Genomic DNA, 230,686 nt, shown 5'->3' on the forward strand with positions numbered 1-230,686 from the left:
GTAAAACCGTTGTTGTTGAAGGCACGGCAGAAAACACGACAACCCCCGTTGCCGACCTCCGTCACTTTGCCGAGGACGCCGGTAAATCCAAAGAAGAAATTGCAAAGATTACCGAGCCGGAAAAAGCCCTAACGTTCGTGGCCGATGGGGTGATCGTGAAAAAATAAGAAAAAGCGGAAACCGTTTCCAACCCTTCGTTTGAGCGTGGCGTCTTCTCTAAAAAATTACAAGGAATATGCTTTACTCAATGAAACGGTTTTCTGGTTTTCTCATCGTCGGAACAATTCTCTTTTCTGCCTGCAAATCCAACGAAACCACCCCAACGGAATCTATTTCCCTTGGCCTCCATCAATCAGGCCGACTTGGTTCTGAAGTTGTTGTTCGGGTCGATTCGATTCAGGATGGCCGCTGCCCAATGGATCTCAACTGCATCTGGGCGGGACAGGCTAAGGTTAAATTGCTACTATCGAAAGGCACAGATTCAAAGTTTGCACGCCTGCTTTTGGGGCCTGACGGTTCAAACAAACGACCCGACTCAACAACCGTTTCGCTCAAAAATGAGAGATACAAAGTGATTCTTCGTGAGATAAATCCATATCCTAGTTTAGCGAATCAGGGGAAACCGCAAACAGCGGTGGTGCAGGTAACAAAAATTTAGACGTTCTTCAAAGCGTTTTCGTACTTTAAGGGCTGCAACTCATCGTTGCAGCCTTTTTTGTACCCCAACTAACTTCCTTTATGAAGAAAATGTACCTGCTGGCCGGCCTGTCGCTGCTGGCCGCTCCCCTGTTTGCCCAACGCACGCTGATTCACTGCGGCAACCTCTTCGACGGCATCAATAACAATGTCCAGCCGCAAATGACGGTTGTGGTTGAAGGCAACAAAATTACGGCCGTTCAGAAAGGGTACACGACGCCCGCCGGGCAGGATCGGGTGCTGGATATGAAATCGAAAACGGTTCTGCCCGGCCTCATCGACATGCACGTACACCTCGAAAGCCAAACTCGCCGGGGTGGTGCTATTGATGGCTTTACAAAGAACCAGGCCGATGTGGCCTATCAGGCGGCTCAATATGCTAAAACAACGCTGATAGCCGGCTTTACAACGGTTCGTGATCTGGGTGGCTCGGGCGTTAACGTCTCCCTTCGCAACGCCATCAATGCCGGGCTGGTCGATGGTCCCCGCGTATTGACCGTTGGAAAATCCATTGCGACAACGGGTGGCCATGCCGATCCAACGAACGGCTACCGCAAAGACCTGATGGGCGACCCCGGCCCAATGGAAGGGGTTATCAATGGCCCCGAAGATGCCCGTAAAGCGGTGCGGCAGCGGTACAAAGACGGCTCCGACCTGATCAAGATTACGGCGACTGGTGGCGTATTGAGCAATGCCAAAGATGGCTCCGGTGCTCAGTTTACCGAAGAGGAAGTGAAAGCGGTTGTCGATGCCGCCAGGGATTATGGCTTTCCGGTGGCGGCCCACGCCCACGGTGCGGAAGGGATGAAACGCGCCATTCGGGCGGGTGTACAAACCATCGAGCACGGAACGCTGATGGATGATGAAGCGATTGAGCTGTTCAAGAAATACGGCACCTATTACGTCCCAACGATCATTGCCGGTAAAACAGCGGCTGATTCAGCCCGGCGTTTCGGCTATTACCCGGCGCTGGTAACGCCCAAAGCACTGGCCATTGGCCCCAAAATTCAGGCGACGTTTGCCAAAGCGTACAAAGCGGGCGTGAAGATTGCCTTCGGTACCGATGCGGGTGTTTACATCCACGGGTACAACGCCAAAGAGTTTGAGTACATGGTCGAAGCGGGTATGCCCCCACTCGAAGCGATCAAAGCGGCTTTGATGACCAACGCAAAGTTATTGGGTATGGACGCCCAGATTGGCTCCATCGAAACCGGCAAAATGGCGGACATCATCGCCGTAAGCGAAAACCCCCTTCAGAACATCAAAACCCTGCAAGCCGTCCAATTCGTCATGAAAGACGGAAAGGTGTATAAGCAGTAAGCAGTAAGTAGTTAAGTAGTAAGTAGTAAGTGGCTGGCCCAAGCAAAATACATGCGTCAGCCACTTACTACTTACCACTTGGCAACTTACCACTTATTATCAATTCATTCACTCGTTCGGCTTCTTCGTGCTGGACCCAGTGGGAGGCATTTTCGAGGAAGACCAGTCGGCCGTTGTCGCAGAGGTCGATACTGGGTTGAGCCATTTCCCGTTTTAGGAATTTATCGCGGGTGCCCCAGATAAGCAAGGTAGGAACGGTGACCCGGATAGAGGGACGTCGGGCGGGTGGTTTTCGGAGAGACGCCCGGTACCAGTTGATCATGGCCATTACGGCCCCCGGCTGCGACCAGGCCGCTTTATACTGCTGCAAATCTGCCCGCCGGAACGTCCCAGGCCGACTACTACTCAGAAGTGTCCGGACAAACATGGACCAGTTTCCGGCGCTTGACAGTGTTTCGGGGATCCAGGGCAACTGAAAAAAGCCGATGTACCAGCTCCGTATCATTTGCCCAATGTTGCTACTGGCATATTTCTTCATCACAATCGGATGCGGCACATTCAGCACCACCAGCCGTTCTACGTGCTCGGGATGCGAAACGGCGGTCCACCAGGCAACCGCAGCGCCCCAATCGTGCCCGACGACTACAGCCTTTTGCCGGCCGGACGCATCAATCAGACCGATCACATCGGCTACCAGTGTATCAAGACTGTAGGCGTCGATACCCACCGGTTTTTCGCTCAGGTTGTACCCGCGCTGGTCGGGTACCCAGACGCAGTAACCCGCTTCGGCCAACGTATCGATCTGATTTTTCCAGCCATACCAGAACTCTGGAAAGCCGTGCAACAAAATGATGAGCGGGCCATCGTCCGGTCCGGCCTGCACCACGTGCAACCGAACCGGTGAGGCACCTTTGATATCGACAAACGTATTGGTCATCGACTTTCGTTAAAAACCAAAATACTGCTCCGCATTCCGGTAGCAAATGTCCTGCACGATCTGACCCACCCACTCAACGTCGTTCGGTAATTCGCCATTCTCGATGTCGTTGCCAAAGATGTTGCAGAGAATACGACGGAAATATTCGTGGCGGCTGTACGACACAAAACTGCGCGAATCGGTAAGCATACCCACAAACGCGCTGATAAGTCCCATGTTCGACAACGTGTTGATCTGCTTTTCCATGCCGTCTTTCTGATCCAGAAACCACCAGCCCGAGCCAAACTGTACTTTACCCCGCACCGATCCGTCGTTGAAGTTGCCGATCATGGTCGCCATCACTTCGTTATCGGCCGGGTTCAGGTTGTAGAGAATAGTCTTGGCCAGTTGGTTGCGGTCGTCCAGCCCACCCAGGAAGCGGGACAAGGAAGCCGCCTGCGGGAAGTCGCCGATGCTGTCCCAGCCCGTATCCGGACCCAGTTCGCGCAGTCGGCGGACGTTGTTATTCCGAAGCGCCCCGAGGTGAAACTGCTGTGTCCAGCCTTTGGCGTGATCCCACTCGGCAAACTGCACGAGCATGAACGACTTGAACTTCAGCACGTCGATGGGCGAAACGTCGACCCCGCGCAGCAGGTGATCGAATATCCGCTGCACGTCGCCCTCTTTGTAGGGTTCGGCATAGACCATTTCCAGGCCGTGGTCGGACAGGCGGCAACCCATCTCCCCAAAATAATCATGCCGCGACTTGAGCGCATCGAGGTAATGCGTCAGGTTTAGAATTTCCCGATTCGTAACGACCGCCAGTTTCTGAATGTAGCCCCGCAGCGATGCCGGATCGTCGGCGGCCATAGCCTTATCGGGCCGGAACGTGGGTAACAGCTTAACGCTGAAGTCACTCTGAGCAATTACTTTATGGTGTTCGAGGGAATCGAGCGGGTCATCGGTCGTACACACAACGCGTACGTCGAAGTGTTTAAGCAACGCACGGGCCGACAAGTTGGGCAACTGTTCGTTACACGAATCGTAAATTGACCGGGCCGATGCCGGATTCAGCACTTCATTGATCCCAAATGGGTTTTTCAACTCCAGATGCGACCAGTGGTAAAGCGGGTTACGGAGCGTATACGGAATCGTTTCGGCCCATTTTTCAAACTTCTCCCAGTCCGAAGCCTCGCCGGTGCAATACTGCTCGGGGATGCCGTGGGTACGCATGGCCCGCCACTTGTAATGGTCGCCGTGAAGCCAGAGCTGGGTTATATTTTCAAACTGCCGGTCGGCGGCAATCTGGTCGGGCGGCAAGTGGCAATGGTAGTCGATTATCGGCATTTGCCGGGCATACTCATGATAAAGCCGACGGGCTGTTTCGGTTTGAAGCAGAAAATCGTCGGACAGAAACGTAGGAGCGGGAGCGAGCGTGTACATAAGTATTAAAGTAAAAGCCGGGTTGTTTCTCCCGGCTTTGTATTATTTTTTTGTGATTTGAAGAGCAAATTTGAGCTTTTTGGTGGCATCCGTTGGCTCCTGCAAGATAAACAAATAATTTATGTCACTGGTAGCTGGGGGACTACTCCCCCGCCGATAACCCAAGCATCAATCCACGAATTTCGGCCAGTCCGCGCAAACGACCGATGGCCGTGTAGCCCGGATTGGTTCGTTTCCCGGAGGTCAGGTCATCGAGCATGCGGTGCCCGTGGTCGGGCCGGAAAGGCATACGGGTATCCTGACGACCTTCCGCAATGCGCCGTTTCTGCTCGGCGAGCAATGCCCGTGTTACGCCCACCATCGGCACATCGCCTTCGAGGTGATTGGCTTCCTGAAAGCTATGCCGACCGGGTTGATTGTCCGCATCGCGCTGGGTGCTGCGAAGGTGAACGAAATGAATGCTTGGTCCCAGTCGCTCAACCATCCCGACGAGGTCGTTATCGGCCCGAACACCGTACGAGCCGGTGCAAAAGCAGAGTCCGTTGGCAGGTGAGTCAGTAGCGGCCAGCAAAGCGCGGGCGTCGGCTTCGGTACTCACTACGCGGGGCAGCCCTAAAATCGGATACGGCGGATCGTCGGGGTGAATGGCCAGCCGGACGCCAGCCGATTCGGCCACGGGTACGATCTCACGCAGAAACGAGTACAGATTCTGACGTAACTCCTGATCGCTAATATCTTTGTACGCATCCAGCGCATCACGAAACTGCTCGACCGTGTAACTCTCTTCCGAACCGGGCAAACCGGCAATGATGGTACGAACCAGCCGCTTCACCTGCGCATCGGTCATGCCATCGAGTTTGGCACGGGCCTGTTGCTTTTGATGGTCATTGTACAAATACTGGGCACCCGGCCGCTGAAGAATGAATAGTTCAAAAGCGGCAAACTCAATGGCATCGAAACGAAGCCCCGTTGAGCCATCGGGCATGGGAAAGTCGAGGTCGGTGCGGGTCCAGTCGAGTACGGGCATAAAGTTGTAACAGACCGTATCAATACCGGCCTTTGCCAGATTAACAATAGACTCCTTGTAGTTTTCGATGTATTGCCGGTAGTCGCCGGTGCGGGTTTTGATGCCCTCATGGACCGGTATACTTTCAACGACCGACCAGGTCAGCCCTTTTTCTTCGATAATCGCTTTCCGATCCAGAATATCCTCCAGCGACCATACTTTTCCATTTGAAATCTGGTGGAGGGCGGTAACGATACCGGTAGCACCCGCCTGTCGGACATCATTGAGCGATACGGGGTCATTCGGACCGAACCATCGCCAGGTTTGTTCAAGCATTATAATGTGGTTGGTAAGTGAGTAAGTGGTAAGTGGGTACACCAACTTACCGACTAAATAAGGTAAAAAAGCACTCCCATCTCCTTTTCTCCCCAAAACTCCTGGTTGTTTTGCAAATGCCAACCCCTTCCGGCCGCTTTCGCTGGCGTATTGTCGCTTTATTGTTTCTGGCAACGACGATCAATTACATCGATCGGCAAGTGTTGTCTTTTACCATGACGGACGAAGTCTTTCGGAAGGAAATGCTGGATATCGCTCCCGACTCCATTCTGACCAAAGAGGCAACTGACCGGTTCAAAGTGCTTTATGGTGATGTCGATGCCGCCTTCAAATTCGCTTATGCCATTGGTTTTCTGCTGGCTGGCTGGCTGGTTGACCGCATTGGTACGAGACGGGGGTTCTCACTGGGTATTCTGGTCTGGAGCGTTGCGGGCGTTCTTACGGCTTCGGTCAATACCATTGCCGGATTAAGCTGGATGCGGGCGTTGCTGGGGCTAGGCGAATCGGCAAATTTCCCTTCAGCCATCAAAACCATTGCCGAGTGGTTTCCCCGGCGCGAACGCTCCTTTGCCAATGGCCTCTTCAATGCGGGCACTAACGTAGGCATTATTTTAACGGCCCTCGCCGTTCCTTACCTTATTTTACAATTTGGCTGGCGTAGTTCCTTTTTGGTAACGGGCGTACTGGGCTTTGGCTTGCTTATTTTCTGGTGGCTGAGCTACAGCAAACCCGAGCGACACCCAAAACTCTCTGCCGAGGAGTTGGCTTACATCCGGGCAGACAGCGAGAAAACCCCGCCACTAAAAGTCTCCTGGAGCCGGTTACTAAGCTACAAACAAACCTGGGCTTTCGCGGTCGGGAAGCTTATGTCCGACCCGATCTGGTGGTTTTATATGTCGTGGTTACCCGATTTTTTCAACTCGAACGATGCCCTCGATGAAAAGCTTGACCTCAAGAGTTTTGGCTTACCTTTCCTGATCATCTACGTCGTTTCCGACGCAGGCAGTATTTTCTTCGGCTGGCTCAGCACCCAGTTTATGCGTTGGGGGTGGTCGGCGAATCGCGCTCGCAAAACAACCTTGCTGATTTGTGCTCTGTGTGTTGTGCCTATTTTCTTTGCCGCCCAAACTAACAGCCTCACCACCGCCATTGCTCTCATTGCGCTGGCAACGGCCGCTCACCAAGGTTGGTCAGCAAATATGTATACCTTCGCGTCGGATTTATTTCCAAGGAATGTAGTGGCTTCCGTAACCGGCATTGGCGGTATGTTTGGCACAGTTGGCGGTATTCTGCTGGCCTTGCTGGCCGGGCGAATCATTACCGCTTTTGGTTATCTGCCCATGTTTATCATTGCCAGCTGCTCCTATCTGATCGCCCTTGTTATTATTCATTTGGTTTTACCCAAATTAGAGCCCGTAAAAACCGAAGAATTAATGGGTGACTACATGGTAGACACTAAGCGATAGACTTATACTGTAGTTGCTTTAGCTTTTTAACTCGTACGCATGAAACTAATCACCTTTGGCGAAGTCATGCTTCGGCTAAGTCCGCCGGGCGTTGACCGCTTTACCCAAACCGACAGCCTAACTATGCATTTTGGTGGCACAGAAGCCAATGTAGCGGTTTCGCTGGCGCAGTTTGGTATGCAGGCGGCTCATGTTACCCGCTTTCCGGACCATGCTTTGGGGCGGTCGGCGGCAGGCTACCTGCGCAAATACGGCGTTGACACCCAACACATCCAATACGGTGATGGGCGGCTGGGACTGTATTTCCTCGAAACGGGAGCCGGAAGCCGGGCAAGTCAAATCATTTACGACCGGGTAGACTCCGCTTTTGCACGCATCGGCGCAAATTCAATTGATTGGGAAACCGTACTGAGTGGCGCGTCGTGGTTTCACTGGACGGGCATCACCCCTGCTCTATCGCAGGGGGCAGCGGATTGTTTGCTGGCCGGGATTCAAACGGCGAATCGGCTGGGCATTCCCGTCTCGGCCGATATCGTTTACCGCAGCAACCTGTGGCAATACGGCAAAACACCCCAGGAAATCATGCCCGCCCTAACCCAGGGCTGTACGCTGGTTCTGGGCAGTAAAAACCTATTTTCGGACCTTTATGGGGTTGTTGGCAGCACATTTCAGGAATCGGGTCGGGCGCTCATGAAGCGTTTCCCCAATGTCCGGTACATTACCGATACCAAACGACGGTCCATCAGCGCATCGCATAATCAATTAGCGGCCAAGCTATTCGACGGCGAAACCGTTTACAAATCCAGAACCCATGACATTAAATCCATTACCGACCGTATTGGTACGGGCGATGCTTACATGGCTGGCTTGATTTATGGTTTGCTGACCTTCAATGACCTGCAACGAACCGTTGAGTTTGGCGCGGCTGCCTCTGCGCTGAAACACACCATTCCGGGCGATGCCAACCTGGCTACTATTTCTGAAGTAGAAACGCTGGCCAATGGCGACAGCTCAGGAAAACTGAAACGATGAGCAGTCATTTTGTGCTTACGATAAAATACCAGCTATGGGTAACGATGTAGTTCGTATTATTGCTGAATTATGATGAACTCATAAAAAAAGTCAATTTAAGTTAATAGTAAATCCGTCTGACTGATGACCGCAGACCAGATTGCAGCACGTCCAACCATGGCTAAATTAAACCGTTCAACCCATCCAGTACCTGTTTACCCTGAAAAAATTCTTCAATTCGGTACGGGTGTACTCCTGCGAGGCTTACCTGATTATTTAATACAAAAAGCGAACAGCGAAGGGCGATTCGAAGGGTCTATTGTTGTCGTAAAGTCGACCGATAGCCAGACGAATGAGTTCTCGGACCAGGACAACCTGTATACGGTTGCGGTTCGGGGCGTTCAACAGGGTCAGGAAGTGGCCGAAAATACCATTGTTTCGGCGATCAGCCGGGTACTGGCCGCACAAACCCAGTGGCATGACGTGCTGGTGCTGGCCCGCAATCCAAAACTACAGATCATCATTTCCAATACGACCGAAATTGGTCTTAACTACGTCGAAGAGAGCATCTTTCAGCATCCGCCCCAATCATTTCCGGCCAAACTAACGGCATTTCTGTATGAGCGGTTTCGCAGTGTGGGCGGTTCAAAAGCCAAGGGACTGGTCGTTATTCCTACCGAACTCGTCACCGATAATGGTCTGAAATTGCGGGAAGCCGTGGAGAAACTGGCCCAGTTCAACGAGTTGGGCAAGCTCTTCACCAAGTGGCTCAAATTCCACGTTCGGTTCTGTAACTCGCTCGTCGATCGAATCGTTACGCGCCCCACGGAGGAAGATAAACTGGCTCTTGAAAACGAAGTAGGCTACGAAGACGACCTGCTCACGTTTACAGAACCTTATCACCTCTGGGCCATTGAAGGCGATGACCGTGTTCGACAGACATTGTCGTTTGCGGGTCCGTTAACCCCGCAGATCATCATTGACGAAGACATCAATTTTTATAAAGAGCGAAAACTGCGGGTACTGAACGGCACGCATACGCTGACCATGCCCCTGGGTTATCTGCTCGGGCTGGAAACCGTAGCGGATGAAATGCGCCACCCGGCCATGAGCAAATTCGTTGAACAGCTGATGCTCAGCGAAATTGTGCCAACCGTTCCTGACTACGACATTCCGGGTATGGACAAAGCCGCCGTTGCCCAGTTCGCCCACGACGTGCTGGACCGGTTCCGCAACCCGCATCTAGACCATTTACTGTTGAATATTTCGCTTCAGCAAACGGCTAAAATGCAGGCCCGTAATGTGGCGACGCTGCAACGCTATTACGAGCAGTTCAACACCGTTCCCAAACTCATGGCCTTCGGCTTTGCGGCTTATCTGTTGTTCATGAAAGTTGTTCGGGAAGAGAAGGGGCAGTTCTTCGGCGAAATCGCCCTGCCGGGTGGTGGAGTACTCAACTACCCGATTCGCGATGATAAAGCAGGTTATTTCTACGGCGACTGGAAAACGGTGAAAGAAGGAGATTCGGCTACGGTAGACGCCTTTGTAAAAAGTGTATTGTCTGATACAACGCTCTGGCAAGCTGACCTAACCACGTTAGCCGGATTTAGTGAGGCCGTTGCCGAAACCCTCAATTCGTTATTGGCAGAAGGTGTCGAAAAAAGCCTCAAAAAAGTGATTGGTTAGTCTTATTGACACAAAAACAGAAGTCCCGACAGCAAATGTAGCTGTCGGGACTTCTGTTTTTCACAAGAGGCTACTGTAGTATCGAAAAAGATTTACCCTAAAAACGCCCGAATTTTCTCAGCCGTTGCGGCTAGCTCATCCTGGCTGGGTTTTAGTTTGTTGTGAAAATTCATGTCGGCCATGGAGTTGAGTGGAATCAGGTGGACATGCGCATGCGGCACCTCCAAACCAACCACCGCCACACCGATGCGGAGACAGGGTACCGCCTTCTCAATTGCCGGGGCAACTTTTTTGGCGAACGCCATCAGCCCGACATACAATTCATCGTCCAGATCGAACAGGTAATCGACCTCTTTCTTGGGGATAACCAGCGTATGGCCCGTAGTGGTCGGCATCACGTCCAGAAACGCCAGATAATCGTCTGTTTCGGCAATTTTGTGCGCCGGAATCTCACCAGCTACAATTCGGGAGAAGATAGAAGGCATAAAAAAGTAAGAAGTAACAAGTTTAGCGTGAAGAATATAGTGGCGCAGTCCTTTATTCAATATTCTTCACGCTGAACTCTTCATTAAAATTACCGGGCTATTTCCATTACTTCGAATTCCAGCACGCCAGCAGGTACTTTTATCTCGGCGGTATCGCCAACACGTTTCCCTAACAAGCCTTTACCAATGGGCGAACCCACCGAAATACGGCCGGTTTTGAGGTCAGCTTCTTCTTCCGAAACCAATATGTAAAGCATTTCTGCCCCACTTTTCTTGTTTTTGATCTTTACTTTCGACAACACCGATACCTGTGAGGCATCAATGGTCGATTCGTCCAGCACACGTGCGTTCGAAAGTACCTCTTCAAGTTTCGATATTTTCAGTTCATGTAACCCCTGAGCATCTTTTGCCGCATCATATTCAGCATTTTCGCTAAGATCTCCCTTGTCGCGGGCTTCGGCAATCTGACGGGCAATCGCGGTTCGACCTTTTGTTTTCAACTCAACCAATTCAGCTTTCAGCCGGTTAAGTCCTTCTTCTGTGTAATAAGAAATCTTTGCCATAATGTAGTCGTACTTACTCGTTATTCGTATTTATTGGTGTGCTCCCTAAAAACAAAAAGAACGGTACACCGACCGTTCTGCAACCAAATTGGTTTTCTTTGCAGACGCGTCAGAGTCGCCGTCGGGTTTCCGAAGCGCTCGGTCCAAGGATGTAAAAAATTATTCGTTGCATAGGCTAAGCCAATTGCAGGCCAGTCATATTCTGTTGAAACGTGCGGGAAGCATCGCTTCTTGTGATACAAAAGTAAAAATACTTCCCGGCTATATCAACACATAGCCGGTTGTCTTCGTAAAAACTGATTTACCGAAACATGCCACAACCCCTTCGTATTATATTCATGGGCACGCCCGATTTTGCGGTTGCCAGTCTCCAGCGGCTTCTGGGAGCCGGTTTTCAGGTCGTTGCCGTCGTTACCGCCCCCGACCGGCCGTCCGGGCGCGGGCTCCAGTTAACGCCGTCGCCGGTAAAGAAAGCCGCCGAAGCCGCTAATTTACCGGTCCTTCAACCTGAAAAGCTCCGCGATCCGGCTTTTCTGGAACAACTCGCCAGTTACCAGGCCGATTTACAGGTCGTAGTGGCCTTTCGGATGCTGCCGGAAGTGGTTTGGGCAATGCCCACCATCGGAACATTTAACCTGCATGGCTCACTGTTGCCGCAATACCGCGGAGCCGCTCCTATTAACTGGGCCATCATCAACGGCGAGACAGAAACCGGGGTAACAACGTTTTTTATCGAGAAAGAAATTGATACGGGGCAAATGATCTTCCAGGACTACGAACTCATCTACCCGGACGATACGGCCGGAACGGTGCATGACCGGCTGATGGAGCGGGGCGCTCATCTGGTCGTAAAAACGGTTCATGCCATTGAGGCCGGTACGTATCCCCGCACGCCCCAACCCGTAGCCGATGACCTGAAACCGGCCCCTAAACTCAGCCGCGAAACCACCGAAATCAACTGGAACCAACCGGTAATCCAGATTCGTAACTTCGTACGGGGACTATCGCCCTACCCCACTGCCTGGACGAAAATCAACGGGAAGGTTTTCAAGATTTACGCGGTTTCCGTCGCCAATGAGTCGCCTTTTGCCGCCGAACCGGGCTGGTCTGCCACGGCGGAATCTTATTCCGATAACAAGAAGGTGATTCTAGTACGGGCGTCTGACGGCTGGCTTCAGATCGACTCGCTTCAGGCAGAAGGCAAACGGCGTATGACGGCGGAAGAGTTTTTGCGGGGGAATAAGTTGTAAGCTGGGATTTGTAATAAAGAAGCGATAAATAGTAAAACATGGGACTAGTACTTCTTTGACTTATAACACCTTACCCCCATTCCTTACATGAAATTAGCCCTACTATCTGTAATCTTCATCCTCCTAACTCTTTTGACCAGCAACGCCCAAACGGAAACCTACGCGGAGAAACTGGGTTTCCCTAAAGGAAAGAAAGTCGTCATTTTCCACGTCGATGATGCCGGGATGAGCTACGAATCGAACGTGGGAACGATAAATGCCATGGACAAAGGCATTGCCAGTTCAACCAGTGTCATGATGCCTTGCGGCTGGGTTCCTCACTTTTTTGAGTACGTAAAGAAGCACCCGACCGCCGATGTGGGCGTTCACCTGACGTTGACGTCGGAGTGGAACGGCTATCGATGGTGCCCGTTAGTAGGTCGCGAAAAAGCGCCCGGATTATATGATGAGCAGGGTGCATTCTGGCATTCGGTCGAACAGGTCGTTCAACACGCGTCGGCGGATGAGGTGGAAGCCGAGATTCGGGCGCAACTGGCTCGCTACCGCGCATTTGGCGTACAGCCTACGCACATGGATTCGCACATGGGAACCCTCTTCGAGCCGAAATTCATTACGCGCTACGCTAAAGTGGCCATCGAAGAAAAAATCCCGGTTCTGTTTCCGGCGGGTCACGCCACCTTGATCTTCAAAGCCAATAACGTACCCGCCCCTATGCAGCAACTGGCGCAACAGGTTGGCAAACAACTCTGGGATGCAGGCTTACCCGTTATGGACGACCTCGACGGCACAAGTTACGGCTGGACGCTACCCGCCGGAACACCCGTTACCGATGCTACTATTCAGAAATATAAAACGCAGAAGTTTATCGAACTGCTCAAGTCAACGAAGCCCGGCCTGACGTACATTATTATGCACTGTACGGCCCCAAGCCCTACCTTTGACCAGATAAGCGGCTCCGGGCAATCCCGTAACGGCGACATGCTGGCTATGATGGACCCCACATTGAAAGCGTTTGTCGACAAAGAAGGAATCATCATCACCACCTGGCGCGAGCTAATGGAACGGCGTGGTAACGTTAAGTAAGTATGTGTAGTAAGTGAAATGAGTGGAATAGGTAAACAGGTTCAACTATTCCACTCATTTCACTTACTACACCAAATCACCAACTATGAAAATCAGTCTAATCTCTGCGGTTGCACAAAATGGTGTTATCGGTCGCGATAACGATATGGTCTGGCATTTACCCGACGACTACGCGTTTTTTAAACGCAAAACCAGCCATCACCCCATCATCATGGGTCGTAAGTCGCTGGATGCGCTCGGGAAACCGTTGCCCAACCGAACCAACATCGTTATTACCCGCAACCCCGACTTCACCGCAGCGGGCACAATTGTGGTGCACACCCTCGACGATGCCATTGCAGAAGCTAAAAAAGCGGATGGTGCCACCGACGAGATATTCGTCATTGGCGGGGCTGAAATTTATAAAATGGCGCTACCCATTGCCACAACGCTTTACCTGACCGAGATCCATCAGGCTTACGAGGGTGACGCCTACTTCCCGACATTCGACAAAAGCGAGTGGATCGAAGTTAGCCGACACCCACACCCCATCGATGAGCGCCATGCCGCTGCCTTTGATTTCGTGGAGTACGAAAGGCGCTAGAATTGCTAGCGCGGACTACCGGTAGCTGGCGCGAGTATTTACTCGTGCCTTTCCATAAAGTCAGTATTCACTGACGCAAGCGAATGCTTGCTTAAAGCGAAGGCACGAGTAAATACTCGCGCCAGCAACCTACGCGCAGACGGCGTAGACGGGGGTTTCTTCGAAACGGGAAGCTACGATTACCTCCGTTGTATCCCGGTGCAGGGTGAATAAGTCCTTTGTGAGTTGGGGGCAGTTATTGTCTTTGGACAGGTGCGACAACAGCACGTGGCTCATAAAGGCCGGTTTATGCGTTTTAAACAGGTCCAGCGCCTGCTGATTGGACAAATGCCCTTTACCACCCCGGATTCTGTTCTTCAGAAAATACGGATACCGACCTCTCTCCAGCATTTCCTCATCGTAATTCGCTTCCAGGAAAGCAGCGTGGCACTGCTTAAAGTGATGAATCAGGTGTTCGCAAGGGGCACCTATATCGGTGAACACCCCCACTTTTGTATCCCGGCCCGCGATCAGAAAACTGTGCGGGTCCGAGGCATCGTGGTGCTTGGGAAAGGCCGTAATGCACAATTCGCCAATCCACACCGGCTCGTAACCTCGTAGTGGACGAAGTGGGAAACCAGTCTGCGGCAAGCCGGAATTATTGAGCGTTCCGGGCGTGATAAAAACGGGAATCTGGTGTTTTTTGGCCAGTTGGGGAATGCCCCGGATGTGGTCGCTGTGTTCGTGAGATACAAAGATGGCTTTAACGGTTTGCAATGACAAACCAAGCCGCTCCATTCGCCGTTCGGTTTCCCGACACGAGATACCGGCGTCGATCAGGACAGCTTCCCGTTCATTGCCAACGTAATAACAATTCCCGTTGCTGCCCGAATTCAATGAGGTAATGAACAATTGCATAATACCACAAGGTAAGGGTAAAAATTGACATAATCTGCCTTGTACGCTCTGAAGCGGCAATCGTTATTATGTCTACCGATCAGGATTATATACTTAGCGTATCAGGACTTACGAAAACGTTTTCGGGGGTGAAAGCACTGGACAACGTCCGGCTGAACCTCCGAAAAGGCGAAGTTCACGCGCTGATGGGCGAAAATGGGGCGGGAAAATCTACCTTCATGAAGGTGCTCATTGGCCTGCTGACGCCCGATTCGGGCGAAATCATCTTTAAGGGCGAAGACCTGAAAACCGGTAATGTCAACGACATCCTGAAAAAGGGTATCTCTATGATTCACCAGGAGATTCTGGCCGTTCCGGAGCTAACCGTAGCGCAGAATATCTTTCTGGGTCGGGAAACGAGTAGCCGATTGTTTGGCTGGCTCAACGACCGGCAGCAGATAAAACAGGCGGGCGACCTACTGGAGCAAATGGGGCTCACCATCCAGCCTACCACGCCCATGAAGTATTTGAGCGTGGCCGAAATGCAGATGGTTGAGATCGCCAAAGCCATTTCTAACGAGGCTAGCGTCATTATCATGGACGAGCCCACCTCCGCCCTCTCCGATAAGGAAGTGGCCACGCTTTTCAGAATCATCGGCGACCTGACCCAAAAAGGCGTTGCCATTATTTATATCTCGCATAAGATGGACGAGATATTTACCATTGCCGATACCATTACGGTGTTGCGGGACGGGAAATACATCGTTACCAAACCCGCATCGGAGCTGGACACGACTCAACTGATCGCCCTCATGGTGGGCCGCGAGATAAACACCCTTTTCCCGGAAAATACCAGTCCCAAAGGCGACGAAGTGCTGTCGGTTAAAAACTTCAGTCAGTCCGGCAAATTTACCAACATCAACTTTGCCGTTCACGCGGGCGAAGTGTTGGGCCTTGCGGGCTTGATGGGAGCAGGAAGAACCGAGATAGCCCGCGCTATTTTTGGGCTGGACGGCTTCAACGATGGCGCGATTTATGTGCGGGGAGAAAAAGTCCGCATACAATCACCAGCCGACGCCATTCGGCAGGGTATCGGCTACGTGAGCGAAGACCGCAAAGCCCTTGGCTTTATCCCCCGCCTGTCGGTGAAGGACAATATTACCCTGTCGAGCCTGCGTGGCTTTTTCACGCAACCCAAACAGGAAACCGAAACAGCCCTGTCGCTGATGGCGGATTTGCGGATAAAAGCCAACGGCCCCGATCAGGCCGTAACCTACCTCAGTGGCGGTAATCAGCAAAAAGTCGTGATCGGTAAGGTGCTGCTGGCCAAACCGGCGGTGGTTATTCTCGATGAGCCAACGCGGGGCATCGACATCGGGGCTAAAGCTGAAATCTATAAGTTAATCAACCAGTTAACCGCCGATGGCATCGCTGTTATCCTGATCTCGTCGGAACTGCCCGAAATACTGGGTCTGAGTGACCGGATACTCGTCCTCTCGCAGGGACGGCAAACCGCCATGCTCTCCCGTTCCGACGCGACCCAGGAAACCATTATGCGGTACGCCATGCCCGCCAACTGACAAATTCCTTACCCATTATCCATGAAAAACGGCTTTATCACTACCTTTTCCCAGACCGGACAATCTTACAAAACACACATCCGGGGCATCGGCAAATACGGCCTTCTGCTCGCTTTCTTCGTCATTTGCCTGGCTCTCTCCCTGATAACCCCGAAGTTCCTGACGGTTCAAAACCTGATGATCATCGTGACGCAGGTATCCATCAATGCGTTGCTGGCGTTTGGCGTTACGTTTGTCATCATTGCGGGCGGCATTGACTTATCCATCGGGTCGATGGTGGCGGTTACGGGGGTGGTAGCGGCTTCGTTTGCCCACCCGGATACTTACCCCGTGGCCGTTCCCATCGGGATGGGGCTGCTGGCGGGTCTGCTCTTTGGCGCTTTCAACGGTTTCGTCGTTACCCGAAGCAAAGTCCCGCCATTTATTGTCACCCTGGGCACCATGACCATTGGCCGGGGACTGGCCCTGATCATAAGCAAAGGGCGGCCCGTTTCCAACCTCTCCGACTCGTTCAACTTTTTAGGTGGCGGCAAAATCCTTGGTATTCCAACGCTTATCATCATTCTGATTGTGCTGTTCATCGGTTGCTCCATTCTTCTGAAACGAACGGTGCTTGGCCGCTATATTTACGCCGTTGGTGGTAACGAGCAGGCGGCCAAAGCCTCCGGCATTCAATTGAACAAGGTAAAAATGGTGGTTTACACGCTATGCGGTGGCCTGGCGGCACTGGCGGGTATCTTACTGACCTCGCGCATTACAACGGGGCAGCCCAACGCGGGAACCGGTTTTGAGCTCGACGCCATTGCTGCGGCCATCATCGGCGGCACCAGCACATCGGGCGGTACCGGCACCATGACGGGCACGCTTATTGGTGCGCTGTTGATCGGTGTCATCAGCAACGGACTTGATTTGCTCAATGTAACGTCCTATTACCAGCAGGTGGTTATGGGCGTCATTATCATTGGCGCCGTAGTGCTGGACAGTATGAATCAGACAAACAAAGGGTAAATTATGTACCAAACAGCTTCTAGCTGTTTGTATAGCCTTCACGTCAAACAGCCAGAGGCTGTTTGGTACAACCTAAAAACCAATATGAGACGTCTTTCACTAACTTCTATCACCGCTACCCTATCCGTATTCCTTTTGCTCTCAGGCTGTTCTCAATCCGGCACGAATGAAACCGGTCAGGAGGGAGAAGGCAAAAAACTGGTGGTGGGTGCCACCATGCTGAGCATGCAGAATGAGTTCATCGTCAACGTGCATGACGAGATGGACAAGGAAGCACAAAAGGCAGGTATTGAGTTGATTACCGTCGATGCGGAACGGTCGGCGCTCAAGCAGGTGGAGCAGGTAGAAAGCTTTATCGCGCAGAAAGTCGATGCCATTATCATGAATCCGTGCGAAGTGGAAGCCAGTTCGCCAGCCGTTGCCAAAGCACTGGCCGCCAAAATACCGATCATCAACGTCAACTCCGAAACGAGTTCAAAGCCCTCGGCTTTCGTTGGGTCAGACGATATAGAATCGGCCCGAATTGCCATGAAATTTATTGCCGATAAGCTGGGCGGCAAAGGCAACGTGGTCATGATGCACGGCTACATGGGTCAGGCAGCTCAGATAAAACGCGAACAGGGGGCGCGGGAAATCCTGAAGCAGTACCCGAACCTGAAACTCATAGCCCACCAAACGGGCGAATGGGACCGCGCCAAGGCGATGTCGCTGATGGAAAACTGGATTCAGTCGTATGGCTCGCAGATTAACGCGGTCTTCGCACATAATGACGAGATGGGCCTGGGTGCCGTAAAAGCCCTGACCGATGCGGGTTTGAAAGATAAGGTGATTGTTGTTAGTATCGACGCCATTCCGGATGCTTTGCAGGCAGTAAAGAAAGGCTCACTGGATGCTACCGTTTTCCAGAATGCCGAGCAGCAGGGATCAAAAGCTATTGAAACGGCCATTAAAGCCGCCAAGAGACAACCGTTTGACAAAGAAACACTTGTGCCGTTTCAACTGGTTACCAAAGATAATTTGAGCAAATTTTTAAAGTAGGTATATTTGATAGGAACGCGGATGAAACAGATGGAACGGATAAAAACTGATTTCATGATTTTTATCCGTTCCATCTGTTTCATCCGTTCCATCCGTGTTCCTATAACCTGTAATTAACTTCCAGAGATGGTGATATATCAACGCCTACGTCTTCTTATTGGAATCGGCTGTTTCAGTCTGGCCATAAGCTTGCAAAGTTGTGGCGTCGACAAACCGGCGGAGATTGCTCAACTGGACGATAAGCTTCCCGAAACGATCGATTACAATCTACACGTGAAGCCCATCTTGTCCGACAAGTGTTTCTTCTGCCATGGGCCGGACAAAAATAGCCAGAAAGCCGGACTGGAATTAGCCACGCCGGAAGGCGCTATGGCCGCCCTCAAAAAAGCGAAGGGTAAACACGCCATTGTTCCCGGTGACCTGGCCAATAGTGAAGTCTACCACCGGATTTTGAGCACCGACGACCATGAGATGATGCCGCCGAAAGCCTCAAATCGTTCGCTGTCGGTTTACGAGAAGGCCGTTCTGATCAAATGGATTGAGCAGGGCGCCGAATACAAACCGCACTGGGCGCTCATTAAACCGGATAAGTCGGTCTTGCCAGCCGTAAAAAATACCATTTGGCCCAAAAATCCAATCGACTACTTTACTCTGAGCAAGCTGGAAGAAAAAGGCCTCAAACCATCGCCCGAAGCTGACAAGGAAACGCTCCTCCGCCGGGTAACCCTCGACCTCACCGGTCTACCCCCTACCCTGGCCGAAACCGACGCGTTTCTGGCCGACACCTCGCCCGATGCCTACGAAAAAGTAGTTAACCGCTTACTGAAATCACCGCATTACGGCGAAAAGATGGCGGTCGACTGGCTGGATTTATCCCGCTATGCCGATACACACGGCTATACCGTTGACCGGTACCGGCCGATGTGGCCCTGGCGCGATTGGGTCATTCAGGCGTTTAACCGCAACCGGCCATTCAGCCAGTTCATCACCTGGCAACTGGCGGGCGATCTGCTGCCTAACCCAACCCCCGAACAGCGATTAGCGACGGCCTTCAACCGAAACCATTCGCAGAATATGGAGGGAGGCATTATCAACGAGGAGTTCCGGGTGGAGTACGTTGCCGACCGGACCAACACGCTGGGCACAGCCCTGATGGGCATGACCGTCGAGTGCGCCCGCTGCCACGACCATAAGTTCGACCCCATCTCGCAGAAAGACTATTACAGTTTGTTCGCTTTTTTCAACAACGTGGACGAAGCCGGGCAGATTTCGTGGGACGATGCCATGCCGGTGCCCACGATGCTGCTCACCCAGCCCAAAGAAGATAGCCTGCTGACTTTCATCAACACGAAGATCCGAAAGGCAGAAACAGATTTGAAGCAAACCGTACAGACCGAGCAAAAAGCATTTGAGGCTTGGCAATCGAAAACCAGTGCCGTTCCGTTCGATCCGCGCAAGGGCTTACAGGCGCACTTTACCTTCGATAAACTGGTGAAGGGACGGTTCGTGAATGAGGTGAGCGTTAAAGACAGTGGCAAAGTACTCGACCCGGTACTTGTGCCGGGCAAACGGGGCAATGCCTTTCAATCCAACGGCGACGACATCCTGACGCTGGGACAGGCTGGTGTTTTCAGTCGGTCGCAGCCGTTTTCCATTGGCGTGTGGATCAACATTCCGAAGGGCGTTTCGAAAGCGGCCCTCGTTCACAAAGGCAACGGCGATATTCTGTATAATTTCCGGGGGTACTTCCTCAACCTCCGCGACGACAAAGCCGAACTGCTGATGGCCCACACCTGGCCCTACAACAGCATTGTTAGGGTCAGCAGACAGGTGCTGCCCAAGGAAAAGTGGATTCAACTAACCATGACCTACGACGGCTCCAGCAAAGCGAGTGGCTTCCGTCTGTACGTCGACGGGCAGGAAACGGCACTCCTGACCGAGCGGGACAATCTCTACAAAGACATTTTATTCAACGGAAAACAGACGGGTCTGATGGTGGGGGCAGATATGCGTGGGCCAGGTTTCAAGAAGGGACTGGTCGATGAACTGGTTGTCTATAACCGCACATTAAGCCCGCCCGAAGTTCAGGCGCTGGCCCAATCTGTGCAACAGGTAACGCCCATGAAAGGCGACCCGTTGAAACAGTATTATTTCAGTCATCTTTCGCCCGTTTACCAGCAACAGCAACAGGCTTTGCAGCAACTCCGGGCCGAGCGGAATAAACTGGTCGAGGCCATTCCGGAAATTATGGTGATGGACGAGATGAAAACGCCCCGTCCAACTTATCTTCTGAAACGGGGGGTGTACGACGCCAACGGCCCGCAGGTGAAGCCCGATGTTCCGGCCAGTGTGCTGCCTTTCTCGCCGGAGTTTCCCCGTAATCGGCTGGGGCTGGCCAAATGGCTCCTTCACCCCGATAACCCGCTGACGGCGCGGGTGGTAGTAAACCGGTACTGGCAAACGTATTTCGGCAACGCCATTCAGAAGTCGGCCAATAACTTCGGGAATCAGGGCGGGCTGCCTACGCACCCGGAACTGCTCGACTGGCTGGCCGTTACGTTCCGCGAAGGAGGCTGGAACATGAAAGCCATGCAGAAACTGATTGTAATGTCGGCCACCTACCGGCAATCGTCCTACGGCACCCGCGAGAGTCTGCAAAAAGACCCGGAAAACACCTGGCTGTCGCGCGGCCCCATTTCTCGCCTAACCGCCGAGATGATCCGCGACAACGCGCTGGCCGCCAGCGGCCTGTTAGTCAAACAACTGGGTGGCCCCAGTGTAAAACCTTATCAGCCCGAAGGGCTCTGGGCGGTCAATAACACGACGTATGAGCAGGATAAAGGAGACAGCCTATACCGCCGAAGCCTGTACACGTTCTGGCGCCGGACCAACCCGCCCCCGTCCATGAACACCTTCGATGCTCCGTCGCGCAGCTATTGCGTGGTTCAGCGGCAGAAAACCAGCACACCCTTGCAGGCGCTGGTGCTGCTCAACGATCCACAGTTTGTTGAAGCCGCCAAAGTCGTTGCCGAACGGTCACTCGCTCAATACGCAACTATTTCGGATCGGCTAACGTACACGTTTAGGCTCCTGGCCAGCCGGAAGCCAGCCCCCAAAGAACTGGCTATTCTGACCCGATTGTATCAGCAGGAATACCAGTTGTTCACGAAAAATCCGGCCAAAATGCAGGGATGGCTACAAGCAGGAGAGTACAAACTGAAAGCCGTGGCCGACAAGCCTGCCCTGGCCGCTGTTGCCGTTGTGGCCAGCACCGTCATGAATTCCGAAGCGTTCGTTACCAAGCATTAATGTAGCACCGAGCGTCGGCCCGGCGACCATCACGGTCGGGAGATTAACGTTTAAACATAATACACTCCCGACCGGGACGGTCGGCATTACAAGCCATGAGTGAGAAACTAGCCCAGCATCTGGCCGATACATTTAACCGACGGTCTTTTCTAACCAAAGCCTCGCTGAGCTTAGGCTCGGTGGCTCTCGGGGCGTTGTTGCCTCAGAATCTTTTCTCCAACCCCACTGCCCAAGAGGCACTCACGGCCCCCAATCGCCCACCCAGGGCCAAACGGGTAGTGTATATGTGCCAGAGCGGGGGGCCATCGCAGCTGGAGTTATTTGACTATAAGCCGTATCTGGAAAAGATGCACGGCAAAGACCTGCCCGAATCGGTGCGAAAAGGGCAGCGGCTTACCAGCATGAGCGCCCAGCAGTCGGCGTTACCGCTGGTGAGTTCGCCCTATAAATTTGCCCAGCACGGCAAGAGCGGGGCGTGGCTTAGTGAACTCATGCCCTATACCGGCAAAGTGGCCGACGATCTCTGCTTCATCAAGTCGATGTACACGGAGCAGATTAACCACGACCCGGCCCTCACCTTTTTTCAGACGGGTAACCAACTGGCCGGACGCCCGAGTATTGGTGCCTGGGTGAGTTATGGTCTGGGAAGTGCCAATGAGAACCTGCCTGCGTTCATTGTTCTGGTTTCGAACGATGCTCCCAAAGATCAGCCTTTGTACGCCCGGCTTTGGGGAAATGGTTTTTTACCGTCTAAACACCAGGGCGTGCAGTTCCGCTCCGGGGCCGATCCCGTACTTTATCTGAACAACCCCAACGGCTACAGCACCACCGACCGGCGCTATATGCTCGATGCGCTGAAAGACCTCAATCAGGTGCAGGAGGAAATGTACGGCGACCCGGAAGTGGCGAACCACATTGCTCAGTACGAGATGGCGTTCCGGATGCAAACGTCCGTCCCCGATGTAAACGACCTCTCTAACGAACCCGACTGGGTATTTGATCTCTACGGCCCGGAATCCCGAAACCCCGGCACGTTTGCCGCCAACTGCCTGATGGCCCGCCGACTGCTGGAACGCGACGTCAAATTCGTTCAGCTTTATCACCAGGGCTGGGACCAGCACGGCAATTTACCGTCGGGGATAACCAAACAGTGCAAAGCCACGGACCAGGCCTCGGCGGCTCTGGTTCAGGACCTCAAACAGCGGGGCCTGCTGGACGATACGGTCGTCGTATGGGGGGGCGAATTTGGCCGGACGAATTACTCGCAGGGCAAACTTACCAAAGATAATTACGGGCGCGACCATCACCCGCGCTGCTTTACGATGTGGATGGCGGGCGGTGGCATAAAGTCGGGAATTACCTACGGCGAAACGGATGAGTTTGGCTATAACATCATCAAAAATCCCGTTCACGTGCATGATTTTCAGGCTACGCTGTTGCACCTGTTGGGCGTCGACCACGAAAAGCTCATCTACGAATTTCAGGGACGCCGTTTCCGGCTGACGGATGTCGAGGGGAAACTGGTAAAGGGCATTCTGGCGTAAACTAGTGATGGCGCAAGGCTCTGGCCTTGTGCCATCGGAAGAAATTACCAATAATCACTAACCCTTTCCAATGTCTGCACAAATCCTTTGGGTACTGCTGTTAACGTTTCTCATAAATCTAATCAGCACCCTCTCCTATTCGGTGCGGATTGTGGGAATTCGAACCCGAAAAATAGCGGTGTCTTTTGCCTTATTCAATGTGTTGGTACTGGTATCAAGGACCGCAAACGGCTTTCAGGCACCTATTTTAGCCAACATTGTTGAGAAAAACATTCGCCTTGGCCGTGCCAATCCCATCGACCAGTTTTACTGGGTTTTGTGGATGACATCGTTGTCTACGCTGGTGGGGGCCTTGCTGATTCCGTCTTTTCAGCGGCTATTTTCCTATGCGGTTGTCCACTTCAGCCGCCACAAATCAATGCCCGGACTAGTACTGGCCAGTGTATCGTCGCGGGGTTTCGATCTAATTCGTTCGAGCACAGTAGCGCCAAGTTTCCAGAATATGACCCGTTTAGTTGACAAAGGGCCGTTTCCGTGGCGGGTGTTTGTATTCAACGTTGTTGCGGTGGCAGTTTTGACGGTGGGGGTACTGGCGTCGTTGTATGCCGGTTACCTGAATCCGGGTTTACGGACAACATCGAGCAATTTATCGTCGGTCATTAATGGACTTGCTACGATCCTGATGTTTTTGTTCATCGACCCGTATTTGTCTATTCTGACCGATGAAGTGGCCGAGGGAAAGTACCAGGAGCCTGCCTTCCGAAACCAGGTTGTCATTCTGGTTATTGCCCGGCTACTGGGCACCTTACTGGCTCAGCTTGTCTTTTTACCCGCTTCGCAATTGATTGTACTGATTGCGGAGCACATGTGAGGTTGTCTTTTCTATTTAACGTGAATAATAGAATACAGCCTTTGACATTCAGAGGTTTAAGTACCGTTGTCGCTACGCGGCCATTATTCACGTTAAAATTAGGTTTTGAGAAACCTCCGTGGTCAGGTTTGAGAACCTGACTTCACAAAAAAGGTTTAACCACAGAGACGGTCCGCCGTTGCGGCACGGAGTTCACAGAGGTTGATTGGGGTAGAAAGTGCCTCTGACCGGAGTAAATGACCAGCCTGATACGCCGGTCAGAGACCGGATAACACCACAACATAGTCACAGACTATGCCCAACCACCCTGGGAGACCCGTCTTTACCCTCTGGCCGGTGTATTCAACTGTTATGATTTACCGGCCAGAGGCCGGAGAATAATAGACACAAGGCCAGAGCCTTGCGCCATCCGCCATTATTAATCTCAATTCAACGCCAACGGCTTCTGGACGGGTACGGAAATTTCTTTCCGTTCGCCGATTTGTTGCCGCCACATGGCGTAGTAAAGCCCTTTTTGTTCCAGTAATTCGGCATGAGCACCCTGCTCGGCTATATGCCCCCGTTCGAGAACGAAGATTCGGTCGGCGTGTAAAATCGTGCTTAGGCGGTGTGCAATCAGGATGGTGATGTGCTGCCGGGAACCGGATAGCTCGCGGACAGTCTTGCCGATCTCTTCTTCCGTGAGCGAATCCAGCGCCGATGTGGCCTCGTCAAAGACCAGCAACGTTGGCTTGCGCAGTAACGCGCGGGCAATGCTCAGTCGCTGTTTTTCACCACCTGACACCTTGACTCCGCCCTCGCCAATGACCGTGTCGAGGCCCTGGGGCGCCCGGCTGAGCAACGTATCAGCAGCAGCCTGACGCAGAGCCAGCAAACATTCCTCATCCGTAGCTTTGGGCGCTACAAACCGGAGGTTCTCACGAATGGTACCGGCAAAAAGCTGCGTATCCTGCGTAACAAAGCCGATTTGCTCGCGCAATTCGTCCATGTTAATCTCAGAACCCGGAATATCGTTATACAGAATTTTTCCGGCCAATGGCGGGTAAAGGCCAACCAGCAGTTTCACCAGCGTTGTTTTCCCGGAACCCGATGGCCCAACAAACGCGATGGTCTCCCCAAGCTTGGCCCTGAAGGAAATACCGGCCAGGGCGGGAATATGGGCCGTGAGGTGTTTGAAACGTACATCCTCGAAGGCCAGCGTTTCAATCTTGTTGATGGCCTGCGGGTGAGCAGGCCGAACATCGCGGGGCGTGTCGAGAATCTGCTGAAAGTTGGCCAGCGACGCTTCCGTCTCCCGATATACGTTAATAATATTGCCCAGTTCCTGCAAAGGCCCGAAGATGGCGAAGGAATAAATGAAAAGAGAGAAGAACTCACCCACCGTAATCCGCCCCTGCACCACCAGAAACAGCATGAGCAGCATAATGGCGTTGCGCAACAGGTTTACAAACGTGCCCTGAATAAACGACAGCGACCGGATGTACTTCACCTTTTTGAGTTCCAGACGCAGGATTTTATCCGTCGTGGCGTTCAGACGCTCGGTTTCCTGCTGGGCCAGTCCCAGGCTTTTCACCAGTTCAATGTTACGCAGACTTTCGGTCGTTGAACCCGCCAGCGCCGTCGTTTCGGCCACGATCGTCTTTTGAACGACCTTGATTTTTTTACTCAGCAATGAACTCACGAAGCCCAGGAGCGGGATGGTCAGGAAGTAGGCAGGGGCAATGGGCCAGTAAACGGTGGTGGCGTACCACATCACGAAAATGATGCCCACAACGGATGTAAACAGCACATTTACGAACAACTGGATCAGCTTCTCTACATCGGCCCGTACCTTTTGCAGTTTGCCCAGGGTCTCCCCGGAACGCTGGTCTTCAAATACCTGATAGGGCAATTCCAGCGAGTGGCGCAGTCCATCGGTATACAACTTGGCACCCAACCGCTGGGTGATCACATTAACGTAATAATCCTGGAAGTTCTTGGCGATCCGGCTCACCATGGCTACGCCCAATGCCTGTAAAATGAGCAAACCGGCACCGTCGCCCAGAAACTGCCAGAAGTTGATGTCCGATAGCTTTCCACCGGGTTTAACAACATACTGGTCAATGATTTTACGAAAAATATATGGGTCAAGCAGAGAGAAGATCTGATTGATGGCCGCCAGAACCAGGGCCAGAATCAACAGCCCCCAGTATTGACGTAAGTAAGAGTAGAGTAACCGCATAAATGTAGTGCAAGGTTGGTATACAGTGGACAAACGGCTTACGGCGAACGCGTTATTACCGTTGTTATCCTGGAACTTACTCAATAACAATACTAATCCCAGATAATTCCGGGATGGGTTAATGTTAATAAAATAGCCAAAATCAACGATTCTTCTTTCTATGAAAACGGAAAGTATACTTTAAATGAAGTCCCGGCCCCTTCTTTACTTTCACAGGTAATGCGGCCATTCTGTAGCGTAATGTATTCCTGGCAGATGGCCAGTCCCAGACCGGTACCCTGGAAGGCCGTAACGTTACTGGCTCTAAAGAATTTGCCGAATAAATTTGCAATGTCTTTTTCGGGTATACCAATGCCTTCGTCACGTATGGTCATCATGACTTCTTCCGTGCTGAAGCTGATCGTCAGTCGTGGGTTTTTGGTTGAAAACTTAAACGCGTTCGACAACAGATTTGTCAGAATATGTTCGGTCAACTTCCTGTCGAGGTTCACGGCAACCGGGTTGCCAGTATAGCCAAATTCAACAAATCGATTATCCTCACGATCACTGAAATAGTGCTTTACTGTGTTCTCGTACAGTTCTATCAAATCGGTTGACTCTAAGTTGACATTCACTCGTCCTTCATCTATTTTGCTGATTGTCAATGTATCCGTAATCAGATCGTTAAGTAAGAACACCTTCTGATATATCTTCTCAATGTGCTGATTAATGACTCTCGTTATCGGCGTATCCGAATGATCAATATTGACATAATGTTTTACCAGTTCAACACTGGAATTGATAGCGGCCAGCGGTGTTCTGAATTCGTGGGAAGCGGTTGAAATGAACTGGGATTTCAACGCGTTTAACGTTCGTTCTTTTTTGAGTGACTCCTCCAGAATAAGTTCTTTCTCAATAGAAGTTGTAATGTCGGTAGCCATACCAATCCGGCGTATCAACACGCCCTCTTCATTCACTACCCGGAAAAGCCGAACATCCAGATGCCGAAGGGTACCATCTTTATGCCAGGCTCTGAACTGGAACGTTGAGTCTTGATTGGCTTCGCTCACAAAAGTGGCCAATACCTTTGAGCGATCTTCTTCCAGAATGAAGTTCAAAAAAACCATAGGATTGCCATACAATGTTTCGGCCCGCTCGCCGGTAAACTTCTCATAGGCTGGATTTATGTAGATGAACGTTGGCGCATGCAGGTCACGAATCCAGAAAATTTCATCAACGTTTTCGGCAATATCCCGAAACCGCTGCTCGCTTTCCAGCATGGCGTCTTCTGCCTGCTTGCGCTCGGTGATGTCTGTTAGAGTACCCGCAAGACCCGTAACTTCATCCTGTTCGTTTACGGTAAGCTGAGCAAACACGTCAATCCACCGGTAGCCGCCGTCCTTGTGGGTATAGCGCACAACATGTCGACAAATTGCTTTTTGACGACATATGAGCTGGTCACATAAATACCGGTTTCGTTCCCGATCATCCGGAAATACAAATTCCAGAAAGGGTTTACCGAGTGCTTCTTCTACGCTGAATCCCGTGATCTTTTGCCAGACAGGATTCAGGTACGTCAGGCAACCCGACAGATCGGTTTGGAAAACGATGTCTTTCAAATGGTCGACCAATGAACGGTATCGCTTTTCACTGACTTTAAGTGCCTGATCGGCCTGTCGTTTTTTTGTCCGATCCCGAATGACGCCGATCAGCCGGTTGTTTATACCATCTTCATTCTGGACAATTAAGCCATCGGCCTTTAAGTAATGGGTTGTTTTTGTGGCGGGGAAATACACCCGAAACTCAACGTCGAACGGTTTCTGCCATTTTATAATATCCTTTACATTTTGCTTGAAATACGCCAGATCGTCGGGGTGAACGATTTGCTCCAAGTCTTCTATCCGTTTGATTGGTGCATTTTCGGGCAGACCGAACAGCACAAGGAAATTCTCGTCCAGCACTAGCTCGTTGGTAAGCAGATTCCACTCCCACACACCCAGTTTTCCCGCCATAGTGGCTAAACGGCTGCGCTGGTTAGCCTGCATCAGCTTATGCTCAATGGTTTTCAAATAGGAGATGTCGGCTACGATATCGACAAACCCAATGAGCACGTTGTTATCATCATACAAACCGCTAACTGTCGACAAAACAGGTATACGCTGTCCCTGTTTGGTGAGGATGGTGTTTTCCCGCCGTAGAAAATCGTTTTTTTGGATATACTCAATAATCAGTTCTTCTCCGGTACCGTCGTCCACTACGTCGGGGTTCAACTTCTGGAGTAAACTATGATGGGTGGCAGGGTCTCGTAGTGCTCTGGGCTTTACTTTTCCAATCAGCTCGTCGGCGGTGTAGCCGGTCAGGCTTTCCAATGCTGGATTTACGAGTTGAATAACGCCCTGGGCATCTGTTGCAGTGATTGCCAGTCCGGCATGCATGAACACAGCTTTCTGCATGGCAGAAAGCTGCTGTATTTCGCTGGTTCTGACGGCTACACGCTTTTCCAGTTCGGTATTATCCTGCCTAAGTTTGTCTTCTACCTGCTTCAGGTGGGATATATCTTTGATGGTTAGCAAGACATTTCCGCCAACCTGAACCAGCGAGTATTCGCCCCACAGATCCCTGTTCCGTATCTTGTACTTAAGCTGAAACTGCTGCGACTCACCGGTTTCGGCAACTTCTACCGCCCGATTGAATATTCCGTTTTCGTGCGTAAACGGAAACAAGCCAACCAACGTGCCCTGCATTAGCTCGTCATGACTGTAGCCAGTAACGGCTGAATTTACCGGATTCGATAACAGGTATTTAAAATCAACAATACGGCCATCGATACGAACCGGTTCCCACAATGCCAATATAGCCGGCGTATGGTCAATAATAGCCTGTAGAAGCTGGTTATTCTCGTGCAGTTTGCCAGCCTGTTCTCCCAGTTGTCGATTAACATCTTCCTGCAGGAGAACAACGGATAGTTGAGCGGCTACTTCGCGGGCAATTAATACATGTTCTCTGGTGAAGAATTTCGGCGTTTTGTCCAGCAGTACAACGAGGCCCAGGTATTGCTGATGAGCGAAGAGCGGAATGGCCAGAAATGAGCGATGGCCCCACTGATGCGGGTTGAATCCTGGCGGGAAATCGAGCATCCCGGCTTCTAACTGATTTATGAGTAGCTCCCGTCCCTGTTCAAAAATTGGATGGTGAAGAAACTTCGCCGAAAAACGAATATCCGGTAAGCGCTCCTGCCTACCGTGTCGAAGTCGGCTTTCCGTAAAAGCAGACTGGTTCTCCTGATCGACACGAAACAGGATTCCGACCTCGCACGGAATCATTTCATAAACGTATTTCAGGGCTGTTAGACCCGGTTGCACATTGAGCAACCTACTATTCAGTAAGGCCGAACTAATTTTGCTTACCCCCTCAAGTCGCTTGTTGACCCGTTGCAAAAGTTGTTCCCGGCCAACCCGGCTAGTTGCGTTAATTAAAAGAGAAGCAAAGGTTTTTAGTAGGTCCGTATCGTTCTTATCCCAGTTTCGCTCCTCCCGAACGGCATCAAAACCCACATACCCGATCAGTTCGTTATCCAAAACCATAGGCACAACCAACAGCGACTGGATACTTTGTCTTTCCAGGCTTTTCCGCTCCGGAATAGCATGAGGTGGCAAATCATCCAGAGTAACCAATCGAATGGCCTCCTGATTAACCATTTTCTGATGCCACCACGGATAAAGCGAAATAGGATCGTTCTGCATATGAGGCAACTGGGGTTCAATTCCCTCAGCGCACCATTCATGCGAACAACTCATGATTGTCCCATTCTTCAAATACTTGAAAACATACACCCGATCAGCCCGATTGTATTCGCCAATCTGGGCTAACGATTCAACTATAAACGCATCCAGCTCGGGTGCTGTGATGGAGAGCAGACGACTGGACATAGAAGAAATAATTGCTTCCAGTTGCAGTCGACGTTGTAAACTATTGTTTAGATTTTCCGGGGGTGCGGCCTTCTCCAGATAAATGATACATTGCTCCTTATGCCACCTGATTGAACAGGTTAGCCATTGCGCGCTTTTCGTCCTGTAGAGATCGGCCGCAACGGGGATACCCGTTTCCATTACCTGAACAGCCGACTTATACAGCGTGGCCAGCTCCGGCGTTTCATCAAGATAAATCGCTCCTTTAGTATCAACCTGTAACCCAAAGAGCGACGCTGCGCAGGGATTGCAATAAGTAATTTTCAACTTAACAACCGCACCTGTTTTATCATCTGCTGGTATGCAGGCTATAACCCCAATTGGCAGATCGGGCAGATCGTCAATTAGTATATTGGATGTAGAAAAACCAGCATGGTTTTCCTCGCTTGTTTTGGATGGTGGGCTAGATTGGCTCATAGGCGACTCACTGTTGGGCTAAACGTCTGTGCTGATTAGTCTCCACGGGGTAACCAAATAACGGCTTTGGTCAGGCCCGGCGAAGGACTTTCGATGGTCAACCGGCCTTTATTCAACCCCAGGATTACGCGTACAATAGCCAATCCTACACCAAAGCCCTGCTGTTCATACTTTTTCCGGTCAAACTGCACATAAGGACCTATACTTGTGTCGTTTTCAGGAGTAAACGGCTGGCCTGTATTGGTAATGGTCAGGCTGTATCCAGCTTCATCCTGTTCTCCTGTTATATGTACGGTTTGACCGGGGTACGAGAATTTAAAGGCATTATCAATCAATTCTTCCAGGCATTTTTTCAAATTAATTGCTGAAAGCTGAAGTTGAGCGCTGGCAATCTCCTGCCACCAGTCTACTTTCCTATCGAGCCGGAGTTCAATTGACTCGACACAGGCCGTAACAAGTTCTGCCGAAATGGGGGAACTACCACTTGTGTAGTAGACATATTCGGGATGGGATGGCTCCAGTTTTTGTAAGAGGTCCATTAACTGGATATTGTCCAGAGAGCGTTTCAGCCGGAGCCCACTCACCTTAATCATGTTGAGCATCATCTGTGTATCCTCACCATTGAAGGACTGACTCCGATCCGTTAACATGGAGGCAAACCCAATTATACCCGTCAGACAGGTGTTGTATTCGTGAACCGATACAGAAGCTAACGAGTGGCGGAAGTTTTCCATTTGCGCTTTCAAATCCGCCTTCCGCGTTGTTTCCCGCTGCAACCGGCTTTCAATAGCACTTAGCAGGCTCTGGAACGTAAAGGGTTTGGTCAGGTAGTCATCGGCTCCCATAACCATGCCCCGGCGCAGATCGGCGGGTTCGGTCTTGGCGGTCAAAAATATGAATGGGATATTGGCGGTTGTCCGGTTGTTACGAACCACATCCAGCACCTGATAGCCATCCACTTCCGGCATCATGATATCACATAAAATTAAATCCGGTTGTTGCAATAGAGCCTGACTTATGCCCTCACGACCGTTCACTGCCGTCTCTACCTGAAAGCCATGCAGAGTAAGTAATTCGGCTACGTTTTCCCGAATTTGGGTTTCGTCTTCAACAAGTAAGATTTGAGTAGTCATTAACTTCGTAAAAAAATAATTAGTGGGACGTTACGGTTGAAGGTGTATTTATTAATGATGTAGCCACTGGCTCGTTGGTAAGACTTGTAGGCAAGGTAACAATACAGGTAGTTCCTTTCTTTTCTTCGCTCCGGATGTCAAGATAGCCGCCATGCAGTTCGATAAACTGCCGGGCAATGACCAATCCCAGGCCTGTGCCCGGTATTCCATTTGAATTACTAGCGCGAAAAAAAGCCTGAAATAACGCCGACATTTCCCGCGCCGGAATACCCACTCCCTGATCGGTTATTTGAACGATAATCGCTTTTTCTTTAAAAATAAGCCGCAAGGAAGGGTTATCCGTCGAAAACTTAAAAGCGTTTGACAGTAGGTTAACAATGACATGGCTGATCAGCTTTTGATCAATAAAAACAATGTAGGGTATCCCTTCTATTGACACATTGACAGATCGATTAGTTGACTGCTCACTAAAGTGCGTTTTAATAATGTCGGTACAAAGCGCCACCATGTCGACATGGCGAGGAGAAAACTTTACTTTTCCGGCGTCGATAGTGCCAATCGTCAATATGTTTGAGAGGAGGGTTCCAAACTGATCAATTTCTTTACCAATCACATTTAAGTGATGGTGAATCGACTTGTTGCCAGTGGCCGTTGGCAAGTCGAGGTAAAACCTTATCAAATCGACACTGGATTGAATGGTTGCCAGCGGTGTACGAAACTCGTGCGAAGCGGTAGAAACAAACTGCGACTTAAGCTGATTCAGTTCCTGTTCCCGTTGCAGCGATTGCTGCAACACTAATTCTTTCTCTTTCTGACTTGTTACATCGTTGGCAATGCCAATGTGCCGGACAATTTTACCGTAGCTATCATGCACCACGAACGTACGGATCGACAGCCAGCGGACATTGCCATCCATACCCTTCAGACGACAGTAAAACTGGCCTTCGTAACCGGCTTTGTACTGGTCTATAAAAGCTTTGACGAGTGGTTTATCCTCCTCCACGATGGAATTCATGAATGAACGCGGATTGTCGTATAAACTCTGGCAACTGGCGTTCCACACCCGCTCATAAGCCGGGTTGACATACAACAATTCAAACGGTTCTGCCGAGTGAATCCAGAAAATCTCATCAACATTTTCGGCTATTTCCCGGAACCGGCGCTCACTTTCCCGAAGGGCATCTTCGGCCACTTTTCGCTCCGTTACATCGGCAACGACCCCAATCGCTCTAACGGGCTTACCGGCTTCATCTGTCAGGACGATCCCGTTAGATTCCATGTAGCGGATGGTCCCGTCTGGCCGTACAATGCGCGCTACTTCGTTTGAGATCAAATTGGTTAGCGGTATGGTAACAACGGCATCCCGATCATCGGGATGAAGCATCTTTGCAAAATCTGAAAAATGCCATTCCGTTCGACCCGGCCTTAACCCATGCATTTCCCACAGGCGGTCGTCCCAGATTAGTGTATCCTTTTTAAAGTCTCTTTCCCAGATTCCCTGACCAGCTGCACTGGTAGCCACCTGAAGCCGCTGATTGAGGTTAATCAATTGCCTTTCGGCCTGCTGGCGTTCCGTTACATCCCGTGCGGAGGCATAAAATATAGCGTTTACCCGTATCGCATTCCACTCCAGCGACCGGTAGGTACCGTCTTTTTTCAGAAACCGGTTCAGTTGATTGCGAACCGGCCTGTAGTTCGTTAGTTCCCATACACTTTGCTGAAGAAGTTCCTGCTCATCCGGGTGTACTAACTCTGCAAACGTTAACTGATCGAGTTCTTCTCTACTATATCCCAGGGTCATATCCCACGCCCGGTTGGCAGTCAGGAGTTTTCCATCAACGGTTACTACACAGTGCAGATCAATGGCCCCTTCGAAAAAGGTACTTAACTCCTCATTCTTCTCCTGAAGCTCTGATTCAATCGCTTTCAGCCCGGAAATATCCGTAGCAATGCCCACATAGCCGATAGTTTCGTTGTTCTCATCGGTTAAAACACTCGACGCCATCAGTACCGGTATCAGGCTTCCGTCTTTGCGGCTAAGTAGACATTCGGCCTGAAAATAGCCGTGTTCGGCCAGCATATCGAGCAAACCAGCCGAAACAACTTCATCAGGTTGGGTAGTAACATAAGTTATTACCGGCATTGGACTGTAGCCCTCCCTTAATTCAAGGTACGCTACCCGGCCAACTAATTCCTCGACCCGGTAACCGATCAACTTTTCGCAGGCTCGATTAGCCGTTTGAATAACTCCGTAAATATCGGTGGACAAAATAGCCTGACTGGCGTGTTCAAAGATAGCCCGTTGTACTGTCGACAACTGTCTGACTTCTCTCGTTCGTTCTTCTACCCGTTGTTCAAGCTGTTCGGTGTACTCCTCAAGCTGTTCATCCAACTGTTGTTGATACAGGACGATAGCTAGCTGGCTGGCTACTTCCTGGGTAATATGCCGGTACTCTTCCGTGAAGAAATGCGGAGTTACCGCAGCCAGCGTTAAAGCCCCTATGCATTCCTGCCGACTAAACAACGGAATAATAACGAGCGACTGAAAGCCCTCTTCGTGCAGAACTGCACTTAAGGCAAGCGACGAATTCGTTGCACCCGGCCGTAAATCGGGCAGGTAGGTAAGCTTCTCGCCAGCCAGAAACTGTTCATAGAAGCAGGGGTCGGTAATAACCTGACGCGGATTGCTGACGGGAACACCGTTTACCAGCCTGCACTTGGCCACGGCCAGTTGGGTGACCTCATCAATCTGAAAAACCGTTATTCGTTCGCACGGCACCATAAAGTGAATGTACTTCATGGCAATTAAGAGGGGGGGTCTATCGGCCAACCGGGAGCTTAATAATGCCTGGTCAATTTCATGCAGGCCCTCTAACCGCTGATTGGCCCGTTTGATAGCCGACTCTTGCTTTAGTCGGCCAAATACGTTGATAATGAGCGTACCGAAAGTTTGTAGAAGAGAAACATCACTTTGCCCCCATTTATGGGCCTGGGTGAGCGTAAAAAACGCAATAAACCCCTGTGTTTTTCGGTTCTGAATCAGTGGAACGGCAATTAGGGAACGAACCGCCATTGCTTTCAGGATACTTTCATCATTGATCTCGTCTAACTGCGTCTCATCGATACTAAATTGAATCAGCTGCCCGGTTTCCAGCTGATGTGACCAGGCAAAACTGTGTATGGGAACATTCTGGTTGGCTTGTTTTCGGGAGTCTATACCCGGAGCGCACCATTCATGGGTACAACTCCCGTACTGATGGTCGTCCGAATAGATAACTACGGCTGCCCGTTCGGCAACAATGTGGGTGCCGATCTGCTCCAGCGCTTCAATCATATAGGCATCCAGCTCCGCAGATTCGAGGATAATCATCCGGCTCGACACGGTCGACAGGATTGATTCCATAGCCAGGCGACGCTGTAACTCCTGCTCCGATTTCTTTTGTTCGCTGATGTCCTGAATAGTGACCATGAGTTGCCGGTCCATTCGGGTTATTATCACGTGGAGCCATACCTCTTCGCCTGCGCACTGCCCATATTGATGGAACTGTTGCGACTCGCCAGTTTGCAGGCTGGTCAGGAGTTGACCAACGAAGGCACAGTCCTCTTCGTTCTGAAAAAGGCCAGCTACGAACTGCCCGGTAAAGTCGTCCCGGGTTCGTCTGAGAATCGTGGCAAAAGCAGTATTAACCAGTTTATAGCGAAACGTCGCTATCAGCAACTTATCGGTATAGACAGGCTCAACAAAGGCAACTCCCTGAAGCGAAACATCAAACCAAAACTGCGAAAACTCATCCATACTGTTCTAGTTCAACTCTAGACTTAATTACACTAATCGATCTTATTTACACTATAAACATTGTAGAATAAGCCAAAAAGTCATCTTGCTTACTACTGTCAGGCGTTGTCCTGTCTTTTCCCAAAAAAGTTAATCAAAAGGCTTCAGAAATATACAGTCAATTTTCTATCTGGTATGCGACGGCTATCCCGATAGCCAATTTTTAAAATCCCTGAATCTGGCCTTCGCTAATGTGGTCTCATAGGTTTCCTGACCAATTGTCAAAAAAAGACAATATTTACCTTTATCCCAGTATGTATATTTCTGGACGGTTTTTCGGTGCAGCAGAATGTTTCGGTTAGCCCTGAAGAAAAGCATTGGGTCCAGCCCGGCGGTTAACTTATCGAGGCTTATATTCACTTGAAAAGTACCTGCCGGGTGATTAACAAAATACTCTCTATTCTTCGTAAAAAAGCAGAAGCACTCGTCGACCGCCAGCACCATCGTTCCCCGTCTGTCACGTCCATTAACGGTCTTTAAATAATGATCCGAAGTTGGTACCCCATTCTGCTGCTGAACTCTGGTCAATCGGCTTTCAATGGCTTTTAGAAGCTCGGAGGTCCGGAAAGGCTTGGTCAGGTAATCGTCGGCCCCTAAATTCATACTGTAGCGCAGATCCAGCATATCCGATTTAGCGGTTAAAAATATGAAGGGCGTATGCGCCAGATTAGGATTCATTCGCACCCTTTGCAGCACCTGATACCCGTCCATATCCGGCATCATGATGTCACTCAAGATGAGTTCCGGCAGACACTGTTGGGCCAGGGAGATTCCTTTGACACCATCGGCAGCCGTTTGTACCTCATACCCACTAATTGTTAACAGTTCCGCTATATTTTCCCGAATCTGTGCAACGTCTTCAATAACTAGTATCCGGATTGACATGTATTAAGTGGACACGGTTAAATAAGGAGAGTCTTTTATGCCAGATAGCCTTATAGCAATCTTATGTCCAGGGCTGAAGCCAACGACATAAATTTTATTGCTGCCTGCTTAAACGCCCTGTTTTTGTAGAGACAGGACGGATTTAGGCTTTGCAGACCAACCAGTAAAGCATAACACGTTGAGAAACAGATAGGTCAAGACAGTTCGACCGGTACAGCGACAAACATTACCGCAATGCGGAACAGATCATCAAGCTTATATCAATTAAGAATGTAGTATAAAACATAATTCCACAAATCTACTGAAACACAAATAAGTAAACAAAAAGTATAAAAATAATTTGAATTTAGTTATCAGATTTTACCTCTTATGAGTTGTTCGACATCCTAAAATACAGGTTCTTCAGTTAATATAGTTCAGCAGACGCTGCAGACAATAGCTTATGGACAAGTAAGCGTTTAATTCCCATAAACTAAGTACAGCGCAGACAATCCTGCCTGAATTTGGAAACACACCTTGTCAGGTTTTATCTTCACAGTTAATTTTCCCTGACGTATAGCGGTCAGGTTTTCACTACGAAAGTGTATAAACGTTCATTATGCACTTCTTCTCAACGTTTTATTGATTCGTAACCATGATTCTGCTCGTTGATGATAGGCCAGAGAATCTTCTTCCACTGAAAAAGATTCTGGAATTGCATCGGTTTTCGGTTGATACCGCCGAGTCTGGTGAAGAGGCCTTGAAAAAAGTTCTAAAGGCGGATTACTCGGTTATTGTGCTCGATGTACAGATGCCCGGTATGGATGGGTTCGAGGTGGCGAATGCCATTGCCGGTTTTAGCCGGGCCCGCGACACCTCCATTCTTTTTCTTTCCGCCGTTAATACCGATAAGAAATTTATTACCAAGGGGTATACTTCAGGCGGTATCGACTATTTGACCAAGCCGGTTGACCCTGATATTCTGGTTTTAAAAGTTAAAACATTTCACAAACTTTACGAGCAGCAGCAAGAACTCCGGGCTACACAGGCATCTCTTCGCAAGGAAGTTGAGGTTCGAAAAAAAGCACAGGAAGAACTGGCCGAACGCATGCAGGAGTTACAGGCTGTGCTGTCTTCGCTGCCACAAATGGCCTTTACGGTAGCCCCCGATGGCCGGATCGAATACGTAAACGAACACTGGTATCAGTATGCCAGCGACACATCGACGTTCCCTAACTCCCACCCCGACGACCACCTTTGCCACGATTGGGAACAGGCACTTGGCAATGGCGTTGAGTTTACCCGCGAAGTACGGCTGAAAGCCCTGAATACGGACAACTATCGCTATCATTTACTTCGTGTCATTCCCATTCAGCAGCAGGGGACTCTGGTTCGGTGGATTGGTACCTTTACCGACATTCACCCTCAAAAACAGGCAGCTGAGCTACTGGAGCAGCAAGTCAGGCTACGAACTAACGAGCTACTCACCAAAAACGAAGAACTGGAACGAATTAATCAGGAACTTCAGCAATTTACCTGGGTCGTTTCGCACGACCTCAAAGAGCCCCTTCGTAAAATTCAGTTGCTCAGCGACATAGTCAAGGTAAAGTACCTGAGTACCAATCCCGAAGCTGCAGCCTACCTCGACCGGTCCATTCAATCATCGGCCCGGATGTCTGATTTAATTAAAGACCTCCTGGCCTATTCGCAACTGTCCGTACACGAACCGTTCCAGGCCACCAATCTCAACACGCTGCTGGCCGATCTTTTACAGGATTTCGATGAGTTGATCTATCAAAAGCAGGCCATCCTGACGATTGATGAGTTGCCCGTAATTGATATTATTCCCACCCGAATCCGTCAGGTATTTCAGAATCTGCTGAGCAATGCCCTCAAGTTTTCAAAGCCAGACGTACCACCCACCATTAATATCAGTGCAGAACGGGTAGCCAGCAAAACAATTGATAGCCCTCCCTCCCCCACGGGCGATTACTGCCGGATTATTATTCGTGATAACGGAATCGGCTTCGATGAAAAATTCCTGAACCGCATTTTTATAATTTTCCAACGGCTGCACCACCGTACTCATTACGAAGGAACAGGTATTGGCCTGGCCATTGCCAAGAAAAACATGGATAAGCATAACGGGCTCATTTCCGCTCAAAGCCGCGAAAATGAAGGAGCCAGCTTTATCCTGGTCCTACCCGTCAGACAGGCGGGTGCCCTATTGCCCAATTAACCATCAATAGCGGCTCTAATTCATTTACTATGTCACAATCGTCTACATCGAACTCTGTTATACGACAGCTACAGCTTGTTTTTACCCTGTCAACGCTGTTGCTGCTGATCAGTTTGACAGCTTCTTATTACAGTATTCAGAAGTTGATCAGCAACTCCAAACTGGTCAACCATACCAATCAGGTATTGATTGAGGCCGAAAACATTATTTCCTACATGAAAGATGCGGAGACCGGGCAACGCGGCTACCTCGTTACGCTCGATCCGGTCTTTCTCGAACCGTATAATGGGAGCCGTACAAAAGTAGCGGTGAGTTACGACCTGCTCCACGAACTAACAAATGACAATCCGGCCCAGCAACGAAGCCTTAACCGAATAAAATCATTGTATGAAGCCAAGTTCAAGCAAATGCAGCGCGTTATTGACTTGACCAAAGGCAATAAACTCTTTAACCGGGATACGCTTACCCAGCATCGGGAAATGACCCGTGGGAAACAGATCATGGACGATCTGCGTGTGCTTATTAATCGGTTTAAATTGGACGAGAACCGACTGCTCGACACCCGTATTCAACAGCAGCAGATATACATAAACTACACGCCTTTTTTACTGTTGTTTGCGGCTGCCGTATCCATGCTGATTACCGCACTTACCTACGTGCGCATAAAGCGGGATCTGGACGATCGGATTGAAAAACAGCAGCTCGACGAAGCAAAGTACATTGAAACAGCCGGTCGTATTTCGGTGATGGAGTCTATAACCGGTAAAATTGCCGGGGGTGATTATGCTATCCGAAGTGAGGATACTCAGGATGATGAACTGGGCCGCATTGCCAAAGCGCTGAATCAGATGACAGCCTCTCTCGAACAGACCTTTACGGACTTGAAAAGCAGGAACTGGCTACAAACGGGAAACGTAAAAATAGGCGATGCCATGCGGGGCGAAAAAGAACTGAAAAAACTGGGTAACCGCCTGATCGACGCCATTGCCGATTACCTGAGCGCCCCGCAAGCCACTATTTACCTGATCGACACCGATTCGATGTATAAGCTGGCGGGTAGTTATGCAGCCCAGCAGCCACCCATGAGCATCAGGCCCGGCGAGGGGCTGGCCGGTGAAGCGATTGAACGCAAAAAACTCATTGTCATTCAAAATATTCCGCCTACGTACAGTCGGATTGCGTCTTCTCTGGGCAATGCCGTCCCCACGGCCCTGGTTATTGCCCCGTTGGTATATGCCGACGTTTGTATTGGCGTCATTGAAGTGGGTTTGCTCCACAATCCCGACCCCATGGAGGTTGCCTTTCTGGAACATAATCTGGAAGCGATGGCCATTGGCGTTAACTCTGCTCTGGATTACCTCCGGCTCCAGAACTTCCTGGAAGAAACCCAGGCTCAGGCCGAGGAGTTGCAGGCACAGCATACCGAAATGGAAAACCTGAATGCCGAGCTGGAAATGCAGGCCCAAAAGCTCCAGGCATCGGAAGAAGAACTACGGGTTCAGCAGGAAGAATTACAACAGACCAACACCGAGCTCGAAGAACGGGGGTTGTTGCTGGAAGAGAAAAACGATGAGATTCAGAAAAAAGCCGATGAACTGGAACTGACCACCCGGTATAAATCGGAGTTTCTGGCCAACATGTCGCACGAGTTACGGACACCGCTCAACTCCATTCTTCTCCTGAGCCGGTTACTGGCCGAGAATAACGAGGATACCCTCACCCCCGATCAGGTCGAGTATGCGCGCGTCATTCAGTCGTCGGGCAACGGGCTGCTTGGGCTGATCGACGAAATTCTGGATTTGTCGAAGATTGAAGCGGGGCAGATGAAACTGGATTTTCAGGATGTGGCTGTTTCCGAAATTACGGATGAATTACAGTCGCTGTTCGGGTTGGTTGCCAAAGAAAAAGGGTTGAACTTCTCGATAAACGTAAACCCTAACGTACCGACAGTGATTGAGACGGATCGCATGCGTCTGGGTCAGGTTCTCAAAAATCTGCTCTCCAATGCCATCAAGTTTACGTCGGGTGGTCAGGTATCCCTGACTATTCAGCGCAGCACCTCAGCCCCGTCAACCCTTTGCTTTATGGTTAAGGATACGGGCATTGGCATTCCTCCCGAAAAACAGCCCCTCGTCTTCGAAGCGTTTCAGCAGGCCGATGGGTCAACCAAGCGAAAATACGGTGGCACCGGCCTCGGCTTATCCATCAGCCGGGAACTGGCCAAGTTGCTTGGGGGCGAAATTACCCTATCCAGCCAGGTGAACGTGGGTAGTGAATTCACCATCCACCTGCCGCTTTCCAAAGACATTCCCCAACCTGTGTCGCAGGAGATCCCAAGGTCGGAACCACAACTCTTGCCCGCCGTCGACCCAAAGCCCAGGCGATCGACCGAGTACATTAGCCTGACTATTCCGGAGCCCATTCCGGACGATCGACACGCCATTGCGGAGGGCGACAAAACGATTCTGATTGTTGAGGACGACCCTAATTTCGCAAAATCACTGCTCGACTACGCCCGCAAAAAAGGATATAAGGGCATTGTAGCCGTTCAGGGAGACGAAGGCTTAAAACTGGCATCAGTGTACAAACCGCTGGGCATTCTGCTCGACATCCAGTTGCCGGTTATGAGCGGCTGGGAGGTTATGGACGCCCTGAAAGCCAATCCGCAAACGCGGCCTATTCCAGTACATATCATGTCGTCGCATAAGCTAAAAAACGAAAGTCTGCTGAAAGGTGCCATTGATTTTGTGGACAAGCCGGTTGCCTTCGAGCAGTTGCAGGAAGTCTTTCAAAAGATCGAATACGTCCTCAACCGCAACCCCAAGAAAGTGCTGATCGTTGAAGACAACCCCAAACATGCCAAAGCACTGGCGTATTTCCTGGAGACATTTAACATTACCTCCGAGTTAAAAAGCAACATTACCGAAGGAATCGACGCCCTGAAACGCAAAGAGGTCGACTGCGTTATTCTGGACATGGGAGTACCCGATTCTACGGCTTACGAAACGCTGGAGGTTGCCAAGAAGAACCCCGGTCTGGAAAACCTGCCGATCATTATTTTCACGGGCAAGAGCCTGTCGATGTCGGAAGAGCTGAAAATCAAAAAATACGCGGACTCTATCATTGTAAAAACCGCCCACTCCTACCAGCGTATGCTCGATGAAGTATCGCTCTTCCTGCACCTGGTTGAGGAGAACAAGCAAACTGCACCAGCAAACGGTACGGCTAAGAAACTAGGCGCACTGAGTCAGGTTCTGAAGAACAAAACCGTACTGGTAGCGGACGATGATGTACGAAATATTTTTTCCCTCTCCAAAGCACTGGAACAGTTCAACATGACCGTCATAGCGGCCCTGGATGGAAAGGAAGCCCTCCAGAAATTAGAAGAAAACCCCGATATCGATATCGTGCTGCTGGATATGATGATGCCCCAGATGGATGGGTACGAAACAGCCCGAAAAATAAGGGAGCATTACCAATGGAAAAACTTACCCGTTATTGCCGTAACGGCCAAAGCCATGACCGGCGACCGGGAAAAATGCATTCAGGCGGGCGCGTCGGATTACATCACCAAGCCAGTCGATATTGACCAGCTCATATCCCTGCTGCGTGTCTGGCTGTACGAACGAAATTAGATTAGCCACAGAGCGGCACGGAGAGACACAGAGCTACGCAGAGAAAAATTGGTAGTTCTGCGGATACACAATGAAAAATAAAAACTCTGTGTATCTCCGTGCATCTCTGCGAATCTCTGTGGCCTAAAACTCCAACAAAATGACTAAAAAAACGGTCTTAATCATCGACGACGATCCCCGCAATATTTTTGCGTTGAAAGCTACCTTGAAAGCGAAGTCATTTGACTGCATAGCGTGTGGCAGTGCACAGGAAGCTATTGACCTTTTAATAACGGATGCGGTTGTCGACGTGATTCTCATTGATATGATGATGCCCGAAATGGACGGGTACGAAGCCATTCCGCGCATTAAGAATTTAGAGAACAGAGAGCAGACGCCCATTTACGCCGTTACAGCGCAGGCGATGGTTGGCGATCGGGAAAAATGCCTGCGCGCCGGTGCCACCGATTACATCGCCAAGCCAATTGATGTTGATCGGTTGCTGCAATTATTGTCGGGTAGTGAACGATTGCTATGATTGAGGAGGAAGAAATTGATTTGTTGCTGACAGACTTGATTGAGGTGCATGGATACGACTTCACCCATTACTCCAGAGCATCCTTAAAACGACGTATCAATCGACTGTGGCAACTGGACAAGTTCCCGAGTTTCGCCGAGCTGCGGTATCGCGTCCGGTCGGATACGGATTACCTCAAACGCTTTGTGGAAGAGGTGACCGTAAACGTAACCGAAATGTTCCGCGACCCCCAGTTTTACCGGGCACTTCGGAACGACGTTTTGCCTACGCTGGCGGCCAAACCGTTTATTCGTATCTGGCACGCGGGTTGCTCAACGGGTGAAGAGGTCTTTTCGATGGCGATACTGCTCAACGAAGCCAACCTGCTTCATAAATCGTTGCTGTATGCTACCGATTTGAATCCGGAGGTACTGGAGACAGCCCGTGCGGGTATTTTCGCCATGGCACCCATGAAACAGTACTCGGAAAACTACATACTATCGGGGGGTAAAAACGACTTTTCCATTTACTATACGGCTCAGTATGGATATGTTAAATTCAACAGCAGCCTGTCGGAGAAGATGGTATTCTCGACGCATAATCTGGTATCGGACCAGTCGTTCAACGAATTCGATTTAATCCTCTGCCGAAACGTACTGATCTACTTCGACAAGGCACTCCAGCAGCGGGTATTGACCCTCTTCGACGATAGCCTGGGGCCACTCGGCTATCTGGCTCTTGGTGCGAAAGAAACGCTGAAATTCTCTACGCTACAGGCAACCTACCGGCAACTGGCCGGCGAAAAAATATGGCGGAAACAAAGCTAACCCATCGGGCAGAGGCTATCCTGATTGGAGGCTCCACGGGAAGCATAGAAGTGCTACTGCGCCTACTACCCACCTTGCCCGACCCCTTGTCGTTTGCTCTGATTATCGTACTCCATCGTAAAAACACCGCCGATTCGACGCTGGCAAACCTGTTGTCACTAAAGACAAACAGCCCTTTTCGGGAAGTAGATGATAAAGACCTCATAAAGCCGGGCACCATTTACCTGGCTCCTGCCGATTATCATCTACTTATTGAACAGGATAAGAGCTTTTCGCTGGACGATTCCGAAAAAGTAAACTACAGCCGCCCGTCCATTGATGTCACCTTCGAATCGGCGGCCGATGTATACGGCTCTTCATTAATTGGCATACTCCTGTCGGGAGCCAACGCCGACGGTACCAAAGGGATGCAGGCCATTAAGAAAAGGGGGGGCTTGCTCGTTGCCCAACATCCCGACACAGCTCTGGTTGGGTATATGCCCCAACAAGCTATCGAGAACACCACTGTCGACCATGTGCTGGACGTAGCCGGTATCATTGAGTTCCTAAACTCGGTGAATACGGCTTAGTAAAAGCCTACATCAGCCCAAGTTCCTGGACAAACACCCTTACCTAGCTAAGCACGAACTCGTGCCGTACATAAAGCAGGTGATAGATTGGTATAATCAACTATTATCGCAATATTGTGCAAAGATAATTAACCTATTTATCCGATGGCGTACGACTTTCAGGTGGGCATCATTGGTGCAGGATTCGCCGGGCTGGTAGCGGCTCTGCGCCTGAAAAAGCAGCATAAAGAATCTTTTGTGATCTTTGAGCGGGCCGCCGATGTTGGCGGCACCTGGCGGGATAACGTTTACCCGGGCTGCGCCTGTGATGTGGCCTCGCCCCTGTATTCGTTTGCCGACGAACCGAATCCCAACTGGGCTAATCTGTACTCCAGCCAGCCTGCCATTCTGGAGTACATGAAATTGGTGGTTGAGCGAAACGACCTTCGGAAACATATTCGATTCAATTCGGACATTGTGAAGGCTCAGTTCATGTCCGATAAAGGATGCTGGCAACTCACCAATGCACAGGGTACAACCACCACCGTCAACGTTTTACTGGCCGCACTCGGTCCGTTGAACCGCCCGAATATCCCCGACTTTCCGGGGCTTGCTTCGTTTCAGGGTCAGGTGATCCATTCGGCACGCTGGGATACAACCTGCGACCTGACGGGTAAACACGTAGCCGTTATTGGCACCGGAGCCAGCGCCATTCAACTCGTGCCAGCCATTGCCCCAATGGTGAAGTCGCTAACGGTTTTTCAGCGCACTCCTGCCTGGATTAGCCATAGGCTGGATCGAACCGTGTCGGAAGCTGCCCGTCAACGGTTCAGTCGGTTTCCGTTATTGATGAAGGTACAGCGTGAATCAATTTACTGGCTCAATGAGTTTGTAGGGATGGGGTTCACTGGCAGCCAATGGCTTAATGGCCTTATGAAACACATTTCTCTGAAAAAGCTGGCCGATGAGGTAAAAGACCCTGAAACCCGAAAAAAACTGACCCCAAACTATACCATTGGCTGCAAACGAATCCTGAAGTCCGACGACTTTTACCCCACCTTCAACCGCTCCAACGTTCATCTGGTAACGGACCCAATCGACACGTTTGTACAAACAGGCATTAAAACCATCGATGGGCAGGAACACGCCCTCGATGTGGTTATTCTGGGTACGGGATTCAAGGTGGCCGACCTGAATTTTTACACGGAGTTTATGGGTAAAGCGGGTACTCGTTTACAGGATGTCTGGAAGAAAACGGGTGGAGAAGCATTCAAGGGCGTTACAACGGCCAACTTCCCCAATCTGGCCTTCATTTTAGGCCCCAATACCGGATTGGGTCATAACTCCGTCATTCACATCATGGAATCGCAGATGAATTACATCATGCAGTACATCAATCAGATTGAGCAGTTGGGCGGGGCCGGGTATCTGGATGTAAAAGAATCCGTTCAGCAGGACTATAACCAACGCCTGCAACAGCAGTTTAATGGCACCGTTTGGGCATCGGGCTGCCAGAGCTGGTACATGAATGAGGCCGGTAAAAATACAACCCTATATCCGCGCCTGAACACCCATTTCCGTCGGCTCACAAAGCGGTTCTCCATAGCCGATTACCAGGTTAACAGTTGAAAAATCAACATCGTATGCGGCTTATTTTCATACCCGGCTTTGGGGAGGGTCCCACTATTTTCGAGCATATAGCTCCTTCACTTCCCGGCAATAAACTCTTTATCAATAATCTGGATTTGCTGGGCGTCGACTACTCCCCCACACGCACGGTTACACAATACGCCGAACAACTGATTGAACACCACAACATAAACAGGCAGGATGTACTGATTGGTCATTCGATGGGGGGTTGGGTAGCTTATGCCATCAAACAGCTGACGGGCTGTGCCATTGTTCAGATTGCCTCCTGGACAGATCCCGAAAAAGTCCGGTCACCGGTCAAAGATCTGGTTGTTCTGGAGTGGCTGGTCCGAAAAAACCTGTATTTAAATGGCACCACCAAAAAATTGATCCTTTGGCTGGGTTACCGGGACAAACCCTCGGCTCAGGTCATGAACGACGTTTTTCAAAATCTGATCAATAGCCCCAAAGGTTACATTATGAATCAATTGGGAATTATCCTTAACCCGGCTAACCCACAAACCCCGGCGCAACCGGACCTGCGTATTCATGCCCGAAACGATTCAATTGTTGGGTTCCCGGATCAACAAACTCAGTTCGTACCCGGTGATCATTTCAGCCTGGTTACCCATCCTGGGGACGTTTCGGCCTTGCTGAACGACTTTCTAAAAGCGGCTTACACAAACGAATAAACACGTTGTAGAAAGCCAACAATACGATAAACGAAGCCGTCCGGGTATTGATCTACTCAGACGGCTTTTTGATGTTCAACGAGTACATTATTAAAATTACCCTAATTTTTTTATCAGATATGCTGATCATATGCCTACCAAATCTATATATTTGTTTTCATATATTAAATTACGAATACCTATAGTATAAATTTATAAAATATAGTAAATGAGAAAATCTTTAGCTGGTCGGATATATTTTGGGGCAGCCCTTACTTTTATAACGGTACCGGTCATTATCATACTTTACTTCAGCGCCTTCCGAAGGCATGATGCATTACTGATACAATCAACTGAATCGGAGAAGATTACTGAACTGGTTTTCAGGCTGCAACTGGCGCTGGCCGATATAAACGGTACGGTAAAGAGCCCCCATGCGCCATCAGTTAAACCCCAGTTGAATCCACTCGCCATAGCCACTGTTGATCGGCTACTCAGCGACCTGGATAATCTGCTCAGTGCTGACCAGCGCCAATCGAATCGAATACGTCGGATCGACGAAGCAACAACTGCTTACCTGGCTGGTGACGCGGGTAAGCTGAATGTCCTGCGCACCGAATTGACCGAACTCAGGCAGGAAATTCGGCAAAGCTTACTGCTACGCCAACAAAAAGAGCTGGATACCGACTACGTTGAAGAGTGTGCCATGTGGGTGGCCGTTTTGGTAGCGGTAGTCAACATCACGATTTTAATACTGGTCATTTTTGACGAGTTCAGAAAACGCCGACGGGCTGAGCGTGAGCTCAAAGCCAACCTGGCCACCATGCAAGCTTTTAATCAGGAAAGTGAAGAACAGAACTGGCAACTCTCCGGCATTTCGGCAATAAGCCATAGTTTACAGGATCAGGACACTTCGCAGGGTATGGCCAAACGGATCATTGACACTCTGGCCGATCATCTGGACTTACCCGCTGCCGCCCTATACCTGTATAATTCAGATGAAAAGCTCCTCGAACGGGCGGCCGCTGTTGGGTTGCCAGGTGCCGTATCAACTACATTTTCGCTGGGCGAAGGACTGGTTGGACAGGCCGCCCAGGGGCAGAAAATTCTGACAATAAATGAGGTGCCTACCAACTACTGGATGCTTCAGTCGGGTAGCGGACAGGCACAGCCGGGGCAGTTGGTACTGGTACCGTTATGGTATCGAAAAGATAAAGAACTGATTGGCGTTCTGGAACTGGCGTCTTTCCGAATCCTTGAGCCAGCCGTCATGAAACTGCTCAAACGCCTGATGGAGCCGCTGGCCGTAGCCATTAACTCCTCGCAAACGCACGAACAGGTGCGCGCTCTTCTGCAACAGGTTCAGCAGCAAAACGAACTGGTTGCCGAACAGCAGGAAGAACTCCGCCAGTCCAATGATTCTCTGCTCCGCCATGCCGAGAGCCTGCAGGCTTCGGAAGAAGAGTTACGGGTTCAGCAGGAAGAACTGCGGCAGATCAACGCTGAACTGATCGAGAAAAATGAAGTGGTAGAGATTGCCCGGCAATCGCTGGCCCTCAAAGCCAGAGAGCTGGAAGTGACCAGCCAATATAAATCGGCCTTTCTGGCCAACATGTCGCACGAATTACGGACGCCCCTGAACAGTGTCCTGATTCTGGCCAAATTACTGGCCGACAACAAACCGGAGAACCTCACACCCAAACAAATTGAGTACGCAACCATCATCCATAAGTCCGGCAATGATTTGTTGACCCTCATTAACGACATTCTGGATTTGGCCAAGATCGAGGCCGGTCACATTACTGTTTTGCGGGAGCCGGTACCCGTTAAAAGTATAGTTCGGGATCTCACGCAGCTTTTTACGGTTGTCGCCGAAGAGAAAAAGGTACGATTTATCACCGACCTGCATGAATCCGTACCGGCAGAGATCGTGACCGACCGGCTTCGGGTGGAGCAAATTCTCAAAAACCTGCTGTCTAACGCGTTTAAGTTTACCCCGCGCGACGGACGGATTACCCTGACGTTTTCCATTGAAACGAGTTTCCCGAAAATTACGCGCCAGGAGCTACGGCAGGAAAAATCGCTGTTGGCCATATCCGTATCCGATACGGGTATTGGCATTCCACCCGACAAACAGCAACTTATTTTTGAAGCTTTTCAGCAGGTAGATGGCTCCACAAGCCGTAAGTACGGCGGCACCGGCCTCGGGCTGTCCATCAGTCGCGAATTGATTAAACGACTGGGTGGCGAAATTACCCTTCACAGCGAAGAGGGCAAAGGAAGCACCTTCACCTTATGGCTTCCGCTATCGTTTTCTCCTACTGATCAACCAGAATCTACTCCGGTTAAAAAGGGCAACACAACTCGATTCAGCACTCCGGTTCCGGCTTCGCTTCCTGTGCCGCAGGCAACCGTGACCGACGACCGCGACACGATTCAGAAAGGCGATAGGCTGATGCTCATCATTGAGGATGATGCCCGCTTTGCCAGTATTGTTCGGGATTTTGCCCGTACCAAAGGCTATAAAACGCTGGTGGCGCTTCAGGGCGACGAGGGGCTTGCCTACGCCCGTCGGTATGAGCCAACGGCCATTATTCTGGATTTGCAATTACCGGCCCTCGACGGCATCAGCGTATTGAAATTACTCAAGGATGATAAAAAACTAAGTTCAATTCCGGTGCATGTAATGTCGGCGAGTGACGAACAACAGCTTGTGCTGCCGGGGGCGCTGGCGTATTTGCAGAAGCCGCTGACCAAACAGGATCTGGAAGATGCGTTCAACCGAATTGGTGACTGCATTACCGAACAGATAAAAAACATTCTTGTTCTGTCTGGCGACTATCTGCCTAATAACTCACTGACTAAACTAATTGGAGAACGGCACTTCGATATCAACTGCGATTATGCCGTACTCAATGACGAAGCTCTGCAAAAAGTCCATGCCCGAACTTATGACTGCATCATTGCCGACATCGGTAAAGACCTCGAACTGGGTATTCAGAAGCTACGTCAACTACAAGCCGCTATGGCGGGCGATCAGACACCGGTTATTATTTATCTGGATAAAGAATTGTCTTCATCCGATGAATTACAATTAAAGAGACTATCTGATACGGTTGTTCATGACTCCGCCCAAGCGAAAGACCGGCTGATGGACCAACTCGAATTGTTCCTTTACAATGTTCAGCAGGAATCCCGTACCGAGATGACACCAACGCCCGCCATTCCCCTCCTGCCAACCAATGTCAACTGGCAGGGTAAAACCGTATTGCTGGTTGACGACGACATGCGGAATGTCTTTTCGATCAGTACGCTGCTGGAAGAGAATAAATTGACCGTCATCACTGCCAGTGATGGACAGGAAGCCATTGATACCCTAATTAGCCAATCGCCGATCGATCTGGTACTGATGGATATCATGATGCCCATCATGGATGGCTACGAAGCGACCCGAAAAATCAGAGCGGAGAAGCAGTTTGCAAAATTGCCAATCATAGCCCTGACCGCCAAAGCCATGCCCGGCGACCGCGAGAAATGCCTTGAAGCGGGCGCGTCGGACTACATCACCAAACCACTGGACGTTAAGCAGTTGCTTTCTGTCATGCATACCTGGATGCCTTCCTGATCATGAACCTGGATTACGAATTGAGTACCTCTGAACTGGAAGAAATTCTAACCCTTATCAAGCTGGTACACGGGTATGACTTTACGAATTACGCGCAAACGTCGCTCAAACGTCGGGTCGTTCGCTGCATGGGGCTATCCCATATCCGAACCGCTTCGCAACTTCGATTTCAGTTGGCGAATGATTCCACTTTTTTTGCCTGGTTCCTGCAGTCAATTATGGTCAACGTCACCGAAATGTTTCGGGACCCTCCTTTTTACCAAAACATCCGCGAGAAAGTCCTGCCCATACTGGCTTCCTACCCGATCATCAAAATCTGGCATGCGGGCTGCTCTACGGGCGAAGAAGTGTACTCAATGGCCATCCTGCTTAAAGAAGCCAATCTGCTGGAGCGATGCCGACTTTACGCTACAGACCTTAACCCGGCTAATCTGGAAAATGCCCGGCAGGGTCTGGTTCCGGTACAACACCTCGACGAGTATGCCGAAAGCTACCGGCAGGCCGGTGGACAGCGCGATTTTTCGGACTACTACACCCGGCAGGGCAACCACATACAAATGCACAAAACGCTTCGGGATTCCATCCTGTTTGCCCAGCATAATCTGGTTACCGACCGCGTTTTCAACGAGTTTCAGTTGGTTTGCTGCCGTAATGTATTGATCTACTTTAATAAAGAACTGCAAAATCATGTCGTCCGGCTTTTTCATGATAGCCTTGCTTCGCTTGGTTTCTTAGCCATTGGTCCGAAGGAATCACTCTTGTTTACGGATTTACGCGACCAGTTTGCGCCCATCACTACTGACACGAAAATATTTCGCCGTATACGATAAACCGACTTTTAAGCCAGCCACTCAGGCAGTGCAGTCGACCTAAAAATAACAGCATTACCCCCGTAACGTACTCTTTTCAACCAATCATGAAACCTACACTCAGTACTAATCCCAGCCCGTTTACCATACTACTGGTAGACGATCGGGACGAAAACCTGCTTGTTCTCGAAGAACTTCTGGAAAATGGAAACAGGCAGTTCATCAAAGCAACCTCCGGCAACGAAGCCCTTAAGTATGCGCTAAAAAATGATCAGATCGGGCTTATCATGCTGGATGTACAGATGCCTGAAATGGACGGCTTCGAGGTAGCCCAATTCCTCAAAGCCAACCCTAAAACCCGCGACATAGCTATCATTTTCGTTACGGCAATTAATAAGGAAGAACAATATGTCCTGAAAGGATTTGAAGAAGGAGCCGTCGATTATTTGTCGAAGCCGCTGGATAGTAATGTTACCAGGGCCAAGGTCAATGTCTTTGAACAATTGTGGCGCTCACAACAGGCATTAAAGAAATCGGCTACAGATCTGGCGACCATCAATAAGCAGTTGGAGAAGTTTGTCTATATGGTGGCTCATGACCTCAAATCACCATTAACCGGTCTGATAACCCTGCTCCATCTGGTCGAGAATATGAATGAAAGTCGGCCTATTGAACAGGCTGAACTCGCCAATTATCTGAGTTACCTGAAAGAAGCGGGGTACCATCAGTCAACAATGATCAGCAACATTCTGGAGTACTCACGTCAGAGTATTGACCAACAGGCATCCGAATGGGTAGATGTGGCTCAGCTTCTATCCCAGACAACCAAGTTACTGTTCCCACCCAAACACATTCAGGTTAATGTTGCTGAGCCAATGCCGGTAATTTATACTAAAAAGATAAAGTTGCAGCAAGTATTCCAGAACCTGCTCAGCAACGCCATAAAGTACAATAACAAAGCCCTGGGAGCGATAGAAATCGGTTATACAGATCAGGAAAACTTTTTTGAATTCTATGTTCGGGATAATGGACCTGGCATGACGATCGACCAGCAGGCAAAACTTTTCACCCTGTTCCGCCCAGTTGGTCATTCGCAGCACGAAAGCAGTACGGGTGTAGGGCTCAACACCCTCAAGATGCTTGTTGAAGAACAGGGAGGAGCCTTACGGGTAAACACCTCACCGGGAGAAGGCTGTACTGTATTCTTTAGCTGGAGAAAATAGTACTAACGAACTTACATACATGCAGTTGCTTAAGCTTACTATCGAAAATAAATACAATTATCTTAACCCATGATGACCGTTAGATAAACTAATTATTTACCATATAATCAAATCGCATATATTTAGTTATCATTTTTTTCATAGAGAATCGACTTTTCGACGACAACCAAGCCTAAATGGAAAACAGGTATCAAATATTACACGTAGACGACGACATATACATACGGAAGATTGTACAGTTGGCATTGAGTAAAGAATTTAAGCTCAGTTCCTGTACGAACGGCATGGAAGCGATGACATGGCTCGAAGATGGCAACCTACCTGACGTAATAATCACCGATTTACTGATGCCGCAGTTGAATGGTCAGCAGTTAATCAAGTTGATCAGGAAGAATTCGGCCTTCGAAAACGTACCCATTATTGTCTTATCGAGCCTGGAAGATGGGGCAACAAAAACCAGTTGCCTTGAGCAGGGAGCCAATGACTTTATCTCAAAACCGTTTAACCCTCGGGAAATAAAGGTAAAAATTAACGCTGCTCTCCACCGCTAATTCGCCTGTTTAGTCTCGGCGAACCAATGCCATCGTATTTATAGCCCCCCCAACTTGTAAAGCAGCAAACTGTTTTTCAGCGCTTTACTACAGCCTGATTATGCTACACTATTTACTCTTCTTGTGTCTGGGCATACTTGCTTACACGTATGCAGGATACGGAATCCTGATTACAGTGCTGGCTAAAATCAGAAGTTTACTTAAACCTGCCCGTTCAGTTATAGACGGGAATACGTATACCCCTCAGGTAACTCTACTCATAAGAGCTCACAATAAAATGACCTGTCTGCCGGCTAAACTTCAGAATTTGTATTCACTGAATTACCCCGCCGACAAACTTAGCTTTTTGTTCATGACAGAAGGGTCTACAGATGGGTCTACAGACTGGCTGGAATCATTACGTGATGATGGCGCTCAGCAGATTATGGTACAAGGCGGATCGAAGCAAGGGGGTAACATACCGTCTGTGAATCGCGCGATGAAGTACGTTACTTCACCGATCGTTATTTTCTGCGATGCCACCACCCAACTAAATAGTCTGGCTATCCGTAATCTGGCCCGTCACTTTCAGGATGAACGCATCGGGGCCGCTGTGGGGGAGAAACGCATTGGCAACTACCTCCACGAACCTGCCGGAGTCTGGGGAGAGCGTTTGTACGGGACATATGAGTCGTATTTAAACCGACAGGATGCGCAGTTTCACACGGTCGTTGGCGCAACGAGTGGATTGTTGGCCATACGAACGGCCCTGTATGAACCCGTTCAGGCGGACACACTCCTGGACGATTTTTTAATCTCAATGAGAATAGCCGGAAAAGGGTACCGTGTTACCTACGAGCCCGATGCTTACACGCTGGAACGGCCTCCGTTCTCAATAGAAGAAGAGCAGAAACGGACAGTTAGCATAGCTACGGGTAGATTTCAGTCCGTAATTCGCTTACGTCACTTAGTTAACATAGCTTGCTACGGCTGGCTTTCCTTTCAATTCATTTCGCGCCGAGTGCTATGCTGGGCAGTAGCCCCCTTTTGTTTACCAATCATCTGGCTCATCAATCTCGTACTGATTTTCCCGGGTAAGTCACAAACGTCTTTGCCTTTGTTTTGGGTTATATCTTTTGTAATTCAGTGTGTATTCTATGGTCTTGCGTATACAGGGTATCGGTTACAACAAAAAGGCCGCCGAATTAAAGCTTTACAGCTTCCGCTCTACATCACATTCATAAACGTTTGCGCTATTCAGGGCTTCGTTCATTTTTGGCGTGATAAAACATCCGGTATCTGGAAAAAGACCCGTCGCTCCAACGATATAGAACTGCAAACGAGTTAATGTTTGGTAATTAGTTATTAGTTAATGGTTATTGGATGAATTTCTGATAACCATTAACTAATAACTAATCACCTACTTAAAGGCAGGAATACCGGTGATTTCAGCGCCTAGTATAAGCAATTGAATGTCGTGGGTACCCTCGTAAGTACTTACTGATTCGAGGTTCATCAAGTGACGCATAATTGGGTATTCTCCCGAAATACCTATAGCACCCAGAATTTGGCGGGCTTCCCGCGCCACGCGTAGCGCCATTTCCACATTATTGCGCTTGGCCATGGAGATTTGGGCAACGGTGGCTCTATCTTCATTTTTAAGCACACCAAGGCGCCAGCAGAGTAACTGCCCCTGGGTGATATCGGTCAGCATTTCGGCCAGTTTTTTCTGAACCAGCTGAAAACTGGCAATTGGCTTACCAAACTGAATTCGTTCCAATGCATACCGGCGGGCCACTTCGTAGCATTCCATGGCAGCTCCCAATGCGCCCCAACTAATTCCGTAGCGAGCTTGCTCCAGGCACTTGAGCGCACTTTTCAATCCAAACGAATCGGGCAGTAGGTTTTCCTTCGGGACTTGTACATCCTGAAAAATTAACTCCCCCGTTGTGCTGGCCCGTAACGACCATTTGTTTTTTATTTCGGCGGTAGAAAAGCCCTCGGTGCCCCGCTCCACGATCAGAGCACGCACTTTTCCCTGGTCATTTCTGGCCCAGACGATGGCAATATCAGCGATGTTGGCGTTCGTAATCCAGAGTTTCGAGCCATTGAGCAGGTAGTAATCGCTCCGCTCGATAAAGTTGCTTTCCATACCGCCGGGGTCCGATCCGTGGTTAGCTTCGGTAAGGCCAAAACAGCCAATCAACTCACCCGTGGCCAGGCGAGGAAGGTATTTCTGCCGCTGTGCTTCTGAGCCAAATGCCCAGATTGGGTACATGACCAAAGAATTCTGAACCGATACGCACGAGCGCATACCAGAATCACCCCGCTCAATTTCCTGCGTCATAAGGCCGTACGAGATTTGATCCAGTCCTCCACCGCCATACTCGGTTGGGATGGTGGCACCAAACACGCCGATCTGGCCAAACTTAGGCACAATATGCCTCGGAAACTCAGCCCGCTGGGCATACTCCTCGGCGATTGGCGTGATCTCACGCTTAACAAAATTGCGTACAGCAGACCGAACCAGTTTATGTTCAGCCGTTAGCAGATCATCCAGACAATAGAAATCAGGCGACTCAAATGAGTCGACTTTATTCCGGGGCGAAATTAAGGAAGGGGATTGCATAGGGAGTTAACCAGAAAAAACAGGGCTTGTTACTAAAGTATATAATTTTTACAGACAATGTAAAATTGGTCTCATAAATCGCCGAAAGACTATACTAACAAAGATGCACTCTACCCAGGCGGGCTTGCAAAAAAGGGGACAAGCCACAGGAGATACCGACGAGGCACAAAAGAAGGGCGGATATGGTTAAGAAATTAAATTTGTCTGCTTTTATCCTACATGGCCAATTTAACGATCGACAGCCAGAAAGCCCGTACTTACGATGCCATTGTCATTGGCTCTGGTATTAGTGGCGGCTGGGCAGCAAAGGAACTTACCGAACACGGTCTGCATACGCTTTTACTGGAGCGGGGACGGGATGTGAAACACGTCACCGACTACCCTACGGCTACGCTTAATCCCTGGGAAATGGACCATCGGGGACAGGTGCCGCTCGCTATTCGACAGGAGTACTCCATCGCCAGTCGAAATTATGCCTTTCGTGAAGATACCCGGCATTTTTTCGCTAAAGACAGCGACCAGCCTTATATTCAGGAAAAGCCGTTCGACTGGATTCACGGCTATCAGGTGGGTGGCCGTTCGCTGCTCTGGGGACGACAAACCCAACGATGGAGCGATTTCGACTTTACGGGTCCCGCCCGCGATGGCTTTGCGGTTGACTGGCCCATTCGCTACGCCGATCTGGCCCCCTGGTATAGCCACGTAGAGAAGTTTGCGGGTATTTCGGGAAATAAAGACGGGCTGGCGACCTTACCGGACGGTGAATTCCTTGCTCCGCATGAAATGTCGTGCGTTGAAAAACATTTTAAAAAACAAGTAGCTGCCAAATACCCGGACCGGCACGTGATCATCGGCCGGGCGGCTCATCTGACAACTCCCAAAGACATTCATTTTCGGCAGGGGCGTGCCCAGTGCCAGCACCGGACGTTGTGCGAACGCGGCTGCCCCTATGGCGGCTATTACAGCAGTAATGCCTCCACCATTCCGTGGGCATTACAAACCGGAAAGCTCACGTTGCAGACCAACTCGGTAGTGCATTCGATTATTTTCGACGACAAAAAGACGTCTGGCGGAAAAGCCACAGGTGTGCGGGTCATCGATACGAACACCGGGCAACTGACGGAGTACTACGCTCGGATCATTTTCTTGAACGCATCGGCTCTGCATACGAACCTTATTTTGCTTAATTCGACCTCCAATCGCTTCCCGAATGGGTTGGGGAATGACAACGGACTGCTTGGTACGCACATGGCGTTCCACAGTTATCGGGGCCGTATGTCGGCCACCTACGAAGGACTGGACGAATTTACGACCGATGGGCGCCGACCAAACAGCAGCTATATTCCCCGGTTCAGGAACGTCTATAAGCAGGAAACCGACTTTCTGCGTGGGTATGCTTCTACCTTTCATGCGTCGAGAGAACCGATTCAAAACCAGGATGGCATCGGGGCAGTGCTAAAACAGCACTTACTCGACTCAACGCTGGGCGACTGGCATGTTGGCTCTGCCATGATGGCCGAAACCATTCCGAAAGCCGAAAGCACCGTGCGACTGGACCCGGTCCTGAAAGATAAGTTTGGTATCCCTCAACTCCGGGTGTCGGTTGGCTACGATGCCAATGACGAAAAGATTCTCAAGGACTATTTCGAGCAACTAACCGAGATGTTTACATTGGCTGGCTTCAAAAACATCCGCACGCAGGATACCGGCCGATTACCCGGCAGCGAGAACCACGAGATGGGAGGTGTTCGTATGGGCCGCGACTCTAAAACGTCACTGCTGAACCGCTGGAATCAGCTTCACCACTGCCCGAACGTCTTTGTTACCGACGGTGCCTGCATGACCTCAACCAGCACCCAAAACCCATCTCTGACCTACATGGCCCTCACCGCAAGGGCCGCCAACTATGCCCTTAAGCAAATGAAAGCGGGAGCGTTGTAAGTGGTTATTTATTGGTTAGTAGTGATTGGTTATTGTACCACAGTCAGCCTAATAACCAATAACTACTTACCAGCCACCAGCCAGATCGCCAATTCTTTGGCAGCCTGAAAGTTCTGAAATTTAGCGGGTATCCGGCGACCGTCGACATACTCATTATAGAGCCAGGGATCACCCACGGCAAAAACCCTTCCTTTGCCAACCGTCGCTACCCCTATGATCACGTCACCACCATCGGTCACAGCGGCTTTGGCGGGTGCTTTTATGGCCAGTGGAGCTAATTCTTTAATATACACCGTCCGGGTGGTTGGGAAAATAGTCTGCCCACTGGCGGGAATTGAGATTGTCCCCTGATCCCACTGTGTACCCTGTACCATATTCCGGTTTTTAGGCAGGAACTGCATCCCAAATCGGGCGGCCAGCTTATTGAAGTTTACGTGTTCACAGTTCGATGTGTCGTTGGCCATGAGCACCAGCGTACCACCCGCCTGTACCCAATCGGCAATGGCGTTGATATCCGTTTCGCTAACGTAATTGGGTTTCGCCGTCTCTTTCGGCGTGTCGGGGTCTACGATTATGTAAACATCCGCTCCTTTCAACGATGCAGCCGTTGGCGCTCCCGAAATGGTAGCCGTTTTGGCCCCTAAATTTCGGAAAATGGAACCCCACCAGTAAAAGCCCGAGTGCATCTGGTCTTCCCAGGTGTAATGGAAAAGTTCCTGTTCACCGTTTACTCCTTTCCGAAACTCGTGGTTAAAGTAGTTATCGACAGCAACGGTTTTGCCTTTGGCGATGCCCCGCTCAGCGGCTATCTCCATTTCCACGCTGGCCATAATGAACGGGCCAACGCCTTTTAAGTCATCCTGACGCAGCGGCTCACTCAGGTAGTATTCATAACTTCCATCGCGGTACGGGTTCCCACCGAGCCCGCTCACCAGTACCGTTTTCTCTAAATGAATCTGGCCCTGTGCATCGGTGGTGATAAAGTTTTTCAGTATCCCGGCATACCCTTTCTGGGCCGGTACCGCTAGTGATGCAGGCAGATACCCCATCCGAACACCCTTGGCCAGCGCATACACGAACATCGACGTTCCCGACGCTTCAATGTAATTTCCTTTGTCGCCAGGGCGATCAGTTACCTGATACCAGCAGCCCGACTTAGCGTCCTGGTATTTCACAATGGCAGGCATTACCCGCTGTAAAATAGCGACCAGCTCACCCCGGCGCGGGTGCGACTGCGGCACATAATCGAGCGCATCAACCAGCGCCATTACGTACCAGCCAATGGATCGACTCCAGAAGTTAGGCGATTTGCCCGTTTGTTTATTGGCCCATTTCTGCTCCCGGCTTTCGTCCCAGCCGTGATAGAGCAAGCCCGTTTTTTGGTCGCGGGCGTGGTTTTCCATCCACACAAACTGATTGACAATGTCGTCGAAGTTCTTTTCATCGCCGTACAGACGGGTATATTCGGCATAAAACGGCTCGGCCATGTACAGGCCATCGAGCCACATCTGATAAGGGTATCGCTTCTTATGCCAGAAACCGCCTTCGTTCGTACGCGGCTGCTGGGCGAGTTGTTTACGCAGAACGTCGGCCGCTTTGCGGTATTTCGCATTGCCGGGCAACGATTGTTGGGCAAGCAGGAGCAAAGCCCGGCCGGGTGTCACAAAGTCAATATTGTAGTCATCCATTTTGTAGGTTCGGATGTTGCCATCGGCGTTTACATACCGATCCATATTTTTCTGGATGTATTGAAAATACCGATCGTCGGCCGTGCGGTACCAGACTTGTTCAACGGCCTCCAGCAGCACCCCCATTTCATACTCCCAACGCGCGTCTTTACCTTCCTTGACGTAGGCAATGGAATCGGCGTTGTTGGTCATGATCGTGGCCACCATACGTTGTGACCAGGGTATATTGCTCCCGGATTTACTCGCCGTCGGCTGCGCCAGTGTACAATAGCTGACCGTCAGCAGACAACCTAAAAGACTCAACTTCATTGTGCTCGATGCTTGTTTCTACCTTAAATAGCGCAATTAAGAGAAATTCTACCCAAACATACAAAAAAGGGATTCACTCAAAAAAGCGGTCATGGGAGGTCTGTGGGAAGAACACTGTAGAAATCGAGGCAAAAGAACCCAAACCTTTTTATCCCTGTTACCTAACCGGATACTTGTATATCGTTTTGTGAACCTTATACGTTTAGTCAGTTTATTTGCCGATTAGCCGTGACAACGGCCCCTGCCGGTCTCTTCAACAATGATTCATCAACTTTCGCTTACATTACCTCCCGAGTTAGCCCTTGACGAACTTGCTTTCCGGGAGCAGGCATTAACGCACCTTTCCCTACCCGATTCGGCCGATGTAGTCGTGCGGAAACGTCGCCAGTCGATTGATGCCCGTAACCGGCAAGTTCGGGTGAAAGTCGATGCCGATGTTTATGCCGGTGAAACTCCTCCCCCACTTATTCAGTACCAAAAGCCGGAAACAGACGTTAGCCGGGCACCGCAGGCCATTGTGGTTGGTGCCGGACCGGCGGGCCTTTTTGCGGCCCTGCGTCTGATTGAGTTGGGCATAAAACCCATCGTGCTGGAACGTGGCAGCGATGTTCGCGCCCGCCGACGCGATTTGGCGGCCATCAACAAAGATCATGTTGTCAACCCTGAGTCGAACTATTGTTTTGGCGAGGGCGGAGCCGGAACCTATTCGGACGGTAAATTATATACCCGCTCCACCAAACGGGGCGACGTTCGCCGGATACTGGAAATTTTTGTGGCCCACGGCGCTACGGAGCAGATTCTGGTCGATGCCCACCCGCATATTGGCACCAACAAACTCCCCAACGTTGTAACGGACCTTCGGGAAAGCATTCTGAATGCCGGGGGTGAGGTTCGTTTCGATACAAAAGTAACAGACCTGATTCTGGCTGGTAATGAGCTGAAAGGCGTGGTGCTGGCCAATGGTGATTCCCTAACGGGCATTGGCGTCATCCTGGCTACGGGCCACTCCGCCCGTGATATTTTTTACCTGCTTCACAATCGAAATGTGCTGATCGAAGCCAAACCGTTTGCCATGGGCGTTCGTATTGAACACCAGCAGAGCCTGATCGACCAGTTCCAGTATCACAGACCAACACGGGGCGATTATTTACCGGCGGCTTCGTACAGTCTGGTCGCTCAAACACGTTTCAAAGGTGTTGAACGGGGCGTTTTCTCATTTTGTATGTGTCCCGGCGGGTTTATCGTTCCGGCCGCAACGGCACCGGGCGAGCTGGTAGTTAACGGCATGTCGCCCTCCCGTCGTGATTCGCAGTTTGCCAACTCCGGGTTGGTTGTTGCCATTGCCGACGAAGACCTGGCTCCGTATGCGGAGGAGGGTCCGCTGGCTGGATTAGCTTTACAGCAGGATCTCGAACGGTGGGCGTGCCAGATGGGCGACGGTCGGCAGACTGCTCCGGCCCAGCGCATTGCCGATTTTGTGGACGGACACGTATCGAACCAGCTCCTGCCTACCTCCTATCAGCCGGGGTTAGCTTCGGTCGATATGCGTGAAGTACTCCCCGACCACATTGCGCAACCCCTGCGGCAGGGACTGCGCGATTTTGGGCGCAAGATGCGCGGCTACCTGAGCAACGACGGCCAGGTAATTGGCGTTGAAAGCCGAACATCATCGCCCGTTCGTATTCCCCGCCACCGCGAAACCTGCGAGCATGTTCAGGTAAGCCGCCTGTTCCCCTGTGGTGAAGGAGCGGGGTATGCCGGGGGGATTGTTTCTGCTGCGATGGACGGAGAACGTTGCGCGGAAGAATTAGTAAAATTGTACAAAAAAGGGTTGTAGTGTCAAGTTTCTGAAAAGCGGATCAACTTTTCAAATTTCAGGTTGTTACAAGCATACACAAACTATTGACACGTAACTAATGAGCCGTTGATCCGTTACCTATAAACCCTGAACCGACTAATGATTGGCACCAGCTTCCATACCTTCTCCGAACATCTACACCAACGCTTACAAAAGCAGTTGCCTGGTGAAGCCGCCCATCAAAAAATGGCGTCGACAGCCCGGTATCGGCTCGGTATCAAACCGAACGAGCGAACACGTCGGAGTGCGGTGCTGATCTGTTTTTACCCCTATCAGAACTCTATTTACCTACCCCTGATTCTCAGGCCTCAGTATGACGGTGTTCATGCCGGTCAGATGGCTTTTCCGGGCGGACGTATGGAGCGTATTGATGAAAACCTCACCCGTACGGCCTTGCGCGAAGCCCAGGAAGAGGTGGGCATCCGGGTGTCTGACGTGAAAGTACTGGGGCTGCTGACCGAGTTGTACATTCCACCCAGTAACTTCTATGTACAACCCGTAGTGGGCGTACTCCCCTACCGACCCGATTTTTATCCGGACCCGCGCGAAGTGGAAGCGGTTGTAGAAGTAGATCTGGACACCCTCCTGGACGAAACCATCGTTGGCGACAGCCAGATTGAAGTTCGGGGCGTAACGATCGATGCGCCTTTTTATCAAATTCAGGGGTACCGCGTTTGGGGTGCTACCGCTATGATGATTAGTGAACTGCTGATGGTCATCGATTCTTAGCGTAGACTCGTCATTAACATTTAAATTCTACCGAATAACTCTACTTAATTGATTCAGAGACAAAAGCTTATACCCGCCGGTCAACTATAAAAATTCGCTTCCCTGAGTACTTCCTGAACACCACGCTTGTCTTTACGAAGTTGGTAAAATCTACAGATAGACGCTTCATAACCAGTAAAAAAACCTACGAAACGATTAAAAACACCTAGTTATCGAGCTTAAAAAACTAAGGATTTATACGCATCGAATTGGGTTTACTGCCAAGTTAAAAGTTGGAATAATTCAAATAAAATCCATTCATATTCAATCCGCTACCGATTGTTATAGTCGTCATCCTTGATAGCTTTGTAGTTTAAGAACAAACACGGCTGTTTAGCCGTTTAATTGTAGGCCCTTCTGACTAAATTTTCCTGTGAAAAGATGGATTGCTATCGTTCTCGTCGTTTTGGTACTCGGCGGGATAATTGTGTACAATAAGGTATTACACCCGGCTCCTGGTGCGTCGGCAGGTGGGGGGGGTGGCAAAGGTGGACCAGACGCTAAAGGCGGGCCTGGTGGTAAAGGTGGACCCGGCGGACCGGGGGGCGGTGGACCAACGAATGTAAACGGTTACGTGGTTATATCCCAGAACCTGCGCGAAGATGTTGTTTCCAGTGGCTCGCTGCTACCCAACGAGCAGGTTGACATTTACCCCGAGATTTCAGCCCGTATCACCCAACTCAACATTCAGGAAGGTATGCCAGTAGCCAAAGGAGCATTACTAGTTAAGCTTTTTGACGCCGACTTACGGGCACAACTTCAAAAACTTCAGGCCCAGGCCGACAATGCCCGCCGTACCGAAGAACGGAACAAACAATTACTGGAACGGGGTGGTATCAGTCAGCAGGAATATGACATCGTAACAACAAACTTACGCTCATCCCTTGCCGACATCGAACTGGTGAAAGCGAACCTGCAACGAACGGAAATCAGGGCTCCTTTTTCGGGAGTTATTGGTCTTCGAAACGTAAGTGCCGGAGCCGTTGTGTCGCCCAATACGCTCATTGCCCGTCTGCAACAGATATCATCGCTTAAACTTGACTTTTCTATCCCCGAAAAATACGGCCCAGCCGTACACAATGGCAGCCAGATTTCGTTCCTGGTAGACGGAAGTGGTCAATCAAGTCAGGGCGTTGTATATGCCATTGAACCGGGCGTGGAAGAACAGACGCGTAACCTCCGCATCCGGGCGAGGGTCAACAATACGGGCGTTGAAAAAGGACAGCCCCGTTTTCGTCCGGGTACGTTTGCGCGGGTAACCTTAACGATTCAGAACGAACAGAGTCTGGTTGTTCCAACGCAGGCGATTATTCCGCAAACACGAACCAACCAGGTTATTCTGGTGAAGAATGGAAAAGCCCTGTTCAAGGATGTAAAGACCGGTTTGCGTACCGCCGGGACAATACAGATTTTATCCGGCTTGCAGAAAGGCGATACAGTAGCAACGACGGGTTTACTGTTTTTAAAGCCAGATTCACCCGTCAAGGTCAATAAGGTGATTACACTGCCAGCTACCGGTACAGAGCCGAAAGTAGCACTTAAATAAAAAGGCGTTTGCGGAGTATGGCCTGCCAAACCCGACCAAATAAACTCAATCAATCATGAGTCTTCCCGAGCTTAGTCTGAATCGACCGGTCTTTGCCATGGTGATGTCCATCGTCATCGTCCTTTTTGGCATTATCGGTTTCACCTTTCTGGGTGTTCGCGAATACCCGGCTATCGACCCGCCGGTTATTTCGGTACGGACAAACTATACCGGTGCCAACCCCGATATCATTGAATCGCAGATTACGGAACCCATCGAGAAATCGCTGAACAGTATCGAAGGGATTCGTACAATTTCATCGAACAGTGCGCTTGGTGCCAGTACCATTACCGTCGAGTTCAATCTGGATGCCAATCTGGAACAGGCCGCCAACGATGTACGCGATAAGGTAGCCCAGGCCCAACGGCAATTGCCGCAGGATATTGACGCACCACCGGTAGTAACAAAGGCCGATGCCAACTCCGATCCTATTATTTTTATGACTGTTCAGAGTACGACCCGCAATCCGACCCAGTTGTCGGATTATGCCGAAAACGTACTTCAGGAACGTCTGCAAACCATTCCGGGCGTTAGTCAGGCCAATATTTACGGCTTGAAGCGTCAGGCCATGCGTCTCTGGATCGACCCTATCAAACTATCGGCTTATCGGCTAACGTCTCAGGATATACAAGCAGCCCTGACCGCTCAGAATGTTGAGTTGCCCAGCGGTAAAGTATACGGCAACAACACGGAATTAACGGTAAAAGCTGTAGGTCGTCTGACAACCGAAGATGATTTCAACAACCTCATTCTTCGCCAAACGAGTAATCAAATTGTCCGTCTTAAAGATGTTGGCTATGCAACCATCGGAGCGGAGAACGAAGAAACTATCTCTAAACAGAATGGAGCGGTGGGCGTTATTCTTGCCCTCATTCCTCAGCCCGGTGCCAACTATGTGAGCATTGCCGATGAGTTTTATAAGCGCTTCGACCAGCTCAAGAAAGACTTACCCGAGGATATCATCGTGAGTATCGGCGTTGACCGGAGTACATTTATCCGGCGGGCCATTGAAGAAGTAGGCGAAACGCTGCTTATTTCGTTTGTACTGGTCGTACTGGTTATCTATTTCTTCTTCCGCGACTGGCTCATTGCGTTCCGGCCATTGATTGATATTCCGGTGTCGCTTATCGGCGCCTTTTTCATCATGTACATAGCCGATTTCAGTATCAACGTATTAACACTCCTCGGTATCGTTCTGGCAACGGGACTTGTGGTCGACGACGGTATTGTGGTTACGGAGAATATCTTCAAGAAGATTGAGCAGGGCATGGACACCAAGGAAGCTGCCCGCGAAGGCTCCAATGAAATTTTCTTTGCTGTTATTGCTACCAGTGTTACACTGGCTATTGTATTCCTGCCTATTATATTCCTGGAGGGTTTTGTGGGTCGCCTATTCCGTGAGTTCGGTATTGTTGTTGCGGGTGCCGTGTTGATTTCGGCCTTCGTTTCGCTGACGCTGACGCCGGTACTGAGTGTAAAACTCACCAGCAAAAACCACGGCCGGTCCTGGTTCTACCGCAAAACGGAGCCCTTCTTCGAATGGCTGGATACCTCCTACCGATCGTCATTGAACAGCTTCCTAAAAAAACGGGGCTGGGCGTTTGTGATGATTGGTGCCTGTCTGCTACTTATCTTCGGACTTGGCTCCATGCTCAAATCGGAACTGGCTCCCCTCGAAGATCGTAGCCGAACCCGCCTGGTTATCACTTCGCCCGAAGGAACAAGCTATGAGGCTCAGGCATCCTTAACAGACCGGGTCATGCAATTTGTACTGGATTCTATCCCCGAAACCAAATTAGCCTTTAGCGTGGTTGCACCGGGCTTTTCGGGAGCGGGTGCGGTGAACTCTTCGTTCGTAATGGAGAACCTGGTAGAACCCGGTAATCGTGAACGGTCTCAGCAGGAAATTGTTGATTTCATTAACAAAAACCTCAAAAAGTTCAACGAAGCCCGGATGTTTGCTACCCAGGACCAGACCATTCAGGTGGGTCGGGGCGGTGGATTACCCGTTCAGTTCGTTATTCAGAACCTGAACTTCGAGAAGCTCCGCGAGAAACTGCCAACGTTTATGGACGAGGTAGCCAAAGACCCTACCTTCCAGAACTCCGATGTGGATCTGAAGTTCAACAAGCCGGAGTTGAACATCAGTATCGACCGCGAGAAAGCCACGAACCTGGGCATTTCGGTACAGGATGTTGCCCAAACGCTCCAGCTTGCCCTTAGCAACCGGCGTCTGGCGTACTTCCTTATGAACGGAAAGCAGTATCAGGTAATTGGTCAGGTAGACCGCGCCGACCGGGATGCACCCGTTGACTTAGCCTCCTTTTATGTTCGCTCCAACCAGGGACAACTGATTCAGTTAGACAACCTGGTTAAGTTTCAGGAGGTGAGCAGCCCGCCCCAGGTATATCACTACAATCGATTTAAATCGGCAACGGTATCCGCAGGTCTGGCACCGGGCAAAACGGTTGGCGATGGCGTGGAAGCCATGCGGGCCATTGCAGCTCGTACCCTCGACGAAAGCTTCCAGACGGCCCTTTCCGGCCCTTCCCGCGACTATGCCGAGAGTTCATCCAACACGCTGTTTGCCTTCGGTCTGGCTCTGATTCTGGTTTATCTGGTTCTGGCGGCACAGTTCGACTCGTTTGTCGATCCGCTCATTATCATGATTACCGTACCACTGGCCCTTGCCGGTGCGGTGTTCTCGCTCTGGATGTTTAACCAGACGTTGAATATCTTCAGCCAGATTGGCATTATCATGCTGGTTGGTCTGGTTACGAAGAACGGTATCCTGATTGTTGAATTTGCCAATGAACAGCGACTAACGGGTAAGAATAAGTTCGAGGCCGCTGCAGAATCGGCTGCGTTGCGCCTTCGTCCTATCTTGATGACCACACTCGTAGCGGCCTTTGGTGCGTTGCCACTGGCTCTTGCGCTGGGTTCTGCTTCAAAAAGCCGGGTACCACTGGGTATCGTTATTGTGGGCGGGCTGATGTTCTCGCTCATTCTGACGCTGTATGTGGTGCCGGTTATTTACACCTACATGTCTCGCCGGAAAGACGTTCAGCCAGAAGTTGATCCCAAGTCGGAAGACAAAGAAAAACCCAAAGAACTGGAAATACACGCTTAATAACCGGTCGTCTGAATTTTACGTACCGAAGGGCATCCGATTAGCCGGATGCCCTTCTTTTTTTCCCTACCCTGCCTTACCAAACTTACGGTATCGAGCGTTGAATTAACAGCCTGGTTAAATTTTTTATCTTATCAAAAATGGTGGCTTATAAGCTGTAGTACCGACCGTCCCGGTCGGGTGAGAAGCGATTAGATACACGCCCAACCGGAACGGTCGGTACTACAGCTTATAAGCCACTTTTCATTCAACATATAGTAGAAAAGTTTAAACAGGTTCACAATAAAGGATGGTAGTCATTGTAATTAAAAAGTGAACCGGCTTTCTAAACAAACTTTGCCGATAGCAATGGTTTACTGATTAAAAAGTTAGCCTTTTCTGCTTACTACACAATGGAGTCTGTCATAATCTAAAAACTGAACTCTTCTCCTGAAACAAACACGCATGAAACGTTCTCTTTTACTTTGTTTGCTTTTTACAGCGCAGATCACCTTCGCCCAAACAGCCATTGATGTTGACAAAGAATTTGCCTTTGCCGCAAAGCAGTATGCGCTCATGCTGAAAAGTCACCCCGATACAACCCGGTTTCCCCAGTCGACCAAACCGGATGGATCACCGGACGACCGTAAGTCGGATTGGTGGTGCAGTGGTTTCTTTGGGGGTTCACTCTGGCACATCTACGAACGGACCAAAGACCCGATGTGGAAAGACGCGGCTAACAAATGGACAATGGCCGTGGCAAAAGAGCAATACAATACGGGTACGCACGACCTGGGCTTTATGCTGTACTGCCCTTTTGGCAACGGCTATCGGCTTACTAAAAACGAAGCCTATCCGCCTATTCTACTAACCGGTGCCAAGTCGTTGTCAACGCGTTTTGATCCAAAGCGGGGCGTAATCAAATCCTGGAACAAATTTCAGACTTACGATTATCCGGTTATCATTGATAACATGATGAATCTGGAATTCCTTTTCTGGGCCGCTAAACGATCGGGCAACAAAGACTTTTATAACCTCTCGGTCACTCATGCGGACAATACCATAAAGAACCACTACCGGCCCGACTACAGCAGTTACCACCTTGTTTGTTACAATCCCGATGGATCGGTTGCGGCTAAGAAAACCGCACAGGGGTATGCCGATAACTCGGCCTGGGCCAGAGGTCAGGCATGGGGACTGTATGGTTTTACGGTCATGTACCGCGAAACGAAAGACAAGAAATACTTGGAACAGGCTCGGCACATTGCCGACTTCTATTTAAATCACCCCAATCTGCCAGCCGATAAGGTGCCGTATTGGGATTTCAACGCTCCCAATATTCCAAACGAGGAGCGCGATGCTTCGGCAGCCGCTATTACCTCGGCGGCTCTGTTCGAACTCTGCACCTATGGCGGCCCATCGGCCAAAACCTATTACCAATTGGCGGTAAAAATGCTGGAGAGTCTTTCAAGCCCGGCTTATAAAGCTAATCTGGGCGAAAACAACAACTTCATCCTGAAACACAGTGTAGGCCATAAACCTGCCAAAAGTGAAGTGGACACGCCCATTATTTACGCAGACTATTATTACCTGGAAGCGCTGCTACGTTACGATGCACTGCGCAAAAAGAATTCATTCCGGTCATAAAACCAGGGATTATAAAAAAGGGGGCTGGTTCTACAACCAGCCCCCTTTTTTATAATCCTTCTTTAGAAGCGGTTCATGCCGTTAGGCCAAGGTTCTGATTTGGGCATTGAGTTAATTCGCTTTGGCCACAAAGCGCTAGCTCACACAGCTTCTTACCCTTTGGATAGTCATGTCATCGTTGGTTACGTTGCCTTCAGATGACGGGCAAAAACCGTTTTGGTATGTTCCCACATAGCCTCCGATAAAACATGGCCTTTACCGGCTTCAATAAAGGAGGTAAAGTTTTGGGACGCTCCGGCCTGTTGGTAGACTTTTTCAATTCGGGTCAACCCACGGCGGACGGAGTCAATGGGCGAACCACCGTCCTCCTCACCAAAGTTCAGATGCAGGGCTCTGGGGGCAATGAGAGCAGCAATGTCAGGTGTATCACCATATTGCGACCAACCCGGAACGAAATTGGGGAAGCAGTGAAGCAAATGTGCTTCTTCGATGGCTTCGTAGGTTGGCAGGCAGCAATTCCCGACCACGCATTTCAGTCGGGTATCGAGCGGAGCCGCCAGCCAGGCATGGGTTGAGCCCATCGAATGCCCATAGCACCCGATTCTGGAAGGGATCACCTCCGGTCGGCCAGCCAGGTAATCGATAGCCCGATGCATTTCCAGTACATTTTGCCAGGCCATACTTCGACCCCGTACGACCTGATACAAAAAAGCAAAGCGTTCGTAGTCTCCGCCTTTGAGCTTTCCGGTTGGGTCCTGCCGTTCTTCGAAGCAGAGCGCATCGGGGCACAGAACTACGTATCCCTCCCGCACCAGCGCTACAGCGGTATGGTGCATCGGATTCCCGGCCAGTCCTGCCGGTTCCGACTTGCCAAGGTGGTACTCCCCATTGTGCTGATGCCAGACGGCGATTCCCGGAGCCGGACGGGTAGCCGTTACATGATCCGGCACGAGGATTAAAGCCGGAACCCGATCGCCCGGTCCAACCTGATACGTGATTGACTCTATCCGATAGCCATCTTTTTGCGTGGTTTCCCGGAGGTTCGGCTGCAAGGGCACAGGCGACGGAAACGGCCCACCCAAACAGGTTTGATAGTGCTTGAGGAGCGTTTGTGGCGGCACTGATGCGGCCTCGGCGGATGTATTCATGTTGGCGGTTCCGGCTGCCAGCCCAGCCGTGGCTGTTAATGCACTCAGGCTACCAACGAGGTGCGCCTTCAGGAAATCTCGTCGGTTAGACGTTTGTTCTGACGAAAAAAGACCATCTTCCATTCCTACGCATCGGTTACGGGATAACAGGTTTATTTATTCACGAATTGACAGGGATTGACAACTGAACCGATACGGCTGATTTGGCTGCGAGGGCGTCAGTACACCCACCTGATAACGCCCCGGTGCCAGTACGATGGTAAGAATTTCCGAGTGCGCCGATGTAACCGGTTTGTTCAGCCAGAAATGCCGGAACGTAAAGGGTGTTTCGGACGCGTACAGGATGGTGTGGCGGTCCGATTTGATAACAATAGCCGCCTGACCTAAATCCGATGGGTAGGCGTCGAACGCCGTTGCAGTTTGGTAAATCACTCCCCCCCCATATAGAGTCATTGACAGACATGAATCATTCGTCACCGTACTGTTCATCGCCTTCAGCAACGGTTCGACGGGGGTAATGTAGCTTTCTGGATATTTATATATACCCCGGCTAACGGATTCCCGCATAACTGAGCGGGCCATGTTGGCAAAAGATGTTCCCCAAGTGGCCCCCAATCCAATATCGCTGTGTTTCTGGTTCATCGCGCTGGTTAGCAACATCTGCTTTCGAAAGGCCATTTTGGGCCAATAATACCCGTAGGTAAACAACCAAACAAACACACCACCAATCAACCCGATACGTAAGCACCAGCGCTTTGCCTCCCAGGTGGCACATTCACTCAATAGATTGAGGTAAATAAGAGCCGTCAGGACTGCCGGGTAAATCATGTAATTACTCACTACCATCACATCGTAGCCGTACCGAAGCCGGAGCAAAGCGATTATAGCTGCGTTTCCGTAGAAGAAAGCGTAGGCTCCGCTAAAGAATAAGCGTCGTTTTTGTAAACCTTCATCTAGCTGCTCAACCCTGCGCGTCCACAAACTGCGGTTCATACGGTAGAGCAAGCCTACGACAATTGCCGCCAGTACTACACCACCCACCGTTGGCGGTACGTACCGCCAACTGGTTTTGACAGCCGGAATAAAGTCAAACAGGCCGCCAGTAAATGTAAAAAACGCAGCTAACGCCTGTGCCGGATGCGCCAGGCTATAGGCTAAACTTTCGCCGGTACGGCTTGCGCTTTGAAAATTATAAAAATAGAGAACAACGGCCAGCACACTACCCGCCAGCCAACCGGCCAGCTTATACCATTTTTTATTGAGCGCCAGCACTATCCCCCCGGCTACCCACCCCATCAGGCCGTTGCTCATAGACAGGGTAGCAAATACCTGCATGACGATCGCTCCGGCAAACTGATTGCGTCCGGACCTGGTTAGCAAGTACAACGACCAAAGCGTCAGGCAAATCACAACAGGGTGCTGAAGACCTGGTATGGACCATAAACTCGTCAGGTAATACTGGGGTTGCAGCATCAACAAGGGTACCGGAACAAACAACAGCCAGGATGCCTGCATCGACCGAAATACCCGGCTCAGCAGAGCCAGTACACTCAACATAAAGAGCAATGCAATTAGAATGAGCCACCTGAAATTGACTTCTCCCGTCAGGTAATACATACCCAGGGTAATCAGTTTCGCGACTACAATCCGGTGCTCGTTGTTCGGGACAAAAATATTGTAGATTTTATCCGAAAAGTCCGTTGCATTCGTATACGCCAGGGTAAAGCCAAGGAAAGCATCAATATCATCGAACCAGGGAACGTTTACGGCATAAGTCCATACAAAGAGGACAAAACAAACGATTGGTAACGCGATCAGGAAGGGAGCAACCTTCTGTAGGCGGGAAACAAAGGGTCTTTCGATGGGTGCGGTAAGCGTTGCAGCCATAAGAGAGCTCATTTTTTTCAGATTTAAAGAAGCGAAAAACGACAGCCAGCAAACAGCAGATACCCTAACACGAAGCAGCCATGATCTCTCAATTCTCCCCTTTAAATGAGCCGTAAAAGGCTAAAATTCTATAGTGTAGAGAAATTCGTATTCAAGACATTGAGAGTAATAACTAACTAATAGTAAGCGCGTTAGAGAATCTATCCGAAAATAAGTTCTTTTTGCTGATCAGGCTACTTAAATTAAAGAATAGCTACCCCATTAACTTTAATGAATACTTGAATGTTTTTTTTATCCCCGAAATCATAAATAAGTAGCTATTAACTTGCTTCTATATACGCTTTTAGAAATACTATCTCCCTCAAGGCGGTAAAGCCTGCTCTGGTAATTAATTAGCGATCAACTACCTTACTTCCGGCGTTCACTCCTGACCTGCTTACTGATGACTGTCCGACGGATTACGTCTTACATTGGCGCTTTCACTATGGCTATTCTGTGTGCCGGTCTTCGCTCAGACCGTACAATAACTTACCACAGCAACTGGCCTTCCTAACTCAACGATTACCGGCCTGGTACAGGATCAGGCCAGCTTTATCTGGGTTAGTACGGCGGATGGGCTAGCGCGTTATGACGGCCAATGAGGTGATCCAACAGCATCACTTAAAACGAGCCGCTCAACTGCTGCTTGCGGGTCATAATGTATTGGAAACCGCCTACCTCGTTGGCTAGATAGTTCAGCGCATTTTTCCCTGATTTTCAAAGATTTTTTTCAACAAACGCCTACAGAATATATTCAACGGTAGGCATGACTCAATACCGATTGTATTTGGCTCAAAACCAAACCTTACTTGGGAGTTAGTAACGGAATATTGCAGGGCAGTTCACGAGAGCTGTATACTTTTTCTATACCTGTATATATTTCTATGAAACCGCTTTACACTTGTTTACAGTTTGTGAGCCTTTTTGTAGGCTTAACAACGTCAGCGCTTTCCCAAACAACCATCACTGGTTCGGTTCGGGACGCAACGGGTAAACCTTTACCCTTCATTAGCATCGCACTATTAAACGCCCGTGATTCGAGTTTGATCACAGGCACCATTAGTAAAGAAACGGGAAGCTATACGTTCGAAAACATTAAACCAGGACAGTACAAGCTGATGGTCTCGGCAGTAGGCTATGCCCCAAACCGAACCAGGGCGTTTGATATAACATCATCCCCTACGGAAATCCCGGCCATCTCGCTCACCGAATTAGCCAAAACCCTCAATGCAGTAGCGGTCGTTACATCCAGCATGTTCGCTGGGCACTCGATACGAGGCTATTCCTCGTCAACATGAGCTATTCGTTTGGCAACCAGAAGCTAAAAGCCGCCCGACAACGACGTACGGCTGCCGAAGAAGAAATGTAGCGGACCAATTAGCAAAGCCTTATTGAATTGCGAATACTATCAACCCACTGATAAACAGGAAAACCTGCCTGTTACACGGAGTGCTTCATTACTTATTTTTTAACCTAAATCTCGTTTACCCATGAAAACCATGTTCCGTTTACCCCTCGTAGTTTTAGCTGCCCTTCTTCTGTTTGTCAGTGCATCGGCGCAAGCCCAGCAAACACCCCGCTACAAAGACGTGGTGGTCGAAAACCCCAATGCCGAAGCCGATATGAAAGTGGTTAGTGATTTTATTAATGCACTCGTATCCGGCGATTTAGCAAAAGCCCGATCGCTGGCATCGCCAACGTATATAGGGCGAGGACCAGCCGCCACGGATTCTGCTAATGTGGACAAGGTGATTCAGAACTGGCAGGGAAACCACAAAACCCAGTCAGATCGTAAGGTTACGTTTGTCACCCAGACGTTCAAGGTGCTATCAGGTGCGCTTAAAGGCAACTGGGTGTCGTTGTGGGGAGATTACACGTTTACGCAGGCAGGAAAAACGATCAAGTTTCCGTTTCAGTACACAGCGGGCGTAGCCGATGGGAAGATCCTGGGCGACCGGATTTATTACGATGTGCTGTCCATTTACACGCAGCTAGGTTTCAAAGTTACCCCGCCCGAAACGTCCAAGAAGTAACCCATTTCGCTCAGGTTGGCCCCGCCATCGCTGGCCAACCTGAGTAGGAACCTTATCCTCCGCTTATCATCAGCCTGTTGGGTCGATAAATGAAAAGTTTAACGGAACATACAAGCTCGATAAGACTGAAGCTTTTGATTCTCTTTCCGCAAAATGGGTTTCAACCAAATGGAATGGGACGTACATAGATGGATTTATTCAATATGACGGAAAGGGGCATATGAGTGTTCATCTCTTTCGACGATTGAGCATCATAGAGTTTCGGCCACAGAGCCCCAAAATTTCGGCACTGTCTTAACCCGTCACTTCGAATTCAGGAAAGATACGTTGCTGTTAACAACCATCGAATATATAGAGAGTAGGAAGGGAAGACTTCGATGGATCAAACTTTAGATTCGGAATACCTGGCTGGATGTGCTGCTCAACGGTCGGCTATATCCGCTTAATTAACCTGCATTTCCTTCACTTACCCCCTAAACCTTTTAGCAACTCATGTCTACCATTCTCATTACCGGATGCAGTACCGGCATTGGCTTTGCCACCGCCGAAGTGTTGGCCCGTAGCGGTCACACCGTTTACGCCACCATGCGTAATCCGCAAGGGTCGCCCGAACTGGAAAAGCTGGCCGAGCAGGACAATCTGCCCATTATTGTTTTGCCAATGGATGTCAATTCCGACGAATCAGTAAAAGCAACCATTACGCAGGTGTTGGCTCAGGCGGGCCAGATTGACGTGCTTGTGAACAATGCCGGTATCTTCCGGCTAGGTGCCGTTGAAGAATTACCGCTTTCGGCATTTCAGGAAGTAATGGAAACCAATTATTTCGGTACCATTCGCTGCATTCAGGCGGCATTGCCGTCTATGCGGGAAAAGGGGGCGGGCTGTATCGTCAATGTCACCTCAATCGCCAGTAAAATCTATGGGGGTTTCCAAGGGACGTACGCAGCCTCAAAAGCAGCTGCTGAAGCCTTCAGCGAAAGCCTGGCCGCTGAAGTTCAGCCCTTTGGCATCAGGGTGGTGCTGGTTGAGCCGGGGGTTATCGACACGCCAATTCTGGACAAAATGGAACGTCCATCGCCTACTACCAAGTACCCAATCGTAAACCGGGCAAAGGCGTTTTATGCGGCTTCGCAGGCGAACCATGTATCACCCGGCTTAGTAGGGGAAACAATCCGGGATATTTTAGCGGGCAACGACACGCAAATGCGCTACCCGGTAGGCCCGGATGCAGCTCTGTTACTTGGCTGGCGGGCGTCATTATCCGACTATGAGTGGATTTCGTCGGGCAATGTAGACGAAGAGACCTGGATCGCCGGGATGGACCAGTTAGGTCTGAATGTACGACCATATCTGGGGGCTGGTAAATAGGCGGCTTCCGGTTACGTATAGCGCCTACGTCAGGACTAACCAGATCTTCGTATTAGTAGTATGTAAAATTCCTAAACCTCTTCACTACATGACCACGACCTCCGTTTTTTTATCTGTCATTGCCAGTTTCCTCACTATCACCAGCTACGGTCAGGAAAATTCAGTTTCTATCGTTGTTGACGCATCATCCAAAGCCGTCAAAGTGACTGAGGCTACGAAGATGGCGGGAAAAGCCGTTTTTGCCACTTCCTGTCAATCGTGCCATACCAATATTGCTGAGTCCAAAGCGCCTAGTTTGGCTATGCTGGGAGCCATGAGCCCACGCGCCATTTATACGGCGTTAAAGACCGGAAAGATGCAGACTCAATCTCAATCTCTTTCTGATGAACAACGCCGGGAGGTGGCCCAGTGGATTACGAACCGGCCATTTGCCGAAACAAAGCTTCCCAAGGCGGCTTTTGTACCCTTCTCGTTACCCAAAAATGTGCCTGTCTCGTCGGGCTGGGGCGGTAATCTGGCGGGGACCGGATTTACACAGAATACCCGTATTACGCCCGAGAATGTAACATCGCTCAAGGTAAAATGGACGTTTGCTTTCCCCGACGGCACCCAGATACGCAGCAAGCCGGCCGTTGTTGGCGACTGGCTTCTTGTGGGTAGTCAATTTGGCGATGTGTACGCTATTCAAAAGCAAACGGGGAAAATCGGCTGGCATTTTGTGGGCGATGCCCCCATCCGCGGAGCCATTTTTATCGGAAAAAGCGGGGATAAGTTACGGGCCTATTTCGCCGATTTCACCACCAATGTGTATGCCGTTGATGTAGCGTCGGGTAAGTTAATCTGGAAGAAACGAGCCGGGCAGCACCCGCAGTCGGGCAACACCGGCTCAGTAGCCGTTTATCAGAACACGATTATCGTGCCGCTCACCTCCAATGAAGTGACCACATCCAAAGATCCGAATTACACCTGCTGCACCTCATCGGGCGAAGTAATTGCCCTAAATGCCACAACCGGTGATTTGATGTGGCGGCATCGGGTAATTCCGCAAGAGGCATTGGTAAGCGGGAAGAAGAAAAACGGGCAAAACTTTTATGGCCCCTCAGGAGCGCCCGTCTGGAGTAGCCCAACCATTGATACAAAACGTGGATTGGTCTATATCGGTACGGGTGAAAATTACACAGACCCGCCGTCAACAACCAGCGACGCTATTCAGGCCCTGGATATCAAAACGGGAAAGCTGGTCTGGAGTTATCAGGCAACCTCACACGATACATGGAATCTGGCTTGCCCCGGCGATCCTAACTGCCCCGAAAAAGCTGGCCCTGATCTGGATTTTGGTATGGCCCCTTTGTTGGTAACGACCAAACAAGGCCGGGATATGCTGGTCGTTGGTCAAAAAGCGGGCGTTATTCACGCACTCGACCCCGCAACGGGCAGCATACTATGGCAAACCCGAATTGGGAAGGGCGGCATGCTGGGTGGTATTCACTGGGGAATGGCCTCTGACGGCAACTATGTGTATGCGGCTAATGCAGATAATAGTCTTGTCTTAGACCCGCGCGACCCGAACCGAAAAGCCTCGCCGGGCCTTTACGCGCTCGATGTTAATACGGGCAAGGTAGTCTGGAACCAGCCAACGCCCAACGTTGAGACAGGCAAGCCCTATATACAGGCCAATTCGGCGGCTCCCCTGTTGATTCCCGGGCTGGTCTTTGCGGGTTCACTCGACGGGCACATTCGCAGCTATGAAGCCAGCACGGGCAAAATTGTCTGGGATTTTGATACGGTACAGGAATTCAAAACAAGTAACGGCATAGCGGGCAAGGGCGGGTCGATCGACGGCCCATCGCCGGTCGTATCAGGAAGTATGTTATTTGTTAACTCAGGCTATGGCATGTTCGGAGAGACGCCCGGTAACGTACTGATTGCCTTTGACCTGGATAACTAACTATCCTGTTTTCTAGCCAGCACCTCAATAAATCGCACCTTTTCCATGAATCCTCAACTCTCGTTGATCACCGCCCGCACCGTTGCGGTGAAATCCCTTACCCTGTGAAATAAGCCATCCTAAAAACCGGCGCATCCGTCGACGACGGTAGCCCGTAGCTCGGACAACTGATCACTATAATGGCTCAAAATCATTAATGAATGGCTCAAATCTGAAAGTGTCCCGGTAAAAAACCGGCAAACTTTGACTCACTCAGATGGGTAAATGAATTCCTTCATGAACAGGCATTCATAACCAGGCTACGGGCTAAATGCGAATACTATGTCGTACGAAAAAAAATTTCTTGATCTGGGGCATGAGATCCCTCCGGTGGTTCCATCCGTTCCTGCCGGTTACAACTTTGTACTCCATCGTCAGATTGGCGAAATGCTGTACGTGTCAGGGTACGGCCCATTCTGGGGAGCCGATGTCCCCGTTGAATACACCGGAAAAATTGGTCAGACGTTAACACCCATTCAGGGATATAACGCGGCCCGGCTAACGGGCATCAACTTGCTGCTTATTGTGCGGCAGGCCATTCAGTCACTTGATAACGTAGTTCAGATCGTAGCGGTTGAGGGGTTGGTCAATTGTACCGACGACTTTACCGATCAACCCGCTGTAATTAACGGCTGCTCTGATCTGCTCGTCTCCATTTTTGGTGACCACGGCCGCCACACCCGCATTGCGTCAGGGTCAAATGCCCTGGCGTTGGGGATCTGCGTCGAAATTACGCTGACAGTCCAGGTGCGTTTGTAATTTTCTTCACGCTACTTAACCTTCTTAACTATGTCCACGACAACAACTTTCTGCGTAGGCACCTATCTCACTACTCGCCTGGAGGAACTGGGAGTCGGCCATTTATTCTCCGTACCAGGCGACTATACCAGCGATCTGCTGGAGATTGTCGATACCAAAAGTACAATTCAGCGGATTGGCAATTGCAACGAACTCAACGCCGGTTACGCGGCCGACGGCTATGCAAGAGCCAATGGTCTGGGAGCGGTGGCGGTTACAACGGGAGTTGGCTCATTTAGCGTCCTCAACGCCATTGGTGGTGCCTACGTTGAGATGATACCCGTGGTAACCATTATTGGCACGCTGAGCAACGTGAAGCGACTAAATGCCATTAATGCAGGCGAGTTGTTTCACCATAACACGGGACCGGGCGACGAAAATCGGCTGGTTTTTCAAGGCGTAACCGTTGCTTACGAGCAAATCAGCGACCCTTTACAGGCTCCGAATCAGATCGACCACGCGCTAACAATGTGTATTAGTCAGAAGCGTCCTGTGGTTATCGAAATCCTGGAAGACTGTTACAAACTACCCTGTCCGGCCCCACAGGGTACATTATCGCCTACGCCCCTGTTTACTCCGCTGGAGCAATTAAAAGTACTGGCCCCAACCAATACCTACGCAAAAGGCATCGTAACCGCCGTGCATGATGCCGCTCAGGAAATCTGTACCCTGCTGACAGACAAGAAGGTAAAGCCTGTTTTCTGGATTGGCCATGAACTAGGACGCTATGACCTTCAGGAGTTGTTTAACCAGTTACTGGCCAAAACCGGGGTGCCATTTGTGAGCAGCTTGCTGGGGAAAGCGGTTTTGGCTGAAGATACGCCAGGTTATCTTGGAATCTACAACGGTATATTTTCCCAGACTCAGTTAGCCGATTACGACTGCATCATTGCGCTGGGTGTTTGGAATACCGACCTGAATGTATTTGGCGAAAAACTAAAAGCCCCCCTTGGTACCGGCAATCCGGCAGCGGTTCTGGCCACTCGTAATGTTGTGAAAATAGGTACAACGCTATACTCCCAGGTATCGCTCGAAAACCTGCTGACCGAAGTCCTGGCGCAACTTAAGCCACAGTCGTCAACATCAGATGTTTATTCGACAGCTGTGCTCCCTGCCTGCGAACAGGAAGCCGACCAACCCATCACCTACGATACTTTTTTTGCTGGCCTGAACGGCTATCTGACTCCTCAAAATCTGGTGGTAGCCGATATTGGGCTGTCTACCTTCGGCGGGTCTTCGTTTCTGACGATAAACCGGCAAAACGGATTCCTGGCGCAGGCGATCTGGGCTTCTATCGGATGGAGCGTGCCAGCCGGGTTGGGAGCGTCGTTCACGCCGGGCGTACGTCCGATTGTTATTGTAGGCGACGGTGCCTTTAAACTTACCTGTCAGGAAATTTCCACGATGGTGGCCTGTGGCTGTAATACGGTCGTATTTGTGCTCAACAACGGCGTATATGCTGTTGAACAGATTCTACTGAACGCCGAACCCTTTCAAAAAGACTCCACGGCCAAATTTGAAGCGGCTAATGTGCTGCAAGCGTGGGATTATATCAGTCTGCTGAAAGGATTTTCTAACAACGATCCGCAGGCGATGAGTGCTGCGGTGAATACCATTGGCGAGCTGAACGAGGTACTGGCGCAAATCAGTATGCATTCCGGCGCAGTATGGCTGGTGAGCATCAACCTTAATGAGCGCGATTTCCCGGCCAGTTGGCAACCTTTCGTTACGCCGAAAGACTGACCATACAGCCAAATCCAGCCTCCTCTTTTTTAGCAAATACTACCTCGTTTTATTTTCTTTTAAACTTCCTGTAAGCAATGTCAACTCAATCTGTCCACCACTCCTGCGACGTACTGATCGTCGGGGCGGGTATGTCGGGGCTATTCGCTGCCTGGCGCCTACTCAACCATAAGCCCGACCTAAATGTCGTAATTGTTGATAAGCTCAACCGCACGGGTGGTCGTTTGCAAACCACAACAGTCTCTATTCGGGGTACTGACGGCAACGATTATGATGTAGATAACGAGGAAGGCGGTATGCGCTTCGTGCCCGAAGGCACAGGCATGCCCAATCTCTGGAGATTGTTTCATGAGCTGAACCTGCAACCGATCCCCTTCCCGATGGGCGATGAAAATAACCGCTATTTTATTCGCGGGCGCTCATTCACCAAAAGTAAAACCCCCATCATCTGGCAGTTCATGTACAACCTGGCACCTCAGGAGCAGAACAAACAGCCGGGCGACATTTTCGGGGAGGTGCTGGCGGCTATACTGGCGGAGAATAAAGATCTATACACCGTTGCTGCTGGTCAAACCTTTCCGTCTACACCCGACCAGTGGATTCAGTTTCGTAATACGTTTACCTACAAAGGCGTCGCTTTGCATAGTTGGGGGTTGTGGACATTGCTACAGGAATATGGCTTGACGCAGGAGTGTATCAATTGGCTCGATCAGGCTATCGGGTTTATGGGGCCGGTCGATGCCTTTATCAACGCCGGTGAAGGCTTACAGATCATCCTTGATTTTCCGAGTGCCGCTTCGTTTTTTACACTGCCCGGCGGCTATCAAACCCTGCCCGACTGCTTGGAGCATCAGATAATACAATTGGGTGGAGACATTATCCTGAACAAGACCATCGACTCTATTACTGACAAGGGCGACTATAAATTGGCTACCGGAGAGGGAATTAACTACCGGGCAAAACAGGTTATTCTGGCTCTTCCGCGCAAGGCCATCGAAAAGCTGGCCGATGCGTCGCCCGCATTACATCACGACCACAAGTTCATGGAGGCTGTGGGCAGTGTGCATAATATGGAGCTGACCAAGATTGGTCTGTATTTCGATCAACGCTGGTGGCATGATCCGGCATACGGAATCAACATCAGCAGCGGTCCGTCATTTTCTGATCTACCCGCCGGTTCCGTCTATGCTTTCGCGCACGACCCGGCCAATCCGGAAGCCGACCAAAAGTATAACGGCCCGGCGGCCCTGACCATCTATACCGATTTTATCCGGGGCAATTTCTGGAAAGAGCTGCAAAATATGGGCGAGCCCTACCATACAGTCGCTTTCCCCGACAACCCCGATAATACACAAGCGGCTACGACTCCACTCGTCAAAGAAGCGATGCGGCTCATAAAAACCATTTTTGGTCTCAATCCTGACACCGCCGTGCCCGAGCCGGTACTGAGTACGTACCGGATTTGGGGGCAGGGTGAGTTTGGGTATGGCTACCACCAGTATAAGCTAAATGTAGACGACCGGCAGGTGTACAAGTCAATCTGGAATCCTGCCAGCGGCATCTACGTGTGCAACGAAGCCTGGTCGCCAGAGCAGGGCTGGGTCGAAGGGTCTTTGCTGGCAACGGAGCATGTCTTGCAGCAAGGCTTTAAACTGGATCCGTTTTCGGCTCCACATCAGGATTCACCAGTCGTTTCTACTTCCAGAACCATTAACCAGTACTAGCGATGAAATCCAAATCAATCAAAGGGAATTCGGTAACTGAAATAGCTAACCAGTTAAGCGCTTCATTGGCCGATGGGTTTAGTCCCACTATTGCGATCGTGTTCATGTCAATCAAACAGGACATTGCGGCCATTTGCCAGCTCCTTGATGATCAGTCTATTACTATTTTCGGCGCAACGACAGCGGGTGAGTTTACAGATGGTGAAATCGGGGAAGAGTCTGTCGCGATATTACTGATGGACTTGAAACGGGACTACTTCCGGATCGAATTTATCGAAACCGGAACCAATACTACCCGGCAGGTTGCAGGGCAGATTGGTGAAAACGGGGTTCTCACCTTTAATAAGCCAGCTTTTATTGTGGCTTCAGGAGGTATCAGCACCGATGGGGAAATGATTGTGCAGGGTATTGAAGACGCCGTTGGTGCTGAGAGTCCAATATTTGGCGGTATGGCCGGGGATGATTTCACCATGACAGGCACCTTTGTGTTCACGAACAACAAAATCAGTAACGATGGCCTGATCGCCCTGATTATCGACAATGAACGGGTAAACGTGCAGGGACTGGCCACCAGTGGCTGGAAACCCGTAGGCACGGTTCGAACCATAACCCGCAGCGAAGGCAATGTTGTTTATACCATCGACGATGAACCCGCGCTGGATGTTGTTATTCGGTACATGGGCGTCGACAAAAACCTGGACGCCTGGAAAGATGTCATTGTAAATGTAGGTTCGGAATTCCCAATGCAATTACAACGAGACAGGTCTGCCCCCGTGCTGAGAGCCCCCCTTTATGCCAATCAGAACGATCGCTCCTTAGTATGTGCGGGAAGTGTGCCACAGGGAACAAAAATTCGATTTTCGCTCCCACCCGATTTTGACATCATCGACAAAGTAGTGGCCGAGTGCAACCAGATAAAAGAACTTGAGCCAGAAGCCGATGCATTAATTATGTTCTCCTGCAAGGCGCGCCACCTGTCGCTGGGGCCGATGGTCAGCGACGAAATTGATCAGGTAATGAATGTCTGGAATAGCCCCATGGTTGGTTTTTTCAGTTATGGCGAAATTGGAAAAACGGTGCAGGGGAAGCACGAATTTCATAATAATACCTGCTCACTGGTCGTCCTGAAAGAGAACTAAACGTGAATCCATCTTTACAAACACTACTAAACCTGATTCAGCAAAACAGTGCTTTGTCTAAAGCAGATCAGGAGGCTATGAACAAAGTTGTGAAGGAGGTAAGTAAATCACTGAGCATAGCCGAATTTAAACTAAGTCGGACAGAAAAAGAGAAACGTACCGTCTCGGTTTTGCTTGAGGAAACCATTGATGAGCTTCAACGAAAATCCTTAGTGTTGGAACAAGCCAATATCAATCTGATTCAGGCCATCAATACGGTTAAGGCTACTCAGGAGCAACTAATTCATAAGGAGAAACTTGCATCGCTTGGTGAACTCATGGCGGGCATTGCCCATGAGATTCAAAACCCGCTCAATTTCGTCAATAACTTCTCGGAAGTAAGCGCCGAGCTGGTCACCGAGATCGAAGAAGAACTGCAAAAGCCAGATCGAGATGTCGAACTAGAAACCGAGTTGCTGACCGACTTAAGAAAAAACCTGTACAAAATCAACCACCACGGTGGCCGGGCTTCGGCCATTGTACGGGGCATGCTTGACCACTCCCGCACCTCTACCAGCGAGCGACGTCTCATCAATCTTAACGCCCTGACCGATGAGTACCTGCGGCTGGCTTACCACGGCTTAAGAGCGAAGGACAAAAACGTCAACTGTGAGCTAGTTACATCCTTTGACACGCATCTGGGGGAAATCGAGCTGATGCCTCAGGAGATAGGCCGGGTGCTGCTAAACCTGTTTAACAACGCCTTTTACGCCGTTCAGGAAAAGCAAAAAACTGCCCCGGTTGATTACCAGCCTACCGTTACGGTCAGTACCCAGCTGTTGAGCCAAGCCGTCGAAATTCGGGTGAAAGACAACGGTATGGGTATTCCCGCCACGATCAAAGACAAGATCTTTCAGCCTTTCTTCACTACCAAACCCACCGGTGAGGGCACGGGTTTGGGCCTGAGTCTGAGCTACGATATTATAACAAAAGGGCATGGAGGAACTATGGAGGTCCGAACAGAATCGGGTCTCTTTACCGAATTTATTATAACGTTACCAACCTCTCCACTCCCGGCATAAGCTGGAAATGGGCTTTGGACGACGCAGATGTGGCAAGGCACAATCTGCGTCGAATTTACCATGACTTCGACGCTGGCTTTCGTGTTGGGAACCCCTTTATCCCTACGCGAACATCCACGTTTGGGGCGGCCCTCCCCGACCCGTTACCGCCCCGACCCGTTACCGCCATCTGTGTTTCCAGCGACAGCCGAACGCGTTTAAACCAGACGGCTGGCAAGAGTAAAATCCGATCATATCGAATCCAGTTGATGACTTTCTGTTTGAGGTACGTATTCAAGTAAATCGCCCGGTTGGCAGTCCAGCGCCCGGCACAGGGCTTCGAGCGTATTGAATCGAATGGCTTTGGCTTTACCTGTTTTTAAAATAGACAGGTTAGCCAATGTCAGGTCGACTTTTTCGGCCAGCTCGGTCAATGACATTTTTCGACGGGCCATCATCACGTCTACATTTACAATTATTGGCATGGCTTTCAGATCGTTAGTTCCTGCTCCTCTTTAAGATATAACCCGGAACGAAACACTTCGGCCAGTCCGAATAATAACAATCCAATAAAAAAGCTGGCCGACAGTAAACCCCATAAACCATATCCTCCCTGCTCGAAAGCAACGTAGTGTTTTTTTAGCAACGCGATAACATCATCTTTAATCCATAGCCAGCGTAATGGGTCAATTACCGTATCAAAAAGAAAAAGTCCTCCTAAAAGTCGGATACGAAATACATTGGCTGAACTGAACACATTCACGGTACCCACACTGTCCATAATCTGCTTTACCTGATGCAACATCAGGGTAATCAACATGGCACCCAAAAAATACCAGCCGGTGATTTTCCAGTACAAACCGGCATTTTCTTCAATAAACGGCCGGTTAAAATAAATAAAACTCAGCGATGTCTGGAAGGAACTCTTAGCCGTAACCACAAAGCCCTTGTCCCCATAAACAACTTCTTCGCCCAAGCGTACAGGTACTGTAGTAAATAACTTGTACTGCTCAATCGGCCAAAAATAGAGGTATACCATGACGAACAACCCGGATACAATCAGACACAGGCATGCATAATAGATAAATGCCACAACAACCTTCAACGGTTTGATATAAGGTGAATACATAGAGGTAAAGGATCTAAATACACTCAAATTTATCAATAAATATTTATTGATAAACAATAAATATTTATTGATAAATTAAAATATAGAACGTGATTTTTGGGAATCTATGCTGTGTATTTGTAGGGTACGGGTATAATTGTAATTTTGACCGATAAACATGGTAAACGTGTAAACCTGTTGATGATGTGATTTTGTCAGGTATTGAGTACCCTAAATAGCTACACAATTTAGCTAATGATTTAATCATCAAGGCTTTTACTGTATTCACAAAATAATTTTCTTTTTTGCACCGTAACGTTCTTCGTTACTTCATAACTAATACCCGTTTAGTAAACATACGATGACAACTTCTCTCGACTCCTCGACTCAGCAACGCGTTGACCAGTGGCTTGGTGGTAATTATGATGCCGCTAGTAAAGAATCCATACAACACCTTATCGACTCGGGCAATATTACCGAACTGACAGACTCCTTCTACCGCGACCTCGAATTTGGCACCGGTGGCCTACGGGGCGTTTTGGGTGTTGGCTCAAACCGCATGAACCGCTACACGGTTGGTGCCGCTACGCAGGGTCTTTCCAATTACATCAATGCGGCTTTTCCGGGCCAGGACATTAGCGTGGCCATTGCCCACGACAGTCGCCGGATGAGCCCTGAATTTGCGCGTTTAGTAGCCGATATTTTTTCGGCCAACGGCATTAAGGTATACCTGTTCAGCAGCCTGCGCCCAACCCCCGAGTTGTCGTTTGCCATTCGGCAGTTGGGCTGCCAGAGCGGTATTGTGGTAACGGCCTCTCACAACCCACCTGAGTATAACGGCTATAAAGTGTACTGGAACGATGGTGGTCAGGTGGTTTCTCCCCACGACAAAGCCATTATTGCCGAGGTGAGCAAGATTACCTCCGTTGATGATATCAAATTTGACGGAATTCCCGAGCGGATTCAGCTGATCGACGAAGAAATTGACGCCCCGTACGTTGAGCGCGTTAAATCCAATGCCGTAAATCCGGATGTGATCAAGCGGCAGGCGAATCTGAATATTGTCTATACGCCTATTCACGGAACGGGTATCACGCTCGTGCCCCGCGTTCTGGATGCGCTGGGCTTTACTAATGTCCACATCGTGGAGGAACAAGCGACACCCGATGGCAACTTCCCAACGGTGAAATCGCCCAACCCCGAAGAACGGGCCGCCATGCAACTGGCCCTCGACTTGGCCAATAAACTCAACGCCGACCTCGTAATGGCTACTGACCCCGACGCCGACCGTGTAGGCGCCGGAGCCCGCAACCACCACGGCGAATTTGAGTTGCTGAACGGCAACCAGATGGCCAGCCTGATTATTTATTACCTCCTCAACGCCTGGAAAGATGCGGGTAAACTGACGGGTAAAGAGTTTGTTGCCAAAACCATCGTGACTACCGACCTCATCGACAAGATGTGCGAACGCTACGGGGTCAACTGCTACAATACGCTCACGGGCTTCAAATACATTGCCGAGGTTATTCGTGAACTGGAAGGCAAAGAGCAATTCATTGGTGGTGGCGAGGAAAGCTACGGCTACCTCATTGGTGATTTCGTGCGCGACAAAGATGCCATTGCTTCCTGCGCCATTATTGCCGAACTGACAGCCTACGCCAAAGATCAGGGCAAAAGCCTGTTCGATATGCTGATGGCCATGTATCAGGAGAATGGTTTCTACTACGAAGCGTTGGTTTCGCTGACCAAAAAAGGAAAATCGGGTGCCGAAGAAATTCAGCAGATGATGGCCGACTTCCGGGCCAATCCCCCAAAATCCATTGCCGGTTCAGCCGTTGTTCGGGTAGATGACTACAAAGCCCTGACCCGTCTTGATCCATCAACGGGTCAGACATCCGTCATTGAATCGGGGAAAATGGGTATCGAACCCTCGAACGTACTCCAATTCTTCACGGAAGATGGCACGAAAATCTCCGCACGTCCGTCGGGAACCGAGCCAAAAATCAAGTTCTACGTAAGCGTAGTAGAGCCGCTCGAAAGCAAAGAAGCCTTCGATGATACCTATGCCCAACTGAAAGCAAAAGTGCAGCGCGTCATTGACGACCTGAATTTAAATTAAGTAATTAATACCAATACCTATAGCGGTTAAAAAGCCCTGAAAGACGTCTTTCAGGGCTTTTTTGGCATTATTCCCATTCCAAACAAAATATTTCTCATTCTATATATTAAAATACAATTAAAACTATCTTTTTTGTATTGAGTATAAATACTCAGCAAACTAATCTAATCTAATTATAAAACTATGAAAATTGCGTACCCAAAAGTGTACCGCATACCCCTGCTTCTCTTGATAAGCTGGTTCGTTTGCGTAGGGACTGTTATGGCTCAGGATCGCCGAATTACCGGCCGAATCACGGACGGTTCTGAAAATAGTCCGCTCCCTGGTGCCAACGTTGTCATTAAGGGAACCCAAACCGGCATGGTAACCGATGCCAATGGGCAATACACGATCCTGGTTCCCTCCGGACGCAATGTGCTGACCATATCAGCCATCGGATTTGCTGCCTAGGAGGTTACCATTGGTAACAAAAGCGAAGTGAACGTCGCGCTGGTCGCCGACATTAAAACCCTGAATGAAGTGGTTGTAACAGGGTACGGTGCTCAGTCTAAACGGGACATTACCGGAGCCATCGCCACCGTAAGCACAAGGGAGTTATTATCAGTACCGGCTACCAACGTGGCGCAGGCCCTTCAGGGTCACGTGGCGGGCGTATCGGTCGGCAACGAAAACTCGCCCGGTGGTGGAGTTATCGTTCGTATCAGGGGCTTTGGAACGCTGAACGACAACTCACCTCTGTATATCATTGACGGAGTACCTACCAAGGGAAACCTGAACACCATCAACCAAAACGACATTGAGTCGTTGCAGGTGCTGAAAGATGCGGCTGCGGCTTCACAATACGGTGCCCGAGCCGGTAATGGTGTGGTTATTATCACGACAAAAAAAGGGAAAGCCGGTAAACCCAAACTAACCTACGACGCGTACTACGGTGTGCAACAACGTGGTAAACTCCTCGATCTGCTCAACACCCAGCAGTACGCTGACCTCTGGTGGGAATCGCGCATCAACTCGGGTGTCCTGGTCAATGGAAACCCGCGTAATGCTCAGTTTGGTAATGGCCCCCGCCCGGTCATACCCGACTATATTTTCCCGGATGGTGCCATGAACGGCGATCCACGGGTTGACCCCGCTAACTATTCGACCGACATTGACGCGGCCGATTTTCGCCGGAGTAAGTGGCTAATTACCAAAGCCAACAAAGAAGGCACGAACTGGATGGAGGAAATTTTCAACCCTGCTCCTATTCAAAATCACCAGTTGGGGGTTTCGGGGGGTACGGAAGGTGGTCGTTACGCCATTTCCCTCAACTACTTCAACCAGGAAGGTATCATGAAGTACACGGGTTACAAACGGTATTCGGCCCGCGCCAACACCGAGTTTAACATCAATAAACGTGTCCGTATTGGCGAGAACATTCAGGTGGCTTATGCCGAACGTATTGGTGGTCCTTTTTCTACCCGTGGTATTGCCAGCAATCAGAGTGAGAGCAACGCCGTTTCGTTCGCTTACCGGATGCAGCCGATCGTTCCGGTTTATGACATTGCCGGAAACTTTGCCGGTACCAAAGGCGGTGACCTCGACAATGCCCGTAACCCGGTATCCGATCTGTACCGCAACCGAACGAACATCAACAAAGAAATCCGGTTGTTTGGTAATGCCTACGCCGAAGTCGACCTGGCCAAAAACCTGACGGCCCGTACCAGTTTCGGTATTGACTACAACCTGTTCAACGTTCGCGTGTACACGCCACGCGATTTCGAATCGTCAGAGTCGGCCGGTACCAACCAGTTGCAAACCCGTAATGATTACGAAGGTACCTGGACCTGGACCAATACTCTGAACTACAAAACGACCTTATTCGATAAACTTCGGTTGAGCGCCATTCTGGGGACTGAGTCGATCAGAAACTACTACGAATTTGTAAACGCTGTTCGTAGCCGATTTGCATCTGACGACATTAACAATCAGTATCTGGCTGCCGGTAATGCGGGTACACAGACCAACGATGGTAGCGCAACATACTGGCGCTTAGCCTCTGAGTTTGCCGTCGCGAACCTGTCGTTCGATGAAAAATACCTGCTGAGCGGAACATTGCGTCGGGACCGGTCTTCGCGTTTTGCGCCCGATTTCCGCATCGCTTATTTCCCGGCGGTTTCGGCAGGCTGGCGCATTTCGGAAGAAAATTTCCTGAAAAATACCGCATCGGGCTGGCTCAGCGACCTGAAACTTCGCGCCAGCTGGGGCCAAACGGGTAACCAGGAAATTGGCAATTTCAACCCCTATACATTCTACGGTACCAGCCCCGCCAACAGCTTTTACGACCTGAACGGCTCTCGTACGTCGGCGCTACAGGGCTATGACCTTTTCCAGTTTGGTAATGCACAGGCCAAGTGGGAAACCACAACCCAAACCGACTTTGGCTTCGATGCTTCGCTGTTGAAAGGTAAGGTCGATGTCAACTTCGACTGGTTCAACCGCGTCACGACTGATGCGCTCTTCCCGGTCGAGTTGCCCTTTACGGCCGGTAACGCCACTAATCCCTTCCGAAATATTGCTTCGTTCCGCAACCGGGGGGTTGAACTCAACCTGTCGTATAACGGCAAAGCGTTGAACAATGAACTGACCTACACGCTGTCCGGTAACATCTCCACCTACCGGAATACGGTACTGACCACCAATGGCGACCCCAATACCCAATATTTTGGTTTCGCTACCCGTCTGCCTGCCATGACCGTCACCCAAGAGGGCTACCCAATTTCGGCGTTTTACGGCTACACCATTGATGGCATCAATAACACACCGGAGCAGGCGGCATCCGGCCCCATCTGGAGAGGTTATAATAATGTAGTTACCTATCGTCAGGCCAACGGTACCGGCGTTGTGGGTGCGGGTACGTTCCGATATCGCGATCTTAACGGCGACGGGCTCATTACCCCGGCCGACCGGGGTATTATTGGCTCGCCCCACCCTGATTTTAGCTATGGCTTGAATATAAACGTCAACTACAAAAACTTTGGCCTTCAACTGTTTGGGCAGGGTGTTCAGGGTAACCAGTTGTTCAACTACGTTCGCTACTGGACCGACTTCCCAACGTTTGGCGGCAACCGCAGCCTTCGCATGTACGAGCAGTCGTGGCGACCCGGTGCAGATAACTCCAATGCTATGCTCCCCATCGTGCGGGCTGCCGACAACGTAAGTTCGGTTCCTTCGACCTATTACCTGGAATCCGGTTCGTATCTGCGTATGCGCAACATTCAGTTATCATACAACCTGCCGCGTACGCTGATGAACAAGATGGGAATGAGTGCCGCTCAAGTGTACATTCAGGGACAGAACCTGTTTACCATCACCAAATACACGGGTATGGACCCTGAAATTAACGTGCGTAACTCGCAGGGGGCTGTTTCGGGTAATACCGGTACGACAGCGGGCCAGAACCAGGATCGCCAGATTGGTGTGGACGAAGGCTTGTATCCAGTGGCCAGAACGGTGCTGGTTGGTCTGAGCTTAAGTTTTTAATTTCAGAAAATTCACAATGTAAGCCAGGATGATTGATTGCACCTTACGGGGACTGTTTATTCCATTACATTATTTGTCATACATTATTTTCTAATGAAAAAGACACTCATAACTTCTGCATTACTGACAGCCTTATTGGTTACAGGCTGCAAAGATTCATTTCTGGACGTAAAGCCACCCGCTGTCTTCGACGAAAGCGGTTTACAAAACCGGGCGGGCGTCAATTTCCTCCTCGTTGGTGCTTATTCACTGATGGATGGTTCGGGATCGGGCGCAACTTCCTGGCATGGCTCGGCCGACAACTGGATTTACGGCACTGTAGCGGCCGACGATGCCTACAAAGGCTCTACATCAGGCGACCAACCGGAAATCACGTTTATCGAGATCAAGAACATCCTGTCCGATAACTCACACTTCCGGGGCAAGTGGCGCACCGTTTACGATGGCGTTGCCCGTTCGAATGACGTTTTACGCGTTGTCGACAAAGCCGCTGACCTCACCGATGCCGAGAAAGTACAGATTCGGGCGCAGGCTCGCTTCCTGCGTGGCTGGTATCATTTCGAAGCAAAACGGATGTTTAATATGGTGCCGTATCTGGACGAAAAAACGTACAATCCCGAAGATCCGAACAGCACCAAAATCCCGAATGACAAAGACATCTGGCCCAGTATTGAAGCGGATTTCAAGTTTGCCTACGATAACCTGCCCAGCAGCCAGTCTCAGCCTGGCCGGGCTACCAAATGGGCCGCTGCTGCTTCGCTCGCTAAAGCTGAAATGTATCAGAAGAACTGGGCCGATGCCAAGGTCTTGCTAACGGCCATTGTCAATAGTGGCCGTTACAGGCTGATGGAGCGCTATCACGATAATTTCCGCGCTTCCATGAACAACAACGCTGAGTCAATTCTGGAAGCGCAAAACTCGGTGAACGATGGTGCTGGTGGGGGCGAAAATGGCAACAATGGCGCTACGCTGAACTATCCTTATGCCGGGCCAACCACCTGCTGCGGTTTCTTTCAGCCTTCACAGAATTTGGTCAATGCGTATAAAACCAATGCCAATGGTTTACCCCTGCTGACCAACTTCAACGACTCGGACGTAACGAGCGACCAAGGAGTAGAAGGAAATCAGCCCTTTACGGCATTTACCGGTAATCTGGACCCTCGTTTAGACTGGACGGTTGGCCGCCGGGATATTCCTTTTCTGGACTGGGGCCCAATGCCGGGTAAACCCTGGGTTCGCGATCAGGGCAACGGGGGGCCGTACATAGCTAAAAAACACCTGTTCTATCGCTCGGATGTGGGCACGAACACCTTTGCCAACAACACCCGTCAGAACGCCAACAACACCCGCCTGATTCGATACGCACATGTGTTGCTTATGCTGGCCGAATGCGAAATTGAACTGAGTAATCTGGAACCCGCCCGCGCCCTCGTCAATCAGGTTCGGAGACGGGCAGCGAACCCCGACGGATTTGCAAAAAAAGCGGATGGTACGAATGCGGCCAATTACGTCATCAATGAGTATACGACTACCTGGACCGATGCCACCGTAGCACGTAACGCCCTCCGGTTCGAGACTCGCCTGGAGCTGGCGCTCGAAGGCCATCGCTTCTTTGATCTCGTTCGATGGGGCATTGCCGATCAGGTGCTAAATGCTTACATGCAGCGAGAAGCCCGGTTACGCCCTTATTTCACCGGAGCTACTTTCGTAAAAGGTAAGCATGAGTACTACCCTATCCCGCTTCTTGAAATTACAAACAGCGCAATTAACGGTAAACCCGTACTCAAGCAGAACCCAAATTATTAAGCGCTGAAGAATGGACACTGCCCCTTTCTTTATTGGCTAAAACCAGAAATATTAGAGTTTGGGTGGTCGAACCGTAAGTATAGCTTACGGTTCGACCACCTTTTTAGTCTAAACCCGTCGACTTGTCATTCGTCAACCCGCGTGAGTCAAATAGACCGCCCAAAAATTTCTATCTTTGTAGGCTATTGGCAAAAAAACGCCCATGATTCTGCACGCTGACCACCTTGACGAAATTGACACAACGGCTCGCCAGCTCCTGGCAGAGGGTAGACACCAATCCGTTTGGTTATTTGAAGGAGACATGGGTGCCGGTAAAACAACGCTCATTAAAGCGATCTGTCGGGTGCTGGGGGTACTAAGTATCGTTCAGAGTCCAACATTTTCCATTGTAAACGAGTATACTACACACGAAGGGCATTCGATTTATCATTTCGATTGCTACCGGCTCCGCAATGAGATGGAAGCGCTTGACATTGGCATCGAGGAGTACATGGATTCAGGAAATTATTGCTTTATTGAGTGGCCGGAGCGAATTGCATCCCTCTGGCCTGCTACCTATTATCAGATCCACATTTCGGCAGATCCAGCCGGTCGCCGAACTGTGAAAACTGTGTTGGTTGAGTAGGTTATGGTATTCAGTTCATGGCCGTTGAGCCAGCGCGCTGGCTCAACGGCCATGAACTGAATACCATAACCTGAATACCATAAACCGTAAACTTTTTACAAGTGACTGGATTTGAGGAATTGGCCAAACAAACGGCCCTATACCCGAAAGAAGCGCCATTGGCCGTAAAGACGAATCGAAACAGTCTTCTTATTGGTCTACCTAAAGAGGTATCGCTTCAGGAAAATCGCATTGCACTCACACCCGAAGCGGTGTCTATACTGGTTCGTAATGGCCATAATGTGATCGTGGAGCAGGGCGCGGGCGAGAAAGCCAAGTTCTCGGATACGGAATATAGCGAAGCCGGTGCCCAAATTGCCCGCTCTCCTAAAGAGGTATACGAAGCCAACCTGATCCTTAAAGTCGAACCGCTCGTCGATGATGAATTTGAGCATGTTCAATCGGGAAGTACGGTTATTTCGGCGTTGAACCTGCCGGTTCATGACCGATCTTATTTCGAAAAAATAAACAGTAAAAACCTCACTTCGTTCGGGTACGAATTCATTGAAGATCAAGGCGGTAACTTACCCGTAATTCGCTCCATGAGCGAAATAGCAGGCAGTACGGTCATGCTCATTGCCGGCGAATACCTCAGCAATGCCGACAATGGCCGGGGCATTATTCTGGGTGGAATAACCGGCGTCCCCCCCACGAAAGTGGTCATGCTCGGTGCTGGAACGGTTACCGAATACGCCGTTCGAACTGCGCTGGGTATGGGTGCCGACATAAAGGTATTTGATAAACATTTGTATAAACTCCAACGGCTCAAATACGCCGTTGGCCAGCATGTGTACACCTCAATCATAGATTCCGATACGCTGGCCGAAGCCATTCAGCGGGCCGATGTCGTGATTGGTGCCATGCGCGCCGATGATGCAATGAGTCCCGTGGTTGTTACGGAAGAGATGGTTGGCCGTATGAAACCGGATTCGGTTATCATCGACGTATCCATTGATCAGGGAGGCAATTTCGAGACATCCCGTATGACAACCCATAAGCAGCCTACATTTAAGCACATGGGCATCATTCATTATTGCGTTCCAAACATTGCAGCCCGCGTAGCGTATACAGCTAGTATGGCGCTGAGTAACATATTTCTTCCGTTTCTGCTCGAAACGGGTACTACGGGTGGCATTGAGCAGATGATGTACGCGAACCGTTGGTTTATGAAAGGTGTTTATACCCATAAAGGAACGCTCACCAATGCCTACATCGCCCGCAAATTCAATATGCGGTTTAAAGATCTTGACCTCTTGCTGGCCGCCCGATTTTAAAAACAGTAATGAGGAGTCTTTTTTGAAGGAGTTAGTATGTAGGAGTGAGGAGCCATCCAGCAGACAGAACGCTATCGCGTTTTTTCGCAACCGGATGGCTCCTCGCTCCTCGCTCCTAACTCCTTCAAAAAAACTCCTAACTCCTCTAAAAAAATGATTAACCATAGCAACGAAAATACGCTACTCGACGACGCCAACTCGTACGACGTAAACAAAGAGTTGATGGGCAAAATCTCATCGGATTTTGTAAAAGTGGCTGATCAACTGAAAGAAGCATCCTATCAAATCAGAAAACGTGGTTTTTCCGATTACCCCGTCTTCGTTGCCTCTCGTCGGGATGTTCCTATGGGGCAGTTGCTCATTGCAGCCGATGAATTGGGTAATCATTGGAACTACAAGGCCTCGTTTGTCGACGAATTTACACAGCGTGAACTAATTGGTCCGGAATCGCTCGATCTTTGGAAAGAGAATTACAAAACGCCCGATGAGTATTGCTGTCTTTTTATTGTACACGGCGACTTTGCAGGCTTTGTTTATATTCCATTTCCGGAAGATTGAGTAAACCCATGCCAGACTTTTCCCGAAGCCGGTTCAACCTGAACCGGCTTTATTTTTTGCCATTTTTGTCAAAGCTGGACTGCTAAAAAGCGTAAATACTCAGTAGCCAAACCATTGACCATGAAGTCGACAATGTTCAACTAAAATCACCATGTTCCAGACCGTTCAATAATACTTTTTTGAGAAACGCCCCATGGAGAAAAAAGCATCCCGAATTCTTCTTTTCGCCCCTGTTTCGACCTTCTCTTAAGCAACATAAAACTGTCGCAAAAGGCCCTATAAATCACCGCAGAGCCACTATCTATCGAAGGAGTTGATGTTCAGGCATTTTTTTTGTATATTAAGTTATTCTTAACGAAAAGGGATTGTGAATGAGTAATTATTTTTGTATTTTTACAATCTAATCAGCCTTCTGAACCAGGGCATTTTTCAGACTTAAAACAACAAATTCCAGACACGCTCCCATTCCAATATGACTAACGAACTAGTTGAAGCAGACGCTCCCATTGACACTAACAGGGGCAACTACGATGCTGATAATATCCAGGTATTAGAAGGCCTGGAAGCCGTTCGCAAACGGCCATCCATGTATATCGGCGACGTAGGTGTGCGTGGTCTTCACCACCTCATTTGGGAAGTTGTTGATAACTCCATTGACGAAGCGCTGGCGGGCTACTGCGATAAGATTAGCGTAACCATTAATCCTGACAATTCGATTACGGTACAAGATAACGGGCGGGGTATTCCAACCGGCATCAACACTAAAATGGGTAAGTCGGCTCTGGAAATTGCCATGACGATTTTACACGCTGGCGGTAAGTTCGACAAAGACACCTACAAAGTTTCGGGTGGTTTGCACGGGGTAGGTGTTTCCTGCGTTAATGCCCTTTCAACCGACGTACGCGTCGAAGTTCACCGCGAAGGCAAAATCTTTGAGCAGGAGTATAAAATTGGCGTTCCCCAGTATGATGTGCGCATCATTGGTGAAGCCGATGATACGGGTACGACAACGCATTTCAAGCCCGACAATAGCATTTTCACTGAAACCGTTTACAAATACGAGACCATTGCCGGTCGCCTGCGCGAACTGGCTTACCTGAATAAGGGAATCCATATTTTCTTGAAGGATATACGCGAAGTTGACGAGACGGGTGAACCTATTCGTCAGGACGACTTCTTTTCGGAAGGCGGCCTGGTGGAATTCGTCGAATTTCTTGATGTAACCCGCCCCGCCCTCGATGGGATGAAACCCATTTACATGGAAAATACCAAAGGAGCTACGCCCGTACAGGTTGCTCTGGTATACAACTATGAGGCCGGTGAGAACGTCTTGTCGTACGTCAACAACATTAACACCCACGAAGGTGGTACGCACGTCCAGGGCTTCCGCTCAGCGCTAACACGGGTCTTAAAAAACTATGCGGATAAAAATCCGGGGGTATTGCCTAAGAACTCGGGTAAAGTAACGTTCAGCGGAGAGGACTTCCGAAAAGGGCTCACTGCTGTGATCTCGGTAAAGGTTCAGGAACCTCAGTTTGAAGGGCAGACCAAAACCAAGCTCGGTAACCAGGACGTTGTGAGTGCTGTAAGCCAGACCATGGCCGACCTGCTCGAAACATGGCTGGAAGAAAACCCGAACACGGCCAAAGGCATCGTTAAGAAAGTGCTCGTTTCGGCTCAGGCGCGTATTGCGGCCGATCTGGCCTACAAGCGCATTATGACCGAGCGTAAGGACTTTATGGGCGGCATGGGACTTCCCGGCAAACTGGCCGACTGCTCCGATACCGATCCTGAAAAATGTGAGTTGTACCTTGTAGAGGGTGACTCGGCCGGTGGAACGGCCAAACAGGGGCGTAACCGGGCGTTTCAGGCTATTTTGCCCCTTCGTGGTAAAATTCTGAACGTAGAGAAGGCCATGGAGCACAAGATCTACGAAAACGAAGAGATAAAAAATATCTGGACGGCCCTTGGTGTACGGCTTGAGAAAAAAGATGATGAGACCGTAATGAACCTGGATAAACTCCGGTACCATAAAATCATTATCATGACTGATGCTGACGTGGATGGCAGCCACATCCGTACCCTCATTTTAACGCTGTTCTACCGTAACATGAAGGCGTTGATCGACAATGGGTACATTTATATTGCCCAGCCTCCTCTATACCTGGTTAAGAAGGGTAAAGAAGAGCGGTATTGCTGGACAGAAACCCAGCGCGAAGCAGCCGTAAAAGAACTGGCAGGCAGCGGCCGTGAAGAAAATGTTGGTGTTCAGCGCTACAAAGGGCTTGGTGAAATGAACGCCGAACAACTCTGGAGCACAACAATGAATCCCGATACCCGGTCGTTAAAACTAGTGACCGTTGAGTCTGCTGCTGATGCCGACCACGTTTTCTCGACGCTGATGGGTGATGAAGTTGCCCCCAGACGGGAATTTATCGAACGAAACGCCAAATACGCCCGAGTGGATGTTTAACCGAATGATAACATAAAGCGGGCTATTTAGTCCGCTTTTTTGTTTTACTTCACAGTTCTGTAAACAGTATGCGTTACTCCCTTAACTCAAACCGAAATATATTGGGTAATTTGGTTTCCCGTTTCACTAATAAACAGGCCAATACGCCTGCTCAGGGGACAGACAAAATGGCAAAAGTTAGCGAAAAGGTTACCAGCGTCATCGACCAGAGTAATTACCTGAGTCGTGATTTAAGTTGGCTCAAGTTTAACGAGCGCGTTCTGGACCAGGCCCGCGACACGAAGCCACCGCTGAGCAATCGTACTCTCATGGAGCGGTTGAAGTTTCTGGCTATTTCGGCGTCGAATCTGGATGAGTTTTTTATGATTCGGGTGGGTAGCTTGTACAACTATCTCGACTATCATAAACAACGGGTCGATTATTCAGGATTGCGCGAAGTACCGTTTCGAAAAGCGTTGTACACAACTGCGCATAAGTTTTTTCGCGATCAACAGACTGTTTTTTCAGAACAATTGTTGCCGCTTTTTGCCGAAAATGGCCTTCAGCTGTTGACTCATTCCAGCCTGACTCCGGAAGAGCAGGTCGAAGCAACCAACTATTTCGATCGGGCGATCTACCCTACGCTGACACCGATGCTGTATGATTACACGCATACGTTTCCGGTATTGCTGGCGAAAGTCCTCATTTTTGGCGTTGTCACCCAGAACCCGGATGACGTTGAGATCAAGAGTTTACGGGCAGAAGACGAAGATGAGCGGCAACGGCTTTCGTTTGTCCAAATTCCGGCTAACCTCCCCCGGTTTGTGTCATTTGAGCGAGAAGATTCGATCGTCTTTATCCCGATCGAAGAAATTGTTCGGCATAATATCAAGAAACTTTACCGTAACGTCGAAATACTATCGATGAATCTGTTTCGCATTACGCGAAACGGCGATTTTACGCTCGATGAGAACGACGACGACGAGGTCGATTTCATTGATGAAGTCAGGCAGAAAATAAAAAACCGGCGTCTGGGCCGGGTTACGCGGGTTGAGATCGAAACCGAAGGCAGTGCTGCTGGCAGTCAGTCGACCATTAGTTCTCCCTGGATGCTGAACCTGCTGAAAAAACGGTGGGAAATTGATGACTTGAACATTTTTGAATCGCATACGCTGCTCGACTTTTCGTCATTGTGGCAGATCATCGGCAATCCCGAATTCAAAGATGACATGCCCCTCCCCCACGCACCGGTGCAACCACTGGGATTAGGGCGTGATAAAACCGACGATATTTTTGAGTTGATCAAACAGCGTGATTTGCTGTTGCATCACCCTTACAATAATTTTGAGCCCGTACTTCAGCTGCTGGAACAGGCGGCCGAAGACCCGAACGTACTGGCCATCAAGATTACCGTTTACCGCCTGGCAAAACGCTCCCGTATTACAGAAGCGTTGCTGAAAGCGGCCGAAAACGGCAAACACGTTTCGGTACTGTTCGAAGTAAAAGCGCGTTTTGACGAAGAAAATAACATTCGTGAAGCCCAGCGGTTGCAAAAAGCAGGATGCTTCGTCATTTATGGTATCAGTCGCTTTAAAACGCACACCAAACTACTGCTAGTTGTTCGTAATGAAGGGAGCCGGGTGGTGCGCTATGCCCATATGGCTACGGGTAACTATAATGAAGATACCTCGAAACTCTACACGGACATCGGGCTGCTGACAACGAACGAAACCTACACGCACGACATCTCGGAGTTTTTCAACGTAATAACGGGCCACTCCGTACCAAACGAATACCAGTACCTGATTACCGCCCCACGCGACATGCGTGAGCAGCTATTACGGCTGATTCGTCTGGAAGCCGAAAACGCCAAACACGGTTTACCGAGCGGCATATGCATTAAAGTCAACTCGCTGGAGGATAAACTGGTTATTGACGAGCTATACAAAGCATCGCAGGCGGGAGTACCCATCCGTCTCATTGTTCGAAGCATATGCTGTCTGCGCCCCCATCGGGCCGGACTTAGTGATAACATCACGGTGCGTTCCATTGTGGGTGACTTTCTGGAGCACACCCGTATCTATTATTTCCATAACAACGGCGACCCGAAAGTATACGGAGGCAGTGCCGATGTTATGGTTCGCAGTTTTGATCGGCGCATTGAATCGTTGTTTTATCTGGCTGATCCACGCGTAAAACAGCAATCCATTTTAATTCTGAAATATAACCTTCAAGATAACGTTAACGCTTATGAACTAAAGGAAGATGGTGACTTCAAAAAATGTGAAGTACCAACCGGAAGTCAGCCTTTCAGCATCCATCAACGTTTCTTCGAAACTACCGAGAAGGAAGCGATGGATGCCCGCCTTTTCGATGGTGAGCTTAAGTCGGCAGAGATTGCTCAGATTGAGGAAGAATACCAGGAAGGAGCGGAACGGGCTATCGCCAACATTTAAATTAAGCCCTAACAAAAGGGGCAGATTTGACGAATATAATTCGTCAAATCTGCCCCTTTTGTTTTCCCTATTCTTTTATGAGTTCGTCCCATCCCTTCTTTTTGTATCTTCGCCAACCTAACTGTAATTGTGTCGTCACTGAATGGAGCGTTTTACCGGCCTAATTGGCATTGTTTTAATTCTGGGCATCGCTTATGCCCTGTCTGATAATCGTAAAGCTATTAATTACCGTACTGTTGGGGTGGGTCTTGCTCTTCAGTTTGGCCTGGCGGTTTTCGTTTTAAAAACGGATATAGGCCAGCGTCTCTTTCAGGGTCTGGGCTATTATGTTGACCGTTTGCTGCAAAAGGCCAATATTGGTGCCGAGTTTGTCTTCTCATCTCTAGTAAGGCCGGATATTCTTAGCAAAGCCTTTGGTCCCGGAAACAACTTCATTTTTTTCTTTAAAGTCGTTCCAACAATCATTTTCGTAGCCGTTCTGGTCAATATTTTTTATCACCTAGGCATCATGCAGCGCATTGTAGCCGTGATGGCCAAAGCAATGAAATGGTTGATGGGCGTTAGCGGGGCCGAAGCGTTATCCAACGTAGCCAGTACGTTTGTTGGGCAGGTAGAAGCGCAGATTATGATCAAGCCGTATCTCAATGGCATGACCAACTCTGAACTTCTGGCCAGTATGACCGGCTCGTTTGCCTGTATTGCCGGAGGAGTACTTGCTGTTTATATCTCACTGGGTGTACCCGCTCCTTATTTGCTGGCGGCCAGCATCATGGCCGCCCCGGGGGCGTTGGTCATCAGTAAAATCGTGATGCCGGAAACCCAGGTCTCGGAAACCCAGGGGACAGTAAAAGTTGAAATCAAGAAAATTTACGCGAATCTGCTCGATGCCATTGCCGCCGGCGCCAGCGAAGGACTAAAAGTGGGATTTAATGTAGTGGCCATGCTGATTGGTTTTATAGCCCTGATTGCGCTGATCGATAGTTTTATGTTCCGGATAGGCTTCTACATTTTCGACGTCGATTTTCTCAGCCTTAACTACCTGCTCGGCAAGTTTTTCTCCCTGTTTGCCTGGGCTATGGGCGTACCGGCTAAAGACATCGAAGCAGCCGGTGCCTTGATGGGCACTAAAATGGTGGTCAACGAATTTGTTGCGTATCTGGACCTCGTTAAGATCAAACAAACACTCGACCCTAAAACGATTGCGATCGTTAGTTTTGCCCTCTGCGGTTTTGCCAATTTTAGCTCCATCGCCATTCAGGTAGGTGGTATTGGCGAACTGGCTCCAAAACGCCGAAGCGACCTGGCCCGTATTGGATTTAAAGCACTCATTTGTGGCACACTGGCCAGCTATATGTCGGCTACTATAGCTGGATTGCTCTTATAACAAGCCGTGTTTTACACGTACTAAAATCAATGCCTTTAGCCAGCTGATCTTGCAGATCAGCTGGCTTTTTTTATGGCCCAAAAGAATTGCGCCCGTCAGGTATTGCCTTTTTATACGATACCATTTTTTCTTTCCATTATTCAATTCTACCTTCGGATTATCCGTTTATTTACACATACAGTCAGGCTATTATGATTCAGACAAAGCTTATCCCCCGCACTACCGAAGCCCATGAGCCCCCATTACTCATAAAAAATCTGCTTGCGCAGTCGCTCAAATATGAACCCCAGCGCGAAATAGTTTATCGGGACCTATTTCGGATGAATTATTATCAGTTTAATCAGCGTGTCCGGCAGCTCGCAAACGTACTGACCGATCTGGACGTAAAACCGGGCGATACAGTCGCCGTATTGGATTGGGATAGTCACCGTTATCTCGAATGTTTTCTAGGCGTAACCAGTGCCGGTGCTATCCTGCACACGATAAATATCCGGTTATCTCCATCGCAGATTCTTTATACCATGAATCACGCCCAGGATAAGGTCGTCTTCATTCACGAGGATTTTCTCCCGATTCTGGCTGCTATAAAGCCTCACTTGACCACGGTTGAAACCTATGTTGTTCTAAGTGACAAGGTTTATACAGGAACGTCGGACACAAGTAATCTTTCGGAAATCCCCGAGGGGTTCGCCGGTGAGTATGAGTCGCTTCTGAAAGGAGCTTCAGACCAGTACGATTTCCCGGACTTCGACGAGAATACCTGGGCAACCACCTTTTACACAACTGGCACAACAGGAAATCCGAAAGGTGTTTATTTTTCCCATCGGCAATTATTCATGCATACGATGGGGCTCCTGACGTACATCATCGGTTATGAAGCCATGCCGTTTAAGGGCTCCACTGATGTGTATATGCCTATTACACCCATGTTCCACGTCCATGCCTGGGGTTTTCCGTTCCTGGCAACGATGATGTCGGCAAAGCAGGTTTATCCGGGCCGGTATGAGCCCGAACTACTGCTTAAACTGCTCATTACGGAAGGCGTTACCCTATCGCACTGTGTGCCCACTATCCTGAATATTCTGGTCAGCAGCCCGGCTGCGCCAAAATTCAAGCAGAATCTTAATCGGTGGAAAGTGTTGATTGGTGGCTCGGCACTAACAAAAGGGCTGGCCAAAGCGGCAACAGAACTGGGCATTACCGTAATGTCGGGCTATGGTATGTCGGAAACGGCTCCCGTAATGGCCGTAGGGTATTTGAATGAGCAGGAGCAAAAGCTATCGCCAGAGGATCAGATCGAACTTCGCACCCGTGCCGGTCGTATATCTCCGTTTATCGAGATGCGATTGATGGACGATGACGGCAACTTTGTTCCACACGATGGCCATTCGCTGGGTGAGATTGTTGCACGTGGTCCGTGGCTTACTCAGGGCTATTACGATGACCCCGAACGAGGAGCTGAACTTTGGAAAGGCGGCTGGCTTCATACGGGCGATGTAGCCAGTATCACGCCCGACTATTGGGTGATGATCGCTGATCGCACCAAAGATGTTATCAAGACCGGGGGCGAATGGGTATCCTCGCTGGATATGGAAGATGTATTATCACAAATTGAGGGGGTAGCCGAATCGGCTGTAATTGGTTTACCGGACGACCGCTGGGGTGAGCGTCCTCATGCGCTGATCGTTCTGAAACCAGGCTATACTTTACAAGCAGAAAGCATCAAAGCCGGTTTACAGGCAAAAGTCGAACGGGGCGAATTGCACAAATGGTATGTCCCGGACCGCATACTTTTTGTTGCCGAGATTCCCAAAACCAGTGTTGGTAAAATCGACAAAAAGAAGATCCGCAGCGAAATGAAAGAGCTAATTTTGGGTAAAGTAAGTGAGTAAGTCGGCAAGTCAGTGCCGGCGCGCAAGCCACTTACTGACTTACCAACTTATTAATCACATACAGTATGATTCGAATCGGACTTTTATCCGACACACATAGCTACCTGGACCCGCAGATTTTCACGCATTTCGAAGATTGTGATGAAATCTGGCATGCCGGAGATGTAGGAAATGTTGCGGTGGCCGATGCTTTAAGGCAGTTTCGACCGCTACGAATCGTTAGCGGCAATATTGACATGGAATCAACCGAATTGCCATTAAATCAGCGGTTTGCACTAGAAGGGTTCGACATCTGGATGACGCACATCGGTGGAACGCCCCCTAGTTACAATCCGACAATCCGACCACTTTTACGGGACAATCCGCCCAATATTTTCATCTGCGGTCATTCGCATATTCTTAAAGTTGTTCGCGACACCACCATGAATAACCTGCTTTTCATTAACCCCGGTGCAGCAGGTAAAACAGGTTTTCATAAAATGCGTACCGCTATCCGGTTTTCTCTCGATGCAGGTCGCATTCTGGATATGCAGGCCATTGAACTGGGTAAAAAGTAAAAAGGGTCTCCTGTGAACAGGAGACCCTTTTTACTTTACTCTATCCCATTAAATGGGAAGCGATTCCGGTTCAGTTTCGGCAGGCTTTGATTCCTTACCGATTTCCTCTTTTACCTCTTCAGCTACCCCTTTATTTTTGTAGGCCTGATAAACCGTTTCACGCTCGAATGGTCGCTTTCCAATCAGGCGAACCAGATCATTCTGGTAAAGAATTTCCTTTTCGAGTAGTTCCTTGGCCAGAATTTCCAGAGCGTCACGGTGTTCGGTTAACAGATTTTTCGTCCGGTCGTAAGCCAAACTAACAATCTTACGAACCTCTTCATCGATGTGCTTAGCCGTCTCTTCCGAGTAAGGCTTGTTGAAGTTGTAGTCCGATTGCTTGGAATCGTAGAATGATACGTTACCAATTTTGTCGTTCATTCCGTACATTGTCACCATGCTATAAGCAAGCTTAGTAATCCGCTCTAGGTCGCTCAGCGCACCGGTCGACACTTTACCAAAGATCAGGTCTTCGGAAGCACGACCGCCCAACGCCATGCACATCTCGTCCATAAGTTGTTCAGTACGGTATAGGTACTGCTCACGGGGTAAGTATTGTGCATAACCAAGAGCAGCTACACCGCGTGGTACGATCGTCACCTTCACAAGGGGATCCGCATGTTCGAGGTACCAGCCTGCCACGGCGTGACCCGCTTCGTGATACGCCACAATCTCTTTTTCTTCCGGAGAAATGATCTTGTTTTTCTTTTCCAGACCACCGATCACCCGATCCATTGCATCCTGGAAATCTTTCATATCAACGGCCTCTTTATCACTGCGGGCAGCAATCAGAGCGGCTTCATTACACACGTTGGCAATCTCTGCACCGGCAAAACCAGGCGTTTGTGCAGCCAGTTCTTTCGGATCAACATCCGTAGACAGCTTAATTGGTTTCAAGTGAACCCGGAAGATAGCCTCCCGACCAATAATGTCTGGTTTGTCAATGCTTATCTGGCGGTCAAAACGACCTGGACGCTGCAAAGCGGGGTCCAGTACATCCGGACGGTTCGTGGCGGCCAGAATAATGATACCTGAATCGGTAGCGAAGCCATCCATCTCTACCAGCAATGAGTTGAGGGTGTTTTCCCGTTCATCGTTAGCGCCGGGCATCGAGCCACGACCACGTGAACGGCCTACCGCGTCAATCTCATCGATGAAGATGATACAAGGTGCTTTTTCTTTTGCCTGTTTGAACAGGTCGCGCACCCGGGCTGCACCAACCCCAACGAACATCTCAACAAAGTCCGAACCCGACAGCGAGAAGAAAGGAACACCAGCCTCACCAGCAACGGCTTTGGCCAAAAGGGTCTTACCTGTGCCCGGAGGGCCTATCAGCAAAGCACCTTTAGGAATTTTTGCCCCAAGTTTCGTGAACTTGGTTGGATTTTTCAGATAATCAACAATCTCTTTGATCTCTTCCTTCGCTTCATCGAGGCCCGCAACGTCATTGAACGTGATCTTTACCTTGTTATCTGCATCGAATAAAGCGGCTTTAGATTTCCCAATGTTAAAGATCTGACCACCCGGACCACCGGCTCCAGACATACGTCCGAGCAGGAAATACATGGCCAGAATCATTACGATCAGGAAACCCCAGGTACTAATGATACTACCAAAGTCACTCCGGGTTTCAAACTTAAGGTCGATCTTTTCATTTTCAGGCTGCCCTTGCTGAAGTTGGTCCAAATCCTTTTTGAACGTTTCGCCAGAAGCAATCTGGAATTGAAAATGAGGACCCTGGTTGTTTCCGAAATAAGGCTTATCGGCAAATCGATTTTTGTATCTGGGACTCTGAGCGGCTTGCTGCGTAAGCGTCACTTCGGCGATTTTGTCGTTCACGACGATTGCTTCAGCAACCTCATGATCTCTGACCATACGCTCAAACTGCTTCTGCGATATATCCTGGGTAGCTGAACTTCTGTTAAAGAATGTAATGCCAAGAATCGCGGCAATCAGCAACGCAACAATCCAGCCCTGGAAATTAGGTTTACGTGGCCCACCACGGGGTACTAACGGATTTCTATTATTATTTTCTGCCATTTCCTCAGGTTGTACTAACGGATTACATGGGTAACACCGTTTTGCGGTTGATTGTTTCTATCGCGAAACGGTTAGGACAAACGGTTTGTCAGCCCCATAAACGGCCCGTTTAAATGCTATGTTTAAACAGCCAGACTAAATTTTCCTCAGGAGGCTACCGCCAGGTCATTGTCGGCAATCAGACTGATTTCAGCGTCACCCCAAAGCTGTTCAAGATCATAAAACGAGCGTCTATCTTTCTTGAACACGTGAGCAACTACATCCACATAATCCAGCAAAATCCACTCCCGGTTTAGCTTTCCTTCTCTATGCCAGGGGTCTTGCTTACTTGCTTTATAAACTTCTTCTTCGATGGAAGTCGAAATAGCATCAATCTGTGTGTCCGAATTACCCGAACAAAGGACGAAATAATCACAGATTGCGTTTTTTACTTTCCGCAGGTCCATGACAACAATATCCTGCCCTTTTTTCTCCTGCATTCCCCGAACGACGAAGTCACGTATCTGCTCGGCTGTAAACTCACTATTTTTGTTAATTCTCATGCTTTCGGTTTAACATTGCACGATAAGCCAGTCAGCGGGTACATAATCATTAAGAGGAGTTCCTCAGCACCATTCACTAGCTCTCTATACTACTAAATTATATATTATTTTGTACAAAATCCATCCCAAAACGCTTTTTATTGGACAAATTCTCCAATACCTGCCAAGCTGTCAGTCAACTAACGACGAAGCTTCCGTTTTGATTGCACAAATCGACCCAAATGAAGGACTAGTTGTCATTACTGACAATCAAACCGCTGGGCGGGGGCAACGCGGGAATCAGTGGGAAGCGAAAGCGGGTGAAAATCTTACCTTCTCTCTACTTCTTAAGCCTGGATTTTTGATGGCCAAGGACCAATTCTGGTTGAATATGGCCATTTCATTGGGCATATACGATGCGCTTCAACCACTTGTTGGGTCGGCGCTTCGCATCAAATGGCCGAACGACATTTATGTCAGCGATCAAAAGTTAGGAGGAATCTTAATTGAGAATACGCTGCACGGCTATAGCATTGCCTGGTCGGTGGTAGGCATAGGGCTTAACGTGAATCAGACAGAGTTCGGTTATTCAACCGCCACCTCCTTACAAGCCCTGGCTCCTTTACCAAATACCTACGACCTGCCCGGCCTGCTCAGCCGACTTTGTGAGACTTTGGAACAGCGCTATTTGCAGTTACGATCTGGCCAGCGCGACACGCTAAAGATTAATTATCTACAAATACTCTACCGCTTCCAGGAAGAACACAGTTTTGAAAGCGAAGGGCAGGCCTTTAGAGGTACTATTATTGGGATAGATCCTAATGGTCGCCTGGCCATCAATGCCAACGGCCAAGTTCGTTATTTTGGCTTTAAAGAAGTAAGTTTTTCTATATGAAGTATTAGGAGCGAGGAGTGAGGAGTTGCTGACGCCAGCAGTATTTGCGCGTAAGCAACTCCTCACTCCTCGCTCCTAACACTCACTCCTCACTTAATCGCTTCCTCAACCGGGTTGCCAATGCAGCCGCTGGGTTCCAGCAGACCGAGTAATGCAGTGATGGTTGGCGCAATGTCATGAATATGAGTCCGGCGCAGGGTTTGCCCCGGCCGAATGCCCCAGCCATAGAGCAAAAAGGGTACATGTGTATCGTAAGCATAGGTGGTGCCGTGAGTAGTGCCTTTGCTGCGCCCCTCCAGCCAGCCAGGTTGCTGCATAACATAGAAATCACCACTACGGTTAGGATGATACACATTCCGGAACAGGTTTTCCTGCAATTCAGGCAAAGCTTCTGCGCCAAGATTATGCAGATTAACGACATTTACTACCGCCTTTTGCTTAAGCAACATCGAACGAAGCAGTTCATATACATCCTGCATAGCTATTTTCTTCTCGGTCAACAAAGCATGATTGAGGTAGATTTGCTGATTCATGTACGAGAGCATCCACTGTCCCGGCCCATATGCCTTTTCAAGCGTAGACTTTACGGCGTCACCAATCTCGCCATAACCTCGTACTCCGGCCGGAATCCGGTTCTGCTGTAGAAAGCCGGGTGAGTCGACCACACCATGATCGGCCGACAAAAACGCCACCCATTGACCTTTGCCAACGCTTGCATCCAGCTGGTTGAATAGATCAGCCAACTGGTGGTCGAGCCGGAGGTACTGATCTTCCGTTTCAATAGCGTGGGTACCAAAAGCGTGTCCAACATAATCGGGAGACGAAAAGCTAACGCATAGCATATCGGTTACATCTCCCTGACCCAGTTTCTCTTCTTTCAGGGCTGCCAATGCAAACTCTTTGGTAATTTCATCCCCATAGGGGCTTGTTCGCAATGGCTCATATTTGCTTCCCCCAGCCTGAATAGCAAACCCGTGAGGAAAAACAGACTTTGTCTCACCCGCCAGTACGGTCTCGTAAGGTTCGTCATCCTGCGTACTTTCGGTATACTGGTTCAGAGACAACGATGGTTCCCACGTCTGGCTTAGGTACTTGTCAGATAATTTTCGGGCATTGAAGGCCTGCACCCATTGCGGCAATTCGTTCTGGTAAAATGTACTGCTGATAAAATTACCATCTTTGGAGTCGTACCAGTAAGCCGCGTTGGCCGCGTGACCGGCGGGCAAAATGGCTCCCCGGTCTTTTAAAGCAATCCCAATGACCTTCGCCCGACCGTCGGTGGCGAGTTTTAACTGGTCGCCGATGGTGGTTACCAGCAGGTTACGGGGCGACATTTTGCCTGCCGTACCCGTATTTCCGACCGTTTTAACGGTTGTATCTTCAGCACAATAGAGCAGACGACCAATGTTTCGTTCGTAAAAATCATTCCCGACGATTCCGTTTAGCGCGGGGGCCGAACCGGTATAAATGGCAGCATGACCGGGGCCGGTATACGTAGCAGCATAATGGTAATGATTGTTTCGGGCATTGAACCCGCCGTCCATCATACGGCGAAAACCACCCGAACCAAACTTATCATAATACCGATATAAGTAATCATAACGCATTTGGTCTACCACAATCCCAACAACAAGTTTAGGTTTGGCAAGCCGTTTGCCCGGCATCGGTTGTTGAGCAGAAGTAACGATTTTTGCTGTACCCGGAACCGTTTTCTTAGGTTGTGCCAGGGTTGCTGTGGTGACCATTGCCACCAGCAAGACAGGGATAATCAGGCGCATAAGCCGTTTTTATGGAATAATTGAGAGACTTCAGCAAATGTACAAACAAATTACCCGGTCAGCGAACGGACTAAATTAAGGGACAGTTAACTCATTTTAATGAAACCTTATAGCCCCATTAGCCGTATTGATTATCAGTTAGCTATTCGTTAACACGGTTGTGCTGGCAGGTTAACCTGACAGATAAGTTTTTTGCGTTCTATGATTCACCTAACGAGTCCGGCCACTGTAGGGCTGACGGCTTTACTTTTCTTTATAGCTATTTTCGGACGCTACGTTCTCTTTTCATTAGCGTTCTGGTGGTTATTCAAAGTTTCCCTGAAAGAGCAGTTCGCTCATCGGGCCGTCCAGACACGCCCCCGGAAAGCTGGACAGGATTGGCGCGAGATTGGCTGGTCTGTTATTACATCGCTGATCTTCACGGCTATTGCTATTGGGATTATTTACGCTTATCAGCTAGGTTATACCAGAATCTACACCGATATACATGCCTACCCGTTACTGTGGTACCCCGCCAGTATTATGTTAGTCCTTTTCATTCATGAAACGTATTATTACTGGCTACACCGATGGATGCATTGGCCGGGTGTTTATAAACTGGTCCACAAAACCCACCACGACAGCATTACAACTTCCCCGTGGACAGCCTTTTCGTTTCATCCTACCGAAAGTACGTTACAGGCTATTGTTATTCCGGCGCTGACATTTATTTTACCGCTGCACATATCAGCGGTGGGACTTATTTTGATGATCATGACCATGTCGAGCGCTATAAATCACCTGAATACGGAAATTTACCCGCAGGATTTTAACCGGCACTGGCTGGGGCGATGGCTCATTGGTGCCACCCACCACAGTCTGCATCATACGCAGTTCAGGTTCAACTACGGCCTTTATTTCACCTTCTGGGATAAATGGATGAACACCGAAAGCCCGGACTTCCATCGGTTGTTTGGGGAGAAGAGTAAGAAGGCGGTATTAGGAGCGAGGAGTGAGAAAGCAGTATTAGGAGCGAGAAGTGAGGAGTGAGGAGTTGCTAACGCGCAAATACTACCGGCGTCAGCAACTCCTCACTCCTCGCTTCTCGCTCCTAATACTATACCAACCTACTTACTCCGATCAATTGTGTATTGCACCAGCTTGTGTAGGGAGGACCGATAAGGAGAATCGGGGAAGTCGTTTAGTAGTGCCTGCGCTTGGGCAACATAATGGTTCATGGCTTTGGTAGCGTATTCGATGCCACCGGAATTTTTCACGAACTCTATCACTTCATTGACTTTTTTGGGCTTCCCGCTTTCGTTTTTGATGATGTTGATGATCCGGCGTTTTTCGAGATAGCCCGCTTTGTTCAAGGCGTAGATGAGCGGTAGGGTCATCTTTTTCTCTTTAATATCAATACCCAGCGGCTTTCCTACTTCGGCCGTACCATAGTCGAACAAGTCGTCTTTAATTTGAAAGGCAATGCCAACTTTCTCTCCAAAAGCATGCGCCTTGTCAACAATTTCCGGGGCAATACCAGCCGACCTTGCGCCTACGGCGCAACAGGCAGCAATGAGCGAAGCCGTTTTCTGGCGAATAATCTCGTAATAAATATCCTCTGTAATATCCAGCCGACGCGCTTTGTAAAGCTGTAATAATTCACCTTCGCTCAGTTCGCGCACGGCGGTAGAAACGATCCGGAGCAGGTCGAAGTCGTTGTTATCGACCGATAGCAACAGCCCGCGCGACAGCAAATAATCGCCCACTAATACGGCTACTTTATTCTTCCAAAGCGCATTGATAGAGAAAAATCCCCGACGATAGTTCGACTCGTCGACCACATCGTCGTGAACGAGCGTGGCCGTGTGGAGTAATTCAATTAACGACGCTCCACGGTAAGTAGCTTCGGTGATGGAGCCGCAAACACCGGCCATCAGGAACACAAACATTGGACGCAATTGCTTGCCTTTCCGCTTCACGATGTAATTCATGATTTGGTCCAGCAGCATGACGTCGCTTTTCATTTGCCCTTTGAACTTCTGCTCAAACAGTTCCATTTCAGCAGCAATCGGGGCTTGTATCTCGGCGACGGTAATAGCCATGAAGAAGTATATCAGTCAATAGCGGTAGTCAATCAGCAGGAAGCGCAGGCTATTGCCTTATAATAAATGACTATCGGCTAAATTTCCAGCAAGTATAGTAAGGAAAGAGCAGACGCCGAAAAAGCGCTTTAGAAAACATGGCGTCAGTTTCATAACTATCCGTGTGTCAATTCGTTTTGATTATTAATTGAAAAACATCAACTTTCCACACTTATGATCTTATAACGCTACCTGCTATAGGTGTCTATGATTGACAACCCCACCCCGCCCCTTCCACATCCCGCAGCCATTTCAACGACTCCTCATCTAGCCATGCGCGCCCTCGTCCTGGGTGGTGGCTCACTTAAAGGTGCATTTCAGGTAGGAGCCGTCATGGCTCTTTTTGAGTCGGGTTATGTGCCAGACCAGCTCTATGGCATTTCGGTGGGTAGCCTGAACGCTACATTCATTGCCCATGAAGCCGCCCGTCAGCAGGCGTCAACCGGCCACGTAGACTGGGTAAAAGTTGGTAAGTTTTTGATTGAATTCTGGATTCGGAACATCACAAAACCCGATGATGTAGCCGTTATCCGTTCTCGCTTTCGAATGGGCTACGACACGGTTATGAGTCGTTTTGATGGGTTACTGGACAACTCCCCTATCCAGAACCTGATTCGAAATACGATAGACTTTGAGGCACTAAAAACTGGTCCGGTGAAACTTAAAGTTGGGGCCGTCGATATTATTGAAGGTGACATGTGTTATGCCGATGCCCATGACCCTCATTTCCTGGATTATGTGTTTGCCAGCAGTTCCCTTCCGTTCCTGATGCCGGCCGTGCAAATCGGGGGCGACCATCGGCGGGCGTTTCTGGATGGAGGCTTACGGGAGGTAGCGCCCCTGCGGGTAGCTATCGAAGACGGCGCTACGGAAATTGCCTGTGTCGCGTGTCACGCCAAGAAAATCTATAACGAAAAGTTTAACTACCGAAACCTGTTGAACCTCATGGACAGGGTCAAAGATATTACGGTCAACCAATTGGTTAACAATGACATTGCCTGGGCCGAACGCTTTGCCAACCGGGAACACCTCCACGGACGGGAATTGGAATTAACGATTATCCGCCCCACCGAGCCACTTTCCCTGAATCTCATGAAGTTTACCTCCGACGATATTGGCCGAATGATTGTTCAGGGCTATCAGGCCGGAACAGACATGCTCAAGCAAAATCGAAAAACCGGGAATCCGGCCAGTTTGACCTGATCCTTACTTAGACTTGTAAGGCCCGTAGATTGCCTTCACCGTATAGGTTTCACTCGTGTCATCAAGTACAATTACACGGTACGATTTTCCGCCGGGTTCAACCCGTACGACCACATGTCCTGACTGACTTTTCAGTCTGGGCAAAAAGTCACTAATAGCCGCTTTTGCCTCTGGAAGCAGGTTTGTGGCAAATACATCACGCTCAACTGAATAAATTTCTTTGGAGAAGAGCCGATTGAGTACTTCGGGTGCCGGATGAGACGATGCCCAGGCTGGTATTATAAAAACACGTGGTTGCAGATTTGCTAAAAGCGTTCCGTTTTCTGAATCAGCATAGCCGTGGTGATCGAGCAACTGAACATCGACCGGGCCAAGGATGCTGGCCAGGGGCGTTTCGACATCATGCCAGGCTGGTGCTCCAAACTGAAGAACGCCCTGAATGTCTCCGCCAGAGAAGTACGTGAATTTTCCGTACCGCAGCTGAAAGACAATGCTGCACATGTTCTCGTTCGGATACTCAGCCGCTTTCAGTGTTTTCAGGTCAGGAAAAAGTTGTCGTGTTTTGTCTCCCTCACCCATCCACATGGCTCCGTTAACCATCAGGTTCCTGATCTCTACTGGATATTTACTGCGTAATTCCGGCTGTTTTACAAACGTAATCTGATTCATTTGCCCAGCGGTGAATCGTTCCGTAACCAGCCCATTATGTTGGGTCTGCCAAGCTAGAAACCGCCGGTAATTGACAACCATCGAATCCCCCCCAAACGAACGAGGGTAATCATAATCCGGCCATCCCCGATCCAGTATCTTGCGAATGGGTATATGTTCGCCTACCTCGGTAATACCCGTTAATACATACCCACCCCGACCCCGTTTTGTCACATTTGAGGGTGTCCCCATGTGGTCATCGTGAAAATGCGTGATAACAGCACAATCAAGTACGGGACTAGCCTGAAAACGCAGTGCATTGCGTACGTAACGTGCAATCCATTCGCCAGCTTGTCGGCTGTTATTGGGCTTCACAGGGATATTTCTGGGAGCATTCGTTCGCCAATCGAGGGAATTTATGGCACCGGCATCGACTAACAGTGTTGTCCCATCTGGCAACACCATAAAAGTAGCGTTACCCTGACCGGTGTTGATGTGGTGAATATCGAGCTGACCAGTATGCCAGACAGGAAGAGATTCTCCTAGCCGTTGCGCCTGTGCGGGAAACCACGTCACAAACAGAATCAGGCAAATTGATAGTCGGATAAGAGACATACGGAAGCTGATAGATTAAAATAAAGCGGATACGTCAACCGGCCGGTCCGTAGTGATAATATCGCCCCCCTGCCGGACTATTTCCCGGTAGCCGCCAGTTGCTTCAGCCATCGGCTTTTCATCCAGTTGTCCGGCTCCGTACGTTCCTACAGAGGCTGGAACCCCAAGTTTACGTAGCCGTTCGTAAAAGGAAGCTGGCTGGAGTTTCTGGGGAGTCAGCGCAATTAATCGCTGTCCGGAAACCAGCTGACTTGTTTCAAATCGATCCAGGTCGGCCATGTTATTAACCCCAACGGCCAGCCACAGAGTTGGATACTGGTCACGAACGCGTTGTGCCTCGGCCATCGAGTAGCAGATTACAAACACAGAATGCACAGCCCCATGTTTTTCCACTTCCTTCATTACCCGTATCGGATCGGTACCTGGTTTGACGTCTAAGGCCAGCATGTACCGATTACGGTTCCAAGTCAGTACGTCCGTAAATGTGGGCATAGCTTGTCCGGTAAGTGCCCCAGACAGGGTTTTAAGCTTCACTTTCGTCAATTCTCGCAACGTCCGTTCAGCAACGGCCCCTTTTGCATCAGATTCGCGATCCAGTGTCGGGTCATGTAATAAGACAAAAGTACTGTCTGCCGTCATCCGCACATCCATTTCGATAATGGCGTTGGGAAGGCGTTGAGCCGTCTTATTGAATGTTACAATTGAATTTTCCGTATCCAACGGACCGGGGCCACCCCGATGAGCCAGAATAAGCGGATGTTTACCGGTATCCTTGAGCGAAAAGAAAGAATCAACTGCCTTTGTATTCTGAAATCGGTTCAGACGTTGTGCCATCGCTCCGCTTAATACGAAGAGAGACACGAGTATAATAAGGTTAGTTTTCATGACGTGTGCCAATTAAATAAAAAAATCCCCCGTCACAGTGTCTGTGCGGGGGATTTTTAGATTGCTCGATGACTCGCTTAGAATGAGTAACGAACGCCAAGCTGTGCCTGCCAAACGTTATCAATCGTGATGCTCTTCACAAAAGAATCTTGTAACAGAACTGTCTGACCGTTTACGTTCTGTGTACCAAGGCGATACGATGGCACACCAGTAGCAGTGTTAGGGGTGCCAGCAACCAGAGATAAAGGCTGTGTAGACGTATTCGCATAACCTACACCCCATTTGTTATTGATCATGTTACCAACGTTCAGGATGTCGGCACGGAACTGGATCGTATGGCGGGTGCCTTTAGCTCCGGTTGCCACATAAAACTCCTGAATCGCGGTAAAGTCGAAACGGGTAAGCCATGGTGAATAACCACCGTTCCGCTCAGCGTACTGGCCACGACGGCTCTTCAGGTAATCGTTATTGTTGATATACGCATCAAAAGCTGCTTGCTGCTGCTCTGGCGAGAACGTCTGAGCTGTAGCACCCGAACCCACTGTTAAAGCGGAGAATGTCAATTCAGAAGCGGTCTTTGGTACGTAAATCAGATCGTTCGTTGTCTGACCGTCGCCGTTCAGGTCACCACCCACTACATACGATACTTTGTAACCGCTGGTCGACTGTGTACCCAAGGTGAAGGTTGTCGATCCACCGAATTTACCACCGTAGTTCAGACGATAGTTTATGTAACCAATGATGCGGTGACGCAGGTCATTGTCAGCGAAGGAAACGCCCAGATAGTTTTGACCCTGTACACTTGGAATGTTTGCCTGTACTGTGCTACCAACCGATTGCAAGTCTCTGGCCAGACCATAGGTGTAGGCAAGCATACCGCCAAAGCCATTCGACGTTGGTTTCTCAAGTTTGGCCGTAAACGTGTACGCATCGCCTTGGTTTGCGTTTTTCAGAACAAAAGCGTTGGTAACTGCCGTGTTATAGAAACGGGCGATGTTAACCGTGTTGTTAGCACCTGAGCCTGAACTAGCCACCCCTGATGCAGGGAAACGACCGCGGGTATCTGCTCCATTCAAGGTACGATCAGGTGCTTTCAGGTTAGCATCAATGTAACGCAGGCCCTGAAGCGTTTTGTTATAGATAACCTCAAGCGTTCCAACTAAGCCCCATGGTAACCGCTGGTCAATAGCCAGGTTGGTTTTCCAGACAAGCGGGTACTTCAGGTTCGGGTCCGTAGCATTGATTACATACGGAGGCAGCCGGGTGATGTCCGTAGTAGCAGGAATGAACCGGCTTGGATCGGTCGTAAACGGATATGCTGTTGTGTTTGTAACGTTGATAACAGCGGTGTTCACACCGTTGTTACCCAACTGGTTAGACACCAATACTTCCGGGATACGGGATACGAAGAAACCGCTACCACCCCGAATCTGCGTCATTTTGTCATTTTTCACATCCCAGTTGAAGCCAACGCGGGGAGAAATCAGCAAACGTGCTTTTGGGAAAGCGCCTGTGTTAATGCCGTAGTTAGCCCCATTTTCGTCGCGGAAGTTCAATGCCCCTACTACAGGGTTGAAGAAATCCTTGGCCGTTGAGTTATCGTAGGCAAAGATGTCAGCGCGAATACCAGCGGTCAGTTTGAAATTTGGCCGAACCTGGAATTCATCCTGAACGTACGCACTGTAGGTATTCCGGTTCAGTGTCTGCAAAGGTTCTGCACCACCCGGCAGCAATGAATAACGCAGGTTGTATCGAGCAGCGGTAACTGGCGAAGTTGTTGCGTTTGGATTACTCAGGAAAGCCTCAGCTGCTGTCTTGAAGTCAGCGATTGAGTTATATACATACACACCGTTCGAAGCCGGGAAGAATACGTTGTTCGAGGTAAACTTCTCATACGACAACCCAAGTGTCAGCGTGTGGTTACCCGCAAAGTAGCTGAAGTTGTTCGTTATATTCAGAGTTGAATAGTTCAGCTTGTTATTAGGCGTAAACGGGTCAAAACCAACCGTTGTGTAGGTTGTGTTATCCTTCAGGATATCAATTGTCGGAAATACAGCCGTCTTATAGGTCCGGTCCTCGATCTGCTTGTTGTAAGTAGCAACAAGTTTGTTGGCGAATTTACCACCAAACGTAGAGTTCAACTCAGCGGCAACAGATCGGGTGTTGTCAGCAATGATATAACCGGTATTTTCGCCGGAGATAGCCAACTGCGAGTTGGTACGGTTACCGTTACCTGCGGTGTTACTGCTGTTACTGTTGCTGATGATCTGACCCGATTCAGAATCGTGGTGTGAATAACGAACAGACAGTTTATGATTGTCGTTGATGTTATAATCAAAACGAATCAGCCCCTTCGTACTTTTCACTTCATTGTTGAAGTTATCGAAAGCACCCAGCGAGTAATTGAATTTCGACTGCATGAACTGATTCAAGTCCGTCAAATCAGCTTCCGTTACCCGAGATACGTTACCGGTCGTGCCTGCTCCGCGGTTCACTACCCAATCCAGCGCTGGCTGGCTGCTTGAGAATTGCTCAACGTTAGCGAAGAAGAACAGTTTGTTTTTAATGAGCGGTCCACCAATCCGGAAACCGGTCGTTTTCTGATCGATCGTGACCGGCGGCAGGTCTTTACCATCCGCTTTTTTACCCGCCAGGCTATTGTTGCGGAACAAATAGTAAACTGAGCCTGAAAAATCATTCGTACCGGAACGCGTAACAGCGTTAATACTTGCGCCCGAAAAGCCGGTCTGACGAACGTCGAACGGCGCTACGTTCAGCTGAACTTCATCAAGTGCGTCAAGCGATACAGCGGTTGTACCTGTCCGGCCACCGGCAGAAGCACTGTTACCTAAGCCGAAACCGTTATTAAACACAGCGCCGTCAATCGTAATGTTGTTAAAACGGGCATCCTGTCCACCAAACGACTGTCCGTTACCATACGCATTGTATTTGGTAATGTCGGAAATGGTACGACCCAGAGTTGGAATCGTATTGATCGTTCCCCGACCGTACGATGCAGCAGCACCGGTCCGGTTAGAACTGATAATACCATTTTGATTACCCGAAACAACGATTTCTGATAACTGAGTACTGTTATCGGCCATTTTGAAGTTGACATCCGAAGACGTACCCAGGTTTGTAAAAACACCTTCGATTACCTGGTCCTGGAATCCAACAAATGTAGCCGTTACTTTAAATGGGCCGCCTACGCGTACACCCGGCAGCGTGTAACGACCCGAAGCGTTTGTCGTGGTACCATAACGGCTACCCGACGGCTCGTGTACGGCAATAACCGTAGCACCTGGCAAGGCCGCCCCTTTGTCGTCCGTTACCAGTCCATTAATAACAGACGTCGTTACCTGTGCTTTAGCTCCGTTTCCACTGAGCACAGCCAATAGAATACTGCCGATTAGCACGAACGCCAGTCGAAATTGCAGTAAATTTTTAGACATAGAAGTGTTTGATTTGGTTAATTGTTTTAAGACACATCGCGTTCGATAAGGCCTCAATTCAACAACAAAGATGCTTTATTTTTTTGAGCCGTTAGGTAACGGTTCTTAAAAAAGTACTAGTATAGAGGACCTTGCCAATGAAATTCTACGAATAACCCAACTCCAGACTGGATACGTTCAATAATGCATGATTACCAAATTGTTAAGTCTGTATAACCACTTAATCTACCTGATAGTTAGTGAAGAACCATTCCACTAGTCGGTATGTACATAAAGAATGGTTATGTACAATACTCAACTATTTACCTCTTAGCTTTGTCACGTTATGATACCAACCGAAACAACTGTCTTTAAACTCACCCAATACAGCCACGGTGCGGGCTGTGGATGTAAAATATCGCCTAAGATCTTAGACCGAATTCTGCACGGTCAGACGAGTGGACCCAATGGAGGAATTTCGGGTCTTTCTGACACTCCAGTCTATACAAATCTACTCGTGGGTAACGACTCCCGCGACGATGCTGCGGTGATGGACATGGGTAATGGGGAGGCCATTATAAGCACCACCGATTTCTTTATGCCCATTGTCGACGATGCGTTTGACTTCGGACGCATCGCATCGGCCAATGCCATCAGCGATGTGTATGCCATGGGCGGTGAGCCCATCATGGCCATCGCCATTTTAGGCTGGCCATTGGATAAAATCCCCCCTGAAGTAGCCGGTCAAGTGCTGGAGGGCTCACGGGCGATTTGTCGGGAAGCGGGTATTCCGTTGGCGGGTGGTCATAGCATCGACTCCCCCGAACCTATTTTTGGATTGGCCGTTACAGGACGTGTCCGGCTCGACCACCTTAAGCAAAATAATACCGCAACCCTGGGGTGCAAGCTATACCTGACCAAACCTCTTGGCGTTGGCGTTCTGACAACGGCCCAGAAAAAAGGCATTCTCAAGCCTGAACACGCCGATGTGGCCCCCGCTCAAATGGCTAAACTCAATAGCTTTGGCGCTACTCTGGGAAAGTTGCCCTATGTGAAAGCCTTAACCGACGTAACAGGTTTTGGCTTGCTGGGACACCTGACCGAAATGGCGGAAGGCTCCGGCTTAAGCGCAATTGTGACGTTCAGCGATGTACCTAAACTCGCGATGCTGGACGAATACCTCGCCCAAAAAAGCTTTCCGGGTGGCACAGTGCGTAACTGGGATAGTTATGGACACAAAATTAGCGATGTTAGCGAAGTACAGAAATACACATTAGCCGACCCTCAAACCTCCGGTGGCCTGCTGATTGCCGTTGAACCAGAAAGCACTATCGAGTTTGAACGGGTAGCCCGCGAAAATGGCTTTGACCTCCAGAGCTTCGGTGAACTGGTCGAACAACGCGAAAAGATTGTGTACGTTAACTAAAGAGCAAAAGAAGAAACGAGTGAAGGAAGGTCTGTTTTTTGACAGTACTCGTTCACTCGTTCACGCTTTTGCTCCTTACTCTTTAAGTCATGAAATTATTCTTTCGCCAAACGGGTGAAACAGGTCCGGCCATTGTCATTTTACACGGCCTTTTCGGCTCTTCAGACAACTGGCTCACCAATAGCAAAACCATTGCTGCCCAGGGATACCGAGTCTTTCTCGTCGACCAGCGTAACCACGGCCAGTCGCCCCGTGCGGATGACCAGGATTATCAACACATGGCCGCTGATCTGCACGAATTTCTGACTGACCAGCAGTTGGATCAACCCATTCTGGTTGGGCATTCGATGGGGGGCAAAACCGTTATGCAGTATGCCATGTTGTACCCCGGTACGTTTGCCAAACTTGTGGTTGTCGATATTGCACCAAAATTCTACCCGATACACCATGCCGAACTCATCCGGGGCTTAAAAGCCATCAATCTGCTGGGCATTAAAAGCCGCACTGAGGCCGATGATGTTTTGCAGGCTTACGAACCCATAGTACCCGTTCGGCAGTTTCTGCTTAAAAACCTCTACCGCAATGAAGAAGGTGTTTTCGACTGGCGAATCAACATTCCGGTCATTGAGCGAGAATTGCACGGCATTGGCGAAGAGTTGACCAACCCGAGCATTGTTACTGCACCGACCTTGTTTATCCGGGGGAGCGAGTCGCCGTACATTATTGATGAAGACATCCCGGCTATTAAACGAATTTTCCCGAATGCGCAGATCGAAACCATCGCGGGGGCCGGTCACTGGGTGCAGGCCGAGAAGCCCGTCGAATTCGTTGATGCATTAATAAAATTTATACATAAGAATTAACCGCCGAGCCACAAAGCACACAGCGATGATCAGCCTGCTGTATATCCGTGCGCTTTGTGGCTCGTGGTCAAAATCACTTTATGCCAACACTATATCTTATCCCTACTCTTCTCGCCGACGACACAGCCGAGCAGACGCTCCCGCCTTATATTCGGAGCGTTATCGAAAAAACCGATGCTTACTTTGTCGAAAACGTCCGCTCGGCACGACGGTTTATTACTGGATTGAAAACCAGTCGGGTCATTGACGAAACAACCTTTTTTGAACTTACCAAAGACACGCCACCCGCCGACACCCGCCGACAGATTCAGGAAATGATGGAGCGTAAACGAAACGTGGGTGTACTCTCGGAAGCGGGTTGCCCCGGCGTGGCCGATCCCGGTTCGGTCGTGGTGAGCATGGCCCATACGCTAGGCTGGCGGGTTGAGCCTCTGGTTGGCCCATCGTCTATTCTGCTGGCGTTAATGGCATCGGGGATGAACGGCCAGTCGTTTGTCTTTCATGGGTATCTGCCTATCGAGCGGCAGGATCGGGCTCGTGCGTTACGGTATCTCGAAAAAGAAGCGCAGGATCGACAGCAAACGCAGATTTTCATGGAAACGCCCTACCGCAACGATGCACTCTTTGCCGATGTGCTAGCCAATTGCCAGGGTAATACGCGCATCTGCGTAGCCTGTAATTTGACCGGCCCCGATGCGTTTGTCCGTACCCTGACGGTTAAGGAATGGAAAACACAGGTGCCCGACTTACGTAAAAAACCAACGGTGTTTCTACTTTTGTAACGTAGCGCGGGAGCAAACCCGCGCCATATGGATATACACCATTAGCCAGAACGGGGTTCCACCCGCGTTACCATGATTCAAACCTTCGAGTTTTCTCCCTTCCACGAAAACACGTACGTCATTGCCGACGACGCCACTGGTGAAGCGGTTATTGTTGATCCCGGTTGTTATGAACAGGCCGAAAAGGAAGCCCTTGGGCACTTTATTACGACCAATAAGTTAACTGTAAAGTACCTTCTCCTCACTCACTCGCACCTCGACCATGTTTTTGGTGTAGCGTACGTGAAACGGAAATTTGGGGTTAAGGCATACCTGCATGAGTCGGATATGGTGATCTACAACGATGTTCCAACCCGCTGTGCGCTGTACGGATTACGCGGTTACGAGCCATCGACTATTGATGCTTTTCTGAAAGAGGGCGACCAGTTCACATTTGGCAACACCGTTCTGGATGTCATTTTCGTTCCCGGACACGCGCCCGGTCATGTGGCTTTTGTGAACCACACCGACCGATACATCATTGGCGGTGATGTTTTGTTTAACGGAAGCGTAGGCCGGACAGACTTTCCTTATTGCAATCATGCCGATCTTATAAACAGCATTCGAAACAAGTTTTTCACCCTGCCTGACGATTACGCAGTATACGCCGGACATATGGAACCAACCACCATTGGTCAGGAAAAACGCAGTAATCCTTTTGTCCAAATGCCCTAAAAGGGCATGTCAAGACCCTCTTTTTTAGTAATACCGACTGGTCCTGGTGGCCTAACGGGCCGAAAGCTCGTTATTACATACATGAAATTAATCAAACACCTCCCTAATGCCATGACCTGCGGCAATTTGCTCTGCGGTTGTATCGGTATGGTTATGGCACTCCGTGGCCATCTGGATACAGCGGCCTGGTTAATTGGTCTGGCCGCAATTCTTGATTTCGGAGACGGCTTTGTGGCCCGCATGGTCAATGTATCGGGACCATTTGGCAAAGAACTCGACTCACTGGCCGATGTGGTAACGTTTGGTGCCTTACCCGCCATGATTGTCTTTCAGCTCTGCTGGTTTCAGAACCTGGGGGCCATTTCGTACGGTGCCTTTTTAATCGCTGTTTTATCGGCTCTAAGGCTGGCCAATTTCAATATCGACACCCGTCAGTCAGAGTCATTTATTGGCTTACCCGTTCCGGCCAACGCCATGCTTATTGGCGCATTTCCGCTTATGGAACGCTACCAACCCCAGTTCGACGCTATCTGGAAGAACGATATTGCCTTGGGTATGATGATTGCCTTTTCGTTCATGCTGGTATCAGAACTGCCCCTGTTTGCCCTTAAATTCAAAACCTTTGGGTGGGCCGACAACCGGATTAAATTCAGTTTTCTGATTGCATCCGTATTGCTCTTGCTATTTTTGCAATTCGCAGCCATTCCATTAATTATTCTGCTTTACATTCTTGTTTCACTTTTTTCAAATGAGCGAAAGAACAAATAAGTGATTTGTGACTAGTTTTCCTTACTCCATACACTCATTCTATCATTCTCTCAATCACTCATTAAGTAATGAAATACATCGCTGAAATTAACATCATGACCCGTTCGGAAATTTTAGATCCGCAAGGTAAAGCCGTTAAACTGGGGCTTCATAATCTTCAGATGGACACCATCGATAATGTTCGCATTGGCAAACACATCCGCCTTGAGGTTGACGCCGACACCGAAGAACAGGCCCGCACAACGGTCGATGCAGCCTGTCGTCAGTTACTGGCTAATATGATTATGGAAGAGTATTCGTTTGAATTGCATGCGGTTTAACGTACTGTTGACTTTTTTCGACCACAAATAGCACCCGCATAAGTCATAAGACAAGCACTACCGGAATAAGTGCTATTTTTGCGGACTATTTTAGCATCACAAATGAATACAGTTCACTCGACAGTAAAGGGATTAGGGTTTTATGTGCCAGACAACATTGTTACAAACGATGATCTGACTCAATATATGGATACGTCCGATGCCTGGATTCAGGAACGGACCGGTATCAAACAACGGCGGTATTTTACCTACGGAAAAGACACCAACGCCAGCATGGCTACGGCCGCTTCGCGCATGGCGCTGGATCGGGCCGGTCTGGAGGCATCGGCTGTTGATCTGATCGTTTACGCAACCATTACCCCGGATTATTATTTTCCCGGCTCTGCTTTTCTGATGCAGCGCGAACTGGGTCTGGAAGGTATTGGTGTTATTGATATCCGAAACCAATGTTCCGGTTTTGTTTACGCTCTTTCCATTGCCGATCAGTTCATCAAAACGGGCATGTATAAAACGATTCTGGTCGTTGGCTCCGAAATACAATCGTCGCTACTCAACAAAAGCAATGAAGGTCGCGGGGTCGCCGTAATTTTTGGCGATGGTGCAGGAGCGGCTGTGCTGCAGGCCACTACCGATCCTGAGCACCGGGTCCTCTCCACGCATCTGCACGCCGACGGTCGCTATGCCGAAGAATTGTATATCCGTGATCCGGGTAGCAGTCGGGATGGACAGTGGCTCACCGATGCGACAATTGCCGAAGGAAACTACAATGTTACCATGAACGGAAATACCGTCTTCAAACACGCAGTTGTCCGGTTCATGGAAGTCATCAATGAGAGTTTATCGGCCAATGGTTTCAAGCCCGAAGACCTCAGTTTGCTGGTGCCTCATCAGGCCAACATCCGTATTTCGGGCTACGTACAGCAGCAAATGAACCTGCCCGACGAAAAAGTATTCAACAATATCCAACAGTACGGAAATACCACTGCCGCTTCCATTCCGATTGCGCTTACAGAAGCCTTTGAACAGGGACGAATCAAATCCGGCGATCTGGTTTGCCTGGCTGCCTTCGGGAGCGGGTTTACCTGGGCATCGGCTTTGATTAAGTGGTAAACTGGTGGAGTAGTGAAATAAGTAACTTATTCCACTACTCCACCACCTCAATACGTCCCTACCGATAGCATTACCAGTGTACAGGCTTCGATTGGCTCAATACCTTCGGCTTTTAACTGGCGTTCAAATTCCGGATTTTCTGCACCAGGATTAAAAATAACCCGTCGGGGCTTTAAGCTTTTAATATAATCGTATAAAGGTGGCTGATTTCGCGGTCCCACATACATGGTAACGGTATCGATGTTTTCCAGAGCCGGTTGGCCTACCTGAATTGGGCGTCCTTCAATTTGTCCTTCTTTCAAACCAACCAACGCTATTTCATGCCCGTGTCGGAGCAGACGGTAAGCAGCCAAATTAGCGTAACGGCCTTCTTTTTCGGTAGCGCCTACAATCAGCGTCTTTTTCAAACTTGTATCCATATCCATAAGTCAGCACGATAAACGTATGTTATGCCTGACTATTTCCTTAACAAAGAACTGCCTTTACCTGTTTCAGCATTTGGTAGTCTATGCTCAAACCCTATATAAATTCGCTGCTGGATTGCCAGTGACTTATTGGAACGTTACCTTGTTTTTTCGGCAAAAAACCTGAGGAATTAAAAAACAGGTAACCATTTCGGCTTATTCTAGTTTAAATGTCAATAACATCACATTAACTGGTAAAATTCAGTCGCCAGTACAAACTATCGACTGGTATTCAACTGGTTAACTTTTATCATCTTAACCAAATTTGCTGTATTTGTATAAATTAGCAACGGGCTTAAGACATTAATTACGCTTAAAATTTGCTTCGTTCATGAATGCCAGGGAGAGCCAGAGTTTTTGGAATGAGAAGTGGGTACCAATTGTGTTTGAGGGCGTTGAGAATCCACCTCATTACGAAGTCTCCAACTATGGGCGGTTGCGCAGCTTTCAATCAGCTTCAGCAACAAGAGCAGGCATACAAGCCAGTGAGCCTATCGGGAAGTTTATTAAAGGTTCTGTAATTCAGGGGTATCGGTCTCTAAATATTCGCTCGGCCGGGAAAACGCTCAACCGATACGTTCATAAATTGGTTGCCGAACACTTCGTTAAGCAGGAGAAGCCCGATCAGGTATTCGTCATCCACCTGGACCACGATAAGCTGAACAACTACCATTTAAACCTGCGCTGGGTGACTAAGGATGAAATGATTGAGCACAATCGAAACAATCCCAGCCTCAAAAATCGCCAGCTACCGCGTCAAACGCGCAATTACAAGCTTACCGAAAGCAAAGTCAGGATTATCAAGAAGTTGCTGTTGAATGATAAAAACCGCTTAAAAATGATTGCGAAGCAGTTTGGCATTACACACACACAACTTAACCGCATTCGGTCGGGCGAGAACTGGAAACATGTTACGCTCGATTAGAAAAGTCTCTATTCCGGTCGACAACCTCTGGTAGGTAATCTGCTACCTCAAACGTTTATCGACTCCCCTACCAGAGGTCCCGGAACACCTGCCAACGGCAGTGATACAAAAAATGAAGTCCCTACATCCTCGGTTGTCTCAAACCATATAGTTCCTCCTGCGTGTTCAACACCACGCTTGGCAATGGCCAGTCCAAGGCCAGACCCGCCCCGTTTCGTGCTGAAGTTTGGCAGAAATACCTTGCTTCTGATCGACTCGGGTATACCCGCCCCGTTATCATGAATTTCGATCTGCACATTATCGACGTTAACAAACAACTTGAGTCCAATAATTGGTCTTCGGTCAACCGGAACTGACTGAATAGCATTGATGAGCAAATTGGTCAAAATGCGGCCAATCATTTGTCGGTCACCAATGGTCATCACGGGCCCATTCATGATTTCACGTTGAAGCGAGATTCGCTTATCATCGGCGTATAGATCGGCCGTTTTATTAAATACGCTGGTTACTTCGAAGACCTCTTTTTTGGGCAGGGGCATCTTCGCAAATTCGGAGAACGATGTAGCAATATCACTCAGATTATCAATCTGGTCCAAAAGTGAATCAAACGCCCGGAGCATAATCCGACGGGCAGGATCGTTGGCACTTCCCGAATCATTCCCTCCCGGCAATGTTCGCTGCAGGTGTTGCAGCGTTAACTTCATCGGTGTAAGCGGGTTCTTGATTTCGTGGGCTACCTGTTTGGCCATTTCCCGCCATGCCGATTGCTTTTCGTTCTGTGCCAGCGCCTGCTTACTTTCTTCCAGTTTCACCAGCATGCGGTTGTATTCCCGAATCAATAAACCAATCTCATCATCCGATTGCCAGGGTAGCGGGTCGTTGGGTAGCTCAAGGTTTGTCTTTCTGATTTTTTGCGTCAACAACCGAAGTGGTTTCGTCAATATGTGCGAAGCGAAATAAGACAGGATCAGAAAAAAGAGAAAGAGGCCTGTGAAAATGCTCAATGCAGATGCTACAACTTCAATTATTTGATGGTCGAGTTCGGGGCGGGCATAAAAATAAGGCACACTCAACACGCCAAGTAATCGCCCGTCGTAGGATTTGATACCGGCGTAGGCCGTCCGATATTCTTTATTACCTAACGACTCGTTTAGTAGACGTTCATTCTCTTTATCTTCAATAATGTGCGTGAAGGCTTCCGGATTGATGTATTTGGAGAGATAACCCCTTTCATAAATGATTGGGCGTGTAGATGTGTACAGGCGTCCCTGCGTGTCGAAAAGATTAATGTAAATGTCGGCGTCGCGGGCAATTTTCGCTAACTCCTCCTCCATCGACGCTTTACTTCTTTTTTTTGCATTGACATGCTCATCCAGGTACGTCAGAAAATTGGCGGCTATATTCCGCGTATTACTGATGTAGGCACTCTCCTGATTGGCTACGTAATTTGAGTTTATCACCTTTACAATTATGACGATTACGAACAGTAGCGGCAGGAAAAAGGCAACATTCAGCAGAATCTGGATTCGGGTTGAATAGTTGATGCTAAACTGCGAAAAGCCATAATTAATCGCATAGCCCAGAATAACAATAATGACCGTGAGTACCAGTAGCAGGTACAAGAAGGAAAAATTGGAAAATATATTTCTGAATGGATACTCGGCCGATGATACCACGACAATCCGGCCATCCTGGCTTCGCTGGGCAACATGCAGGTAGCCATTGCTCGGCACGCCATTGACGAAAAGCGCTGAATTGTCCAGCAGAGAAAGGTCGAGTTTTCGGTCGTAATTATAGCTTCCTGTACTGAACAATCGCTTATGCCTTTGTGCCTGCCCCTGCGAATAACTTCCGGACAAAGGGCCGCTAAAAAAAGCGTAACTATAATCCTGCGTATCAACACTCTGATTAAACTTGGTATCAATAAGCAAGTCGGGGTAAACACTTTTAGGGCGTTCATTGCGAAGGCGAAGGTCCAACATAACATACCCAAGGGTGTCTTCGGCAAAACCTGGTGTGTTTTCATTAGACGCCAACTGTAACTCCGGCAACCGAATGGCAACAAAGCACACATATTGCTTGACAAATTGATTGCTAACTTCGTTGATAAAGTAAATGCCGGCATGTTCTGTCTGATAAGCTTCTCGCTGATACCGTTTGGTAAACGTCGTTAACGAAGCCGCATCGGGACTGATGTCGAGCGGATGACCATTAGCCCGGAATGAAAACACTTCAATGTCATATTTGTCGAAGTAGTTGTCCAGGTGAAGGCTTTTAACGCGTTGTTGAATACGCTCACGTACGAGCAGGGTGTCGATCTGTAACGCACGACTGATTTCAACATCGCGCTGAATAGACTCCTGAGCTTTCGTCATCAGAAATTCGCCAAACTCATCGTTCTCGGCTAACAGTTGGGTGGCAAATTCCTGCTCGTGAATGAGTTGTTTTTTTATCTCCTGGTTATAGACGACATATGCGGTCATTACGGCGCAGACAAAAGCCGCCAGAAACAGATAAATGGATGTTTTATACCGAAACGTATAGAGTGTCTTGGTAAACTGGCTCACGTAAACGAGCAGGAAATAGATGCCATTCAGCAGAATAACACTCTCCAGCGGCAAGCCCAAAACAACCCAGAGTCCGCAACTAATGAGTGTACCCACTAAAATCAGCAGTACGCCTACCCCTATTCGTTTCATCCGGTTATAGCGCAAAAACAGACTTGCCAGCAGGTGGGTAGTCAGAAAGTAGATGAACGATACCGTGATAAAAACAATCAGGCAAACAATTTTCAGGAAAGAGAAGTGAATGTTAAGGGTAATGTCGAGGGTAAACTGCGATTTCTCGTAAATATTATTTAGCTCAACATAGCACATCGTAAAAGCTCCGTAGCTGGCTATTACACATGCCACCGACATGATCATCCTTGAGCCGTTTGCCAGATGTATCAGGTAATCATAAAGGTGCGAACGGTAATAATACCGAACCCAGTAAAATACCAGTGTTGCAATGACAAGTGCATTCAATAGCAAGTCGCCCAGTGAGGGGACCATTACCGAGGACGCGTAAAATTTAGGATTAAAGAGATCTGTTTCGAAGAACAGGAAGGGTACGCCAAAATAAAGCATGACCGCTCTTAGCAGCAGTAAATAAGCCGCAAGGCAAATGAAGCCTAACTCATACCTGCGTTTCCGCTTGAGCCGGATCATCAGCCGAAAAACGTACAGGCCGAAAAAAATTACGGCCAGCGTTGCCAGTATAACTGTATTGACAGGCGTGCAGTGATTACGATACGCGTTTACTTTAGGCGGAACGACCGAGAACAGAAAATTTGAAGCGTTGTCGTGAATAGACTGATACGTCCTCAGCGGCTTATCTGAAATAGACTCTGGATCAAGTGAGAACAGGTCAGGATTGTAACTTGACTGTAAATAGGAATTGTTGCTGTGATAGTATCGGTAAATGGTAATAAGCGAGAAGACATCGAGTTCATCGGCCCCATCGACAACCCGCTGGTGGCTAACGATATAGCGCTCTTTTTCGAAGTTGACCAATGCCGGTTTCGTGACGTTGGCCAGCCGGGCAAAATCCGGCACAAAGCGATGGTCAGCCCAATAGATTAACTGCTTATTTCGAAAAACAAAATACGGATAGTTGGTTGGGCGGCTGAGGTCGGCAAATGAAGGATTGTGCTTTCGCTTAAGCAACGTCGTCACGCTATCGAGTTCACTGGCACTTACCTGTAGTTCTTCCTTTACACGCTGCTGGATAGAGCTTAAATACTGTTCATCCGTAGCTCCAGGCGCGTTTTGCTCCAGCAGGAAGAAGCACACAATAGATAACGTGGCAGCCAGTAAGGCTAACAGCAAAAAAATATGTTCTTCTAGGCGCTTCACAAACTGGTAGAATTGTCTTCGGAAGAACCGTTCCTAAAATCATGCCAGAATTCCGACAACAGTCGTTTGTGTGGTATTATCTGATTAATAGATCCGAATGCCAGTCAACAACTTACCCCTTTTCAACCGTGAAGCCGCCGGGTTCATAGCCAATTTGTGCCCCCAATACATACAGTAAATGTTTGCGGTCAATAATGACCTGCACACCTTCTACGTTATAGACTTCGTCGGAAGGGCCGGGAAGGTCAAAGCCCAGCAGCCAGGATGAACCGCAGCCTCCTCCCCGAACACCAACGCGCAAACCGTATTCGCCAGGAATTTTATTGGCACGTAGTGTGTCATGAATTTGCTGACGCGCTGCTGGATTAACAGTAACCGGATTATCGAGCATTTGAGTAAACGACTAAAAAAGTCTATCTAACCAGTTAGCTGGTTGACAATGACTGATTGACTACCGTAAAATTACCTTTTTCTGCTAAACACGTTTGCCTTTTATGGACCTATTGAGTGATTTCTTAAAGTTAATAGTACCCGCCGGACTGGTTTTATACGGCATGTATTTAACCGTCAAATTATTACTGGAACGTGAGGCCAGTCGCTACCAGTTCGAAGTTAAGAACCGATATACAGAAACCGTAGTACCCATACGCCTGCAAGCCTACGAACGAATGGTGTTATTTCTGGAACGGATTAGCCCCAATAATTTATTGTTACGTCTGGGAGGAAGTTCAACGACCGTTCTGGAACTCCAGCAGCGGCTTTTGCAGGAGATCAGAGATGAATACAACCACAATCTGTCTCAACAGGTGTACATGAGCCAAACCACCTGGGATCAGGTTCAGGCGGCCATGAACGATGTGATGGTATTGATTAATCAGGCATCCGGCGACACCCGTCCCGATGCCCCTGCTCTTGAGCTCTCCAAGCGGATCTTCGAGCGAATCATTCAACAAGACAGGCAACCCACATACGAAGCGCTGAAAGCCGTAAAAGAAGAGATTCAGGTTATGTTCATGTGAAAAGCAGAGGGCATGGGGTTAGGAGCAGAGGGTTAGACTTTCCATCCCTTTGCCCATAACCCTCTGCCCCATTCCCTAAAACACCCCCGCCGATAAGGTCAAAGCTTTCTGAAAGGACTCCTGATTGATCGTTAGGTTGACGCCTTCCTGAGCCAGCGTCTGGATAATTTCTTCGGTGGGCAGGTTGCCCGTAAGCTGATCGGCGGCCATCGGACACCCGCCAAAGCCCCGCAGTGCCCCGTCAACTCGCCGGACGCCTGCCCGCACGGCGGCCCGGACTTTGGCGGGTGCCTCTCCCGGTCGTGCGTGCAGATGCGCTCCAAACTCAACCTGTGGAAACCGACTGATCAGGGGCTGAAACAAAGCTTCAATTGCCTCGGGCGTCGATGAGCCGACGGTATCGGAAGGGGCAATGATGCGAACACCCAACTCGACTAATTGCTCCGTGAACTCACCAACGAGGTCCGGGCTGTAGGCATCTCCATAGGGATTCCCGAAGCCCATCGACAGATAAACCACCAGTTCTTTTCCTGTCCTCTCACACAACGATTGCATCTCGGCTACTTCAGTAAAGGCCTGCGCGATCGACTTATTAGTATTGCGTTGCTGGAACGTTTCGGATACAGAAAGTGGAAAACCAACATACTGAATAAGGCCGGAAGCAACGGCCTGTTCGGCCCCGCGAACGTTGGCAACAATAGCCAGCAACCGGGTTTTGGTGGTAGACATGTTCAACCCCGCCAGTACCTCAGGCGTGTCGCGCATCTGCGGAATGGCTTTAGGCGACACGAAACTCCCAAAATCAAGTGTGTCGAAGCCAACGGCCAGCAATGCATTCAGATACCTGATTTTGAGGTCTGTCGGCACAAAGTGCCCCAGACCCTGCATGGCATCGCGGGGACATTCGATGAGTTTCATGCGTGTACGGGTCGACGCATGAGCACCGCCAGAATGGCCATAACAAGGGCACAAATACCCAGCCCCCCTGCTTCACGGGCCATCTCGATATTCAGGCTGCGCATACCCACTTCGCTGAACAGAAACCCTTCAAAAACGGGTGGCCATTGATAAACCGCAGCCACTATATACAGGATGGCCATCGCCACAAAAAACCACCATTTCCCTACTCCAAAATAAGCCATGAAGCAGGCTACAGCCGCAAATCCGTAAATGGGAATCCAGACTTCGGGGTCAGGGTCGTTGTACTGAAAAACGGCAAACAGAACAAACAACAGGCCAAAAATAAGAGAGAAGGTCTTTTTCATTGTAATGTAGTTAGGTGGATTAACCCGTTTAATAAGATCATGACCGAAGCGACTTACTGAATCCAGGCTATCCTATTTTCAAATTTTAATTTATCAGACATTCCTCTACTCTATTTGCAATATTCCACCACCGCATTTGCCGCATCGGCATAGCCCAGGTTCTGTGCCTGTTTCAGGCTCAGACAGGCGCTTTCCCGCTCATTATTGATGATCTGGGCAATCCCCAAACCGTAAAACGCTTTCCCGAATTTTGGGTCAGCCTGAACCGCCTGCTGAAAATCGGTGATGGCTCCGGTCAGATCTTTCTCCTGAAAACGCAGATTGCCCCGGTTATAAAGCGCCAGTGAATTTTTGGGGTTAAGCTCAATGGCTTTTGTGAAATCGGTGAGGGCGGGTTGAGTCTGGCCCTGGGTGGCAAATAACTGGCCCCGGTTCAGGTAAAGCTCGGCCCCGATGCTACGGCCGGTGTCGGGTACGAATCGAATGGCGTCCGAATAATCTTTCAACGCGCCAGCCTGATCGTTTTGGGCAACTTTCAACAACCCCCGATTGTAATACGGCCGGTAAAAATCGGGCTTCAATTTAATAGCCTGATCGTAATCGAGCGTGGCATTGGCGTATTCTTTCAACTCGAAATAAGCGACGCCCCGCGAGTTAAAGGCTTCCACATTTTTATCGTCGGCCTCGATAGCCTGGTTCAAAACCTGCACGGCCTCCCGAAATTTGCCCTCTTTTAAATAATTTCGGCCCTGTTCAACGAATTTATCTGATGAACTACACGCACTGATACTGAATACAATACCTACTATTACTGCTAATGAACGCTTCATACTTCCTTAATTTACCAGCAAAGGTACGGGTGAAATTTGGTCGTTTGACGAACAATTACTTAACTTTGCATCGGCAAATCGGTGCTACCAGCTCCTGCTGAATCCCCCAGGTCTTGACCGAAGCAAGGGTAGGTGGTCGTAGCGGTGAGACATTGGTTTGCCATTTTTTGTTTCCGTCCCGTACGATTTTATTCTAACAAGACGGTTACCCTGTTCAGCGGGTTATGCGTTTAGCTGTAGTAAACCGCTAAATTTCCTAAGCCCAATATGGACCTACTTACTCAGCTCACCCGTTCCTACCAACAAGCTTTTCCGGCTGAGCCTTCCGGCCAACAGACCCCGCTCCTGATTTGCTCCCCCGGTCGTGTCAACCTCATTGGCGAACATACGGATTACAATGAAGGGTTCGTGCTCCCGGCCGCTATCGACAAAGCGATTTACTTAGCCGTTGGTCCCCGTGCCGATGATGAACTGCATTTTATAGCGCACGACCTCAACAAAACCTTTCAGGGCTCTTTAACCGATTTGACGCCTACGCACACCTGGGCAGACTACCTCCTCGGCGTTGTTGCGCAGTTTCGGCAGGCGGGTCATCAGTTTAATGGTTTCAATTGCGTATTTGGAGGCACTATCCCTATGGGTTCAGGCTTATCGTCGTCGGCCGCTCTGGAAAATGGGGTCGGTTTTGCGCTGAACGAGCTTTTCCAGTTAGGCGTCGACCGGATTACGCTGGTGAAACGGTCACAACGCGCCGAAAATGAGTTTGTAGGAGCCAAAGTGGGTATTATGGACATGTTTGCCAGCATGATGGGCAAAGCCGATCACGTGATTAAACTCGATTGCCGCTCACTCGACTACACCTATGCTCCTTTGCAGATGGACGGTATTCGCATCGTTCTCTGCGACTCAAGAGTAAAGCACTCGCTGGTAACTTCAGAATACAACACCCGTCGGGCCGAATGCGAAGCCGGGGTGCGGTTTCTACAAACTTTTTATCCCGAAATAAAGAGTCTGCGCGATGTGACTATGCCCATGCTGGACCAGCACCTGCGCGATACGAACCCCCTGATTTATCGGCGGTGTGCTTATGTCGTTCAGGAAAATCAGCGGCTACTCGATGGTGTGGCCGCTCTGGAAGCCGATGACATCGACACATTTGGTCAATTGATGTACGGCTCGCACGAAGGCTTAAGCCACTGGTACGAAGTAAGTTGCCCAGAGCTGGATATTTTAGTCGACATTGCCCGACAGCAACCCGGTGTACTGGGTTCCCGGATGATGGGTGGTGGTTTTGGTGGCTGTACCATTAATCTCGTTCGCGAGGAAGTACTTGACGATTTTACTAAATTGATTACCGAACAATATAAAGCCCGAACGGGGAAAGATACGTACCTTCACGTCTGCAAAATCCAGGACGGGACGAATGTAATCAGTTAGTCAGGGTAGTTGGGCAGGTAAAAATCCTTTTTATTGCCAACACCTTCCACTGATTAACAACTCGACTGTTTAACTGTATAACTGTTTAACCATGAAATTTTTCATTGACACAGCCAATCTGGCTGACATTCGCGAAGCCCAGGATATGGGGATTCTTGACGGTGTAACCACCAATCCTTCCCTGATGGCGAAAGAAGGTATTACGGGTAAAGACAACGTAATGCGTCATTACAAGCAAATCTGCGAAATCGTACAGAGCGATGTTAGCGCCGAAGTTATCTCAGTCACTTACGATGAGATGATCAAAGAAGGTGAAGAATTGGCTGATATCGACGAGAATATCGTCGTAAAAGTGCCCATGAGTGGCGATAGCATCAAAGCGATCAAATATTTCTCTGAAAAAGGTATCCGGACCAACTGTACGCTGATTTTCTCGGCTGGTCAGGCTCTATTGGCAGCGAAAGCTGGCGCTACGTATGTGTCGCCGTTTGTTGGCCGGTTAGATGACATCGCGACCGATGGTATGGCGCTGATCGAGCAGATCGTTACCATCTTCACGAACTACGGCTATTCGACAGAAGTTCTGGCGGCTTCGGTTCGTCACCCAATGCACGTAATTCAGTGCGCGGAGATTGGTGCTGATATCATGACGGCTCCCTTGAGCGTTATGAAGCAGCTGCTGAACCACCCGCTCACCGACAGCGGTCTGGCTAAATTCCTGGCCGACCACGAGAAGGCTAATCTGCCGGTAAAATAAAAATTGTTACATTACGAGGTACGGTTTGCGGAATCGACACTGCAGGTCGTACCTCGTATCTATTAAATACTATGTTTTCGACGGAACCCGTTCTCGCGCTCACTAATGCCGACATCTATCAGGGAAAGAAGTTGGTACTGGGCGACGTATCCTTTCAGATTAACAAAGGCGATTTTGTCTATCTCATCGGCCGAACGGGCAGCGGAAAATCGTCACTGCTGAAGACATTGTATGCCGACCTCTGGCTACAGAATGGAAAGGGATTAGTAGCGGGCTACCCGCTGGATGCCCTCAAACCCCGCGATGTACCGCAGCTCAGACGAAAAATAGGCATCGTTTTTCAGGATTTTCAACTGTTTTTTGACCGCACGGTCGAAGACAATCTTAAATTCGTTCTGAAAGCAACTGGCTGGAAAAATACAACAGATATGAACAACCGCATCGCCGAAGTGCTCATGCAGGTTGGTCTGGGAACCGCCCAGAAAAAGATGCCGCATCAGCTTTCTGGTGGTGAGCAACAACGGGTAGTGGTGGCCCGAGCCATGCTGAACGAACCGCAAATACTCATTGCCGATGAGCCTACCGGCAATTTGGATCCTTCCGTGGCCGACCAGATCATGAAAGTATTCCAGTCCATCAACAATGCCGGAACCGCCATTCTGATGGCGACGCACAACTACGACCTGCTGCATAAATACCCGGCCCGCGTACTTCGCTGCCAGGATGGTCAGGTTGTTGAGTTGAAAGGGTAACCCCTCCCCTAGTATATACCCCAAATTTTCAACGACTTGTAAGCAAGCCATAGGCTGTCGACTTATTTTTGATACTGATTCAGGAGTTTTACCATCCGAATCCTTAAAATAGTCAACACATGTACTTCAGCCTCAGGTCAGTTACCTTAGTCCTTCTTCTATCAACACTTTCGCGTACCGGACCACTCCTGGCCAGGGAATTCAGGAACAAACCTATCGATTCGAAAGCCACCAGAGAGACTAAAGCATTATACCAAAATTTACGACGGCTTGCCAAAAAGCATGTTCTTTTCGGTCACCAGCATGCTACAGAATACGGGCATGGCTGGGCAGGTGAGGCTAACCGCTCCGACGTTAAATCTGTCAGCGGGTCGCACCCGGCCGTTATCGGGGTCGATTTTAGCGGCTTGTCCGGCAGGCCGCCCGCTGCTATTGAGCAGGCCAAAGCGTCACTCAGAAAGCAGATTATTGACACGTATGACCGGGGTGGCGTAACCACCGTGGCCTGGCATTTGTCGAACCCGGCCTCAAAAGGTGGCTTTTATTGGGTCGACAGTGTTTCCGCACCCGCCGTATCATTACTGATCCCAGGCGGCTCTCATCATGAGCAGTACAAAGAAATACTTCGTACCATTGCCGATCTGGCAAATTCGGTGAGGGGGAAAGACGGGACACTGGCACCCATGATTTTTCGGCCGTATCATGAATTTGACGGGGGTTGGTTCTGGTGGGGAAAACCTCATTGCAAACGCGAGGACTTCATTGCGCTGTGGCAGTTCACGGTCTCTTATCTGCGCGACAGCCTTCAGGTACATAACTTCATTTATGCCTTCTCCCCCGATTGTCTGTTCAAAACGGAGGCCGAGTATCTGGAACGGTATCCGGGTGATGAGTGGGTCGATATGCTCGGCATGGATAATTACGCCGACTTTGGCCGAAACGGACGCTACAATGTAGACGTCGGTATTCAGAAACTCAAGATCGTATCCGACTACGCTCAGAAATCAGGAAAACTGGCGGCTTTCACAGAAACAGGTCTGGAATCCATCCCCGATACAACCTGGTGGACAAACACGTTGCTAAAAGCTCTGAAGGCGGAGAAAATGAGACTTTCTTATGTGCTCGTCTGGCGAAACGATCGGCAAAGCGCCACGCACTATTACGCCCCATATCCTGGTCAGGCCAGCGCTCCGGATTTCCTTAAATTCTACCAGGACCCGTACACGCTGTTTGAAACCAACCTGCCGAATATGTATAAACGCAAGCGGCTATTCTAGTGCCTGCCTGGAACAGGAAGTTTAATGCAAGTTAGTGGCTGTGTCTGGGCCAAGCTGGAGCTTGGCCCAGACACAGTTCATTCAAACGTTATAAGCGCACTAGCCAAGTAGCTTTCAAAAAACTGGTTTGATCCCTGCTTTCTTTAATCGTCCAATAACAAACTCACTAATTGCTTTCCCTTGAGCCTGCCCGTTTTCAATGGCATCGCGGTAATGAATGCCGCCATATAGCCGGGAAATAGCAGCCTCCGAAGCAGCTTGCCGGAAGGAAGTAAACCGGCGTTCGGGCAGTTCAAAAATCACTTCGGTATTGTCCGTAAAGTTAAAATTATCGCCCATCAGATACGTCAGTAATTCGGCCACGGCAGTAGAAATAACACTATGGCCGCTGGTGTACTCCGGAAAAGGTGGCGTTTGCAGGAGCGGTTGCCAGCGCACGTTGATGTAGCGGTTAATGACCGTTTCTGGGCGGATTCGGTTGCTGCGGTATTTCTCGTCCCAGCAACTGATGAAAGCGTCCATCAGCGTCATGGCAACCAGTGACTGCACCATCAGGGCGTTATCGAACGATAGTCCGGCTTTGGCAGCCGCCAGGCTTGTTATGTTCATCCAGTGGCCACCAGGGCTTATTTTCTTGAACCCAATCGACATGTGGCCCGAGGTATTGACCGCAAACGGATTACAATCCCAGTACGACGCGATAAACCGTTGCTCGTCGGTCAGCGTATTGCCTATCTGATATACCTCCTGCGCCAGTCTATGGAACTCACTCGTGGTGTCTTTACTAAAGGCAACCGGGGGTTTTGGTTTGAACTGGCTACAGGAGTCGATTATCATGGGACGAATAATGCGCCAATGTGGCTCAATAGCCTCAATATACGCCGGTGGTGTTGGGTACCAGAAGCCATCGGCCTTGCTGGGTCGATAGCGGGTGCGGGCGCTCAGATTTCGATAATTATCGACAGCGGCATAGGTCAGTATTTTTTTCGCCATCTCCTGCGCCACACTTACTGATTGCTGAATAACCGACTCCGGGTATTTTTCGGCCCTGAGTTGATCAAGTAGTTTTTTCTCTTCCTCCTCCAGCATGTAGCCCGATGGCAGAATCAACCGCCCCGTTTCCAGAATGCAGTACAGAGCCGCTATCTGATAATTGTCGGCTTTAGCAACATCCAGATTCACCTCACTAAGACTGTGGATAAAAGCGGTTGGCGATACCACCGTTTTCTGATGTCGGGCCACAATCTCGTGGGCACCCAGTAAACAATAGGTATAAAAACGGCTGGCAGCGGGCGGATTGACCACATCATGGATCATCACCATAGTTACCGCAAAAACCGTTGGTTGAAGATGCCGACCAAGTTCTTTTGGGGGAGTCTCCGCCTTCGCCAAAAAGCGTAACCCCAGCCAAAGACAAATAAATAGAACCCGGTTCATGGCTTTTGCTTTTTATAGACCTGTAACGGTTGATTGAAGGCCCCTATCAGTAAATACTTGTTTTTATTGATGCCGATGTCAATAACCGACTTAACGTCACCAATCACCGATAAACCCGAAGCCGGCTGGTTCACGTAGGTGAAAACTCCCTTCCCATTTCCCTTCAGGAAACAACCGTAGTTAGCGTCCATGCTCCCTAGTTTTAGCCGGTTATCCGATTTATTACCCAACAGCAACACGTCCAGTTGCCCATCCTGGTCAAAATCATCACATACCATGTTTGTAACCGGGGAGAACTGAGCTTCTATGGGCAAAATCTGTTTTTCGAACTGTCCTTTCTTCGACAAAAAACAGACTGAGTGACACTCCGAAGCGGTCAGCTTTGGCGCGTTTGCCAACTCGTCGGCAGGAAAGATCGCGTTGATCGTCGCATTGGCGTAGTCTTTGTAAAAAGCAAATTTCTTACGCATGGCGTAGATCTGGTCGTTCAGCTCATCACGGCTCACAAACGGATACGACGTTCCCTGAACAAAAAAACTAAAAAAGGGATCGATGGACCCATTGTTATCAAAATCGGCGTAGACCAGTTCGACAGGCTCTTTTGACGAAAACCTGATCTGTGAGTTCGTACCAAGGTTACCAGCCAGAATATCATTCTGCCCGTCGCCATTCACATCGGCAATCGTGAGCGACAGCCAGAACCCCTTTTCTTCTTCCGGGAAATACTGCCTCGTTTTATCGACGAACCCATCTTTTGTATTCAGGTAGATTTTTATGGGCATGAACTCACCACACATCACCAGATCAGCCCGGCCATCGCCATCCATATCGGCCCATTTCACATCCGTTACCATCCCTATTTTGGCAAATGGAATGGGTACCGCCTTGAACTGCCCGGTGCCGGTATTCTGGAGCAGGTAGGAAACGGGTGCTTCGGGATAACGGCCGGGAACCACCCGTCCGCCCACAAATAAATCGATGTCGCCGTCCTGATCGTAATCGTATGGCCGAATGCATGATTTACTGCTGGCGCTCAGGTTTGGCAGGGCTGCCTTTGACAAAATCAAGTTGCCCTTCCCGTCATTTAGATACAGTTCATCCTGAAAAGACGTGGTGTTGATCTCAAACAGTGAATACCCTCCTTTGGCTACGTATAGATCGTCAAATCCATCGCCGTTGGCATCGAAAAAGACCGCAGCCGAAATGGATGAAATCGATTCGTCGCCAATGACCACCCCGTCTTTCTGCTTGAACGTACCGTTCTGTTGCTGCATCCAGACGCCAGCAGGTTTGCTTTGATCGCCACTGATAAATACATCGTCCAGACCGTCTTTATTGATGTCGCCCTTTGCCAGTATCGGCCCTGTATGCGAATACATCCAAAGCATGAGCGGCTGACGTTTGAAATCATTTTCCTGAAACCCTTCGTGTGTATGCGCCAGAATCGGATCTACTTTTGTAAATACAGATGTTCCCTTTTTCTGAGCCAGCTCACGACTACCCGTTACTGTCGTAGCCTGCTGCTGGACCACCAGTTGCTGATTGATGGCAACACCGGTTAGCTTCTGTAGGGACTGGTCCGGCCAGATGATGGTAAGGGAATCAATACGAGAGGCCGTTCCCACACCAAAATGAAGCGTCAGCGGCTGGCTTGACAAATATCCCCGCACCGGATTTACTTCCTGATATTGTAAAACACCATTGGCAAAGAGCGTGACTTTGGTTCCGATCGCGGTCTTGCCTTTTCCGGAAGGCACTAGTTTTAGCTGGAGAAATCCGTTGGCAGATTGCTCCCGGCTCATATTCTGGTACACGAAGGCCGGTTCGTTAATATTGTTGACTACCAGTTCCAGATCACCGTCGTTGTCGAGGTCGGCATAAACGGCCCCGTTTGAGATTGCGGGCGTCTGAAAGCCCCACTCCCGCTGTCTGTTGGTGAAAGTTAAGTCGCGATTATTGCTGAAAATGTAATTGGCAATTTTGGTAGAGGGCATGGCTTTCACCAGGTCCATCAATTGCACAGGCTCCCGATCAATTGCCTTTTTGATCTTGTAGTCGCCCCAGTATTTCAAAAAGTCTTTGTTGGTGTAATCGCGCAGGTAACCGTTCGTAATAAATAGGTCTTTATAGCCGTCGTTGTCAAAATCGGCCAGCAATGGCGACCAGCTCCAATCGGTATTCGACACGCCCGCCGTCTGCGCAATTTCACTGAATGTACCGTCGCCGTTATTCAGTTGAAGCATGTTCCGCATGTACTGCCGCTGTAGTTTTTGCTGCTGCATCAACTCAAACGACTCGTAGTTTTCCTGAAGCTGCAACAGTTTCTGACGTCGGTTATCTTCGGGCAACATATCCAGCGACATGATGTCGGGGAGGCCATCGTTATTGTAATCGGCTATATCCACGCCCATCGAGAACTGCGCCAGATGCCGGAAACAGGATTGGGTTTCGTCTTTGAAAGCCGGTCCACCCGTTCGCCGGGCGGCCAGATCAATCCCTTTTTGATTAATGTAAAGGTAATCGGGCTCGTTGTAATCGTTCGTTACGTAAATATCCGGCCATCCATCTTTATTGACATCCGCTACGGCCATGCCCAGGCCAAACGTTAACGGATATTGATGGATGCCTTCTTTCTGGGATACATCGACAAAGTGGCCATTCCTGTTTTCGAGTAGTTTATTGCCAGCCAGCAGGTCGGTCTCACCGTGCAGTTTGGCCAGCTCCATGTTGTCGTACTTCTTGACATTGTGATGCAGCAAAAACAGGTCGAGGTCGCCATCGCGGTCATAGTCAAAAAAGGTAGCCTGGGTGTTGTAGCCATTATCGTCGACGCCGTATTCCTTCGCTTGGTCCACAAACCGGACGCTTCCCTTAGGGCCTGCTCCCTGGTTGATAAAGAGCTGATTTCGGCGCTTGCTCTCATCGCCTTTGCCCGAATAGCAGACATAAATGTCCAACCAGCCATCGCCATTGACATCGGCCATACTGACGCCCGTTTTCCAGCCGCCCGATCTACCGACCAGCCCGGCTCCAGCCTCACTGGTGATGTCTTTGAACGTCAATCCACCAAGATTTAGGTACAGTTTGTTGGCTTTCAGATTAGCGGTAAAGAACAAATCCAGCAGGCCATCATTATTAATATCGCCAACGGCAACTCCTCCCCCGTTATAAAAATATTCGTAGGAAAGCACATTCAGGCTTTCGTTCTCGTCAATATCGTTCTTAAAGTCTATGTGGGTTTGCTTAGGGGCAAGAAGCTGAAAGAGCGGATTCTGTGCACACACGGCAGAGCCACACAGGAACGTCAGGAAGCACGAGAAATGGACAGAATACCGTAAGAAATAGAGCAGGTCTTTATAGGTACGATGAGGAAATTGGCTATTCATCACTTTATTGGCATTACGAAGCGGGATAACCACGAGAGAGCAGTAGTATTCACCAGTTTAGCCAGTCAATATAAGCCAAAAAAGGTAAGATAGCACGAGACCATCTTACCTTTTTTGGGTGTTAAAACGACTTATTTATCCCAGTAGACACGAGACGTCCAGGTATCACCACCCGAGAGTTTGCTAACAGCGGCACTGTAGTTGGCACCGTTCAGCGTGGCCTCGCCCGTTGGGTAAGGCTGCCGACGGGGAATTGCGCCATTCGAGAAGTTACCAACGTAGTTTACGGGTGTCAGGACAGGGAAGCCCGAACGTTTCCAGTTATTCCAGGCTTCCGAGAAGTTCAGCAGCAAGCCGGTGGTTGCCCAGTACTGCTCATTGATCTGCTTCAGGGCATTGGCGGGTACCAGTGGGTTGGCATCAGCATAAGCCGTTGCCACCGCCGAACTGATGGTAGCCGCTGCTCCATAACGCGACAGCGCCAGGATACCCGCTACCACACCATTTTTGTAGTGCCCGGCAGCCGTACCGCCCACCGAAAAACCACGGGTAACCGCTTCGGCCAGCAAAAGCTCAACCTCAGCATAGGTCAGTACAAATAGCGGAGCATTCCGGTCGCGTAAAACTTGCGTAGGCCGCGAATATTTCCCGATTGGGGTAGCATCGGCACCCGAACCCGTTCCACCCGGATAGCCCGGCGATTTGCTGATGTCCGTAGCTCCACCGTTCAGGTCATAGCCATTGGGTAAGCCTAATTGAGCAGCGGGCGTTGTGTTGCCGGGGGCAGCAATCGACTGATTAGCCGCCAGCCCGTCTGCCGGTACTTCGGCGACAACGCTCAAACGCGGATCGTTCGTTGCTTTGAGGTAGTCGATCATCGTTTTGCTCCACCGAACCTGATAGATGTCGGCCAGGGTGCTCAGGGCACCCCCGTTACCATTACCATAGCCATTGGCGTTGTCGGCACGAACGTAGGCGTCGTCATCGACACTGGTGAAAACACCACCCGTAACGGCTTTTTCGACGTAGGTTTTAGCAGTTGTCGGGTCAGCCTTGGTTAAGCGCATTGCCATTTTGAGCATGAGCGAGTAGCCGTATTTTTTCCATTTGGTGATGTCTCCTTTGTAGGGAAACGCATCGTTGGTTGGCAATAGGGTGGCTGGGCTTAGGGCTGCTGTGGCAGTTTCGAGTTTAGCAAGCATAGCTTTATAGGCGCTCTCCTGCGTGTCATAAACCGGCAAAGTCGTACCGGAGGCTTTGGCCTGTAGTGCCTGCGAATAGGGCAGATCACCGTAGGTATCGGAAATAGCCGCTAAGCATTGCACCTGCATGATTTTAGCGATATTGTTCAAATTAGCCAACGCGGGTTTATCCTTGGTGAGCTGCTCCATTTCATACGCATAGCTGGCCGCGCCATAATTACCATTCCAGGTACTGCTCAGGTATGAATTCGTATTGCTCGAAATAACATACTTGTCAGCATTGGAATAATAGTTGGCCGCGCCCGAAGAAGTCGATGCGAAAATCTGCACCCACATGCTCTGGAACAGGATAGGGCCACTGTACCCCGCCATAGCACTTACGTGGTTAAACTGAGTGCTTGGCAACAGCAAATTAGGATCGAATATAGTCGCCGAAGCCCGGGTTGGGTCGGTGTTGATCGCGTCAAAGTTATCGGTACACGAAACCTGTAAAGACCCTATCACAAGGGTTAATGCTATCAGTCTTTTTTTCATGATTCTTGTATTTATTAGGTGTGTATGGTGGTGAGTTCTGAACTCACCACCACGCCTTGCACACCGAACTTTTGATAGATATACCTTACTTGAACCGAATGTTTAGGTTAACCCCGTAGTTACGGCTTGATGGAAGACTTGTTCCTTCAATACCAGCGTAACGCAGGTTAGCACCGAACGTAGCCTCAGGATCGATGTTGGTAGTTTTCTTCATGATGTAGAACAGGTTCCGGGCCACGAAAGAAATATTAACCGAACGAATCAGGGGCACTTTTGTCAAAACACTGGCGGGAATGTTGTAGCCAAATGTCAACTGACGCATTTTGATGAAATCACCATCGACCACGCTGAGTTTGGTTACGTTGTTGGCCAGGGCTGTATAATAGTTCTGGGCAGTAGCGGTAACCGTATTGGCAGCGCCCCCTTCAACAACACCGGTTGTGATACCACCTTCACGACCTACCAAAGTCGCTTTGTGCAAGCCCCGACGGTACGCGTAGTTTTCAGTAGCCGAAAGAATCTTGTTGCCGTAGTTGTAATCGACCAGGAATGCCAGATTAAAATTACCGAACGAGAACTCATTATTAAGACCACCGTAGAGCGTTGGTAATACCGTACCCATGTTGATCAGGTCGCCCCGAACCGGCAGGCCGGATGCATCCACAATGATTTGGCCGTTCGATGCATACTTATAATCGTACGCCCGAATTTGCGGACCCGATTCACCAACAACGAAATTGGTAGTCGCATTACCCAGGGTAGCGCGGTTAGAGCCCAGACCCAGCGGATTATTATTGGCATCGGTCTGGAGAATTTTGTTTTTAACCGAAGTCAGGTTAAACGAAACATTCCAGGCCAATTTAGCCGTTTTCACCGGCGTGCCATTTATCAGCACTTCCAGACCCCGGTTCTGGGTAGAACCGGTAGCTACTACCCCACTCGTATACCCAGTTGCCGGGCTATAGTTGGCAGGCAGGATTTCATTTCTCGTCTTTTGGTCGTAATAGGCCAGATCGAACCCTAAGCGGTTACCGAAGAACTTAAGTTCTAAACCAACTTCAACTTCGCTCTTGGTAAAGGGTTTCAGGAACAGGTTTGGCAGGCTGGAACTGAAGTTACCCGTTGGCACACCATTAATTGCACTGCCAACGCCGTAATAAACACTGGTTCCATAAGGGGCACCTGGCTCACCGCTGGTAACGGCATAGGATGCGCGCAGCTTACCAAAGCTCAGCGCTGGCGATTTTACAAATTCGGAGAAAATGAATGCACCGGTCACCGATGGGGTAAAAATGCTCCGGTTGGAACTGGGTAACGATGAATACGTATCGTAGCGACCGGTTGTACTAATGTTCAGAAAACCTTTGTAGCTGAAGTCAACGCTGTAATAAGCTGACTGAACTTCCGATTTGGCAAAGGCGTAACTCCGGTTGAAATTAACGACGTTGTTAAAGCTATAGAGGTAAGGCAATACAAAAGGACCGCCACCGATTCCTATTTTCTCGTAATCGTTTTTGCGGATGTTACCACCCACGATAGCATCAATAGAGAAGTCGGGCGTAATGGCCTTGTTAACACCAATCAACCCGTCGATGTTCAATTCGGTTGTTTGGGCGTTCGACTGCTCGTCCAGACCACCTTTGGCATCCTGCGAGTAAGCCGTTCCGTAGGGTGTAACCCGGAAGATCCGGTCATTGGCGTTATCATATCCAACGCGTGCCTGTGCATAAATCCAGTCGGCAAACTGATACTTGGTCGCAATCATCGAGATCAATCGCTTGCGGCTTACGTCGTTTACGTACTGATTGGTTACGAAGTAAGGGTTCGTTACGTACTCGTCATCACTAAAAATAATCTCACGTCCGGTTGTGGTATTGTAACCCGGAGCCAGAATCCGCTGATCGATGTTCGTTGCCAGGAATAGACCGTTGTTGGCGTTCATGGGGCCATCGCTCAACTGCGGCTTTGCCGTAACCTTTTCGTCGATGTAATTTGCCAGCAGGCTCACACTCAGTTTGGAGGTGATGTTCTGATCGGCCGTCAGGTTAAACGTTTTACGACCCAGGCCACTGCTTGGCAGAATCGACTTGGTATCAAGGTTCGATAATGACAGACGGAATGACCCGTTATCGCCCCCTTTGGTTACCGAAACCGTGTTGGTAAAGTTAGTACCTGTCCGGTAGAAATTTTTGATGTTGTCTTTCTGAGCCGAATAAGCATATTGCTTACCGTCGAACTGGGTGATTTGCGAGCCATCCAGTTTAGCACCCCAGCTCTGCCGACCCGTTTGCTGAGCCGCTGAAACCGTAGTAGGCTTAACGCCACCCGTTCCCTGACCATACTCGTACTGAAAATCAGTGAAGTTGACCGGGCTATCAGCCGTCAGGTTTGCGTTGTATTCAATAGCGTAATCACCTTTCTTACCCCGCTTGGTTGTAATCAGGATGACACCGTTCGTAGCTCTTGTGCCATACAAAGCAGATGCCGACTGACCTTTTAAAACCGTCATGGTTTCAATATCGTCCGGGTTCAGGTTACCGATACCGTCACCACCATCCGCACCGCCCCATTCGCCGGCGCTACCCCGCTGGGTATTGTCCATGGGTACACCATTGATAACAATTAATGGCGCACCACCCGAGTTAATACTGGGCATACCCCGCATCAGAATTTTAGCTGTACCGCCGGGACCACCGCTGGTACCCTTTACGTTTAAACCGGCAACCCGGCCAGCCAGCGAATTACCAACGTTGGTTTCACGGGCTTTCGTAAATGCTTCACTATTGATGGTCGTAACCGCATAACCAACCTTACGGGCTTCTTTCGATATGCCTAAAGCCGTTACCACAACTTCGTCGAGCACAGCACTACCCGGCTCCAGCTTTACATCGACCACAGAACGGTTGCCAACGGTAACTTCCTGTTTGTTGTACCCAATGTAAGAAAATACCAGTACAGCACTTCCGTCTGGAACAACAATTCGATACTTACCACTTGCATCCGTATTGGTACCCCGATTGGTTCCCTTGATGGTGACAGATGCACCAACCACGTCGTTTCCTTTCTCGTCCGATACCCGGCCCGTAACTTCGCTGTCAACAGCAAAAACGGGAGAGGCAGCTGCGGAAATCCATATTCCCAGAAAAAGAAACAGCCCAGGAATGGCTCTACGTAATTTTGACTTCATAGTAGTTAGACACTTGATTTAGTTAATGAAACGAACTCTGTTGAAATAAGTAGTGGGTTGATAGACACCTTCTCAGGTATGAGTAATATCACTCTTACCGGGTACAGTCGAAAACACAATTAAAATATTATGCTAAAAAAAAGCTCTTTACCAAATTATATAAGGCAACACTTTTCTATTGATTAGAAAGATTGCATCCATATGCTTATTTTGGCAAATATATACTTTGAAACGCTAAGTTTGTAATATTTTTTAAAATAGGTTTTAAGCAAATGTACACTAAATAAGCTAATAACTACTATAGCTTATTGTAATATAATTATTCCCAATAATTGTACAATCCAGCATTGGTTTGAAATTATTCTGCAAAAGCTACACAATGATGCGCAGCTTTTGCCAGTAAGAAAAAGATAAGTAGTTCCACTAATTTATGCAGGTGTTGAAACTGAGGCTATGCGTTGGTTTAATTCATCTTGTTCAGACGTTGTACTTCATATCTAACCGCTTAGCTTTATTCGGTACCGCTCTTCTGGCTATTAACCACAGCGTGTTCCGGTACCAGTTTCCAGTCGTTGTTAAAGAAACCTGCCATCCGAACCCCTTTACTACCGATACGAACCATGTCAAGGCCAAAAATCATGAAGTCCGGGAAGCCGCTGGCCCCGGCGAAATACTGGTTAGCCGAAGCTGCCCGCATTCCTTTGAGGCCCGTTCCGCCAATAACCGCTACCGATGCAACAGCCGATCCTTTAATGGGCCAGACAAAATACGCACCTAAGTCGTCACCCTCCCATTGCTGATCGCCTGCCCGCAGGTGGTTACGTTCTACCTGAATTGGGCAATCAGCCAAAAGTGACTTCCAGGCCACGTTGCTGGTTGCATTCCCGAACAACACAACGCCCCGATCGGTGTATTTTGCCAGCGAGAAATCGGTGTCGGCCACAAGATCAATGGCTCCGTTACCCCGATAATACCAGGTTTCAGCATCGTAACGGGCCTTTTGCCAGTTCCACTCGTTTTCTTCTTTTGTGCCCTTCGTTCCGTACACGAAGACCATTCGGTTATTGAACGCATCTTTGAACGTACCATTCCGATGGGGACCTTTCTGGGCTGCATCGGAGCGTTGTGCCTGCTTCCACTGCCCGTTTTCCCGGCTTAGAAACACTGTATCCTGAGAGCTGGCAGTCGTGTAAGTAATGGCCGGGGAGCCGTCAAGCGTTATTGTCACCGGCGTTTTGGCGTCAAAGGCGTTAAGCGCCAATTTCAAAAGGGCTATGTTCGATGTTGTACCGGCAATCGTCTTTCCCCGACGGGTGAGCTGCATCCGGCTGTAAAGCAGCGGCTGCGTTTGCTGCTCAATAGCGGCCCAGCGATACGCAGATGAGATACCCGGATTAGCCGTTATAAAATCAATGTCATTTACCGCAGAATCTACGGCAATGCGGTGCCATTTGAAGAAATCGAACAGCGGTTTCCAGTCAACACTTTCATCGCCAAACCAGTGACTGCCACCAGGATACTCATAATAACTCATATCGGGCTGGGATTCGCCCAGTAATTTGCGCATCTGCCGGGCGTAGGTTACGGGAACTGTCCGGTCGGCATCACCGTGCAGAACATACACGCCCAGCGGTTTGTAGTTGCTCGTCAGTTTCAGCACATCGCTTTGATTACCGGCCCGTAACAACATCTGCTCCAAGGGGTCACTGCTGGTTTCGGGGATCACCCCATCGGCAGAACCGTATTCCTTAAGCGTTGGGTAACCCGCGCAGGGCGCAATAGCCGCCCATTTATCAGGGTAGGTAGCCCCCAGGAACCAGGTGCCATGCCCACCCATGGAGTGACCGGTCAGGTAGATGTGTTGCGGATCGGGTTTGAACCGTTTTTGGGCGATAGCCAGTACTTCCAGCGCATCTAACCGGCCCCAGTCCTCCCAGTTGAAGCCGCGTGGCCGCCGGTTAGTGGCCGCCACCAGATTGCCCCAGTCTTTCGGTTTGTACGCCCGCGCCTGTCCGATGGCCTCTACACCCGCACCGTGTACCGAGAGGAATAGGGCCGAGGGAGCGGTCGTTGCCGACGATTGTGGCGTTACGGCATAATATTGTAAACTACCGTCGATGTGGCTAACGAACGTCTGGCTATATGATGCCCCGGTCGGAACAGCCTCTACCGAAATCGTACCGGTATCGAGCGACTTACCTTTCTGAGCGAGGGTTAACTCGCAGGGCTGGGGACCTTTCGCGTTAACCCCACTCCCGTCGAACAGAAACGCCACTTTCCGGCTCGATAAAGCTGGAATGATAGGCAGGGATGTGGTTTGTGTTTTACCGGCCAGTTTACTGGTCAGTTGCAGGCCAGAGAGTGGTGTCGTCGATGTGTTGACTACCACTACCGCTCCCTGAAGCGACGCGTTCGAATCGCCTAATCGAATACTCGGCAAAGTTGGATCATCGGTAGACAGGAGGGCGGGTTTGTCCGGGAAACTCAGACTGGCCGTTATCATGACACCCCGCACGTATAATTCATTTACTCCTTTCCGAAGCTTAACGGGAATGTGCATATAACCCATACTATACACATCGCCCATGTGCAATTCGCCATTTACGTAGACGTTGCTGTTTCCTTTTATATCAAGTACCGCCACCTGTTCCTTAGCCGATGGGTAAGTCAGGTAGGTATAGCCCCCACCCCCGCCAATGCCGCCCCGGAGGTTACCGGCTACCACGCCGGGTCCGGCCGGGGCACCAGCATTACCCCGAAAACCACCCCGCAGCCGAAGTCGGTTCAGGCTATCGGCCGTAACCGCAATCCATTTGATATCAGCCCCCTGCTCATCTTTGCCAAACACCGCCCCTTCGGCGGGTTGTTTTAGGATACCGGCATACAGTTGATACGCCAGTGGATCGGTATAAATGGCTTCGCGTCCGTAGCGACTACCCGTTAGGGCCACCAGACCTTTTGTAAACGAATACGGTTTAGGGCGATTGGTTTCTGGGATCTGCTGAGCCAGCAGAGAACCGACCGACAGTAAGAAGAGAGCAGGTAAGGTAAATAAGTTAAGCATAGTAAATAACCTGAAGTATTGGCTAAGGATGGGTTACTACCCTCCGAAAGATAAGCCGAAACAAAGGTATAGTTATTTTATTTTTTTAAAAACGTGGCAACTATTTTGCAAAAACAATCAATAACTATGAAATTAATTGGCAGAATGATCCCATGCATTAAGTATATTCGGAATACGGTTGCACGTTACCAGCATATCCATTTTTTAACACCCCCGAGCCCGTTTCCTTTCTCTTTCTTAACTTTTACAGTAAATCCATAGCCAATGCCCTCGCTTAGAACCGGTTTATTTCTACTGATTTTTCTGGTCATTGCTTCATTTTCTATTCCGTCAAAACAGGAAACAGGTAGTATGTCTGCCAACCCTGAAGCAACGGAAACCAATCCCACCGGAAAGCAACTGGCACAGCGATACTGCGGCAGTTGCCACCTGTTTCCGGAACCTGAACTTCTGGACAAAAAGACCTGGGTTACGGGGGTACTGCCTACTATGGCGATGCGTCTTGGCCTCAAACTACCGGGGCAGGATACCCTGAAACCACTGGCACCCGAAGAAGAAAAAGCCATTAGCCAGCTGCATATCTACCCCGAAACTGCGGCCTTATCCCTGTCTGATTGGGAGAAGATCGTTCGATATTATGAAGAGACAGCCCCCGAAGTACCGCTCCCGCAGAAACCCCACGCGCCGGTAACCAACGAGCTTCCCTTATTTGCGGCTAAGGAAGTGACAATCGGCGATAAACCCGTGCCGCAAACAACGCTGCTGAAATACGATACACAAAGCGGTCAGCTTTACGTTGGCGATGCGCAAAATACGTTGTACGTTCTCGATAAACAGCTTCAACTGGCCGATACATGGTGGATCGACACCCCGCCAACGGATATCGACTTCCCGAAAAATGCCGCGCCACGACTACTAACCATCGGCGTTTTTAGCCCGTCAGACCAGCATTTGGGCCGACTTATGACCCTGGAAAGAGCCGCCAAACCGGGTTCCAGCCCGGTTAATATCCGGCAACTTCCCCGCCCGGTACAGTTTGTAGCGAGCGACCTGAACAGCGATGGAAAACAAGATGCAGTTATCTGCGGATTTGGGAACAACGCCGGAAAACTATTCTGGTACGACGGCTTCGACCCCGCCAAAGAACATGTTTTAAAAGCCTTTCCCGGTGCCCGAAAAGTCGAAATCGCCGATTTCAATCATGACAAAAAGCCCGATATTATGGTACTGATGGCCCAGGCACGGGAGGAGGTTTCTATATTTTACAACGTGGGAAACGGGAAATTTAAAGAGAAACCTATACTCCAATTCTCTCCCCTGTTTGGCTCCAGTTATTTTGAGCTGGTTGATTTTAATAAAGATGGCTTTCAGGATATTCTGCTGACCAACGGCGACAATTGGGATTACTCGTCCATCAATAAAAACTACCACGGTGTCCGTATATACATCAACGACAGGAAGGATAACTTTAAAGAAGCCTGGTTTTATCCCATGTATGGGGCAGCAAAAGCCATAGCCTGCGACTTCGACAAGGATGGCGACCTCGACATAGCCGCCACGTCTTTTTATACCAGCCTAGAGCAACCAGAGCAGGGCTTTATCTACTTTACCAACCAGGGAGAGCTGACGTTTACACCCTCTAGTACGCCTGCTGGTGCCGATGGAAAATGGCTGACAATGGAAGCCGCCGATTTTGACCGGGACGGCGATGTAGATATTATTTTGGGTTCTTATTTTCACACGGTTGGCGAAATGACCCAGTTACTTTTTAAGGGCATCACCTCCTTTCCGCAACTGCTGGTGCTGGAGAACCAGAGCAACTAAAGCCTTAAAACAATTAGAGGAAGCAAACCAACTGGTCTGCCTCCTCTTTATTACATAAGCCAAACTCCGGTTTATACGAACGGAGCCATTCCTCACTTCACATCCCAGAAAATTCGGGTTTTCAGGTTATCCGTTGCTTTTACAGCTGCGTAATTCGCTGCATTATACGTTACTTCATTGCCCGGAATCGTCCACCGAACTGGAGGTACAGTCTGATTATTCGCATTATCGACCTGGAAGCTGAGCACCGGGAAATCCAGTCGGCGAATGTCGGCCCAGTTTTCGTACGGTTGAACCAGGTTGTAATGCAGCCATTTCTGCGTAGCGATTAGCTTCAGCTTGTCGGCGCTGGTTGTCGCACTGCTCCAGCTAACAGCCGGACTAGCGATGTAGGTACTGATAGAAGCAGGTGTTGCCGCCGTAGGCATCGGTGAACCTGTAATACCGGTAGCGTTAGTCAGTGCTAAAAGCCCGTTATAAAATTGTACGGATTGGGTGATGGCCGTTTCGTAAGCCGTTTTTGCCGAGGCATCGTTACCCGTTCTCAGGTAATACTCCGCTTTAATCAAATTGATTTGCGGAGCATTGATCAGGATACCGGGGAAAAACTGATTCCGGCTCAGCGTATAGCGGTTGTAAATTGCCACCTGGCCCGCGTTGAAGAGGGTTGTCTGAGCACCTTCCGTAGCGGTAGGATCGATACCAATGTACTTCCCGCTGGCATTAGCTCCTGGCTCAAAGAGCAGAGGTAAACGTGGGTCGTTGTTCGCATTCATGTTGTCGATCATTGCCTTACCCGCCGTGTTACCAAACCAACCCGCCGACTCTAACCCATCCTGAAACCCTTTCGAGTTAAGGTCGGTGTTGATATCGTAGACATTGACCTGAATATTCTGCGCATTGGTTTCAACGATTGGATAAGTGGTTGCGTTGCCCAGAATCTCAGCCATTTCAGAATTGGCTCTGGCTTTAAAGCTCTCCACATCCGATACCCGGTTCAACAGCCGAAGCCGAAGCGAATTACAATAGCGCTTCCAGGCCGTCAGGTCGCCTTTGTTGACGAAGTCCTGCGTTTGAAACGATTTCTGGTAACCGGCATTTAAGGTAATTCCATTAAGCTCGGTTGAAATACGTTTCAGGTCATCCAGCAGAAAGGTGTATATGCCTTCGGCTGTATCGAATTTGGCACTGGACGTCAGGTAGTCGCCCCCGTTGCTGCTCAGCATACCGGCTGTGCTGAATGGAATGGCACCCAGAACGTCGACCATCTTCTGCGTGTAATCGTACACGTAAACAGCAGCTGCCAGCATGAAGATCTTCCGGTCTGCCTGCTGATCGGCGGGTCTCGATGCGTACACTTTTTGCAGCTCGCGGTACTGCGTCAGCATGTTGTAATAGTTATACCACACATCTTCCACCCCCGACGAACCCGGCACATACTGCCCGGACGAGTTGATCCAGCCCGTGGCCTGGTTGTAGTGATTGAGGGAAGTTCTCAGCGTAACGAAGTAATGTCGATACGCCGGAAGTACATAATCTTTGTTGGCATACAGAACTCCGGTAAATTGTTTTTCGACGGTTGTCTCAGCAATCTTGGCAGGGTTTGGATAAGCCTCGGTGAACTCGGCCTCCTTACAGGAGATGTTTCCCAGCAAAAGCCCCGCGAACAACAGGAAAGATATCTTTTTCATTTTCATGATTGAATTAGGATTAGAAGCTGGCCCGTAGCATTACCCCCATCGTGCGGAACGATGGGTTGTTACCAGCGTTATTGATGTTTTCTGCCCACCGCGTACTCGAATTGGTTTGTTCGGCATCCAGATCCTTGATAGTTCTGTAGATGAAGAACAGGTTACGGCCAAACACCGACAGGGTCAGGTTCTGGGTACCAATTTTACGGGTCAAACTGGCGGGAATCCGGTAACCCAACGAGATCTCTCTCATTTTAACATAGGTGTTTTCCTTTACGTACAACTCATACCGCGAGCTGCTGTACTGAGGGCCACCCCAGTTGTAGGTGCTGTTGTAATAAACCGCCTGAGAGATAACGTTGGTATTAGCCTCGCCCGTTGGCAGTACGCCATCCATCAGCATACCATCGTTATAAACCACCTCACCGTTTGGCCCGGCAGAGCCCGTTGTCTGAATGCCTTTGCCGTTGGCATCTTTATAATAACGCAACCCACCGCTTTCGGCATCCATTGCGGTAAGGCTTTCTTCTGTCAGGCCTCTCGAAGTGAGCCAGTTAATACCCGTTGGCATGATGGAGCCACCATACCGGAAGTCAACCACCACGTCCAGATTGAAGCCTTTGTAGCCTACACTGTTCAGGAAACCACCCGTTAGTTTAGGCATGGCGTTACCCGCCTTTATCCAGTTGGCACCATCGAGTTGGTAGATTCCGTTGGGCCCAACAACATTGCGGCCGTTGGCGTCTTTCAGAATACCGTGCACGTAAATATCACCCATTGGCTGGCCAACTACCGAACGCAACTGGGCGGCATTACCGTCGTAGTCAGCGTGTAGCAGCTCGGTGGAGTTGTTCGTTAGCTTCTCTACTTTATTGCTGTTTTTGGCCAGGTTCAGTGTTATATCCCAGTTTAGACCGTTCAGGTCGGCACTTTTTACTGCGGAAAAGTTCAAACCCAGTTCGACACCCTGGTTTCTCAGTGTACCAATGTTGGCCAGAATTGATCGGGCACCCGAGGTAGCGGCAATGGTTAACGGCAGGATCTGATCAACGATCTGGGCATTGTAATACGACAGGTCTATACCCAGCCGATTTCTGAACAGTTTAGCCTCCAGACCGAATTCATATTCATGCTTCTGCTCGGGCCGGATTTTGTCATTACCGTAATCGCTGCTGATGTTGGTGTACAATACCGAACTACCACCGGTTTGTTGTATACTCAGGTTGCCCTGGTTGTAGGCATTGTTGGCGCTGTAAATAGGCGGGTAGTTACCCACGATTCCCCATGACCCTCTCAGTTTTGCGTAATTAATAACGGCGGGTAACCGGAACAGATCGCTGAACACAAAGCTGGAGTTCAAAGACGGATAAACGAAGGCGTTGTTGCCCGGCGCGAGGGTCGACGTGCGATCCCGGCGTAAGGTACCTTCAATAAAGAAGAAGTTTTTGTAGTCAAAATTCACCGTACCCAGGAAGGCATCCCGGATTGACTTGTCGCGGCTGTTGCTACCCCCTGATGTGTTTACCGACGCGGAGATATCGAAGAAATTCTCCGTACTCAATCCCCCGTTGGTCGACCGGCCGACGTAGGTATTGAGCATTTTGTTAGCGGTATATCCTCCCGATGCCATTACGGTCACGTCCGGGTTCAGTTTTTTAGTATAGGTAAGCAACACATCGCCGTATACATTGCTGTACAGGTTGTTGTTCATGGCGAAGGAGCCCGAGTAACCAAAGGCAAGCGGAATTGAACTGCGCTGCTTGTCTTCAATCCGCTCCGACGTTAGGTCGGTACCAATCCGGCCTCTGAGCTTCAGGTTGTCCAGAATCTGCCAATGCTGCGTAATACTGGCAATAACCCGGTTGCTGTATTCATCGTATGTATTGGCGCGGGTACTCCAAACGTAATCGCCAATATCGCCTTTGAAGCCATTTCGGATGATGTTCTCGTTAGGTGTCAGGCTTTGGTTTGTACCGGTTACGTATTTGTAACCCTGGCTGGTCTGGTATTTATTGAAGTACCAGTCGGCCGATTCGAACCGGTTCATCATCCCCGTAAAGTTGTTAATCATACGATCTACTTTAAACGGACGGTTGTGCGTATACTGGTTTACGTAATTGACCATCAAGTCCGTTGTCAGCTTTTTGTTGACCTTAAAGCTGGCGTTCAGGTTCATGATGTTCTTCTCGTTTTTAGCGCCATAGCTAATCATGCCGTTATCCTGCCGCGTGTACGAAAAGCGAATGGTGGAATTGTCCGTTGCTTTGGAAATCGCCAGGTTAATGTTTGAACTGTTAGCATTCTGGAACAAATTGGCGTAGCTGTTATTGGATGCCACATAAGGCCGAATAACACCATCGAAAGCCATAACCGGCTGACCATCGAACTTGGGCCCGAAGTTAACCGTAGCCCCCAGCAGCCCGCGGGTATCGCCTTTACCGTCGCCATCGGTGTCGTATGAAATGAAGCCATTGGCATCCTGACCGCCATTGGCGTAATTCTGAAAGTACCCCGGCCCTCTAACATTCTGATAACGGGGCAGGTAGGCAATTTTATCGACACTGTAACTCGCGCTGAAATCAACGCCCAGCCCTTTCCGGCCTTTACCGGTTTTTGTGGTTACGAGTACTACCCCGTTTACGGCTTCCGAACCGTACAGAGCTGCGGCCGAGGCCCCTTTCAGAATGGAAATGTTTTCAATGTCGGCCGGGTTCAAGTCCAGAAGACCATTTCCTCGTATGCGTTGGTCGCCCCAGTAGTCGGTGTTCCGGGCCTCACCATTCCGGATGGGGATACCATCCATCACGATCAGCGGCTGTGTGTTGCCGGTAATTGAGCTTAGCCCACGAATGCTGATGCTTACACCACTGGTGGCACCACCCGGTGTGGCGTTGATCGTTACGCCGGGGGCTTTACCGTATAGAGCGGTTGCAAAGTTTGGCGTAGCGGTTTTGATCAGGGCGTCGTTCTTGACAACCACGGTAGCATAACCAAGAGCCCGTTCTTCTTTAGGGATACCCAATGCCGTTACAACAACTTCATTGATCATGGAAGCGTCTTCGTCCAATAAAACGTCGACCGTTGTTTTATTATCGATAAGTACCTCCTTGCTTTTGTAGCCAATAAACGAGAATACCAGTACTTTGGCTTTTGCCGCAGCAATGGTGTACTTACCGTCGGTATCCGTAATTGTACCAGACGTTGTTCCCTTTACCAGAATGGATACCCCTGGTAGTGGTTGGCCATCATTGCCCGCTGTAACCCTGCCCGAAATCGTCTGAGCGAATACGGGGGTACTTATCACCCATAGTAAGATAATAAGCCTCTGTAAACTTTTTGCCATAGAATTATTCGATTAAACTGTACTTGGAGATAGATTATAAAAGGAAGTTGTTCGCAGCTCTGGTTTAGCCTTATTTTACCATACCCAATGACCGAACGTCTAAACTGCTTCTGCCTTTACACTGATAAGGCTAATGGAAAGAGTAGTTTCACTCATTCAGTCTTTTGACAAATATATATATCGAGGAATCATATTTATAATTTTTTTTAATATTGATTTGCGTAAGAGTATATTTTATTCATTAATAGATACTACATATAAAATAATTTTTCTTTCATAAAAGAAAAGCTTGGATAATACCCTTTGAAAGAGTAGTTACAGTACCTTGCAACAGATTGACAGTTTTGATGAACTTGGGCCGATAAGCAGTTTTGTAACTGTAGCCAGGGGAGGTAGAACTAGATTACTTTACTTAGTAAATAGGTTTTGTAAGTCTGCCCTATGAGTTCAGGTATTGCCAATCCTACTACCCTTTATTATTTTTTTTAGTATACATAAAGAATTATGCGAGTACTATAGTTTAAACTAGATTAGTTTTTAAAATAATTAGCCATTAGCTTCATAAGTAGTTCAAGTATAGCACCTGCTTTGAAAATAAACTTTATTCTTCCGTACATCTGTACTTTCCGTAACGACTATTTCTTGTCCATTTAAAATGAACACAACTTTTACCATTGACGAAGACACACCAGCCTCTCAGTCGGTTGTTGATTACAAAAAGAACCAGAAACAAAGGAAAGTGCTCGCTCACTTGTATTCGGAGGGCACCTGCACACTGGCTCATTTAACCAAAATGCTACACAGTAGCGTACCATCCATAACATCTTTAGTCGAAGAACTTATCGATAATCAATGGGTTACCCCTATTGGTACCGCCACTGGAAGTAATGGCCGCCGACCCGTTTTATTTGGATTGAATACCCGGAGCAATTATGTAGCTGTGCTGGATGTTAGCACTCACGATACAAAAATCCTATTCATGAACGTCCAGCGAAAGGTGATCTTTCGCGGAGATTATGACTTGAGACTAAACGACAATCCGGGCTTTCTTACTTCTTTGGTTCACTACTTTAACAGTGCGCTAACCGATTCTGAGATTAACATCGACGATCTTATTGCCGTAGGTATCTCTATGCCGGGTCTGGTCGACGCCCGCCGGGGGTTAAACCTGACTTACAAAAATTTACACCAAACGGGCGAGTCCCTTCCGCAATGGCTGTCGACCCAGCTCAGTAAGCCCGTTTACCTGATCAATGACACCAAAGCGACGGTACTTGGCGAGAGCCGTTTTGGTGGTGCGCAGGGAAAGAAGCAGGTACTGGCCATTAATATTGACTGGGGCGTTGGCTTGGGCATCGTAGTCAACGGTGAGGTATTCCAGGGAGCCAGCGGATTTGCGGGCGAACTAGGTCACATTCAGGTCGATCCGGACGGGGAGTTATGCTTCTGTGGAAAAATCGGCTGTCTGAGTACCATCACCTCTGCTTCTGCCGTGGTGAAGCGAGCGCAAACCGATATTCTCGCTGGTCAAGTCTCCAAGTTAGCCACCTTTCGCGAACAGGTCGATCAGCTGGATATCGACGAGGTCATTAATGCGGCTAACTCCGGCGACTCCTACGCCATCGATATTCTGCACGAAACAGGCTATCAACTGGGCAAAGGTCTCGCTATCGCCATTAGCCTGTTCAACCCCGAAATAATTATTGTGGACGGTGTCCTGTCCAAAGCAGCCGCTTTTATTCTGAATACAATTGAGCAGGCAATCAGCAAGTACTGTTTAAGTGACTTTCGAAACGACATGACCATTGAAGTAACGGAGCTAAATGGCACCGCCAAATGGTTGGGCACTCATGCCTATATGATGGAAGATATCTTCGCCAACTATTAGGGAGGTAAGTAAACAGTGAAGTGGGTGGAGTGAGTGCAATAAGTGAATTCAGCTTTACCTGTTTCACCTGTTACACTCATTCCACCCACTTCACGTTACTCCACCAATCACTTACTTCGCTTTCAGGTACGCGAACGGAATAATCATTTCTTCCAATGATACGCCCCCGTGCTGGAAGGTATTTCGATAATGATTTACGTAATAGTTGTAGTTATTGGGATACGCAAAGAAATAATCTTCCAGGGTAAACACGTAGGCTGTTGAAACGTGCGGCTTAGGCAGGAACAACCGCTCCGGCTTACGACCCACAAACAGGTGATTATCGTCGAATCCAAGGTTTTTACCCTGTTTATACCGTAGGTTGGTATTCGTTTCGCGGTAGCCAACAATTTTAGCGGGCTTCTGCACCCGAATCATGCCGTGGTCTGTTGTAATAATTAACCGTCCGCCTTTCGACGCAATTTTTTGGACAAATTCAAGCAGCGGTGAGTGCAAAAACCACGACCGGGTAATGGAGCGATAGGCCGATTCGTCAGGAGCCAGCTCCTTGATCATAGCCATATCCGTACGGGCGTGGGAAAGCATGTCGACAAAGTTGTACACAACCACGTTTAACTGATTCTGTAACAAGTTATTGAAGTTATCGACAAGCGACTTACCCTGACCAACATTCAGAATCTTATGGTACGACATCTTAACATTCAGACGGCTCTGGTCGAGCTGCCGACGCAGGAATTCCTCTTCGTGGTTGTTCAGCCCTTCATCTTCGCTGTCGTCGTTCACCCATAAATCAGGGTGTTTCTTTTCCATATCGCTGGGCATCATGCCGGAGAAAATGGCATTCCGGGCAAAGCCGGTGGTGGTTGGCAGGATCGAATAATACGACGACTCTTCCTCTACAGTAAAGTATTCGGCAAGTAAGGGCTGAATCACTTTCCACTGGTCGTAGCGTAGGTTGTCGATCAGAATAAAGAACAAAGGCGCTGAACCGGACGATGCGGGCGTTGACTCAACCAATGGAAATACCTTCTTGCGCATTAGCTGGTGCGACATGATAGGGCTTTCGGTTTTGGGGTCGTTTAGCCAGTCTTCGTAATTGTCGATCACAAACTTGCAGAATTCGGAGTTGGCTTCACTCTTCTGCATGTTCATCACCTCCGACATACTCTTATCCTGCGAACTGTCGAGTTCAAGCTCCCAGTAAATGAGCTTCTTGTACACATCAACCCATTCGTCAAAATCCATGCGGTCGTTATACTGCATGGAGATATTTCTAAAATCCTGTTGATAGCCAATATTTGTTCGCTCGGTAACCAGTCGCTTATTGTCCAGAATCTTTTTGACGGACAGCAAAATCTGATTCGGATTGAGCGGCTTAATAAGGTAATCGGCAATTTTAGAGCCGATAGCCTCTTCCATTATATGCTCTTCTTCGCTCTTGGTGATCATCACGACGGGCAGATTGGGACGTATCTGCTTGATTTGCGAGAGCGTTTCCAGACCCGTCATACCCGGCATCATTTCGTCCAGAAAAACAACATCGTAGTTGGTCTGCTCAACCTGATCAAGCGCATCGGCCCCACTGTTTACGGGTGTAACATCGTAGCCTTTATTTTTCAGAAAAAGGATATGGGGTTTCAGGAGATCAATTTCATCGTCGGCCCAGAGTATCGAATAATTTTGCATAATTTTTTAAGGAGTTAGAAGTGAAAAGCGAGAATCAAGACCGTTTCGACGCCGTAAATTCAACGTCGGCAGTTCTTCGTTTCTAACGTTTCACTACTTTATTGGTAAACATCAAACGACCACTTCTGTTTATGTGGTTCTTGTTTAAGGTTTTTTAACAAGTCAATAAACGTACATTTATCGATACTTCGATCAAAAGAGTAAATTTAGAACAGAGTATATTTACGGATGACTCTGGGTCTCTAAATCCACATTCCATAACAACAACTGCATTTTTGCGTTAATTTTACGCTATAATGCGTTTAGCAACGTGGTCATTAACACGTATTCCGATCCGTTGACCAGTGAGTACCAACCCATGAAAAAACTTCCTATTTACATTCGTCTGGGTCTGCTGGCGGGTTTGGCATTTATACAGCCTCTTGCGGCCCATCCGATTTTACCAACCAGCAAACTGGTTGCCGATTCAGTAGGTGTTGAAAAGAAAGATGGCAAACGGTTCATTCTCCATCGCGTTGATGAAGGGCAGACCTTGTTCGGCATTGCCCGGCGTTATAAGCGTTCCGTTGCCGACATCCGGGCCGCTAATCCTGAGCTAAAAGATGGGGTTAAGTATGGTCAACTCGTCCGAATTCAGATTCCGGACGGTGCCCTGACCCGTAAAGAAGCCAAAGTCATTGACAAGGCGATAAAGAAACAGGAAAAGGAAGAAAAAAAGGACCCTAACGTAGCGGAGACGCCAAAGCCTAAAGACGTTAAACAGGAAAAACAGGCGGAGAAAGTCATTATTAAAAATGATGATCCGGCCAAGGTGGGCATTCACGTTGTTGAAACCGGGCAAACGCTGTACAGTCTGGCCGGTCGTTACGGCGTTTCGCAGGCCGACATCCGCAAATGGAACAACCTTCCGGGCAACAGCGTGCTCATTGGTCAGGCGCTCATCGTTTCGGAAAAAGCGTATCAGGCGCGCATGCCCTCTGCTCCAGCGCCCATTACAACACCCAAGCCCGTTGAGACGCCCCCACGGCGCTCCGAACCGGATGCATCGACGCACGTTGCTAATCGCCCCAGCGAGCCACATAAAGCAGAAACCAAACCTACTCCACCGGCCGAATCCAGACCAGATCACCATACAGAAGCCTCGTCGGCTCCCGTCGCCAATAAACCGGTTGACAGCAAGGCGGCTGAGCCGGAGACGAAAGCCAGCGCCAAACCAGCCGAAAAGCCTGTCGAAGAAGTCGAACTGCCCCGACCCGGCAACGATGCGCCCATGCCAACGCGAGGTCGGCGGATTTCCAGTAGCGGTGTTGCCGAAATGATTGAAGGTAATGACGGCTCCGGCAAGTACCTCGCTCTGCACAGAACAGCCCCCATTGGTACGCTTGTGCAGGTACGCAATGAGTTCAATAATCAGAGTATCTGGGTAAAAGTGATTGGTCGATTACCTGATACGGGCGTTAATGATAAGATCTTAATTAAATTGTCGACTCAGGCATTCGCGAAACTTTCACCCGTAGATCGGCGTTTTCGGGCTGAGGTTAGTTACATTGTCCGATAGCTCAATTATGGAAACCAAAGAAGAACGCATTGCCCGACGTCATCAAAAGCGCGACGAACAAATGAAAGCCTCGCCAGGCTACGTAACATTCAGTATTATGTTTACACTGGCGTATCCCTTCATTGCCGTGTTCACATTTGTCATGTCTGCTTTGTTAGCTACCTTCTCCGGTATTTCCCGAGCAATGGCCTGGGTCGTCAGTGGTGGTAAAAGCAAGTGATTGACCTGGGTAACGCATCTATATTAACCGATGAATTACGATTGACTACAGCACAGATTGATTCAATAAAAGAGTTTCTGGATACGAAGGCCGATCTATACAATCGGCCTTCCTTTATTGAGCGGGACCCCATTAGTATTCCGCACCGTTTCAACAAGAAGCAGGATATTGAACTGATGGGCTTCTGGGCCGCCGTTTTGGCCTGGGGGCAGCGACCGGTTATCTTAAAAAAGGCGAACGAGTTAGTGGAATTGATGGATGGAGCCCCACACGACTTTGTCCGGAATCACGCAGAAAGCGATCTAAAACGCTTTCTAAACTTCAAACACCGCACCTTCAACGCTACCGACGCGCTCTATTTCCTACATTTCTTCCGACAGTATTACCGGGAAAACGACTCGCTGGAGGACGCTTTTTTACCCGATACAACCAAACCATTCGACAGCCCGTCTCTACAAACTGTCGAATCGTCCCTTATCGCTTTTCATGATCGCTTTTGCGGCCTTACCGATTTCTTTCCCGAACGGACCCGCAAGCACATTGCGACACCGGCCCGCAACTCATCGTGCAAGCGATTACTGATGTTTCTGCGGTGGATGGTCCGGCAGGACGACCGTGGTGTTGATTTCGGACTCTGGACACGCATTCGCCCCCAGCAGTTGGTGATTCCTATCGACGTACACGTTAACCGCGTAGCGCGTCATCTGAAACTACTCGACCGTCCACAAACCGACTGGAAAGCCGCCCTCGAACTCACCGAAACGCTCCGCCAATTTGATTCAATGGACCCCGTGCGGTATGATTTTGCCCTTTTTGGGCTAGGTGTTGAAGGAGAAATGTGACCTAACGGTACAAACCAGTGGGTCAGTAGGTATTTTTGAGCCGCCTTATGAAACAATCCACACCTGGGAGGGATTACCTTTTTATGGGTTTCTCCACCAACGGTACTCGTCTGGTGTCAGATGCCGGATTTATTGAATACTTTCAGACCTGATCTTTCATACAGACCGCTGTCTTTTATATTATGCCTTTTCAGATAACGACTCAACCTTTCGGTACGCTGCCAACCGCTACCGCCACCGAGCCACTCACCGAATACATACTCGAACATACCGAAACGGGTGAATTTATTACTGTATTGCCTGAGTTTGGCGGTATTCTCCGCCGACTGGTTCTGCGCAAGGGACGCTACCTTTTACCCTTACTGCTGGCACCAGAGTCACCCCAGGCACTACTCACCGACGAAAGCTATTCAAGTGCGCTTCTGTATCCGTTTCCCAGTCGGATACGGCATGGCATATACCATTTTGAGGGAGAAGACTGCGCCTTGAAAATGAACGAAATGAGACGCGACAGCGCTCTGCACGGCTTTGTGCATGGCCGCGTTTTTAGCGTTGTTAGTCAGGAGGTAACCTCAACGTATGCCCAACTGGTGGTTCGGTACGATCACGCTGGCGATACAGTAGGGTACCCTTTCCCGTTCGCTCTGACGGTCAGCTACAAATTAGTTCAGGCAAACCAGCTACTACACGGCAGCATGGCGAACGATGACCGCATGTGTGCCTTGGAAGTTAGCTATTCGGTCGTTAATACGGGGCTTAGACGCAGCCCGTCTGCGTTTGGGTGGCACCCATACTTTACGCTGGCCGATCAAGCTATTGATGAAATGAGTTTGTCCTTACCAGCGCGTACACCTATTATTCTCGACGAGAAGATGATTCCATCAGGGAAACAGGCCGCTGAGCAGGCCGGGGAAATAACTTTAAAAGACCAGCAGTTAGACAACGCTTTTGCCATTGAGCCGACCAGCGACCCTGCCAGTCAGGACGCCTTCGCCGAAACTGTGCTGACCTCGCTTAATTCAGGAGTACGGCTTATTGTTGGTCAGGAAACCGGTCCCGGCAAATTCAACTACCTGGTTTGCTTTACCCCTACCCGGCGCGATGGTATCGCCATTGAACCGCTTACAGCTAACGTAGATTCGTTCAACAACGGTGAAGGACTCACTATCCTAAACCCCGGCGAAAGCATGTCGGGTACACTATGGGTACGGCTGGACTAAGCTTTAGAGCGAACGCATCTTGATATTCCGGAACCAGACGCTGCTGCCCCAATCCTGTAAACCAATATGCCCTGTAAACTGACCTTTGCTGATAGGCGCATCTTTAAGTTTACTGGCAGCAACGCGCTGTTTCCATTCGGCGCTGTTGAGGTCGTGCTCCTGAATACTAAATCCATTCAGCGAAACCGTTAGCTTGTTCTTTTTTAGCGTGAGATGGACTTTGTTCCAGCTACCCACCGGCTGCAACTCCCGAACGCGTGCGTTGGCGACACTGAAAAAATCGCCGGCGCGGTGTTTGTTTTCATCAGCTCCTTCGTAGATGGCATCATCCAGCACCTGAAGTTCCAGCCCTGTATCAAAAATATTTTTGTATTTCGGATCTTCCTGTACGAAGAAAAAGATGCCGCTATTGGTAAAGCGTTCAACTTTCCACTCGGCTTTAAACTCAAAATCCCCGGAAATCACGGCGTCAGTCACTAAGTCGCCCCCATCCGGTGCTTTGTTACCCACGCGGTTAGGTACATTCAGATTCAAAGCGCCCTGATCTATTTTCCAGGAAGAGCCAACTCCTTTGGCACCGTACTTATGCCATCCGGCTACATCACGGCCGTTGAATAACAGCTTCCAGCCTTCTTTCTTTTCCTGGGCGGATAAAGTATTAACCGTCTGAGCCTGCGTAGCAACACTGGCAAAGCACATAAACAAACTGAGAGCCGATAGTTTGAGAAACATACTGATATTAAGGATTCAGCCCATAAAAGGCAATCAGTATGATAAACTCCTCATGAGCCATAGGTAATCATTACATCATCGTCTGTATTTGCTGATGTGTCTGGAAGGCAGCGCAGATGAATACCAACTTAATAGCCGGTCCCTTCGAGGATAGCTTGCGGCTCACTCAGAGTGATTATATTTCGTAACGCTGCCTGTTTGTCTTTAGCCTTTTTGTAGTAGCGCTCACAAATACGGAAACCGATGAGATAGCCCAACATACCCGGCCGTTTCTTTTGCTCATCGCCCAGAGCTAAAAACCAGTTCGCATCTATGGGTTTGTTCGCCTGAGGAGTAAACTCAGACCAAATCTCTTTTTCCAGCGCCGGATTCATCTGATCGAATAAGGCTTGCATGGTCGATTTACGCGTTAGATGATGAGCTATAAATTCCGCTCCCCCTTCCACCAAGGCTTGTTCTATGTTGGTTTTAGCGACAAGTTTCTGTTGATAATGGACTATTTCGTGCAAACATACCACGTCCAGGTCATCAAAATTACCTGCTGATTTCTTGATGTAGGGATTGGTTATTTCGTCGCGAGGGGAGTCTTTGGATAAACAGGTAAGCTCAGTACCGATATATAAAATATCGGCTGTTCGATTACCAGCGACCTCAAACTTGCCTACACAAAAAAACAACTCAGGAAAAACACTGGACGGATAGATGTTTTTTAATTTTCGCACGCCTTTTAATAAAGGCTCTTGCTGAGTAGAAATGGCGAGCGTATTAGCTCGTATAGATTGTAACAATTTAGGGTGTTTACGAATAACCTCAAGAAAACTTTCAGCATTCGAACCAGACATTTCCCTGTACAATTCAAGTCCTCTACTCGCTTTATTCAAATACTCATTAGTAATGATTTGCAAACTATCCGCGTGACTCGCAGCTTTTGGTAATTGATCATAGGCCGACCAGAAATTGCTTACATCCTGAATGTTAAATCGAATGCTGTCGGGCTTAGACGTTTTAAATGATTGAGCGAACGTCGTTAAACTAAGATTAACAAAAAGAAAAGCGACTAATAATCTCATGAAGAGTGTTTCCTAACGTTTGAAAAATTAGTAGCCTAAAAGGCCCTCCAGTTGAATGGTTCTATCCGGCAAAAGAACCATTCAACTGGAGGTGCAAATTTATTAAATATTAGCGTTTTTACTCAAAATTCGCCCGTGAGCAACGGCTCAACAAACTATCTCCTCCACTGTAGCTGATTGCTCGCTTTGCATGCCTTTTTGTTCAGTTTACCCAGCGCACGACCTCATCCGCAAGTGAAACAAGATGGTCCTTACCTTTTCATCCTTAGCCACGCTGGGCATTCCAACGTAGTCTACGCAACTGATTATTGTCAACCGAGACCCTGAAGTCGAGAAGCCACTTACTGAGCCGTCTCTTTACGACTGATCTCAGCCTGAAGGGCTTTCTTGTTTTGTGAATTTTTGTAACCAATAAAAAGAGCAACACCAAGCAGACTAATTGTAATCAGAAATTTACCATTCGTGGCTAACAACACAGCTACACCAACCAGCATACCAATGACAAATGCTGATGCGATTGTTCCTGATTTCAACTTTTTAGTTTCTGCCATTAACTCCTCAAGAGTCATGTTAGAGTAATCTTTACTGGAAAGCATAGAATTTATCCTGTTAGAAGTGAGAGGTGCAAGGTATTAAAAATGATAATAACGTTACAAGATTTTGCGTCAATTATTGTAACTGCAAGCTGAATTTGTTAGCGGTCGATTGAGTTTGCTGGGTGCGTCTTACCGCAAGAAAGTTAGTTCTGTAAAACGGAACCAGAAACCACCACAGATACACTCTGTCGAAGATCCGTTGGGCTTGTCAACTGGAGCCAAGAAATATAGTCCGGCTATATTTTGCCCCGCGCAAGTGAGGTTTATTTATGGACATTAGCCCCCATAAAATCTCAACGTACTATAAACTAGTATTTAACTGCTCGACTCTGACGCAACGACCATAAAGGCTGATGTGGGTGTAGAACTTAACTGAATACAATCCACTACAACCTTTACACACTCGTTTGGATGTGCTGTATATTCTTAACTCCTGATAACCAATAGGAAAGAAAACATACAGCTTTCGGGGGTTTGTTCATCAGAACACGGTGGCGGTTGGGCTGAGGGCTTAACTTCCAGACGTGCTGCCTGTCGCTCGCGCCCCCCTACGCTGAGCAAGGCCAAAATCACCAAGTTACTCCTCAAACCACGTTTTGCCTGGAGTTGAGTTCTTTCTTTATTGCTTTTAAATTGTTCCAGTTTAGAAATAGTATTGGCATCAAGGCAAAAGGGATCACGCCTAAAGCTATGCTCGTTGCATCAAGTCCTTTTTTGATTGCCAAAAGCACTACCATAACTAGCAGTACCGAAAGCATCCCAGCCAACATGCCCGTTGCGAGCTGTGTTGTTTTTTTGTGTTTGAGCAAAGCCTCATTGCTCATCTCTTCAATTTTCTGGCTTTTCATATGACTAAGTTAGTGTTAAGAAAAGTTACTTTATTGGGGGCATTTACACGGTTACGTCCTACACCTTTACACACCTGCCATTTTTGGGCTGTTGGTCTAACTTCGGGACTTACTACTTGTCACCAACAGGACGACAGATAGCACGTTTTATTATCTCCGTGAGCGAAGTTCAGTTCGTAACTGTTTCTGCTTACTGAACCATACCCAGCAATGCACTCATGTGTATGACAATAAGGATCTGTAGTGTTTTACTTCCCTATTGAGTTCTTCTTTACTCATGTCGGACAACTGCTTTATAGTAGATAGGTTGGCTATTTATTGTTTTTTCTACATGACGGGCGTTCACATTGTCGCAAGAAATCCCAAAATGGAAGCTAAAAAACCTCTGGGACGGGCGCCCTGTCGCCGGTGACCTGCCTTACATCCCTATCATGGACCCGCTACCCAACGCAACCATGTGCCGATGACGAATGTAGCGAGACATCTACACACATGGCCGGTTGGGCTGTTCGCGTTGACCTTGCGGCCTGTTGCATGTCGCTGGTGACTTGCCTTACTGATTTTGGGTGAGACTGCGCTGAATTTCAAAAACGAAATCGACACTTACCCCACTATCTTCGGCAATTTCCTCGACCGTAAGTTTGCCCCGTTTCAATGCTTTGATAACAACCTCAGTTTTTACAGCTAGCTCGCCCTGCTCGACAGCTTCTTTTATTTTCTGCTTTTCAGCCTTGACAGCTTCGGCATTAGCCGCTGTCACACGAGCAAAGTAGGCCCGCTCTTCTGGAGTCATCTTGCGCGTATCTAACTCGTCAATAGCGCGCTTGAGCCACTCCTCATTCCAAAAAGCTGGGTACTGCGTAGGTTCGGTTGTATGGAGCGTCTTCATCGTATAAACCAGTTTTTCTAAATTAGTCTCAATCTCAGCTACTTGCTTGTTAAACTTAGCCAATTCTACGGTGATAAACCGGGGCCGCCCGTGCGGTCATTTGAGTATCAATGATTTCACCGGTCTCGCTTCGTAAATTGGCAATGATATGAAAATGAGCCGTTGGCAGAATACTCTTCGCTAAAATGGCAATGGCGTAGATTTTGGGCAGGTTGGCATAATCAAACTCTCCTCGTTCTACGACTGTGTTGAACTTGTGCAGGGCGTAAAACTTCATGCGTTGCACAAAATGAGGTGCCAAACCCATTTGCATTTCGACGATGAACTGACTGCCGTTTTCATCGGTACAGGCCAAATCAAAGATGCCGCTCCGGCTGTCAATAGTCAACGCTTCAAACGCATTTTTGTCAAAATGCACCTCCCGAATGGGTGTATCCGATTTGATCAATGCCTGTAAAGCGCGGTACGAAGGAATAAACTATCAGCTTCGTTGACGAAGTTGGCTTTGAAACCGTAATCCGAAATAATGGGAATGTAAACACCTGTTTCCATGAAGCAAAGTTACTCGAAACATAGAAATGTGCTGCCTGTCAACGGGAAGCTGCCCATGAGAAGTTAAAAGACGTGTATCTCCTTCAGTTGCAAATACAAGCCATCGAAACACTTTACAAGATCAAATGTCACGGTCAAATCACTCCAGTCATTATTCAAAGGTAGTTGATAGCCTAATTCCGCTAATCGTTCTCTGCCCTCCACAAAATTTACTACCTCACCTTCATACCAGATCACGTCAAACCGGTCGCCTTCATCTGTAGTTTCATCGGGCAGGGTAACTTCATATTTTGTTTCTCCCTCCTCGTATTCGCTGCCATAACCATTTATAATTGACTCCATAAGTTCAGGAGTCCATTCGTAATAGTCATGATGGAGAACGGAATCATATGCTTCCTGATATTTTCTCTGAGCCAGTAAGCCAACCCAACTTATGATAAATGAATGAAAATCTTGTTCCGTGGCGGTAAAAGGAAACTTGGCAAACATTATAGATCCGTGAATTAGTCCGTAAAGCAACTTCGCTTCCATGTTGCTGTTAGGCTCGGCAAATACACAAGCCGTCTCGCTTGACTTTACAGACTTGCTCACGGGTCAATAACTCCTGATTTAGGTCAAATTTTAGTCAATTATAAACTGTCAACCGCGCCCCACCTTTCAAGCCTAATTGCCCAACCTAGCCGTTTTTAGTGTCAACCGGAAGCTGGTAAACGAGCCTAAAAGTGTATCAATCGAGTCGTGTAACCTGTCGCAGGTAACCCGCCTTTGACTCCCATTTTGGACCCGCCACCCAACAACCATGAGTATTGATGGTGGGCGAGCCCCTCAACTGAACAAACGTACCGTCCACCCGAACACCTGTCAATATAAATTACTGATTTTCAGGAACTTATAAATGTTTGATAGTTTCCGTACGCCGAAACAAAATTTAAAATAGAATTCCCAAAATTCAATTACTTCGTCCGCCCCACTTGCCAAAATACAATGTTGGTGGCAGTGTTTATTTTGTCTGTTATTTAGGGTACAAACATTTTTTTGATTTTTGATGAAATTTCATCTGTATAAAATTTAGGTCCGTCAATATGCCGATTTTTGATTTCGTAAAAATCTTTGGGAGCATTGGCACTTTCAAATATCTTTTTCCCGAGGTGAAAAGGTACTGTTTTATCTTCTGTACTGTGAATTACTAAAAGTGGTTTATGGAAATTTTTTATTGAATTGGTTGCAGAGTAACCTTGTTTTGTTAAAAGCCGTCCTAATAAAGGAAGCTTCTGCCCTCCCATGTCTTTGTAGGAGGAAAAACCACCTTCAATAACCAAACCGTCTATTTTTTGTTGCTGTTCAGTTGCTACAACTGCTGCTAAATGTCCACCAATAGATTGTCCGTAAATTACAATTTTAGTATTTTGTACTTCCTGCCTTGACTTGATATAGTCCAACGCAGAAAGTGCATCAGTATAAATATTGTCTCTTGTTGCTTCGCCTTCTGAAAAACCAAATCCACTATAATCAAACACAAAAAGCTGAAATCCATTTTTCAAGAACGGGCTTATTGCTTGGTACTGACTTATCAAAGCACCTGCATTACCGTGAAAGTGAAGTAAAGTTATTGTTGGTGAAACCTTTTTAGGTCTTATTAACCAACCATTCAACTTGTTCTGGTTTGCACTTTTGAAAATTACACTTGCTATTGTATAATCTAAATCAACAGTTTGTCCATTTTTTTGTGTAAGAACTGGTTGATGACTATCGCCCATGAAACTAATGATTGTCGTATCAATTTCAGTCTTAATTGTCACTTTTTTTGCTGCTACTGGAATTACTGTCGGTTTTAGAAAAGCCTTATTGAAACTGCAAGATGTCAAAAAAGTAATAATTGTTGTTGTTAAAATAGCTGTCCGAATCATGTATTTTTTAGGTTTTAAAATCTGTGAAATCTTGGCTTTAGCATTGCCACCAACTCGCCGATTGCCGCACTTTCAATACGAAATACGCACCGCACTGGCGGCCCGGTTCGCATTTTGTATTGCTGTATTATTTTGACCCTTGACTGTCGGGGCGGCTCGCCTGTCGCAAGGACGCTGGCCTATAAACCAAAACCTGGCTTGTCATGGTAGTTGGCATGTCAGTCGCAACCCACCGAACGAGCAAAAACCTGACCTCTGCGGCCTGCACCCTGTCGTCGGAACGCTGCCTTGCAAGCATTTTATGGACTTGCACTCAACAACGACCATGAGTATTGATGGCGGGCGAGTCCCTCCACTGGACACCCGTACTTACACCTTTACACACTCATTATGATGTATGCAATGTTTTTAACGAACTGATAATCAACAGACCAAAACATTGCATTTGTCGGGGGTTTGTTCGTCAGAACACGGTGGTGGTTGGGCTGCCGACTCTCCTTGGGGACGTGCGGCCTGTCGCCGGAGGCCAACCCACGCGGAGCGGACATATGACTTTAACTGCCGTAAAGCCCTTTACTCATCAATTCCTCGAATGAATTTCGGCTTGAATCTTTCTTAACTCACGATAGTAGTGAGCTACTAAAAATAGAAGAGGAATAGGTAGTACAGTGAAAATATTGAATCCATCCCAATAAGTTATATAACCACTACTAACTAACCCTATTAACACTACACCGAAGAAAATAGGGATTATAAACCTAAGAGACTTTTCTTGGGTTTTGAGTTCATCTAAACTCATTTCGGCCAACTGCTTACTCATAAACTGAATGGTTGTTTTTTGGTTAAATGTCACCTTACCATAGCGTTTGGCTTGTCGCCAGCAAGCCGGAAATGCAGACCCAAATTTGCCCAACTCTGGCGTCAAATTGTCAACTGGAACCCACCCCGCAAACACTTTATGGACTCGCACCCAACACCCACAGGTGTTGATGGTGAGCGTAGCGAGCCTTTACACACCTGCCTGGTTGGGCTGAAAACTCTCCTTCGGGACGGGCTTCCTGTCGACGGTAAGCTACCCTAAGAGCCTAAAAGAGAACCACTATCAGGAAAAACCCAGCCAAGTTTAACTTCCAATAGCTGTTTCTCTATCTCGCTAAGTCGAATGTGAACTACATTTTGCCCCCACCATTCTTCGTTCGGCCCCAAACAGATAAGAAAACGCTCATCCGTTTTCTTCTGCATCTCTTTATTAATGACAGTGAAGACTTTTCCATCAAGCCAATCATCATGATACTTCGGCTTAAAAACTATTCGGCTTCCATTACAAGTAAAGCTAACTTCGATTGGCCCTTCGTCAGATTGCCATGCTTCCTGAATATCAGTCGGCATGAAGTGATTATCTGACGCTTTAGAAAAGCGTTCAACCACGCTCACATAGACTTGGTTTTCTGACATCACATCTGCCTCAAGGTCTATATCAAGATATTTTCTTTCATCATAAGCCAAAAGCTGACCAATGTGAGAGAAATCCTCCGGCTCGTATTCGTATTCAAAAATCTTGGCATATTCTTCCCGCCTTAGTTGCCTAATTTTATTCACTAACTCATCATCCTTGAGTTCAGCATATTCCTTAAAAAATCCTGCTTGTCGTAGGATGGGCAATTCTTCAAACATATAGTACGAATTACACAAGTTTCCTTTGTCGCCGGAGCGCACCTGACAAACCCAAGATTGACTAACCGGGGCGTTTCTCGTGTCGACCGGAGCTGACTAACGAGCCAAAGCCCGCCTTGTCAGACGTGCAACCTGTCGCAGGTAACCAGCCTTATGAACCCATTTTGTTCCCGCCACCCAACGCCCACGGGTGTTGATGGTGGGGCGAGTCACTCACCTGAACGCGAACCACTTGCACCTTTACACACCCGTTATGTTGGGCTGAAAACACTCCTTTGGGACGTGCTCCCTGTCAGCGGAAGCCTGCCCCACGCGGAGCGGACAACCACGCACGGAACCGATTCAAGACCAGGGCGAAGCAAAACAACGCACTTTATCCGCTTTTGTCCAGCCTGCCTTAACGGGGCGTTTGCCTTGTCGACTGGGAGCCGCCCGACTTGTCCAAGCCCGCACTCAGGGCGGTTCTGGTGTCGACCGAAACCGACCCATGAGCCAAACAGTTGGCCTGTCGGGGCGGTTCCACTGTCGCCGGTAGCCCGCCTAGCACTCACGGCCTGTTGGCTTCACCCAACGAAGCCATGTGCTGTCTGTCGTCAGAGAGCCGCCCTTACAGAGCTTAAGTTTAAAGTCACTTAATCACAGTTCCTGCTTCGATGACTTTAAAGCGTTCGTCCATACTAAATAAGTCGGATAAAATGTGGGCATGAGCGGCCCCGTAAATTATCAAAACTCGTTTAGTTTGCTCTCGCAATTTGTTGAGAGCATTTCTATATATTCTAAAATCCCTAAATATATCCGCGTTATTCATTTCTGCTCCAATACCTGCTACGTCGCTCAATAAATTTGGTAGTCTATTTGCGTAATACCACTTTTTTGAATTAGCAGGATTATTAGCGTATAATAGAATATTTTTTAACGATATTTTACTATTTATCGAGTAGTAAGGTAACAACTCTTTATTATATTTCTCTACTATCTTAAACCCTTCTTTATCCATTATGAGCGAATCTCTACTCAAAGTTGCTCGTTTTAAGGTATATTCCTCCACTTTTTTAATAAAATTGACATAAGCTTTCTCATAGCCATTTGTATATATTATAATGGAATCTTCTGGATTTGGAGTGCGCCAATCAATACCTTCAACTCCAGTGTGTAATTTAAGTTGAGAACAAAGCCTTATACCAATTTGATAAATTTCGTTATTTATGATCCATTTTTGCTGGGTGTCTTTTCCCGACTTCTCGATTTCCTGTAAAATTTCTAAATAAAACTTATCATTTTCAGGTGGATTTTCAATAAATATTTGTTGAGGGGCGAAAAGTCTCAGTTGATTTAGAATGACAGCTAATTCCTGTTGCTTCTTCGGACTAGTAATAGAATCATCCTTAGTGACAAAAAAATGGACTGTACCTAATATAAGAACTTCAGTTTTAGTTTCCTGAGCTAGTACCAATGACCAAAGAAGAGTCAAAAAAATTGTAAAATAGATTTTCCTCATGAAGTAAAACTTGATGACCCGCTTTTGACTTGTGTAATCCGTTGGCTGTACCCTGACTAAAAAAATGAGTATGTCCTTAGTCGGAGTGTTTGTCTTGTCATTCATAACTTTAGCTCTTAAACCTCAAATCTGCTCAACAGATTTGTTTGCTCTGTCGCCGGAACTTAGGACGTTAAAGTCCACAATCTGCTCAGCCGAGGCCCCAAAATGAAAACTAATCGCTGCCCTACGGGACACGCTGCCTGTCGGCGGGAATGCAACACTCGAAACGACTTAGACTTTCACCCAACGACCCAAAGGGCTGATGGTATGCGGGCCAACTCACTGAACAAAACTCACTTGAACCTTTACACCCTTTGCTGGTTGGGCTGCGGACTTTCCTCTGGGACGTGCGTCCTGTCGCACGACAACTGAAAATGCTTCAAGTGTTATAACATCCCTACGGAGCAATGTTGCCATAACAATAGACGTATTTATCCGTTTTGTTTTGTCTAATTGCATTGGCTTCAACATCGTCTATTTTTCTGAATTTTAGCTTACTATCTTTCTCTGTGTCCAGCCACTCTCCATAGGGTGAAAGTATCTCAATGCCATCTTCACCACACCAGTGAATATAACACAGATAGGCATTATCAATGCCGGATATAGGCCAAATAAAACTTTGAGGTACTTCACGTCGACTGTAATTGCCTTTTGTAAAATAAACCCGGCCCTCATACCTAACTAAAGTTACACTGCTGATTTTGTCTGGTGAAGTATAGTATTCAAATGCAGGTTCAGATTCACAACTGGTAAGAAAAATGGTTAGAAATAGTAAGATATTCTTCATTGATTGAACTTACTTAAATATTAAGCCTATCGAACACAAGCTACCTGACTCTTATTAAGGCTTACATAACCAGGGCGTTTGCATTGTCACACGAAACCTGCCGAACGAGCAAAAAACCTGACCTATGCGGCCTGCAACCTGTCGCAGGTAACCTGCCTTTGACTCCCAATTATGGCCGGTTCACCCAACGACCGCAGGTGTTGATGGCGACCGTAGGAAGCCTTTACACACCTGCCCGGTTGGGCTGAGAGCCTGACCTTGCGGCCTGCTGCCTGTCGCCGGTGAGCTTGACTTACTACTTTTTAGTGAACTCGCTTCAAAATCTCTATTGACTCCACATCTGAAGCATCAATAGAAACTTCACGCATTTCATTGTCAGTTTCGATGCTGTAATTTTCCCAGTCGTTAACAAGGGTTAAGGTGGCCAATGGGAATTTGTCAGCAAACTGTGAAGTTCCTGGTCTAATACTCATAAGCATACCAAGCCAACCAATTTGTTGCTCTTTCGTCTCTTTCATTGTAATTTTCACAATAAAGCCGCTATATTGTTGAAAATCATCTACTAATTGTATGGAAGCCATGATTGCTGAGGTATTAGTTTCAGATACAGATCAGCTTGTTTGTCACAAGCAGGGAAAAGACATTTTTAAGAAAATGGCTGAGCATGTGGCTCAAGAGTTTAAACGACTGCATTCTATAGAGATTGACGCAACTCAAATACTGGATGCCTTCAATCGTAGAAAAGTAGGTTCCCTAACATTTATGGTTGGTGAGCATACGGTAAAATGGACTCTTGACTGAAAGGCGTTCCCTTTGTCGCAGGTAAGCTGCCTAATATGCTTTACTTGCCTAACTCAGGCGTTCACGTTGTCACACGTAAACCGCCTATGAGCAACAGCCTAACTAACTCGTTGCCCCACTGTCGCAGGTAACCCGACTAGTGAGCGCATTTTGGACCCGCACCCAACGCCTTGAAGTGTGATGGCGACCGTAGGGAGCCTTTCCACACTTCAATTGTTGGGTGCCACAGCCCCGCATACTCCCCGTACCCTGTTGGATCTACTCTAAAATAGACAAAGCTATGACTGATGAACAATTACCTTCCGCCCGCACCGACGCGGCAAATGAGCCTGAACCGCTCCCCGCAGACCTATATACGCCTATGACGAAAGAGGAGTGGGAAAGTAACATGGCGATTTATGAGAAGGTTCTGGGGTATGTGTTAGGGGATGATCAAAAAGAGGAAGGTTAACTCAAAGATTACTCCATTTATTTTCCATCTACTGGATCATCAAAATCTATTGCCGTTTGTCCAAATTTTCGGGCAAATAAATCTAGAAATTCTTGCCAATTTCTAGCGATGCTCATAATTGTGGTAACAGATATTAAGTGGTTTCGTAAATGCTCGCGCCCAGTTTCGGGCGTCAAAGATTGGTGAAACTTATATATATAATTTCCATTTGCGTTCTTTGGTGTGACTTGCTTAAGCTTTTGCAAAACACCGGGCGGCAACATTTCATAAACAAACTGATTAGTGTACTTGCCTACTATGCTAGGTCTTTGCTTAATATCATTTGCTGTAAAATTCCATTTTCTTAGTCGAAAGATTTCTCGGTAAAAACTATCATGAAAGGTTTTTTGCCAATTCAAGATTTCCTCAGAAACATACGCTTTTAGTATCTTTTGAAGTTCATTCTTTTCCCTTGTGTATTGATAGCCAGTCGCTTCGTCAACAAGCGCAATGATTCCAACCTTTGCAAATGCCCTAATTAGGATCTCACATTGAGCGGCAACGACCGCCTGTCGTTCTTTTTCAATTAATCCATTATTACGAGCATCTAACATAACATCGCAAAAGTCCGCCAACATTACTGCCTCATATCCATTGATTCTTTGGTTGCCTTTATAGCAGCCAATTGGCTTAAAGTGTTCCAGCTTATTTGTGTTGACTATCAATGACTTAAACCACTTTGTCCCCATAAAACGGGTCAAAGCTGCACCAGTAAGTTTTGCTGTATCTGACACAGTGGTCACGTCAACCAGCTTGAGCGAATTTTGCATACCTCGTGATGAAAGTACGCGCGTCCCATCTTCTAAGACATAGCATGGCAACATAATTCCATTTAAATCAAGCTCTCCCTCGTGGGTAATCTTTCCAGTTTGCGACATTAATTCTAATCTCTTTAGGTGGGTATTGGACAGAAATGTTTATTTGTGTTTTATTTTGTTTAAAAATGTACTATATTTAAGATAGCGTCTTGGCTATGGCGAACCCTATACCGATTCCGCTCACTAAGGCGCTGAACAACCAAAAAACAAATTGAGCCGTGGACATTTTCACTTCGTGTGTAGCTATTGGTTTTGCATTTTGGCTAGGACTGGTTTCTGGTTGGATTTGGGGGAAAACTTCAAAATCTTGACCTACATTGTTTCCGGAATTGTTATTACCAAAAATGGAATTATCAATCTTTACCAATGGATTTTTTAATTCAGCCTCACGCTTGGCTATTAACTCCCTCCATTTTTCGTACCCGCCGACTTCGATAGCATCATAGCCTTTGTCGGTCAAATCATACGTATTTGCACGGGGGACTATAAGCCCAAGTGCTTTCATTTTGCTAACTGCCTTCCTGTACAAATCAGGCGTATCGTTACTAATACCTATATAGCCACCTTCTGCAACATATATTAAGATTTCATCAATCTGTTCTGATAGGGTCATGTAAGTATATTTTTGATGTGGGTTTCATTTGATGCAACACCGTTCTACTCGCCCGCGCCAATCCTGATAGATGACTCTATTCCCTAAGAGACATAGAGCAACCGGACACGTAGCAAGTAGAGCAACACAAGACCGCTTAACGCCAACGTAGCATGTGAGAAGTGCCCTGTGAGATTTAGCTGGCATAGGCATTGCGTCGCGTAGCATGTTTGGGGGAACACCCAACATAATAAAGGGCGAAACTTCGCTTAATATTAATGCACTGATAGTCAGTGCGTTAATATTAATTGTTTGGCGCATATTCCCTAACTTTGCTGTAGTAACCTAAAGGTTAAAAAAAGTTTCTACAATCATAGGCAGATACACGAAGTTTTACAAATTATATGGCAAAAAAAGTTTCTGTTAATCAACTGGTTGAGCGAGTATGGGATATCGATGGATACCCGAACTACTTTTTTGGACATGATAAGCGGTTGTACCGTTTCGACTCGCGTGGACAGGTCAGGATGAACAAACGGATAATCATAGGCACAACACAAGGCTATGTCCTGAAAAGCAAATTTTTTAGTCTTGAACAACTCCGTGTCAGGCTCTTACGGCATAGACCACAGAAATTGCCCTCTACAGATCATCTAATGGACTTTTAAGTTTGCTGATCGTGTCGGCCGATACGTGCGTATAGCGCATGGTCGTCAGTATACTCTCATGCCCAAGCAATACCTGGATCTGGCGAATATCAGTGCCTGATTCCAATAAGTGCGTGGCGAAGCTGTGACGAAGCGTATGAATACCGCCTTTTTTCGTAATTCCCGCAAACCTTAGTACATCGCTATAAACCAGTTGAATCACCCGATTTTGTAGTAGCTCACCGTTTTCCGAACCTTCAAACAAGTAGACTTTCGGTTTATATTGAATCAGATACTCGTCTATAGCTACTTCCAGTTTACTAGTCAACATCACAATACGGTCTTTTTTGCCTTTACCAGCCCGAATGGTCACCAGCCTGCGTGTACGGTCAAGGTCGGTAATACGCAGATGAGCTACCTCGTTTAAACGTAAACCCGTGGCGTAAACCAGCATAAACAAAACCCGGTACTTTAAACTGGTCGTTGCTTCAAAAATGGCTCTCACTTCAGCCACGCTATAAACCGTAGGGAGTTTTACCGCCTGACGTGGGTAGGCTATATCATAGAACTCCTTCTCACGATGAAAAACCTTCTCACAAAAAAACTTGTAGGCGTTTATATGAACGTTCAGCGTAGAGCCACTCAGCCGTTTTTTTTCAACTAAAAACAACAGGTATTTTTGGTATTGAGCTTTGGTCAACGAATCAATTCCACCAGGCTCGAAATAGCGGATCAACACAATAAGAGCCTGCTTGTAGTTTTTGAATGTCTTTCGGCTGTAATTCTGTACATGCATCGCTGCCCAAAGAGCCAGGATAATGGGATGTTGATCATATTCTCTCAGGGGTGGAGCGTATTTGAAAGTTCTACACGCTTGCTCTTTTCCAACGGGTGGCCAGGTTGGATTTGTGGCTTGATCGAGCTCGGAAGAAGTGGCCGTTGGCTTATAGAGTCTAACCACCGCTTCATCAAAACGACAATACCCTTTGCCAAATAACTGACCTACTTTTATAACGCTCTCACGGGTGTTTGGTAGTAGCCAGCACCGACGCGAACGACTGAACCGGCGACCAGGGACTTGCCGAATGAGGTCGTTGGCAACCGGGTCTTCGGGAAACAAGACCGCCAGCAAGGATGTGTCTCGGTCATCAATGCGAATAGTGATCATACGAATACAGATATTTGACGTGATGAAGCAATTTCAGACACCAAAAGCCTGTATTCGTCACCACACAAGCCAGACTACCACAGGCTCTTGCCGATCATTTTGTAAAGAGCTGAATTTGTTTGGTTCGGCTGCTGATGCCTACGGCCAGATAGGTAGGCTTGGCCTGTAATACATGCCGCCCCGACACCACCAGCCCTTTAAAACGCCTGACCCAGGCTTCTACCTCGTCGGGCTTGTAATATTTTGCATTGCCGAACGAACTGGCCGGTTGCAGCTCAAAAGCCTCCCGAAGGCGCTCAAAAGCAACGGGGGTAATGTTGTACTTCAAGCAAATAAAGGGCTTGCTTAAGTTGCCGGGCACCGTAACGGACTTTATTTTGGGCACTCTGTTAAGAACTGGATCAAGCCGATCAATGGCTCCCTGCGCCAGCCGTTCCAGATCACTTTCCTCACAGGTGAAGTAACGAAACCGGACAAATTTTACCTCGTCTTTCCGGTGTTCCAATAAGCTGGCATACAGGTTCAGCGTCTGCCCGATATAAACGACTTCATTCCGGACATTAATTAAATAATAAACGCACGGCTGGGGCGAAAACAGCGCTGCGCTATCCAGAATTTGCCCTAAATCGAGCCCTTTTCGGGCGTTTTTTTCAATGATTTCCATGTCTTAAATATACTACAAACAATACTTATATACAACTAAAAATACATATATTTTTTACCTTTGTTTTATGGCTGGACGACGAGAAAAAAAGACCAATATTCAGGGAAAATGGCTCAAAGAAGCCCTGGCCGCACAGGAAGTGACGGTCTACCGGTTAGCAAAAGAATTGGGGTATAGCCGGGAAAAATTCTACCGGCATATTGGCAATAAAACCTACCTCAGCAGCGAATCGCTGGCCGAAATAGCCACTAAGTTCCCAACGATGAACATGCGCTATGTACTAACGGGGGAAGGAACACCAACGTTGGGAAAATAGTGGAGTAGGTGAAAGTGAGTGAAGTAAGTGAAGTAGGTGGAGTGAGTGAAAGTCGGTACTTACTACACCATTCCACCTACTTCACTCAATCCACTCACTCCACCTACTCCACTAAACCAAGCTACAACTCGAACGCAATACCCTGCGCGAGCGGCATGGTGGTGCCGTAGTTGATGGTATTGGTTTGTCGGCGCATGTAGGCTTTCCAGGCATCGGAACCCGACTCCCGACCACCGCCGGTTTCCTTTTCGCCCCCAAACGCACCGCCAATTTCTGCACCCGATGTACCAATGTTGACGTTGGCAATGCCGCAATCGGAGCCGGTAGCCGCCAGAAACTGCTCCGCTTCGCGCATGTTTAGAGTGAAAATAGAAGACGATAACCCCTGAGGCACATTATTTTGCTGACGGATGGCGTCTTCCAGCGTAGTGTATTTAAGCATGTACAGGATGGGTGCGAAGGTTTCACGCTGTACAACCGGCCAGCTATTTTCGGCTTCGGCAATGCACGGACGCACATAACAGCCCGATTCGAACCCTAATCCATCCAAAATACCTGGCTCTACAACAAAACGCCCGCCCTGCTCCCGAATCTCATTGACTGCGGCCTGATACTGCGCCACGGTTGCCATATCGATAACGGGGCCAACATGAAACGATTCGTCTAACGGGCTACCTATACGCAGCTGGGCGTAAGCGTTTTTAAGCCGACTTTTTACATCCTCATAAATGCTTTCCTGAACAATGATCCGGCGGGTGCTGGTGCATCTTTGCCCTGCCGTACCCACTGCGCCAAAGACAATGGCCGGAATGGCTAAGTCAAGGTCGGCGTGCTCCGAAACAATGATCGCATTATTGCCACCCAGTTCGAGCAAACTCTTACCCAGCCGACTGGCAACGGCTTCGGCAACGGCTTTCCCCATGCGGGTACTGCCCGTAGCCGATACAAGCGCAATACGTGGGTCACGAGCCAGCCATTCACCGGCTTCGCGGCCGCCGGTAACCAGGCACGACACACCTTCTGGTACATCGTTGTTGCGCAGCACATCGCCAATAATCTGCTGACAGGCCAGCGCTGTCAACGGTGTTTTTTCGGATGGCTTCCAGATGCACACATCGCCACAGACCCAGGCTAGCATGGCGTTCCAGGACCAGACCGCAACGGGGAAATTAAACGCTGAAATAATACCGACCACACCCAGCGGATGCCACTGTTCCAGCATCCGGTGCGCAGGCCGTTCGGAGTGCATGGACAACCCATAAAGCTGGCGCGACTGCCCAACGGCAAAGTCGCAGATGTCGATGATCTCCTGCACTTCGCCCAAACCCTCCTGTAGGGATTTGCCCATTTCGTAGCTTACCAGCGTACCTAGTTCGCGCTTATACCGCCGAAACTGCTCACCCATCTGCCGGACAATTTCGCCCCGGCGCGGTGCCGGAACCAATCGCCATTCGGCAAAAGCCGCTTGTGCGGTTTCAACGACACGGTCATAATCAGCACGGGTGGATAGATGAACACGGGCAATCAGTTGTCCATCAGCCGGCGAATAAGAATCAACGGTTTTAGCTTTATCAGCCTGCCAGAAGACCTGACCCGTACTGGTGCCCGGTTTAACAGGCTGGGTAGGCAGAGGAAGAATAGACTGCATAATCGTACAAAGTGGTTTGTTGTGATGGCGGCAAATCTACCCGCCTTTAGGCAAAGAATGCACATGGCCCGGCAAACTTTTTGTGGAAAAACCAGTTAAAACATGACATATAGTTAATACACTTATTCCCGACAACGTTATGAAAATCAAGCAAAGTTTTAGCCTTTTAGCGTTAGGAACAACGCTGCTGGCAGTACCCGTCTGGGCGCAGACAACACCCCCTGGAGCTGCCACATCAACTACGTATCCGCAGGGCGCTATAGCCACCGATTCTATGCCGACTAAACCCTCCCGCGATCAGAAACGAGCCATGAAGCGAAACAAAAGAGCGACCAACCAGAAAGCGGGCAGCACGGGCACAACCACCAATACCTCCTCGCAGGATGCTGCTTACCGGGAAAGCTCATCTAGTGTCGGGACGGCGGTGAACAACAGTAACACTACCAATTACAATAGCAACAACGTTACCAATGCCCCCACCGGTGCAGGCAGTAATCCGAATGCAATGGGAGCCTCTAACCCATCGACTACCCCAGCCGACCAGGTCAGTAACGGACAAAACAACAGCGCGGCACGCAGTTCGTCGAGCAGTGCAGGAGCGGCCTATTCGCCCAACACGGGGGCTACGGATTCCAACGCGGGTACAGCGGCTGCCGTATCGGGCGAAAAAAACAGTAAAGAGCCCGCTGTCAAAGCTGGTAGTACCGAACGGAACACGAGCATTGGAGACTTTGTGGCGTCGTCGCCTAATTTCATCACGCTTCAAAATGCGCTTCAATCGGCCAACTTATGGGACGTTTTGAAAGGATCAGGCCCTTACACCATCTTTGCGCCAACCAACAACGCCTTCAAAAAACTATCCTCAACGGCGCAGGGAGCACTCCTGGATGGCAGTAATCGGGACGCCTTAAAGCAACTTCTCTCCTACCATGTTGTAGATGGTTCACTAAGTGTGGAAGAGTTGGGTCGCCAGGCTAAAGCCGGAAACGGAAAAGCGCAGCTCAAAACATTGGCGGGCTCTACATTGACTGTACAGGAATCCAACGGCCGCCTGACGATTACGGACGAGCAGGGACACACGGCCACCGTGGAAGAGGCTGGCCAGCGGCAATCGAACGGCATGGTTTACGGGATTAACAACGTATTGATGCCTAAATCGGGTGCCGAAGCCTTCAAGTAAAACCAGCTGATTGACCATAGGAACCTGATGAGAACGCTCAATTATAAAGCGAACGCTCTTATCAGGTTCTTTCATAACCGTATACCAGTTATGGTTTGACTCTACGAACGTTTCACTTTATCGGGAAGGTATCGTTCATTTTTTGAAATTCTGTATATATTTGGCTCAATTAACACTCCCCTCGTGAAACGCCAATCTTCTCTAGTTTCGGAAAGTGTCCTGATTGAAAAGCTTACCCAGCGCGATCAGCAGGCTTTCCAATGGCTCTACGATCAATACTCACCAGCTCTGTATGGTGTTGTGCTGCGCATCGTTCGCGATGATGAGCAGGCCGCCGATCTCCTGCAGGACATCTTCGTCAAAATCTGGAAAAATCTGGACGCCTACGACGCCAGCAAAGGTCGTTTGTTTACCTGGATGCTGAACATCGCCCGAAATACAGCCATTGATTCCTTGCGCTCCCGTAAAACGCAACCCTTTGCGGCAATCCGAACCGACGAAGACAACGTACATATTGTTGACCGCCAGCACAACACGGAGCAACCCAATCCGGATCATATTGGCGTTAAAGAAGTGGTTGGCCAGTTAAGACCGGAGCGAAAACAGCTAATTGACCTCGTTTATTTTGGCGGATACACACACGAAGAGGCCGCCGAAGAACTGAATCTACCGCTAGGTACGGTGAAAACCCGTGTACGGGCTGCATTGCAGGAATTAAAGCAACTATTCAAATCATGAACGTCACAGAATACATAGCGTCTGGTATCTTAGAGTCTTACGTCATGGGTGCGGTGAGCGACCAGGAACGACGCGAGGTCGAGTGCCTGTCTTCTATATATCCTGACATACGGCACGAACTTGACCAGTTGTCCGAAGTTCTGGAAGACTACGCCCTTTCGCATAGTGTGGAACCACCCGCGTCGTTGCGGTCGAAGATCCTGAGCCAGTTAGAGTTTAAAGAGCCAGAAAAACCGGAAACGATTGTCCGGCCTTTGCCTGTCGATACGACGCCAACAACAACGGGTCTCGCCTTTCGGATGTCGTGGGTCGTAGCGGCTTCTATGGGGCTGTTGCTGCTGCTCTTTTCCTTCTTTCTGCTCTCACAACTACGCTCAAACCAGCGAACACTGGCTTCTTTACGAACCAGTAATGACCGGATGCAGGCCGAAGTTCGCCAATTGAGGGAAAAGAAAACCCAGGCCGATCAGTTACTGGCGCTGGTTCGTCAGCCGGGTACCCGAACCCTGAAACTTCAGGGTAATGAAAAAGCCCCGAATGGCAACATGCTCATCTTCTGGAATAGCAACACACAGCAGCTAGCCGTTCAGGTACAGTCAATGCCCCCTCTGCCCGCCGACAAACAGTACCAGCTCTGGTCGATGGTTGATGGAAAACCCGTTGATGCCGGGGTATTCGATGGCTCTACGTCGTCCGATCAGGTCCAGCGCTTGAACCGGCAGGTCGGGCGGGCCGACGCGTTTGCCGTAACCATCGAGAAACGGGGTGGCAGTCCTACACCCACGCTCTCAACCTTACTGGCTATGGCACCGGTCAATGCCTGAACGTAGCCCTTCCTTTTTGCGTTATTACTGCGTTAAGCGTCTGAGAAATCCGTTTATTATCAATCGATTCACCTCATCGGCTGGAGGTTTTCATGTAAAAAAACCGGCAGCATACGCCTATTTCGTCTCGATCCTTTTATCAGCATTCCTACTAAAAAACGTCATGAAACTTGCCCTGATTTTCATTTTAAGCAGTTGCCTGTTCGTAAGTCTGGCCTTTACGTCCGACGATACCCCTCCTCGCCGTGTCGTGAAAACCGACGCTGAGTGGAAGAAGATTCTTACGCCCAGCCAGTATGCCGTTCTGCGTGAACACGGTACCGAACGGGCTTTTACCAGCCCACTCAACGACATCCATGACCACGGTACCTTCTACTGCGCCGGTTGCCATACGCCATTGTTCTCTTCCGCGACCAAGTTTGATTCGGGAACGGGCTGGCCTAGCTTTTACGCGCCGATTTCTAAAACGGCTGTAAAGGAAAATGTGGACAAAAGCTACGGTATGGTGCGTACGGAAGTTGTCTGCAACGTTTGCGGTGGTCATCTGGGCCACGTCTTTGAGGATGGTCCTAAACCTACTGGCCTTCGGTACTGCATGAATGGTGTAGCGATGACCTTCGAGAAGAAGTAAGAAATCGCGTAGATCGATGACAAGGCTACCTAAAACCTGTTTTGAAACAAATAGCGGATAGCCCCAAAAAATAACTTCTTAGAAACCAACCGGGTCGTGTAAGTGACCCGGTTTTTGTGTATAAGATCGGGCGAAAATACGTTATATTTGAACCCCGGTCTGGATTGACCCGGTCGTAATAGACCGGGTCTGCATGGGCCTGATCTTAACAGACCCGCGTCTGGACAGATTCGTCCCGGAGGAACAGTGCCCGGATCCAACTAAATAAGTTTCTTGGATTTTTAACGCATGAGTCAATATAGGGAGCGATTCCGCGCTGTCAGGCACGCTTTTGGCGCATTTCGACAACGTCAAAAATTAACTGGCAATGTCAGACGCAGAGTCGGCCGCCATATCGCACGAGTTGCAGGCGAAGAGCGCGTCAATGCATGGGTCAACACGTATCATACGTATCGTAACCAGTTCCGTTCGTTCGTTCATCGGTATATCGACCCCGATTCCTGGTATTATCCTTATATTAAAAATACAGTCAAAGGGGGACTCGTGGCCTTGCTGGCCCTGGGCATGTACGTATTCGTACTGAATTACAACTTCCTGTATTTGACGGGTGCCATGCCCAGCGTTGAGGAACTAAGTAATCCGAAGCTGAACCAATCGTCAGAGATCTATTCGCAGGATGGCGTGATGATCGGTAAGTTCTACGCCGAAAATCGGACGCCCATTAAATACGAAAACATTCCCAAACAGCTGATCAACGCGCTGGTTGCTACGGAAGATGCCCGTTTCTACGACCACGGTGGCGTTGATCCCCGCGCTATTGGCCGGGCAGTAATCAGTTTCGGCCGCGAAGGGGGCGGTTCAACCATCACGCAGCAATTAGCCAAAAATCTTTTTAAAACCCGCCGAAAAACCAATACCGGCCTGTTAACCCGCATTCCATTCATTCGGAAGGTCATCTACAAATCGAAAGAGTGGCTGATGGCACTCAAGCTGGAACGTAACTTTTCGAAGGAAGAAATTATCACTTACTACTTCAATACCGTCGACTTTGGCAGCAACGCCTTTGGGTTGAAAACAGCCGCCCGTACTTTTTTCAACAAAGCCCCCGACAGTCTGAACGTACAGGAAGGAGCGGTACTGGTTGGCCTGCAAAAAGCGACCACCAACTACAACCCGCTCAAAAACCCCAAGCGCTCCCGCGAACGCCGGAACATTGTACTGGCACAGATGGCTAAGTATGACTTCCTGACCAAACCCCAAGCCGACTCCATCAGCGCACTCCCCTTAGAAACAGAATTCACACCAGAGAATCCCTACTCAGGACCAGCCAGTTACCTTAAAAATGCCGTTCAGGACTATGTAAAGAAATGGGGTGAGGAAAACGGCTACGACCTGTATACCGATGGATTGCGCATTATCACAACCATCGACTCCCGGATGCAGACCTATGCCGAAACCGCTACCAGTGAGAAGATGAAGCAACTCCAGCGGACCTTCGATAACCACTGGCAGGGCCGTAATCCGTGGACCGACGAAAAGGGGGTTGAACTGCCCGGCTTCATTGACTCCGTAGCCCGACGGACAGAACGGTATAAATCCCTGAGCCGCCGGTTTATGCCGCTCTACCCGGATTCCATTATGTACTACATGAAAAACGTGAAGTACAAAATGCGGGTGTTTAGCTGGACGAGCAAACGGGGCTATGATTCCGTTGAAATGACTCCTTACGATTCCATTGCCTATTACAAGCACTTTCTGCAGGCGGGTATGGTAGCAATGGACCCGCGTACGGGCTACATACGCGCCTGGGTGGGCGGCCTGGATTACGACTACTTCAAATACGACCACGTGAAGCAGGGCAGACGCCAACCGGGGTCAACCTTCAAGCCTTTCGTCTATACGACCGCCATTGATGATACGCTCATTAACCTCAGTCCCTGCGACCGCATTCAGGACAGGCCTTTCCGAAAAGAGTATCGGGAAAATGGCCAGGATAAAATGTGGGAACCCCGTAACTCAACCGGTTATTATTCGTATTCGAACATGACCCTGCGCCGGGCCATGGCGCGTTCAGTAAACTCCATAACGGCACAATTAACCGACCGGGTTACCCCGGAGCTGGTGGCGCAATATGCCCACCGGATGGGTATAAAAAGTCGGCTGGAAGCCGTACCCTCCATTGGGCTGGGCTCTTCGGATGTGTCGCTCTATGAACTGGTGGGAGCTTATTGCACCTTTGTCAACGATGGCGAATCTACCGAGCCCATTATTGTTCAGCGCATTGAAGACCGAGATGGGAACGTTATCGAAACGTTCACGAGCCAGCACAAACGGGCCATAAGTCCGGAAACGGCCTTTTTAATGCGCTACATGCTACAGGGTGGTTTGCAGGAACCGGGCGGTACGTCTCAGAACCTGTGGTCGTTCGACCTGTTCAAGAATAAGAATGAAATGGGTGGTAAAACCGGTACGACATCCAATAACTCCGATGGCTGGTTCGTCGGTGTATCCAACAATCTGGTTGTGGGGGCCTGGGTGGGTGGCGATGACCGGAGTATTCACTTCCGCTCTACCGATCTTGGTGAAGGTGCCAAAACAGCCCTGCCAATAGTGGGCAGTTTTTTGGAAAAAGTGTACCGGGACCCAAAATTCAAGAACCTGCAAAGTCCATTTCCGAAGGCCAATGGCATCACTAAAGAGTATCTCAACTGCGGCTACTCCGGTGATGAAGATACGTCCACTGAATCGGATTCGACCGATGTACCGGGCGTTGAAACGGACTCGACCTTCTCGCCAACAGCTCCGGCTCCCGATCCTGTAGCTCCACCCGATACAACAAAAAGCGGTCAACCGTGATCTAAACGTCAATATGCGACTAAAACGATAAGATGTTAACTAATTGACTAGCTGACATCCTATCGTTTTAGTCGCTTCTGTTTTCAATCTGATCTTATAACAATTTACCGGGTTAAGCAGTCATTTATACACAGACCTTAATCAGCGGGAAAGCATACGCAATAAAACTAACCGGCTGACTCCGTGTCAGAATCTGCCCTACTTACTGATTAAAGATGTATAGGCTAAACCATTTTAGCCATTTATGTGGAGTTCGTTAGCTGCACCATTGGTATTATGAAATTAGTTAAACGTATTCTTAGCTGGACCGCTCTTACGGTATTGATACTCGTCGTTGGCGGCTTAGTCATTGCCTGGTTCGTTGATTCCCGCCAGTCGGACAAGGAACTGGCTGATGAATTTAAAGGCCAGCGTATCCAGCCAACGGTGCATTATTATCAGGTTAGCAGCGGGCATGCCACCGGCGTTAAACATGACGACGCCCCCCGAACCATTCGATTTATAGAAACACCGGCCACTCCGGCTGATTCGACATTGCCGGTAGTGATTTTTGTCCACGGAGCGCCTAGTTCACTATCCTTTTTCAACGCGTTCTTTAAAGATACTACCCTGCTCAACCGGGCTCGTCTGGTGGCCGTCGACCGGCCGGGCTACGGCTACTCCGATTACGGGCGCGTGGAAACATCCATTATCCGGCAGGCTCAATTGCTGCAACCACTCATCGACCGATACAAAAACGCGCCTTACCTCATGATCGTCGGTTCATCCTACGGCGGCTCGGTATCGGCACGTCTGGCGATGAACAATCCGGACTACGTTGATCATGTGGTGTTTGTTTCCTCCGCCCTCGGGCCGGGTCTCGAACGGACGTATCCCATCAGCTACTTTGCCGATAGTCCGCTTATTCACTGGGGCGTGCCGCCACTGCTTCGGCTGGCCAATGACGAAAAACTGGCGCACCGGCGGGCGCTGGAAGCCATTTTGCCCGACTGGCCAAAGGTCCGGGCCAACATTACCATGCTACACGGCCAGCGGGACGAACTGGTTTACCCAACCAATGTTTCGTTTGCCCAGAACCATCTGGTCAACGCACGGGTAAAACAGTTTCTGCTGCCCGAAAACCGGCACGACATCGTCTTTAATAAACGGGAGTACATGACCGAAATCATCCTGAATATCCTGACCCAACGGGATGTTAAAGAGACGGTTTCCGCCAAATCGATCGCCGTAAAGACAAAATCGAACGACACCGACCGACTATAAACGTACCCACGGTCTTTAGCCCGTGTACTGCCCTACGTATGTTAATAAAACGCATACAAAAGTTCGTGAATACACCATCAACTCACGCCACAATCTCAATCCGGTTTTCTTCCGGGTCAAGGATCACACTCTCGTAGTAGCCGTCACCCGTTCGGCGGGGTTCGCCCACAACGGCGAACCCATCGGTTCGTAGCCGGTTAGTGAGCGCGTCGACCGCAGCTTCACTTCCTGCTGATAAAGCAAAGTGAATGATTCCGGTAAATTGCGCGAGGGCGTTGTTCTGTGAATCCGGAATACCCGCCATTTGCATGATCTCCAGACGCGCCCCACCCGCCGGGAATGTGAGAAAATACGAAGAAAATCCCTTTACCGTATTGACGTATTTATCGTTGGACGAAGCGGCAAAATACGTTTCGTAGAATGTCCGCATTTTCTCCAGGTCGCGGACCCAGATGGCCAGGTGTTCGATTTTCATGGCGCAAAGATTTACCTATTTCAGGACACTTGCTACACTTCTGTTACCCAAACTAAGTTTGCCAGTCACCGATTGATTATAAAACCAGAACAGGCATCCAGAAAACACTATCGCCAAGCCAACGGTATCGTTCATGCTTGAGAAAGTAAGCCGGATACCGCTGAATACCGTATAGCGTCAGGCTCATTAGGGAAAGCATCAGCGCCGACCGTTGGGCAAATCGATCGGAAGTAAAAAAGCAAATGGCGAAGGCGGATAGAACAACCCCTAAAGTCAGCCAGCGTATAATTGATCCGCAGTTTTCCAGTCCCCAGGCCGTTGCCAGCGAAAACAGCGGTTGCTCCGGCGTTTGTAACTGCTCCATCACGGCAAAAAGTAAAAGATTCTGAAATGCTATTCCCAGAAACATCAGTCCTTCAACCACATCAACAGAGGTGATCGAAGGCCGCTGCACCCAAATGCTGCCCCACACCCCCGCCGTGTATAGGATGGCCACCAGAGGCTCTTTGAGCAGCAAAGCCGGGTGACGGGTCGGTAAACGAAATACGACGCCGACGTAAATAGCGCAGATAACGCCCACGACAACCCCGAACCGAATTACGCTTTCGGGTAGGAAAAACGTCAGAACAAGCGCCAACAGAGCGGCTACGACGACAGTTCGCCAAAGGAGTGGTGCCCGTTGCTGATGAAACGCGTGACGCGCCGTGAGAGGCTGGCTGGACGCGTCGATGCGATTCTTTCTTACATCGAGCAGGCGGTCGACGGTATAAATGATGAAAACAACCAGGCCGAGTACAATCGGTGTAGCCCAATGTACCGGATCAACGTCCGACAGTCGGGCCGCCATCCGATTAGATAACACCGCCCCGATCACGACCGGAAAACTCAGGTAATACAGGCTACGTAAAAGCGTAAGCAAAAGATATTCGTTAAAAATTAAGTCTAGAACCAACAGGAATGGACAGGGTTTTGAAAGTCGGCTTAAACCTAAACCGGCGGAGCCAGCCACGGTTCCTGCCGCTCGACTACCTCGATCGCTTGGCCAACCCGTAAAAAAACCGATTCGCCTGTTAGGTTCGTCAGTACGTTCTGCCCAAACAGGATTTTGTGTTTCCATTGGCGATAGGTCGCCAGGGTGCGCAGGGGCTCTCTACCCGTCTGGCCCGTTTTGGGATCAATGGTCGTCAGCACGCAACGGGCGCAGGGCTTAACGCCATAGAAATCCGTCTCCCCAATGCGGAACTGACTCCAGGCGTCCTCTTCGTAAGGCAAACTGCCGTCAACCACAATATTTGGTCGAAAACGCTGCATCGTTATGGGTTCGGCGAGTCGTTGATTCAGCGTATCGAGCGAAGCCTGACCAATGAGCAGATAGGGATAGCCATCGGCAAAACTAACCGCGTCCTGCTGCCGGGCATACGCCGGATCGACCGGGCGATGGGTCGTTTCGGGCATAAACACCAGTCGGCAGGGTTTGTCAAGAACGCCCGAAAACCAGCGATCGGCTTCGTCGCTTACCGTCAGGGCTGGTACATCTTTATCATCCCAGATCGTGACATGTAGCGTCTCCCGGTCTTCTACCGATTCCACCTCAGGCACGGTCATGGGCAGTTCAAGGACATTGTCGGGGTGGTGCCGATGCCAGACGCGCAGCGTATCGCCCTGAATGGCTACGTCGAGCAGCGCCATTTGATGGTTGGTGCGTTGGGTCATGAAAGTTCCATCCGGTTCAACGAGCATGAACCGCCGGTCGTGGCGAAAGCCTTTTCCGTCGACAATCGCTTCGGTCAGCGAAATACCACCTAATGACTTGATGGGGTAAATGTATAGTTCTGAGATCGTCATGGTCTTTTTACAAATCTACATGCTCATTCGTGGCAGCGGGCTCACGGTTTGGGGTGTAAAATCGCCCTGCTCGTATTTGAATTTTGCGGCCATCGCAATCATGGCTGCATTATCGGTGCAGTACTCAAACTGGGGAATGTAGATGTTCCAACCCTGCTCTTCACCAAGTTTCGTCAGTGCCGTTCGCAGGCCACTATTCGCCGATACACCGCCAGCCACCGCTATTTCGGTAATTCCCGTTTCGCGGGCGGCCCGCTTCAGCTTAGCCAGTAGCATTTGCACTAAGGTGTGTTGAATACTGGCGCAAATATCGGCCAGATGCTCGTTAATGAATTCGGGATTGACTCTCATATTATCCCGCAGGAAATACATGATAGCCGTTTTAATCCCACTGAACGAGAAATCCAGATTGGGCATTTCGCTCATCGGAAACTTATAGGCCAGGGGGTTACCCTCTTTGGCATACTTATCAATCAACGGCCCTCCGGGGTAGGGCAAGCCCAGTAATTTTGCCGATTTGTCGAAGGCCTCCCCCACAGCATCGTCCAGCGTTTGCCCCATAACGGTCATGTCGAGGGGTGTGTCGATGCGAACGATCTGCGTGTGGCCCCCACTCACCGTCAGGCACAGAAACGGGAAGGTCGGCTGGCGCGTTTCAATGAAATGCGCCAATACGTGCGCCTGCATGTGATTGACTTCAATAAGCGGGACATTCAGACCCAGGGCCAGAGCTTTGGCAAAGGACGTTCCAACCAGCAAAGAACCCAGCAAACCGGGTCCTCGGGTAAACGCAATGGCCGATAACTCACTTTTTGGTAGATTTGCGTCGGCTAATGCCCGCTCAACAACCGGCAAAATGTGTTGCTGGTGCGCCCTTGAGGCTAATTCTGGGACAACTCCTCCGAATTGTTCATGAATTAACTGGGTGGCAATTACGTTCGATAGTATATGCCCGTTGACTAACACAGCCGCCGACGTTTCGTCGCAGGAAGACTCAATGGCTAAAATATTCACTGTACAAAACTAATGGATAATGATTTCTACAAAAAGAACAATGCAAGTTGTGACTAAACCGTTCACTCGTTTATAGTGTCTAAGGTGTAGTCAATTTTCGTTATTTGTTGTAGATTAAGCATTTCCGCCCCGGATGCGTCAGTTTTTCGCCATATTTCTCAAAACACTGCTCTACCTTGTCCTCACGGTACTGGGTCTGGCTTTGGGCATTCTACTGAGTCTCCAGGTTCCGGCCGTTCAGACACGCCTGGCTCAGAAAGGCGCTGACTGGCTCTCGGAGAAGCTCCTTTTTCCGGTAACGATCGACGGGGTTTCGATCAAATGGTTCGACTCGCTGACGCTCGAAGGCGTGCAGATCAACGATCGGCAGGGACGGCCCATGATCACGGTCAAACGGCTCGATGCCGATTACAACCTCAAAAATCTGCTCGATTCATCGGCGCATAATATCCATCTGGATGAAGTGGTGCTGTACAAGCCCGACGTCAAAATGATCAAAAATCTGACGAACGGCGACACCAATCTCGACGACTTCATTGCCCGCATCGAACAGCTCACCTCCGACCCTACCAAGCCGAGTATTCCAAATCAGAATGTGCCCTTTACCATTGGCCACATTCATCTGGTAGACGGCGCTTACACCCTCGAAGACCCGCGTGAACCCTTCATGCACAACCGGGCGAACTTCGATTACAACCACTTCACGCTCCAGCATCTCAACGCCGAGGTTAGCAACTTCCTGGTGCTGGGCGATACCATTGCCTTCGTGGCAAAGGGCCTGTCGGGAATCGACCGCGACTCGCGGATAAAAATACGGCAGCTCGACACGCATTTCCTGTACTGCAACACCAAAATGGAGCTTGGGCGGTTATATGCCCACATCGGTAACTCGATTATCCGAAACGAACTGACGTTCCTCTACGATAAACCATCGGCGTTTGGTGATTTCAATAGCCGGGTACGGCTGTACGCTAATTTCCGCGACAGCAAAGTAGAGTCGAAAGACCTGGGCTTCTTCTCGGACTACATGCGGGGGCTGAACGAAACCTGGCTCCTGAGCGGCATCTTCACCGGTACGGTCAACGATTTCCAGCTTCGGCGCACCGATCTTCGGTTCGGCCCCAATGGTCGTAGTAAGTTAGCGGGCGATCTAGCCTGGAAAGGTCTGCCCGACATGGATCACACAACGGTCGATTTCGCCTTTACGCCTTCGCTGGTCGATATGGCCGATATTCGCCAGTATTATCCCGACTCGTCGTTTAACAGGACCATTCAAAAGCTGGGCACCGTTGGCTTCAACGCCACGTTTGTGGGGGCCTTCGATGATTTTAAAACCAAAGGAACTTTCCGGACAGCCATTGGCAGCGTGACCGGCGACCTCGCGCTGAAACTGCCGGCCAATGCCGATTTGACGACCTACACGGCTAAGCTGAAAGGCGAAAATTTAGACCTTGGCCAGTTGTTAAACCAGCCCGACCAGTTTGGCAAACTCGACGGAGAAGGCCAGATGACCGGCCGGGGAACCGACCTGAAACGGGCCAATATTGATTTCGACGGAAATTTCGGTCAGTTTGGCTGGCAGGGTTATCAATACCGGAATGTCACGACACGGGGCAACTTACAACAGGGTATTTTTCAGGGTCAGCTAGCTGTCCAGGACCCACATGTGGCCTTTAATCTGGATGGTGAGTTTAACCTGAGCGGTCCCCGCAATCGCTATGATCTGCACGGCACCATTAGCCACGCCGATCTGCGGGAGTTGGGTTATCTGCGCGATTCCCTGGAGATTCAAACAAATCTGAATGTTCAGTTGGAAGGCAGTAAGCTCGATGATATTATTGGGCAGGCAGTCTTTACCAACTCGACATTGACCCTCAACCAGCCCCAGCGCACGCTGGCCGTCGATAAACTCACGCTGGCCTCATCCATCGAAAAACACACCGGGTCCAGTCCCGACTCTGCCCGTACGCAGCGGTATTTCGACCTCGACTCCGACTTTCTCACTACCCGTCTACAGGGTACCTTCGCACCCCAGCGTACCATTGATGACCTGACGAAACTGGCAAAGGAATACCAGCTTTATTTCAATGGCGATGCCGCCGGTATGAAGGCCTATTACGAGCAGAAACAACAGCAGGCTACTCGACTCTCGAAGAGAACGGAGCCGACCGGTACGGAGCGATACGGCGTTGATTACCAGTTTATCTCAAAAAACAGTGCCCCCTTACTGGACTTCCTGAAATCGAAGGTGTACATAGCGCCCGATACCCGTCTGGAAGGACGCTTTACCGTCGACAATACATCATTTCTGACGGCAACGGTGAAAACAGATTCGCTCCGGTTCGGAAAAATTGGCTTTGGTCCCAGTGACCTCGACCTAACCACGTCCAAATTCACCTACGGGCAGGACGTACTGGCATCGGCCATTATTTCCTCGAAACGGCAGGTATTCACGTCGCTTCTGCCCACGCGCAACCTCCAGGCCGAGGCCTTCTGGGATGTCGACCACATTGAGTTTACGAGCCGGGTTGAACAGGCCGACAGCACCAGCCGGTACGTGAACCGGGCCGACCTGAACGGCGAACTTCGCTTTAAGGGCGATGCGATTGATCTAACATTCAACCAATCGAAACTTCGGGTGCTGGACGGCGACTGGACCCTCAATTCGCAAAGTCTGATCCGGAAAGTTGGCGACGAGTACACCATTCGGGACCTCTCGCTGCTTAATGAAAATCAGCTTATTCAGGCATCGGGTAAAATTTCGGCAGACTCCTCGCAGCAACTGGCCATAGAAGCTCAGAACTTTTTGCTGTCCTCGCTCAACTCTCTGCTCAATACCACGCTGGGCGGTACGCTTAACGGGTCGATGGCTATTCGGGATTTATACCATACACCCATTGTTGAAAGCGCCTTGTCTGTAAGAGCCCTTGCGTACGAAAACGCCCTGATTGGCGACGTTCGGGGGCAGGGCGAATGGGACCAGCAAGCGCAGCGGCTCAATGTGGACGCCCGCGTGAACCGCGATGGAGCCGATGTGGTCATTCTGTCCGGAAACTATACCCCCCAGCAGAAAACGAATCCGCTGGCGCTGAGCGCCACCGTCAACAACGCCGATCTGGCATTGCTGGAGCCGTTTACAAAAGGCCTGTTTTCCAGGCTTGGTGGTATTGCCAGCGGCATTGTTTACGTTACCGGCAAACCCGCCATGCCAATTCTAAAAGGCGAAGTAGCCATAAAAGGAGGCCGTGGCCGGTTCGATTACCTGAAAGCCGATTTCAGCTTCAACGACAAAATCTATTTTGGCGAAAACGAAATTGTTACCCGGCAACTTACCCTGCGCGATCCGCAGGGCAACACCGCGTTGCTGCGTGGGGGCGTATTCCACAATGGGTTCCGTTCGTTTACGCTCGACTTCGATGCCGATTTCAGGAATTTCAAGATCATGAATACGGCTTCTCCGGACAATGACGCCTTTTACGGGCAGGCGGTCGTAACGGGCAAGGCGGAGCTTTTCGGACCAACGGATAACCTGACCATTCGGGCCAACGTTACCAGCAACAGAGGCACCAAAATTTATATTCCACTGGACGGAGCCACATCGGTAGCGGCCGACGAGCAAATTCGGTTTGTTGACCGTACCGCCAGCCTGACGCCTACCAAACCAGGAAGCCAGACGGCTACAAAGTCCGACAATGAAATTGATTTGTCGAGAATTCAAATGGATTTCAACTTCGACATCACCCCCGATGCCTACTGCGAAATCCAGCTCGACCGGCAAACGGGCGATATCATCAGCGCCTATGGACAGGGACGCGTAGCCATGAAAGTGGATACCAAAGGCGACTTTACGATGACGGGTAATTATGATATTCAGAAGGGAGAGTACACCTTCACCTTCCAGAACATCATTAACAAACGCTTTCAAATCAGGCCGAACAGCCGCATTACCTGGACTGGCGACCCCTACGGTGCCCTTCTGGATGTAACGGCTGCCTATACCCAATACACGTCGCTGGCCCCCCTGCTCTACACCGGTGGCACATCGAGCCGGGCCGATCAGACCCGACGGTATCCGGTCGATCTGGTCATTAAGTTAAACGGCGAACTGGGTGCCCCTGCGATTAGCTACGATCTGGATATTAAAGAGTACCCCTCCTCATCCGATTTCCGGCAGGCAGTTACGGCCTTCGAGTCACGGATTCAAAGCAATGACCAGGAACTTACCCGCCAGGTAAGTAGTGTTCTGCTGTTCAATCAGCTGCTTTCTGAGGGCACTAATCTTTTCGACCAGGGTCAGGTAAACACGGGAGTGGCCAACAGCGTGAGTGAATTGATCTCTAACCAAATCAGCCGTCTGGCTTCGAACCTCAACGAAAACCTGGATGTTGGTGTATCGTTTGGCGGGTTTACCAGCGGCACGCAGAATGAGAATCTGCTGAATAACCTTCAGCTTCGATTCTCGTACCGGCTGCTGAACGACCGATTACGCATTAGCCGGGATGGCGGATTTACCTATGGTCAGAGTCAGTACAACGCGGCCAGTCTGCTTGGCGAGTGGACGCTGGAATACTTTATCACATCGGATGGGCGTTTACGAGCCAAAGTTTACAACCGCAATCAGCAAAGTATCCTGAGCCAAACCAGCCTGAACAGCACTATCACGACGGGTGGCGGTATGAGCTTACTCTATACACGTTCGTTTAACCGTCTATTTGGCAGCAAACGAATTACCCCCGGTTTAACACCAAACAAGGCCGACGATGAGCCTACGGCGGCTCCCAGCCCCGTATCGACGTTCAATGTAAACGGACGAAGCACCATTCGGTAGAAAGAAATAGGGAGACCAAGGGTTAAAAGAGTTCTTTTTTCTCTTTATCTGATTATACTCTTCTCTCTGCTCTATGAACGGTAGCCAACGTCTGCTTCTTCTTGTACTGTTTCTGGTTTCAGTCCATACACTGCTGGCCCAGCGCACCTTTACAAATCCGGTAAAATCGTCCGGCCCCGACCCCTGGGTGTTGCAGAAGGACGGCTGGTATTATTACATGAATACCACCGGCCGGAACCTCACCCTCTGGAAGACCAGAAACGTAGCCGATCTTGCTACCGCCGAAAGTAAAGTCATCTATACGCCCCCGGCCGGACTGCCCTACTCGCGGGATTTGTGGGCTCCCGAAATCCATTTCTTCAATAAGAACTGGTACATCTATTTCTCGGCCGATTCGGTCAACAATCTGTCGCACCGCGTGTGGGTCATCGAAAACCCCTCCCCTGACCCTATGCAGGGCGAGTGGACACTCAAAGGAAAGATTGGGGATAAGGACGATCATTGGGAAATCGATATGTCGGTGATCGAATACAAGGGGAAACTGTATGCCGCCTGGTCGGGTTGGGAAGGAGCAACCAACGGGCGACAGGACATTTTTATGGCTAAGCTAAAGAACCCATGGACCATTGATGGCAAACGGGTAAAAATCTCGCAGCCCGATCAGCCCTGGGAAATGCACGGCGATGTACCGCAGGACTGGCAGAAGAATGGCGAAGTCCCCAAAATATACGTAAACGAAGGACCCGAATTCCTGGTGAATAAAGACAAGCTCTTCATCGTTTATTCGGCCAATGCCTGCTGGCTCGACTACTGCATGGGCCTTTTAACATTTACGGGCAAAGGCGATTTGCTCAATCCCAAAAACTGGGTAAAGAGCCCAACTCCTGTTTTCGAGCAATCGCCCGAAAACGACGTCTGGGCACCTGGCCACGGTGGTTTTTTTCGCTCACCCGATGGCAAACAGGACTGGATGATTTACCACGCCAACCCATCGGCAACAGACGGCTGCGGCAACAAACGCGCTCCCCACATCCAGCCATTTACGTGGAATGCCGACGGCTCGCCCAACTTTGGCAAGCCCGTCCGCAAAAAGCCCATGCCGGTTCCGGCCGAATAGTCCGTTCACCTCGTGTTCTACATAAATCATTACCACTTACAAGCCCAATTTATTACTCATGAAGCGTTTATCATTTTTAGTACTTCTGTTTATTTCCACCCTTTCGCTGGCGCAGCAATCTGGTAATGCGGCCCGCTGGTCGGCGACCAAAGCGAACGCCTGGTACGTCAAAGAGCCCTTTCTGGTGGGAGCAAACTACGCACCCGCCAATGCCATTAACGAACTGGAAATGTTCCAGGCCGAAACCTTCGATCCGGCCACTATTGATAAGGAATTAGCCATGGCCGAAAGCATTGGCATGAACACCATGCGGGTTTTTCTACACGATCTACTCTGGCAGGACCCGGCCGGATTCACCAAACGGCTCGATCAGTTTCTGGCCATTTGCGCCAAACATAAAATCAGGCCCATGCTTGTCTTATTCGATTCCTGCTGGGACCCTAACCCCAAACTTGGTAAGCAGCATGAGCCAACACCGGGAATCCACAATTCAGGCTGGGTACAAAGTCCGGGAGCCGACGCCCTAACAGACGTATCGCAGTATCCTCGACTGGAAGCCTACGTAAAGGGCGTAGTAGGTGCCTTTAAAAAGGACAAGCGCATTCTATCCTGGGACGTCTGGAATGAGCCTGACAACACCAATGATAACAGTTATGGGCAGAACCACACTATAAAAACAGAGGTGCCCAAGACCCGGAAAATCGCTATTGTTACGAGCCTGTTACCCCACGTTTTTGAGTGGGCGCGGGCGGCTGGAGCCACCCAACCGCTAACCTCGGGCATCTGGGTATACCGGACGCCGGAAGACTGGCAAAACCCGGCGAAATGGACACCCATGGAAAAAGTACAAATGGAGAACTCAGACATTATTACCTTTCACCAGTACTCTAATCCTGAAACCCTGGAAAAAACGATCCCCGCTATGCTTTCCTTCGGTCGACCGGTTATTTGTACGGAATACATGGCCCGCGGAGTCAACAGCAAATTCCAGAGTCACCTGCCTATTGCCAAAAAAGCCAAAGTTGGGATGATCAATTGGGGATTTGTAGCGGGAAAAACGCAAACATTCATGCCCTGGGATAGCTGGCAAAAGCCTTATGTGAATGGCCGTGAGCCGGCAATCTGGTTCCATGAAGTGTTTAAGCAGGACGGAACCCCTTACGATCCAGATGAAATCACTGCGATCAGGCAGGCAACAGGTAAATAAAGCTGAGGCATCAAAAATTATTTGAAATTTTTTGATTCATAAACCAACTGATTCCCAACGCATAGCCACATAAAGGCGATTCAGTCACGTTTTTTTTTTAGCCTGACCCTTGCGCTGAATACCATAAACGTCTACTTTTGTGCCACGATAAAGGAAGACGGCAACACGGTCCGCCGTTGTGGTCAACCGGAAGTCAAAAAGTTGGTTCGGTAGTTCAGTTGGTTAGAATACCTGCCTGTCACGCAGGGGGTCGCGGGTTCGAGCCCCGTCCGGACCGCCACTGAAAGTCAAGCCCTTACAATGTAAAAATTGTAAGGGCTTTTTTGTTGGTGTACATTGGATCAACACCAAAAGTTGTGGAGGGCGTTGTACTTTTCTAGGTTTGTGACTTGAATCAAACCTAACTGTTTTGGAGAGTTTTTTACCCATCATTCAGTTTTTGTTGTCTGAGTTCATTCTGGAAGATTTCGAGTTGACATCCATCGACCGCCAGAACGGCATCTTTCAGGTACACATCGACGAGAAAAATGCCGATCAGCAAGACCCAAAGAGAAAAAACCTACTCTCCAAAGGCTTTTTCCCCACCATTACCGTTCAGGACTTTCCCATTCGAGGTCACCAAGTTTTCCTCCACATCAAGCGCTGTCGATGACCACCGTGGCGCGGCTCAATATCAAAACCGGAAAGGTGGTCTATCGAGATTGGACTCAAGTGGCTGATGGAGCGCGAATGACAAGTGAATTCGCACGGTCCGCCGTTCATATCTTTGATTTGATTGGAGGTTTTCAGAAAAAGTACAATTTTGAGGTAGTTGTTTGACAGGGGTAGGCAGCAGTCTGGGTTTCGCCGTTGACACGCCTAATTGAGGTGATGTTGGACCGCTGGTCTATCTGCTTACCCTATTTTTCTCTATAACTTGAACAGTACCTTTGGATGTAACAATCCGTTACAATCCGGCCGCATCGGCGGTCCGAATGTATGTGCAAAATTCGAGAAAAGCGGTCAGGCATAAATGAAAATTTAAACTACCTGATTATGAGCCAGAAAACCACCCAGCCAACCACATTATTACGCTGTTGTGTAGGGATTGATGTGAGCAAATATTCTTTGCAACTCTGTCTTTCCGTGATTGACACCACGGGAAAAGTGACGGTGAAAGGAAGTAGTAAGGTTAGCAACAAAGCCACTGCTTTTGCCAGTCTGCTGACTTGGGTCAGCAAACACTGCCAAGACAAAACAGTACCTGTGCGGTACCTGATGGAGTCAACTGGTGTCTATCATGAACAGCTAGCTTGGTTTTTGTTCCAGCAGGATTTGGCCGTTAGTATCATCTTACCAAACAAAGCTAAGCACTACCTGAAAAGCATTGGTAATAACCGGGCAGCCGGCGCTGTCTAAGAATGACAAGATTGATGCGCGTGGACTAGCCCAAATGGGTCTAGAACAGTGTTTACCTCTCTGGCAACCGCTGTCCAAAAACATTTATACGTTACGCATGCTGACCCGTCAGCATCAACGGTTACAGGACCGGGTCGCCGGTGCGATTAAAAATCCAGTCGGCCAATCAAAAGCACTCGATCCTACATAGTCAGGAAGTGGATACTTTTATTGTTAAGCAACTGGATAAACTAGTCAAGCTGTATGATCAACAGCTGGACCAGATAGGCCAACAAATCACTAAACTGTTAGGGAAAGATCCGCTCCTACAGGCTAAAATAGAGCAGTTGAGCAAAATTAAGGGCTTAGGTTTGTTATCGGTAGCCACCCTCATCGCCGAAACCAATGGCTTCGAAGGTTTCGATAACCTTCGGCAACTGGTCAGCTTTGCGGCCGGGCCGCCGGGCGGTTATCATATGGTGGAGAACCAATCGGGAAAACGGGCGGGTAAGACCAAAATCTCAAAAAAAGGCAACACGGAGCCACCCGTGCGGCCGAATTAGGCGAATCTTACCCCTCCCCGCTTTCAATGCTGTTCGGTTTGGCGAGCCATCCTGTCAAGCCCTGTTTGAACGCGTTCTCGGCCGTACTCACATCAAAATGAAAGGGTATGTGGCCGTCCAAAAAAAGCTCTTGACCTTGTGTTATGCCCTTTGGAAAAATGATACGGCTTATGATGCTACTTACTATACGCAGCAAGCCAAAAAAATAGTCCCGACTAGCGGGACTACACAGGATCAATCCGCCGTAGTGGAGTTGTCCTTTGGATGAGTCAAAGATATTGAAAATATCATAACTCAAAATTTGTTTTTCACGACAGTACCAGCGGTCCATTTACTAAAAGAAGCCCAATTAGTCGCATACGTTATCTTTAGTTACCGCTCCGGTGGTACGGCACAGTGACTTTTCTTAGATTTACCCAAAAGTGTCCAGTACTACCTCAGACCCCATTAAAAACCCGACTCTCCTTGCCTTAAAAGCAAAAAGAGCCGGGTTATATGAAAGGCGAGGGCGGCCGTGATTTGACCCCGCTTATTGATTACGAAGCCAACTAGAGACTGTCGATTATACAGCTTATCTTATAAAGCCAGAAAGGCTGATGGAGCATACTTAGTAGCTTACTTTTCTATTACTCTTCCTGAGTGAAGCCTGAATTAGGACCCACGCCTTAATCTTTAGTTGCTGGTGTAGTTCTTTATCTCTGGGTACAAACGTGGTGCTGCGTATATTGCCAGGCTCAGACTTTGTTGCCCAGTAGTTGTTATCCGAGGTATCAGGGATAGAGGTATATGTAGGTTGACTCATAGTCAAAGGTAGCCTTTAATCGATGACTAACCTACTGGGGAACTGGTTGAGGTCAATCAAGCAGGCCGTGGCCAAGGATAAACGATGGCTTTGTCTCTGCATTTCCTGCACTGGCTACACCGATCCACAAAGTAGGGTACGTTAGTCGGTTCGTACACCATCCGTCAATTGCCTATAAAAAAAAAGGCCCTGTAGCAATAATGAAGCGATTTTTGAGAATATGTATATTGTTGTCACACAGTACGGTTGGTTCCATTAGTTAATGTGATTACTAATAAACAACCGTATGCTTGCCTACAACACCAGCAGTTTTAGTCTTCAGCGGTTAACGGCGATGATCCCCAAGACAGATGCCACCGCAGCGAACACGATGCGTAAGCTATGGAGCATCAGCCACATATCCCGTTTGGCCAACACTTGATCTAAAGGCAGCGACCGAGCCGCAAACTGGCCGTTAGTCGGGGCGAACCAGGCCGCCGTAAGCATGAATAAAATCCCGATACAGCCTACTGCTAGCAACCACAACGTACGAACCTCTTTTTCTTCCCAGCTTAACCAGACCGAACCGATAAGACCCACCACCGCAACCAAACCAACGGCGATGGCGCGGGGAACTAGGGGCAAGAATGTGTTGAAGGAATCTAGGAAGGCCACAGCTGACAACCCCTTCCAATAACCACCCAGCAACACGCCGATGGCTAACAGTACCCCGGCAAACATACCCGAGCTAATAACAGCTAAACTATTCAATACTAGTTTCATCTGATTTGATTGATTAAGGTTAACTAACTGGGTATGCCCCTATGAGGGGCGAGTTCAACAGAATACAATTTAAGATAAAGTTGGCCGGTGGGTTTATGGAAGCTGGCCTAGATACCGACGCTTCAGGCGGTATCCGTCCCGAATCATCAACCCTAATAAGACCAGGTTGGTCAATCCCAAGGCTAACTCGACGAGCTGGGCACTCCTAAAAAACGGGTCGAACTGGCCCTGGCTGGCTTTATAATAGAGATAGGAACCCAATGTCAGCAGTAACAGCCCATTGGGGGCTATCCATCTCATGCGTTTGCGCTTGCGCACAACGACAACGTTGCATGACTTTCCGGCCAGCTTCCTGCCCGTCAAGGCGGCTACGGGTACCAGCAACACCATCGCCCACATACTATAGAAGATGGTTCGTTTGACCACAACAATCCAAGTCGGATTACCCGAGAGCTCACTAATGAGCGAGCCGATAAAAAAACTGGCGATCAGACACCAGGCGATTAGGCCAGCGGCAGCGTGGACTTGGGAAAGGCTTCGGCGGTTCACAATAGAAGTATTTGATATATCAATTAATTAAGTAAATTTTATCAACTCAGGTTACCGATCATTTTTCGAATGATTTGGTTGAACAGCGTAACCTCCTCCGTTGTCATTCCTTGGGTGGCTCGCTCTAACACCTGTTGGGCACAGGCAACCATTCGTGGTACCAATGCCTGACCCGCCGGCGTTAAGGCCAGATACTTATCGCGACGGTCCTGATCGACTTGCTGTCGTTCTATGAGTTGTTTTTTTTCCAGGACGACCAGGGATCGAGTTATGCTCGCATTATCTCGTGAGGTAGCCTGGGCTAACTCGAGTTGGTTCATTCCCGCTCGCTCCTGCAAGCGCAGGAGCAGTGCCCACTGCTCGGCCATCACCTCCACTCCTTCTCGCTTGAACTCGTCATTGAGTTCCCGTTTCAGCAGATTGGCAATGATGTTGATGGTGTAGCCAACGGAGTCATCTAAGGAAAACACGTTCATATGGATACAAAACTAATTGATATATCAAATATGTGCAAGTAGGGCCAGAAATAAAAAAAGGAATAGTTTGTCCTCACCGAAACCGACATCCCTGCTTACCCACATTCTATGGTCAAACAGTCCATATTTCTTTCACCGATAGGCGGATAGATTTTTGCAAACGTAGGCCGTTGATTGTGGGTTTGTAAAATGACATCAACGACTGTTCAGTAAACGCCCGGTTTGAGATGCACAAACATTAACGCTGTTTTTTCTCAGACAGGAGCCTTTAGTGAGATAGGGTAATAGCCTATTTATTATCGGAAGCCCGTACAACATTAGGTTTAATCCCTAGTAACTTCTCCTTCAGCAAGGCATGAAACTTTTGGGGTTCCTCAAAGCAAAGATGATGAGCCGACTCCTCGAACCAAATCACTTCTTTGACGGGTGCTTGCAAGGATGCGCAATAGTCGGCGACCACCGTGGCTGGGACATGATGATCATGACGACCCAGACAAAAATAAATCGGCACGTTGACCATTGGAATTTGCCGTTTCAAATCAATCGTGGGCCAAATGGCATGATCCATCGGCCAGTTTAACCGGTAGATCTTCTTGGTTTTCAAATAATCAAATAAGTTATATTCCTTGGATCGCCACAGGATTCGATAAAATGTTCCCCCTAGATTCTGGTGATAGGAGCCCCCATATTTTTGGACTAAGTTTCGTTCTTGCAAGGTCGCGTCAAATCCACCTTGGTAGAGGCCGTTTACCGGTGGGCCGATTCGCTTTAACGTACTAAAGCCAGCGGTGTCCCCTCGTTGTTGAGCCTGGTGAAAGGCGAACTCATACGATACCTGTTCACTGCGTGGGCCATCGGTGATGGGGGAAACAGCCACCAAGGCCGCGTAATCAGTAGGGTGTTGGCTAATGACATGTAAGCCCAGGAAACCGCCCCAAGAGTGTCCCACTAAAAATAGTTTATCTTGATGAAAGTTCTTTTTCAGCCAGGAAGTCAACTCATGGGTATCGCTGACAAACTGATCCAGTGTCATGCTGGCTGGTGATATACGAGGGGAATACGACTTTCCCGATCCACGCTGATCCCAGTAAACGACCACAAACTGCTCCTCTAAGGCGGCACTATGGTGCATATACAGGGGCATGGCTACCCCGCCAGGCCCTCCATGGAGCCACAACAAGATAGGCTTGTTTCGATCGGCTCCCCGTATGGTGAGAAATTGTTTACTGCCATTGATTTTTAGTCGTCGGACTTGGGCAATACTATTGGGTATCCTCTTGCCATCACTGGTTCTAAAGGGTCGGGTAGTGCTACAAGCGGCACAGAAAACAAGCAGTAGAAATAATAAAGTTTTCCTCATCGTAGCTGTAAACTAGTGCCTTACTAAAGCGAAGACGCAGAAAACAATACTGGGGTTGTGTACGGGTTGACTCAATTCGCAACAAGCGTTTTTACCTTCGGAGATACGTTTCGATCAAGGGACATATCACAAGTTGAGTTTGTCTTTTTGAACGCCCAAATGATACATACTCAAATTGCTATTCGTCTCAGGAGGAAGCGTTTAAGGAGATTTATAATAACTCTCAAGTCCCTCTCCAACGGCCAAATGGTGAGCGCCAAGCGGGTGAGCTATGAAGCCAAAGGCGTACCGGTTGATCTAGCCGTTACTCATCACCGTAGCGACATGCTGCAAGGTATTGATCCAGGCTTGGAAAAAGCCTTCACATTTCTACAAACCCACCAGGACGAGCTAGCCCGGCACACCAGTTGTTACGAGCAATTGGCACTGGATTTTTATGTCGACAGTTTGCTGGTGTCAAAAACGTATGGTGATGTAACGGCCTACTCAACAGGCTTGGTTGAGGAAGACGCTACCTTACTGGCCCCTTTCGCCCGTAAATGCTATTCCCTCCAGGGGATGACCAATCTGGATCGGGTTCAGCAGCGCATCCAGGCCGAAAACGTAGCGGATTCAAGTTTTTACCAGCAAAATGTGGCGCATCGTTTTTATGTCCATCTTCCTAAAGCGATTCGCCCCCGAATGCCGTGGCCCTTTGTCAAGCGGAATGCCCGGCGGTTAACGATTGCTCACCATATCCGTTTAGGAGACAGGAACTATGTTCGAATTCACTTGAGCCAGGGCGGAGGAAAGGGGGAAACGGTTTTGGTCGTGTTGGACCAAGCAGGCCATATTGTAGAACACTGCGCCTTGAGCTATAACTATCTGAGTAGTCAATTCTACCAGTAAGCCATGAAGAGAAGATAGGCTACGGTTAAGAGCGACTACTAAGACGGCTAATCCATAAGTAACTAGCCTCAGGTTTCGTTCTTTGGCCAACATACAGCAGATTATAAAACAGAAATGGGTAGGCTAAACAGCTTTGTTTTTGTAACAGCTCTGCTGCTACTAACTCGCTTTGGCGATCTATACACCACTTACTTAGTTACGCCTGATCTGGCTGAAGAAACGAATATTCTCGTAACTCGATTAGGGTTTGGATGGACCGACTTTATTATAAGTAACATCTTACTGACAGGCATTATCCTGTCTGGAAACTACTATTACTACTTCCAGTATAGACCTGCTAAGATTGCAGGGGCTGACAACATAAAGAATTACTTGTCAATGGCTTACTTCGGTGATAAAGGAAAGTTTAGCCACCTGTTCTATAAGTTGCCAACCCATAACCAGTATATGCAAATTGGTCACGTTGGCTATGCGTTCCCTCGCGCCGTCATTGCCATGAGCCTATTGTTGATGACTAACAACTTGCTGAATCTACAAGATGGTCAGTACAGTTCTCTATTAAGAACCTATTCTTATGCAAGCCTCATTAAGCCAGTCGTTTATTTATCCCCTTTTATCTTCTTTCTGTGGTACGGTGTTAGAAGGGAGTATAGAAGCCAAGCTCACTTGACTGTTTAGTAGTTTTACATAATCACACTTGAGTGATTATGTAAAGAGATTATTTCAAGAGTATAAATTGCCACTCCTGCTAGCCAATAGAGGAAAGGTAAGAGTTTAGTTCTTCCTGCCAGGTAGGGTCATAGCAGGGTTTAGCCAATTTAATGAATCAGCTGGCCAGTGCTTTAGTGGTTCTCCCAACGCTTTCAATCTTGTGGCAACTTGTTCTTCCGAACCGGTAGGCACTGGCATAGGTCGATTCGGCATGGGAGTAGCTTCCCCCTTTCCATTTCGGGTTGGCATAGCCAATGCACTGCCACGACCCTTGAGAACGGGCATATTATCAATATTGGGTACTGAATTTCCTTGTCCGTTGATTGGACTCTGCTGAGCAAAACCTGCTGTAGCAACTAGCAAGCTTATCCAGGTTGTAAGTGTTTTCATAATCAGTTATTCACCTGTTTGTAACTAGACTCATTTTTGAGCTGGAAGTTTGTTGTAAAAGCCATTATGATCACCTACGGCCTATAACCTAAAGTGAGCCGTTTGTTAACTGGGTTCGCTATTCCTTCGTACCTAATCTTTATAGGCTGCTGTGATTTCAGAGCCTCTTCGTCTAAAACTCGGATTCGATTGGCATTCGGAATGAACACGTAATCCTCGTCGACTTGAAGCACTCGATCCCCCGAACTGACCCGAACCGTAGTTTGATTAAAGCCGATGGGCAGACTGATTTCATTGCCTGATTGACTCCTGGATGGATAGAAAAACACACTAGCCCACTGCTTTTGATTTGGGCTACTATCAGCCGCCAGCTTGAAGTGAAATCGTTGTTGAGCGGGAACCGAATCTAGCTTACTACTAAAGGTCGTTGACCGACCGAATGCCGATAAACCTGAAAGGGTGAAAAAGGCTACTAAGGTTAAACTATTTTTCATATCCAGATTTAGAGCTATCAACTTTGGTGAATAACGTGAAGCGTAAGTTTTTCTGTTGTGTAATCTCTTATAGAATAGCCAAAGCATTAAACTTCGGGCTACTACTAGTTCACAAAACACCTGATTCGAGAAGAAGATACATGAACACTCGCCCTGTCTCAAGAATGAGCCTTTTTTGAGAATTTTACTTTTTCAATGGCTGCTTACTTTTGAAATAGCTGGTGAATTACCGCCGAGACTTAACCCGTAACGTAGGAAATGCGCGCAACTACTTTCGCTCACATGCTCTTTTTACAGACCGCTGAAAAATCTAGGCTAACTATCGTTTCCAAGCTACGGACTAGGAATACCAAATGCTTTCCCGTTTAATTAATTATCAGACACCAATTCGGGAAAATATTGCTATATATAGTATCAGGGGCGGTGGATTGTCTTTCAATTCAGGAAAGTAATGCAGTCAATGGTTTGTCCAGGCAGGGTTTGATTAGTCCAGGATATATTGGTGGATTGCTCGGTCCGGGTTTTTGTAAGAGATGGCTTATTTGAGGGGTACGTTCAACTGTAAATACTGATGATGAAGAAAATTTTAGTCGTTGCGTTCCTGTCCATTCACTTGTTGAGTGCTTTCAGTCTTAGCGATAGCCAAGGACAAGTTATCTCCACTCAAGTGGCTTCAAGAGTTGTTGAGGATGGTGGATCTGGTCCTTACAAGGCCCTGATGTTCTCCGAAACTACCTTACCCACGCACACGGTATTTCGGCCAAAAGAGTTGGGAGTTTTTAACAAAAGCAATAAACTGCCCATCATTGCCTGGGGGAATGGTGGCTGTGCTAATTCCCCTTGGGAACATGTCAACTTTTTGTCTGAGGTGGCTTCGTATGGTTTTTTAGTCGTGGCGATCGGCCCCATGCCCCTGGAAGGTGAAAAGGGAAGTGGAAAATCGACCTCTTCTCAGCTTCTCGATGCCATTACTTGGGCGGTTGCCCAGAATTCAGACCAAAAGAGTCCGTATTACCAGAAACTAGATGTGACCAAAGTAGCCGTCAGCGGCATGTCCTGCGGTGGTTTACAAACGCTGGAAGTGGCCGCTGATCCCCGAGTAAGCACTGTTGTAGTTTGCAATAGCGGTATTTTTAATACGCCTGGCAATGGGAGGAGCGCCATGCCCAACCTGACCAAAGAAAACCTGGGTAAGCTCCATACGCCAACCCTGTATATGCTGGGCGGAGAAAAGGATATTGCCTATGCCAATGGCATGAATGATTACGAACGAATCAATCATGTACCGGTTTTTATGGCCAATATGGACGTTGGTCATGGTGGAACTTACAGCCAGCCGCACGGGGGTGAATTTGCCAAGGTTGCCACCGCCTGGTACCAATGGCAACTAAAAGGGGATCAGGCCGCTGGCCAGTTGTTTACCGGTGAACCTGCGGGTCTATCCAAGAATCCAAATTGGCGGGTTGAGAAGAAGAAGATGCCTTAGAGCCCTAGAATGCCCTGTTTGGTCTTAGTTTATCGGTGTTCAGAATAACGTCCGAATCATACGGTACGGGACGGATTGTATTAGACGGCCATTAAAACAGGTTGTCCACTTAAACGCCACATATAACAAGCACATAAATGAGAGCTCATTCGTCTTAGATTAGGGAGCCTTTTGCGAGATTTGGAAGGCATAGGTTAATTCCGCAAAGTCCTGTTGATTAATTCAGTGAAAACGAAGGGTAGAATGTTTGTCGATCATTCCAATAAGTAGATTTGTCAAATGAAACGAGTCTTCCTCTTCTTCTCATTTAGCCTATTTTTGATTTTTCTAGCTCATGGTCATGAGTTCTGGCTACAACCCAACACCTTTTTTGCCGAGCCGGGACAGCTTGTTCCGGTTGAGGTGCTGGTAGGCGAGCACTTTCAGGGTGAACGCTCAGAGGGTAAGAAAAACCGAATTATTCAATATGTGCATTGGTTTGGCAATACCAAAGAAGATATAGCACCCCAGCTTACAGAGGGCCATTACGGCTCGGTACCAGTAAAACTATCAACACCAGGCACCCATTTGATCGCTTTAGCGAACACGAATAAATACCTGGAAATGCGGGCTGACAGCTTCCTTTTATACTTAAAAGAGGATGGTTTAGATCCAGTCATTCAATGGCGTAAACAACACAATCAAACCCGGAAACGGAGCCGGGAGTTTTATCGACGATGCGTTAAAACGCTAATCCAGGTCGGTCCTTTGACGACCAACGATCAGACCTACAGCCGCAACACGGGTATGCCGCTGGAAATTATACCGGCCCAGAATCCTTATCGCCTAAAGCCGGGCGGTTCGCTTCAGTTGACGGTTCTGTTTCAAAATAAACCTTTAGCCGGTGCGCTGGTGCGGTATTGGAACCGGCCATCCAGCCAGCAGTCGGCTCCGTCTGATTTTACCGAACAGCAACAACAAAGCGATAAAAACGGACAAGTTCGGTTTGCCATCAAAGCGGGCAACAATATGGTCAGCCTGGTACAGATGGTGCCTTATGCGGACACCAAACAAGCGGATTGGCAAAGTTATTGGGGTAGTTTAACCTTCGGTTGCCGCTAAAGGGGTTTTTGCTGGTTGAGCGTGTTTTTCTCTTAAAACACCATTTCTTAAAGCATATGCATGGCGACTCTGTCGTCTCAAGCAGTAGCCATTTACGTGAAAAACAATAGATGAGTATTTACCCTTAAGTTGTGTACTTTGAACAACATACATATATAAAATAGGGCTAAATCTTGATGTAGCGTTTACTAAGGCAATTTCACGTTCTGATAATGGACCAATTGTGGTTAGGCGTGTCACACTACCCGCACAAGCTGTCTAATTCTTGTTAACTACTTGTTAAGCCATAAATTATGCCTTCACCAGCATTTAGTGCGCTCACCGCCATTGGCAACACGCCATTTGTGCAGTTACGCAACATCGTTCCTCCACAATGTGCTGCTATATACCTTAAATTGGAGTATCTGAATCCAACCGGTTCCTTTAAAGATCGCATGGCGCAGGCCATCATTGAAGAAGCCGAATTACGTGGTACGCTTCAGCCCGGTATGACCGTAGTGGAGTGCACCGCCGGAAGTACCGGCACCGCTTTGGCCTTTGTTTGTGCGGTGAAAGGCTATCGCTTCCAGGTGATTTCATCGGATGCGTTTGCTCAAGAGAAACTACAGTCGATGCGTGCACTGGGCGCTGATATACAAATTGTCGCTAGCGAGGGTGGCCGGATAACGCCTGACTTGATTCCTCGTATGATTGGCATAGCATCGGAATTAGGCCAACATCCCCAGAACTATTGGACGCGCCAGTTTGAAAACCAAGATGCTATCGCCGGGTACCGCAAAATGGGGCTGGAAATTCGCCAGCAGTGTCCAGGACCAGTCAATGCTTTCGTAGCGGCTGTTGGTACGGCGGGCATGCTGACAGGTGTGTCTATGGAATTAAGGCAGGCCTGGCCTGAAATAAAAATAGTAGCTCTAGAACCTGCCGAGTCACCCCTGTTGACGCAGGGAGTCAAAGGGAGTCATAGCGTTGATGGAGTAGGAGTAGGTTTTATTCCCCCGCTTTTGTCGGCTGCAAGTTACGACGAGGTCCGGGCAATACCCGAAGCACGCGCTCGAGACACTGCGCGGCTGCTGGCGGCTCGTGAAGGTATCTTTGCCGGTACCTCAACCGGACTTAATGTAGCCGCTGCGTTGGACGTTGGTTGCCAGTTAGGTCCGGGCTATATTGTTGCAACTGTTGCCTGTGATTCAGGTATGAAGTACTTAGCCGGTGGTTTATTCAACTGAAACAATCATTTCGCTCTTCGTAGGGAAGCTATAAGAAGCAGATATAGGCAAATTCCATAGTCTTACTGGGGCGCCTTTTTGTAAGGTTAAGAACACAACCAGCCATCTTCAAAAACCACCTATCCTACTTTTTTAACTGATTGATTGGCGGACCGACTCGTTTAAAGCCATGGTCTTCTCGGAACTTATCCTGTTGGGCTTCACTCATCGGTTTCAACACGCCTTCGCTTACCTTTTGAAAAAATTCTTCCATTCTACCCGCGGGCTGGAAGCTCATCAATAACCGGCCAGCACCCGGGCCAATTTTAGCAAAACAATGCGGTACGTTGCGCGGGCCAAATACCGTATCACCCGTCTTGGCCTGATGGATGACATCCCCCACTTTAATTAAAAATTCGCCTTCCAACACATACCATAACTCATCTTGATCAAAGTGGGTATGGAGAGCTGGTCCCCCTTCCTTAACACGACTGGATTCATACATATACAGATCCCCATTGGTGTCTTTAGTGGATACTTTGGTCATGAAGGTATCGCCCTCAAAAAGGGAAATAGGATGATCAAATCGGTCCTTCCCCGCATCGACTTTAAACCCTTTGTCCACTCGGTAGTTTCTTAGGGCGTCTGCTGCCCACGAGAAAGGAGAAGCCAGAAAGGCTGCTGTTGCCAAACCGGCTTTCAGGAAGCTATTTCGTTGCATATCAGGTCAGGCTTTGTTATCAAGATTGTGTCATTCCTACGAATGAACAAGTATTTTCCACACCGTTAGCACATTGTTTAGCCACCGGTCAATACCGTTGTCTAGGTGAGCGTTAGGTTAAGCCGTCGCTTACATAGTGGGGAGCTTGTTAGCTCCTGTTTTGCTTGGAGCGGGTTCACCTGTTAAGACGAATTGAAGAGAGAGTAGTGACACCAAGAGACAAGCCAAACCTGGACTGATGATCCTGTATGCTACGGACAGCGTTTGACAGCGGGTAAAACAGGCCATCAAAATAAACTCCAGATTGAAGAAGCAGGTACATGAGAACACTTCGTCTCAAGAGGGGGCGTTTGCGGAGACGCTAATTTACTTTCTGTCAACGACTATTCGTCGCATACGACATACCAGACAGCCACGTCTATTGTCTTAAAAACAACGGGTATGGCCGAGTTTGGCAGCGCCCCTCAAAAAAGCGGCCCTCTAAGACAGAGAGTATGGTATGCGTTGATTCCGTAAGCCCGGTTCACCCTGCGTGGCACATGCCCCCACGGCCTGTGCGATGCTGACGTGATTACCCGGGTTTTATCCCTGCTCAGCGTCAACTAGCCTGAGCTTGCTACCTGCTTTGTGGAGGAGAAGCTTCCGTTAGTCATCAGCGCCTTTGCCGTCTTGAGCAAAGCGGTTGATTGCAGGGGTATGGTGTAAATCCCTAGCAAAACCCAACGGTGTTATCGATGAACTGTCAGGGACGGACCGAATGAGTCGTCAACGTCGGTTGAAACCGGGTAACGACAAGGGTTCATCGGCGGCCCTACCTACCGCTGACGAAATAACCGCGTGCCCCCCTTGTAGATGACTGGACTCATCGCCTTATTACACCCCACGCACAAACGATACGCGCGATGACTCCACACGCAACCCGCCTGGTGACCATTAATGGCGTACGGGTTAAACTGATTTTAGACGAAAAGCAACAGGTCAGCGTCCTGCGTTCCCTGACCGGAACAACGCCCACCGATACCCAGGTGGATGGACTCTCGGTTCCGGTCGGCCCCCTGTGGCTGCGGCTGAGTGTGCGGGCTCTGAAGTGGTATCGCACCAAACGAGCCCCGGGTGTAGGGCCAGAATGCGTTTACGAACCCTCTTGTTCGCGCTACGCCGAACTGGCCCTGCGTCAGTATGGCTTGCGGAAAGGGCTCTATTCTACGCTGAAGCGTCTGCACCGGTGCCGACCCGGCGCGGGGGGAGTTGATCTTCCCTAGTAGCCTGTACTTCCCTTTACCCATGAACAGGGACTACCTGACCCAACTCATTGGGGTATTCCTTTATACAGTCTGAATGATGACGACTCGCTTCAGGACGAACCGGAAACCGGATTCAGCAGTAACTGGGCGGATCGTTGAGGCCCTTTCGTGGCGAGCCTCGGGTAGCAGACTTCATTGGGCGAGCGGGATGAGGTTGGGGGATTTAAGAGGACATACAGCGTTCAAACTAATTTATGGCCCCGGCCTGGGCCGCCATTCCAGATGCGTGCTGGACAAGCCGTGAATGGGGGCAACGCCAGTCTTGAGTAGCCAACGGCCATCAGGGGGTGGACTGGTTGGTGGCCTGACTACTGCCAGCGATAGTGGGCAAGGTCATCTGGGACCGATCGTCATTGACCGGTAGAAAAACGGGATGTTCACCATAACACGCCAGCTTGAGACGCTGGCGTACGCTATGACTGGTAGTTGACAGTTATTAAAAAAACCGACCAATCCCCCCCATTCGTTAGGCAGATACACTCTGCTTCATTCGTCTCAGGTGGGAGCGCTTAGAGGGACGGTGATTTTTACGATCTGTTTTACTTAGTTAGTAGCATACGGACTGGCCAATTGAATGCGAAATAACGGATCAACTGATACCCAGACTAGCTGGTCAGCAACGCCGATACGTCCACCGATACGTCCAACGGAGTAAGAATAGATGCGGTAGGCTTCACTTAATGGGTTAACGGCTGAAGCGCCATTTTTGCCTTGTTGATTGGCTAATCCACTAACTGTAGGGTGTAGCCTTCCCAAGCTGTTGGTCCCGGCTGGTAAGGAGGAAAATCCGACTGGCTATCAAGCTGCTTGTCGGTATCCGGCAATTCGCCATACGTTTCCCAATGATGCTTCACATAGGCGAGGGTTCCGGTGAAGAGTTTTTGCATGTACTCGACCTTTTGCTGCTCGTTCATCCCCCAGCTGGTTTCCGCACCAAGAACATGAATCGTGCGACTCTGGGTGGCATCATCAACCTTGTAGATAAACAAAATATTCAGCCCTTCTTTGTCGGAATTCGTGGGCTTGGCCTCGATAAAGGTTAGTGTAGGCATAGGTCGTTTGGTTTCATGCAAGGCGGAGAGGTACCGCTGAAGTTGGCATAACGGGTCAGCGAAATCGTTCCCCCTTTATCTGACAACTTTTCCAAGCAGGCTTATGTTCTCGCCAATGCCCATAAACGGTGACCCGTCAGGTATCTCAGTAAGTTATATCCCAAGGACAGAGGGAATGCTCTTTTCGTAATTCACCTAAAATCAGCGTTTTAAAAAGACAGAGATTTTTTTATCTTTCCAAAGCTATCCGTAGCATACGGATCAACGATTAGGTTTTTAAGTCGACACAAAACGCTATCCCAATGGCTACGGAGAAATTGCCTGATCAGGCGGATGTCATTGCTTTCCCACCCTTGCTATTTGGCGCTACTTTACTGATTGGCCTAACCGTGAGCTATGCTTTTCCCACATCAGTTGTTGAGCCAGCCTTTACCGGTATACTCGCAATCCGATGCATCTATCCTTGACGCTGATTTATCTGGGGTGTCGGTGGCGATGAATGCCTGGTGGGGGCTCCTCCTGCTCATCCCCCTGTTAGTGGTGGTTCAGAAAGGCATCGTTGAGCGCGAAGAACAATACTTGATCCGCAAGTTTGGCCAGGACTACTTGAGCTATAAAGCCCAGGTACGCCGTTGGTTGTGAGACCTCCTACCAGGTCATATCCATACGAGGTTCTCACTTTTATTAGAAGCGTTAGTGTCCTACTAGAACATTTGGTGTGAATATTAGCTCCGCTTGTTTCCGTATGCTACGGACAGCGTTTAACAGCGGGTAAAACAGGCTATACAATTAACCCCTTTTCAAGAAGCAGATGCAGGAATATTCGACCGTCTCGCTTAGGAGCGTTTTAAGAGATCTCACCCTTAAATCCAAAATTCAATAGCTGTTTAAAATAATCTGTCGTATATGATCCCGCTAAAGTACAACGCTTGACCATTTATGAGAAGCTGGTCAAGCGTCGTACTTTAGCGGTAAATATATTATATGTAACTAGAAGCGATTTTCAGATACGGGAAATGTACCCTTGTTCTTAAGTTGAATTTGTATCAATATTAATGGTGAAACTTATTAAGTCTCATATTGCTGGCAAATTATCAGACGTTAGGGCATTGGACAGATAACTTACCATCAATTAAGACTAACGAACCCGTCTTCCCTGATGTGTCTGCTCCCCGCGAAGGGGTCGTCGAAGGCGTTTCGCTAAAAGTCCAGGCTGTCATCTCATCTGGTAATGCTTGGTTGATGGGTCGAACGCTGGCCTGGCTATAGTCAGCCTGTGCCGGTGATGTTGCCGGGTTTCCCTCGTTTAGGGTAACTATGTCTACACCCATTCGTGGGCTGGCTACGAGTGTTTTTACTTCTATCTGAATCCGCATAAAGTTACGCTTTACTTCCTGCGGGGTGGCCGTTGTAACAGGTACCAGTTCCGGAGCCGGTATGACCTGTAGGATGTGCTGCGACTATACAAATGTGTACACACATAGATCGATCTATTGTAGGCTACTAGACTACCCAAAGCCTTAATTTGCATCTATGCTATAAAAATTATAACTATAAGCCGATTTTCGTACGATGCCAAGATAAATACCTGTACAAAACTAACCTCTATAACCCTTTCTCTTCTATGCAATGTCTCTACTTATTCAATTCCAGGGCAGACGGGTGTTTGTTCACCACTATCGGCGATTCAGCTATCGCGCCCAGAGGTAATGCAAAATCAGCAGGTACAAGAACGTTACTCGTGTTGCTGAGCCTTTTGCTGTTAACAGGAAGCCAGGGAGTTTTTGCCCAAAATCGCTCTGTTTCAGGTACTGTATTTGACGCAGGAGGTTCGCCTTTGCCCGGAGCAAATGTTCAGTTAAAGGGTACCTCCATAGGAACTATCACTGATGTAAATGGAAAATACAGTGTTCAGACTTCCAATGTGGCTACGTTGGTGTTCAGTTATATCGGTTACACCGCACAGGAGGTGCTGGTGGGGAGCAAAACTACCATTGACATTAACTTAGTGCCGACAGCAGAATCACTTTCTGAGGTGGTTGTAGTAGGTTATGGTGTTCAGCAAAAAGCTAACTTGTCGGGTTCAGTATCAACTGTATCGGGGAAAGAACTAACGGAGCGTCCTGTACCCAACGTACAAAATCTTTTACAGGGCCGGATTGCGGGATTGGATGTAATTCAGTCTACCGGTGAGCCCGGGCGGGATGATGCTTCGTACCAATTGAGAGGATTTGGCTCCTTTGGGGCCTCAAACTCTCCCTTGATTTTAGTGGACGGGATCATTGCCACTATTAAAAATCTTTCACCTCAAGACATTGAGAGCGTCACGGTATTGAAAGATGCGGCCTCGGCCTCCATCTATGGTGCCCGTGCGGCCAATGGGGTAATTCTGATTACGACCAAAAAGGGGAAAGCAGGTAAATCCGAAATAGAATACGCGGCAAGTTACGGGATAAGTGAAGCCACGAGAGTGCCTCAACTCATAACCAATTCAGCAATGTACATGGAAATGTACAATTCGGCCAGGGCACGAAGCGGGCAGGCTCCGCTTTATACACAAGCCCAGATTGATTTATACAAAAACAACCCTAATAATGAGCAATACCCCAACTTCAACTGGCTGGACTATGTACTCGGCAAAGGGCCTATCACAAATCATCATTTAGGATTTAGTGGCGGTAATGAAAAAACTCTATACAACATCTCGTTCAACTATTTGGATCAGGATGCAATAACTAAAGGGTATAAATACAAGCGTTACAACGGGTTGATCGACTTTTCGAGTCAGGTTCATAAACGAGTTCGGGTGGGAACCAACATCAACCTTTCTTTTCAGGATGCAAAAGCTCCGTGGCTTACCAACGACAACCTTCTTTTGCTGGCCTACGCTACGGCACCCACGTATGGCCCCTTTTTGCCGGATGGCAGCGGCAGAATCTCAAACAGAGATTTTGCGAGTAACGGAGGAGTCAATCGGAGTGTAGAAGAAGTATATGCTACGGGAGGCCAATTTACAAAGACCTATAACGTCAATGCTCAGGCATTTGCCGAAGTTGAGATTTTAAAAGGGTTGAAATGGTTCAACAAGGCCGGGTTTACGTTCTTCAATGACCAATATAAAAACAGACAATACGGTTCCCCTTCGTACGCATATCAGCCGGATGCCTCGGGTAACTATGCGCAGGTAGCCAATGGAAATCCAACCTTTTTTGGACTCCAGCAGAATGAAAGCCGCAACATTACCAAGACGTTTTTCAGTACCCTGAATTATACCAAACAAATCGGAACGGAGCATACTTTAGGGATTCTGGCCGGCTATGAGCAGCAGAATAATCTTACTGAAAACATACTGGGCAATCGGTTTGATTTCCCAAACACAAGCATAATGGTATTGGATGGCAGCGGTGCCAATAATCAAGCTACCGGCGGAGGAGCGTCGGAATGGGCCTTACAATCGTTGTTTGGACGGGCTAATTATGACTATAAAGGCAAGTATTTTCTGGAGGGTAACATTCGCCGTGACGGCTCCTCGCGGGTGGCACCCGATTATCGCTTTGGGATATTCGGAGGAGGCTCCGCGGCCTGGAGAATATCGGAAGAAGGATTCATCAAAAATTCGCTGTCCTGGGTGGATAATTTAAAACTGCGGGTTTCGTATGGTACACTGGGTAACCAGGAAATTGGAAACTATCCGTATCAGGATGTACTAAGCCTAACAGCGTATCCCTTCAGTGGGCTTAGTACGGGTGCTGCCGTCACCCGATTGGTCACAAAAGATTTGAAATGGGAAAAGACATCTATGCTGGATTTTGGCTTGGACATCGATATTTTCAAAGGGCTGTTTGGCGCGACGATCGACTGGTACAAGCGCAATACCACCGACATCCTTTCCCAACGCGCCGATTTGCCCAACAGCGTGGGTTTGATCGCACCTATTGTCAATGCCGGAGCCATGGAAAACAAAGGGTTTGAAATTGAACTCAGGCACAGAAAACGGTTTGGCGATTTCAATTACGGGGTAAGTGTACTCTATCACCGGTATAGAAATCAAGTCACTAAAATTCTTGCCCCTACTTTAGGAACGATCGAAGTAGGCCAGCCTTATAACAATTTCTTCGTTTACGAATGGATAGGGGTGTTCCAGAGCCAGGAAGAAATCAACAATTCACCAAAGCAACCTTTGTCCGGTACATTGAAACCCGGAGATTTGAAGATAAGGGATCTGGACGGCAACGGCACCGTAGGGCCGGAAGATCGGGTTCGCATCAGCCGTTTTCCTAATTACAACTATTCGTTTAGTCTGAATGCGGGTTGGAAAGGATTTAATGTGAGCGCGTTTTTCCAAGGGGTGCAAGGAATCAATACGCAGGTGTCCGGTTGGGGCTATGAACCCTTTCAACAAGGCTCGGCACCACCGGTCAAATTCCTCAATGCATGGTCTCCTACCAATCCAAGCAATTCCGTTCCGGCTACCTACCTGACGGGCTACGCTGGGGTATCGGGTTATAGTTCTACCTATTTTATTCAGGATGCGTCGTATTTGCGCTTAAAGAACCTCTACCTTTCTTATGCACTCAATGAGCAACTGCTGAGTAAGATCAAGTTGAAGGGACTGACCGTTTATGTATCAGGTGACAACCTGGTTACTTGGACTAAATACGAAGGAAACGACCCCGAGCGCGCCGGCTCCGGCAGATTTGCCCAATTCCCTCAGTTGAGAATCTACACGGCCGGCGTAAGCATCAAGTTATAAAGACAGACGTTTGATTTACTTTAATTAAACTGTTACGAGAATGAAATTCAACAATAAATACATAGCTTCTGCATTGCTGGCATTACTGGTACTCACTACCCATACATCCTGCAATAAAGACTTCCTCGATAAAAACCCGCTCAATGCTATTTCCGGGCCTACTTTCTGGAAAACAGAAACGGATGTGCAGATGTCGCTTACGGCCGTTTACCGAACGTTACAAAACAACTTTTACGGAGCCCGCAAGCCCTTTTTAGATTCCTATTCTGATAATGCCCTGGATAGACATACTTTTTTTGGCTTTGGAAATTATACCATTGGGGTTATCAATCCTTCCAATGTCAATACCGCCCTGTACAATGTACCCTACTCAGGAATTGCCCAGTGTAATTATTTTTTGGACAATATTGATGGGGTAGCGGCCGTATCGCAGGCCAATAAAGACAGTTACAAGGCTGAAGTACGTTTTATTCGGGCCATGTATTATTTTGATTTGGTACAGTTTTTTGGTGATGTAGTGGTTTATAAAACGGCCCCAAAAACCGCCGAAGAATCCAAAATAGCCAAAACTCCCAGAGCAGAAGTTCTGACGTTTGTACTGGAAGACATCGATTTTGCCATCTCAAAATTGCCGGCTACTGCTTATTCAGGTCGTGCGGTGAAGGCGGCCGCCCAAATGCTAAAAGCCCGGGTAAGGATGTATCAACAAAACTGGGCCGATGCTACGGCGATTACCAAAGAAATCATTGACTCCGGCAAATTTTCGATCTACCAGGGAGGTTACGCCAATCTTTTTCTGACGAACACCCAGCAGAATAACCCCGAAATCATTTTTTCAACCAAATTTCTTGCCCCCAACAATCCACAAGGGGGCGAAGGTATGCTGGTGGAACTCGGCTGGTACGGAGCCATTGCGCCCTATCGTAACCTCGTCGATGACTATGAAATGGCCAACGGAAAACCAATCACAGAGGTGGGCTCGGGCTACGATGCTGCCAACCCTTACGAAAATCGGGACCCAAGACTCAAGATGACCATTTTGGTACCTACCGATTCTTACAAAAATCCAGATGGTTCTACATTTGCCGTTACCGATCCATTACTTACCGGTTTTAATCAAAAAAAGTATATGGATACATCTAAACTGCCTTGGGATCGATCTAAAATCACGGTGACAGACATGAACGTGGTACATACTCGCTATGCCGAAGTTCTGCTGGCGTATGCTGAGGCAAAAAATGAAGTTTCGGGCCCCGATGCCACTATCTACGACGCCATTGATAAAGTACGTACCCGCACCGGCGTAAACCTCCCCCCTACTGATAAGACTAAATATAATACAAAAGAATCGCTGAGGGAGTTTATCCGTCACGAAAGACGCATCGAACTGGCACTGGAAGGGCATCGCTATTTTGACTTGAAACGATGGGGCATCATGGCGGCAAAATTATCGGCCGTCAAAAATCCGGCAGGTGTAACGCTGTCCTTTGGCGAGAAAAATAATGTGCTTCCATTTCCACAAAATGAATTGGATAGAAACACGAACTTGACACAGAACACAGGCTATTGACAAGTTGGGAAAGTGAAAAGAGCGTTGGTGTTTCCTCCTAAATCAGAAACATCAACGCTCTTTATTAGTCCCTGACGAATAGTGCGATTTTAAACATTCCGGACAACCTAATGAAGTCAATCATACTGATCTCCCTGCAACTGTTTCTGTGTTTTAGCTCGCTTGCCCAAATCGAACGTAATCGAATTGGGCTGCAATTTGATAAAATACCTTCTCGTTGGGATGAGGGCTTGCCCCTCGGCAATGGTCTTATCGGCGAACTGATTTGGCAAAAAGAAGATAAACTGCGCTTTTCGCTCGACCACGCCGAACTCTGGGATATGCGCCCCATGAAAGATCTTCACACCCCCGGTTTTAATTACAAGTGGGTCAAAGAACAGGTGCTTGCCGACAACTATGTTGCTGTACAAAAAATTGGCGACCATCCCTACGATCGTGAGCCTGCTCCAAGCAAAATACCGGGTGCTGCCCTTGAATTTGAGGTCAAAGACTGGGGCGGTGTCAAACAGGCTATGCTCAATATCGAAAATGCCGAAGCTATAATTCTCTGGCAAAACGGGGTAAAAATGACTTCGTTCGTTCATGCCAAACAAAACATTGGCTACTTTAAATTTGAAAATCTTACTGATCTGAATGTTAAACTGTTAGCCCCAAAATACGAAGGCAGCTCTGGCAATACTGTCGGTGGCCCCGTAGACGGCGATGATTTGGCAAGGCTTGGCTATAAGCAAGGGAAAATTACCCAAGGTGACCGATCCTATCGCTATATTCAGCAGGGATGGGGGGAGTTTTACTATGACGTGTATGTAACATGGAAAAAAACGAGCGCTAAAACGATTGAGGGACAGTGGGCTATCTCTGCCCATTATCCCAACAAGCCTCAACCAGAAGCCCCCAAAATAGTGGCTTCGGCTCTGGCTGCGAGTTATACTGCAGCCTGGCAGGCGCATCAAAGCTGGTGGGCAAGCTTTTGGGCAAAATCATCTGTATCATTGCCCGATCCGGTACTGGAAAAGCAATATTATCTTGAACTGTACAAGTTTGGAAGTGTCGCCCGAAGCAGTACACCCCCTATTTCATTGCAGGCAGTTTGGACCGCCGACAACGGCCGAATTCCCCCGTGGAAAGGCGATTTTCATCATGATTTAAATACCCAACTAAGTTACTGGCCAAGTTATGCCGCCAATCATTTGGACGAGGCAACGGGCTATCTCAATCACCTTGATCAAAATCGAGAACAATATAAAAAATACACAAAATGGTATTTTGGGTCTAACGGCCTTAATGTGCCGGGTGTCACTACGCTTTTAGGAGAAGAAATGGGCGGTTGGATTCAATATTCGTTTTCACCCACGGTATCGGCCTGGCTGGCGCAACATTATTATTTACACTGGCGATATAGCATGGACAAAGATTTCTTAAAAACCCGGGCCTATCCTTGGTTTAGAGAAGTCGCCCAACACCTCGAAGAGATCACCTACATCGACAAGAATGGATACCGTCAGTTACCGTTGAGTTCAAGCCCTGAAATTAATGATAATAAAAAATCGGCCTGGTTTTTAGAAAATACCAACTACGATTTGGCTTTGATGCGATTTTTGTTTGCTAAGGCAAACGAACTGGCACTTGAACTGAATTTACCCACAGAAGCCGAACGTTATTTGAAAATCCTGAATCAATTTCAGGCTTACCATTTATCTGATAATCAAGAGCTTAAATTTTCAAAGGATCTACCCTACAACAAATCTCATCGCCATTTTTCGCATCTGATGGCTATTCATCCTTTGGGTGAAATTCGCTGGGAAAACGGACCAAAACACCGGGAAATCATTCAAAATTCACTCAAATTACTGGACAAAGTTGGCCCTGCCTTGTGGTGCGGCTATTCGTATGCTTGGGAGGGGAGTCTGAAAGCCCGCGCCAAAGATGGCGAGGGGGCGGAAGCGGCCTTGTCCGATTTTGCCACCGCCTTTTGCTCCACAAACTCCTTTCACCTCAATGGCGACCAAACCAAGTCCGGCAAGTCGAGTATGACGTATCGCCCTTTTACGTTGGAGGGCAACTTTGCCTTTGCTGCCGGTATTCAGGAGATGCTTTTACAAAGTTATGCCGGACAAATTGAGGTTTTCCCCGCCGTTCCCCAAAAATGGCTTCAAGCATCATTCAAAGATTTACGGGCCGAAGGGGCGTTTTTGGTAAGTGCCCAAAAAACCGAAGGAGTCGTGTCGAGCATTGAAATAAAGGCCGAAAAAGGCGGAAAAACAAAAGTAAAACTGCCATTTAAAACCAACTCTATTGAGTTTCAGAAAGGAGTAAAGGTCATTGCGAAAAACACCGAGATGATGGAGTTGCTATTTGAGAAAAACGGAAGAATTAAAATTAACAAGTAAGTATCTACCCAATGAAAAAATAGTCTCTTTCCTGTGTTTTTTTGATCATATACATTTATCTGGCTAACGGCTAGTCAAACCATCTGCGGTTCAGTACAAATAGTAGGGACAGGGACGCATTATGTTTGTGCGTTTGGCGTGGCTACCTGGCTTGGCCAAGAGTAGGACGGGCTTATCACAAACTCAAGAATCAGGCCCCAAGCCAATTTGTCAGGCAGCTTATCGGTAGTAGCCGGGATAGTACTATTGACTAAGAGAGCGGCCAGATTAGTAGACAATTGCAACTTGATCCGCTATTTTTTCGCTAATCACCTATGCCGTTGAACGAGCGTCTCGTAATAAGCCCGAATTAATGAGCAGATGTATGAACACTTCGTCTTTTCAGGCGCGAGCTTATTTATGAACGTTTCCTCGTCTCAAGGAGGAGCGTTTTTGCGAGACAATGATTTTACGATCTGTCTAATACAATTAGTCGCTTACGTCGGGCAAACGCCTACATCACGCATTACAGTAAGCTATGTGGTTTATATTGTTAATTTGTATAGAGAACTATTAATGAGCTATGGATTTGATCTAACAATGTGGTAAGGCCTGATGTTAGTCAAGATCAGATGTAGTAAACTCACTCCCCACTTTGCCCATGAAAAACGAGCCTATTAAACAGAAGATACTGGCCGATTACACAACGCTCTTAGGTCTTAAACATGATAATCCCGACTTAATCAAGGAAAAGCTCAAACGGATTGGGGAGCGCATTAACCATCTGGGTACTACCATTTCCGAAGAGAAGGATGTAGTTGGCGATGCGGCTCGTCTAGTCGACTCGGCTCTGACCATTGAGTTCGTGACCTTTATGGAATCCTTGACCGAGGATGACCAAGAGGAGGCACTAGCTCAGCTAAAGCACAAAGTGGCTGAGGCTTGCCAGCTTCTCCAAATTCATGCTTAGCTACCCTTTCCCAGATTGATCTGGTCCGTAGCATATGCACTAAAATTGACCGATACTACCAACTGAATATCTACTTAGCAGATCAATTAAAAAGATTATTTTTATTTACTAGTTATCAACTCCAGCAAGTATCTTACGAATCAGGACAGCTTATTGTTAATTTTTTAACACGGACGGTTTAATCATACAATCTTGTTTGCTATGAGCTATGATCCTAGACGCCTGGCCATTTCAGCCTGGCTAATTGGCAGTATACTCGCTTGTCAATCTAATCAACAAGGGTTAGATCCTCTCCTTTCAACTCCTAAGGACTCCCTAATTACGGTAGCCATTCCTGACTTTGCGGCTATCGTTACCGCTTCCCGTACGCCCCGAGGTAAATTAGATCGAATTATTACTACCTATGGACAGAGCAATCCCGTTAGCTCTACCATTAACCTACTCTATGATGCTCAGCAGCGCGTTATTGGTCTTACTGCGCTTAGTGCCCCCTCAAAGGGAGTGAATAACGCGGTCATTTACGAATATCAACATGAACGACCTTACCGAACTTTTTCCAAGGCCACTCAGCCAGGAACTTCGCCCAAGGAGTTTTATTTTATGCAGCAGATGGTCTACGATGCGACGGGTCGTCAGAGTGCCCAGCTTCTTTACCGAGTCGAGCTGGATGGGCAAGCGCGCTTACTGGAGCGCCAGGCCTTAATTTACGACTCGGCCAATCGTCTGATTGAAATCAAAGACCCCAGTGGCGTTGCGGTTGGCCAACTTTTTGAGTATGCTGGAAACAATATGAAGTTGCTCCGTCATAAGGACGCAAAGGGCGTCTTATCAAGCTCCCAAACCGAATACTACTATGACAGCAAACCGAATATACTCAAAGGCATTTATTGGACACTGAACCTGGATTACATTCACCATAATTTAAGTGACAATAACTTTGTTCGTCAGACGGTTAAGAGTACCTCAACTAATCCTGATGGAATACCAATACCCACAGATTATCTAACCGAGTATGATGCTCAGCAGCGGTTAATTCACCGATCAATCAGCTCATCTCCGGGGCTTGTAAGAGAGTTTTATATATTCAACGACTGATCATCGTCTGCCTTTAGCAAATAGATGGGTAGTCATCGTATTTGAGTAGTTTATAATTCAAAAATTTCAAGCCTTTGTACTATTTAAATACTAATTTTTAAAGGATCGCTATTATCTTTACGAAGAATCCGAAATGCTCATGTTACAAAAACGAGTCGCTGTTGGCCTATTTGCGCTACTCCTTTGCCATACACTGGCCAGTGCCATTGTGGGTATAGGCGGGTGGTGGCAGGCTGAGAACGACTTGTCGGAACGCTTGTTGGTATACCGCTCGGTTGATAGTATCGTCGAGTTTCAGATTCCGCTCCACGATAAAACCGATGGAACCGCTATTGCCCGTACCACCGAAGATGGCTTTCGCTACCGGGGACACTATTATACGGTTGTGAGCCTGGACGTTCAGAATGACCGGCTCCTGATTGCTGGTCTGGAAGCGCCAAACCGCTCGTTCTGGCAGGAGGATTTACTCGCTTTCCTGAATGACCACCTCACAGCGTCAACGGATACCGGGCATAAGGCCAGCCAACTGCTGAAGCTCCTGCTGAAAGAGTACTCGCCTGGTTCATCGGTTGCACTTCAAGTTTTGCCTGGTATCGGTGCCGAGTCAATTCGGATTCCCGATGTTTCGTTTGCTTTCTCCACGCGCTCGGCGCCCATCCACTCACCCCCGCCCCAATGGGCTGCTTAACGGCTAGTTGCGTCTGGATATCTGCTTCAGCCTAATACGGCTGGTAGACCTATGTCGTTACGCCATACGTCTCTTCTCATGTTTTTGCTGGCTGTTGGTTTGACCTAGTAAGTCACCGGCTACTTCATAGTCGTGGGGTCACTCGTGACTGTAGACTTGTCGGCAGTCAATCAATTCCTGCTGCTGACTGGCTTATAACGCGTTCTGAGCAACGTAAGGCTAATAGACAGTGTAGGATTCAGCCTGGCCTGGTACTAGCAGGAAGCGTTTGATTGGTAGGGTACGTTTACCCAGAACCTACCGGGCCAGCTACCGGCTTACTCGTTAGTGGATACCCAGGTGAGCTATCGCTTGCCCGCGCTCAAAACGACCGTTAAACTTGGTGCCAGCAGCCTGGCTAATACGTATATGGTGCAGACCTATGGCTCCCCAGCCTTGGGTGGATTGTATGACCTAACGCTCAGTTTCGACCAACTGATGCGGTAATCCGAACGATTGCACCCCCTTTTGACCGATCTGAAAATTTATCAACTCTTTTATTCTTACTGACAATGGCACATATTCAATTACCCGACGGATTACCCGGCATTTTGGGTCCTATGGCCTACAGCCCTCTAACGACAAAACCGCTGAACGAATTAGCCGAGGTACTGCTGCGTACCAATGCCAGCGATTCACTCACGCAAGGGGAACGTGAGCTGATCGCATCCTATACTTCCCGGCGTAATGACTGTTTTTTCTGCTCGACCAGTCATGGCGCAGCCGCCGATTATTTGCTGGGACGGGAAAATCAGGTAGTAGCCCAAACCTGGGCTAATCCGGATACCGCACCCGTGTCTGCTAAAATGAAAGCCTTACTGGCGATTGCGGGGTGTGTGCAGCAGGGAGGAAAACAAGTTACGCCTGAATTAGTGGATGCCGCCCGAGCGGAAGGAGCAACCGATCGGGATATTCACGATACCGTATTAATTGCGGCTGCATTTTGTATGTATAATCGCTACGTAGATGGGTTAGCCACGTGGGCACCCCAGGACCCAGCGGCTTATGCCGATATGGGCGAGATGCTGGCGATAAAAGGCTATGTACATGCCACAGAAGCGCAACTCGCTTGAAACGTAAAGTCGGATCAATAGGATTTATTGATCCGACTCATTAATCATAGGTTGGTAGTTCGTGTTCCCCACTGGTTTTACGTGGTGGGGACATCTTCACAAACTTATGATTTTATTACACGACTCCCTATGCTAACTGGCAAAGGATACCCATTAAATTGATACGTCATGAAAACAAATAAGTGGAAGTTGGGGCTGCTGGTCTGGTCCGCCATGTTTCCCTTCAGTACGATCATCAGCTATGCCCTGGCTCAGTTGCCCTTTATGGCGCACTGGCCTTTAGTGGCCCGGACCTTTTGCCTAACCTGCTTACTGGTGCCATATATGGTTTGTGTGGCCTTACCCTTTCTGACCCGACGCTTTCAGAAATGGATACAAGTTACGCCTGGCCAAGGAGATATAGAGGCCGCTAAGCAGCAGACTTTACCTAATCAATCCGTAGAAATACAGGCCCAAACCGGTAATGTACCGCCCAGCAGGCAATATGCCCTGTCGTAGCCATGCACGGGGTGGGTTTATCTTAACGTTTACCCATTAATTAATTCATTTAACTAAAGCAAAACAGAGTATGGAAAATGCCAATGACCACGTCCTGAAAAATCAGGAAGCAATTCTAGCCAATCAGGAGCACATTCTCAAAAATCAGGAGTCTATCCTCAATAACCAACATAGCCTGGAGTCAATTCTGGACAACCAGAAAACCATTATTACCAATCAGGATAGCATTTTAGGCAACCAGCAGTCTATTCTCAAAAATCAGGAAACCCTGGATGCGATTCTGGCCAACCAGGAAACGATTTTAGGCCTGTTGAAAAAATAGAAGGTTATCGGCCGGGCTTACGGCCGGGCCCTGATTGAATCGGGGCTGGTGACTGATCAGTCACCGGCCCCGATTATTCGTTACCAGTATATGTATTGCCATTCCTTATCGGCTACTTGCTCTGTTTCCTGCCATGTCTACTTCCATACGGCCCGCCCGTCGAATACCTATTTTATACTTGCTGTTTCTGGTCAGCGTATTGAGTGGCTGGGGGTGGTACATGAGTTCGCTGCCCGATGTGCATTTTCTGGCTCGCCGGTGGACGGCTGCGCTAACGATGGTGCTGGGTTCATTCATCGCCGGATCAAGTCCGGAAGGTAGCGCGGCCATCTCGTATCCCGTTTTCACGCTACTCTTAAAGATTCCTCCCCCGGTGGCCCGTAACTTCTCCTTCGCGATTCAGAGTATTGGCATGAGTTCGGCTACGCTGCTCATTCTGGGCCTGCGCGTTAAGGTAGACTGGAACTACATCCGGTACGTAACCCTGGGTGGGATTTTTGGCCTTGTATTCGGAACCTATTACGTTGTACCGTTGATTTCGCCGGTTGCTGCCAAGCTCTTTTTCGTCTCGCTCTGGCTGAGCTTCGGCATTACCCTCTGGCGTGAAAACCGCAATCCGGCCCGTATCGTTGTCGACACCATTCCTGACTTCCAGTTGCCCGATATGATTCGGCTCGCGTTATTTGGCCTGGTGGGCGGGGTTATCTCGTCCATCTTTGGTACCGGTATTAACATCTTTACCTTTTGTCTGGTCACGATTTATTACCGGCTCAACGAAAAAGTAGCCACGCCGTCCTCAGTCATCATCATGACGATTGAGACCCTGCTGGGTTTTTTTCTGCATACCCAGGTACTGCATGACTTTAACCAGGAGTCATTCGAGTTATGGCTGACGTGCATCCCGGTTGTTATCTTCTTTGCGCCCCTAGGGGCTTTCGTGATCACCAAACTCGCCCGCCCAATCATTGCCCGGCTGCTCTACGTGATTTTAATCGTGCAGTTTTTTGGGGCGCTGATTGTTATTCGTCCTTCCGGCATTCAGTGGGTACTATGTATCGTAACCCTTGCTGCCGGTTTAGGCTTATTCGCTTACATCGCTCGTTTACGGCGCCGTTCCGTCCGCTAACGGCAAAATCTTCTTCTTTTTACCTCTTTCAAGCTCAACTACAATGTCTATACTACGTACCGAACCCATTGGCAGTGTACCTCATCCCGACTACCTTCAGCAAGGGCTTCTTTTAGTAACTGGACCGAGCGTCGGCCGCAAAGAATTACGTCGGGCGTCGCTGCGCTAAGGAAATTCGATCCGGGCCGCCGGGCGGTCCAATTTTAGTGACTTTCAGTTTTTTACAAAAAAGAGGTTTTTATGAGACAGTAATTTTTTACTATCTGTCCAATGTAATCCGTCGCACACGTCTCTTAGGTTTTTTACTGGACAAGCTTTACTTTTCGGCCTTCGTCACTGGGACTAACCGTCAGGAAGGGTTTGCCCCGCAACCGGCCACCCCTCATCACCTGCTCCACCTGCTGGTTGGTCGCTACATACACTGTCGTGCCGACGGGGAACTGCTTTTCCCGATCGGCGTAGGGCAACAAGGTAAAGCCGTTGGTTTCATTAACTTCTTCGCCTGGCGCGTAAGAAATCAGTGTGATAGTACGAAGTAAGGGACTGTTGTTTTCAAACCTGACGTTGATCAGCTTAAGCCTGGCAGTTGCTTCACTTCCGTCATTGGTAGCCGAAGTTAACGGGCGGTTGGCCACGTTAATAACCGTAGCGAACGCCTGATTGACTCCGTTTACCCGTTGGGCATTAACGCGAATGGTGGCGTTGGCCTGGGTAACGACCTTCGCTGATTGAACCGGTAGGGCGTCGGCATTCACCGTGCCGTTGGCCCAACTGATAACGTCCAACGAATTGACTTTGCCCGTAAGCGTTACGTTCCCATTGGCTTGATTAATCAGGGCGAATGACTCACCCTGCAGGCCATTTACCGTCACATTACTATTGGAGCCGTGTGTCAGTTTCTTTAGCGTTGGGGTGATAATCCTGACCTCAATATTAGCTTTACTAATCCAAAAAGCTCGTCCCTGCGGGTCTTCAAAGGATAGATTCAGCTTGCCGTTCTGGTTGTCTGCTCGAAGCAGCGACAGCAGATTGTCATCGAGGGTAATGTCCACGGACGGTTCGGCACCGCCCACTTCCACGGTTACCGCTGCCGGAAACTGGTGGATTTCCAGGGCGTCGAAGGGCTTGACCGACGTCGTCTGGCGCACGGGTCGGCCACTACCCCGCAATTCCTGGTTAGGATCGTTCTTACCCCGTTGGGCCATCGCACCAAGCGACAACAAACAGGTTGCCAGCAAAAGGAAGTGTTTCATAGTACGAATTAGTTAGTTCAGGCTGGTCAGTGCATTGGGGTCCTGGTCCAAATGCGTTCAACTCCTATGCCACAACCTAAAAAAACGTTCTGAGCCAGCAAACGCGGTTGTCGGTAGGCTTAAGTGTCCGTAAACGGACGGTTGGCCGTACACTTGCGGACAACCCAACTGAATAAAAAGCACCACTTGATTGGGCGCTGCCCTACGTAGTACGTATGGTACCGTATCTATTCGCCCTGCAACTTCTTCACTGGATTCCTTAAGGCGGCTTTCATCCTCTGGAGGCTCACCGTCATCAGCCCAATGCTTCCTGCTAGTCGGCCCGCCAGCAGGAAGCATTGGGCTGATAACGTCAATTTTGTATTCAACGTTGAGTACCCATTGTTTCCTGGCGTACCACGCCAGGAAGGCGTCATTAACGATAGCAAACAGAACCAGTTAAAAAAAGGCCTGGGAGAGCCGTGTATTGATTCCCCAATTTATGGAAAGGGGAATTTTCTTCATCTCATGTGGGAGGGTTTTATCAGACACTAATTTCTTAATAGATGCCTAGTTGTTCGTAACAGCGGCTCAACTAGTTGCGTAAGACGCTAGTATTCGTACAAACTGTCTGTCTGTAAAAGCTTGTAACTCTTCCAGAAACATGGTCCGGTAGGATACATGTTCAGTCGGTATAACCTAACTTTAACAATGAGGATTATAAACGATCCTTTCGCGATCAACTATGTTAGACATCGTCAAACACAGTCTCTGGACTCAATTTGGGGCAAGTATTGATTCGCTGAAAAATGCGATAGAACTGTGGCCACAAGCGTATTGGGATACGGATACCCGGTTTTTTTACATTGCCTATCATTGTCTAATCATGTTAGATTATTATCTGACCATTCCCTACACGGGCGAGTTTCCCTCTACCCTACCCTTTACGTTTGCCGAGCCTGGGGTGCAAGCTAAAGGTGTTTTGGGGGATATGGTTCCCAATCGGATCTACTCGAAAGCTGAAATGCTGGCTAGTTTGGCTACAACCCGAGAAAAGTGCAGGGTTTTTATCGAAGGCCTGACAGAAGAGAAGATGAATGAGCGTTGGATCGAAGGACCAGAAGCCTATGATATGAATTATGCGGTGCCTGAAATTCTATTCTACAACATGCGGCACGTT

182 protein-coding genes and 1 tRNA gene (2 of these 183 only partly in view) are annotated in these 230,686 nt (G+C 48.9%); 112 read left to right on the forward strand and 71 right to left on the reverse strand.

Going from position 1 to position 230,686, the window contains the following annotated elements; translation table 11 throughout:
• From CRO74_RS26905 to CRO74_RS26915, 3 genes are all read left to right on the forward strand, one after another.
• Positions 1-167 carry the 3' end of a DUF4920 domain-containing protein gene (locus tag CRO74_RS26905; RefSeq protein WP_097130653.1) on the forward strand. The gene continues 289 nt to the left of window position 1, outside the view, so 167 of the gene's 456 nt are visible here — the last part of the coding sequence; its start codon lies off the left edge, out of view; its stop codon occupies positions 165-167.
• 80 nt (positions 168-247) lie between these two features.
• Entirely contained in the window at positions 248-658 is a 411-nt protein-coding gene (locus CRO74_RS26910) for a hypothetical protein (RefSeq protein ID WP_097130655.1), read from the forward strand.
• Positions 659-738: 80 nt separating this feature from the next.
• The gene (locus tag CRO74_RS26915) at positions 739-2,016 is read left to right on the forward strand and encodes a metal-dependent hydrolase family protein (RefSeq protein ID WP_097130657.1); all 1,278 of its coding nucleotides are present in this window, start codon (positions 739-741) and stop codon (positions 2,014-2,016) included.
• Between the two features lie 67 nt (positions 2,017-2,083).
• Here the strand turns inward: CRO74_RS26915 and CRO74_RS26920 are convergent, their stop codons facing one another.
• The 3 genes from CRO74_RS26920 to uxuA all read right to left on the reverse strand — a co-directional run bounded on the left by CRO74_RS26920 (position 2,084) and on the right by uxuA (position 5,717).
• On the reverse strand, positions 2,084-2,953 hold the full coding sequence (locus CRO74_RS26920; protein WP_097130659.1) for an alpha/beta fold hydrolase: 870 nt from the start codon (positions 2,951-2,953) through the stop codon (positions 2,084-2,086).
• A gap of 9 nt (positions 2,954-2,962) precedes the next feature.
• The gene (uxaC, locus tag CRO74_RS26925) at positions 2,963-4,375 is read right to left on the reverse strand and encodes a glucuronate isomerase (RefSeq protein WP_097130660.1); all 1,413 of its coding nucleotides are present in this window, start codon (positions 4,373-4,375) and stop codon (positions 2,963-2,965) included.
• A 142-nt stretch (positions 4,376-4,517) separates the two neighbouring features.
• The gene (gene uxuA / locus CRO74_RS26930) at positions 4,518-5,717 is read right to left on the reverse strand and encodes a mannonate dehydratase (RefSeq protein ID WP_097130662.1); all 1,200 of its coding nucleotides are present in this window, start codon (positions 5,715-5,717) and stop codon (positions 4,518-4,520) included.
• 116 nt (positions 5,718-5,833) lie between these two features.
• On the opposite strand from uxuA, the gene CRO74_RS26935 reads away from it, so the two are divergent.
• The 3 genes from CRO74_RS26935 to CRO74_RS26945 all read left to right on the forward strand — a co-directional run bounded on the left by CRO74_RS26935 (position 5,834) and on the right by CRO74_RS26945 (position 9,880).
• The gene (locus CRO74_RS26935; protein ID WP_097130664.1) at positions 5,834-7,183 is read left to right on the forward strand and encodes an MFS transporter; all 1,350 of its coding nucleotides are present in this window, start codon (positions 5,834-5,836) and stop codon (positions 7,181-7,183) included.
• 39 nt (positions 7,184-7,222) lie between these two features.
• Entirely contained in the window at positions 7,223-8,215 is a 993-nt protein-coding gene (locus CRO74_RS26940) for a sugar kinase (RefSeq protein ID WP_097130666.1), read from the forward strand.
• Between the two features lie 156 nt (positions 8,216-8,371).
• Positions 8,372-9,880 (forward strand): tagaturonate reductase, encoded by a 1,509-nt coding sequence (locus CRO74_RS26945; RefSeq protein WP_218840241.1) that lies wholly within the window; start codon positions 8,372-8,374, stop codon positions 9,878-9,880.
• 92 nt (positions 9,881-9,972) lie between these two features.
• Here the strand turns inward: CRO74_RS26945 and CRO74_RS26950 are convergent, their stop codons facing one another.
• Together CRO74_RS26950 and greA are read right to left on the reverse strand one after the other, a co-directional pair.
• Positions 9,973-10,365, reverse strand: a complete 393-nt coding sequence (locus tag CRO74_RS26950) for an HIT family protein (protein ID WP_097130670.1) — start codon at positions 10,363-10,365, stop codon at positions 9,973-9,975.
• Between the two features lie 89 nt (positions 10,366-10,454).
• The gene (gene greA, locus CRO74_RS26955) at positions 10,455-10,928 is read right to left on the reverse strand and encodes a transcription elongation factor GreA (protein ID WP_097130672.1); all 474 of its coding nucleotides are present in this window, start codon (positions 10,926-10,928) and stop codon (positions 10,455-10,457) included.
• Positions 10,929-11,239: 311 nt separating this feature from the next.
• Here greA and fmt point away from each other — a divergent pair, with 311 nt between their 5' ends.
• The 3 genes from fmt (at position 11,240) to CRO74_RS26970 (ending at position 13,844) form a co-directional block, all read left to right on the forward strand.
• Complete coding sequence (gene fmt / locus CRO74_RS26960) at positions 11,240-12,178, forward strand: methionyl-tRNA formyltransferase (RefSeq protein ID WP_245877997.1); 939 nt, start codon at positions 11,240-11,242, stop codon at positions 12,176-12,178.
• An 87-nt stretch (positions 12,179-12,265) separates the two neighbouring features.
• Positions 12,266-13,261, forward strand: a complete 996-nt coding sequence (locus CRO74_RS26965) for a polysaccharide deacetylase family protein (RefSeq protein WP_097130675.1) — start codon at positions 12,266-12,268, stop codon at positions 13,259-13,261.
• A gap of 85 nt (positions 13,262-13,346) precedes the next feature.
• On the forward strand, positions 13,347-13,844 hold the full coding sequence (locus CRO74_RS26970) for a dihydrofolate reductase (protein WP_097130677.1): 498 nt from the start codon (positions 13,347-13,349) through the stop codon (positions 13,842-13,844).
• A gap of 129 nt (positions 13,845-13,973) precedes the next feature.
• Here the strand turns inward: CRO74_RS26970 and CRO74_RS26975 are convergent, their stop codons facing one another.
• On the reverse strand, positions 13,974-14,741 hold the full coding sequence (locus CRO74_RS26975; RefSeq protein ID WP_097130679.1) for an MBL fold metallo-hydrolase: 768 nt from the start codon (positions 14,739-14,741) through the stop codon (positions 13,974-13,976).
• A 68-nt stretch (positions 14,742-14,809) separates the two neighbouring features.
• Here CRO74_RS26975 and CRO74_RS26980 point away from each other — a divergent pair, with 68 nt between their 5' ends.
• From CRO74_RS26980 to CRO74_RS27005, 6 genes are all read left to right on the forward strand, one after another.
• Entirely contained in the window at positions 14,810-16,300 is a 1,491-nt protein-coding gene (locus tag CRO74_RS26980; protein ID WP_097130681.1) for a sugar ABC transporter ATP-binding protein, read from the forward strand.
• A 21-nt stretch (positions 16,301-16,321) separates the two neighbouring features.
• Positions 16,322-17,308 (forward strand): ABC transporter permease, encoded by a 987-nt coding sequence (locus CRO74_RS26985; RefSeq protein ID WP_097130683.1) that lies wholly within the window; start codon positions 16,322-16,324, stop codon positions 17,306-17,308.
• A gap of 84 nt (positions 17,309-17,392) precedes the next feature.
• The gene (locus CRO74_RS26990) at positions 17,393-18,346 is read left to right on the forward strand and encodes a sugar ABC transporter substrate-binding protein (protein ID WP_097131138.1); all 954 of its coding nucleotides are present in this window, start codon (positions 17,393-17,395) and stop codon (positions 18,344-18,346) included.
• Positions 18,347-18,472: 126 nt separating this feature from the next.
• Positions 18,473-21,655: a DUF1553 domain-containing protein gene (locus CRO74_RS26995; protein ID WP_097130685.1), complete on the forward strand. Its 3,183-nt coding sequence runs from the start codon at positions 18,473-18,475 to the stop codon at positions 21,653-21,655.
• Between the two features lie 95 nt (positions 21,656-21,750).
• Entirely contained in the window at positions 21,751-23,199 is a 1,449-nt protein-coding gene (locus tag CRO74_RS27000) for a DUF1501 domain-containing protein (protein ID WP_097130687.1), read from the forward strand.
• 70 nt (positions 23,200-23,269) lie between these two features.
• Positions 23,270-24,070 (forward strand): lipid II flippase Amj family protein, encoded by an 801-nt coding sequence (locus CRO74_RS27005; RefSeq protein ID WP_097130689.1) that lies wholly within the window; start codon positions 23,270-23,272, stop codon positions 24,068-24,070.
• Between the two features lie 424 nt (positions 24,071-24,494).
• On the opposite strand, the gene CRO74_RS27010 is transcribed toward CRO74_RS27005, so the two are convergent.
• The 5 genes from CRO74_RS27010 to CRO74_RS27030 form a co-directional block, all read right to left on the reverse strand.
• Positions 24,495-26,291 carry an ABC transporter ATP-binding protein gene (locus CRO74_RS27010; RefSeq protein WP_097130691.1) on the reverse strand — a complete coding sequence of 599 codons (1,797 nt, stop codon included), beginning with the start codon at positions 26,289-26,291 and terminating at the stop codon, positions 24,495-24,497.
• A gap of 158 nt (positions 26,292-26,449) precedes the next feature.
• Positions 26,450-30,655: a PAS domain S-box protein gene (locus tag CRO74_RS27015; RefSeq protein WP_097130693.1), complete on the reverse strand. Its 4,206-nt coding sequence runs from the start codon at positions 30,653-30,655 to the stop codon at positions 26,450-26,452.
• Between the two features lie 35 nt (positions 30,656-30,690).
• On the reverse strand, positions 30,691-31,788 hold the full coding sequence (locus tag CRO74_RS27020) for a hybrid sensor histidine kinase/response regulator (protein WP_097130695.1): 1,098 nt from the start codon (positions 31,786-31,788) through the stop codon (positions 30,691-30,693).
• Between the two features lie 19 nt (positions 31,789-31,807).
• Entirely contained in the window at positions 31,808-35,584 is a 3,777-nt protein-coding gene (locus CRO74_RS27025) for a PAS domain S-box protein (protein ID WP_097130697.1), read from the reverse strand.
• A gap of 183 nt (positions 35,585-35,767) precedes the next feature.
• Positions 35,768-36,508 (reverse strand): response regulator, encoded by a 741-nt coding sequence (locus CRO74_RS27030; protein ID WP_097130700.1) that lies wholly within the window; start codon positions 36,506-36,508, stop codon positions 35,768-35,770.
• A gap of 634 nt (positions 36,509-37,142) precedes the next feature.
• On the opposite strand from CRO74_RS27030, the gene CRO74_RS27035 reads away from it, so the two are divergent.
• The 12 genes from CRO74_RS27035 to CRO74_RS27090 all read left to right on the forward strand — a co-directional run bounded on the left by CRO74_RS27035 (position 37,143) and on the right by CRO74_RS27090 (position 54,067).
• Positions 37,143-38,726 carry a hybrid sensor histidine kinase/response regulator gene (locus CRO74_RS27035; protein WP_097130701.1) on the forward strand — a complete coding sequence of 528 codons (1,584 nt, stop codon included), beginning with the start codon at positions 37,143-37,145 and terminating at the stop codon, positions 38,724-38,726.
• Positions 38,727-38,755: 29 nt separating this feature from the next.
• Positions 38,756-42,361, forward strand: coding sequence for a response regulator (locus CRO74_RS27040; RefSeq protein ID WP_097130703.1), 3,606 nt, complete (start codon positions 38,756-38,758; stop codon positions 42,359-42,361).
• Positions 42,362-42,500: 139 nt separating this feature from the next.
• A complete protein-coding gene (locus CRO74_RS27045; RefSeq protein ID WP_097130705.1) occupies positions 42,501-42,878 on the forward strand; it encodes a response regulator in 378 nt (125 codons plus the stop codon).
• Positions 42,875-43,684, forward strand: coding sequence for a CheR family methyltransferase (locus tag CRO74_RS27050; protein WP_097130707.1), 810 nt, complete (start codon positions 42,875-42,877; stop codon positions 43,682-43,684). Before CRO74_RS27045 ends, CRO74_RS27050 begins: the two co-directional genes overlap by 4 nt.
• Positions 43,666-44,253: a chemotaxis protein CheB gene (locus CRO74_RS27055; protein WP_097130709.1), complete on the forward strand. Its 588-nt coding sequence runs from the start codon at positions 43,666-43,668 to the stop codon at positions 44,251-44,253. Before CRO74_RS27050 ends, CRO74_RS27055 begins: the two co-directional genes overlap by 19 nt.
• Before the next feature lie 144 nt (positions 44,254-44,397).
• The gene (locus tag CRO74_RS27060; RefSeq protein WP_097130711.1) at positions 44,398-45,861 is read left to right on the forward strand and encodes a flavin-containing monooxygenase; all 1,464 of its coding nucleotides are present in this window, start codon (positions 44,398-44,400) and stop codon (positions 45,859-45,861) included.
• A gap of 14 nt (positions 45,862-45,875) precedes the next feature.
• Entirely contained in the window at positions 45,876-46,553 is a 678-nt protein-coding gene (locus CRO74_RS27065) for an alpha/beta fold hydrolase (RefSeq protein ID WP_097130712.1), read from the forward strand.
• Positions 46,554-46,761: 208 nt separating this feature from the next.
• Positions 46,762-50,157 carry a GAF domain-containing hybrid sensor histidine kinase/response regulator gene (locus CRO74_RS27070; RefSeq protein WP_097130714.1) on the forward strand — a complete coding sequence of 1,132 codons (3,396 nt, stop codon included), beginning with the start codon at positions 46,762-46,764 and terminating at the stop codon, positions 50,155-50,157.
• A gap of 2 nt (positions 50,158-50,159) precedes the next feature.
• Positions 50,160-50,987 carry a CheR family methyltransferase gene (locus CRO74_RS27075; protein WP_097130716.1) on the forward strand — a complete coding sequence of 276 codons (828 nt, stop codon included), beginning with the start codon at positions 50,160-50,162 and terminating at the stop codon, positions 50,985-50,987.
• A gap of 86 nt (positions 50,988-51,073) precedes the next feature.
• Positions 51,074-52,189, forward strand: coding sequence for a hybrid sensor histidine kinase/response regulator (locus tag CRO74_RS27080; RefSeq protein ID WP_097130718.1), 1,116 nt, complete (start codon positions 51,074-51,076; stop codon positions 52,187-52,189).
• A gap of 176 nt (positions 52,190-52,365) precedes the next feature.
• Positions 52,366-52,740: a response regulator gene (locus CRO74_RS27085; protein WP_097130720.1), complete on the forward strand. Its 375-nt coding sequence runs from the start codon at positions 52,366-52,368 to the stop codon at positions 52,738-52,740.
• Positions 52,741-52,840: 100 nt separating this feature from the next.
• The gene (locus tag CRO74_RS27090) at positions 52,841-54,067 is read left to right on the forward strand and encodes a glycosyltransferase (RefSeq protein ID WP_097130722.1); all 1,227 of its coding nucleotides are present in this window, start codon (positions 52,841-52,843) and stop codon (positions 54,065-54,067) included.
• A gap of 72 nt (positions 54,068-54,139) precedes the next feature.
• Here the strand turns inward: CRO74_RS27090 and CRO74_RS27095 are convergent, their stop codons facing one another.
• Positions 54,140-55,348 carry an acyl-CoA dehydrogenase family protein gene (locus CRO74_RS27095; RefSeq protein ID WP_097130724.1) on the reverse strand — a complete coding sequence of 403 codons (1,209 nt, stop codon included), beginning with the start codon at positions 55,346-55,348 and terminating at the stop codon, positions 54,140-54,142.
• A gap of 219 nt (positions 55,349-55,567) precedes the next feature.
• On the opposite strand from CRO74_RS27095, the gene CRO74_RS27100 reads away from it, so the two are divergent.
• Positions 55,568-57,289: a GMC oxidoreductase gene (locus tag CRO74_RS27100; RefSeq protein ID WP_097130725.1), complete on the forward strand. Its 1,722-nt coding sequence runs from the start codon at positions 55,568-55,570 to the stop codon at positions 57,287-57,289.
• A 62-nt stretch (positions 57,290-57,351) separates the two neighbouring features.
• Here CRO74_RS27100 and CRO74_RS27105 read toward each other — a convergent pair whose 3' ends face one another.
• Entirely contained in the window at positions 57,352-59,286 is a 1,935-nt protein-coding gene (locus CRO74_RS27105; protein ID WP_097130727.1) for a DUF4350 domain-containing protein, read from the reverse strand.
• 259 nt (positions 59,287-59,545) lie between these two features.
• Between CRO74_RS27105 and CRO74_RS27110 the strand changes: the two genes are divergently transcribed.
• The 5 genes from CRO74_RS27110 to CRO74_RS27130 all read left to right on the forward strand — a co-directional run bounded on the left by CRO74_RS27110 (position 59,546) and on the right by CRO74_RS27130 (position 68,253).
• Positions 59,546-61,123 carry an NAD(P)/FAD-dependent oxidoreductase gene (locus CRO74_RS27110; RefSeq protein WP_097130729.1) on the forward strand — a complete coding sequence of 526 codons (1,578 nt, stop codon included), beginning with the start codon at positions 59,546-59,548 and terminating at the stop codon, positions 61,121-61,123.
• Positions 61,124-61,243: 120 nt separating this feature from the next.
• Positions 61,244-61,873 (forward strand): NUDIX hydrolase, encoded by a 630-nt coding sequence (locus CRO74_RS27115; RefSeq protein ID WP_097130731.1) that lies wholly within the window; start codon positions 61,244-61,246, stop codon positions 61,871-61,873.
• Positions 61,874-62,285: 412 nt separating this feature from the next.
• Positions 62,286-63,458: an efflux RND transporter periplasmic adaptor subunit gene (locus CRO74_RS27120; protein ID WP_097130732.1), complete on the forward strand. Its 1,173-nt coding sequence runs from the start codon at positions 62,286-62,288 to the stop codon at positions 63,456-63,458.
• A 55-nt stretch (positions 63,459-63,513) separates the two neighbouring features.
• Complete coding sequence (locus tag CRO74_RS27125) at positions 63,514-66,627, forward strand: efflux RND transporter permease subunit (RefSeq protein WP_097130734.1); 3,114 nt, start codon at positions 63,514-63,516, stop codon at positions 66,625-66,627.
• A gap of 444 nt (positions 66,628-67,071) precedes the next feature.
• Positions 67,072-68,253 (forward strand): glycoside hydrolase family 88 protein, encoded by a 1,182-nt coding sequence (locus tag CRO74_RS27130; RefSeq protein WP_097130736.1) that lies wholly within the window; start codon positions 67,072-67,074, stop codon positions 68,251-68,253.
• 182 nt (positions 68,254-68,435) lie between these two features.
• On the opposite strand, the gene CRO74_RS27135 is transcribed toward CRO74_RS27130, so the two are convergent.
• The gene (locus CRO74_RS27135; protein WP_097130738.1) at positions 68,436-69,524 is read right to left on the reverse strand and encodes a dienelactone hydrolase family protein; all 1,089 of its coding nucleotides are present in this window, start codon (positions 69,522-69,524) and stop codon (positions 68,436-68,438) included.
• A 33-nt stretch (positions 69,525-69,557) separates the two neighbouring features.
• Complete coding sequence (locus tag CRO74_RS27140) at positions 69,558-71,288, reverse strand: hypothetical protein (RefSeq protein ID WP_097130740.1); 1,731 nt, start codon at positions 71,286-71,288, stop codon at positions 69,558-69,560.
• Between the two features lie 953 nt (positions 71,289-72,241).
• Between CRO74_RS27140 and CRO74_RS27145 the strand changes: the two genes are divergently transcribed.
• The 9 genes from CRO74_RS27145 to CRO74_RS27185 all read left to right on the forward strand — a co-directional run bounded on the left by CRO74_RS27145 (position 72,242) and on the right by CRO74_RS27185 (position 83,180).
• A complete protein-coding gene (locus CRO74_RS27145; protein ID WP_179830317.1) occupies positions 72,242-72,625 on the forward strand; it encodes a carboxypeptidase-like regulatory domain-containing protein in 384 nt (127 codons plus the stop codon).
• Between the two features lie 192 nt (positions 72,626-72,817).
• Positions 72,818-73,360 (forward strand): nuclear transport factor 2 family protein, encoded by a 543-nt coding sequence (locus CRO74_RS27150; protein WP_097130744.1) that lies wholly within the window; start codon positions 72,818-72,820, stop codon positions 73,358-73,360.
• 492 nt (positions 73,361-73,852) lie between these two features.
• Positions 73,853-74,728: an SDR family oxidoreductase gene (locus CRO74_RS27155; RefSeq protein WP_097130746.1), complete on the forward strand. Its 876-nt coding sequence runs from the start codon at positions 73,853-73,855 to the stop codon at positions 74,726-74,728.
• Positions 74,729-74,816: 88 nt separating this feature from the next.
• A complete protein-coding gene (locus tag CRO74_RS27160; protein WP_097130748.1) occupies positions 74,817-76,676 on the forward strand; it encodes a BamB-related PQQ repeat family beta-propellar protein in 1,860 nt (619 codons plus the stop codon).
• A 321-nt stretch (positions 76,677-76,997) separates the two neighbouring features.
• The gene (locus CRO74_RS27165; protein WP_097130750.1) at positions 76,998-77,474 is read left to right on the forward strand and encodes a RidA family protein; all 477 of its coding nucleotides are present in this window, start codon (positions 76,998-77,000) and stop codon (positions 77,472-77,474) included.
• Between the two features lie 30 nt (positions 77,475-77,504).
• Positions 77,505-79,256 (forward strand): alpha-keto acid decarboxylase family protein, encoded by a 1,752-nt coding sequence (locus CRO74_RS27170; RefSeq protein ID WP_097130752.1) that lies wholly within the window; start codon positions 77,505-77,507, stop codon positions 79,254-79,256.
• A 77-nt stretch (positions 79,257-79,333) separates the two neighbouring features.
• Positions 79,334-80,980 carry a flavin monoamine oxidase family protein gene (locus CRO74_RS27175; protein WP_097130754.1) on the forward strand — a complete coding sequence of 549 codons (1,647 nt, stop codon included), beginning with the start codon at positions 79,334-79,336 and terminating at the stop codon, positions 80,978-80,980.
• A 2-nt stretch (positions 80,981-80,982) separates the two neighbouring features.
• Positions 80,983-82,119, forward strand: coding sequence for an FIST signal transduction protein (locus tag CRO74_RS27180; protein ID WP_097130756.1), 1,137 nt, complete (start codon positions 80,983-80,985; stop codon positions 82,117-82,119).
• Positions 82,120-82,121: 2 nt separating this feature from the next.
• A complete protein-coding gene (locus CRO74_RS27185; protein WP_317042416.1) occupies positions 82,122-83,180 on the forward strand; it encodes a sensor histidine kinase in 1,059 nt (352 codons plus the stop codon).
• A 55-nt stretch (positions 83,181-83,235) separates the two neighbouring features.
• On the opposite strand, the gene CRO74_RS31385 is transcribed toward CRO74_RS27185, so the two are convergent.
• Genes CRO74_RS31385 through CRO74_RS27195 form a run of 3 tightly spaced genes read right to left on the reverse strand, consistent with a single transcriptional unit; the run spans position 83,236 to position 84,198 of the window.
• Positions 83,236-83,457, reverse strand: coding sequence for a hypothetical protein (locus tag CRO74_RS31385; protein WP_144035986.1), 222 nt, complete (start codon positions 83,455-83,457; stop codon positions 83,236-83,238).
• Positions 83,411-83,644 carry a helix-turn-helix domain-containing protein gene (locus CRO74_RS27190; protein WP_097130757.1) on the reverse strand — a complete coding sequence of 78 codons (234 nt, stop codon included), beginning with the start codon at positions 83,642-83,644 and terminating at the stop codon, positions 83,411-83,413. The genes CRO74_RS31385 and CRO74_RS27190 overlap by 47 nt, the downstream gene beginning before the upstream one ends.
• Positions 83,645-83,649: 5 nt before the next feature.
• On the reverse strand, positions 83,650-84,198 hold the full coding sequence (locus CRO74_RS27195) for a DUF2975 domain-containing protein (protein ID WP_179830318.1): 549 nt from the start codon (positions 84,196-84,198) through the stop codon (positions 83,650-83,652).
• 430 nt (positions 84,199-84,628) lie between these two features.
• Here CRO74_RS27195 and CRO74_RS27200 point away from each other — a divergent pair, with 430 nt between their 5' ends.
• The 12 genes from CRO74_RS27200 (at position 84,629) to CRO74_RS27250 (ending at position 102,951) form a co-directional block, all read left to right on the forward strand.
• Positions 84,629-86,386: a phospho-sugar mutase gene (locus CRO74_RS27200; RefSeq protein WP_097130761.1), complete on the forward strand. Its 1,758-nt coding sequence runs from the start codon at positions 84,629-84,631 to the stop codon at positions 86,384-86,386.
• 183 nt (positions 86,387-86,569) lie between these two features.
• Complete coding sequence (locus CRO74_RS32140; protein ID WP_245877999.1) at positions 86,570-86,836, forward strand: carboxypeptidase-like regulatory domain-containing protein; 267 nt, start codon at positions 86,570-86,572, stop codon at positions 86,834-86,836.
• A 9-nt stretch (positions 86,837-86,845) separates the two neighbouring features.
• A complete protein-coding gene (locus tag CRO74_RS27205; protein WP_262508253.1) occupies positions 86,846-89,908 on the forward strand; it encodes a SusC/RagA family TonB-linked outer membrane protein in 3,063 nt (1,020 codons plus the stop codon).
• 93 nt (positions 89,909-90,001) lie between these two features.
• A complete protein-coding gene (locus tag CRO74_RS27210) occupies positions 90,002-91,714 on the forward strand; it encodes a RagB/SusD family nutrient uptake outer membrane protein (RefSeq protein WP_097130763.1) in 1,713 nt (570 codons plus the stop codon).
• 202 nt (positions 91,715-91,916) lie between these two features.
• Positions 91,917-92,339 (forward strand): tRNA (adenosine(37)-N6)-threonylcarbamoyltransferase complex ATPase subunit type 1 TsaE, encoded by a 423-nt coding sequence (tsaE, locus tag CRO74_RS27215; RefSeq protein WP_097130765.1) that lies wholly within the window; start codon positions 91,917-91,919, stop codon positions 92,337-92,339.
• A gap of 101 nt (positions 92,340-92,440) precedes the next feature.
• Complete coding sequence (locus CRO74_RS27220) at positions 92,441-93,652, forward strand: alanine dehydrogenase (RefSeq protein WP_097130767.1); 1,212 nt, start codon at positions 92,441-92,443, stop codon at positions 93,650-93,652.
• A 153-nt stretch (positions 93,653-93,805) separates the two neighbouring features.
• Positions 93,806-94,210: a hypothetical protein gene (locus tag CRO74_RS27225; protein WP_097130768.1), complete on the forward strand. Its 405-nt coding sequence runs from the start codon at positions 93,806-93,808 to the stop codon at positions 94,208-94,210.
• Between the two features lie 472 nt (positions 94,211-94,682).
• Complete coding sequence (gyrB, locus tag CRO74_RS27230) at positions 94,683-96,683, forward strand: DNA topoisomerase (ATP-hydrolyzing) subunit B (protein WP_097130770.1); 2,001 nt, start codon at positions 94,683-94,685, stop codon at positions 96,681-96,683.
• A 68-nt stretch (positions 96,684-96,751) separates the two neighbouring features.
• A complete protein-coding gene (gene ppk1 / locus CRO74_RS27235) occupies positions 96,752-99,118 on the forward strand; it encodes a polyphosphate kinase 1 (protein ID WP_097130772.1) in 2,367 nt (788 codons plus the stop codon).
• A gap of 142 nt (positions 99,119-99,260) precedes the next feature.
• Entirely contained in the window at positions 99,261-100,502 is a 1,242-nt protein-coding gene (locus tag CRO74_RS27240) for a NupC/NupG family nucleoside CNT transporter (RefSeq protein ID WP_097130774.1), read from the forward strand.
• Between the two features lie 191 nt (positions 100,503-100,693).
• Complete coding sequence (locus CRO74_RS27245) at positions 100,694-102,394, forward strand: fatty acid--CoA ligase (RefSeq protein ID WP_097131143.1); 1,701 nt, start codon at positions 100,694-100,696, stop codon at positions 102,392-102,394.
• Positions 102,395-102,459: 65 nt separating this feature from the next.
• Complete coding sequence (locus CRO74_RS27250) at positions 102,460-102,951, forward strand: metallophosphoesterase family protein (RefSeq protein ID WP_097130776.1); 492 nt, start codon at positions 102,460-102,462, stop codon at positions 102,949-102,951.
• 48 nt (positions 102,952-102,999) lie between these two features.
• On the opposite strand, the gene ftsH is transcribed toward CRO74_RS27250, so the two are convergent.
• Positions 103,000-105,030, reverse strand: coding sequence for an ATP-dependent zinc metalloprotease FtsH (gene ftsH, locus CRO74_RS27255; RefSeq protein WP_097130777.1), 2,031 nt, complete (start codon positions 105,028-105,030; stop codon positions 103,000-103,002).
• 146 nt (positions 105,031-105,176) lie between these two features.
• Positions 105,177-105,572: a ribosome silencing factor gene (gene rsfS, locus CRO74_RS27260; protein WP_097130779.1), complete on the reverse strand. Its 396-nt coding sequence runs from the start codon at positions 105,570-105,572 to the stop codon at positions 105,177-105,179.
• A gap of 109 nt (positions 105,573-105,681) precedes the next feature.
• Here rsfS and CRO74_RS27265 point away from each other — a divergent pair, with 109 nt between their 5' ends.
• On the forward strand, positions 105,682-106,446 hold the full coding sequence (locus CRO74_RS27265) for a biotin--[acetyl-CoA-carboxylase] ligase (protein ID WP_097130780.1): 765 nt from the start codon (positions 105,682-105,684) through the stop codon (positions 106,444-106,446).
• 89 nt (positions 106,447-106,535) lie between these two features.
• Here CRO74_RS27265 and pafA read toward each other — a convergent pair whose 3' ends face one another.
• Positions 106,536-108,224 carry an alkaline phosphatase PafA gene (pafA, locus tag CRO74_RS27270; RefSeq protein WP_097130782.1) on the reverse strand — a complete coding sequence of 563 codons (1,689 nt, stop codon included), beginning with the start codon at positions 108,222-108,224 and terminating at the stop codon, positions 106,536-106,538.
• A 201-nt stretch (positions 108,225-108,425) separates the two neighbouring features.
• On the opposite strand from pafA, the gene CRO74_RS27275 reads away from it, so the two are divergent.
• A complete protein-coding gene (locus tag CRO74_RS27275) occupies positions 108,426-109,253 on the forward strand; it encodes a sterol desaturase family protein (RefSeq protein WP_097130784.1) in 828 nt (275 codons plus the stop codon).
• A gap of 77 nt (positions 109,254-109,330) precedes the next feature.
• Here the strand turns inward: CRO74_RS27275 and CRO74_RS27280 are convergent, their stop codons facing one another.
• Entirely contained in the window at positions 109,331-110,305 is a 975-nt protein-coding gene (locus CRO74_RS27280; RefSeq protein ID WP_097130786.1) for a polyprenyl synthetase family protein, read from the reverse strand.
• Between the two features lie 246 nt (positions 110,306-110,551).
• Here CRO74_RS27280 and CRO74_RS27285 point away from each other — a divergent pair, with 246 nt between their 5' ends.
• Positions 110,552-111,547 (forward strand): patatin-like phospholipase family protein, encoded by a 996-nt coding sequence (locus tag CRO74_RS27285; protein ID WP_097130788.1) that lies wholly within the window; start codon positions 110,552-110,554, stop codon positions 111,545-111,547.
• A 3-nt stretch (positions 111,548-111,550) separates the two neighbouring features.
• Here the strand turns inward: CRO74_RS27285 and CRO74_RS27290 are convergent, their stop codons facing one another.
• From CRO74_RS27290 to CRO74_RS27300, 3 genes are all read right to left on the reverse strand, one after another.
• The gene (locus CRO74_RS27290) at positions 111,551-112,810 is read right to left on the reverse strand and encodes a ComEC/Rec2 family competence protein (protein ID WP_097130789.1); all 1,260 of its coding nucleotides are present in this window, start codon (positions 112,808-112,810) and stop codon (positions 111,551-111,553) included.
• Between the two features lie 15 nt (positions 112,811-112,825).
• On the reverse strand, positions 112,826-113,695 hold the full coding sequence (locus tag CRO74_RS27295; protein ID WP_097130791.1) for a glycerophosphodiester phosphodiesterase family protein: 870 nt from the start codon (positions 113,693-113,695) through the stop codon (positions 112,826-112,828).
• A 77-nt stretch (positions 113,696-113,772) separates the two neighbouring features.
• On the reverse strand, positions 113,773-117,147 hold the full coding sequence (locus CRO74_RS27300; RefSeq protein ID WP_097130793.1) for a TonB-dependent receptor: 3,375 nt from the start codon (positions 117,145-117,147) through the stop codon (positions 113,773-113,775).
• 325 nt (positions 117,148-117,472) lie between these two features.
• On the opposite strand from CRO74_RS27300, the gene selD reads away from it, so the two are divergent.
• From selD to CRO74_RS27335, 7 genes are all read left to right on the forward strand, one after another.
• Positions 117,473-118,552, forward strand: a complete 1,080-nt coding sequence (selD, locus tag CRO74_RS27305) for a selenide, water dikinase SelD (protein WP_097130795.1) — start codon at positions 117,473-117,475, stop codon at positions 118,550-118,552.
• 89 nt (positions 118,553-118,641) lie between these two features.
• Positions 118,642-119,415 carry an alpha/beta fold hydrolase gene (locus tag CRO74_RS27310; protein ID WP_097130797.1) on the forward strand — a complete coding sequence of 258 codons (774 nt, stop codon included), beginning with the start codon at positions 118,642-118,644 and terminating at the stop codon, positions 119,413-119,415.
• A gap of 80 nt (positions 119,416-119,495) precedes the next feature.
• Positions 119,496-120,197 carry an SAM-dependent methyltransferase gene (locus CRO74_RS27315; protein WP_097130798.1) on the forward strand — a complete coding sequence of 234 codons (702 nt, stop codon included), beginning with the start codon at positions 119,496-119,498 and terminating at the stop codon, positions 120,195-120,197.
• A 72-nt stretch (positions 120,198-120,269) separates the two neighbouring features.
• The gene (locus tag CRO74_RS27320; RefSeq protein WP_097130800.1) at positions 120,270-120,911 is read left to right on the forward strand and encodes an MBL fold metallo-hydrolase; all 642 of its coding nucleotides are present in this window, start codon (positions 120,270-120,272) and stop codon (positions 120,909-120,911) included.
• Positions 120,912-120,992: 81 nt separating this feature from the next.
• Positions 120,993-121,679, forward strand: coding sequence for a CDP-diacylglycerol--serine O-phosphatidyltransferase (gene pssA, locus CRO74_RS27325; RefSeq protein ID WP_097130801.1), 687 nt, complete (start codon positions 120,993-120,995; stop codon positions 121,677-121,679).
• A gap of 68 nt (positions 121,680-121,747) precedes the next feature.
• The gene (gene purS / locus CRO74_RS27330) at positions 121,748-121,999 is read left to right on the forward strand and encodes a phosphoribosylformylglycinamidine synthase subunit PurS (protein ID WP_097130803.1); all 252 of its coding nucleotides are present in this window, start codon (positions 121,748-121,750) and stop codon (positions 121,997-121,999) included.
• A 102-nt stretch (positions 122,000-122,101) separates the two neighbouring features.
• Complete coding sequence (locus tag CRO74_RS27335) at positions 122,102-123,109, forward strand: 3-oxoacyl-ACP synthase III family protein (protein ID WP_097130804.1); 1,008 nt, start codon at positions 122,102-122,104, stop codon at positions 123,107-123,109.
• 47 nt (positions 123,110-123,156) lie between these two features.
• Here CRO74_RS27335 and CRO74_RS27340 read toward each other — a convergent pair whose 3' ends face one another.
• Positions 123,157-123,528, reverse strand: a complete 372-nt coding sequence (locus CRO74_RS27340) for a CoA-binding protein (protein WP_097131145.1) — start codon at positions 123,526-123,528, stop codon at positions 123,157-123,159.
• A 376-nt stretch (positions 123,529-123,904) separates the two neighbouring features.
• Here CRO74_RS27340 and CRO74_RS27345 point away from each other — a divergent pair, with 376 nt between their 5' ends.
• Positions 123,905-124,498 carry an HNH endonuclease gene (locus CRO74_RS27345; RefSeq protein WP_097130806.1) on the forward strand — a complete coding sequence of 198 codons (594 nt, stop codon included), beginning with the start codon at positions 123,905-123,907 and terminating at the stop codon, positions 124,496-124,498.
• A gap of 47 nt (positions 124,499-124,545) precedes the next feature.
• Here CRO74_RS27345 and CRO74_RS27350 read toward each other — a convergent pair whose 3' ends face one another.
• Both CRO74_RS27350 and CRO74_RS27355 read right to left on the reverse strand, forming a co-directional pair.
• On the reverse strand, positions 124,546-128,394 hold the full coding sequence (locus CRO74_RS27350; RefSeq protein WP_097130808.1) for a sensor histidine kinase: 3,849 nt from the start codon (positions 128,392-128,394) through the stop codon (positions 124,546-124,548).
• Between the two features lie 112 nt (positions 128,395-128,506).
• Complete coding sequence (locus CRO74_RS27355; protein WP_097130810.1) at positions 128,507-128,785, reverse strand: iron-sulfur cluster assembly accessory protein; 279 nt, start codon at positions 128,783-128,785, stop codon at positions 128,507-128,509.
• Positions 128,786-128,888: 103 nt separating this feature from the next.
• On the opposite strand from CRO74_RS27355, the gene CRO74_RS27360 reads away from it, so the two are divergent.
• Positions 128,889-129,413 (forward strand): DUF7935 family protein, encoded by a 525-nt coding sequence (locus CRO74_RS27360; RefSeq protein WP_097130812.1) that lies wholly within the window; start codon positions 128,889-128,891, stop codon positions 129,411-129,413.
• A gap of 75 nt (positions 129,414-129,488) precedes the next feature.
• Here CRO74_RS27360 and CRO74_RS27365 read toward each other — a convergent pair whose 3' ends face one another.
• From CRO74_RS27365 to CRO74_RS27375, 3 genes are all read right to left on the reverse strand, one after another.
• Entirely contained in the window at positions 129,489-130,331 is an 843-nt protein-coding gene (locus CRO74_RS27365) for a hydroxymethylglutaryl-CoA lyase (RefSeq protein WP_097130814.1), read from the reverse strand.
• Complete coding sequence (locus CRO74_RS27370; protein ID WP_097130816.1) at positions 130,328-130,678, reverse strand: transmembrane 220 family protein; 351 nt, start codon at positions 130,676-130,678, stop codon at positions 130,328-130,330. Before CRO74_RS27370 ends, CRO74_RS27365 begins: the two co-directional genes overlap by 4 nt.
• A gap of 110 nt (positions 130,679-130,788) precedes the next feature.
• Positions 130,789-131,508 (reverse strand): tetratricopeptide repeat protein, encoded by a 720-nt coding sequence (locus tag CRO74_RS27375; protein WP_097130818.1) that lies wholly within the window; start codon positions 131,506-131,508, stop codon positions 130,789-130,791.
• A 267-nt stretch (positions 131,509-131,775) separates the two neighbouring features.
• Between CRO74_RS27375 and galK the strand changes: the two genes are divergently transcribed.
• The 4 genes from galK to CRO74_RS27395 all read left to right on the forward strand — a co-directional run bounded on the left by galK (position 131,776) and on the right by CRO74_RS27395 (position 135,731).
• On the forward strand, positions 131,776-132,945 hold the full coding sequence (galK, locus tag CRO74_RS27380) for a galactokinase (RefSeq protein ID WP_097130820.1): 1,170 nt from the start codon (positions 131,776-131,778) through the stop codon (positions 132,943-132,945).
• A 91-nt stretch (positions 132,946-133,036) separates the two neighbouring features.
• Entirely contained in the window at positions 133,037-133,702 is a 666-nt protein-coding gene (gene fsa, locus CRO74_RS27385) for a fructose-6-phosphate aldolase (protein ID WP_097130822.1), read from the forward strand.
• A gap of 71 nt (positions 133,703-133,773) precedes the next feature.
• Entirely contained in the window at positions 133,774-134,454 is a 681-nt protein-coding gene (locus CRO74_RS27390; RefSeq protein WP_097130824.1) for a cell division ATP-binding protein FtsE, read from the forward strand.
• Positions 134,455-134,573: 119 nt separating this feature from the next.
• Positions 134,574-135,731 carry a glycoside hydrolase family 26 protein gene (locus tag CRO74_RS27395; protein ID WP_097130826.1) on the forward strand — a complete coding sequence of 386 codons (1,158 nt, stop codon included), beginning with the start codon at positions 134,574-134,576 and terminating at the stop codon, positions 135,729-135,731.
• 114 nt (positions 135,732-135,845) lie between these two features.
• On the opposite strand, the gene CRO74_RS27400 is transcribed toward CRO74_RS27395, so the two are convergent.
• The 5 genes from CRO74_RS27400 to CRO74_RS27420 form a co-directional block, all read right to left on the reverse strand.
• On the reverse strand, positions 135,846-137,168 hold the full coding sequence (locus CRO74_RS27400; RefSeq protein ID WP_097130827.1) for a vanadium-dependent haloperoxidase: 1,323 nt from the start codon (positions 137,166-137,168) through the stop codon (positions 135,846-135,848).
• On the reverse strand, positions 137,165-140,554 hold the full coding sequence (locus CRO74_RS27405) for a VCBS repeat-containing protein (RefSeq protein WP_394341926.1): 3,390 nt from the start codon (positions 140,552-140,554) through the stop codon (positions 137,165-137,167). The genes CRO74_RS27400 and CRO74_RS27405 overlap by 4 nt, the downstream gene beginning before the upstream one ends.
• A 131-nt stretch (positions 140,555-140,685) precedes the next feature.
• Positions 140,686-142,290, reverse strand: a complete 1,605-nt coding sequence (locus tag CRO74_RS27410; protein ID WP_097130829.1) for a SusD/RagB family nutrient-binding outer membrane lipoprotein — start codon at positions 142,288-142,290, stop codon at positions 140,686-140,688.
• Between the two features lie 85 nt (positions 142,291-142,375).
• Positions 142,376-145,477, reverse strand: a complete 3,102-nt coding sequence (locus CRO74_RS27415) for a SusC/RagA family TonB-linked outer membrane protein (RefSeq protein ID WP_097130831.1) — start codon at positions 145,475-145,477, stop codon at positions 142,376-142,378.
• A 511-nt stretch (positions 145,478-145,988) separates the two neighbouring features.
• Positions 145,989-148,541: a carboxylesterase family protein gene (locus CRO74_RS27420; RefSeq protein ID WP_097130833.1), complete on the reverse strand. Its 2,553-nt coding sequence runs from the start codon at positions 148,539-148,541 to the stop codon at positions 145,989-145,991.
• 264 nt (positions 148,542-148,805) lie between these two features.
• Between CRO74_RS27420 and CRO74_RS27425 the strand changes: the two genes are divergently transcribed.
• Entirely contained in the window at positions 148,806-150,365 is a 1,560-nt protein-coding gene (locus tag CRO74_RS27425) for an FG-GAP repeat domain-containing protein (RefSeq protein WP_097130835.1), read from the forward strand.
• 92 nt (positions 150,366-150,457) lie between these two features.
• Here the strand turns inward: CRO74_RS27425 and CRO74_RS27430 are convergent, their stop codons facing one another.
• Together CRO74_RS27430 and CRO74_RS27435 are read right to left on the reverse strand one after the other, a co-directional pair.
• Positions 150,458-152,056 (reverse strand): SusD/RagB family nutrient-binding outer membrane lipoprotein, encoded by a 1,599-nt coding sequence (locus tag CRO74_RS27430; protein ID WP_317042417.1) that lies wholly within the window; start codon positions 152,054-152,056, stop codon positions 150,458-150,460.
• 19 nt (positions 152,057-152,075) lie between these two features.
• Positions 152,076-155,399, reverse strand: coding sequence for a SusC/RagA family TonB-linked outer membrane protein (locus CRO74_RS27435; RefSeq protein ID WP_097130839.1), 3,324 nt, complete (start codon positions 155,397-155,399; stop codon positions 152,076-152,078).
• A 655-nt stretch (positions 155,400-156,054) separates the two neighbouring features.
• Here CRO74_RS27435 and CRO74_RS27440 point away from each other — a divergent pair.
• A complete protein-coding gene (locus CRO74_RS27440) occupies positions 156,055-157,287 on the forward strand; it encodes an ROK family protein (protein WP_097130841.1) in 1,233 nt (410 codons plus the stop codon).
• A 111-nt stretch (positions 157,288-157,398) separates the two neighbouring features.
• Here the strand turns inward: CRO74_RS27440 and porX are convergent, their stop codons facing one another.
• Positions 157,399-158,973 (reverse strand): T9SS response regulator signal transducer PorX, encoded by a 1,575-nt coding sequence (gene porX / locus CRO74_RS27445; RefSeq protein WP_097130843.1) that lies wholly within the window; start codon positions 158,971-158,973, stop codon positions 157,399-157,401.
• Between the two features lie 358 nt (positions 158,974-159,331).
• Between porX and CRO74_RS27450 the strand changes: the two genes are divergently transcribed.
• The 4 genes from CRO74_RS27450 to CRO74_RS27465 all read left to right on the forward strand — a co-directional run bounded on the left by CRO74_RS27450 (position 159,332) and on the right by CRO74_RS27465 (position 162,813).
• Positions 159,332-160,531, forward strand: coding sequence for a LysM peptidoglycan-binding domain-containing protein (locus CRO74_RS27450; RefSeq protein WP_097130845.1), 1,200 nt, complete (start codon positions 159,332-159,334; stop codon positions 160,529-160,531).
• Positions 160,532-160,538: 7 nt separating this feature from the next.
• Positions 160,539-160,751: a hypothetical protein gene (locus tag CRO74_RS27455; RefSeq protein ID WP_097130846.1), complete on the forward strand. Its 213-nt coding sequence runs from the start codon at positions 160,539-160,541 to the stop codon at positions 160,749-160,751.
• A 41-nt stretch (positions 160,752-160,792) separates the two neighbouring features.
• Positions 160,793-161,593: a TIGR02757 family protein gene (locus tag CRO74_RS27460; protein ID WP_245878002.1), complete on the forward strand. Its 801-nt coding sequence runs from the start codon at positions 160,793-160,795 to the stop codon at positions 161,591-161,593.
• Positions 161,594-161,775: 182 nt separating this feature from the next.
• Positions 161,776-162,813, forward strand: a complete 1,038-nt coding sequence (locus CRO74_RS27465; RefSeq protein ID WP_097130848.1) for an aldose 1-epimerase — start codon at positions 161,776-161,778, stop codon at positions 162,811-162,813.
• 3 nt (positions 162,814-162,816) lie between these two features.
• Here the strand turns inward: CRO74_RS27465 and CRO74_RS27470 are convergent, their stop codons facing one another.
• From CRO74_RS27470 to CRO74_RS27500, 8 genes are all read right to left on the reverse strand, one after another.
• Positions 162,817-163,545, reverse strand: coding sequence for a 3-keto-disaccharide hydrolase (locus tag CRO74_RS27470; RefSeq protein WP_097130850.1), 729 nt, complete (start codon positions 163,543-163,545; stop codon positions 162,817-162,819).
• Positions 163,546-163,673: 128 nt separating this feature from the next.
• Entirely contained in the window at positions 163,674-164,615 is a 942-nt protein-coding gene (locus tag CRO74_RS27475) for a gliding motility protein GldB-related protein (RefSeq protein ID WP_097130852.1), read from the reverse strand.
• 341 nt (positions 164,616-164,956) lie between these two features.
• Entirely contained in the window at positions 164,957-165,211 is a 255-nt protein-coding gene (locus CRO74_RS27480; RefSeq protein ID WP_097130853.1) for a hypothetical protein, read from the reverse strand.
• A 584-nt stretch (positions 165,212-165,795) separates the two neighbouring features.
• On the reverse strand, positions 165,796-166,059 hold the full coding sequence (locus CRO74_RS27485; protein WP_097130855.1) for a redox-active disulfide protein 2: 264 nt from the start codon (positions 166,057-166,059) through the stop codon (positions 165,796-165,798).
• 553 nt (positions 166,060-166,612) lie between these two features.
• Positions 166,613-166,948, reverse strand: coding sequence for a hypothetical protein (locus tag CRO74_RS32325; RefSeq protein WP_317042418.1), 336 nt, complete (start codon positions 166,946-166,948; stop codon positions 166,613-166,615).
• 55 nt (positions 166,949-167,003) lie between these two features.
• A complete protein-coding gene (locus tag CRO74_RS32330; RefSeq protein WP_317042419.1) occupies positions 167,004-167,396 on the reverse strand; it encodes a PD-(D/E)XK nuclease family transposase in 393 nt (130 codons plus the stop codon).
• 167 nt (positions 167,397-167,563) lie between these two features.
• Entirely contained in the window at positions 167,564-168,031 is a 468-nt protein-coding gene (locus CRO74_RS27495; RefSeq protein ID WP_097130856.1) for a hypothetical protein, read from the reverse strand.
• Between the two features lie 485 nt (positions 168,032-168,516).
• Entirely contained in the window at positions 168,517-169,407 is an 891-nt protein-coding gene (locus CRO74_RS27500; RefSeq protein ID WP_097130858.1) for an alpha/beta hydrolase, read from the reverse strand.
• A gap of 958 nt (positions 169,408-170,365) precedes the next feature.
• Between CRO74_RS27500 and CRO74_RS32260 the strand changes: the two genes are divergently transcribed.
• On the forward strand, positions 170,366-170,488 hold the full coding sequence (locus CRO74_RS32260) for a hypothetical protein (protein WP_262508250.1): 123 nt from the start codon (positions 170,366-170,368) through the stop codon (positions 170,486-170,488).
• On the opposite strand, the gene CRO74_RS27510 is transcribed toward CRO74_RS32260, so the two are convergent.
• The 5 genes from CRO74_RS27510 to CRO74_RS27525 form a co-directional block, all read right to left on the reverse strand.
• Positions 170,485-171,081 (reverse strand): hypothetical protein, encoded by a 597-nt coding sequence (locus tag CRO74_RS27510; protein ID WP_097130861.1) that lies wholly within the window; start codon positions 171,079-171,081, stop codon positions 170,485-170,487. The genes CRO74_RS32260 and CRO74_RS27510 overlap by 4 nt on opposite strands.
• A 397-nt stretch (positions 171,082-171,478) precedes the next feature.
• Complete coding sequence (locus tag CRO74_RS32265; protein ID WP_262508251.1) at positions 171,479-171,604, reverse strand: hypothetical protein; 126 nt, start codon at positions 171,602-171,604, stop codon at positions 171,479-171,481.
• 105 nt (positions 171,605-171,709) lie between these two features.
• Positions 171,710-172,579: a DUF5694 domain-containing protein gene (locus CRO74_RS27515; protein WP_144035987.1), complete on the reverse strand. Its 870-nt coding sequence runs from the start codon at positions 172,577-172,579 to the stop codon at positions 171,710-171,712.
• Between the two features lie 439 nt (positions 172,580-173,018).
• Positions 173,019-173,408 (reverse strand): hypothetical protein, encoded by a 390-nt coding sequence (locus tag CRO74_RS27520; protein WP_097130865.1) that lies wholly within the window; start codon positions 173,406-173,408, stop codon positions 173,019-173,021.
• Positions 173,409-173,710: 302 nt separating this feature from the next.
• Positions 173,711-173,989, reverse strand: coding sequence for a hypothetical protein (locus tag CRO74_RS27525; RefSeq protein WP_097130866.1), 279 nt, complete (start codon positions 173,987-173,989; stop codon positions 173,711-173,713).
• Between CRO74_RS27525 and CRO74_RS27530 the strand changes: the two genes are divergently transcribed.
• Positions 173,979-174,209, forward strand: a complete 231-nt coding sequence (locus tag CRO74_RS27530; protein WP_097130868.1) for a hypothetical protein — start codon at positions 173,979-173,981, stop codon at positions 174,207-174,209. The genes CRO74_RS27525 and CRO74_RS27530 overlap by 11 nt on opposite strands.
• Positions 174,210-174,489: 280 nt before the next feature.
• On the forward strand, positions 174,490-174,660 hold the full coding sequence (locus CRO74_RS31730) for a hypothetical protein (RefSeq protein ID WP_179830320.1): 171 nt from the start codon (positions 174,490-174,492) through the stop codon (positions 174,658-174,660).
• A 17-nt stretch (positions 174,661-174,677) separates the two neighbouring features.
• On the opposite strand, the gene CRO74_RS27535 is transcribed toward CRO74_RS31730, so the two are convergent.
• The 4 genes from CRO74_RS27535 to CRO74_RS27555 form a co-directional block, all read right to left on the reverse strand.
• Complete coding sequence (locus tag CRO74_RS27535) at positions 174,678-175,469, reverse strand: P63C domain-containing protein (RefSeq protein ID WP_179830321.1); 792 nt, start codon at positions 175,467-175,469, stop codon at positions 174,678-174,680.
• A 184-nt stretch (positions 175,470-175,653) separates the two neighbouring features.
• Entirely contained in the window at positions 175,654-176,130 is a 477-nt protein-coding gene (locus CRO74_RS27540; protein WP_097130872.1) for a hypothetical protein, read from the reverse strand.
• A gap of 621 nt (positions 176,131-176,751) precedes the next feature.
• A complete protein-coding gene (locus CRO74_RS27550; protein ID WP_097130874.1) occupies positions 176,752-177,924 on the reverse strand; it encodes a tyrosine-type recombinase/integrase in 1,173 nt (390 codons plus the stop codon).
• Positions 177,925-178,018: 94 nt separating this feature from the next.
• Positions 178,019-178,588, reverse strand: a complete 570-nt coding sequence (locus CRO74_RS27555; RefSeq protein ID WP_097130876.1) for a GIY-YIG nuclease family protein — start codon at positions 178,586-178,588, stop codon at positions 178,019-178,021.
• Positions 178,589-178,655: 67 nt separating this feature from the next.
• Between CRO74_RS27555 and CRO74_RS27560 the strand changes: the two genes are divergently transcribed.
• Positions 178,656-178,904 (forward strand): helix-turn-helix domain-containing protein, encoded by a 249-nt coding sequence (locus CRO74_RS27560; protein WP_097130878.1) that lies wholly within the window; start codon positions 178,656-178,658, stop codon positions 178,902-178,904.
• Positions 178,905-179,025: 121 nt separating this feature from the next.
• On the opposite strand, the gene amaB is transcribed toward CRO74_RS27560, so the two are convergent.
• A complete protein-coding gene (gene amaB, locus CRO74_RS27565; RefSeq protein WP_097130880.1) occupies positions 179,026-180,552 on the reverse strand; it encodes an L-piperidine-6-carboxylate dehydrogenase in 1,527 nt (508 codons plus the stop codon).
• A gap of 139 nt (positions 180,553-180,691) precedes the next feature.
• Between amaB and CRO74_RS27570 the strand changes: the two genes are divergently transcribed.
• From CRO74_RS27570 to CRO74_RS27595, 6 genes are all read left to right on the forward strand, one after another.
• Complete coding sequence (locus tag CRO74_RS27570; protein ID WP_097130882.1) at positions 180,692-181,732, forward strand: fasciclin domain-containing protein; 1,041 nt, start codon at positions 180,692-180,694, stop codon at positions 181,730-181,732.
• 183 nt (positions 181,733-181,915) lie between these two features.
• Entirely contained in the window at positions 181,916-182,470 is a 555-nt protein-coding gene (locus CRO74_RS27575; RefSeq protein ID WP_097130884.1) for an RNA polymerase sigma factor, read from the forward strand.
• Positions 182,467-183,294, forward strand: a complete 828-nt coding sequence (locus CRO74_RS27580) for an anti-sigma factor (protein ID WP_097130887.1) — start codon at positions 182,467-182,469, stop codon at positions 183,292-183,294. The genes CRO74_RS27575 and CRO74_RS27580 overlap by 4 nt, the downstream gene beginning before the upstream one ends.
• A 163-nt stretch (positions 183,295-183,457) precedes the next feature.
• A complete protein-coding gene (gene msrB, locus CRO74_RS27585; RefSeq protein WP_097130889.1) occupies positions 183,458-183,925 on the forward strand; it encodes a peptide-methionine (R)-S-oxide reductase MsrB in 468 nt (155 codons plus the stop codon).
• A gap of 288 nt (positions 183,926-184,213) precedes the next feature.
• The gene (locus tag CRO74_RS27590; RefSeq protein ID WP_097130891.1) at positions 184,214-186,781 is read left to right on the forward strand and encodes a penicillin-binding protein 1A; all 2,568 of its coding nucleotides are present in this window, start codon (positions 184,214-184,216) and stop codon (positions 186,779-186,781) included.
• 276 nt (positions 186,782-187,057) lie between these two features.
• Positions 187,058-188,044, forward strand: a complete 987-nt coding sequence (locus tag CRO74_RS27595) for an alpha/beta fold hydrolase (protein WP_097131150.1) — start codon at positions 187,058-187,060, stop codon at positions 188,042-188,044.
• 82 nt (positions 188,045-188,126) lie between these two features.
• Here CRO74_RS27595 and CRO74_RS27600 read toward each other — a convergent pair whose 3' ends face one another.
• The 4 genes from CRO74_RS27600 to tsaD all read right to left on the reverse strand — a co-directional run bounded on the left by CRO74_RS27600 (position 188,127) and on the right by tsaD (position 191,378).
• Positions 188,127-188,519 carry a VOC family protein gene (locus tag CRO74_RS27600; RefSeq protein ID WP_097130893.1) on the reverse strand — a complete coding sequence of 131 codons (393 nt, stop codon included), beginning with the start codon at positions 188,517-188,519 and terminating at the stop codon, positions 188,127-188,129.
• Positions 188,520-188,595: 76 nt separating this feature from the next.
• Positions 188,596-189,438 (reverse strand): hypothetical protein, encoded by an 843-nt coding sequence (locus tag CRO74_RS27605; protein WP_097130895.1) that lies wholly within the window; start codon positions 189,436-189,438, stop codon positions 188,596-188,598.
• A gap of 68 nt (positions 189,439-189,506) precedes the next feature.
• The gene (locus tag CRO74_RS27610) at positions 189,507-190,364 is read right to left on the reverse strand and encodes an MOSC domain-containing protein (protein ID WP_097130897.1); all 858 of its coding nucleotides are present in this window, start codon (positions 190,362-190,364) and stop codon (positions 189,507-189,509) included.
• A gap of 15 nt (positions 190,365-190,379) precedes the next feature.
• A complete protein-coding gene (gene tsaD / locus CRO74_RS27615) occupies positions 190,380-191,378 on the reverse strand; it encodes a tRNA (adenosine(37)-N6)-threonylcarbamoyltransferase complex transferase subunit TsaD (RefSeq protein WP_097130899.1) in 999 nt (332 codons plus the stop codon).
• A gap of 133 nt (positions 191,379-191,511) precedes the next feature.
• On the opposite strand from tsaD, the gene CRO74_RS27620 reads away from it, so the two are divergent.
• The 7 genes from CRO74_RS27620 (at position 191,512) to CRO74_RS32150 (ending at position 200,470) form a co-directional block, all read left to right on the forward strand.
• The gene (locus tag CRO74_RS27620) at positions 191,512-196,206 is read left to right on the forward strand and encodes a translocation/assembly module TamB domain-containing protein (protein WP_097130901.1); all 4,695 of its coding nucleotides are present in this window, start codon (positions 191,512-191,514) and stop codon (positions 196,204-196,206) included.
• Positions 196,207-196,279: 73 nt separating this feature from the next.
• Positions 196,280-197,323, forward strand: coding sequence for a glycoside hydrolase family 43 protein (locus CRO74_RS27625; RefSeq protein WP_097130903.1), 1,044 nt, complete (start codon positions 196,280-196,282; stop codon positions 197,321-197,323).
• Between the two features lie 58 nt (positions 197,324-197,381).
• Positions 197,382-198,530 carry a glycoside hydrolase 5 family protein gene (locus CRO74_RS27630; RefSeq protein WP_097130905.1) on the forward strand — a complete coding sequence of 383 codons (1,149 nt, stop codon included), beginning with the start codon at positions 197,382-197,384 and terminating at the stop codon, positions 198,528-198,530.
• A gap of 203 nt (positions 198,531-198,733) precedes the next feature.
• Positions 198,734-198,810 (forward strand) — tRNA-Asp (locus CRO74_RS27635).
• A 129-nt stretch (positions 198,811-198,939) separates the two neighbouring features.
• On the forward strand, positions 198,940-199,182 hold the full coding sequence (locus CRO74_RS27640) for an ISAon1 family transposase N-terminal region protein (RefSeq protein WP_245878003.1): 243 nt from the start codon (positions 198,940-198,942) through the stop codon (positions 199,180-199,182).
• Positions 199,183-199,565: 383 nt separating this feature from the next.
• Positions 199,566-199,928: an IS110 family transposase gene (locus tag CRO74_RS32145; RefSeq protein ID WP_245878004.1), complete on the forward strand. Its 363-nt coding sequence runs from the start codon at positions 199,566-199,568 to the stop codon at positions 199,926-199,928.
• A 197-nt stretch (positions 199,929-200,125) separates the two neighbouring features.
• The gene (locus tag CRO74_RS32150; protein WP_245878005.1) at positions 200,126-200,470 is read left to right on the forward strand and encodes a transposase; all 345 of its coding nucleotides are present in this window, start codon (positions 200,126-200,128) and stop codon (positions 200,468-200,470) included.
• A gap of 1,120 nt (positions 200,471-201,590) precedes the next feature.
• Here the strand turns inward: CRO74_RS32150 and CRO74_RS27655 are convergent.
• The 4 genes from CRO74_RS27655 to CRO74_RS27670 all read right to left on the reverse strand — a co-directional run bounded on the left by CRO74_RS27655 (position 201,591) and on the right by CRO74_RS27670 (position 204,419).
• Complete coding sequence (locus CRO74_RS27655) at positions 201,591-202,034, reverse strand: anthrone oxygenase family protein (RefSeq protein WP_097130909.1); 444 nt, start codon at positions 202,032-202,034, stop codon at positions 201,591-201,593.
• Positions 202,035-202,127: 93 nt separating this feature from the next.
• Entirely contained in the window at positions 202,128-202,583 is a 456-nt protein-coding gene (locus CRO74_RS27660) for a hypothetical protein (RefSeq protein WP_097130910.1), read from the reverse strand.
• 41 nt (positions 202,584-202,624) lie between these two features.
• Complete coding sequence (locus tag CRO74_RS27665) at positions 202,625-203,059, reverse strand: MarR family winged helix-turn-helix transcriptional regulator (protein WP_097130912.1); 435 nt, start codon at positions 203,057-203,059, stop codon at positions 202,625-202,627.
• A 289-nt stretch (positions 203,060-203,348) separates the two neighbouring features.
• Positions 203,349-204,419, reverse strand: coding sequence for an alpha/beta hydrolase (locus tag CRO74_RS27670; RefSeq protein ID WP_097130914.1), 1,071 nt, complete (start codon positions 204,417-204,419; stop codon positions 203,349-203,351).
• A 246-nt stretch (positions 204,420-204,665) separates the two neighbouring features.
• Between CRO74_RS27670 and CRO74_RS27675 the strand changes: the two genes are divergently transcribed.
• Positions 204,666-205,307: a hypothetical protein gene (locus tag CRO74_RS27675; RefSeq protein WP_097130915.1), complete on the forward strand. Its 642-nt coding sequence runs from the start codon at positions 204,666-204,668 to the stop codon at positions 205,305-205,307.
• Positions 205,308-206,081: 774 nt separating this feature from the next.
• Here the strand turns inward: CRO74_RS27675 and CRO74_RS27685 are convergent.
• Together CRO74_RS27685 and CRO74_RS31740 are read right to left on the reverse strand one after the other, a co-directional pair.
• On the reverse strand, positions 206,082-206,408 hold the full coding sequence (locus CRO74_RS27685; protein WP_097130919.1) for a hypothetical protein: 327 nt from the start codon (positions 206,406-206,408) through the stop codon (positions 206,082-206,084).
• A gap of 74 nt (positions 206,409-206,482) precedes the next feature.
• Entirely contained in the window at positions 206,483-206,902 is a 420-nt protein-coding gene (locus CRO74_RS31740; RefSeq protein ID WP_097130921.1) for a hypothetical protein, read from the reverse strand.
• Between the two features lie 571 nt (positions 206,903-207,473).
• Here CRO74_RS31740 and CRO74_RS27695 point away from each other — a divergent pair.
• The 3 genes from CRO74_RS27695 (at position 207,474) to CRO74_RS27705 (ending at position 210,715) form a co-directional block, all read left to right on the forward strand.
• A complete protein-coding gene (locus tag CRO74_RS27695) occupies positions 207,474-208,388 on the forward strand; it encodes a poly(ethylene terephthalate) hydrolase family protein (protein WP_218840242.1) in 915 nt (304 codons plus the stop codon).
• Positions 208,389-208,667: 279 nt separating this feature from the next.
• A complete protein-coding gene (locus tag CRO74_RS27700; RefSeq protein ID WP_097130923.1) occupies positions 208,668-209,489 on the forward strand; it encodes a DUF4198 domain-containing protein in 822 nt (273 codons plus the stop codon).
• Between the two features lie 293 nt (positions 209,490-209,782).
• Positions 209,783-210,715 (forward strand): PLP-dependent cysteine synthase family protein, encoded by a 933-nt coding sequence (locus CRO74_RS27705; protein ID WP_097130924.1) that lies wholly within the window; start codon positions 209,783-209,785, stop codon positions 210,713-210,715.
• Positions 210,716-210,839: 124 nt separating this feature from the next.
• On the opposite strand, the gene CRO74_RS27710 is transcribed toward CRO74_RS27705, so the two are convergent.
• Positions 210,840-211,415, reverse strand: a complete 576-nt coding sequence (locus CRO74_RS27710) for a cupin domain-containing protein (protein ID WP_097130927.1) — start codon at positions 211,413-211,415, stop codon at positions 210,840-210,842.
• 902 nt (positions 211,416-212,317) lie between these two features.
• On the opposite strand from CRO74_RS27710, the gene yidD reads away from it, so the two are divergent.
• Complete coding sequence (gene yidD, locus CRO74_RS27715) at positions 212,318-212,677, forward strand: membrane protein insertion efficiency factor YidD (RefSeq protein WP_097130929.1); 360 nt, start codon at positions 212,318-212,320, stop codon at positions 212,675-212,677.
• A gap of 764 nt (positions 212,678-213,441) precedes the next feature.
• Here the strand turns inward: yidD and CRO74_RS27720 are convergent.
• Positions 213,442-213,771: a hypothetical protein gene (locus tag CRO74_RS27720; protein ID WP_097130931.1), complete on the reverse strand. Its 330-nt coding sequence runs from the start codon at positions 213,769-213,771 to the stop codon at positions 213,442-213,444.
• Between the two features lie 396 nt (positions 213,772-214,167).
• Here CRO74_RS27720 and CRO74_RS27725 point away from each other — a divergent pair, with 396 nt between their 5' ends.
• Positions 214,168-214,413, forward strand: coding sequence for a hypothetical protein (locus tag CRO74_RS27725; RefSeq protein ID WP_101749435.1), 246 nt, complete (start codon positions 214,168-214,170; stop codon positions 214,411-214,413).
• 452 nt (positions 214,414-214,865) lie between these two features.
• On the opposite strand, the gene CRO74_RS31390 is transcribed toward CRO74_RS27725, so the two are convergent.
• Positions 214,866-215,147, reverse strand: coding sequence for a hypothetical protein (locus CRO74_RS31390; protein WP_144035988.1), 282 nt, complete (start codon positions 215,145-215,147; stop codon positions 214,866-214,868).
• Positions 215,148-215,395: 248 nt separating this feature from the next.
• On the opposite strand from CRO74_RS31390, the gene CRO74_RS27730 reads away from it, so the two are divergent.
• From CRO74_RS27730 to CRO74_RS32270, 12 genes are all read left to right on the forward strand, one after another.
• Entirely contained in the window at positions 215,396-218,524 is a 3,129-nt protein-coding gene (locus tag CRO74_RS27730) for a SusC/RagA family TonB-linked outer membrane protein (protein ID WP_097130933.1), read from the forward strand.
• 40 nt (positions 218,525-218,564) lie between these two features.
• A complete protein-coding gene (locus tag CRO74_RS27735; RefSeq protein ID WP_097130934.1) occupies positions 218,565-220,094 on the forward strand; it encodes a RagB/SusD family nutrient uptake outer membrane protein in 1,530 nt (509 codons plus the stop codon).
• A 110-nt stretch (positions 220,095-220,204) separates the two neighbouring features.
• Complete coding sequence (locus tag CRO74_RS27740; RefSeq protein WP_097130936.1) at positions 220,205-222,484, forward strand: glycosyl hydrolase family 95 catalytic domain-containing protein; 2,280 nt, start codon at positions 220,205-220,207, stop codon at positions 222,482-222,484.
• Between the two features lie 640 nt (positions 222,485-223,124).
• Complete coding sequence (locus CRO74_RS27745; RefSeq protein ID WP_097130938.1) at positions 223,125-223,433, forward strand: hypothetical protein; 309 nt, start codon at positions 223,125-223,127, stop codon at positions 223,431-223,433.
• Positions 223,434-223,634: 201 nt separating this feature from the next.
• The gene (locus tag CRO74_RS27750) at positions 223,635-224,528 is read left to right on the forward strand and encodes a hypothetical protein (protein WP_097130940.1); all 894 of its coding nucleotides are present in this window, start codon (positions 223,635-223,637) and stop codon (positions 224,526-224,528) included.
• 139 nt (positions 224,529-224,667) lie between these two features.
• Positions 224,668-225,216, forward strand: a complete 549-nt coding sequence (locus CRO74_RS27755; RefSeq protein ID WP_097131154.1) for a hypothetical protein — start codon at positions 224,668-224,670, stop codon at positions 225,214-225,216.
• A gap of 339 nt (positions 225,217-225,555) precedes the next feature.
• Positions 225,556-225,702, forward strand: coding sequence for a hypothetical protein (locus CRO74_RS31745; RefSeq protein WP_218840243.1), 147 nt, complete (start codon positions 225,556-225,558; stop codon positions 225,700-225,702).
• A 65-nt stretch (positions 225,703-225,767) separates the two neighbouring features.
• Entirely contained in the window at positions 225,768-226,328 is a 561-nt protein-coding gene (locus CRO74_RS27765; RefSeq protein ID WP_097130942.1) for a carboxymuconolactone decarboxylase family protein, read from the forward strand.
• 168 nt (positions 226,329-226,496) lie between these two features.
• Positions 226,497-226,826, forward strand: coding sequence for a putative antibiotic biosynthesis monooxygenase (locus CRO74_RS27770; RefSeq protein ID WP_097130944.1), 330 nt, complete (start codon positions 226,497-226,499; stop codon positions 226,824-226,826).
• A gap of 70 nt (positions 226,827-226,896) precedes the next feature.
• The gene (locus tag CRO74_RS27775; RefSeq protein WP_097130946.1) at positions 226,897-227,148 is read left to right on the forward strand and encodes a hypothetical protein; all 252 of its coding nucleotides are present in this window, start codon (positions 226,897-226,899) and stop codon (positions 227,146-227,148) included.
• Positions 227,149-227,281: 133 nt separating this feature from the next.
• Positions 227,282-228,274: a sulfite exporter TauE/SafE family protein gene (locus CRO74_RS27780; protein WP_097130948.1), complete on the forward strand. Its 993-nt coding sequence runs from the start codon at positions 227,282-227,284 to the stop codon at positions 228,272-228,274.
• 43 nt (positions 228,275-228,317) lie between these two features.
• Positions 228,318-228,443, forward strand: a complete 126-nt coding sequence (locus CRO74_RS32270; protein ID WP_262508252.1) for a hypothetical protein — start codon at positions 228,318-228,320, stop codon at positions 228,441-228,443.
• Between the two features lie 133 nt (positions 228,444-228,576).
• Here the strand turns inward: CRO74_RS32270 and CRO74_RS27785 are convergent, their stop codons facing one another.
• A complete protein-coding gene (locus CRO74_RS27785; protein WP_097130950.1) occupies positions 228,577-229,527 on the reverse strand; it encodes a GIN domain-containing protein in 951 nt (316 codons plus the stop codon).
• A 724-nt stretch (positions 229,528-230,251) separates the two neighbouring features.
• Between CRO74_RS27785 and CRO74_RS27795 the strand changes: the two genes are divergently transcribed.
• Positions 230,252-230,686 carry the 5' portion of a DinB family protein gene (locus tag CRO74_RS27795; RefSeq protein ID WP_097130954.1) on the forward strand. 87 nt of this gene lie beyond the right edge of the window, so the window shows 435 of its 522 coding nt (coding positions 1-435); its start codon is at positions 230,252-230,254; the stop codon falls past the right edge of the window.

This window comes from Spirosoma fluviale (assembly GCF_900230225.1).
In the GTDB taxonomy this organism is placed as follows: Bacteria; Bacteroidota; Bacteroidia; order Cytophagales; family Spirosomataceae; genus Spirosoma; species Spirosoma fluviale.

Coding starts and splice junctions, on each gene's coding strand:
- CRO74_RS27055 (WP_097130709.1), top strand. CDS start 43,666: ATGGCGGAAACAAAGCTAACCCATCGGGCAGAGGCTATCCTGATTGGA.
- CRO74_RS27155 (WP_097130746.1), top strand. CDS start 73,853: ATGTCTACCATTCTCATTACCGGATGCAGTACCGGCATTGGCTTTGCC.
- CRO74_RS27345 (WP_097130806.1), top strand. CDS start 123,905: ATGAATGCCAGGGAGAGCCAGAGTTTTTGGAATGAGAAGTGGGTACCA.
- CRO74_RS27410 (WP_097130829.1), bottom strand. CDS start 142,290: ATGAAAAAAAGACTGATAGCATTAACCCTTGTGATAGGGTCTTTACAG.
- CRO74_RS26990 (WP_097131138.1), top strand. CDS start 17,393: ATGAGACGTCTTTCACTAACTTCTATCACCGCTACCCTATCCGTATTC.
- CRO74_RS26985 (WP_097130683.1), top strand. CDS start 16,322: ATGAAAAACGGCTTTATCACTACCTTTTCCCAGACCGGACAATCTTAC.
- CRO74_RS27655 (WP_097130909.1), bottom strand. CDS start 202,034: ATGAAACTAGTATTGAATAGTTTAGCTGTTATTAGCTCGGGTATGTTT.
- CRO74_RS27210 (WP_097130763.1), top strand. CDS start 90,002: ATGAAAAAGACACTCATAACTTCTGCATTACTGACAGCCTTATTGGTT.
- CRO74_RS27485 (WP_097130855.1), bottom strand. CDS start 166,059: ATGAAAAGCCAGAAAATTGAAGAGATGAGCAATGAGGCTTTGCTCAAA.
- CRO74_RS27425 (WP_097130835.1), top strand. CDS start 148,806: ATGCCCTCGCTTAGAACCGGTTTATTTCTACTGATTTTTCTGGTCATT.
- CRO74_RS27405 (WP_394341926.1), bottom strand. CDS start 140,554: ATGAATAGCCAATTTCCTCATCGTACCTATAAAGACCTGCTCTATTTC.
- CRO74_RS27035 (WP_097130701.1), top strand. CDS start 37,143: ATGATTCTGCTCGTTGATGATAGGCCAGAGAATCTTCTTCCACTGAAA.
- CRO74_RS27440 (WP_097130841.1), top strand. CDS start 156,055: ATGAACACAACTTTTACCATTGACGAAGACACACCAGCCTCTCAGTCG.
- galK (WP_097130820.1), top strand. CDS start 131,776: ATGGACCTACTTACTCAGCTCACCCGTTCCTACCAACAAGCTTTTCCG.
- CRO74_RS26980 (WP_097130681.1), top strand. CDS start 14,810: ATGTCTACCGATCAGGATTATATACTTAGCGTATCAGGACTTACGAAA.
- CRO74_RS27190 (WP_097130757.1), bottom strand. CDS start 83,644: ATGCCAATAATTGTAAATGTAGACGTGATGATGGCCCGTCGAAAAATG.
- CRO74_RS27115 (WP_097130731.1), top strand. CDS start 61,244: ATGATTGGCACCAGCTTCCATACCTTCTCCGAACATCTACACCAACGC.
- CRO74_RS27140 (WP_097130740.1), bottom strand. CDS start 71,288: ATGGCTGCAACGCTTACCGCACCCATCGAAAGACCCTTTGTTTCCCGC.
- CRO74_RS27355 (WP_097130810.1), bottom strand. CDS start 128,785: ATGCTCGATAATCCGGTTACTGTTAATCCAGCAGCGCGTCAGCAAATT.
- CRO74_RS27050 (WP_097130707.1), top strand. CDS start 42,875: ATGATTGAGGAGGAAGAAATTGATTTGTTGCTGACAGACTTGATTGAG.
- gyrB (WP_097130770.1), top strand. CDS start 94,683: ATGACTAACGAACTAGTTGAAGCAGACGCTCCCATTGACACTAACAGG.
- CRO74_RS27465 (WP_097130848.1), top strand. CDS start 161,776: ATGCCTTTTCAGATAACGACTCAACCTTTCGGTACGCTGCCAACCGCT.
- CRO74_RS27630 (WP_097130905.1), top strand. CDS start 197,382: ATGAAGCGTTTATCATTTTTAGTACTTCTGTTTATTTCCACCCTTTCG.
- fsa (WP_097130822.1), top strand. CDS start 133,037: ATGAAATTTTTCATTGACACAGCCAATCTGGCTGACATTCGCGAAGCC.
- CRO74_RS27600 (WP_097130893.1), bottom strand. CDS start 188,519: ATGAAAATCGAACACCTGGCCATCTGGGTCCGCGACCTGGAGAAAATG.
- CRO74_RS27100 (WP_097130725.1), top strand. CDS start 55,568: ATGGCCAATTTAACGATCGACAGCCAGAAAGCCCGTACTTACGATGCC.
- CRO74_RS27675 (WP_097130915.1), top strand. CDS start 204,666: ATGGTGAGCGCCAAGCGGGTGAGCTATGAAGCCAAAGGCGTACCGGTT.
- CRO74_RS27705 (WP_097130924.1), top strand. CDS start 209,783: ATGCCTTCACCAGCATTTAGTGCGCTCACCGCCATTGGCAACACGCCA.
- CRO74_RS27515 (WP_144035987.1), bottom strand. CDS start 172,579: ATGAGGAAAATCTATTTTACAATTTTTTTGACTCTTCTTTGGTCATTG.
- CRO74_RS32325 (WP_317042418.1), bottom strand. CDS start 166,948: ATGAAGACGCTCCATACAACCGAACCTACGCAGTACCCAGCTTTTTGG.
- rsfS (WP_097130779.1), bottom strand. CDS start 105,572: ATGAGAATTAACAAAAATAGTGAGTTTACAGCCGAGCAGATACGTGAC.
- CRO74_RS32145 (WP_245878004.1), top strand. CDS start 199,566: ATGAGCCAGAAAACCACCCAGCCAACCACATTATTACGCTGTTGTGTA.
- CRO74_RS27285 (WP_097130788.1), top strand. CDS start 110,552: ATGATTGACAACCCCACCCCGCCCCTTCCACATCCCGCAGCCATTTCA.
- CRO74_RS27750 (WP_097130940.1), top strand. CDS start 223,635: ATGAGCTATGATCCTAGACGCCTGGCCATTTCAGCCTGGCTAATTGGC.
- CRO74_RS27170 (WP_097130752.1), top strand. CDS start 77,505: ATGTCCACGACAACAACTTTCTGCGTAGGCACCTATCTCACTACTCGC.
- CRO74_RS27695 (WP_218840242.1), top strand. CDS start 207,474: ATGATGAAGAAAATTTTAGTCGTTGCGTTCCTGTCCATTCACTTGTTG.
- CRO74_RS27095 (WP_097130724.1), bottom strand. CDS start 55,348: ATGCAATCCCCTTCCTTAATTTCGCCCCGGAATAAAGTCGACTCATTT.
- CRO74_RS31730 (WP_179830320.1), top strand. CDS start 174,490: ATGACTGATGAACAATTACCTTCCGCCCGCACCGACGCGGCAAATGAG.
- CRO74_RS26950 (WP_097130670.1), bottom strand. CDS start 10,365: ATGCCTTCTATCTTCTCCCGAATTGTAGCTGGTGAGATTCCGGCGCAC.
- CRO74_RS27525 (WP_097130866.1), bottom strand. CDS start 173,989: ATGGCTTCCATACAATTAGTAGATGATTTTCAACAATATAGCGGCTTT.
- CRO74_RS27105 (WP_097130727.1), bottom strand. CDS start 59,286: ATGAAGTTGAGTCTTTTAGGTTGTCTGCTGACGGTCAGCTATTGTACA.
- msrB (WP_097130889.1), top strand. CDS start 183,458: ATGAAACTTGCCCTGATTTTCATTTTAAGCAGTTGCCTGTTCGTAAGT.
- CRO74_RS27610 (WP_097130897.1), bottom strand. CDS start 190,364: ATGACGATCTCAGAACTATACATTTACCCCATCAAGTCATTAGGTGGT.
- CRO74_RS27340 (WP_097131145.1), bottom strand. CDS start 123,528: ATGGATACAAGTTTGAAAAAGACGCTGATTGTAGGCGCTACCGAAAAA.
- CRO74_RS27520 (WP_097130865.1), bottom strand. CDS start 173,408: ATGAAGAATATCTTACTATTTCTAACCATTTTTCTTACCAGTTGTGAA.
- CRO74_RS27045 (WP_097130705.1), top strand. CDS start 42,501: ATGACTAAAAAAACGGTCTTAATCATCGACGACGATCCCCGCAATATT.
- pssA (WP_097130801.1), top strand. CDS start 120,993: ATGAAATTAATCAAACACCTCCCTAATGCCATGACCTGCGGCAATTTG.
- CRO74_RS26935 (WP_097130664.1), top strand. CDS start 5,834: ATGCCAACCCCTTCCGGCCGCTTTCGCTGGCGTATTGTCGCTTTATTG.
- CRO74_RS27735 (WP_097130934.1), top strand. CDS start 218,565: ATGAAATTCAACAATAAATACATAGCTTCTGCATTGCTGGCATTACTG.
- amaB (WP_097130880.1), bottom strand. CDS start 180,552: ATGCAGTCTATTCTTCCTCTGCCTACCCAGCCTGTTAAACCGGGCACC.
- CRO74_RS27395 (WP_097130826.1), top strand. CDS start 134,574: ATGTACTTCAGCCTCAGGTCAGTTACCTTAGTCCTTCTTCTATCAACA.
- CRO74_RS27560 (WP_097130878.1), top strand. CDS start 178,656: ATGGCTGGACGACGAGAAAAAAAGACCAATATTCAGGGAAAATGGCTC.
- ftsH (WP_097130777.1), bottom strand. CDS start 105,030: ATGGCAGAAAATAATAATAGAAATCCGTTAGTACCCCGTGGTGGGCCA.
- CRO74_RS27090 (WP_097130722.1), top strand. CDS start 52,841: ATGCTACACTATTTACTCTTCTTGTGTCTGGGCATACTTGCTTACACG.
- CRO74_RS27020 (WP_097130695.1), bottom strand. CDS start 31,788: ATGACTACTCAAATCTTACTTGTTGAAGACGAAACCCAAATTCGGGAA.
- CRO74_RS27280 (WP_097130786.1), bottom strand. CDS start 110,305: ATGGCTATTACCGTCGCCGAGATACAAGCCCCGATTGCTGCTGAAATG.
- CRO74_RS27320 (WP_097130800.1), top strand. CDS start 120,270: ATGATTCAAACCTTCGAGTTTTCTCCCTTCCACGAAAACACGTACGTC.
- CRO74_RS27080 (WP_097130718.1), top strand. CDS start 51,074: ATGAAACCTACACTCAGTACTAATCCCAGCCCGTTTACCATACTACTG.
- CRO74_RS27685 (WP_097130919.1), bottom strand. CDS start 206,408: ATGAAAACACTTACAACCTGGATAAGCTTGCTAGTTGCTACAGCAGGT.
- CRO74_RS27390 (WP_097130824.1), top strand. CDS start 133,774: ATGTTTTCGACGGAACCCGTTCTCGCGCTCACTAATGCCGACATCTAT.
- CRO74_RS27180 (WP_097130756.1), top strand. CDS start 80,983: ATGAAATCCAAATCAATCAAAGGGAATTCGGTAACTGAAATAGCTAAC.
- CRO74_RS27500 (WP_097130858.1), bottom strand. CDS start 169,407: ATGATTCGGACAGCTATTTTAACAACAACAATTATTACTTTTTTGACA.
- CRO74_RS27455 (WP_097130846.1), top strand. CDS start 160,539: ATGGAAACCAAAGAAGAACGCATTGCCCGACGTCATCAAAAGCGCGAC.
- CRO74_RS27175 (WP_097130754.1), top strand. CDS start 79,334: ATGTCAACTCAATCTGTCCACCACTCCTGCGACGTACTGATCGTCGGG.
- CRO74_RS27725 (WP_101749435.1), top strand. CDS start 214,168: ATGCTTTTCCCACATCAGTTGTTGAGCCAGCCTTTACCGGTATACTCG.
- CRO74_RS27000 (WP_097130687.1), top strand. CDS start 21,751: ATGAGTGAGAAACTAGCCCAGCATCTGGCCGATACATTTAACCGACGG.
- CRO74_RS27785 (WP_097130950.1), bottom strand. CDS start 229,527: ATGAAACACTTCCTTTTGCTGGCAACCTGTTTGTTGTCGCTTGGTGCG.
- CRO74_RS27250 (WP_097130776.1), top strand. CDS start 102,460: ATGATTCGAATCGGACTTTTATCCGACACACATAGCTACCTGGACCCG.
- CRO74_RS27670 (WP_097130914.1), bottom strand. CDS start 204,419: ATGAGGAAAACTTTATTATTTCTACTGCTTGTTTTCTGTGCCGCTTGT.
- CRO74_RS27625 (WP_097130903.1), top strand. CDS start 196,280: ATGAACGGTAGCCAACGTCTGCTTCTTCTTGTACTGTTTCTGGTTTCA.
- uxuA (WP_097130662.1), bottom strand. CDS start 5,717: ATGCTTGAACAAACCTGGCGATGGTTCGGTCCGAATGACCCCGTATCG.
- CRO74_RS27620 (WP_097130901.1), top strand. CDS start 191,512: ATGCGTCAGTTTTTCGCCATATTTCTCAAAACACTGCTCTACCTTGTC.
- porX (WP_097130843.1), bottom strand. CDS start 158,973: ATGCAAAATTATTCGATACTCTGGGCCGACGATGAAATTGATCTCCTG.
- CRO74_RS27160 (WP_097130748.1), top strand. CDS start 74,817: ATGACCACGACCTCCGTTTTTTTATCTGTCATTGCCAGTTTCCTCACT.
- CRO74_RS27245 (WP_097131143.1), top strand. CDS start 100,694: ATGATTCAGACAAAGCTTATCCCCCGCACTACCGAAGCCCATGAGCCC.
- CRO74_RS27730 (WP_097130933.1), top strand. CDS start 215,396: ATGCAATGTCTCTACTTATTCAATTCCAGGGCAGACGGGTGTTTGTTC.
- CRO74_RS27510 (WP_097130861.1), bottom strand. CDS start 171,081: ATGTTTGAAGAATTGCCCATCCTACGACAAGCAGGATTTTTTAAGGAA.
- CRO74_RS27040 (WP_097130703.1), top strand. CDS start 38,756: ATGTCACAATCGTCTACATCGAACTCTGTTATACGACAGCTACAGCTT.
- CRO74_RS27595 (WP_097131150.1), top strand. CDS start 187,058: ATGAAATTAGTTAAACGTATTCTTAGCTGGACCGCTCTTACGGTATTG.
- CRO74_RS27770 (WP_097130944.1), top strand. CDS start 226,497: ATGAAAACAAATAAGTGGAAGTTGGGGCTGCTGGTCTGGTCCGCCATG.
- CRO74_RS27130 (WP_097130736.1), top strand. CDS start 67,072: ATGAAACGTTCTCTTTTACTTTGTTTGCTTTTTACAGCGCAGATCACC.
- CRO74_RS27200 (WP_097130761.1), top strand. CDS start 84,629: ATGACAACTTCTCTCGACTCCTCGACTCAGCAACGCGTTGACCAGTGG.
- CRO74_RS27555 (WP_097130876.1), bottom strand. CDS start 178,588: ATGGAAATCATTGAAAAAAACGCCCGAAAAGGGCTCGATTTAGGGCAA.
- selD (WP_097130795.1), top strand. CDS start 117,473: ATGATACCAACCGAAACAACTGTCTTTAAACTCACCCAATACAGCCAC.
- CRO74_RS27135 (WP_097130738.1), bottom strand. CDS start 69,524: ATGGAAGATGGTCTTTTTTCGTCAGAACAAACGTCTAACCGACGAGAT.
- CRO74_RS26975 (WP_097130679.1), bottom strand. CDS start 14,741: ATGCAATTGTTCATTACCTCATTGAATTCGGGCAGCAACGGGAATTGT.
- CRO74_RS27110 (WP_097130729.1), top strand. CDS start 59,546: ATGATTCATCAACTTTCGCTTACATTACCTCCCGAGTTAGCCCTTGAC.
- CRO74_RS27290 (WP_097130789.1), bottom strand. CDS start 112,810: ATGTCTCTTATCCGACTATCAATTTGCCTGATTCTGTTTGTGACGTGG.
- CRO74_RS26910 (WP_097130655.1), top strand. CDS start 248: ATGAAACGGTTTTCTGGTTTTCTCATCGTCGGAACAATTCTCTTTTCT.
- CRO74_RS27700 (WP_097130923.1), top strand. CDS start 208,668: ATGAAACGAGTCTTCCTCTTCTTCTCATTTAGCCTATTTTTGATTTTT.
- uxaC (WP_097130660.1), bottom strand. CDS start 4,375: ATGTACACGCTCGCTCCCGCTCCTACGTTTCTGTCCGACGATTTTCTG.
- CRO74_RS27005 (WP_097130689.1), top strand. CDS start 23,270: ATGTCTGCACAAATCCTTTGGGTACTGCTGTTAACGTTTCTCATAAAT.
- CRO74_RS27370 (WP_097130816.1), bottom strand. CDS start 130,678: ATGAAAAAGACCTTCTCTCTTATTTTTGGCCTGTTGTTTGTTCTGTTT.
- CRO74_RS27535 (WP_179830321.1), bottom strand. CDS start 175,469: ATGCAAAATTCGCTCAAGCTGGTTGACGTGACCACTGTGTCAGATACA.
- CRO74_RS27775 (WP_097130946.1), top strand. CDS start 226,897: ATGGAAAATGCCAATGACCACGTCCTGAAAAATCAGGAAGCAATTCTA.
- CRO74_RS27765 (WP_097130942.1), top strand. CDS start 225,768: ATGGCACATATTCAATTACCCGACGGATTACCCGGCATTTTGGGTCCT.
- CRO74_RS27060 (WP_097130711.1), top strand. CDS start 44,398: ATGGCGTACGACTTTCAGGTGGGCATCATTGGTGCAGGATTCGCCGGG.
- ppk1 (WP_097130772.1), top strand. CDS start 96,752: ATGCGTTACTCCCTTAACTCAAACCGAAATATATTGGGTAATTTGGTT.
- CRO74_RS27335 (WP_097130804.1), top strand. CDS start 122,102: ATGAATACAGTTCACTCGACAGTAAAGGGATTAGGGTTTTATGTGCCA.
- CRO74_RS31390 (WP_144035988.1), bottom strand. CDS start 215,147: ATGCGGATTCAGATAGAAGTAAAAACACTCGTAGCCAGCCCACGAATG.
- CRO74_RS27495 (WP_097130856.1), bottom strand. CDS start 168,031: ATGGAAGCGAAGTTGCTTTACGGACTAATTCACGGATCTATAATGTTT.
- CRO74_RS27365 (WP_097130814.1), bottom strand. CDS start 130,331: ATGAAACTCATCGAATGTCCCCGCGATGCCATGCAGGGTCTGGGGCAC.
- CRO74_RS27740 (WP_097130936.1), top strand. CDS start 220,205: ATGAAGTCAATCATACTGATCTCCCTGCAACTGTTTCTGTGTTTTAGC.
- CRO74_RS31740 (WP_097130921.1), bottom strand. CDS start 206,902: ATGAAAAATAGTTTAACCTTAGTAGCCTTTTTCACCCTTTCAGGTTTA.
- CRO74_RS26945 (WP_218840241.1), top strand. CDS start 8,372: ATGGCTAAATTAAACCGTTCAACCCATCCAGTACCTGTTTACCCTGAA.
- CRO74_RS27570 (WP_097130882.1), top strand. CDS start 180,692: ATGAAAATCAAGCAAAGTTTTAGCCTTTTAGCGTTAGGAACAACGCTG.
- CRO74_RS27225 (WP_097130768.1), top strand. CDS start 93,806: ATGATTAACCATAGCAACGAAAATACGCTACTCGACGACGCCAACTCG.
- fmt (WP_245877997.1), top strand. CDS start 11,240: ATGCCACAACCCCTTCGTATTATATTCATGGGCACGCCCGATTTTGCG.
- CRO74_RS27295 (WP_097130791.1), bottom strand. CDS start 113,695: ATGAAAACTAACCTTATTATACTCGTGTCTCTCTTCGTATTAAGCGGA.
- CRO74_RS27530 (WP_097130868.1), top strand. CDS start 173,979: ATGGAAGCCATGATTGCTGAGGTATTAGTTTCAGATACAGATCAGCTT.
- CRO74_RS27580 (WP_097130887.1), top strand. CDS start 182,467: ATGAACGTCACAGAATACATAGCGTCTGGTATCTTAGAGTCTTACGTC.
- tsaE (WP_097130765.1), top strand. CDS start 91,917: ATGATTCTGCACGCTGACCACCTTGACGAAATTGACACAACGGCTCGC.
- CRO74_RS27720 (WP_097130931.1), bottom strand. CDS start 213,771: ATGCCTACACTAACCTTTATCGAGGCCAAGCCCACGAATTCCGACAAA.
- CRO74_RS27475 (WP_097130852.1), bottom strand. CDS start 164,615: ATGAGATTATTAGTCGCTTTTCTTTTTGTTAATCTTAGTTTAACGACG.
- CRO74_RS32260 (WP_262508250.1), top strand. CDS start 170,366: ATGGACTCGCACCCAACACCCACAGGTGTTGATGGTGAGCGTAGCGAG.
- CRO74_RS27435 (WP_097130839.1), bottom strand. CDS start 155,399: ATGGCAAAAAGTTTACAGAGGCTTATTATCTTACTATGGGTGATAAGT.
- greA (WP_097130672.1), bottom strand. CDS start 10,928: ATGGCAAAGATTTCTTATTACACAGAAGAAGGACTTAACCGGCTGAAA.
- CRO74_RS27590 (WP_097130891.1), top strand. CDS start 184,214: ATGAGTCAATATAGGGAGCGATTCCGCGCTGTCAGGCACGCTTTTGGC.
- CRO74_RS27195 (WP_179830318.1), bottom strand. CDS start 84,198: ATGGTATACCTCTATTTTTGGCCGATTGAGCAGTACAAGTTATTTACT.
- pafA (WP_097130782.1), bottom strand. CDS start 108,224: ATGCGCCTGATTATCCCTGTCTTGCTGGTGGCAATGGTCACCACAGCA.
- CRO74_RS32140 (WP_245877999.1), top strand. CDS start 86,570: ATGAAAATTGCGTACCCAAAAGTGTACCGCATACCCCTGCTTCTCTTG.
- CRO74_RS27015 (WP_097130693.1), bottom strand. CDS start 30,655: ATGAGCCAATCTAGCCCACCATCCAAAACAAGCGAGGAAAACCATGCT.
- CRO74_RS27300 (WP_097130793.1), bottom strand. CDS start 117,147: ATGTCTAAAAATTTACTGCAATTTCGACTGGCGTTCGTGCTAATCGGC.
- CRO74_RS26965 (WP_097130675.1), top strand. CDS start 12,266: ATGAAATTAGCCCTACTATCTGTAATCTTCATCCTCCTAACTCTTTTG.
- CRO74_RS27065 (WP_097130712.1), top strand. CDS start 45,876: ATGCGGCTTATTTTCATACCCGGCTTTGGGGAGGGTCCCACTATTTTC.
- CRO74_RS27550 (WP_097130874.1), bottom strand. CDS start 177,924: ATGATCACTATTCGCATTGATGACCGAGACACATCCTTGCTGGCGGTC.
- CRO74_RS26920 (WP_097130659.1), bottom strand. CDS start 2,953: ATGACCAATACGTTTGTCGATATCAAAGGTGCCTCACCGGTTCGGTTG.
- CRO74_RS27240 (WP_097130774.1), top strand. CDS start 99,261: ATGGAGCGTTTTACCGGCCTAATTGGCATTGTTTTAATTCTGGGCATC.
- CRO74_RS27665 (WP_097130912.1), bottom strand. CDS start 203,059: ATGAACGTGTTTTCCTTAGATGACTCCGTTGGCTACACCATCAACATC.
- CRO74_RS27125 (WP_097130734.1), top strand. CDS start 63,514: ATGAGTCTTCCCGAGCTTAGTCTGAATCGACCGGTCTTTGCCATGGTG.
- CRO74_RS27070 (WP_097130714.1), top strand. CDS start 46,762: ATGAGAAAATCTTTAGCTGGTCGGATATATTTTGGGGCAGCCCTTACT.
- CRO74_RS27420 (WP_097130833.1), bottom strand. CDS start 148,541: ATGCTTAACTTATTTACCTTACCTGCTCTCTTCTTACTGTCGGTCGGT.
- CRO74_RS27400 (WP_097130827.1), bottom strand. CDS start 137,168: ATGAACCGGGTTCTATTTATTTGTCTTTGGCTGGGGTTACGCTTTTTG.
- CRO74_RS27470 (WP_097130850.1), bottom strand. CDS start 163,545: ATGTTTCTCAAACTATCGGCTCTCAGTTTGTTTATGTGCTTTGCCAGT.
- CRO74_RS27710 (WP_097130927.1), bottom strand. CDS start 211,415: ATGCAACGAAATAGCTTCCTGAAAGCCGGTTTGGCAACAGCAGCCTTT.
- CRO74_RS27480 (WP_097130853.1), bottom strand. CDS start 165,211: ATGCTTTCCAGTAAAGATTACTCTAACATGACTCTTGAGGAGTTAATG.
- CRO74_RS27085 (WP_097130720.1), top strand. CDS start 52,366: ATGGAAAACAGGTATCAAATATTACACGTAGACGACGACATATACATA.
- CRO74_RS27415 (WP_097130831.1), bottom strand. CDS start 145,477: ATGAAGTCAAAATTACGTAGAGCCATTCCTGGGCTGTTTCTTTTTCTG.
- CRO74_RS27450 (WP_097130845.1), top strand. CDS start 159,332: ATGAAAAAACTTCCTATTTACATTCGTCTGGGTCTGCTGGCGGGTTTG.
- yidD (WP_097130929.1), top strand. CDS start 212,318: ATGACTCCACACGCAACCCGCCTGGTGACCATTAATGGCGTACGGGTT.
- CRO74_RS27755 (WP_097131154.1), top strand. CDS start 224,668: ATGTTACAAAAACGAGTCGCTGTTGGCCTATTTGCGCTACTCCTTTGC.
- purS (WP_097130803.1), top strand. CDS start 121,748: ATGAAATACATCGCTGAAATTAACATCATGACCCGTTCGGAAATTTTA.
- CRO74_RS27315 (WP_097130798.1), top strand. CDS start 119,496: ATGCCAACACTATATCTTATCCCTACTCTTCTCGCCGACGACACAGCC.
- CRO74_RS27375 (WP_097130818.1), bottom strand. CDS start 131,508: ATGAAGCGTTCATTAGCAGTAATAGTAGGTATTGTATTCAGTATCAGT.
- CRO74_RS27150 (WP_097130744.1), top strand. CDS start 72,818: ATGAAAACCATGTTCCGTTTACCCCTCGTAGTTTTAGCTGCCCTTCTT.
- CRO74_RS26915 (WP_097130657.1), top strand. CDS start 739: ATGAAGAAAATGTACCTGCTGGCCGGCCTGTCGCTGCTGGCCGCTCCC.
- CRO74_RS27030 (WP_097130700.1), bottom strand. CDS start 36,508: ATGTCAATCCGGATACTAGTTATTGAAGACGTTGCACAGATTCGGGAA.
- CRO74_RS26995 (WP_097130685.1), top strand. CDS start 18,473: ATGGTGATATATCAACGCCTACGTCTTCTTATTGGAATCGGCTGTTTC.
- CRO74_RS27310 (WP_097130797.1), top strand. CDS start 118,642: ATGAAATTATTCTTTCGCCAAACGGGTGAAACAGGTCCGGCCATTGTC.
- CRO74_RS27745 (WP_097130938.1), top strand. CDS start 223,125: ATGAAAAACGAGCCTATTAAACAGAAGATACTGGCCGATTACACAACG.
- CRO74_RS27780 (WP_097130948.1), top strand. CDS start 227,282: ATGTCTACTTCCATACGGCCCGCCCGTCGAATACCTATTTTATACTTG.
- CRO74_RS27165 (WP_097130750.1), top strand. CDS start 76,998: ATGTCGTACGAAAAAAAATTTCTTGATCTGGGGCATGAGATCCCTCCG.
- CRO74_RS27430 (WP_317042417.1), bottom strand. CDS start 152,056: ATGAAAAAGATATCTTTCCTGTTGTTCGCGGGGCTTTTGCTGGGAAAC.
- CRO74_RS27025 (WP_097130697.1), bottom strand. CDS start 35,584: ATGGATGAGTTTTCGCAGTTTTGGTTTGATGTTTCGCTTCAGGGAGTT.
- CRO74_RS27075 (WP_097130716.1), top strand. CDS start 50,160: ATGAACCTGGATTACGAATTGAGTACCTCTGAACTGGAAGAAATTCTA.
- CRO74_RS27360 (WP_097130812.1), top strand. CDS start 128,889: ATGGACCTATTGAGTGATTTCTTAAAGTTAATAGTACCCGCCGGACTG.
- CRO74_RS26940 (WP_097130666.1), top strand. CDS start 7,223: ATGAAACTAATCACCTTTGGCGAAGTCATGCTTCGGCTAAGTCCGCCG.
- CRO74_RS27010 (WP_097130691.1), bottom strand. CDS start 26,291: ATGCGGTTACTCTACTCTTACTTACGTCAATACTGGGGGCTGTTGATT.
- CRO74_RS27540 (WP_097130872.1), bottom strand. CDS start 176,130: ATGACCCTATCAGAACAGATTGATGAAATCTTAATATATGTTGCAGAA.
- CRO74_RS32270 (WP_262508252.1), top strand. CDS start 228,318: ATGTCTATACTACGTACCGAACCCATTGGCAGTGTACCTCATCCCGAC.
- CRO74_RS26970 (WP_097130677.1), top strand. CDS start 13,347: ATGAAAATCAGTCTAATCTCTGCGGTTGCACAAAATGGTGTTATCGGT.
- CRO74_RS27275 (WP_097130784.1), top strand. CDS start 108,426: ATGATTCACCTAACGAGTCCGGCCACTGTAGGGCTGACGGCTTTACTT.